Below are 229864 nucleotides of genomic sequence, written 5' to 3'. Positions count from 1 at the left end.
CGGCTCCACACCAGGCCAAGTGAGCGCAGACCGCGGCCGTAGAGCTCCTCCAGCGCATAGAGGTTGGTATCGATGGCTTCGGCACCTTCAATGTGAAGGCTTATGGCAATCTGGCCGGATTCGATCGCTGTACGGTTCTCGTCCGGGGTTCTGCAAATGACGACATTGCCTTCCGACTGGGCTTCGATCTGCTCGGCCCGTTCCAGCATACGTTTTGTGAAATCAAACGCGCTCTTCTGCGGTACGGGCTGATAGTTGGCAGGGTCCTTCGGGTTGAAGGGGCGGGTGAAGTCCTGTTCCGGGTTGGACGGTACGAACATGGCGAAAAGCCCGCCGGCAAATCCGGCTTCCTGCGCCCGCACCATGTCGATGTGGCCTGTGGTCGAGCGGTCAAAGAAACTGCGCTCGGTGCCTTTCATGGCCTCGATTTCGAGTTTCAGGAGTGTGTCGTTGTGACCATCGAAGACGGGAAAAGGCGACTTTGAAACGTTTGTCTGCACGGAAGGACCTTGAGTGTGGGGTGGGCCGGAGAAGGTCGGCTGGGAATAATCTAAGGATTCATCTGAAGAATGTAAGGCAGTTCGGCGAATGTGACTTGCAACTGTTGAAAACCTGTCTCAAGAAGGAGCCAGAATTTGTGGAGGTCTTATGAAGCGTTCCAATTCGCCGCTCGATGTTGACAGTTCGCCAGCAGGTGGCGCGATGAACAGGCGTGGTTTCCTGGCCGCCGGCCTGGTGCTTACGGCAGCCGGCCTTGCAGGATGTCAGTCCGCCGGGCTGGTTGGTCTGCCGGATCAGGCCGATCTGCCGGACGAGCAGTTCGATTATGCGGCTGCCTATGCGGCATGGCCTGATGGCGATTACACCTGGCCGGCCATCAACTACAAGAATTTCGACCAGAAGTACTGGCGGCAGATCGTGGAGTACAAAACCCGCGAGCGGCCCGGAACCATCATCGTCGATCCTTATAACAACTTCCTGTACTGGACGCTCGGCAACGGCAAGGCGCTGCGCTACGGCATCGGTGTGGGCAAGGCCGGGTTCGCCTGGTCGGGCGAGGCGAAGATCCGCGTCAAGCGGCCTCATCCGATCTGGCGCCCTCCACGCGAAATGATTGCCCGCAAGCCGTCTCTGGAGCGTTATTGGGAAAAGGGCTACCCGCCCGGGCTGAAGAACCCGCTCGGCGCGCGCGCAATGGATCTGTGGCAGGGCGCCACTGACACGCTTTACCGCATCCACGGCACCAACCAGCCGAACTCCATCGGCAAGAGCGTGTCTTCGGGCTGTATCCGCATGTGGCAGCAGGACGTGATCGACCTGTACAGCCGCGTGCCGCTGCAGACAAAGGTGATCGTGCTTGGCAAGGATCCCAACGCGGACGCCTAAGCGGTCACGCTGATGGAAATGGAAAAGGGCGGTACCAGTCGGTGCCGCCTTTTTTGTCGAGCGGTTTCAGGCGGCTTTGATCAGGGCCACGTCGTGGAAGACGGCGGAGAAATGACAGACCGCGGCGGCCAGTACGAAGGCGTGCCAGATCGCATTCTGGAATGGCAGGCGTTTCCAGGCATAGAAAGCTGTTCCAACCGTATAAAGCAGTCCGCCCGCCAGGATCATGTAGAACCCGAATGCGGATGCTTTTTCGATCAGCGGATTGACGGCAAAAACGACCACCCAGCCAAGCGCGAGGTAGATGGGGACGGTGAGGCGATCAAGCCCGGTCAGATGTGCCAGCTTGACGATGGCCCCGGCCAGCGCACCGGTCCACACGACAGCCAGCAGCACGCCGCCCGTCCATCCGCCAATGATCATTGCCGCCAGGGGGGTGTAAGTGCCCGCGATCATCAGGAAGATGGCCGCGTGGTCGAGCCGCCTCAAGATACCTGTCTTGTGGTCTTTCGCCAGCATGTTGTAGAGCGCTGAACAGATCAGCATCGCCATCAGGCAGGCGGCATAGATCATGACAGTGACCTGCCGGGCGGGGTCACCCGCGTTCCAGAGCGTGGCTGCCAGGACAATGGTTGCCGTCAGCCCCAGGCAGATGCCGATCACATGAACGGCACCGTCGGCGACGAATTCTGCAAAGGTCTGCGGTCTGATTGTCGGCATCAAGTATTCCTCGGTCGTTTGGAGCGCGATTGCGTGGTCCAACTCCTCTCAGCTGAACGTGCGGATAATTTGACGAAGCAAATTCGCAACGCCGAGGAGGGCCAATCGGTCTCAAACCATTTCAGCATAACTTATGGGCTCACACCCTAAAGCATGGCGTGAAAGTTTTATGAAAGCTTGATGGTGGCAGGTCGCATTTCCCCGGACTTGCCCAAAATTCGCAGACTTGCTTTAAAATTGGGCACCACTGGTATCAAATACATCCTTCCTGATTGCCCGCCATTTCGGAACGCTGCGATGATGAACCATCTCTTTGACGCCCTGACTGCCCTCATACCGGATCGGTCCAAGGTCTTTCTCGAAACACTTGACGGCGGGAAGATTACCTATGCGGACATGTTTGCGCGGTCTGCGCAATATGCCGGTGCCCTCCAGAAGCTGGGTGTAAAGGCGGGAGACCGCGTTGCTGTCCAGGTGGAAAAGACGCCTGATGCCCTGATGCTCTATCTCGGCACGATCCGTGCCGGTGGCGTGTTTCTGCCTCTGAACACTGCCTATACCCCTGCCGAAATCGGTTATTTCGTCGGTGATGCGGAACCGGCTGTCTTTGTCTGCGACCCGGCCTGGGCCGACGTGCTGGCCGGAACGGCGCAAAAGGCCGGCGCGCGATTGCACACGCTCGATCAGAACGGGGAGGGCAGCCTCAGTCTACTCGCAGACCAGATGCCGACGGACTACGACAACCGTCCGCGTGAAGACGACGATCTGGCGGCCATCCTCTATACGTCCGGTACTACGGGACGTTCCAAGGGAGCGATGCTCACGCATGGAAATCTGGCGTCGAATTCGCAGACCATGGTGAAATACTGGCAGTTCACCGAAGACGATGTGCTGTTGCACGCCCTGCCGATTTTCCACACCCACGGGCTGTTCGTTGCCACCAACTGTCTGATGATGGCAGGCGGTTCCATGCTGTTCCTGCCGAAGTTCGACCTGGATCAGGTTCTTGCCGCTCTGCCGAAGGCGACAGCCATGATGGGCGTTCCAACATTCTATGCGCGCCTGCTGGCATCGGACCGGTTCACGCGGGATGTGGCGGCCCATATGCGCCTGTTCATTTCAGGGTCAGCCCCGCTCTCGGCAGAGGTGCACAAGGAGTTTCGAGAGCGCACCGGACACGCAATCCTGGAGCGTTACGGCATGACCGAAACCAACATGAACACTTCCAATCCCTATGACGGTGCACGTCGGCCGGGAACGGTTGGATTTCCTCTGCCCGGTGTGGGGTTCCGTGTCGTTGATGCCAGAACCGGGCGAGAGCTGCCCGACGGAGAGGTCGGCATCATCGAGATCAAGGGGCCCAACGTTTTTCTGGGATACTGGCGAATGCCGGAAAAGACGGCGCAGGAATTTCGGGCGGACGGCTATTTCATCACCGGCGACATGGGGCGTATCGATGAAGACGGTTATGTTTCCATCGTCGGCAGGTCCAAGGATCTGATCATCAGCGGCGGTTTCAACGTTTATCCGGCCGAGGTCGAAGCGCTGCTGGACGAACTGCCGGGCGTCGCCGAAAGCGCGGTTATCGGCGTGCCGCATCCCGATTTTGGAGAAGCGGTGGTCGCCGTGCTGGCGCCGAAACCGGGAGCCGAACTGGGCCAGGACGCCGTTCAGGCCTCCTTGAACGATCGTCTGGCGAAGTTCAAGCAGCCCAAGAAGGTCCACGTCCTGGAAGTCTTGCCGCGCAACACCATGGGCAAGATCCAGAAAAACGTGCTGCGCGAACGGTTCAGCGGCGATTTCAGCTGATTACGCCATCTTGCACTCACTCGCCAGTCCGCTTTTTTCGAGAAGGTCGAGACCTTTCAGCGTCGCTTCGCATGCAAGCCACAAGGATTTCTCTGAATGGACGACCTTGCTCAGCGTGTTGATGCCGATCATCAGCGTCTGAACCGCAAGTGCATTGCTGCGAATGTCATAGTCCTTCGGTAGTTCGCCGGTTTCAACACCCAGTTTGAGCAGTCTTTCCAACCGTTCCAGGCTTCCGAAGATGACTTCTGCCAACTCCGGCCCCAGTTCGGGATGGCTGCTGCAGAGTTCGCTAATTGCGTTGACAGCCATGCAGCCGCGCCATTCCGGGTCGCGGGCCCGCAGGCGGCATATGTCCTGAAAGAATTCAGTGATTACGCCACGCACCAGCTTGTTGGAATTGTCGTGAGCCAGAACCCTGTCCGGCGAGATCCGGGTGTAGCGGGCAAGCACTTCCTTGAACAGCTGCTCCTGGGAGCCGAAGGCGTTGTAGAAGCTCGATCGGGTTATCCCGAGAACCTCCGCGAGCGATTTGACGGAATTGTTGCGATAGCCTGTCTGCCAGATCTGGTTCATCACCACATCGAGCGCGTCTTCCCTGTCGAATTTGGACGGTCGTGCCATCGCTCTCGTCTCACGAACATGTTACGCGGATGGTTTTGTTCATGTGTGGACAAAACACTTGTTCCAGTTTTATACACAAGTGATCAAAACGTAGCAAGTTCAAGCGTTGTCACGAACTGACGGGACGCATGGTCCGGTTCCCTTCAGTCGCGTTGGCGCCCCTGAAGACCCCCTTTTCTTTTCCTCAGCCCAAGCTTTGAAGGAGCATAAGGCATGTTTGAGTACCACACCCCTGAAACTGCACCGCACGGATCTCTGGACCTGCTCGAAAGGTCGAAGAAGGATTACGGCTTCTATCCGAAACTGCACCAGGTGATGGCCGAAGCCCCTTCCGTCTATGAAGCCTATCTGGAAACGTTCCGGCTTTTCACTCAAGCCACGGATCTGTCGCCAACCGAGCAGCAGGTCGTGATGATGACAGTGAACTACCTCAACGAATGTCACTACTGCATGGCAGGCCATACCATGCTGATGAAGATGGTGAAGGTGCCGGATGACGCGATTGCCGCCTTGCGCGTTGGAGGACGCCTGAATGACCCGAAACTGGAAGCGCTTCGCGTCTATACGCGAACCCTCGTAGAGCAGCGTGGGCATATCGGTGACGATGCGTTGAAGGCATTTCTTGCTGCGGGTTATTCCAAACGGCAGGCACTTGAAGTTCTTGTCGGCATCGCCGCCAAGACCTTGTCGAACTTCACCAACGCGTTGGCTCACACTGAGCTGGATGAGCCGGTCAAGCAATTTGCCTGGAAGAAGGAACCGGAAATGGCGTGACCTTCCAGGTCACTTGTTCCTGCACTCGGGAGCACTCAGCTCCCGGGTGCTGAACGGTAAGCTGGTGCATCATTGGCGAATGACCTGAAGCCATAGGCGCAGCACAGGGCGATCAGAACACCCATCACCCAGAAGATGGAACCGAACCCTGCTTCCATGGCCAGCAGCACGCTGCCCATTGTGACACCGAGTGTTCCTCCAACCAGACGCGCCGTGATGACCAGGCCACTGACCTCTCCCTGCTTTTCCGAAGGGACCGCGTTGGCGGTGATCCGCCCGGTTGGGATCATCGCAAATGGAAGGGCAATTCCCCAGACCAGAAGAACCGGGGCTAGCACCAAATAGTTTTCCGCAAGGGTGAGGGTGCCGATAGCAATGTTGGCCAGAGCCAGAACCGCGAGGGCTACCAGAACCGGCTTGCGCGAACCGTGCCTGTCTCCCAACTTGCCGGCGGGTGCTGACAGGAAGGGAAACGGAAAAACGGCGACGACAGTTGCGAGACCTGCCGCCAGCGCCGTGAATTTCATGTCGAGCTGCAGGAAATGGGGCACGAAGATCGCAACGACGATCTTGTTCATCTGTGTCAGAAGGATCACGAGAACACTGGCGTGAAACGCCTTCAGTCGAAACAGGTGCACATCGATCAGCGGCATCCGTTGCCTGGCTTCAAAGGCTACGAAAAACACGATCCCGGTAATTCCGGCCAGCAAGCTGCCCAGGATCAGTGGCGTCATCCAGCCAAAGTCGGGACCTTCCATCAGGCCGAAAATGATCCCCGTCATGCCAACAAGCAACAGGAACAGACCTATCCGGTCTATGAGCGGGCGGGCAGGCGTTTGCTGCGGCGGTTGCCAGAAAAGGCAGGCAAGCACAGTGCCAACGGCGACAATGGGAATGTTGACCCAAAAGACCCAGCGCCAGGAAAGAAAATCAGTCAGGACACCTCCCAGCAGCGGTCCCGCGGCAAGGAATATCGTTGCCATCCCCGCCAGAATGCCGATTGCACGGCCCCGTTCTGCCTTGTCGAAGGTGAGGGTCGCGGCTGCGAGCGTCATCGGAAACATCACTGCTGCGCAAAGGCCCTGGACGATGCGCATGCCGATCAGCAGTTCAGGTCCGTTTGAAAATCCGGCCAGAAGACTGGCGAGCGCAAACACACTGGCGCTGACAATTAGGGCAGGGCGCAACCCGAAAAGGTCGATCGCCTTGCCGCCGATAGCGGCGAAGCAGGTGAACGTCAGCATGTAGGCGTTGATGATCCAGTGGGTAAGCGTTGGCGAAAGCCCCATCTCGGACCGGATTGCCGGGAGTGAAACGCCAAGGATTGTCTCGTCCAGCATCACCAGGCCGCCAAGCGTACCCATGGCCAGAACAAGCCCGCGTTTGCGTTCCTTTTCGGAGAGTGAAGCCACTGCCTGTCTCCCCCGTTCGCCGGAAATTACCGGCTTTTCCCTTTTCCCATTGAAAAGCTTACGAAGGTTACTGCTTCGCGCCTAGGTTTTTTTCAAGTCCGGAGCGGCAGACTGGCCAGTCCCGCCGAAGGCAAGCGTCGACAAAGCCCTGTCGGACTGGTGGCTCCAGGCGGTCAAGGCAGATGAGAGGCGTGCCGCCGGACTGTCCTGCGGGTCCGAGGCGCGGCGAACACACCACCAGTCGAGCGAAACACCACCTTCGGCAATCGGGCGGGAAACCAGCGTCCCATCAGCCAGCTCTGGCTCGATGGCCCACTTGCTGAAGATGGCAACGCCGAACTTGGCGCGCACCAGATCGATCACGGCTTCCGGTGTCGGCATTGGGGTCAACCGCCGGAACGGCTGGGTGGGGGCGCCAAGCAGGGTTGTCCAGTCAAATCCGGGTTCTGCGGTCAGCGGATAAACGAAGAAACGCTCATCGCCCATGTTTTCGCTGTTGACGACGGGCTCTGCGGCAAGCGGGTGATTATGCGCCAGCACCGCGACAATCGGGTCCGTGCCCAGCTTCACCGCGCGCAGCGAGGCAAGTGCCGGTTCGCGGCCGAAAACCAGCGAAACGTCCACGGAACCGTCGAGGAGCGAGGCCAGGGGATGCGCCGTCGCACGCGATGACAGATCGACCGACAGTTTCGGGTCGGCCGTGTCCAGATACTCAAGAAACGCGGGAAACCAGTGATAGCGGCTATATGTGGCCTGGCCGAGGCGAACGAGGATCCTGGCGTCCCTTGCAGAGGCTTCAAGATCCTGCTCCAGACGAAACAACTCGCCCAGAAAGGTCTCGCCCAGATGCCGCAGACGCTCGCCTTCCGGCGTCAGTTCAATCCGGTTCTCGGCGCGGCGTGCCAAGACCACTCCCAGGCGGCGCTCTGCTTCCCGCAGCCTGTGTGAAGCTGCAGACTGGGTCACGCCGAGACGCGTGGCGGACGCGGTCATGCTGCCGGTCTCGCCAAGCGCGGAAAGAAGGGTCAGGTGATGGAGGGCCAGTCGAGGGATCATATTAGTATGAAAGCATTTCATGAACTGAATGAAAACTAGGAATTTTGTTTGCTCATCGTTGCGCGGTATCGACAAGGCATGAGCAACATCACCTTTCCTCACATCAGCCTTGGGACATCTGGGGCTACACTCGTCATTGCAGCCTCCGCAGCCTGTTTCGGCCTCGTCCCGATCTTCGTGCGGGAGCTTCAGGGCCTGGGCGCCGGCCCGGCCACAATCGCGCTATATCGTTACGGCTTTTCCGTCCTGTTCCTGCTTCCCTTTCTGCCGTTCGAGAAGCGCAAACGAGGCGGCGCCCTGTTGATGGCGGGGGCAGGTCTGGTACTGGGGCTCAGCCTGATCGGTCATCTGGAGGCGATCCGCGTGGCACCCGTTGCCGCTGCCGGTGTCGTCTATATGTCCTATCCGGTTTTCGCGGCCCTCTTTGCCTGGGTTCTGCTCAGGCAAGCGTTGACTTGGAGATCATTTGCCTCGGCAGGTCTGGTTATCCTGGCAGCCGGGCTGCTGCTCGATCCGTCGTCGTTATCTCCCGAAGCACTGCAGGCGCTTTTATGGGCCATTCCTGCTCCCATCGCGTTCGGCTTTCTGATTGTTGTCCTCAGCGGGCTGGCAGGCGAGTTGAATTCGCTGGAACGGACGGCTTGCGGACTTTCCGGGTCCGTCATTGGTTTGTTGCCCCTCGCGATCAATGAAGGGCAGGGCTCAGTTCTGCCGGCAAGCACCGGCCAGTGGGGCCTCATCGTCGCCATGGGACTTGGAACGGCTCTTGTTCCGCAGATCCTCTATACGATCGCCTGTCAGAAGGTTGGGCCTGTTCGCACCGCGGCTGCGGGAAGTTTCGAGCTGCCGACCATGTTTCTGGTCGGCTGGCTGGTCTTCGGCGAAGCGATTGGCTTGAGGGAGTTGCTGTCCGCAGCACTGGTGTTGTCGGCAATCCTGATCGCGCCATCCATCGGGGCAGGACCCCGATTGGATCGGGAAGTCGCACCGACAACATAAAATCTTGGAGTAAAGTATCTTGATATCGAGATAAAAATCACCTATCTCCTGTTCAGCCCGGTGGATATATGCCCGGAATAGACTGGAGACACTGCTCATGACTGCCCGTACACCCGATCATCCGATTGAAAACCTGTTCGTCGACCGCTGGTCACCACGTGCCTTTGACCGGTCGACGATCGAGGAAGCGGATCTGAAAACCATTCTGGAGGCTGCCCGCTGGTCGCCGTCTGCCTTCAACATCCAGCCTTGGCGTTTCGTCTATGCCCGCAGGGGCGATGCCGACTGGCAGGTCCTGGTCGATCTTCTCAACCCCTTCAACCGCGACTGGGCGCAACACGCCTCCGCACTTGTCTATCTGTTTTCCGACAGCGAAGTGGACGGCAAGGACGGTAAACCGAACAGAGCCAACGGCTTGCACACTTTCGATGCCGGTTCAGCCTGGGCGCATGCAGCCCTGCAGGCAACCGCCCTCGGTTTCCATGCGCATGGCATGGCCGGGATCCTGAAAGACGAGATCCACGAAAAACTCGATGTGCCAGAACGCTATCTGCCGCAGATTGCCATTGCCATTGGCCGGCGGGGTGACACTGCGGACCTGCCTGAAACCTTGCAGGAACGCGAAACCCCAAGCAGCCGCAAACCGCTTGCTGAAATCGCTTTCGCAGGCGCCTGGGCCTGACGCCGAGGTCGGCACACAATCACTTTCCCAAAAAGGCAGTGGGCTGTTTCCGCTGCCTTTTTGCTGCGGCAATCTGCAAGGGGTTTTTCCGGTGGCGGCAGGTATAGGATTGGCTAGTCGAATTTGCTGGAGGGAGCCAGGGCATGGCCATGACCGACAAACTGCCGGAAGAAAGTCTCCTCAATACCTATAAGGCGGCCGACGATTATCTCGACACCTTTTCGATCCCGATCCGCGGACGGGAAGACCTTTTGACCGCAGACATGCGCGTACTTGCCGAACGCATTCTGATGGCAGAAATCGGCTGGGTGACTGCGCTTCTCTCGTTCCGCGACAAGCTTGCAGGGCTCGTCGGCATGAAGACAACGAAGGCTCTGGCACAGGAACAAGGTGCCGATAAGATCATCTGCAAGGGCGAGGGAGACCGGATCGGTTTCTTCAAGATCTATTCGGTTTCAGAAGATGAGATCATTCTGGGCGAGAACGATTGGCACCAGGATTTCCGTGTCTCCGTGTTCCGCAAAAGGGGAGGAGCCACGCGGATCTATGTCTCGACCTGCTGCAAACGGCATAACCTGGCCGGTCATGCCTATCTGGCGTTGATCCTGCCGTTGCACAAGATGATCGTCAAAACCCAGCTTTCCAGGGGGACAGCCCTCCAGCACTGGGCAACTCAGAACGCCAAGTGACCCGTCTTTCTCCAGACGCGGGCGCCTTGGGTTGTCGTGATTTCCTGCCGGGTTCCCGCCGGCAGGCGTATCCAGGTACCTTGATCGTGACGTCCGCTCTGGTCTTCGAAACTGCCTTCAACGACAAAATACTCCGCCCCGCCCGGGAAGGTCTGCGGAGCCAGTCTGGCGCCTCTTTCCCAGTCGAGCATCACCACTTCCTCTTCCGGCCGGATGAACAGCGGCAGGATGCTCTCTCCGGGTCTGCCGGCCTGCCAGCCGCTGGGGTCCAGCGTGTTGACCCGGACAAAGGCATCATCGTCAGGCTGCATCTGGCGTAATTTCACAAGGATGACGGCGCCAGGTTCGCTCGAAGGCACATGGCTGGAGCCCGGAGGATTGCGCACATACATGCCTTTGGGAAAATCCCCGCTTTCATCCGAGAAAACGCCGTCCAGAACCAGAAATTCTTCACCCATGTCATGCTTGTGGGCGGAAAAGGCAGAGCCGGGAGCGTATCTGACCAGACTGGTGGCTCGCGCGACCTCTTCACCATCGCGCTCCAGCATCCTTCGCTCCACACCTGCCATTGGTGAGGGCACCCAGTCGAGCGTGGCGCTGTCGACGATTGCAGGCTGCGTCAGGTCTGCATGAATTTTCATCCGGTCCATCCCAATATGATTCTTATTATGTTCACATGGGGCAGGATATCCCCATTTGGAAGGGGACAGATTTGAACTCGTTGTGAAGCCTTTCAGGCATTGCAAGCAATCAAGCGAGCCAAATCAGAGCCTGCTTATTTCTCGCGGCTGCCCGGGCCTCAGGACGGGCTGGCCTGGGACTGACCCTCCCCATCGCGTTCCGGCCACAAAAGGCGGTCATATTCTCCGGTGTCACGAAGCTTCCTCAAACCTTGGTTGAACCGGGTGCACAGTTCCTCACCGCTTTCAATGTTCCTGGAAACGATTACACGGTAGTCCCAAAGGACGTTGACGTTTTCCAACGACTTGAAACGCGCGGTCTCCTCGGGAGAAAAAGCGTCAGCCAATGCATCGGCAGCCACCTCTCCGTTGCCCATGACCACATCGACACGCCCTACATCAAGCATCTTGAAGAGGTCTGCCAGGGAACTTTGGCGATAGACGGTGATCTGATCGGCGGTAACCAGTTTATCCAGGTCCTCCCCAAGGGCTGCACCGTCAAGTGCGCCAAGGCTCAATCCGCTGAGGTCCTGCACATTTTGCGCATTCACAGGTCGGTCTGACGAATAGAAGAATTGCTCGCGCTCAACCAGAACTGCGTCGCAGAAATGAAAGAAAGGTTCTCGCTCAGCGGTTTTGCCCCAACCTGCGGAAGCCTGCCAGCGGCCGGACTGGGCTTCCAGCAAGGCACGTTTCCAGGGAAAGAAGCCGTACTCCACCGTAAGGCCTTCAAGTTCGAAGGCCTTTGCGACGACCTTGGCGTAGGTTCCGTATCCTTCGTCACTTTCGGAAAAATAAGGGGGCCACTCACCGACGGCGATACGGACGATATCGGCTTTGGCGGGATGCACCGCAAGCGCAAGGATCGACAACACAGCGCCGGCAAGCAGCGTTTTGAGTTGTATTAAAACGAGCCGGCACGAAGAGCCTGCCAATCCATTGACTGTCACAGCGATTTCCCTGAAAAAGCTCCCGTTCTACCAACCTTAGCACAGAAGTCCTGCGTGGCACCTGGCAAAGCCGACATTGCTTAACGCAGGCCCGAACCGGATTTTTGGCCTCTTCTGGAGGCAGCCTGTCACTTAAAGGTTGCTATTCGGTGGAATTCTGGGAAAACCCGGCTTTCCCGGCAGGCTGGCTTTGCAAGTGGCACGGAATCGTGCTGACTACCGCACTGCACGAAATCCAGAAAACGGAGAAGCCGCAGCGCTGCCGAGGCTGCAAGAAAAGTGGTCGCATGACGGTACAAATCGATATCGGGGAAATGACAGGCGGCGCACGCGCCGGTCTTGATCTGGAAGAACTGCTGGCAACGCGCCTTCTGGTGCAGGGCAATTCCGGCTCGGGAAAGTCGCATCTCCTGCGCCGGCTTCTTGAACAGTCCGCGAGCTGGGTCCAGCAGGCCATTATCGATCCCGAAGGCGACTTCGTGTCTCTGGCAGATAAGTTCGGCCATGTCGTTGTCGATGCGGTCGGCACCGAAAAGGATCTTCAGATGATCGCCGCACGGGTGCGTCAGCACCGGGTGTCGGTGGTACTCAACCTGGAAGGTCTTGATGCGGACCGGCAAATGAAGGCGGCTGCAACCTTTCTCGACGGCCTGTTCGATGCGGACCGCGATCTCTGGTATCCGATGCTGGTCATCGTTGATGAAGCACAGCTCTTTGCACCAGCCGCCGCCGGCGAGGTGACCGAGGAGGCCCGGCGCCGTTCCCTCGGAGCCATGACCAACCTGATGTGCCGCGGCCGCAAACGCGGACTGGCCGGCGTCATTGCCACCCAGCGTCTCGCCAAGCTTGCCAAGAACGTCGCCGCCGAAGCGTCCAACTTCCTGATGGGCCGTACGTTCCTGGATATCGACATGGCGCGTGCTGCCGACCTTCTCGGCATGGAGCGGCGTCAGGCCGAAAGTTTCAGAAATCTCGACAGGGGTCACTTCATCGCTCTCGGACCGGCCATGTCGCGCCGTCCCGTTCCGGTCAAGATCGGCCCGGTGGAGACCATGGGGCGGGGCGGAACTCACAAACTGCTGCCACTGCCGGAGCAGCCCAAGGAAGACGCCAAGGATCTGATCTTCACACCGGGAGCGGACGAAGTTCAGCCGGTCCGCCAGCGTTTCGTCGAGCCGGTGGTTTCGACCGGCGACGTGCTCGACCAGCTCAGCAGTGCAGAACGAGCTAGCGCTGAAGACGTGCCACAGGCTGAGAGCCTGCTCGATTTCGGCGAACGCGAGCAGAAAATATCCGAAATCATTGCAGGTATTCTGGAAGACGAGGAAGCTGCGTTCCAGCCGATTGCCACGCTCTATCAGGACTTTCAGGTCCGCTGCCGCATTTCCAAACTGGCGGGCGGCGCACCGGACCTGCAGACTTTCCGAGAAAAGCTCTCCGTTGCCCGTGCAGGCGTTGAAAAGGGCGAAATGGACGACGGAGCCTGGGCCCAGGCGGAACTGATCGCCTCCGAACTGCCGGAAGACATGCGCGGTGTGTATCTGTTGCTGGCAAAGGCCGCGATCGCGAAGGCGCCATGTCCCGGCAACATTGAAATTGCCACTGCCTACGGCACACGGTCGCCCGGCAGGGCGCGCTGGCTGTTGAGCCATATGGAAGAACGCGGGTTTCTTGTCTGCGCCACCGACTTGCGCGGCAATCGTATCGTGACGCTGACCGACCTTGGCTGGCAGACGGCACCGGGTGACGAAGCCGCCGCCTGACGCAGCCTTTCCAGCACACTGACTGGCGAGTTGGCAAACTTTCGCGCATGCTTCCGCAGAAGACTGCGAGGGAGGCAAACATGACGCTGGAAGAGACCATCGACATCTATTGTGCAGCCTGGTCTGAACGTGACCCATCCTATCGGCAGGATCTGCTCGGCAGGTCCGTAGCCGAAGACGTCAGATACACGGACCCGGAAACCGATGTGACCGGTATCGCTGCGCTGGTTGACCACATCTCCGGCGTTTTGGCCAAAAGGGTCGGTGCGAAGATCCTTCGGACCAGCAGTGTCGACAGCCACCACGGTTCAGCGCGGTTTGCCTGGCAGATGGTCAATGCGGACGGAACGGTGCTGCCGGAAGGACTTGATGTCGTCTGGATTGACGAAGAAACCGGAAAACTCAGGACGGTCCTCGGGTTCTTCGGCGCCTTGCGACGGGAATAGGCAAGCCGATCCGGCGTTCCGGGTTTCAGGAAGGCAAGGCTTTGAATTTCGGGACAGTTTCCAGGCCGTCGTCCCAATCGGCGCGGCTGGCGGTGAAGATATGACCTGCCGGTTTCAGGGTGACGGGCGTGTCCAGACTTCCTGCCGGCACAACCAGTAGCTTGCCGTCCATCTGAAGATTGGGAAGGGCTGATCCACACTCGGTGCAGAAGGCCTTCGTGTGGCGCGTACCAGCCAGCGTGAAGGACCTGACCTTGTCCTCACCGGATGTCCAGGCAAGGCTTGCCGTTGAGGAAAAGAGATTGGCCGCATGTGCGGATCCGGTGTCTTTCCGGCAATGTCCGCAGTGGCATAGAAAGAAGGTCTCGAAGTCGCCTTCGATGGTGAAAGTGGCGTTGCCGCACAGGCAACGTCCTTTGTGAACCGACATTTGACAGCATCCTGCAAGGTGGGGATCTGCTGCTGCATAGCAACTTGCACCTTCAAAGGCCACCCGGTCAGATTGCAGGGCGCATCCGTCTTGTGGAAGAGTTGCGCGACGGGTCAACGGGCTGAGATGCCAGCAAATAGTCGAGCTGCGAAAGCTCCAGCGAAATGCCATCGATCGTGCGGGTAAGCACGCTTTCCAGATAACTGCCACCGGGAGACCTGTCCCGGATCGCGATAGCCCGCTCCCGCGCCTTGCGCAGGTAAAGCATCATGGTGCGGACCTCGCCGCGCGTGACGGAGGTCAGTTGTTCCGTGCCTGGCGTCGACGCAGCAGCGGAGGAAACAGCGCAGGAATGCGCAACAGCAGTGTCGGCGAGCCGCATCGACTTTCTCCATTGTTCCTGTTTTGTTCTTTTTACGTCAGCTCGTATTTTCATTCAAGTGTGGAATCTCAAAACAGCTATTTCCGAGAACGGGAAATATGCCGGACAAAACAAAAAAAACGGGCTCGCACAAGGGTTTGCGCGAACCCGGTTCTTGAGGTTATGTGTCTGACTTAAGCTGCGCGCACGCGGCTCAGGAAGTCTGCAATGGTGGCCTGCAAGCCCTGGGCATGTTCGGAAACCGACTGGGAGACCGACAGGACGTCGGCTGCCGAGCTGCTGGTTTCCTCGGCTGCCTGCATCACGTCGCCAACGCTGTTGCTCATGTCGCTGGTGCAGCTGGCTGCCTGCTGGACATTGTGGCTGATCTCGTTGGTGGCATCACCCTGCTGCGAGATCGCCGCGGCAATGGCTGCCGTGAACTGGTTGACCTCTTCCATGGTGCTGGCGATTTCCTGGATCGAGCCGACGGCATTGCGTGTCGAGGACTGGATACCGGTGACCTGCGTGGAGATTTCTTCCGTCGCCTTGGCGGTTTGCGTGGCCAGTTCCTTCACTTCCGCGGCAACCACCGCAAAGCCCTTGCCGGCTTCTCCGGCGCGAGCGGCTTCGATGGTGGCGTTCAGCGCCAGCAAGTTGGTCTGTTCTGCGATCGCCTGGATGAGGCTGACCACTTCACCGATCTTCTGCGCGGCGCTGTCGAGGCTGCCGACCTTGTCGTTGGAGTCGTTGGCAGCACGGGTTGCACTCGTGACGACTTCCTTGGTTTGGCCGATCTGGCGACCGATTTCGGAAATTGAGGCGGACAGCTCTTCAGCGGCGGAAGCCACTGTCTGGACGCTGCTTTGCGCAACTTCGGAAGATCCGGCAACCGAGGAAACCTTGGCGGAAGTGTCGCGCGCGATCGCATCGAGAGACGCTGCGGTCTGCTCCATGCGCTTGCTGTTGCCGCTGACCTGGTCGAGAACGGCGTGGACGTCGCGCTCGAAGGTTTCGATCAGGGCTTCGACAGTCTTCTGGCGCTCCAGCTGGCTGTGTTGGGCCTGCTCGGTGTCGTTCTGCAGCGACCGCCGTTCGGTTTCGTTTTCAACGAAGATTTCCAGCGCACCGGCCATCTGGCCGATTTCGTCCTTGCGGTCGAGATAGGCCACCGGCGTATCGACATCGCCTTCGGCAAGCTTGCGCATGCGAGCGGTCAGCATCTGCACCGGTCCGGCAATTGTGGAACCAAGCATCCACATCAGGAACGTGCCGGCTACCAGCAGGCCGAGGGCGAGCAGCAGGCTCATCTGCATGGTGGAATTGGCGCTTGCCAGAAGTTCGCTCTCGTCAACGGCGACAACAATGAACCAGTGTTGGCCGGTGCCGTCCAGTTCGAAGCCCTTGATGGCTTCCACCGTACCGTTTTGGGTCGTGAAGGCAGCTTCATTCTTGATCGACTGGATCTTGCCGACCATTGCCGCATCGGCCTTCTGGCCGAGGAGGGCTGCGTCCGGATGGGACACCCAGACACCGGCTTCGCTGAGAAGGCCGACATAGCCGCTTTCATAGGTCTGGCCGGCGCTCACCGCCTTCTGCAGGCCTTCCAGCGACACGTCGATGGTGGCGCCACCGATGCCGCGTCCGGAAGCATCCATGATCGGCGAGGAGGCCGTCGCCATCAGCACGTCGACATTATTGACCGGGTAGAGATAGGGCTCGGTCACCGTGTCGTGGCCCAGGTTCTTCGGCTTGTCGTACCACTCTTCAGAGCCGCTATCGCCACCGAACAGGAGCGGTTCCCATGCGACTTTTGCACCGTCGTTATAGAAATACGGAATGAAGCGTCCCTTGTCGTCGGAGAAGTTGGCGCCTGCATTGTCCACGTCATTGCCGGCCATGTCCGGTTCCAGGATCGCACCGCCGCCGACAAAATGTTTGTTCTGGCTGATCTGGTGCTGCATCACGGCTGCGTAGGCGTTGCGATCGCTAACGCCGGCTTGCTGCATTCCCTCCAGGGCATCGGCCGCAGCGCGGGCCGCAAGCTGTGCCTGTGCCAGTGTCTTGCCGGCATCCAGAGCAAGTGCCTCGGCAGTCTTGCGGATGAGATCTTCACCCGATTTCTGCGACGTGGCCTGGGTCATGAAGGTGACGGCAAGAATAAGCGTCAGGAATCCAACCAGGAACACGCCGCTCGAGGCGAAAAAGATTCGATTTCTAAGAGACATGAAAAGCTCCAACGGTGAGACTGCGGGAACCCTAGGAGACGCACGTAAAGCAAAGCTTACGTTCTGCGGTTTTTTTTGCATTGCGGCAGGAGAAAATCCGGCCCGGTCGCAAAAGCATCGACATGCCGCTTGATCCCGGGGATCAAAATGGTTACATATGCAACTAAATTCATCTCCGAACCGGGAGGACGTCATGGATCAGAGAACCGACAGCAATCAAAATCTAGCTGGAAACGGCCGTAACACGGCGGATCTGGAATATATGCCGGGCTTCGGCAACGATTTTGAAACCGAGGCTCTGCCGGGCGCCCTGCCGCAGGGCATGAACAGCCCGCAGAAATGTGCCTATGGCCTTTATGGCGAGCAGTTGTCCGGCACCGCCTTCACCGCTCCAAGCCATCAGAACGAAAGGACCTGGTGCTATCGCATCCGCCCGTCGGTCAAGCACACCAGCCGGTTCAGGAAGATCGACCTGCCTTACTGGAAATCGGCTCCGAATGTCTGCGACGACGTGGTTTCGCTCGGCCAGTACCGCTGGGATCCGGTGCCACATACGGATGAAGGCCTCAACTGGCTGACCGGTATGCGCACCATGACGACGGCCGGCGACGTCAATACACAGGTTGGCATGGCCAGCCACATCTACCTGATCACCAAGTCGATGGAGGACGAATATTTCTACTCCGCCGACAGCGAATTGCTGGTGGTTCCGCAGGAAGGTGTCCTCAGGTTTTGCACCGAGCTGGGCGTGATCGAGCTGGAGCCGAAGGAAATCGCAATCCTTCCGCGTGGCCTCGTTTACCGGGTCGAGCTGGTGGAAGGTCCGGCGCGCGGGTTCGTCTGCGAGAACTACGGCCAGAAATTCGAACTGCCGGGCAGGGGGCCGATCGGGGCCAATTGCATGGCAAACCGCCGAGACTTCAAGACGCCTGTCGCGCACTACGAGGATCGCGATGCCCCGTCGACGGTGACGGTGAAATGGTGCGGCCAATTCCACGAAACAAAAATCGGTCACTCGCCTCTCGACGTTGTTGCCTGGCACGGCAACTATGCGCCCTGCAAATACGACCTCAGGAACTATTGCCCGATCGGGTCGATCCTGTTCGATCATCCCGATCCGTCGATCTTCACGGTGCTTACCGCTCCGTCCGGCGTTCCGGGCACCGCCAACATCGACTTCGTGCTGTTCCGCGAGCGCTGGATGGTGATGGAAGATACCTTCCGGCCACCCTGGTATCACAAGAACATCATGTCGGAGCTGATGGGCAACATCTACGGCCAGTACGATGCCAAGCCGCAGGGTTTCATTCCCGGTGGCATGAGCCTGCACAACATGATGCTGCCGCATGGGCCGGACAACAATGCCTTCGAAGGTGCTTCGAATGCCGACCTGAAGCCGGAAAAGCTCGACAACACAATGTCCTTCATGTTCGAGACCCGTTTCCCGCAGCACCTCACGGAATTCGCTGCCAAGGATGCTCCGCTGCAGGACGATTACATTGACTGCTGGGACTCGCTGGGCAAAAAATTCGATGGCACGCCCGAAGGGACCTGGAACAAATAGCCAAATCATCCAGGATTTGACCAACCGCAAACGGCAGATTGATCCGCACAGGTAGGTTACCCTGAACCTCCGGCGTCCCGCCGGGGGCGGACAAGAACAAAGGCAGGAAGCCGCTGGCGGCTTCCCGGGAGAAACATCGCCGGGCACCACGGTCTGGCGAACATTAGGAGCTGAAAACCCGATGAAACTGGCAACGCTCAAGGATGGCAGCCGCGACGGCAAGCTGGTGGTGGTCAACGACCGCCTGACCTTCTGCACCGACGCAAGTCACATCGCGCCGACTTTGCAGGCAGCGCTCGATGACTGGGAACATGTGGCGCCGAAGCTGGAACTGCTGGCCGAGAGCCTGTCTCACGAAGCCGTACCGACGCTGCGTTTCCATGAACACGATGCTCATTCGCCGCTGCCGCGTGCTTACCAGTGGGCGGATGGTTCGGCCTACGTCAACCATGTCGAACTGGTGCGCAAGGCGCGCGGTGCGAAGATGCCGGAAAGCTTCTGGACAGACCCGCTGATGTATCAGGGCGGCTCCGACACATTCCTCGCCCCGCGTGATCCAATCTCTATGCGCGATGAGGCCTGGGGCATAGATATGGAAGGCGAAATTGCTGTCGTCACCGGCGATGTACCGATGGGTGTCAGCGCGGAAGCCGCGCGCGATCACATCCTTCTTGTGCTTCTGGTCAACGACGTTTCCCTGCGTGGCTTGATCCCGGCAGAACTCGGCAAGGGCTTCGGCTTCTTCCAGTCCAAGCCGTCTTCCGCCTTTTCGCCGGTTGCCGTCACGCCGGATGCGCTCGGCGATGCCTGGAAGGGCGGCAAGCTTCACCTGCCGCTGCATGTCGACCTCAACGGTCAGCCGTTCGGCCGCGCAAACGCGGGCATCGACATGACCTTCGATTTCGGCCAGCTCATTGCCCATGCGGCAAAGACCCGGCCGCTCAGTGCCGGCACGATCATCGGTTCGGGCACGGTCTCCAACAAGCTGGACGGTGGTCCGGGCAAGCCGGTGGCAGAAGGTGGCGTCGGTTATTCCTGCGTTGCCGAGATCCGCATGATCGAAACGATCAACACGGGCGAAGCCAAGACGCCTTTCCTGAAGTTCGGAGACACTGTCCGCATCGAGATGCTCGACACCGAAGGCCATTCGATCTTCGGCGCCATCGAGCAGACCGTGGAGAAATACGAAGGGTAGTGATCGGACCTTCCGGGATCTCGACACCATTTCGGCAAGTAGCCCCTCCGCCTAGTGGGGAGGGGCCCGGGGGTGTGATTTTCCATCCAGGAGAAAGACAAGAGCGCAGCGTTGGGTTGAGCCCTTCCGCCGCAGAATATTTCAGGGAGAGGGCAATGCCTCACGTCGACCCGCTTGACCGGGCGGATCTGCCTCAGTTCGAGGAAAAATTCGCGCGTTACGATGAAATCCGCGGCTTTCTGCCGAACTCGATCCTCACCATGGCGCGCCGGCCGAATATCGCCAAGGCGTTCATGGAACTGAACCAGGCCATCCTTTATGAAGGCACGGTGCCGGAAGACCTGAAGATGATGGTCGCACTCATGACGTCCATGGCGACCGGCTGCCGCTATTGCCAGGGCCACATGGCCAATCTGAGCCACGTCTACGATGTGCCGGACGAAAAGATTGCCGCCGTATGGGAATGCGAGACTTCGCCGCTCTTTACGGAGGCCGAAAAAGCGGCACTGGTGCTGGCCCGCGAGGCTGCCGGTGTTCCGAACGACGTGACCGAAGCTCATTTTGCGGCGCTCAAGCCGCATTTCAACGACGCCGAGATTGTCGAGATCGTCGCTTCGATCGCGCTCTTTGGCTACCTCAACCGGTGGAATGACACCATGGCAACCACAATGGAAGCCCATCCGGCTGCCGTCGCCAAAAAGGCGATGCCCGCATGGGACGAAGGCAAACACGGAGCCTCTGAATGAGCAAGCAATTCGCATCCGCCGGAGACATGACCGAGAAGAAGATCTCCTTCACCGAGATCGGCAAGGATCTCTGGGCCTTTACCGCTGAAGGTGACCCGAACACCGGCGTCATCATCGGCGACGACAGCGTGATGATCGTCGAGGCGCAGGCGACCCCCGAACTCGCCAACAAGGTCATTGAGAAGGTGCGGTCCGTCACCGACAAGCCGATCAGCCACCTTGTGTTGACGCATTACCATGCCGTTCGCGTGCTGGGGGCTGCCGCCTATCGGGCACCGACCGTGATCATGAGCCAGAAGGCCCGTTCGATGGTCGTGGAACGGGGCGCGGAAGACAGGGAATCGGAATTCATGCGCTTCCCGCGTCTGTTCATGGGCTATGAAAACGTCAACGACATTCCGCCTCTGACCTGGCCGACCACCACCTTCAACGACCGCATGACTGTCTATCTCGGCAAGCGCCGGGTCGACCTCAGCTTCCTTGGTCGCGCCCACACGGCCGGAGATATCGTTATCCACGTGCCGGACGCGAACGTCATGTTCACCGGCGACATCGTCGAATACCACTCGGCCTGCTATTGCGGCGACGGCCATTTCAACGACTGGCCGACAACGTTGGAAGCGATCCGTTCCTTCGATGTGGAGGCTATCGCGCCTGGCCGCGGCGATGCGCTGGTCGGCAAGGAGATGGTGGGCAAGGCGCTGACCAACACCGCCGATTTCGTTTCTTCGACCTATCGGCCGGTGGCCCGCGTCGCCCAGGGTGGCGGATCGCTGAAAGAAGCCTGGGACGCCTGCCGTGCCGAATGCGATCCGAAGTTCAAGGATTACGCCATCTACGAACACTGCCTGCCGTTCAACGTTGCCCGGGCCTATGACGAGGCTCTCGGCATCGACACGCCGCGCATCTGGACGGCGGAACGCGACGCCAAGATGTGGGCGGATCTGCAGGGCTGACCCATGAACACTGTCCTGGACCACCTCCGCCTGATGGCCCGCAATAACGCCTACGCGAACGAACGTCTTTACGACGCCTGTTGCCGGTTGTCGCAGGCGGAGTTCGAGGCGGAAAGAACCGGGTTCTTTCCCTCGATCCGGGAAACGCTCAACCACAATTGGGAAGTGGACCGTTACTATCTGGATGCCTTGAAGGAAGAGGGGCAGGGGCTGTCGGTATTCGACACGCCGCATCTTGCCTCTGCAGCAGAACTGAAACCGGCCCAGGAGAGTGTTGACGAGGCTCTGATCGCATTCTGCGACCGCACGGTGGAAGGAGACCTGGACCGGAATGTCGCTCAGGACCGGGGCAAGAGCGGTGTCTTTCACGAGACGATCGCAAACACGTTGCTGCATCTCTTTCAGCACCAGATCCATCACCGGGGGCAGGTGCATGCCATGCTGGCAGGAACCAGTGTTGCACCGCCTCAACTTGACGAGTTCTTTTTGGAGTTCGATCGCCACCCGTCGGCGCAACGTTTCTGGGAAACTGGCTAGCGCTTCGGTGCAAGGATCAGCAGGGCGAGCCAGGTGAGGCCACCTGCAAGAACTATGATCTCGCTCACCACGATGGCGATGCCGACCATGCTCCAATTGTCGGCAAGGACGGTGGCGGGAGCGGCGATGAGAAGCGCAAGGGCGACCGCGGACATCAGTCCGGCAATCAACCGGAATGTCCAGCGTCGGCCGGATGTCAACATGTTCTGACGTGTCAGGACTGGCATGTCACACCTCCTTCTTGGGGGATTGTCTAACGAAAACGCGCAAGCCCCCCTGCGGGTTCCGCGAAACAGGCAAAGGCGAACCGGTTCACGATGCCGGTACGCCTCGGCAATTGGGAGAAACGCCTGTGACCAAGTTGTTTGAAGCGCCGCTTTATCCGTACAAGCGGTCCCAGGATCAGGATGCAGCGACACCCGTTCGCCATCCGGTGGTGATCATTGGAGCCGGACCGGTGGGCCTCGCCACGGCTATCGATCTGGCTCAGGCGGATGTGCCGGTCGTCGTTCTCGATGACAACGACAAGGTTAGCGTGGGCTCACGGGCAATCTGCTTTTCCAAGCGCTCGCTGGAAATCTTCGACCGGCTGGGCTGTGGCGACGAGATGGTCGACAAGGGCGTCGTCTGGAACGTCGGCAAGGTGTTTTTCGGTGACCGGCAGGTCTACGATTTCAACCTGCTTCCGGAGCAGGGGCACAAGCGCCCGGCCTTCATCAATCTGCAGCAATATTATTGTGAACTTCATCTGGTCGAGCGCATTCGCGCTCTGCAGGTGGAAGGCAAGCCGGTGGAAATCCGCGGTGGCAGCCGGGTCGCGAACCTCAACCAGCGGGACGACCACACGCTGGTGACCGTTGAAACAGTCGATGGTGCCTACAATCTGGAAGCGGAGTGGCTGATTGCCTGCGACGGGGCAGGTTCGCCGTCCCGCCGGATGCTCGATCTCGATTTCGTCGGCCGGGTGTTTGAAGACAACTTCCTGATTGCCGACGTCATCATGAAGGCGGATTTCCCGACCGAACGCTGGTTCTGGTTCGATCCGCCCTTCAACAAGGACCAGTCGGCTCTTTTGCACAAGCAGCCGGACGGGGTCTGGCGCATCGATCTTCAGCTGGGCTGGGACATCGACAAGGAAGAAGAAAAGAAACCGGAAAACGTCATTCCCCGGCTCAAGCAGATGCTGGGCGCGGATGTCGAATTCGATCTGGAGTGGGTGTCGATCTACACATTCCAGTGCCGCCGCATGGAAAAGTTCCGCCATGGCCGGGTGATCTTTGCCGGCGACAGTGCTCACCAGGTGTCGCCTTTCGGTGCGCGTGGTGCCAACTCCGGGTTCCAGGATGCCGACAATCTCGGCTGGAAGCTGAAGCTGGTCATTGACGGCAAGGCTCCGGAAAGCCTTCTGGACAGCTATGCTTTCGAGCGCGAAATGGCCGCAGACGAGAATATCCTGCAAAGCTCGCGTTCAACCGACTTCATTACTCCCAAATCGGAAATCAGCCGTATTTTCCGTGATGCGGTGCTGGACCTTTCCGAACATCACGCCTTTGCCCGGCCTCTGGTCAATTCCGGGAGGCTGTCCGTTCCTTGCGTCTATGACGGTTCGAAGCTCAATGGACCGGATGTGGAAGACCTGCCCGCGCGCACAAGACCGGGAAGCCCGGCTGTGGATGCGCCTCTGGCAGACGGCTGGCTGCTGGACTGGCTTGGCAGCGGCTTCCATCTGCTTGGCATCGGCGCCGAAGTACCCGAGAAGCTTCTGATCGACGGTATCGAAATTACCGGTGTCAGCATTGCGACTTCCGCAGCCGGTCAGGAGCTAAAGGCCCGCTATCTGGGTGACGAGCCTTCGGCTGTCTATCTTATCCGGCCAGACCAGCATGTGGCGTCGCGCTGGACAGGCTATGACCCCACTGCGGTCGAAAACGCACTTGCAATTGCACTCGGGAAAGGCGGAGAGGCCTAATGGCGGAGATTGTCACCAAAGCGAACCTTGAAACGCCCGACGGGTTTTATGCTGACCTGCTGACCGCCCATGAAGGCCTCACAAAGGCCGAAAGCGATGCGTTCAATGCCCGGCTGATCCTGTTGATGGCAAACCAGATCGGTGAGCGGCAGGTGCTCGAAAAGCTGCTTGAGGCCGCCAAACAATAGGTCGAACATGGCGTCGCGCAGGTGCTGTTGCCGTAGGCATTGAGGCTTTTGACGAGGGTGTGGGAGATTCGCCCAATCACACCCTCGGTAGAATTTCAGTTTCACCTGATAGCAATGCAGGTAATCGGAATTATTTTGGGCAAAAATAATTTTCAGAAAAATGTCCAGTATCGCCTTGTCGATAAAGACTAAAAAACGCCCGATTTAATTCGTGACGGCTAACAAAAGTCGAACCCGAAATTTTTCACCAATTGTTTATCTGCCCACACCTTCAATCGCAGAAAGTGCGGGGGAAACAATGTCCAGGTTACTTACACCTTTAAAGAATGTGCGCCTTTCTGCGAAAGTAGGCGGTGGCTTTGCAGCCATGATTCTGGTCGCCGCCGCGGTCGGTGCCGTGGGCGCGGTCGCTATTCTCGGCCTCAGAACACAGTCGGATGTCAGTGCGAAGGCAACAACCGCAATGGCAAACCTTCAGCAGGTCGCACAAGCGCAGGAAGCCTATCTCTCGGATCGCACACCGGAGCTGGCTGACGCGGCCCGGTTTCAGATTGAACAATTGGAAACTGCGCTGGTCACGCTCGATGGCGTCTCGGGGCCTGGAGAGGGCGAAACGGCCACCGCAGCGGCCATCTCGCTGGTAGGTCAGCTTGGTGGTGAGTTTGATGGTGTCGTGCAGGCTGTCGAGAACAGGCAGACTCAGGTCGACAAGTTGCTGCGGTCCGCTGTCAATCTGGCAACCATCGCTGCCCAGATCAACGACAAGATGAGCAAGATCCAGCGCGATGCGGGCGGCGCCGCCAAGACCGCATCAGGCACACGCAACCGGGCTGACAAGGTCGGGCGCATGTTGTCGGATATGGAAGACCTCGTCGCCGGTCTGGAAACCAGGATCGCCGAGGTGAGTGAAGGTGCTGATCTTCCGCCTGAAACGGTGGCGGCCATTGTGGAAGGCACGCAGACCCTGGCCAAGACGGCAGCGAAGGCTGGAAAGCTGAAGGTGGACGGCGTAGACCCGGCAAAGGTCAAGGAATTGGCAGACATGGCGGCAGCGCTCGGTGTAAAACTGCCGAAGGCGGAAGGGGAAGGCGCTCGGCCGGCACCAGTGTCGGCTGCCGTTGCTGCGGATCTCGTAGCGGGACTGGAAAAACTCCACACTCAGGCCTCTGCCTTGCGCAAGACGGTTTATGCGGCAACCGATGACGCCAAGTCGATTGCCGGCAAGGCAACGTCGAAACTCGGTATCGTCGATCTCGTCAATGTGAACGTGAACAAGTACCAGAACGCGTCCCTGGATATTCGCTCTGCGACAATGGAGTATTTTGCCGGCTTCGATACAATTGGTGCGGAAGAGGTTCTCAACCGTATCGAAACGCTGCGCTACCTTGCCAATCTGCTGAAGGCGGACAGTGCCGCTTTCCCGGAAATCGCGGATGCCATTGCGTCGATCGAGGCGGAGGTTGGCACTTATGAGGCCGAATTCGCCGCCATGGTCACCGCGAAGGATGCGTTTGATGTCAGACGGACAGAGCTTGTTGCACTGTCCGGCAAGGTTCGCAGCGTCATCACGGCCCTCACGGAGGCTCAGTCCGCGGGAGCTTATGCGCGGGCCGATACCGCGCTTGGGCTGATCGCGGTCGCACTCGTCGTCGCCGTTGCAGTCGGTGGACTGCTGGCCTTTGTTCTTTCTCTCGTGATAACGCGCCCGACACGGGCGTTGACCGAAGCCATGGGCCGCCTCGCGGAGGGGGATATTGACGCTACCATTCCCTCGACTGATCAGCAGGACGAAATCGGAGACATGAGCCGCACCGTTCAGGTGTTTCAGGAAAACGCCCGCGAACGGATTCGCCTGGAAATCGAAGCGAATGCCCATCGCGAGGCCCAGAATGCGCGTCAGCAGGATATCGAGGATCTGATCCAGAACTTCCGTGGTGAAATCCAGGAACTTCTTGGTGCGCTGGACGAAACGGCCGCCGGCATGTCCAACACAGCTTCGGCACTTGGCGGCATCGCGGAAAGCAGTGCGGAACAGGCAGGCGATACTTCCAGGGTCAGTGAAGACGCCAGCATGAGCGTTGAAAACGTTGCCGGTGCGGCCGAGGAACTGTCGGCATCCATCGCCGAAATCGGGGAACAGGTACGCCGGTCTTCCGACATCGTCACGTCGGCGACGAGCGCGGTACACGAGACCAACGGCAAGGTTCAAGGACTGGCGGAAGCTGCCTCGAAGATTGGCGAAGTGGTCAGCCTGATCCAGGCGATTGCCGAACAGACCAATCTTCTGGCGTTGAACGCCACCATCGAAGCCGCTCGTGCAGGCGAAGCAGGCAAGGGCTTTGCCGTTGTGGCCGCCGAGGTCAAGGAACTGGCGACACAGACTTCGAAGGCGACCGAAGAAATCTCGTCCCAGATCCAGACCATTCAGAACTCCACCAGCGAAGCCGTCGCGGCCATCGGGGCAATTTCCGACACGATGGAAGAGGTCAACGGTTACACTCAGGGAATCTCGGCAGCCGTTACCCAGCAGGGCGCGGCCACCAACGAGATTTCCGGCAATGTGCAGCGGGCAGCCCAGAGTACGCAGGCTGTTCAGACCAATATGTCCAGCCTCGCCCGGGCGGTTGGCGATACCAAGGAAGCATCGGGGGATGTTCTGGCTGCTTCAGGAGACCTGAGCAACCGCAGCAACGCTCTGAAGCAGGGAATTGAAACCTTCCTGGCCCGCGTTGCAGCAGCTTGACGGCAAACGGGAAAGGCAACACTTCGGCACCCCACCGGACTCCGATCCGGTGGGGTGCTTTTTATTCGATTGATACATCGGCATGACACGCTTCAACCTTAATGCAGGAACAAGGTTGGGCTTGCCCGGTGACGCCGCGTTCTTCCTGAGGTGGTTCGCCCGGCGAAGGCACATGAAGACAAGAATGATATTGCAACTCATTCGCAACAAGCTTGACAGTTGCGAATGAGTTGCAATATCACTTGCAGAAATGATGTTCGAACCGGGATATGGTGATGTTGAAAAAACTGCTTCTGACGGTCTCTCTTGCGGCACTTGCAGCCGGACCGGTAAACGGCGCTTCCGCACAGGACAAAATGAAAGTGGTGACCACATTCACCGTTCTTGCCGACATTGCGCAGAATGTTGCCGGGGAGACCGCCGAAGTGGTCTCGATCACCAAGCCGGGTGCGGAAATCCACGGTTATGAGCCGACACCGCAGGACATCGTGCGGGCATCCGACGCGGACCTGATCCTGTGGAACGGCATGAACCTTGAGCGTTGGTTCGAGCAGTTTCTGTCCAACCTAGGCGACATCCCCTCCGTAACCCTGACAGACGGGATCGAACCGATCTCGATCGCGTCGGGTTCCTATGAAGGAAAGCCGAACCCGCATGCGTGGATGGGCCTGGACAACGCGCTGATCTATATCGACAACATCTCCAAGGCATTTGCCCAATACGACCCGGAGAATGCGGAGGTCTATGCCGGCAACGCGGATGCCTACAAGGCAAAGCTGCGCGAAACCATAGAGCCGCTGCGCCAGGCCGTTGCCGATATCCCGGAAGAAAAGCGCTGGCTGGTGACCTGTGAAGGCGCGTTCAGCTATCTCGCTCGTGATTTCGGCATGAAGGAACTGTACCTCTGGCCGATCAACGCCGATCAGGTCGGCACGCCGCAGCAGGTCCGTTCGGTGATTGACGGCGTGCGTGAGCACGACATCCCGGTCGTCTTCTGCGAGAGCACGGTCAACACTTCGCCTGCCAAGCAGGTGGCCCGGGAAACCGGCGCGAGATATGGCGGCGACCTTTATGTCGATTCCCTGAGCGAGGCGGACGGCAAGGTGCCCACTTACCTGGATTTGCTGAAGGTCACCTCGAGCACGGTGGTCGAGGGGCTGAAATCCAATTCACAGTGATGGCCCGTAATAAAGACTGCCCGGCAGCATGACCCGATGCTGCCCTTGATTGTGTCACAGTAACTTCGGATTGTACTGGAAAGCCTACATGCTGAATGTCATCAAGGACCCGGTTATGGATATGCCCAACGTCAGGGACGATGGCGGAATTGCCGCCGAAGACGTTACGGTTACCTACCGGAACGGACATACGGCACTCTGGAACGCCAGCTTCTCGATCCCGCGCGGCACCGTTACGGCTCTGGTCGGCGTCAATGGCGCGGGCAAGTCGACGCTGTTCAAGGCCATCATGGGGTTCGTGCCCACAGCCAAGGGGCGCATCCGGATCCTGGATATGACCGTCCGGGAAGCCCTAAAGAAGAACCTCGTCGCCTACGTTCCCCAATCGGAGGAAGTCGACTGGTCATTCCCCGTTCTGGTGGAAGACGTGGTGATGATGGGCCGTTATGGCCACATGGGGTTTTTGCGCCGGCCAAAACCAGCGGACCATGCCGCGGTCGACCAGGCACTGACCCGCGTGAACATGCAGGATTTCCGGCATCGGCAGATTGGCGAGCTTTCCGGCGGTCAGCGCAAGCGCGTCTTTCTCGCCCGCGCTCTTGCCCAGGACGGCCAGGTGATCCTGCTGGACGAACCGTTCACCGGTGTCGACGTGAAAACCGAGGAACAGATCGTGGCATTGCTGCGGGAGTTACAGGCCGAAGGCAGGGTGATGCTTGTCTCCACCCATAACCTCGGTTCCGTTCCCGAATTCTGCGACAGGACGGTGCTGGTCAAGGGAACGGTGCTCGACTACGGGCCAACCGCGACAACCTTCACCCGTCAGAACCTGGAGAAGGCCTTTGGCGGTGTGCTGCGCCATTTCACCATTTCCGACCAGACCCTGCACACCGATGGCGATCAGCGTACGGTGACGATCCTGACCGACGACGAGCGCCCGTTCGTTCAATACGGCGACGAAGTGCAGACAAGAGAGGCGCGCGACTGATGGAGCCTTTCAGTTTCGCCTATCTTCTCGAACCCTTTCAATACGGCTACATGACCAACGCCATGTGGGTTTCCGCACTTGTCGGCGGGGTTTGCGCCTTCCTGTCGTCCTACCTGATGTTGAAAGGCTGGTCGCTGATCGGCGATGCCCTGTCTCATTCGGTCGTGCCGGGGGTGGCCGGTGCCTATATCCTGGGCCTGCCGTTTTCCCTTGGGGCCTTTCTGGCGGGCGGACTTGCAGCCGGGGCCATGCTGTTCCTGTCCGAACGTTCGGGCCTCAAGGTCGACGTCATCATCGGCCTCATCTTCACGTCCTTCTTCGGCCTTGGTCTCTTCATCGTTTCCATCAGCCCCATGTCGGTCTCGGTCCAGACGATCACCATGGGCAACATTCTGGCCATCACGCCGGAAGATACCCTGCAACTGGCCATCATCGGCTTTGTGTCGCTGGCGATCCTGACGCTCAAGTGGAAGGATCTGATGGTCACTTTCTTTGACGAAAGCCATGCCCGCACAATCGGTCTGAGGCCCGGTCTCCTCAAGGCAATCTTCTTCGTGCTTCTGTCCGCTTCCGTGGTTGCGGCCATGCAGACGGTCGGGGCCTTTCTCGTTATTGCGATGGTGGTCACGCCCGGTGCGACAGCCTACCTCTTGTGCGACCGCTTCCCGCGCCTGATCCTGACCTCCATCGCGATCGGCACGCTGACCAGCTTTGCCGGGGCCTATATCAGCTACTTTCTGGACGGAGCCACAGGCGGTATCATTGTCACCTTGCAGACCCTGATCTTCCTGTTCACATTCGTTCTGGCGCCAAAGCACGGCCTTCTGGCCGCCAGGCGCAAGTCGGCGGAAGCCCTGCGCCGGGGATACGCTGCGGACGTTGCGAAATCAGAAGCGGGAGATCAGGCCTGATGGACCTCGAAACATTGCTTCTGCCGTTCAAGTTCCCCTTCATGCAGAACGCGTTTCTGATCTGCGTGATCGTGTCCATCCCGACAGCTCTCTTGTCGAGCTTCCTGGTGATCAAGGGTTGGGCCCTGATGGGGGACGCTGTCAGCCACGCAGTTTTACCCGGCATCGTACTGGCTTACATCTTTGGCATACCATTGATCGTCGGCGCTTTTGCCGCCGGCATGGTTTGTGCCGTGCTGACGGGTTACCTGTCAGGCAATAGCCGGGTGAAGCAGGATACCGTGATGGGGGTCGTGTTTTCCGGCATGTTCGGTGTCGGCATCGTGCTTTACGTCTCGATCCGGACAAACGCTCATCTGGACCATATACTGTTCGGCAACATGCTGGGTGTGGAGCAGCACGAGCTTGTCACCGCAGGCGTTATTGCCCTTGTTGTCGGCGGTGGGCTGGTGCTGAAGTGGAAAGACCTTCTGTTGCACAGTTTCGATCCGGCCCAGGCTCAGGCCTCCGGTTTGCCGGTAAAGCTGTTGCACTACGGCCTTCTGGCGGCACTGTCGCTGACGATCGTGGCAACGCTTTCTGCTGCGGGCCTTATCCTGGCGGTTGCCTTGCTCATTGCACCCGGGGCAATCGCATTCCTTTTGGTCCGCACCTTCAAGTCGATGCTTTACGTGTCGGTGCTGGTCTGCATGGTGTCAATGGTCGCAGGCACCTACGCCAGCTTCTTTCTGGACAGCGCGCCGGCCCCCACCATCGTCCTCATTTTGACAGCCGTTTTCATCGCCGCGTTTGCCCGCCGCCAGATCCTGACCCGGCAGGCTTCCCTGCGCCGCGTTGACGACGCCGCATAGGGACGGATCCTGCCATACCGAAAGAGAACCGGTGCCGGACGCTCGGCACTGGTTTCGGGCAATCACTACGCTATCTGGATAGAAATCCCGGCCAGAAGACGTTCTCACGGCGGTTCCGGCAGTCAGTTTCTATATCATAGGTAGAATTTGCAAAGATGGAACAACTCATTGGCGTGAAAGTGTGTCGTTTCGCTTACAAATTGGTACACCTTATCGATTGTTGGCATACGGGAATTGCCGTAGATAACTGGTTTCAGGAAACAACCGTTTTCGGCAGTGCCGGCAAGTTCTGATCGGAGTTCCAATTGTCAATTTGGAAACAGCTCGTTCTCACCCTCCTGGTTGTCATCGTGGCGGCGGGGCTCTGGGTTCGTTATTATCCGGGAGCCGGCACGCACCTGTCCGCCTGGGGGATCGACTGGCTGGATTTTGCCGTCGCCGATGCAGCGCCTAGCGGAGGCGATCAACCACGGCGTGGCCGGGGTGGGCCGCAAGGCGCCGTCGTTGCAACGCCGGTCGTCGAAATCACGATCAATGACCGTCTGTCGGCGATCGGTACCAGCACGGCACTGCAGTCTGTTGCCGTGACGCCTTATACAAGCGGCCGCATGACTGAGGTTCTGGTCAAGTCCGGCGCCACCGTGAAGGCAGGAGATGCCATTGCCAAACTGGATCTGGACGCCGAGCAGATCGCCGTCGAGAGAGCCGCAAATGCTCTGAAGGATGCCGAGGCCCGGCTTCAGCGTATGCAGGTGCTGCGAAAAACCAATACGGCTACGGCTGTTCAGGTGACAGACGCGGAACTCTCGGTAGACAATGCGCGGCTGCAACTTCGCGAAGCCGAACTGGCGCTCTCCCGCCGCTCCATCGAAACTCCGATCGCCGGCGTGGTCGGCATTCTTCCCATTACCGCAGGCAATTACGTTTCCTCGCAGACCGTCATCGCAACCATTGACGACCGCAGCGAAATTCTTGTCGACTTCTGGGTTCCGGAGCGGTTCGCCTCTGCTATCACAGTGGGATCTCCGATCACCGCCACGTCGGTCGCCCGCCCGGGTGAAACCTTCGAGGGTGTCATCAGTGCCGTCGACAACCGCATCGATATCGACAGCCGCACACTTCAGGTTCGTGCCCGTTTTCCGAACAAGGCCGACAAGTTGAGAGCCGGCATGTCGTTCCAGGTTTCGATGAAGTTTCCCGGCGACAAGTATCCGGCGGTTGATCCGCTGGCCGTGCAATGGGGTTCCGACGGTGCCTTCGTCTGGGCCGTGCGTGAAGGCAAGGGCGTTCGTGTCCCGGTCAGCATTATCCAGCGCAACACCGACAGCGTGCTGGTCGACGCGGAGCTGACGGTCAACGACGAGGTCGTGACCGAAGGCATTCATCTGGTTCGCAACGGAGCCGACGTGACGGTTGCTGACCGCAAACAGGCTCCGGCATCGGACACTCCGGCGACAACTGCTTCCAGCCAAAGCGGTTCCTGAGAATTGACCTGAAGGTCTTGGAGAGATTGCCATGCAGATGGACCGTTTGAAGGAACTTGGCATCACCGGCCTGTTCGTGCGGCGTCCGGTTCTTGCCTTCGTGATCAACATGCTGATCGTGGTTGCGGGGATCGCGGCAATTTTCGGCATCGAAGTGCGCGAACTGCCCGACGTCGACCGCCCGGTCATCACCGTCAGCACCGATTATCCGGCCGCAGCTGCCGAGACCATCGACCGTGAAGTGACCGGTGTCATCGAAGGTGCAGTGGCACGTGTCTCCGGCGTGAAGTCTATCTCTTCATCGTCCTCCTTCGGCCGAAGCCGTGTGACCGTGGAATTTTCCGATGATGTCGATCTGGACGTTGCCGCTTCCGACATGCGCGATGCGCTCGGGCGCATCACCAACGATCTGCCCGAGGACGCCGAGCCTTCCCGTATCATCAAGGCTGATGCCAACGCCCAGCCGGTACTGCGCCTGGGTCTGACTTCCGACCGCATGTCGGTCGAGGACATGACGGTGCTGGTGGAAGACGAGATTTCCGACGTCCTTGCCGCTGTTCCGGGTGTTGCGGACGTCCAGGTCTACGGTGACCGCGACAAGATCTTCCGGATCGACATCGACCAGGCCAAGATGGCCAGCCTCAATCTGACCATCGCGGATGTGGCCAATGCCCTGTCCTCCATGGCCTTCGATACGCCGGCAGGCTCGCTGACCAGTCAGAACCAGGATCTGATCGTCCGCGCCACGGCTTCCATTGATACGCCTGAGGAATTCGAAAGCGTCATCATCAATCGCCGCGCAAGGCTCCGCGACTTCGTGACGGTGACACTTGGCCCGGATCTGGGCCAGACACAGCTGCGCGCCAACGGCAAGTCGGGCATCGGCCTTGGTGTCATTCGTTCGGCCCAGTCGAACACGCTCGAGATTTCGGAAGGCGTTCGCTCCGCGGTCGACCGTATCCAGGAGAACCTGCCCGAAGGCATGACCATTGAGGTCACCAGCGATGACGCCACCTTCATCAATGGCGCCATTCATGAAGTCGAGATTGCCCTTGCCATCTCGGTCAGCATCGTTCTGCTGATCATCTTCATTTTCCTGTGGGACTGGCGGGCAACCATCATTCCGGGCGTGTCCCTGCCGGTGGCGCTGATCGGCACACTTGCGGCGATCTATCTTGCCGGGTTCTCCATCAACATCCTGACGCTGCTGGCGCTGGTTCTGGCAACAGGCCTTGTGGTCGACGATGCCATCGTGGTGCTGGAAAACATTGTGCGCAGGCGGAACGAAGGCATCGGGCCACGCGCTGCGGCGGTTCTGGGTGCCGAAGAGGTCTTCTTCGCGGTGCTGGCGACAACGGCGACGCTGATTGCCGTGTTTGTTCCGCTCTCCTTCCTGCCGGGGCAGACCGGCGGGCTCTTCCGCGAATTCGGCTTCGTACTCGCCATCGCGGTGTTCCTGTCTTCCATCGTGGCGCTGTCGCTGTGTCCCATGCTGGCCTCGCGCATTCTCAAGAGCAAACCGGCCGGCAAGGCCGATGATCACGGGGGCGGTGCAGGCGGTCTGGGCCGGATGTTGAGCGCTCTCTACAGGCGCTGCCTGCATGCATGCCTTGATGCGCCGATGGTGGTCGTGGCTATTTCGCTGCTGTTTGCAGCCACCGCGGGTGTCCTGTTTCCCACCATCAAGTCGGAACTGACGCCGACTGAAGACCGATCGATTGCCTTCATGCGCATTTCCGCGCCTCAGGGCGTGAGCCTCGATTACCTGTCTCAGCAGATGCGCCAGATCGAAAACCTGCTGGAGCCTTACCGGGAAAGCGGCGAGATCAACAGCACCTTCTCGATTGCGGGAACAGGCGGTTCCAAGAACAGCGGCTTCATCGTCATGCGTCTGGCGCCGTGGGACCAGCGCGAGCGGTCGCAGCAGCAGATCCTGTCCGAAGTCAGTGCGCTTGTGCGCGATGTACCGGGTGTGCGGGCCTTCGCCTTCCAGCCTAACAGCCTGGGCATTCGCGGTGCCGGGTCCGGCCTTCAGTTTGCCGTCGCGGGCAGCAACGACTATGCGACGCTCGGCGCAACGGCAGACAAGATCATCTCGGCGATGGAGCAGGATCCAAGGTTCCGACAGGTGCGCCTGTCCACCGAGGCCACCCAGCCGCAGCTTTCGGTTTCCATCGATCGCGAACGCGCCTCCGACCTTGGCATCGACATTAACGGACTGGGCACGGCCATGCAGGCCATGCTGGACGGTCGCAAGATCGGGCAGGTTTTCATCAACGATCAGGCCTATGACGTGAAATTCGTCTCCACGTCCAATCCGATCAACGATCCGACGGACATGGAGAACATCTTCATCAAGACAGGTGATGGCCGCTTCGTACCCGTGTCGACCATTGCCAGCCTGGTGGAAAAGGCCGTGCCGCCTTCTCTTGCCAGGGAACAGCAGCTGCGCTCCGTCGCTGTTACGGCAGGTCTTGCGGACGACTTCGCCCTCGGCAATGCCTATGAGGAAGCGCTGAAGATCGCCGAACCGTTGCTGCCGCCCGGTGCCCGTATCGTGCCGCTGGCGGAAACGGCAACGCTGGGTGAACAGTCATCCTCCATGGCGCGCACCTTCGGCTTTGCGATCATCATCATCCTGCTGGTGCTGGCGGCCCAGTTCGAGAGCTTCATCAGTGCGCTCATCATCATGGCGACGGTTCCGCTTGGCCTGGCCTGCGCTGTCTTCGCCATGCTGCTGACCGGGACGACACTCAACGTCTATTCCCAGATCGGCCTCGTGCTGCTTGTGGGCATCATGGCGAAGAACGGCATCCTGATCGTGGAATTTGCGAACCAGCTGCGGGATCGCGGGCAGGGACTGCGCGAAGCGATCGAGAATGCCTCGAACATCCGCTTGAGACCGGTGATGATGACCATGATTTGTACCATTGTCGGTGGCGTGCCGCTGATCATGGCAAGCGGGGCAGGGGCAGAAGCGCGAATTGCCCTGGGGTTTGTCATTGTCGGCGGTCTGGGCCTTGCGACTGTCTCCACCCTGTTCCTGACGCCGGTTGCCTATCTCCTGCTCGGACGGTTCATTACACCGGCCGTTCAGGAAGAAGAGCGCCTCCACAAGGAAATGGACGCGGCAAGGGCGATAGGTCAGCAACCGGGCGAGTGACAACACTGGAAAGCCGGCTTTGGGCTGGCTTTCACCCAACCGCAGACATCTTGGACGCAGCGAAGCTGAGATCCGGGATTGGAGAGCCGGTTCGCGCCAGTTGAGGCAGGTGAACTAGGTATCTTCAAAATCGAACGACAGTGCCTCTCCGATCCCGGCTCACGCTGCGCTTGGCCGGGATGACGATGGGGAGGCTGGTTTTGACAGTGAGCAAAGGCTGCCACCCACCTTTTGGTTTCTCGGCGCAGTCTCCCCTTTCAGTTGGTCATCCCGGACGCAGCGCAGCAAAGATCCGGGATCGGGGTGCCGGTGCAGATGAAACGGGTACCTTGATATCCGAAAGACCAGTTCCGCTCCGATCCTGATTTGTGTCACGCATAGTCGGATTGGTAAGCTGAGGCATCGCGAAAAAAAAACAAACCGCCCGTATGTCCACGGGCGGTTTTCGTTTTTGCTTTACCGCCCGGTGATGGCCGGGAAGAACAGCAGGATACCTACGGCGAGTATCTGCAGGGCGATGAACGGCAGCAGCGAGCGGAAGATCGTTGCCAGCGTTATGCCCGGTGGTGCCACGCTCTTGAGATAGAAGGCGGCAGGCCCGAACGGCGGTGACAGGAACGACACCTGCATGTTCATGCAGAACAGAACGCCAAACCAGACCGGATCGTAGCCGAGATCCTTGATGATCGGCACGAAGATCGGCATCGTCAGCAGCGCGATCCCGACCCAGTCCAGGAACATGCCGAGCACGAACAGGATCAGCATCATGAACAGCAGGATGATGGTCGGATTGTCGGAGATGCCGGAAATAAGGGCCGAGACGAACTTGATGCCGCCCATCAGGTTGAACACTCCGACCAGAGCACTTGCACCGATGCCGATCCACACGATCATGCCGACGGTCTGAAGCGTCTGCAGGGCAGCGCCTTTCAGAAGCTCGAGTGTAAATTCCCCCCGAACCACCGTCGACAACAGCACCCCGGCAACGCCGACCGCCGATGCCTCGGTGACACTCGCGATGCCGCCGTAAATGGAGCCAAGCACGCCGGCAACGACGGTAAGCGGCAGGATCAGCCCCTTCAGGAGGCGGAGTTTTTCCGCCATCGGCACAGGTTCATCGTCCTGTACCGGCGCGATGGCCGGGTTGAGGTAGGCTCGGATCAGGACGTAGGCGACATAAAAACCGGCCAGCATCAGACCCGGCAGAAAGGCGGCGGTGAAGAGATCGCCGACCGAGACATTGGCGGTAAGGCCGTAGATGATGAGTACGATGGACGGCGGTACCATGGTGCCGAGCGCACCGCCTGCGCACACGACGCCGATGGCCAGGTGCTTGTCGTAGCCGAGGCGCAGCATCTGGGGCAGCGCAACAAGGCCGAGCAGCACGACTTCGCCGCCGATGATGCCGCTCATGGCCGCCAAGATCACTGCCACGACGATGGTCTGGATAGCGACCCCGCCGCGCAGGCGTCCGCCCAGCAACTTCATGGCGTCGAACAGATCTCTGGCGATGCCTGATCGATCAAGGATTGCCGCCATCAGAACGAACATCGGCACGGAGACGAAGACGAAGGAACCGACGAAGGAGTAGACCCGGCTGGTGATCAGCGGCACGACCATGGGTCCGAACCAGCCGAGCGCGAAGATCAGCGCAACCAGCAGGGTGACGAAGGCAAGCGGGATGCCTGAGACCAGCAGCACCAGCAGCATCGCGAACATGAGCAGCGTGCCGGTCTCGATGCCGAGCCCTTGAAGGGAGCCGAAGAACTCTGTCACTTGCGCCCCCTGGCATAGTTATAGGCAAGAATGAGGAACTGGACGGCCATCACCGTCATGACAACCAGAAGGAAAACCTTGATCAGGCCCGGAAAGACAGGGTCCCAGGCACTGCCGGAGCGTTCCAGACGGAAGCTGCCATCGGGCCGAAAGGCCGCCTTTTGAACCATCAGCCAGCTGGCGTAGGCAAAAAAGGTGCTGGCCACCATGCAGATGAGCGAGATGACGACGTCAAGGACACGACGCAGAGGTGGCGGCAACGTGTCGTAGATCAGCACGACCCTGATGTGGCGGTCGCGCGCGGTGCAGTAGAGCCCGCCATAGAGAAAGGCGGCACCGCACAGAAAGATGGTGGTCTCGTGCGCCCAGATTGTGGGGGCGTTGAAGACGTAGCGCAAAAGCACTTCGTTGATGAGGATCAGCATCGAAGCAACGATGCCGATGGCAAACAGCAAGCCGCCCCTGTCGATCCAGCGCCCGAGCATGCCGGCCTCGGCAATAGCGCCGGGATCCTTTTCCCGCTCCGGGGTTTCGTTCGGTTCCACCAAGGTTTCCTCCAGCTTCTTTTACAAAACGGGCGCCCGAAGGCGCCCGCCAGGTAACCACATTGAGGCAGCTTACTGCATCAGGCCGTTTTCTTTCAGGTAGCTGGTCAGAACGTCATAGACCTTCTGGGCATTGTCCGAACGTTCGGCGACCTTGGCCCATTCGCCAGTGGCGATGGAGCGGAACTTCGCGCGTTCTTCCGGCGACCAGTCCGTGACGGTCACCTTGCCGCTGGCCTTGGCTTCCTCGACGGCTTTCTGGTCGCTCTCGGCGAGAGCTGCCACCTGCGCGTTGGCGAAATCCCTGACGCTTTCTTCAAGGGCGGTCTTGAGATCGTCCGGCAGGGCATCCCACTTGGCCTTGTTCATGGAGATTTCCACCAGCGGCATGGAGTGGAAGCCCGGATAGACCGGGTTCGGGGCAACGTCGTGCATGCCCTGGGCCTGATTGGTGGAGAAGACCGAGTAGTCGGCTGCGTCGATCACGCCCTTGTCGAGCGCGGTGAAGACTTCAGACCCCGGCAGGTTGACCGGAGCAGCGCCAGCCGCTGCAAACACCTGCTGAACCAGGCCTTCAGGCGCACGCATCTTCAGGCCCTTCAGGTCGTCAACACCGTTCAGCGGAACCTTGGAGACGAAGGCCTCCAGGCCCGGTGTCGTCGCGCCGATGAAGTGCAGGCCGTAAGGCTCTACCAGCTCGTTCATCAGGTCCTTGCCGCCGCCATCATACATGAAGGCAAACATCTGGTCCGGCGACGCCCAGGCGCCAACCGGGTTGGCGATCAGGCCGAAAGCCGGATCCTTGCCGGCAAAGTAGGACGTATCGGTGATATGGCCGTCAAGAATGCCGGATGCGATGGCATCCTGGGTCTCGCTGTGGGCCACAATGGACTCCACAGGCAGCAATTCGACCTCGATCTTGCCGCCGGTCTTTTCCTTTACGCTCGCGGCCCAGCCCTGCTGGAGCACGAAATTCGGGTTGCCTGCCGGGTCGGAAGACTGGAAGCGGAACGAATAGTCCGCAGCCATGGCGGTTGTGGCAAGCGCACCGGCCGCAACGGCGGCAAGAGCGGTTCTGGTCAAGAGTTTGAGCATGATTTCCTCCCTAGTCGAAACGTCATCGCTCAAGAGGCGATGGTGGTACGAGGCGGCCTTGCTGGCCGCAGTTCTTTCATGGCTTTGTCGACAAGTTCATCGACAGGCCTTGAAATATCCAGGCTGAAGCCAGCTTCCCCGACTTGCAGCGGTTCCAGCGTCGCCAGCTGGCTGTCCAGCAGCGTTTCACCGACGAAGTGTCCCTGGCGTCCACCCAGGCGCTCGGCGATCAGGCCGCGTTCTCCTGCCAGGTGAACAAAGATGCACGTGGGCAGGGCAGCCCGTAAACGGTCCCGATAGGCGCGCTTCAGGCTGGAGCAGGCGATCACTGCACCGCCGGCACAGTAGATCTGCAGCTTGGCGGCAAGTGACACAGCGTCCAGCCAGGGCATGCGGTCGGCATCGGTCAGCGCTTTTCCTGCCGCCATCTTGCGCTTGTTTTCCGGGCTGTGAAAGTCGTCAGCTTCAACCATGCCGACGCCGAGACTGTCCGCGAGACGGTTCGCCAGCAGGCTTTTACCGGCGCCGCAAACGCCCATCACGACGATGGCCGTTTCGCCAGAGGCTGATGGCAATTCACCCTGCATTTCCGTCCCCGAATGATCTCGTTGTTGGGTGTATTGAAAATGATAGCGCTAACATTTGTCAAACACTTTTTTATGGGATATTATCGAAGAGTTGATTTGCAATAGTATAAACAATTGTAATGGTTGAATAATTTGAAAAGCACGATCGCCGATGTTGCCCGGGAAGCTGGTGTTAGCGCTATGACTGTGTCGCGCGCGCTACGTGATCCAGACAAGGTCTCCGCCAAGACACTGACCAAAATCCGGGAGGTGGTCGACAGGCTCGGATACGTGCCGGATCCTGCGGCCAGCGCGCTTGCTGCGGGCAAGACCAACGTCATCGGCGTCATCGTGCCGTCAGTAACCAACAACGTGTTTTCCGATGTCATGCGAGGCATCTATGAAGCGGCTGAAGGATCGAAATGGCAGATCCAGCTCGGCAATTCCCGCTATTCCCCACTTGAAGAAGAAAGCCTTGTGCGAACCTTCCTGAGCCAGCGTCCCGCTGGCCTGGTCCTGTCAGGTCTCGATCAGTCGGAAGACACGGCCCGGCTGCTGGAACGGGCAGACTGCCGCATCGTCCAGATCATGGAGTGCGGGCCGGCGCCATATGACATGATGGTCGGCTTTTCCCACGTGGAGGCTTCTGCCGCGGCAACTCGCCATCTACTTGCTGCCGGATACAGGCGTCCGGGCTATATCGCTGCCCGGCTCGACCCGCGCAGCCAGCGCCGCCTTGCCGGGTTTCGCGGGGAGGCGGAAAAGGCAGGTGTCTTCGATGCGGGCCGGATCGTGACGACACCGCGTCCTTCAACCGTCACCCTTGGCTGCGAACTGGTCGCCGACCTTCTGTCGAAGGCGCCGGAAACCGATGCGATCCTGTGCAACAACGATGACCTTGCGCTCGGCGCCCTGTTCGAGTGCCAGCGGCGCGGCATCCGTGTTCCGGATCAGATGGGTATCTGCGGTTTCAACGATCTGGAAATGATGGCCGCCGCCAATCCGCCGATCACTAGCGTTCGCACGTTCCGCCTGGCCATGGGACGCGATGCCTTTCGCATGCTGACGGGTGCCCTTGCCGGAATTGAGCCGGAACAGCCGGTGGTCGATCTCGGCTACGAGGTCGTCGCACGTGGCAGCACAGCCCGAAACGGGCAAGGCTAGAAGATGTCTTTTAAGGGAAGAAAGACTGGCTGGGGTGGAAGGATTCGAACCTTCGCATGGCGGTACCAAAAACCGCTGCCTTACCGCTTGGCTACACCCCAAGGCCGTGGGGACGCTGTATAGCGAGCCTCGATCCTTTGCGCAAGTCTCCACAAGAGCAAACTTTGACGGGGAAGGACCGGTTTTCCCCAGGTGCGTTGCAAAGCCATCGCCGGGACGATTGGCGGCCGTTTCAATCCGCTTCAAGTTGGCGGAACGGCAAGCCGGACTTGGCGTGTCCGCTGGAAAGCGGCGTAATTCGCCCTTGCCTTGCCGAGGTTGTTCACAGTTTCAAAAAAGTGACATTCGGCAATGCAAATCGCTTGCGGGATCAGACCAGCTTTGCTAAATGACCCTCCACGCAGCGAGGGCTTGCCCAGCTGTTCCCGATGAGCCTAGCTTTCTAAGCTCATATTCTGTGTCGGAGTGTAGCGCAGCCTGGTAGCGCACCTCGTTCGGGACGAGGGGGTCGGAGGTTCGAATCCTCTCACTCCGACCATTTTCTTCCCTTCCAATTTGAACACCTCGCGACCAGCAACGCCTGCGGACCTGATTTCGCCCGCAGCGATTGGTACGCCTGCGTCGGCGTTTTCTTCCCTAGACCACAGTCTCGGCTAATCGAGTTGGCACTTGCGATGCCCGTTGCCTTCCTTGCTGGAGCTGTGCGTTTCAGACCTGTTTTTGCAACCTGATGCCGTTGTGGGCCGTCTCTCGAGACCGGTCTTTACATTCGTCCCCGATAAAAAGCGTGGTTTGATCAAGCTGCGCGCCTCTTGCCAGCCGGCCTGGAAGATACTGGCAAGTGCTCGTTTTGATTGAGAGTTTTGTGAAATAAAACTGAAATTAAATCGATTGCTAAACAAAAAATCTCAACCATATGAGGCAATTTTCCCGCAAAAATTGCTTGCAACCTGTGGCTTAAACCCTTAGGGCAGCATTAACAAAAAAGACAATGCGGGAAAAGACAATGCGCAACAGTTTCGCTGTTTTTTGAACAACTTGCCGGTTCTGAATTTGAAGGTCCGGCGACGATAGCTGCCTTTTTACGATCCTGATCATTGGCCTGCCGGCACTCCCGGCAGAACGTCTCTGCACGCCCTGCGTGCTGTCCGTCAAAAAACAGATACTCCAGGCACAGACAATGTTTTTCCAATTTTTCGTACCGCCGAATTTCGTCTCCGGTCGTCGCAATGCGAGGTCCTTGAGACCTGAACCGCGCCGCAAGTTCTGGAAACTGGTACTGGTTGTGGCAAATCTGCTGGCTGTGTGCACGCAAGCCTCCGCCCAATCGGAACAGCCGGACCAGAAGACCCTCACTGAACGGTTCAAGGCTTGGACGGTGACGTGCGTGGAGGCCGAAACACGCACCTGTCGGATGACGCAGGAGCTGGTGCAGCAAAAGACCGGGCAGCGCCTGTCCGCCTTGTTGGTCGAGGAACGGGCCGGGGAGGGGCCGGTGCTGACGGTTCTGGCGCCCTTTGGCCTGGCCTTCTCGCAAGGCCTCACACTTGCGGTGGATGACGTTGAGTTGCCGAAGGCGCAGTTCCTGACCTGCCTTCCCTCAGGCTGCGTGGTGCCGGTGCCGCTGGATGAAGCAGCCCTTGAAAAACTCCGGACGGGCAATCGGCTCACCGCAGTCGGTGTCACTGCGACCAACGACAAGCAGGTCCGCATCGAGTTTTCGCTGCAGGGGTCCGCTGCCGCATTGGCCCGGTTGAAGGACCTTTCCGCGGGCAAGACGACCGACTGACACCATGCGAGCACTTGCACGTTTCCTGGCTCCGCTTGCAGGGGCACTGCTGTTTGCACTGCCCGGGGCGGCTCAAACGCCTGCGGGGATCGAGGACGTGCTACGCCAGCAGCAGCAGATCATCGAGCGCGAGGAACAGCAGCGCCGGTTGGAGCGTGACCGTTTTCTGGGCGGAACGACGGAACCATCCCAGCGTTCACCGGATCTGCTGCCGCAGGCAACTGGCGGCGAGGGACCATGTGTTGACGTCGAAAGGATCCGGTTCGAAGGCGCAAAGCGCGTTCCGGCAAACCAACTGGAGTTGCTGGTCCGCAACCGTCAGGGCGCCTGCCTGACGCTGACCGACATCCAGAACGTGCTCAGAACGGCGACCAATTATTACGTCGAGAAGGGCTTCGTCACCTCACGCGCCTATCTGGTGCCGCAGGATCTCGGTTCCGGCGAGTTGCGTGTCCTCATCGTCGAGGGCTCGGTGTCCGAAGTTCACCTTCAGGAAAACGGCAAGGCACGGCGAGGGGCAAGGCAGCTTTTCGGCGAGCGTACTGGCCGGATCATGAATATTCGCGATTTCGAGCAGGGGCTGGAGCAGATCAACCGGCTGGGGTCGAAGGAAGCCGTCATCCGCATCGAGCCAGGCGCGGGCGTTGGCCAGAGCATCGTCACCATCGAGGTGAAAGATGCCTACGCGGTGCAACTGTCCGCATCGCTGGACAATGGCGGGGCCACCAGCACCGGCCGTCATCAGTGGAACGGCATCGCCGGCTTTGAGGACGTGCTCGGGTTGAACGAGCTGTTGACGATCTCTGCCCGCAGCTCGCTCGACAGGCTGGACGAGCGTATCTATTCGCGCTCGATCAACGCCTATCTGTCCGTGCCCTGGCGGTATTGGACCGTCAACATCAGCGGGTCCTATCTGGACTATCTGTCCCGCCTGGAAAGCCCCTCGGGCGACTATTCCTATGATGGCACCAGCTGGGAAGGCCGCGTGGAGTTGGACCGGGTGCTGCACCGGAACGGACGCTTTGTCTGGCGTGCCGGCGGCGCGTTCTCGCTGAAGGAAGCCAACAACTTCATCGAAGAGATCTTCATCGACGCCTCCAGCCAGCGGTTGGCCGTTCTGGAAGCGACCACGAAGATCAGCGGCCGGATTGCCGGCGGGTTCGGACAGGCCAGTATCGCCTTCAAGCAGGGGCTGGAGGGCTTTGCCGCCCAGAAGGACAGTCGCCAGCTGGATGGCACGCCGGCGGCCCAGTTCAGCCAGGTGACGCTGTCGGGGTTCTACCAGCGGGTCTGGCAGAACCCGGTTGGCCAGCTTTCCTTCCAGGCCAGCACCTATGGCGCTTTTTCGCCCGACACGCTGTTTGCCTCCGAAAGGGTAACCATCGGCGGGCCGTTGTCCGTTCGCGGGTTCCGCGATGTCAGCCTGTCGGGGGATGCCGGTGGCTACAGCCAGCTCGAGCTTGGCTTCACCCCCGCATTCGCCAGCAAAGCTCCGGACAACCTGAAACGGCTATTCGGTCTGCCGCAGGTGTTTGCCGGTCTGGATGCCGGCGGCGTCCTGGAAGATGCCGACGATCCGCTGGAAGGCGGAGAGCTGATGGGCGGTGCGGTCGGCCTGCGGCTGAGCGGCGGCATCGTGACCGGCGAAGTGGCTTATGAGCGGGCTCTGGCCCATCCGACATTTCTGGATCCGGCGGAAAACGGCTTCTTGCGTTTCCGGCTGGGCATTTCTCAAACGTTTTAGGCGGATCGGCTTATGATCAAGTCCGTTTTAAATGGTTTCTTCTGTACCGTCTTCCTGGTCCAGACCTCCCTGCCGGCCTTTGCTGGCGGGCTAACACCGGATGGCGCTGCTGCGCCCGGCAACCGGCCGGAGATCATCGCGGCGCCAAACGGCGTGCCGGTCCAGAACATCGTCACCCCAAATGCGCAGGGCCTGTCCCACAACAAGTTCACCGATTTCAATGTCGGCAAGAACGGCCTGATCCTCAACAATTCCAAGGGTGTCGGCCAAAGCAACCTGGGCGGCTACATTGTCGGCAACCCCAATCTTCAAGGCTCCGGCCCGGCATCGGTGATCCTGAACGAAGTCACCTCGTCCAACCGGTCTTTGTTGCAGGGCGCGACGGAGCTGCACGGCGGGCAGGCGGACTACATCCTCGCCAACCCCAATGGCATCACCTGTAACGGCTGCGGCTTCATCAACATTCCGCGGGCAGCGCTGACGACCGGCGTGCCGCAAGTCGATGCCGGAACGCTGAAGGGCTTCTCTGTCGACCGGGGCACCGTCACCATTGGTGCGGATGGCGTCGCGGCGGAAAGCGTCGACTATTTCGACATCGTCTCGCGCGCGGTCGAAATCAACGGCAAGATCCACGCTGGCGAGAACCTCGGCGTCTTTGCCGGTCGCAACGACTACGATTATGCCAACCGCTCGGTTGCAGCCAAGGCCGGGTCGGCGTCGGACAAGCCGGAATTTGCCATCGATTCCTCCGCGCTTGGCGGCATGTATGCCGGGCGCATCAAGCTGATCGGCACGGAAAGCGGCGTCGGTGTGCGGGCTCCGGAAAGCGCGACGGCCGCCACCGGCGATTTTCAGATAACCGCCGATGGCAAGCTGGTGCTTGGCGGCACGGTGTCCGCCCGCAAGACCCTGCGCGCCCGGTCCGTCAACGGGTCGGTGGACGTTCAGCAAAATGCGTCTCTCTATGGCCAGGAAACGCTGATCCTAAAGGCCGGCGGCGATATCAAGGTTGCCAAGGAGGCAACCCTTGGTGCCGGCAGTCAGGTGGAGCTGGAAGCGGCAGGCGTCGATTTTGACGAGGCGCAACTCCTGGCGGGCATGGCGTCCGGTGGCACGCTGGCAGCAGGGGTCGGTTCCATCAAGGTGGCAACGACCGGCCTGGCCGATTTTTCCGCCGCCAGCCACCTTCAGGCGGGCGAGGCCATCACCTTCAACGTCGGCGCGCTTCAGCAATCGGGAACCGTTGCCGCCGACACCTACACGGTGCAGGCATCAAACGACGTGGTCCTTGGCAGCGCGTCGGTCGCCAGTGCAATCGATGTCGCCTCCAGCCTTGGCGACGTCACGGTGGCCTCCGGATCGGTGCTTTATTCCGGCGGAGACCTTGCCCTTTCGGCAGCCGGCCGTTTGACCGTGGCAACGGCGGGCGAGGTCAACGCGCGCGACCATGTCGTGCTGACAGCGCCGGTGATCGACATTTCCGGCGGAAAGGTTTTTGCCGGTGTCACCGGCGAAGGCGCCGCGATAACGGACGCCGGCACGTTGACGCTCACCGCATCCGGTTCGCTCAACGTGGCCGCCGGGTCCCGCCTCCAGTCCGGCGACCTGACACGGATCACCGCCGGCACCTGGAACCAGCTCGGCGCGCTGGAGGTCGGCTCGTTGGCGCTTGATCTTGGCGGGCTCTCCCTCAGCGGTTCCGGGGCGACGGTCGCGGCGCGGGATATCTCCGGCAGCATTACCGGCACTGCAACGCTTGCCGCTGCCGCCCCGGGGCTGACCGCCACCAACACGCTGGACCTCAGCGTCAACGATCTGACCGTTGCCGGATTGCTGCGCGTGAACGGAACCGGCCAGCTGACCATTGGCGGCACGCTGTCGGTGACCGGCAAACTGGAAGCGACCGGTGGGCTGACGGTCAACGGCGGAACCACCAATGTCGCCGCTGACGCTTACATCATTGCCAATGATGCTGCCCTGTTCGATGGCCTGGACAGCTTCACCATCCGGGGCGGCGTTCACGCCGGCAACGGCCTGACCATCCGCTCAGTCAGCCTGGACAACCATGGCGGCGTTCTTGTTGCCGAAAACGGTCTGACGCTGGAAGGCCGCACGGCCGGCACCAAGGCGGCCAGCATCATCAACCGCAAGGGCGGGATCATCGAGGCACGGTCCGGAACGCTGACGATCCGGGCTGAAAGCCTGAAGAACATCACCGGTGCCACTTTCGACACCAAAACGACCGCATATGCCAATGAAGTCGTCGCCGGGGCCTATCCTCCCGACTGGCTGAAGGGCGGCTTCTCCAAATACTGGGCGGCCGGCGGCATCGGCGACTGGGACCAGTTCTGGGACACTGGCGGCGGGCCCGGCGGCTATGTTTTCGTGCCGCACCCGGAAAAGATCAAAGAGATCCTCACGGCCAAAAATGCCACGGCAGCGGACTGGGACCAGAACTGGTGGAAGGATTACGCACCGACATCCATTTCCGAGTTCGACCCGGACAACGGCACTTATGACGACTGGCTGATGCTCGCCCCCGACGAGGACGGCGCAGCGGGGGCAGGCGATGTGGTGACCATCTTCGTCACCGAAGACACCTTTGAGCTGGTCGACCCGGTCGCGCGCATCGCGGCGCTGAACGGCAACATGGTGCTGGATGTCGGTACGCTGGAAAACGAATACAGCGACATTGTCGCCTCCGGCGACATGCGCATCGACGGCACCAGTATCGTCAACGGCGGCAAGACCCTGACACGGGTCATCACCATTCACCAGAGCTGGTCGAGCTACGAAACCCGCACGCTGGGCTTTGCCCCCTCGCACAAGTTTCTCGACAATGGGGTGCAAAGCAAGACGCTGAGCGCCGAAACCATCGATGCCGTTCCCGCGACCATCCACGCCGGCGGATCGCTGATCGGCAACCTGACAGGCACGCTCAGCAACGAAGCCGGCGAGCCTTCCACCCCGGAGGACCTGCAAAAGTCCACACAGGACACGTCCATCGTTCAGCTCAACGCCAGCTCCCAGGCCCCGGCCTTCGACCCCGCGTCCTACAAGTTCAACGGCCAGCTTTTCAGCCGTGCTCCGGAAAGCAGCCCGTTCCTTTACGAAACCCGCTTCGCGTTCGTCGACATTGGCGCATTCTTCGGGTCGCAGTATTTCCTGGATACAGTCGGCATTCCCGACATCGACAAGCACATCCGCTCGCTTGGTGATGCCTATTTCGAAAGCCAGTATGTGGCAGAGCAGGTGCGCAGGGCGACGGGCCGCCGCTGGCTGTCCGCCGACCAGACCTCCGATGCCCTGCAGATGAAGACGCTGATCGACAACGCGGGTGCACAGGCAGAGGCGCTGGACCTGGCGTTCGGCGTGTCCTTGAGCGAGGAGCAGATCGCACTCCTGACCAGCGACATTGTCTGGTACGAACGCGCGGTGGTGGATGGCGTCGAGGTGATCGCGCCACGTCTCTACCTTGCCTCGACAACGGACCTCAACAAGACCGGCGCGGTGATCGCCGGGCGCAACACGACGCTGGAGGCAGCGGAAATCAGGAACGTTCGCGGCACGATCAAGGCCGACGAAACCCTGGTCGCCAGCGCCGCCGGCACCCTGCTCAACAGGTCCGGCACGATCAGCGGCAGGGATGTAACCCTGTCCGGCGAGACTGTCTCGATCGAAACCGCAACCCGGGCGACCGGCAACGGCACCACGGCCATCGGCACCTGGGCCTATGAGCGCGGCACGGTGACGGCGGAAGACACGCTGACCATCCGCAGCGATAGCGACACCCGCATCACCGGGGCAGATCTTGCCAGCGGCGGCAGCCTGGAAATCGACGCCGGCCGTGACCTGGTGGTGACCGCCATCGAGCTCGACAGCCATTTTGAAGCCAGTGGCCAGGCGGGCAGCAACCGTTACGATGTGCGCGAAAGCCAGACCCGTGTGTCCGGCTCCACCATCCAGGCGGCAGACGCGACCGACCTCAAGGCAGGGCGCAACATTGCCGTGGAAGGCTCGCTGATTGCCAGCGACGGCACGGCCAGCCTGACAGCCGGTGAAAACGTCACCATCGGCACGGCGGAGGAAAGCCGGGAAGACCGGTCCGCGCGCAACAAAAGCGGCTTCCTGACCTCAAGTTCCAGGAAACGCGACAGCAGCAGCACCACGCAGGTGGGCTCCATGGTGACCGCGCTCGGCGATCTGGAGATCTCGGCCGGTGCAGGGGATGTGGTGGTCAAGGGCTCCGCCGTATCCTCCCAAAGCGACGTTGCCCTTTCGGCCGGGCGCGATGTGCGCCTGGAAGCTGCCCAGAACACCTCCGAAGACAGCCGGGTCGACAAGAAAAGCGGCTTCTTTGCCGAAACCGGCAACATGGGCGTGGTCGCCGGCTACAAGTCCGAGCGGCATACCTCCGACACCAGCTCGTTGACCCAGGTCACCTCGGCGGTGTCCGGCCGGAACGTTTCCATCGATGCCGGGCGCGATGTGGTCTCCGAAGCTGCCTCCGTCGCCGCCGACGAAGACCTTGGCATAACCGCCGGGCGCGACATCGTCCTGGACAGCGTCCACGATCTTTATGCCCATTCGGAAAGCCACAAGATCGACACCTTCGCGCTGTCGGTCGGCGCCTTCGAAAACATCTCCGGACCGGTGAAGTCGCTGGCGGATGCCCCGCGCATGGCAGCCTCGGGCAAGGGCAATCTCGGCTATCAGGCGCTTTCCGCGGTCTCCGCCGGGCTGAAGGCGGTCGACGCGCTCAACCAGCTCAACGCCATCCGCCAGGGCGGCACGATTGCCGGTGTGCGCATCGGCATCGGCATCTCCCGCGAGGAAAGCAGCTCGTCGGAGGTTAGCGCCATCGCCCGCACCGCCACGCTGTCGGCGGGCAACGACATGTCCCTGGAGGCGGGACGCGACATCACCGCCAAGGGCGCCCGGATCGACGCCGGCAACGATATTGCCATGACGGCGGGACGGGATGTCATCCTGGAATCGGCGCAAAACCATCTCGCCTATGAGGGCGAAAGCTCCAGCATGTCCGCGGGCATCGGGCTGACGCTTGGTGTCGGCGCCAGTGGCAAGAATGGAGCCCCCGGCGCCAGCCTCAGCCTGGGGCTGGATGTCTCCGGCCAGCAGAGTTCCTTCAGCCAATCGCAGACCTATCACACCAACACGGATGTGACGGCGGGCGGCAACGTGTCGGTCGAAACCGGCCGGGACCTTGCCCTGAAGGGCGCGCGGATTGAAGCCGACAGTGCCGATCTCGACATCGGCCGCAACCTCACCATCGAAAGCCGGCTGGACACGGCCGAAGGCTCCAACCAGAGCAGCGGCTACAGCGCCGGGGTTTCCGTTGGCATCGGGCTGGGGGCAGACGGCGCCGGGCCCACCTTCGGCGCCTCTGCCAGCGTCAACGGGGCCAAGGGGTCCAACAGCTCGGCTTGGGTGAACGCCCCCTCCGGCATCGTCACCGACAACGCGCTCAATGCCGATGTCGGCGAAACGACCTCCATCACCGGCGGGGTGATCGCCTCGCGCTCCGGCGACCTGACCCTTGAAACCGAGCGTCTGGAAACGGCGGATATCGACCTTCACCGCAAGGGCCGGCAGGTTTCCGGTTCGGTCGGCGTCAGCATCGGTTCCAATCCGGAAGGCAAGTCCAAACCGGGCATCACGGTGGAAGGGGCCTATTCCAACTCCGAAACCGAGGGCGTTGCCCGCGCCACCATTGGCGAGGGCGAGATCATCGTGCGCGACGGCGACGGCGACGGCATCAAGGCCGCCGACCTGGAAGCCGAGGCCGACGCGGCAGAAGCCGAAGGCGACACGGCCCGCGCCGAAGCCCTGCGCGCGCAAGCGGACCGGGAAGCGGCGGAAGACACCACCGCCACCGAAACCCAACTTTCCAACCTCAACCGCGATCCGGACGCGGTGGTGGAAGTGACCTCGCAGAAGCAGGAAGGGTTTGAGCTTTATGTGAGTGATACGGCGGTGCGGGCTGTTCAGAAGTCGCTGAAAGAAGCGACGGCTCCCGGCGGCTTCATCGATAAATATCTGCTCGGTCGTGAGTTAAGCGAGGAGGAGCGTGGCAACATCAAGGAGGGGCTTAAAGCACTTGCCAATGGCGGCCATCTTGGGGGCTGTACACAGAAGCAGGGTGCCAACGAGTTCAACCTGTTCGACTGGATCGTGCCATCTGCCCATGCCTACGAAATCGATTGCGGCATCGTTCAGGCCGATGGCAGCTATATTCCACTTGGGTCTAAGAGCTACGAAGCGTGCAAGGACGCTATCTTTGCCTATTTGAACAGCCTTTCCAACGAAGAACGCATGGAAGTGCTTTATTCGGCTGGTTTCGCGGAAGGTTCCTGGAAGGCGAACAACGATGGAAATCAGCAAGCGCTTAGAAGTTGGTTAAGCGACGCGATCGCTAACTTGGAAGACAGTGCGGCGGAAGCTTATGCCAACGGAGACTTCGCAGGCGCGCAGGTTCGACTGGAAGCGCAAAAGCGGTTGCCAACGATCTGGGACAGTTACATCGGAGGAACTACTGACCTTTCGGAGGTGGCCGGAGAACTTCATGCCGCAGGCGTAGATGTCGTCGCTGAGCTTTATATCGCGACTCTGATGGGTATTGGAAGTAATCCAGCAAATGTCGCAAACGGAACAAGGCTGAATAATCGACTTATTGCAGCCGAAGTTGCAAACGGGCATGCGTTTGCTAAACATGTGATTGAAAGGGGTGAATTTGTAGGACTAGGAATTCGTACAAGGCAACAGTTTCAGAATTTCGTTGAAAGTATTGTCTCTAATCCTGCGACTGTGAAGAGATACGCAGCTGATGGTACAATTTACTACCTAGATAACTCGACACGAACGGTCGTTATTCGTGGTCAACGTGGTGAGGCAACTGCGTTTAGACCGGATTTTGAACGTGGTTGGGACGACTACATCAACACTAAGGTTCCCAAAAATGTAAACCCCCCTGGTTATGATCCGGTTCCAAAAAGGACAAGAAAATAATGAACGACAGCGAAAGAACTTTTCAGATAAACCTTAGTGAAAGTGAGATAAGGTATATATTTAAATGCGGAGAAGCGCTGGCCCTGAATATTCCAAAAAAAGTACTGCCAACATACACAACGTTCACAATTGATCAAATTACAGCATTTGAGCAAAAAATTTTAATTTTTATGAGCGAAAATGAAATAGAACTTTAAGTAATCTTGAGTTGGTACCAGAATTGCGGACAGCTTGCGAAGATGTGTCTCGATATTTTAAGGGATACGTGATTGGCGAAACGCCGGAATTTTGGGGTACGTTTAAAGCATAAGTTACGGTTAATGCTTTGTGATGTGAATGCAACGGTGGAATCCGGTTTGGAGGAATTCGCTCGGGCCAAGGAAAAGGTGAACCAATGCCTTGAGGCCTACAGTCGCGAGTGCCAACGACTAATCGAAGAGATTGGTGCCGGCTCTCGCTCTGATGCTGAAGAAAGGTTTGATGACTCTTTGATATCACTGGCAGGTTATCGAAGGCGTGGTTTGTCCTTGATATCGATGTAGGGGCTGATCTGAAAACAGTCGTGCGCGAGTTTGAACATCTCCATGAGCCGAATACTCGCGATTACTGGTACAAATGGTTTCAAGCTGGTGAACGCTGGCCTGCATGACTTACCACCACCGTTTGATCTCGCCTTAACAGCAAGAGCGCTACCAACTTCCGTCAGAAATCTTACCTTTTGCAGGTGCGGCATTCGCGCAAGCTGGAAGCTATTCGAACTGTTCCCAAACTATTGATGTGCTCCCGTTAAACACCCTCGATTTGGGTTGGAGTTTTCCGCGACGATTTTCCTAGCTGGGAAGGAATGGAATTGATGAATGCATCGAAGTTTTCGGACGCGCAGAAGGCGTTCTTCGTAGAGCTCGGGGAAAAAGGAGGCCCTGTGGCTGAGATTTGTTGGGAAGCCGGGATCAGCCAGGCGACCTATTTCAACTGAAGCAAGAAGTATGCGGTTCTGATGCCATCGGAGATAAAATTTTTCGCGATCAGCTCGGAGCCGACGACTGATTGGTCCTTGGGCAAGCAGGTTCTGGCGGCTTTCGAAGAGACTGGGACACAACTTATCCCAGAAGTCCTCTTTCATTGGGACGACAAAATAGGCCCATTCATTTCTGTCGAACAAGTTGAACCCTACTGGGCACAGGTTGCTCAAATGCGGGTAAACGGGGTTTTGTCGGAATTTTCGATTGGCCTTCGCTGGAAACGTAATAAGGTCGCGAAATATGAAGCTGAAATTAGTCATACTCGCAAAGATGCAAGAGGAAACACTCTTGATGGGCGTTTAAGCGTTTATGCACCACTGCACAAAAAAACGGATTGGCGTCATTTGGGAGCGCGTATATGCGAAGTAATGAATGCCGATTTAGCAATGCTCCATTGCTTTACATCGTTCGATAACGAACCAGCCCAATCCAACACGCCAGAAAGTTACTTCCGCTCCTTTACAATTGTGGATGCGAAGATCCCCAACATCGGGTGGGGAATGTTCTATGGTCGTAGGTTCGTTCATGAAGTTGACGAGGCTGCGATCTCTGCTGCTGGGTTTCCCGTGCAGAGGATCGGAGGAGGGTACCTGGTACAGGTTACGGAAGATATCAACGATGTGGTCAATGACTTTGACAGGTTCTCGAAACGTCGCGCTGAACTGAAATCCCTTTTCCGGGATGATCTCTTCCTTATCAAGGATGAACCGAAAGTATCGTGATCACTTCGTCGCCTGTGACCAGCTACCCCGAAAACTCCGCATCTTGAAACAACCTTATTCCAAGCTCTCCTGCTACCCAACTTCACCGCGCCGAGGTGACCTGTTCCGGTCATATCCCCGTTGCTGGATGTAGTCGCGCAGCAGGGCCACCCGGTTGGGGCGGAAGCTTTCGGTGCCGGGCGCCAGTGAGGCGATCCGGCTGACGTGGAAGTGGCGGTAGTCTTGCCGCAGGCGGCAATGGGCGAGCAGCAGCAGCGAGGTTTCGCTGTAGGAAAGACCCATCGGCCAGATTTCCCTTGTGGTCGTCCGCTCCTGCAGGTCACGATAGGTGATGATCACGCTGAACTCCTCCCAGCAGGCCTCACGCAACAGGTCGAGATCCACCGTCACCGGCGGGCGCTTGTCCGGTTGCCGCCAGCTGCGCATCACCGTGTGCATGGCCTGGCGGGCCTGCCGGTCGGGCAGGGTGGCGATGATGCGGGCCATGGCGTTGCGCCCGGCCTTTTTCAGTGTCTCGTCGCCGATCTGGTCCAGCCCGCTTTGCGCCAGCATCAGCGCCTCGATTTCCAGCCGGGAGAAACTCTGCGGCGGCAGCACGGGATCTTCCGTCAGGGTGTAGCCGACGCCCGCGGCCCCGTCGATCAGGGCGCCGCCCGCACGCAAGGTGGCGATGTCGCGGTAGAGCTGGCGCAGGGAAACGCCGGTCTCTTCGGAAAGGCGCGCGGCGGTGACCGGTTGGGGAAGGCGCCTGAGGGTATCCATCAGGCGCATCAGCCTGTCCATGCGGGCCATTTTTGCTCCTGCCGTAAATTGTCAGCAGGGGGAAGCTATACCTTTGGCATCACAAAGAAAAGGAGCTTTCCCATGATGACGCTTTACCATTCTCCCAACAGCCGGTCTTCGGCGATCGTGACCCTGATCGAAGAGCTGGGAGCCGACGTCGAAGTGAAGGAAGTGACGGTTCGCCGGCAGGATGGCTCGGGCGGGCCGGATGCATCCAACCCGCACCCGGAAAAGAAGGTGCCCTACCTGGTGGATGGTACCGAGGGGATCCGCGAGCGCGGCGCGATCATGCTTTATCTTACCGACAAGTTTCCCGAAGCCGGGCTTGGGCCGATCGAAGGCCAGCCGGGGCGCGGAGAGTATCTGTCCTGGCTGTTCTACTATCAGGGCGTGATGGAGCCGGTCATCATCCTGAAATTCGCCCAGTTTACGCATCCGGCCGTGGAGGCGAGCCTGCGCGATTTCGACACGATGGTCGCGCGGCTGGCGGAGACGCTGGAAAAGCAGCCTTACCTGCTGGGCGAAACCTATTCCGCCGTCGACCTGTTGTGCAGCGGTCCGTTCCTGTGGCTGCCGGACATGTTGCCGGACAACGAGGCGATCCGTGACTGGGTGAAGCGGTGCAGCGAACGCCCGGCCACCGTGCGGACGCTGGAGCGTGAACGCCAGGCGGCCTGAGAGGTTTTGAACCTCCGCTGACGATATGGCCTGCCGGGTTTTGCCCGGTGGGCCATATCTGTTTGCGCAGGTGTCATGAAAACGGCTTTGAAACTGGATGAATTGCCTGCGCGGCTTTCCAGTTGGCCCGCCTGTTCGTTTCAGCCGGTGAGGGGGAGGGCAAGGGTGAGGGGGAGGGGAAAGGCCGTCAGTCCGGCCTCGTCCGCAACTGGCCCTCATAGTCGCGCTTGCCGATCGGCACGCCGCGCGTGCGCAGGATGTCGTAGGCGGTGACAGCGTGGAAATGAAAGTTCGGCAGCAGGAAGGACAGGAGAAAGGTCTCCGATGTCAGGGGCATCGGCCGGGGGCTGATGTGAACCAGATCAAGGTCGAGAGGCCGGCCCGACCAGTCGTTTACCTCGGCAGGCGTATAGGCCTGTAAACGTGTCACTGTCTGCGCGACCCGGTCCTGCAGATCCGCATATGGGGCTGGTCCGACAAGCGGCGGAGGGGTGAAGGCACCCGTTCTCATTGCTTCCAGGCCCCAGACGGAAAAATTGTCGACGCACTCGATCTGAAACCAGAACTGAGCCATGTCCGGATAAAGCCGCGCGGTCGCGAAGTCGTCCGGATCGGTGCCTGTCTGCTGGCTATGGGTTGCCGCCTTTTGAAGAAACCCGCTGACGGCGCGTGCCGTTTGCAGGAAGGTTGGCACGCTCATGTCGTAGAGGGTGGTCGCCACGGGCTGTTTCCTGGTCATGATCCGGGTTCGAAACACGCCTTGGCGTGATCTTCAAAGGGTACGACGGGGAGACGGATCATTTCCAGGAATTTTGAGCGCTGGCGTGAAAGCCGGCATTCTGCCTTGGGCGGCAGGGTGCACTTGCTGGCTGTCTGTCGAGCACCGCGAAGAGAAAGGGCATCTGAAGTATTTCGCCGCGCGCAGCGTATCAGCGCCTCTTGCCGAAGGTCGGCTTGCCGGCGCCGGCACTTGCGTCCTGCCGGTTGCGACGCACGGAGGTGCGCTCGTCGGCATGCGGTTCGTCCTGGTGGCGGCGCTGGAAAAAGTTGTCCGGGCTGTCGCGGCGCTCGTCGAGTTCGCTTCTCAGCGCTTCTTCGGAGCTTTTCAGCACCTGCGCGCGCTGTGCGGCAACATGCCGTTTCTCGCCGATGAACTGGACGCCGCAGCGAAGGCCTTCCTCCCAGCGGCGTTCGCAGGTGACTTCATAGTCTTCCAGGTCGATATGAAGGTCGAATTCCTTGGGCAGCATGTAGGCCTGCTCGAATTCCAGCAAAGCGCCGCCTTCGGAGATGTTGCGCACCATGCAGGGAATGGATCTCAGCCCGTTTTGAAAGACCATCTTGCCTTTCTTGAACACGCGTGCCCGCCGCTCCCGCGGCATCTGTTCGCTGGCGCTCTCATCCGCGGGTGCGTGCGGAAATGGTTTGGCGTCCGACATGGGTTTCTCGCATTCTCATGGTGTCCAAGGGCACTTTAACCCCCATTTGGGGTAAGTTTAGGCGCAAAGCCCTTGCCAATCGGTGAATCCACGTATGGATCAGTCAGGTAAAGCCCGGCATAGGACCATGTTGGGAGCAACAAAAGCTCCCTTGCGACGGTCAGAGAAACCTGAGCTTTTTGTATTCAGGCGAAAACGTGGAACACCATTCCTTGAATTGATACACTGTACCTTTCTATTTACGGGACAGCCACGCGGGCGGACAGCGCGGGGGGCAATATTTCCCGGCGCGAATTGAGGCATCGATGACTGAAGACCAGATATCTTTCTTGAACCTGCTGGCCCTGAGGGCCGGAGAGGAAATCCTCAAAATCTACGCGGAACCTTTCGAGGTCGAGAACAAGGTCGACGGGTCTCCGGTAACCAAGGCCGACGCGGCAGCCGAGGAAATCATTCTCGCGGGCCTTGCGGAAAAGTTCCCCGACATTCCGGTGGTGGCCGAAGAAGCGGTCGAAGCCGGCAAGCTGCCTGCGGCAGGTGCGCGGTACTTCCTGGTCGACCCGCTCGACGGTACCAAGGAATTCCTGAAGAAGAACGGCGAGTTCACCGTCAACATCGCCCTGATCGAGGATGGCCGCCCGGTGTTCGGCGTGGTTTCCGCACCAGCCCTCGAAGAAATCTATTGGGGTGGGGAAATCCGGGAAAACGGCAAAACCGAAACCAGGGCCTTCAAGGGAACCATCGCGAACGGCGGCATCAGCGATGTTGCGCCTATCTCCGTTCGCACGCCACCGCTGGACGGCATCAGCGTGCTCGCCAGCCGCTCTCATCTTTCGGAAGAAACCTCTGCCCTGATTTCACGGCTGAGTGTCGCCGAGCAGCTTAACGTCGGCTCGTCGCTGAAGCTGTGCTGGGTGGCCGCCGGCCGAGCCGATTTCTATCCCCGTCTTGCGCCCACGATGCAATGGGACATTGCCGCCGGCGATGCAGTTGTACGCGCCGCCGGCGGGGCGGTCGTTCTGGCTTCAACCGGCGAGGACTTTGTCTACCGGGTGCCGGAAAACGCCCGCAAGGACGACTTGCGGAACCCGTTTTTTCTGGCAGCCGGGTGCAGGAACCTGCTGCGGGATGTCGCGCCCGCTACCTGACGATTTGCAAAATTGCGCGGGCGGTTGGCCCGTGACGAACGATTGATACGGCCGGTTCGCCGGCCAAACGGAAAAGCGAACATGAACATGCAATCTCACGGGATCTCGCCCGAGCGCCTCAGCAATCTGAAGCGGCTGGAAGCAGAAAGCATCCACATCATCCGCGAAGTCGCGGCCGAATTCTCCAATCCGGTGATGCTCTATTCCATCGGCAAGGACTCCGGCGTCATGCTGCACCTGGCGATGAAGGCATTCTATCCGTCCAAGCCGCCGTTTCCGCTGCTGCATGTGGATACGACCTGGAAATTCCGGGACATGATCACCTTCCGTGACGAGACCGCCGCGCGTCTCGGCATGGACCTGATCGTCCATACCAATCCGGAAGGGCTTGAAAAGAATATCGGCCCGTTTTCCCACGGCTCCTCGGTTCATACGCACATCATGAAGACCGAGGCGTTGAAACAGGCACTGAACAAATACGGCTTCGATGCCGCCTTCGGCGGCGCGCGCCGGGACGAGGAAAAGTCGCGCGCCAAGGAGCGCGTCTTCTCCTTCCGCAACTCCAATCACGGCTGGGACCCCAAGAACCAGCGGCCGGAACTGTGGAACCTCTACAATGCCCGTGTGGCAAAGGGCGAGAGCATCCGTGCGTTTCCGCTGTCCAACTGGACCGAGCTGGATATCTGGCAGTACATCCTGACGGAAGACATCCCGATGGTGCCGCTCTATTTCGCTGCAAAGCGCCCGGTCGTGAACCGCGACGGCATGCTGATCATGGTCGACGACGACCGCATGAAACTGCAGCCCGGTGAAGAGATCGAGGAAAAGATGGTCCGCTTCCGCACGCTCGGCTGCTACCCGCTGACCGGCGCCATTGAATCGGATGCCGATACGCTGCCCGCCATTGTCCGCGAAATGCTGATTGCCCGTACATCCGAACGCCAGGGCCGCCTCATCGACAAGGATGAAAGTGCGTCGATGGAGAAGAAGAAGCGGGAAGGATATTTCTAAGATGACGATCGAGAACATACAGGAAGCTGCAGAGACAGCCGTCACCGAATATATCCTGGCACAGGAAAGCAAGGACCAGCTCCGCTTCCTGACCTGCGGTTCCGTTGACGATGGCAAGTCGACCCTGATCGGCCGCCTGCTTTACGACACCAAGCTGATCTTCGAAGACCAGTTGGCCGCGCTGGAACGCGATTCCAGAAAGCATGGCACAGTGGGAGAGGACATCGATCTGGCACTGCTTGTCGACGGTCTTGAGGCCGAGCGCGAGCAGGGCATCACCATCGACGTTGCCTACCGGTTCTTTGCGACCGAAAAGCGCAAGTTCATCGTTGCCGATACCCCGGGCCACGAACAATACACCCGCAACATGGCCACCGGCGCTTCCACCGCCGACCTTGCCGTGCTGCTGGTTGATGCCCGCAACGGCCTGATGGTCCAGACTCGTCGCCACGCGTTCATCGCGTCGCTGCTGGGCATCCGCCACGTTGTGCTGGCCATCAACAAGATCGACCTTGTCGGCTATTCTCAGGAACGATTTGAGGAAATCCGCAAGGAATTCGAGGTCTTTGCCAACGGCTTCGATTTCGAAACCCTGCAGGCAATTCCGATGTCGGCGCGCTATGGCGACAATGTCACCGGGCGCAGCGACAAGATGGACTGGTATTCCGGACCGACCCTTCTGGAGCACCTGGAGACGGTTCAGGTGGGCGAACATGTGCTGGAAGCCCCGTTCCGCTTCCCGGTGCAGTGGGTCAACCGGCCCAACCTCGATTTCCGAGGCTATTCCGGTACGGTCGCCAGCGGCCAGGTGTCGGTTGGCGACGAACTGGTGGTTGCCGGTCCTGCAAAGCAGTCCAAAGTGAAGTCGATCATCGGCGCAAGCGGTGGAGTCAGCTCCGCTCGGGCCGGCGAGGCAGTCACCATTTCGCTGGAAGATGAAATCGACATCTCCCGCGGCGATCTTCTGACATCGACCGCACATCGCCCGGATGTTGCTGACCAGTTTGCCGCCCATGTCATCTGGATGTCGGACGAGCCGTTGCTGCCGGGCAGGCCCTATCTCCTGAAGATCGGCACACGCACGGTGACGGCGACGGTCTCCGAGATCAAGCACAAGATCAACGTCAATACGTTCGAGCATGTGGCTGGCAAGACGCTGGCGTTGAATGAAATTGCGTTCTGCAATTTCTCACTGTCCTCCGCGGTGCCGTTCGATCCCTATGAGGCCAACCACACGACCGGTTCCTTCATCCTGATCGACCGGATGAGCAACTCGACGGTTGGTGCGGGCATGGTCTGGTTCGCACTGCGCCGGGCAAGCAACATTCACTGGCAGGCCCTCGACGTCGACAAGAACGCCCGGTCTGAAAAACTCGGTCAGAAGCCGGCAGTCCTTTGGTTCACCGGCCTCTCCGGGTCCGGCAAGTCGACCATCGCGTCGATCGTCGAAAAGAAACTGCATGTCGACGGACGACACACCTATACGCTCGACGGCGACAACGTCCGCCACGGCCTCAACAAGGACCTGGGCTTTACCGATGCCGACCGGGTGGAAAACATCCGCCGTGTCGGCGAGGTGGCCAAGCTCTTTGCGGATGCGGGCATGATCACGCTGGTATCCTTCATCTCGCCGTTCCGCTCGGAGCGGCAGATGGCGCGCGATCTCCTGGAAGACGGTGAGTTCATCGAGGTCTTTGTCGATACGCCCATCGAGGAATGCCGCAAACGCGACCCGAAGGGCCTTTATGCCAAGGCCGACCGGGGCGAGATCAAGAACTTCACCGGTATCGACAGCCCCTATGAAGCGCCGGAAAATCCGGAACTTCATATTCGCAACGTCGGTCGGGAACCGGAAGAAGTTGCCGAGGAGATCGTTGAATATCTGCGCAAGCGCGGGTTCCTGAACAGCTTCTCCGCCGACGGCGGCGGCATCTGACAAGAGGCCGAAAGTGACCTTGCCAGGCTGATGACCTGCCCAGGCATTCGAAAATCAGCCATCCGCGTTGCAAGGACGCGGGTGGCTTTTTCGTTTGTGGGACCGATGCGATATCCCGGCCAGACGAGCTGGAATTTCGTTCGTTAACAGGTCGTTTTTCAGAAGCTCTGTGGGCGTGTCACGCCGCGGTAATCCATTTTGTACTAGGTGTTGTGGCGTCTGTAAGTGTCGCGGTTCCAGGTGGCCAAGAGGGTTCGGGCAGACTTCGCCATTGCCCGAACCTTCGAAGCCTTTTAATAACTTGGCTGACCTACTTACGCGTTTTGTAAAATGAATTTTTGATCGAAAGGCTTTGGGCAAATCATGAAAACCGTTCTGGTGACCGGCTCTGCGGGGTTTATCGGCTTTTACCTGTGTACCCGACTGCTGAAGGACGGCTTTCGGGTGATCGGCCTCGATGCCATGACGGATTACTATGATGTCCGCCTGAAGGAACGCCGGCAGCAGATGCTGATGCAGAACGAGCATTTCAAGCCGGTGAACGACCGCGTTGAGGCGCCGGACCTGCTGATGTCCCTGTTCCGTACCGAGCGGCCGGATTTTGTCATTCATCTGGCAGCACAGGCCGGTGTCCGCTACTCCATCGAAGCGCCTCGCTCCTACCTGGAAAGCAATATCTGCGGAACGTTCGAGCTGCTCGAGGCAGCCAGAGCCTTCCCGCCGGAACATATGCTGCTGGCGTCCACGTCGTCCGCCTATGGCGCCAACACCGAAATGCCCTATGCGGAGACCGACAAGGCCGACCACCAGATGTCGTTCTACGCGGCGACCAAGAAGGCAACAGAGGCGATGGCGCATTCCTATGCCCATCTCTACGACCTTCCGGTGACGATGTTCCGCTTCTTCACCGTCTACGGTCCCTGGGGACGGCCCGACATGGCTCTCTTCAAGTTCACCAAGGCGATCCTCGAAGGCAAGCCGATCGACGTCTATAACTACGGCGACATGAAACGGGACTTCACCTATGTGGAAGATCTCGTCGAAGGCATCCGGCTGCTGATGGACGCAGTGCCTGTTCGCCCGGCCGAGGGAGAAGGGGTGAAGGAAGGCGACAGCCTTTCGCCGGTTGCTCCCTGGCGAGTGGTCAACATCGGCAATTCGACCTGTGTTCAACTGACCGAGTTCATCGAAGCCATTGAGGCGGCTACGGGCCGGACCGCCGAACGCAATCTCATGCCGATCCAGGCCGGCGATGTTCCGGCGACATGGGCCAATGCGGATCTGCTGCAAAGCCTCACTGGGTACCGACCGAAGACCACAGTGCAGGAAGGCGTTGCCAGGTTCGTCGAATGGTACCGGGACTATTACCGGGCGTAACGCCTGGCAGGTGTCGGGCGAACGTCTGGCTACGTCGGGCTCTTATGCCTGCGGCGACGCATCCTGCGGAGGCTGGCAGACATCCACCCATTCCGCACCGGTGATTTCCGCCATGCGCTCCGGCGGTATCCTGACTGCGGCATTGGTCGCGCCGGCGGCGGGAATGACCACGTCATATTCCTTCAGCGAGACATCACAGTAGACAGGCAACGGCTGGGCAAGGCCGAAAGGGCATACGCCGCCGACGGGGTGTCCCGTCAGCGTTTCCACTTCATCAAGGCCCAACATCTTCACCTTGCCACCAAAGGTTGCTTTCGCCTTCTTGTTGTCCATGCGGGCATCGCCGCGGGCAACCACCAGAAAGATCTTGTCCTTGAGCTGAAACGACAGCGTCTTGGCAATCTGACCGGGCTCGACCCCATGTGCCTTGGCGGCAAGGTCGACCGTGGCACTGCTGTCCTCCGTCACGATGACTTCAAGTTCGGGGGCGGCACTGGCAAGGTGGTTGCGTACGCTGTCGAGGCTCATGCTGCAGGGCTTCCTTCAGGTCGGATCAAACAAGACCGGCAGGGAGGGACGCGCAAGAGCTGCGCGGGCCGGGCCATAATTTGTGCATATCAACAATTTCATTGTGCTGTAAATTAAGAAAAGATTCATGTTAATCTTAAACGGGTTTTAACCATTTACGACGTAAACGGTACTGTGTGTGGCCGATGGAAATGGGTTCCAGATGGCCATTGGTTAAGTCGTTCAAGGATTGCCGAAATGGCGAGAGCAGCTACAGCCGGAACCGAAGTTGAATCCTCTGGGGTGGAGAGGAGGAAGCAGGCTGACTATGCAGCTCATCAGGGTGGGTCTATGAATTTGCCATTTTTGGTGGCGAAAAATCTCCTGTTCTGGGGGACGATTTCGCTCAGCCTTTACGGTCTTTACGCGGTGGTTGCTGCCATCTAGGCAGCAGGTGCGTGAACCGATTGTGATTGAACGAACCGCGTCAAGTTCGCGGTCCTGTCTCATCACCTGCAATCGCATATACAACCTTTCATTGCATGCGCGCCGTCGGCTTCTGCGGTCGGCGAATGCGTGAACGTGAGCTCATTTAGCGATCTGCGTCCAGTCTGCCGCTGCCGAAGTGGTGTGCCGGGCGGAATGTCTCTGGCAGAGGAACAACAGGTTCTCTGCCAATCATCTCCGCCACCAGGTCATCCGCTATCAGATGTGCAATGCCGAAGGATATCTTGAAGCCGCCTGTTGCCGCGAAGGCGGTGTCAAAGCCAGGCAGTTTTCCTGCCAGCGGGTCCCGCCTGTGATTGCGGGGCCGGATACCGGCCCAGTCGGAAAGAACCTCGCGGCCCTTCAATTTCGGACAAAAGGCGGTGGCGCGTTCCAGCAGTTCGGCTGAACGGGCTGGAGAGGGGGCAGCATCTTCGAATTCACGGTCGGATGTGCTGCCAATGGCGACGGTGCCGTCGTCGTGCGGCACGACGTAAAGCCCGTCGCAATAGATCGCTGGCCTGTCTTCCAGTCCCTTGCCCTCCAGCACAAGGGCCTGGCCTTTCTCTCCACGTCCGATGCGTTCGCCGGTCAGAGTTTCGATCAGGTCGAAAGCCGCAAATCCTCCTGAAACGGCGAATTGCCGTGTCTTGACGGAGGCGTGTCCGTCGGCGAGCAGGACGGTTTGCGTTGCATCGTCATAACCGACCGCTTCAACGCCTTCCCGCAGGCTGCCGTTCTGGCGGACGAAGCTGGCAAGGCTTGCCAGATAAGCCCTCGGGGAGATCCGCGCGGCAAGGGTTTCATAGACGATGCCGAAGGGAGCGGCATTCGCGTCCAGCCAGTCAGACCGGCTTCCGGCAGCTTCAACAACATAGGAAAAGCCGGTTTCCTGAGGCTGCCAGCGCAGCTTGCTTTCTTCCGCCCGCTCCAGATGGTGCTCCAGCTTGTCGGTTGTCGTCAGCGGCAGGATGCGTCCACAGCGGTGATAGCCGCAGGAAAGACCTGTTTGGCTTTCCAGTTGGCGGATGCGGTCTTCCAGACACAGCAGGGCCTGGAACTGGAATTCCTTCTTGGGGTTCCAGCGTGCCGGCATGTGCGGCATCAACGCCCCCAGCACACCTCCACTGGACCCGGCGCCGACGTGGCTTTTCTCAAGAACTACCACCTTCAGCCCGGCCTCGATCGCTGCCCGGGCAACAGCGAGGCCGAAAATTCCGGCTCCGGCAATGGCAACATCGAAAGTTTCGGCGTCGGTTGCTGCCATGGGGCGGGGTCCTTTGAGATTGATTGATCCTGCCGGCTCTCTTATGAGAACGCGTTGCAAATGGCAAAGGCTGATGGGTGCGACCCGAAGGAAACCTCAAGATCATGTCGATCAAGGCACCGGATCTGGAATGGCTGCAGGGCGATGTGCCCCGGGCTGAAGGCTTCAACGACACGTATTTTTCCAAGGCCGGGGGGCTTGCGGAAACGCGTCATGTGTTTCTGCAAGGAAATGGCTTGCCTGGCCGCTTCGATGGCTGCGAGCGTTTCACCATTGCAGAGTTCGGCTTCGGGACAGGCCTCAATTTCCTCACCACCCTTGCGGCATGGCAGGACAGGACCAATCGGCCGGACCTGACGTTCGTGACCTTCGAACTGTTCCCGATGACGGGAGAACAGCTGGCACGGGCTCTTGCGGCCTTTCCCGAACTGGCCCCGCTGGCAGAAGAGCTGCTGCAGGCCTGGTCGCCTGAGCCGGGTTGGAACAGCCTGAAAATTGCCGGAGCCAACCTCCAGATCGGCATTGGCGATGCGCGTGAGCTGATCGGTGAGCTGAGCGCCGGAATGGCAGGTGAGGGCGAGGGAGGAGAACCGGCAATTGCTCCCATTGATGCCTGGTATCTCGACGGTTTCAGTCCGGCCCGCAATCCGGAGCTTTGGGACGCGGACCTTCTGAAGGTAGCGGCTGACCTGACGGCCCATGGCGGAACATTGGCAACTTACACGGCTGCCGGCTGGGTTCGCCGCAATCTTCAGGCTGCCGGGTTCGAGATTGAAAAGGCTGAAGGCTTTGCCGGCAAACGCGAAATGGTGAAGGGGCGAAAGCCTTGAGGTGAGCGATTGCCTCCTTTTACGTGGAAACCGTCTCCAGCATCCACAAGCGGAACTTCTGCATGGCGCTGGTCTCCTCCCGCGACTTCAGCCAGGTCAGCCAGTAGCTTCCCGTCAGGACGTTGGTCTGGAAAGGCTGCACGATCGCGCCGGACGTGAGGGGGCGGCTGAACATCGCTGTCGGCACCAGTGCGACGCCTGCACCCTGCGTGACGGCTTCAACCATCGCAAGAGAACTGTCGAACATCCAGCCACGCGCCCGTGGTGGCGGCAGTTTCGCTGCCTGGAACCACATGGCCCATTCATCCAACCTGTAGGATCTCAGCAGGGGCTCGTGCACAAGGTCTTCCGGCTTGGATAGCCGGGCAGCGGTTCCAGGTGAACAGATAGGCGAAAGCGGGGCGTCCATCAGCTTGACCGCGTTGGTGGCATGCCAGGCCCCGTCGCCGAAGCGCAGGAAACAGTCGAGGCCATCTGCAAGAATGTCCGCGCGGTTGTTGTTGGTTTTCAGCCGCAGATCGATCTGCGGATGGGCCCTGGCAAAGCCGGAAAGGCGCGGCAACAGCCAGCCGGTCGCGAAAGTGGCGACGGCGCCGACTGTCAGCACCTCCCGGTAGTTGCCATCCTCGAACCGGCTGAGCGCATCGCTCATCCGCCGGAAGGCATCGCTCAGTACAGGTAGCAGCGCCAGTCCTTCATCCGTCAGGGCAACGCCGCGCGGAAGGCGCTCGAACAGCGACACCTGCAACACGTCCTCCAGCGCCTTCACCTGGTGGCTGACGGCAGTCTGCGATACCCGCAGTTCCAGGCCGGCGCGTGTAAAGCTGCAGAGCCTTGCAGAGGCTTCAAAGGCTCTCAAGGCATTGAGCGGAAGTTTCGAGACGTCCATCCGGATCCAACTTTGGCCAAGTTTTACTCATGTCTAACCTCAGTATTCATCATTTGCGTTATATCTGAGGCAGCGGCACTGTCGCGGTGTCTCGAAGACGAATGGTGCGGGGGGCGACACACCACACCGGTTCGGGCTGTTTGTATTCATCATTGGAGTTGAAGATGAAACTCTGGACACGCCGTAACGCGTTGACGCTTTCCCTTGCCTTTTTTGCCGGGTTTCCGGCAATTTCTGGATTGGCACACGCCGCCGGGTTCGATCCCGCACCACTTGAGAAAACCGTCACCGGTGCCGAGAGCCGACTGTCTGCCCGGATCGGGGTTGCGGTGCTGGATACGGAAACCGGCAAGACCTGGACCCACCGCGCCGACGAGCGTTTTCCACTCAACAGCACCTTCAAGGCCTTTCTGTGTGCCGCCCTTCTGGAAAAGGGCGAGCAGGGCGAGGTTCAGCCGGAACGCCGCGTGAAGATCCGCTCGCAAGACCTCGTCTCCTATTCGCCGGTTACCGAGAAAAAGGTCGGCTCCGGAGGAATGACCTATCTGGAACTGTGTGAAGCGGCCGTTGCGATCAGCGACAATGCTGCCGCCAATCTCGTGCTGGAGGCTGTCGGTGGACCGGCAGGACTCACGGATTACCTTCGGGGTATTGGCGACACCATCACCCGGCTGGACCGGACGGAGCCGGGTCTCAATGAAGGCCGTCCGGGCGATGCCCGCGACACCACCACTCCGGCGGCGGCAGTCGCCACGTTGCAGAAACTGGTTCTGGGTGATGCCCTGTCCACTACCGCCAGAGCCCAGCTGACAGGTTGGCTGCTGGACAACAAGGTGGGCAACGCGACCTTGCGCGCTGGGCTGCCGGAAGAATGGCCGGTCGCCGACAAGACCGGGGCTGGGGCCAATGGCTCGCGCAACAACATCGGCGTGATCTGGCCCGACGACAGGGAGCCGGTCGTGATCGCGGTCTACATCACGCAGACCGACGCCTCCTTTGACGACCGCAACAAGGCGATTGCCGATATCGCAGCCGCACTTGCCGAAAGTCTCCACGACTGAGTGTTCTTGTCCGGGCGGATCTCTTCATTCGCCCGGGCGTCCCTGCTTCTGGAAATGTCCTGCCGCTTCCGACGGAGACAACCTTGTCCGTTCCAAGAACCATGTTTGCCTTGCCGTGGGCGCTTGTTGCGGTAGCAGTCGTTTTCTCCCAGGCATCTGCCGAGGAAACACGCGAACAAAAGCGCGCCAGAAGATGCGCCTACTATCAGGAAATCGTCCGCGTGGCGTTCGAAAATGTCAGTCGTTCGCAAATGCGGCCCGGTTTCGTTGCCGAACATGATGCCTTTATCGAAGGGGGGTGTTTCGCGGCGAAAGCCGTTTGCCCTAAAAAACCCGCCGAATTCGCCTTTGCCGACATTCTGACGATGATGACCGTCAGCGCAAACATGGGCAGCACCTTTACACCGTTCAGGTGCCCGGCCAGAGCAGAGGAATGAGAAGGTTCAGTTTTGCGCCTTGCCTCAGCAACAGGTGTTTCGGTGCGGACCGGCCCGGAAGGGGCCGGCCCAGGGTGCTGGCGGAGGTTACGTCGCCAGCCACCCTCTGCGACCTGGGATGTCGTCTTCTGCCGTTGCGAGGCACCCCGAGCAAACGGGCCACTTCCGCAGGCAAACTGGATCCGCTGACGGATCCGGGCGAACAGCCGGTGTTGAGTAGGCTTCTGAACGCATTCGTCTTTTGGTTCACCAGCCGCCCCAGTCGGCATCCCGGCGTGGTTTATGTGGTCTGATGGATCCACGCCTATCGGGTAAGCGCATCACAAGCAGAAAGGATGCGCTTGATCCATAAACCTAAGGCACAAGTCGGGCGTGTCAAATACTGAGCCGGGAAAAGAAACGGGTCGGGCTGCCGAGCAGCCCTGGCACGCCCTCGATCTCAGCACATTTCCGGCACTGGCGTTATGGCCTTGCCGGTTTCGAACCAGCTTTTCAGGTTGTCGACCACGAGCTGACCCATGGCATTGCGGGTCGCCTGCGAGGCGGAACCGACATGCGGCAGTACGGTGACCCTTGGCAGTTTCAGAAGGGCTTCGGGCACATGCGGCTCGTTCTCGAAGACGTCGAGACCGGCACCGTAGATCGTGCCGTTTTCAAGGGCCGCAATCAATGCGGCCTCGTCGATGACGGTGCCCCGGCCGATATTGATGACGATGCCATCCGGCCCCAGTGCTTCCAGCACCTCCGCATTGACCGCATGTTTCGTTTCCGCGCCACCAGGCGCCACCACCATCAGCGTGTCGCAAGCGGCAGCCAGCGCCTTCGGCGTCGCGTGATAGGGGTAGGAGACGTCGTCCTGTTTGCTGCGTCCATGGTAATGGATCTTCATGCCGAAGGCTTCGGCCCGCTTGGCAATCGCCTTGCCGATGCGCCCCAGACCAAAGATGCCGAGCGTGCGCCCCTGCATGGTCGCCCCGGTCAGCCTGTAGGGCCCTTTGCTTTCCCAATTGCCCTGGCGAAGCCACTGTTCGGCCTGGCCGAATTCGCGGATGGTCATGATCATCAGCCCGACCGCCGTATCGGCAACTTCTTCCGTCAACACGTCTGGCGTATGGGTCACCATCACCTTCGCCGCCAGGCAATCGCCCGTGTTGACGTGGTCATAGCCGACACCAAAGCTGGAGACGATTTCCGCGTTCGGGATTTTCGCAAGCAACTCGGCGTTGACCGGCCCGAATGCCATCGCAACCCCGCGGATTTTCTCGCCGATTTCCGCCAGCAGCGCTTCCGGATTGTCGGCCTCGTAGAGCCGGTGCACGGTAAAGGCGGCATCAAGCTGCTCCTGAACGATCGGCAGCATCGGGCGGGGCATCAGAATATCGATGGAGGTCATGGCAGGTCCGGTGGGGTGATGGAGAAAGGTGAGGTGACCTTAAGGTCTTCGGTTGGGGGAGAAAAGAGCCGAATGGGCAGAGTTGGTACGCAAATTTCGTCACCCTCGAAGCCCTTTCGGTTCAATTCATCAGTGAAACGGCGTATTCCGCCGTCATTCCGGACAAGTGAGACAGGTGTCGAGCGCCGATCCGGAATCCAGAGATATGTCGCGCCATGCGCGGCAAATTGAGTGTTCGCTTTGCACACGCTGACACGCTGGGTTCCGGATCGGCATGCAGCGTAGCTGCACTTGTCCGGAATGACAGGGTGGGCAGGTTCTTGGGCGTAACTGCAATTCCGAGTATAGCGGTCGGCGTTTAACGCGAGTGGGGCGGCGTGCTTTCTGGAAACTTTGGTAATCGGAGTCGGTCCGTAAACTGTCCAATGAAAAGGACACTTATCCCAAAGCGAGGGTGGCTGGAAGTTGGCCAAGGAAGAGGTCTAATTGCGATTGCACAGGTAATGTCTGATTGCGAGGCGAACTCTCCAGGCGTTCTCAGGCAAATCCCCCCATTGCCCCCGGGCGCCATTTCCCCTAAAAGACGCCGCAGAATTCCTGAGAATCCCATCAGATTTTGAAAGCGGAGAAGCGGAGCCCCATGGCGCGCCAGTTCATCTATCACATGCATGGCCTGTCCAAGGCCTATAACGACAAGAAGGTTCTCGACAACATCCATCTCTCGTTCTACCCGGACGCCAAGATCGGTATCCTGGGCCCGAACGGTGCGGGTAAGTCGACCCTTCTGAAGATCATGGCCGGTATCGACAAGGAATATACCGGTGAGGCCTGGGCGGCCGAGGGTGCGAAGGTCGGCTATCTGCCGCAGGAACCGCAGCTCGACAACACCAAGACCGTGATGGAGAACGTCATGGAAGGTGTCGCCCACAAGCAGGCGAAGATCGACCGCTACAACGAGTTGATGATGGACTACTCGGACGAAACCGCCGAGGAAGCCGCACAGCTTCAGGACGAGATTGACGCGCAGGATCTGTGGAACCTGGAAAGCCAGGTGGAAATGGCGATGGAAGCCCTGCGCTGCCCGCCATCAGATGCAGCCGTCGACAATCTCTCCGGTGGTGAGCGCCGCCGCGTCGCGCTTTGCAAGCTGCTGCTGTCCGAGCCGGACCTGCTGCTGCTGGATGAGCCGACCAACCACCTGGACGCTGAAACCGTTCACTGGCTGGAGCGTCACCTGCGTGAGTTCAAGGGCTCCGTCCTGATCATCACCCACGACCGCTACTTCCTCGACAATGTCACAGGCTGGATTCTCGAGCTCGACCGCGGTCAGGGCATCCCTTACGAAGGCAACTACTCGGTCTATCTGGAAAAGAAGACCAAGCGCATGGAGCAGGAAGGCCGCGAGAACATGGCCCGCTCCAAGGCGATTGCCCGTGAGCGTGAGTGGATGGGCATGAGCCCAAAAGGCCGTCAGACCAAGTCGAAAGCCCGTATCCGGGCCTTTGAAGACCTCTTGACCGCCCAGGAAGAGCGTCAGCCGTCCATCGAACAGATCCTCATCCCGGTTGGCGAGCGTCTCGGCGCGAACGTCATCGAGGTCGATGGCGTTTCCAAGGGCTTTGAAGACCGTCTCTTGATCGACGACCTGTCGTTCAAGCTGCCGCGCGGTGGCATCGTCGGCGTGATCGGCCCGAACGGCGCCGGCAAGACGACCCTGTTCAAGATGCTCACCGGTCAGGAAACACCTGACAAGGGCAAGGTCGTCGTGGGCGACAGTGTGCACCTTGGCTACGTTGACCAGTCGCGCGATGCGCTCAACCCGAACAACACGGTCTGGGAAGAAATTTCCGGCGGCGCCGAGGTCATCTACCTCGACGACAAGGAAATCAACTCTCGCGCCTATTGCTCGTCGTTCAACTTCAAGGGGGCTGCCCAGCAGGCCAAGGTCGGTGACCTTTCCGGCGGTCAGCGCAACCGCGTGCATCTGGCCAAGGTGCTGAAGAAGGGCGCCAACGTTCTGCTGCTCGATGAGCCGACCAACGACCTCGACACCGAGACGCTGGCAGCTCTGGAAGACGCGCTGGAAAACTACGCCGGCTGCGCCGTTATCATCAGCCACGATCGTATGTTCCTCGACCGTCTGGCCACGCACATGCTCGCCTTTGAAGGTGACAGCCATGTGGAATGGTTCGAAGGCAACTTCGAAGACTACGAAAAGGACAAGGTTCGCCGCCTTGGCGCACATGCCGCCGACCCGCGCCGGATCAAGTACAAGCCGCTTACGCGCTAAGCGAACGGCCTGGAAGCTGAATGGGGGGCGTGTCCCCTGTTTCCAGAATGTGCCGGCCCCGGAAGCGGGCCGGCATCTTTTTTGGGCGGCGGTATAAACCGGCCACCGGCAACTTTTGTCCTTGCGAGCGGCACAAGGCATGTTCCACAGAACTCTCGTCTGTCTGTTTGCGGCCTTCGCCATCGCCGTTCTCGCCTCGTTTCTGGCGGCAGTCGGCTGGCCCGTCGATCTGCTGGCTCATTTTCAGACCCAATACGTTCTTGCTGGCCTGCTGTTTGCTGCAGGGTTCGTCTTCTTACGGAACTGGAACATGGTGGCACTGGCCGTCTGCCTGTCGGTGGTCGCTCTCATGCGCATGGGCATCTTCGACGACGGACGCTTTGCTCCGACCGCCAATGCGGCGGAACCGCCGATTAGCGTCGTCACCGCAAATCTCTTCGGCAGCGCCGCAGCGCTCGACAATCTGGTCGAGGAAAACAGCGCCCGCGTCTTCGATCTCATGATCCTCACGGAGCTGCCGGTACCTGCCGACCAAGGGCTGCTCGACCGGTTTGAGGGCATGCTGCATGTGGCAGGAACGCCTGACCAGGCGCTTGGTGGACGTCCCGCCGCGGTTATCCTATCGCGCACTGCGCCGCACAGCGTCGAACTGATCCCTGTAGGCGGGAACCCGTACGCGATTACGAAAGCGATTTACTGCGGTGTGCAGGCGGAGCCCTGTGTGAGTGTCTTTGCAGTTCACACATTGCCGCCTTTCAGGCGAGACTTCTATCTGCACCAGGCGGACATCCTTCAGAAGCTTGCATCCGAAGTGTCGATGACGCCGGGACCTGTTCTTGTTGCCGGCGACATGAACGCCGCCTCCTGGGCACCGCTGCTGAAACGGTTTCAGGAAACGGCAGGGGTGCGCAAGGCAGTCTGCGGCAGCCGTTGGACCCCGACATGGCTTGCTCCGGTTCCGGGCATCGGTCTCGAACTCGACCATTTTTTCGTCAGGAGCGGGCTTGCGGTCAAAAACTGCGAACTCGGACACTTCAATGGTTCCGATCACTGGCCGGTCTTTGCCGAATTCACTGTTACAGACGGGAAGACGTCCGACTGATCTTCGGCGGCAAGCCTGCGTCCATCCGGTCAAAGCGCCATGGACACGAGACAATGCAGTCCGCATAAAAGATTTCCATTCAGAACGTCGGGGATTTTGCCCTGAAGAGCCGGGTTCAAGTCAGACAGATGCTGCAAGCCGCTTCGGACATAAAGACAAGTCTCCTGCGCACGGACCCCGGCGGCTTGCGGCTGATGCGCGGCGTTCATCTGATGCTGACCGTGCTCGGAGCGGTCTTCCTGGCAAATGTCGTGGCAAGCTTCGTGCCCGGTCAGTCGGCCTTCAAACTGGCCGTTCTGGCAGTCGCTAGCGGCGGCCACTGCCTGATGTTCACGCCGGTTTCCACCAGAAAGGCCGAGGTCCTCGGTATCCTGAAGCTTGGAGTTCTGCTGACGTCTCTGTTTGCTCTTGGGGCTGTTGTCGCCGAGCTGTCGGGGAAAAGCGCCTCAACCGTTCTGCAAGGGCTCTGGATCGCCGCGATCATGCTCGGCTTTGCCATGCATGGGCTTGGTCCCTTCTGGCAACGCGCTGGGCGCAGCATGGCGATTTGCTGGCTTTTCGTGGTCCTCGGCAACGTCGGAGGATCGCCCGGCCTCTGGCTTCCGGTCATGGCGGTGCTTGGAATGGTGACAGCCCTCGTGGTTCGCACAGGGCCCTGGCGGCCTTCGACATACCGAACTTACCTGCGGGTCGAAGCTGCAAATCGTCAGGCGATGGCAACCTATCTGAGGCAGCTGTCAGGCCGGGCGACCGGTTCGTCCGGCGATGCGGCCGTTCGGATCAGGGATCTGGCGAAGCTGCGCATGGAACTTCAGGTCTGCGCCGATCTGCTCAGACCGGAAGGTGAGTTGCAGGGCATGTCGCCGGAAGCGGCTATCATGGTGGAACTTGCTCTGGAAGTGGTGGGCGATGCGCGCGACCAGCTGTCCCGGGACGCACGCACCCGACTGGCGCAAGATGACGGCTTTCGCCGTGCGGTCGACCGGCTTGTCCATCGCCTTGAAACCGGTGAGGGCGTTCCGGAAGAGAGCGATGTCGGGGAAGGCAAAACCGGCGCAAGCGCACCTGCCGCGAGCTGGCTGCAGGCGGATGCGGCAGTAACGGCACATGACCGGTTTCAGGAATTGCGCATTGCCCAGGCTTTCAAGCGTCTGTGGCTGCTGGCGGCAAAAGACCAGCCGGTTCGCCTGAGCCTCGGTACGGATGATGACAGCCGCGAGGGCAGCTGGTTGCGGAAGCTTTCCTGGCGCTTGTCACTTCAGGCAGGTGTCGCAGCCGGGATCGGCTTTTCCCTTGGGCTCGCGTTCGATCTCAATCACGCCTATTGGGTCACGCTCACCATCATCATCGTGCTGTCGAACAGCCTCGGGGCGACACTGCTCCGAACCGCACAGCGGATAGGCGGGACGGCGGGCGGCGTTGTTCTGGCCATGCTGGTCGACCCGGCCCTGGCGGAGTTTCCGTCCGTCAGGCTGGTACTGGTTGTCATTGCCATACCCGGGGTCATCGTTTTCCTCGACCGCAATTACGCCATCGCCTCCGGTATCATCAGTTTCCTGGTGGTCATGGGGCTTCAGACGCTTGAAGGTCTGCCCATCGATGAACTCTGGTCGCGTCTCTACGACACGATGATTGGCGCAGGTGTAGGGCTTGCTGCGGCATGGCTGCTGTTTCCCAACCGCACCGGCGCAAGCTTCAAGGGGCTGGCGTCCGATTACCTCAACGCCTGCCGAAGTTGCCTGCGGGCGCAAGGCGGCAAGGCGGATACGGACCTTCAGGATCTCGCCCGGCTTCGAACGGCAGCGAGCACGCTGATCGCCACCGCCAGGTCCTATCGGATCGAGCAAGCTCCCTGGTCGTCGTTCACACGCTCCGCCAGCGACCTCAACATGCTGGTGATCGTGCTGGCCCAATACGTGGTGCTTTACCGCGAAGCCCGTTCGGACGTCACGCGGGAAACGGTGGAAGCTCAGGCCAGGTCTGGGATAGAAACGCTTGTCGCTCGCATGGACAAGCGTCTGGAAGATGAGTTCTCGGCTGTCCTGGATGGCCGCCCGAGGCAGACCGTCCCGGGCCTGGAGGATGACTGGATGACAGCCATGCCCGAGGGCGCAACAGGCAATCTTGCGCTGGAAACCGGTTGGGTCGCGATGCTCTACCACGCGCGGAAAATCGTCCGATGCCTGGACGGCTTGCGCAAGGAGAAATTCCTCTCCGGCCCTGCCTGAAGATAGCTTTCACCACCGCAAATACTGGGGCAGCGGATCGATCTTCCGCGCTTATGAAAACATCAATGAGTTTTGTTGGTCAGGAAGGCGCCGGCGCCCTAGCATCGCCTCTCGACTGCGACAGGGGACCCCGCATGACAGACCAGCTCCAGCTTCTTGCCAATGACCTTCGGATTACGCCTGCATTCAGGACAAGCGGCAAGGTGGAGGGCGTTTTCAGGACAGTCTCTGCGGAAGACTTCAGGACCACTGCAACGGATGCTTTGGAGATGACGTTCGAAGGCATTTTGGGAGACCGGCATGGCGGATACACCCGGAGGTCCGGTGGCCGCGAACCCTGGTATCCGCGTGGCACGGAAATGTGCAATGAGCGCCAGATATCCATCCTGTCCGCCGAGGAACTTTCGTTGATTGCCACTCGCATGGAGATTGCCGAACTGAAAGCCGAATGGATCGGCGGCAACATTACCTTGTCCGGCATTCCCAACCTTACGATGGTGCCACCGCGCACCCGGCTGGTGTTCGAGGGCGGTGTGGTTATTCGTGTGGACGGTGACAACAAACCCTGCCGTTTCGCAGGCGAGGCGATCGCTGAAGCCAATCCCGGCCGGGAAGGACTGGACCTGTTGTTCCCGCAAAAGGCAAAGCGCCTGCGAGGCCTTGTTGGCTATGTCGAAATCCCGGGGAAGGTTGCGGCGGGCGAGGCGGTCACCGCTCATGTTCCCGAACAGTGGATCTACGAGCGCATCTGATTTTAAGGCTCGCAGCGATGGAAACCTGTTTCCCGAGGGGCCCGATATTCTCTAGTCTGGATGCTCTGTCATAACCTTCCAACAGGAGCCTCCATGCTGCCGATCCACCACATGATCGACCAGGCGCCACAGCCGGTCGCGCCATTCTCCCATGCCGTCGAAATTGACGGCTGGGTGTTTGTAACCGGCCAGATGCCGACACTGCCGGACGATCCGGACGCCCCGCTGCCGGAGGGCATAGAGGCGCAGACTGTGCGGGTGATGGAAAACCTGAAGCTCGTTCTGGGCGGCCTCGGGCTCGGCCTTGAAAACACGACTTTCATTCGTGTTTATCTGACTGAATTCAAGCGCGATTATCAGGCTATGAACGACACCTATCGGTCATTTTTCGAACCCGGTAAATTGCCGGGTCGTACCTGTATTGGCGTATCGGGCCTTGCCGTCGATGCGCTGGTCGAGATCGATCTGATCGCCCGGCGTCCGTAACGGCAGACCGCCCGCAAATCACATCCCGGGTCGTGTGTGACGGGCACGGATCCGCTTTAAGCGCCGGTGTCAGTCCTCGGTTGGGGAGGTATCGTCAGCTTCCAGGCGTTTCGCACATCCCCAGGAGCTCAGAACGTCATTCATTTCGTCCAGTACGAAGAACCGGGCAGCGTCACGGTCATAACCTTCGTCCAGTAACGTATCGTAGTCGGTCAGGGCGTGCCGGACATGACTGGTGGTGGCCTGCCAAAGGGCAATGCCGGGCGGCAGATGGCGCAGGTGTCCGGCGAGGGCAACTTCGAGAATGGCTTCAGCATCTGAAAAGGGAACGCGCGGCAGCAGGACGCGCAAGGCCTTGCGCATGTCTTTTTGCCGCTTGGTGCCGCCGGTCATGAACAGGTCCCGGTTTTTGGAGGTTGAGACCGGAGAGGTAAACAAATCTCGGACGGATTAGAAGAGGTCTGGTGGAATTGGTCCGGATTGCCGGTCAGGCGCGAAAGAACTGAAAGCTGCTGGCTCCGGCAGTACCGGACAGGGGAAGCCCTGCAACCCTTCCATTTTCCCTGGCATCGGCAAGAAGGTCCTCGAAAGGCAGGGGAGCGCTGAAATGGTATCCCTGGACCAAACGGCAATGCATCGCTTCCAGAAGTTCCAACTGGTTGCTTTCTTCAACGCCTTCCACCACGCACTGCATCTTCATGGACCGGCACAGGTTGACGATGGAGGTCACGACGCCGCTCGCGATCGGGTCCTTGATGCCGGCAACGAAACTGCGGTCGATCTTGACGCAGTCGATAGGCAGCCGGTGCAGGTAGCCAAGGCTGGAATAACCGGTGCCGAAGTCATCCAGCGCGAGTTTGACACCGGCATTGCGAAGAACCTGCAGACAGGTTTCAGCCGCTTCATAACTGCCGATCACGGAAGTCTCGGTAATTTCGAAGGTGATCTGCCGCGGGTCAATCGCCGCGCGGCGGATGATCTCGAGCAGCGCAGCCACTGTCTCGGCGGAGGTGACGTCATGTGCGGACAGATTGAAGGATAGCGAGAGCGTCCCGGGCAGGGCCTTGATCTGCTCGACCGCCTTTTCGAACAGCGACAAGGTCAGCCTGTGGATCAGGCCGGCGCGCTCGGCAATGGGAATGAACTTGTCGGGGGCAATCCTGCCAAGCTGCGGGTTGTCCCACCGCGCCAACGCCTCGAAGCCGACAACGAACCGTTCCGGCAACTGGACGACAGGCTGGAAATAGACCTGGAATTCGCCGGCAAGATCTGCGCTTTGAAGCGCGGCCTCGATGGCCCGTTCCGAGCGGATGCGGGCTTCATGTTCAGCCGAATAGACCGTCGTGCGGCCGCGCAGGCTGGTCTTGGAATTGTAAAGGGCGTAGTCGGACCGGTCGAACAGAACATGGGCAGAGGTGCCGGCGTCAGGATAGAACGCAATGCCGCAGGACGCGCCAACGGAAACCTGCAGTTCACCGATCCGATAGGGGCGGCTGATCAGTTCGCAAATAGACTGCCCCGTCGAGGCTGCCTCGTAGATGTCTCCGAGATAAAGGAAACCGAACTCGTCGCCGCCGAGACGGCAAATCTCGACATTCGGCAGTCCAAGGCTTTTCAGGCGCGAGCCGACTTCCATCAGCAATTGGTCGCCCAACTGGTGGCCATAGGTGTCGTTGATGGGCTTGAACCGGTCCAGGTCGACGACGCCGACCGCAAACTGCCGGTCCGTGCCTTCCACTTCGCTGATCAGGGCTTCAAGCCGATTGAAGAAATAGCGTCGGTTCGGCAGGTCGGTAAGCGCGTCGGTCTGGGCAAGCTTGGAGTTTTCTGCGTTGAGACGCTCCGTTTCTTTCTGTTTGGCGGCTAGGTCCGATTGCGACTCAATCAGTTTGCAGAACCCTCGATAGCCGTTCAGAAGAACCTGCAGGACGACCAGGCACACCAGGAAGATATTGAGCCCTATGGCAATGTAGACGTCCTGATTCTGGCCGAGATAGTGCACCAGATAAGGGATCGTCACGATCACCATGACCATCAGGGCAGCCTGCGGCAGATGCATCAGACAGAAGATGCAGCCGATGACGGTTATGGCGATGAAAAGCGCCACATGACCGCGCTCGGCAGGTCCGCCATAGCCGTCCAGGCTCAGCGACCAGGCAATGTAGATGACGGACACAAGACTGCCGAGAATGACGGTCTGCCGCATCTTGCTGATCGCTTCCTGCGGTGTCGGGTCAACTTTGCGGGCGCGTATCCAGGCCACCATGCGAAAGGTCGTGATCAACAGGATCGGCGCAAGAATTCCGACGGTCAGATAAGTCGGCGCGATATCGAAATGGGTATAGGCAACGGCAACCGCATTGACCATGAGGAGGGCATAGAGTGACGGAATCTGGGTCTTGAGCTCATTGTACTGAGCCTGTGCAATTTCCGGATGGCGAGGATCGATCATCATCCATCTCAGGAAAGCCCTGATTTTTTCCATCATTTTCTCCATTGATATTTCTTCTAATCAAAATGAGATAAAGAATTGTTATGAAGGCGACTTTGCTGACTTTGCGTCGCATTGGGGTTCTTGAAGAGTTAAAGCGCCTATAGGAAATGCTGACGCGACGGTTACCAAATATTTCAAGGCGAAAACCGTGTGATCGAGCGATCAGGCACTAAGTTGGGCCGGCGCCGGACAACGGTTCATCGCAGGATATTATAGTGACATTTCTTGCATGCTCCCGCCACGCTTGGCAAATAAACGTGGCTGCCAAGGCAGGCTTGTTGGCGAGAAATGCTCTGGTCGCTTCACAATAAGATAAGCAGACTATTTTTTTATCTTTGAAATACGCTATATAGACGGCTATGGCAGATCGTACTCGAACCCGGCTTTTGAACGCGCTGAAATCCTCCGGCCCACAGACTGCGGCAGATCTTGCCAGCGGGTTGAAGGTGACGTCAGTGGCTGTTCGCCAGCATCTGGACGGCCTGTTGCAGGACGGACTGGTGGACTTCGATGATCAGAAGGGGTCGGTTGGCCGGCCCAAGCGGGTCTGGGACCTGACACCGGACGGGCACAAGCAGTTTCCCGACAATCATTCCAACCTGGTGCTCGGGTTGATTTCCGGCCTGAACGAAATTTTCGGCGAAGAAGGTGTCGACAAGCTGATTGCCCACCGTGAAGCGCAAAGCCGGAAATCCTATACCGAAGCGGTTGGCAAGGCGCCGGATCTGCGCGGCAAGCTGGAAGTGCTTGCCGATCTGCGCAACCGGGAAGGCTACATGGCCGATCTTGTTCCGGAAGGGGCAGGCTACCTGCTGATCGAAAATCACTGTTCGATCTGTGCCGCGGCAACGGCCTGTCAGGGGTTCTGCCGGTCGGAACTCAATCTTTTCAAGGATGTACTTGGGCCAGGTGTCTCGGTCGAACGTACCGAACATCAGCTCTCGGGCGGTCGTCGCTGTGTTTACAGGATTGAGCCAGCGGCCTGATCAGGCGCTGGTCCAGTCGAGGAGTGTTTTGCGTGTCAATCGCCAGGCCGCTGCTTGCGCGGCTCATCGACCGGTATTTCCATCCGTTCGAAACCCACATCAAACCGCTGGAACTGCCTGTCACGCCTCTTCCGGATGAAGGGCCGCTGAAGCTGGTCTGGCATTTCGCGATGATGTTCCGCTGGCAACTGGTAATCGTTTCCTGCCTGGCGATGATCTCCTCCGGGCTGGGTCTTGCGGGCATCTGGGCAATAGCTTTCGTGGTCGACGGTGTGACCGAGGCAGGGGCGCAGGCGTTTCTGAAAGACAACCTCACCATCCTGGCCGGTTTCTTCCTCCTCTTCGTGATTATTGATCCGCTCGCCTTTCTCCTGCGCCAGACCTTTGCCTTCCAGACCGTGCGCATTCTTCTGCCGGCGGCAATGCGCTGGCAGGCACACAAGGCCGTGGAAGCACAGGACCTGGCTTTCTTCGAGGACACTTTCGCAGGTCAGGTTGCCTCCCGCATTGCCCAGGTCACCATGTCGGTTCACCGTCAGATGATGCTGTCCATCGAGACGGTTCCGTATCTGGTCATTCAGTTTGGCGGATCGTTCCTGCTGCTTCTGGCCATGGCCTGGCCGCTGGCCATTCCGGTATTGTTCTGGATCTGCGCGAATATCCTCGTCGCCTGGTTGGCGATCCCGGCCTATCTGCAGCGTTCTGCCAAGGTGGCAGCGGCAAATTCCAAAGCCACCGGCGCGATGACAGACGTCTATTCCAACATCGCGATGGTCAAACTGTTTGCGGCGGAAGATTCGGAAGCCGGTGCCATTCGCAAGGTCATCGGCGAAACAATCGACACCAGGCACAGCGAGAACCGGTCCTATATCCTGACCGACAGCGGCGTCTATTTTCTGAACGTGCTGCTGATCCTGGCTGTGGTGGTCATTGGCTTCTGGGGCATGATGAAGGGGTGGGTCTCAATCGGCGACTTTGTCGCCGGGCTGACCGTCACACGCTCGCTGTCCCACGCTTCATCCAGCTTCATAGGGATCGGACAGTCGATCACCAGCACGCTCGGTACGATCCGCGATGCCATGCCGATCATGACGAGCCGGCCGGCAATCATCGACCCGCCGGATGCCGGCGAGCTGAATGTCAGCGCCGGGGAAATCCGCTTCGACAACGTGTCCTTTGCCTATCAGAGCGACCGCAAGCCGGTCCTGGACAAGTTCAACCTGACAATCAAGCCGGGCGAGCGTGTCGGTCTGGTTGGCCTGTCCGGCGCCGGCAAATCGACCGCTGTGTCTTTGCTGATGCGCTTGCGGGACGTGACCGAAGGCCGGATTTCGATCGACGGGCAGGACGTGCGCGATGTCACCCAGGCATCTCTGCGCAGCCGGATCGGCGTTGTCACCCAGGACATCTCCCTTTTGAACCGGTCGATCCGCGACAACATTCGCTATGGCAGGCCGGAAGCCACCGACGACGAGATCCGTGCGGTTGCCCGTGCTGCCGAAGCGCTCGATTTCATTGAGGAGCAGAAGGACAGCAAGGGCCGGACGGGGCTGGATGCCCATGTGGGCGATCGCGGTGTCAAACTATCCGGCGGTCAGCGCCAACGTATCACGATCGCCAGGGTGCTTTTGAAAGATGCGCCGATCCTGATCCTCGACGAGGCAACCTCTGCCCTCGATAGTGAAGCCGAGCTTGCCATTCAGCAGAACCTAACCCGCATGATGGAAGGGCGCACCACACTGGCCGTTGCCCACCGTCTGTCGACCATTGCCGCAATGGACCGGCTCGTGGTGATGGATCAAGGCCGGATTGCGGAAGAAGGTACGCACCGCGAGCTGCTTGCCTCCGGTGGTCTTTATGCTGCGCTTTGGGAACGTCAATCAGGTGGTTTCCTGGCGCTCAGCGCTGCTGAATAGGGTCTGGTGAAAAGCACCTTGCTTGCGTGAGCTTCCCACAGGCTGGTGCTTCGGGAAAATGTCAGCTTGTGTTGATTTTCCGAAATCCGGCTGACAATACTCCTCTCATGGACAAGAGAGACCGCGCCGTACTTTTTCGCGAACGCCTGTCGGATGCCTTGCGCAGCCGGGATATGAACCGATCGGATCTGGCACGCGGTGCCGGGCTCGACCGGTCAACCGTTTCCCAGCTGTTGTCGGAAGATGCACCCCGTCTGCCAAACGGGCAGGCATTGGCTGCCATTGCGACCGCGCTCAGCGTTTCTTCCGACTGGTTGCTTGGTCTTTCCACCCACCGCGGGGCCGCGGCCGAGATCCTGGATCAGGCAGTTCAGGTGGCCGAGACCGAGCGGCACCCGGTCGATGAACATCTGCTCGCCTGGTATCGCGATGCGGTCGGGGCGAAGATCAGGCATGTACCCGCCAACCTGCCGGATGTCCTCAAGACCGAAGCTGTTCTGGCTTTCGAATACTCCGGCGAAACGTTGCGCACCGCCGACCAGGCCATAACCGGCACCAGGGATCAGAGGGCACTCCTCAGCCGGGCGGAATCCGACATGGAAATCGCCCTGTCGAAAGAGGCGCTGGAAGGCTTTGCGCGCGGGGAGGGGCTATGGCAGGGGCTTCCGGTTGACCTGCGTCGCGAACAGCTGGAGGTCATGGGGCTTACCTTGAGCGAGCTTTACCCCTCGCTGCGTCTGCATCTCTTCGGCGCGACCGACCGGTTCTCCGCACCTTTCACGGTCTTCGGGCAGAAATGGGCGGCACTCTACCTCGGGCAGCGCTACCTGGCGTTTTCCAACACGCGCCACGTCCAGCTCTTCTCCAGCCACTTTGACGATCTCGTTCGCCACGCGGTCATCCGCTCGCATGAGGCAGGTGATTTTGCCGTTCAACTGGCGCGCCAACTCGACTGACGTCTGTTCGTTTTTAGCTGCAAGACTTGGTCACCTTGCAGCCATGGATATCATGTGAGCCGCAGGCGTGGCCCGGTTGGGTCGATCAGCAGCAGGGGTGCGTATCGAGAAAGCCTGTTTCCCGGAAACCTTCACCTTGAAGGACGACGCAAGGCCCCCGCTGACGTTTTATGCCTAGGCGTGGGCGGACTTTGCAGCTTCCACCGACTTGGCCGGGTGAAAGCTTTCAGCTTCCGCCATTTCCCAATAGGTCGAGTAGCCCGGAATGTTGTGCGACTTTTCAAGGAGGGCCCCCTTCTTCAACCAGGACAGCGCGACGCTGGCCGGCATGATTTCGCGAAGACCTTCGTGCAGGTAGAAATGTTCCGGCTTGAACTCGCGCGGATGGCTGAGCCCGGCAGCGGCGGAAAAATCCCGAAGGGACTTCAGCGTGTTGCGATGAAAATTCGCGACGCGCTGCGCCTTGTCGGGAACAACCAGGGCCTGCTGGCGCTTGGGATCCTGCGTGGCGACGCCGGTGGGGCAACGATTGGTGTGGCAGCTCTGGGACTGGATGCAGCCGACTGCGAACATGAAGCCGCGCGCAGAGTTGACCCAGTCGGCGCCCAAAGCCAGCGCCCCTGCAATGTCGAATGCGCTGATCAGTTTGCCGGCGGCACCGATCCGGATATCTTCGCGAAGACCCGTGCCAACCAGGCAGTTGTGTACGAAGGTCAGACCCTGGCGCAGAGGTGTTCCCAGCCTGTTGGCAAATTCCACCGGTGCGGCGCCTGTCCCGCCTTCTGCGCCGTCGACCACGATGAAATCCGGCTTGATGCCGGTCTTCAGCATGGCCTTGACGATGGCCATGAATTCCCAGCGATGACCGATGCACAGCTTGAAGCCGACGGGCTTGCCACCTGAGAGCTCCCGCAACTGAACGATGAAATGCAGCAGTTCAACCGGGGTTGAGAAAGCGGAATGAGAGGCAGGTGATATGCAGTCGGTGCCGATCGGAACGCCGCGAGCTTCGGCGATTTCTTCCGTCACTTTCGGTCCGGGCAGCACACCGCCATGACCAGGCTTGGCCCCCTGGCTCATCTTGATTTCGATCATCTTGATCTGCGGTTCGACAGCCTGCTTGGCGAACTTTTCGGCATCGAAAGTGCCATCGTCCGCGCGGCAGCCGAAATAGCCGCTGCCAAGTTCCCAGACCAGGTCGCCACCACCTTGCCGGTGATAGCGCGAAACGCTGCCTTCCCCGGTGTCGTGATAGAAACCGCCTGCCTTGGCACCCTTGTTCAAAGCCAGAATGGCATTGCCGGAGAGTGAGCCAAAGCTCATGGCCGAAATGTTGTAGAGGGAAGCCGAATAAGGCTGTTTGCAGTCCGGTCCGCCAATCGTCACGCGCATGTCTTCATGGTTGTGCGGTTTGGGACAGATCGAATGGTTCACCCAGCCATAGGAAGTGTCGTAGACGTCAAGTTCTGTACCGAACGGCAGAACATCCTCGATATCCTTCGCCCGGTCATAAACCATGGAGCGCCGCTCCCGCGAAAACGGTCTGCCGTCCTGATTGCTTTCAAAGAAATACTGGCGCAGTTCCGGCCGGATCGCTTCGAACAGGAAACGGAAATGACCGGAAACAGGATAGTTGCGCAGGATCGCATGTCGGGTCTGGCGGACATCGAGATAACCGATCGCCGAGAGCACTGCAAAAACCAGAAATGGCCAGACGAAGTAGCCGCTGAGGGCAAACGTCAGGACAAGTGCAACCAGGGCAAGTACGATACAAAGAATGAAAACGGTATAGCGGGCGGGAAACACGGACGGGTGACTCCTATTCGGCGGGCTGTCTAGTTGTGTCAGGCTGCGGCCAAAAAGGAAAGAGCGATCAACACTGTTGATCGCTCTTGCATGGAAGCGATTTGAACTCAGACCATGTGGTGCACGTTCAGCTTGTTGCCGTCCAGGTCCCGAAAATAGGCGGCATAAAAGCCGTTGTCGGCGCGCTGGCCGGGCTTGCCTTCGTCCGCTGCGCCAAGCTCTATGGCTTTACGGTAGACCGCATCGACCTGTGCCCGGTTCTGGGCGGACAATGCGACCATGACGCCATTGCCGACGGTCGCCTGTTTGCCGTCATAAGGAATATGCACGGAAAAGGCTGACGTGGTCGGCTGGTTCGCCCAGACGATGAAGTCATCGAACTCCATCAGCCGCTGTGCGCCGAGTTCCGCCAGCAATGCGTCGTAAAACGCTGCTGACCGCTTCAGGTCGTTGGTTCCCAAAGACGTATATCCGATCATGATTTTCTCCTGAAAATTGGTGTGTGCGGTGCCGGCGTGATGGATTTAGGTGTTTGCAAAAATGTTTGGAATAGGCAGATTTAAGGTGGAAGTTTTCAAATTTGAAAGAACATGATGGATTGGAACTACCTTCGAACGTTTCACGCGGTCGCCGAGACCAGCAGTCTCGGCAAGGCTGCTGAAAAGCTCGCAATCAGCCATGCCACGGCGTTCAGGCACATCCGTTCTCTGGAAGAGCAGCTTGGCTCCAGATTGTTCGAAAAGGTGAAGGGCCGTTACAGGCCGACCGAGGCTGGTGCCGAAATTCTGGGTCTGGCGCAGTCTGTTGTCGTTGCCATGGAGGACATCGACCGGCGGATATCCGGGGCGGATCTGGCTTTGAAGGGGCGAATTCGATTGACGGCCCCCGCAAGTTTCGCAGCCCATTTCCTTCCTGGCTACCTAGGCGACTTCAGAGCCCGGTTTCCCGACATCACCGTTGAGCTGCTGACTTCCAACGAGGAGATCAACATGTCCAGCAGGGCTGCGGAGATTGCCCTGCGGGTCACGTCATCTCCGCCCGAACACCTGATCGGACGCAAGGTCGCAGATATTCCCTGGGCCTATTTCGCAAGCCAGACCTATCTGGAGCGCAAGGACGCGCCGTCGAATTCGGCCGATCTCACAACACATGACCTGATTGGCGCAAGCGGACTGCTATCCCAGCGGCCTGGCTTCCAACAGATGGACAGGACGCATCGCGACAGGATCGCGGTTCGAAGCGATGATCTGATGACCATGGCTGCATTGGCGCGCAAGGGGTTGGGGATATGTCTCGTTCCGGTGGATGTCGCACAAGGCGGCTTGCAGAAACTGGCCCTCACCAATGACGTACCAGCAAATGAGCTCTGGGTACTGACCCATCCCGACCTTCGCTCTGTCGAACGGGTCGCCTGCATGACGCGGTTTCTGGCAACAGCCTTCGGGGCCGAAGCCGCCTTTTCAGATACGTAGCTTGGTTTTAGACGACATAGTCTAATCAGATCCTGTCAGCGCCGATCATCGACAGGAGCCGTTCTGCCGTACCTCGCGCACCCGGTTCGCTTGCCATGATGTCTGCCACCCGTTTGGCTCCGACACGATACACAGGGTCTTCGAGCTGCATCAGCGCCCGGGCGAGTTTCGAAGGAGTGAGCGACTTTTGCCGGATCGGTGCAGGCCCGGCTCCGATCTTGTGAACCTGCGCACCCCAGAAGGGCTGATCGCCGAAGACGGGACAGACCAGCGAAGGTTTGCCCCAGCGCAGGGCTTCGTGGGTGGTGCCGGCACCACCGTGGTGAACGATTGCCGCGCAACGCGGGAAAAGCCAGCTATGAGGTGCTTTATCCAGCAGGAAGACGCGGCCTGAAAGTGTCCGCGGCAGGCTTTGCCCGGACAATCCTCCCCAGCCCGTCGCCAGGATCGCACGTTGGCCGGTTTGTTCCAGGGCTGCAAGCACGGTTTCTGTCAGCTTTGCCGGGTTCCTGCTCGGCATGGAGCCAAAGCCCAGATAGATCGGCTCCGGGCCGTTTTCCAGAAACGAAGCCAGATCTTCCGGCGGAACGTAGTTCGGATCAGGTTCGGTCAGCCAATAGCCGCAGGCCCAGTTGTTCTCCGGCCAGTCTGGTGGTGTTGGCACGAGACCCCGGGAAAAAGCCTGAAGGGACAGCGGCGATCCTCCGCCGGGCATATGGCCGTCCATCAGATCGCGCGAATGGGCAGGCGCATCCTTCGTCCCCGCTTCCGCGCGGACGGCCTTTGCGAGCGGCGCGATACCCAGCCGCATCAGAGAGCGACCGATGGCATAACTTTGCCGATTCAGGAAGGGTCCGAGGTCGGGCAACCCGAAAAGCGGTAGCGGAAAGGAACCCGTTGCCGCGCTCACCGGCTGAAGCGCTGTCGGCAGGGCGGGTACGTCGAGATGACGCGCCACAAGTGTCAGGACAGTTGCCTTGAGATTGAACAGGATAAGGTCCGGTTTTTCCTGCATGCCGATCTGCCAGAGGCGCCGGGCGGCTTCCTTCTGCAGATCGATATTCTTGCGGGCTGCACGGATTTTGCCCTTCAACGTGAACAGCGCAGCCTGAATGTCCTCATTTTGCAAAAGAGCTTGATAATCGAGTGGAACCGGCCGTGACCGGGCACCGGCGGCGGTGATCATGTCATCGAAACCTTCTCCCGTCGTCACCACGACGTCGGCGCCCATCTTTGCCAGGTCGCGTGCCAGGGCAACATAGGGCTGAACGTCTCCGCGCGTGCCCAGAGAGGCAATGAGGATCTTCTTTCGGGGAGTTGGCATCAGGGCCTCGGTTCGGAAAATCTGGCGGGGCTTCGGTAGGCTTCCCTCAGATGGCGGCCCGCAGCTGCAATTGCAACCGTAGCGTGGATCGCCTAAGCCAGTGCGAAGTGGCAAATGGTCCTCGGAGGAATCGATGCAAACCAGATTCGCAATTGGCACCCGCGGGCAGGGCCTTTACGAATTCACCTCGTCGGTGGCTGAATGGCTTGCAGAATCGGGTGCGGAAGACGGCTTGCTCACACTGTTCGTTCGCCACACTTCGTGTTCTTTGCTGATCCAGGAGAATGCGGATCCGGATGTGCAGCGCGATCTGAAGGCGTTTTTCGAACGCCTGGTTCCGCCCGCAGATCACCCTTCCATGAATTATCTGGTGCATACCCTGGAGGGGCCGGACGATATGCCTGCCCATATCAAGGCGGCGATGATGCCGGTTTCGCTTTCCATTCCCGTCTCGGCAGGGCGCATGGCGCTTGGAACCTGGCAGGGAATTTATCTGTTCGAACATCGGACCCGAGCCCATCAGCGTCAGATCGCCGCTCATTTTCTGCCTGACAGCTAATCGGATGTTTTGTCAGCGCGATTGATGACCGTGATTGAGAAAAAAGACGCTTTCGGAAAATTTGTGACGACTATCACATCCTGAAAAATTGAAGCCTGTAGAGTGGTTGCATGATCCGGAAATCCGTCTCAGAAAACCGGAAGTCGGTTGAGTTTCAGGGAGATAGTCAGATGCGCACCACCCTTTTCCTTGCCGCATTGTTCCTGGTTGGTCCCGCCTTTGCCGATAACGACCCGAACCGCCCGACCGACAGGGTCGCGGCAGACCTCGGTATCGAGGAGGCGGTCTTCATCGAGTGTTTCAAACCCGTCAATCCGGAGCCGGGCAAATATCCCAGCGGTGCCCAGCAACGGGCGAACAAGGCGCTGCTGCTGCCGTGCCTGCAAAGGGCCAACGCTGCCATCACCAATGATCGCCTGGACGCGGTCATGGACAAATACCGGCCTGAGGGCGCATTCCGGAAAGAAGATTGTTCCCGCAAGTCCGCAAACCGGCCTGTTATGCAGCGTTGTGTCTTCCTGAAAGTCGAGTGACGCTCACTTACTTGCGAAGTGCCGGAAGGCCAACCCCGGTGCTTTCAAAACCACCATCGGAAGCAATCACCTGCCCGGTGACGTAACTCGCCTGCTCGGAGCATAGAAAGGCGATTACTTCGCCAATTTCCGTTTCCGAGCCATAGCGGTTGAGCGGGATCGCGTCGTGATAGGCATCGATGATGTCCTGGCTGTGCACCGCCATCGCCAGCTTGGTGCGCACGGGGCCCGGGCAGACACAGTTGGCGCGAATGCCGTATTCGCCAAGTTCCGCTGCCTGTTGCTTGGTGAGCTGGATGACGGCGGCCTTGGAGGTTCCATAGGCAACCCGCAACGTTGACGCGCGCAGGCCGGAAATGGAGGCGATGTTGACGATGGCGCCACGGGTTTTCTTCAAAGCGGGAACGACAGCTTGAGAAACCAGAAACACGCCGTCCAGATTGGTCTCCATGACCCGCCGCCACATGGCAAAATCCGTCTCCTCTATCGGGCCGAATTCGGCGACGCCGGCATTGTTCACGACGGCATCCAGCTGGCCGAATTTCTGCAAGATGGCAGGGATGGTTGCCTCGACTTGCTCTGCGATGGAAACGTCACAAATAAACGGAACGGCACCTGCCAGACCTTCGGACGCAATCGCGAGTTCGTCGACATCCCGGTCAAGCATGGCAACCTGCCAGCCGCGGCTCAGCATGAGCTTTGCCGTCGCAAGGCCGATGCCCCGGGCAGCACCGGTGATGAGGATGGTTTTCTGGGTCATGGGGGGAGATCCGTTCAGGGCAAGGGAAGGGGAAGCGGGCCTGTTGAGAAGGTCAGCGCATTGAAATACAGACGCGAATGGAACCGGCATTGTCCGGCAGCGCGACATCCTTGTCATTGATGCGGAAGGCATAGACTCCGGCCGGATCGCGCGAGTTGACGGCGAGCGCGGCAAACTCCGCGAACGGAACAATGCGGCCCGCCTGATCTCGCACAAGCATCTCGCCGAAAGCGTAGGATTGGTCAAACTTGTAGCCATAGAGCGGGCCTAGCCGGCGGGCGTCTTCGCCCGTATAGCCACGCGGGCCGACGGCCTTGTACATGCCGGCAATCACGCTCCAGCCGCCGGAATACTGCACGCCGGTGATCTTGCCGCCGGGCAGGGACAGTTGCTGCCAGCCGCGTTTCGCCTGAACATCTACGCAATGTTCGGCGGCAAATGCTGTGGACGAGAACAAGAGGGGTAGAAGCAGGCAGAGGCGAACAAGGGTCATGGTCTGATCCGAAATGAACTCGCCCCAGAAGATAACAGCCCCGCGTGCGGGTCAAGCTGTGTCGGGGAGCGCTGGTTCCGGATCACGCAAGCCTCACACAGGCTTGCCTTGCAACTATTTGCGGGAAGACCCACATCGTAGGGTGAACGATGAGGGTCGTTCCTCCCCAGACTGGCGCCGGGCTTTTACGAAAAGCTGCGGCGCCTTCTTTTTTCAACTCTTTGTCGGTATGCTGACCGTGTGGGCGACAAGGTCGCCAAAACCGGAAATGTGCTCCACTGCGCTCCTGGTGGGCCAGGACCTTGTCCTGGAGAGTTGCATGTGGTGGCCCGCGCCGTCGGACGGGGACGGCGCGGGCTTTAACACCGGCCTGAAAAGGAGGGGCTCAGGACACGGTGTTAGCCGTTGCCGCCAGGATGGCAGCAATCTGGTCTTTCAGATTTAGTCTCTTCTTTTTCAGGTCTTCCAGGACATCGTCGGATGCCGGCTCCACATCTGTCTCGATGCGGTGCACTTCGCGATTGACGGTGTGATATTCATCCGCCAGCCGGGCGAAATGGGCATCACTTGTTTTCAACGCATGCAAAGTGTCTGCGGCTTCCGGAAATTCTTCATGTAACTCGTGTGGCACGTGGCTCATTCTTGCCTCCTTGTAAGAACCACAAGGTGCCGCCAACCTGTTCAATTCACCTTGAGACAGATCAATCGTGCTCGAAATTGCATCGGAGTTTTTGTGGCGGCGTCGTTTTGCGCGCACACGCGAGGCTGGAAGCCTGAAAAAGCAGGCGAACGGCGCTGGAACGAGCGTCAGCCGCTGACGGGTTTGAGCTTTGCCAAGCGTCCGCTCGTCGGCATCTTTTCCTTCAAGGTCTGTTCCAGAAGGTAGAGGGAGAAGTCCCGGATGGGCATCGGTTTGGCAAAGAAATAGCCCTGGGCGTAATCCACATCTCGGTTCCTGAGGGACGCGAGCTGGTCCATCGTCTCGACACCCTCCGCACAGACTTTCATCCCATGTGCAGAAGCAATGCCGAGGATCGCCTGAACAAAGGCACCGCGGGCCGTGTCGGTGGTGCTGCCGAGATCATCGACGAACATCTTGTCGATCTTCACCAGATCGGGCTTGAGCGCCTTGATCTGGGCAAGGTTGGAATAGCCGGTGCCGAAGTCGTCAATTGCGATCAGGCAGCCGATGCTGCGCAGGTATTCCAGCGATTTTGCAATGCTGGTACCGGACCGGATCCCGGTTTCCAGGATCTCGCAGCACAGGGAAAGACCGGCTTCTGTCGCCATTGCAAAAACCGGCGACTGAATAACGGACTGGATCTGTTCGTCTTCCAGGTCCGCCTGGAAGAAATTGACGGACACCTTGAAACCCGGCCGTCCCGCAAGCAGCGGTTTCAGGTCGCGCAGCGCCTTGGCGATGATGATCTCGGTAAACTCCCAGGTCAGGTTCTCCTGCTGGATTATGTTCACGAATTCATCCGGGAAAAGCTTGCCCTGGGCATCTTCGAACCGGGCCAGAACCTCACAACCTTCGCATTTCATCGTGTCGAGCGACAAGATGGGCTGGTAGTGCGGCTCAAAGCCTTTGCCGCCGTTGGCGATCGCGTGACGGATCCGCCCGGCCGGGCTATGTCGGTCACGCACGATCCGTTTCACCCTCAGGAAAACGAGCCCGCCGGTGACGATGCCGAAGACTGCAAAAATCGCGAGCAGGCCGATATTTTGCTGAATGATCCGGCTGGCAGGGATCATGGTCAGGTAACACAGCCTGACATCGCCTTCGCCGCAGGCCTGTGCATAGACGTTGCCGAACATCGGACCGTAGTTGTCGCGGTATTGCTTCAGAAGGCCCGCGTTTCCATTGGCGTGGAACAGAACCGTGTAAGGGTCTTCAACACTCGACACATAGAACATGTCGTCGGCGGCCGTTGCCAGGTTGCCGGTCTGGTAGAATGAAACGCCGTAGCGGCCCTTCTTGATCACTGTAACGCTGTCGACACCCTCGGCCTTGTCGAAGGGCACCCTGTACCAGGTCTCCCTGCCATCGCGGAACAGTTGCGCCTTTTCAGGCGGGCCGAAATTGTGGGCAGGTTCGAAACGCCCGAAGCTCGAAGAGCAGGCGGCGTTCGTGTCGCCGTTCGGAAAAAACCAGATATTGGTAATGTGATTGTCGTTGTAGACGAGCGTGTTCAGCGTTTTCAGATGCGAGTCGCTGCAATCGTCTTCGGGAAGTCTTTCCAGCGCTCCGTAGAGCTTGTTTCCACGGTCTATGTTGGACTGCCAGATTCCAAGAAGGTCTGCCGTCTGTTTCTGCAGTTCGCTTTGCCCGTCATAGGCGACACCGGCCCAGGCTATAATCAACATGACGGCAACCGTCGCGAGGCCTGCAAGAGAGCCTTTTAATAGTGGGCGGGTATTGGGCGAGGTACCGTGACGAGCCATTTCATTGCCAATTATTATTCCGCCCAAGTTGCACGGTCGGGATTAAGAACAAGTCAATTGTTAGAATTAACGGCGCTTAACCCGACGGATTAATCGGCTTTTTGTGTCTTTTTAGGGTGTTTTTTGCCTGAAATGGCCATGAGGCGTCCTCAAGTCAGGCCGAAATCAGCAATCCGGGCAGGCGCTCGATGACCCACCAGGCCGACAGGATCGCAATCCCCGACAGCGCGCCGAGCCGCAAGGGGTGCAGGGCGGGTTCAGCTGTCTTTCGCACAAGCAGGACGATGGAGAGCGTTACGGCGAGAATGATCAGCTGGCCAAATTCGATGCCGAGATTGAATGCCAGCAGCGCGGGTATGAGATCCGGTGCGCCCCGGCCGAGAATGTCCGCAAGAACGAAGGAAAAGCCAAGGCCGTGCAACAGGCCGATCGCGGCGAAGACGATCACCGAGCCCGACTTCCGGACCATTGCTGCGATGGCCGCATAAAGAACGGAAGCGGCAATGGCCGTCTCCACCAGCGGGATGAACCATGGCCAGGAAGGTGTTGCCCCGAGGAAGGTTGCAATCAGCGTGACTGAGTGCCCGATCGTGAAGGCGGTGACGAGGTAAATCAGTCTCCGCGTTGCCCCGACGGCCAGAGCCAGCGCAATCACCAGAAAGACGTGATCGAGGCCCTCCAGAATATGCAGGGTGCCCTGGTGGATGAAATGCAGAAACGTGCTCAGCCGGGATCCGTCGAACCGCGCAGGTTCTTCCAGTTGCCCGGGAGCCGTGGTCGAAACCGGAGGGGTGAGGCGGGCATCGACCAGGTGGTTGTCGATGGCTATGCCGGGCCCCGGGATCAGGGGAGCGTACCCGGACTGCACTTGAAGGACACCGGTCGGATCGCTGCTTTCCAGTCTGAGCGCGTAATCGATGACTGCCGTACCAAAGAGCGGGTGTTCATTCGGGAAAGCTTCGCTCAACGCGGATTGGGCGGCAACAGCTGTGTCGATGTCCTGATCAGGTCGACTGGCGTGAACCGTAAACCCGATGATCTCCACCGGCAGGGCAAGGCCCGCCTGCGAAAAGACGAGGGCGTTGCGCAGCCGGTTTTCAAAGGCAGATCGATTGCTGTCGATTGCACCGAGATCAACCCGGTAGCGCTCACCGTCCGGGTTTTGCTCCAGGCGAAGAAATGGCGAGACCAGTGGTACCTGTTCGACCTGCGAGCGACCGACGAGATCCGAGAAGACAAGCGGAGCGGGCACCCGCACATAAACTGTAAGCGTGTCACCTTCACGGGAGACCAGAAGCGTGCGCACCTTGGTACCTTCCGAAAAATGCGCGAAGGCAGGCGTGAAGTTTGTCAGCAGAAGCAAGAGGCTGAAAAGGATCATCTGCCAACGTTTCATGATCTCTCCTTCCGGTTGTTGCACCGCCTTGGTCTGCGTCCCGGCCCATGCAGTTTAGCTATGACAACGCGGTACCGGCAAATTGTCATCAGCCTCTTTTCCGAATTCATCTGTGAGACGAAATTTGCAGGTGTTTACTTGCCCTTGCGTCATATATGTTTGTCACTCTCTCCTGACAGAATGCTGTCAGGAGAGGTTTGATAAGGTGATCCTCATCACAGCGCCTGAGGAGACTTTCCATGACTTTTGCACCCGATCACTTCAACGTCTGGATGGAGATTCCCGTCTCCGATCTGGACAAGGCGGTCAGCTTTTATAACGACGTTTTCAAAACGGAGCTTAGACGTGTCATCGACATGGGACCAAATGAGATCGCAATCTTTCCGACCAAGGAGCAGGGTGGGATTGCAGGTCACCTTTACCCGGGAAAACCCGCACAGAACGGAACCGGACCAACCATTCATCTCGCCTGCCCGGACACCCTGGAAGAAACGATGGAACGGTTCGCTGCCAAGGGGGGAGAGATCATTTCCGATCCGGCTGCCATTCCGGCGGGGCGCTTTGCCTATGGCATCGACCCGGACGGAAATTCCATCGGCATGTTCGCACGCTGATTTGAGACTGACAGGATGTCGGCTTCGCAAGGAGCCGGCATCATGAGACGCGCCGACCGCCTTTTCCAGATCGTGCAATACCTGCGCGGCGGCCGGCTCGTGCGGGCACGTCAGCTGTCCGAATGGCTGGAAGTATCCGAACGCACCATCTATCGCGATGTTGCCGACTTGCAGGCATCCGGCGTGCCGATCGAAGGTGCGGCTGGTGTCGGCTACATCATGCGGGATGGCTATGAACTGCCACCACTCATGTTCACTCGGGATGAAATTGTCGCTCTACTCGCCGGTGCGCGTCTGATCCGTGCCTGGGGCGGGGCTGCCATGGCCCGGGCCGCCGAAGAGGCGATGATCAAGATCGACGCCGTCCTGCCGGAAAAGATGCGGGTGCGTCAGAACGAAGTCGAGATCCACGCGTTCGCGCCAGAGATGACACCGCAAATCCGGACCCATATCGATTTTCTGGAAGCGGCTGCCGATGGCCGCAGGCGCTTGTTCGTGGCGTATTGCGACAGCAAGGGTGAGCCGACCGATCGTACCATCCGCCCTCTCGGCCTGTGGTTCTGGGGCAAGGTTTGGACGCTGGTGGCCTGGTGCGAATTGCGCCAGGACTTCCGTATGTTCCGTCTGGACCGGATTTCCGAGATGCGGGAGACGGGAGACCGGTTTGATCTGGAACCCGGCAAGACGCTGAAGGATTTCTACCGGGGCATGGAGGCGGAAAACTACGGCAACACCGGGGGGTGACGGTCTGGCCGCAGGAGCAGGGTACCGTTCCCGCGTTTTTATGGTACCTGCACGATCATATCGAGCCATGTCGCAATCGCCTGCAATGCGGTTGGATCGATGGTCGTTGCTATCCGGATATACTCGTTGATACGTCCGGTTTGCGTTGGTTGGAACAGGTGATTGAGGCCAGGCAGCGTTCTGACATCCGAGAGCGGGTGGGTGAGGGCCCTTCGCATGACAGGTGAATTCTCCCTGGCGGAGACCTGCAAGTCGTGCTCACCGAAAAGTGCCAGCACCGGAATGGTCAGGCCTGCCAGCTGCGCAACCGGATCGTGCCGCGCGTAGGCGGAAGCCCAGGGCGTCGCCCAGACAGCCAGGTTTTGCCTGATCTGGGAACCGCTCGCCCCCGAGTTCTTCAAGGCCTTCGTGATGTCCTCGCGTAATTCTGCCGGTGTTCCGGATTTCAAAAGAGCGGAGCTGATCTCATTCACCGCGCGGCTCTGTCCGGCAATGACTTCATCGGACAGGCCTTCCGCACGCCCGATATCCTGAACCTGAGTGCGCATGACATCGGGAACAAGCGGCAGGGCAGGGCCTGCAAGATAAACATGAAAGGCGGCCGGTTCGATCTGCTGCGCGATCGGCGCGAGATAGCCGCCTTCCGAGTGGCCGATGTATCCGGTTTTTTCGGAAAGAACACGCGGATGAGACTTCACATAGGCAAGCGCGGCGGCTGCGTCGCTCGCGAGATCCTGCGGGGTTGCTGTCGCAAAGTCTCCCGTGCTCCGGCCCACGCCGCGGTCGTCGTAACGCAGCACGGCATAGCCGGATTTCGTCAGGTGATCTGAAAGCACGAGAAAAGGTTTGTGGCCCGCAATTTCTTCATTCTTGTCCTGTGGGCCGGAACCGGTGATGAGTACCACCGCAGGGGCGCGCCCCCTCCCTTTTGGCAAGGTCAGCTCGGCATCCAGAACGGCGGTGCCGGACGCAGTTCTGATGCGGACAGTTTCAATGGGGTAGTCGCGGACCTTCGGGTCCTGTGGCCGGTCGCTCAGTCCGAAGACCGCCAGATAGCCGGCAAACGTCGCCAGAAGCAGATCAATGTTCATCTTGGTGTTCCCCTTGGCTGGAACCTGCAGGCGACTGCAGTTGAGTGTTGGACTGGTCCGCGGGAAGAGCCGTATCGCGCGTCGGTGTCCAGCCGGGAGGTTTCATGAGCATCTTCAGAGCCTGGGCGAAGGAAGGGGCATTGAGCGCATCTGAGCCAAGACGAATAAAGTCTCGAAAGTTGATGGTGATCGGATTGGATGTGTTGAGCGGATCGGTGATCCCGTAGACAACCTTGGCATGCTCGGGTGTGTAGGTTCCAAAGAGCCGGTCCCAGACGATCAGGATGCCGCCATAGTTCTTGTCGAGATACTCCGGATTGCTGCCGTGGTGCACGCGATGATGCGACGGTGTGTTCAGAATGCTCTCAAGCCACCCGAGCCGTCTGACCTTTTCGGTATGGATCCACGATTGATAGGCCACCACGACGGCAAGTCCTGCGATCACCTGCACAGGGTCGAAGCCGACAATCACCATGGGAATGAAAAACATCCATTCGAACAGCGCTTCGGTCCAGGCCAGACGCAGAGCCGTCGTGAAGTTGAACTCAGGCGAGGAATGATGAACGCTATGATAGGTCCAGAATAGCCGTACCCTGTGCTCGCAGCGATGCATCCAGTAGTACGTCAGATCAGCGACCACGATCGCAAGCACCCATGTCAAGCCGTTCATGGGCAGGTCCCAAAGCGCGAACGGTTCTGCAAGGAAAACGGCAATCACGACGATCAGCCCGTATGCGGTTCGTTCCAACAGACCGTAGACAAGACCTATAACCAGATTTGCGCCGGTTTCAGATAGCGATTGACGGTAGCCGGCAAACCGGTCCCAGACGGTTTCGGAAGCCAAAACAAGAAGAAAGACCAGCGCCAGAATTTCAATACCGTTGAAGACACCAGCCGCCTCCTGAAGGCGAAGTTCCAGATCAGAGTACATGCGACCTCACAAAGAACGAACGTTCGTTCTTTAATTGGGTGCGCGGCCCAGGATTGCAAGACGGCAACGAACCTGAAATGAACAGCGCAGAAGAAGAAGTCGGGCTACGGTCTTTCTTCGTAGCGTCCCACAGGAGATTCCCGATGGCCGAAACCAGGCCGCAATCCACCAGCCGTCTGGAAAAATCCGCCAAGCGTCGGCAGATGATCGTCGAAACGGCTGCGGGTCTTTTCATCGAAAAGGGGTTTCACCAGACCGGCATGCGAGACATCGCCGGAAAGGCGGGGATCAGCCTCAGCAATCTCTATAATCACTTCAAGGGCAAGAACGAGATCATCGCAGCCATCTCGGAACTGGAAACTGTCGAACTTGATCCCTTGCTGAGGCGGCTTGAAGACACGTCACAAAATCGGATGAAAAGACTGCTGCAGTTTGCAGCGGCGTATTTCGATCTCTGTTCGTCGCCGGCACATGCCGCTTTGAGCGCGGAAATCGTTGCCGAGGCCTTCAGAAATCCCGAGATCGGCGGCCTGTTCGAGCAAACCCGGGTCCGTCTCGTCCAAGCGGTTGCCGACTGCCTGCCGATGTCTGAAGAAAACCCTGCGACGTCGGCCGAACTGGTTCTTGGTTTGATCGAACGCAGTGGCCAGAATGCCGTTTCCAGAGATGTTTCGACCAGAAAACAGCTCAGGCAATCCATGTTGGCTTTTGTCGAACGCGCAGTTGGCACGGAGCTGAAACAAGGTTGATCAACTGCTGGCAGTCTGCTGTTGGCGCGTTTTCTGCTGAACGGCAGGCTTTGGCTGTGGAGATCAGCACTGCCAGGTCAGGCTGGTTCATTGAACCTGGAAGGGATGTTCAAGGGGGTGACCACCTGGATATCGCTCGTTTCGCCAGAGGGAGACGTGCCAATGCCGTGGTATGCCAGGAGATGACGAAACGCCGTGTGCATGTCTGACTGCAGGTCGTGGTGACGCACCAGCGTCAGCTGCTCCTGCCAGAGAAGCTCGAGATTGTCCTTGTCCAGATCGTGCGCGACATAGACCCCTGGCATCTGGCCCGCCTCGGACAAGGCCTGCAAAATGGCCCTGTTGCCGCCTCCCATGGAGTAGACGCCGGAAATCGGTGGAGAGGAGGCCAACTTCTCGGCGACTTCCCGCCGTGTCTCGGGATTGAGACCGCCGCCGCCACTGGCATCCACCAATCTGCATTCCGGGCGCAGACGATCCAGTTCCTGCCTGAAACCCTCGTAGCGTTCCTCCTCGCCCTGAAAGGTGTGCTGGCTGAGCGTCGTCAGCACCGTTCCGTTTGCCGGCAGGAGCTTGTGCATGAGATAGGCTGCGGTTTTGCCGGCGCTGCGATTATCCAGGCCAACATAGGCAAGCCGCCGGGATGCGGGAAGGTCGGTAAAGACGGTGACGACAGGGATTCTGCGGTCTGCCAGTCCTGCGATCATATGCCGAACTTCCTCTGTATCGCGCACCTTGAGGCAGATGCCCTGGCTGCCTCGCTTTGCGATCCGCTGCAGAATCGCGCTGCATTCGGCTGCCGACATGGTTTCGGTGAAAGTGAACCTGGGGCGGATCGCGATCGGATGCAGATCTGTCAGCACGCTTTCACAGGCAAGACGCACTTCTCTGCTGAACCTGTTCGGCGCTTCCATAACCACATCGAAGAAGAGCCGCCGCCCCCTGGCAGCCAGCTGACCTTCCTGTTGTTCCAGTTCTGCAATCGCATCCTCAACCCTGCGACGGGTTTGCGGGCTGACATGTGCTCGCCCGTTCATCACGCGGTCAACCGTGGCAGTGCTGAGACCTGCCTGAAGGGCGATTTCCTTGATCGGGAAGCGATGTGTCATTTGATGGATTCTTGATGGAAAATGCCGATCCGATCAAGACTGATCCTGCTAGCATTGCAGCTAACAAAACCTGGGAGGGGATCATGGACAAACGGGTTGACCATCTGGCGTATTTCAACGCGACCAGCTGCGATGTCGAGGACTTCAGGCAACTTGTGTCGCAAAAACTGGACGCAGGCATCGTGCCGCACGCCTACAAGGTGGTTGCCGGTATTCCCGTCTACCGGGTTGCCGATCTGGAGACCGTTCTCGCCGGCCGCGAAAGCCGTAGCCGGTTGATGGCAGAGTGGGCGCAGGTTATGCGGCTGCACTCGGGTGTGCTGGTGCTGGAGGAAGCATATAAGGATGTCACCCCGATAGACCGGGCAACGCAAGTCTACAACCGGATCATCGCTGAGGAGAAAGCTGCTTCAGGCGGCGGTGCGGATCATTTTGCAGCTGCCGGCGCAAACGACCGGATCTGGAACTCACTGCAGAAACTCTGTCTGGAAGCCCCCGATGTCTTCGCGGACTATTTTGCCAATCCTGCCATCGATGCCGTTTGTGAAGCCTGGCTCGGGCCGAACTACCAGATGACGGCCCAGGTCAATCTTGTACGTCCGGGCGGCAAGGCGCAGCAGGCACATCGGGATTACCACCTTGGTTTCCAGTCAGCAGAAGACTGCGCACGTTATCCGGCCCATGTGCACGACCTGTCACAGGTCATGACCCTGCAAGGGGCGGTCGCGCATACAGACATGCCGATTGAAAGCGGTCCCACGAAGCTCTTGCCGTTTTCACAGCTTTATCGTCCGGGCTACGCTGCCTACCGGCTGGAGGCATTCAAGGAGTTTTTTGAACAACATTACGTGCAGATGCCATTGCGCAAGGGCGATGCGGTGTTCTTCAACCCGGCACTGTTCCACGCCGCCGGCGACAACTCCAGTGCCGATATTCAGCGCATGGCAAACCTGCTTCAGGTGTCCTCGGCCTTCGGACGCGCCATGGAAAGTGTGGACCGGGATGCCATGTGCCGGGCGCTCTATCCCGTGCTTCTGGCGCAAACCGGACAGGCAACAATGTCAGGTGCCAGACTGGAGGCGGCTGTTTCCGCGTGTGCGGAAGGATATTCCTTCCCGACCAATCTGGACCGGGATCCGCCTGTAGGCGGGCTGGCGCCCGAGACACAGAAGCAGCTTTTCCTAAGGGCCCTGCAGGACAGAATGCCGGCAGCGGATTTCGAAGCGGCTCTTTTGGCCCGGGCGGAGCGCCGGCAAGCCTGAAGCTGATTTCAGCGCAGGGAAGCGTAGCCGCTGCCGAAGATTTCCCGCAGCAGTTTGCGCTTCATTGCCTCGGCGTAGTCGTCATAACTGTCTGCAACCTCGACAAAGGCACCCGGACCCCTGATGACATGGGTCCGGTAGTAGCGCACCGGAGCTTCATCAGCGCCTGAAATCACCAGACCGTTGACCGTAACGTCTTGGAAATCGAAGGCCCTGTAGGCGCTTTCCGGGCCGAAACCGTCGTTGTTGATGCCATCACCGGCAACATCTATGACCTTACGAACACAAGGCGCGGGTGCCTTGCGCATCAGCGTTGCCGCATGGCCGAGTGCATAACCGAGGGCGGTTGGAAATTCGGTGTAGCCTCGTGGTGAGCGTCGCAGGGTTTCGGCCGCATTCGCAGCGCTTTGCGCATCGGAAAGATGGCTCCACCCAAGCTGGAGTAATTGCTGGTACCGGCCGCTCCATTCGAAACTTGTAACCCAGATCCCGCCAACGGCCTCGATTGCCTGAACGACGTCCGGGTCTCTCAGGGCATCCGCCAGTCCGTTGAGCTGCAAGGTGTGTTCGCGCGCATCGACGCTGGCCGAACCGTCCATCGCCAGAACCAGCGACAGGGAACACGCGGCTGCAGGACCTGGCAGGAGCAGCAAGGAAAGAAAAGAGAAGAGACCGATGACCTGACGCAACGTCTTGCGCGCCGCGCTTTGTCCGCGGTGGCAGTCGGTATGTGAGATCCAACAGCAGTCCGTCATGAACCCATTCTAGAGGATAGGGGCGACAAGGGAATGCTTTTACGACGCGCTTTTGGCTCAGAAACGATCATATTCTAGGCATAGAGCCGAGCGCAGCGGGCCAACTGAAAGGGCGGGATCCGGCTGTTTCTGTTCCATACCGCAAATCGCTCCGGAAATGCCGCCAGTCATCAGGCAGGATGCGCAAAGGGGTGATATTGTTCGTCCGAGCCATGTTGCACTGCAAATTTTTTGGCTTAGGCTCTTGATCCTGCTGAAACATCTGGGCAGGGTTAGGGCATGTATGCATCCCATGGATTTCTGCGGTCGGACATTGGCGACGTCGATGTCGTTTATCACGATGGCATCTATCATCTGTTCCATCTGGTGCTGCCCAATCACGATTTCATCGCGCACGCCGTCAGCACGGACGGCATGACATGGCGCCGGGTCAAGAATGCACTTTTCGTCGGTGAACCGGGCGAATGGGATGATGACATGCTCTGGACGATGCATGTGACGCCCGATCCGGATCGGCAGGGCGAGTGGCGCATGTTCTACACCGGACTTGCGCGGGCGGAATATGGCAGGGTGCAGCGGGTCGGGCTGGCACGGTCCAAGGATCTCTACACCTGGGAACGCTGCAATCACGGCAATTATCCCCTGCAGGTGCCGGGCCCGCTTTACGAGAGCACTGTAGACGAAGGCCGGAAGTGGGTCAGTTTCCGCGATCCGTTCTTCTATGTCGATGAAGACACAGGCGAACGCCTGCTGCTGGCCTCTGCCCGTGTCAAGGAAGGGCCGGTCATACGTCGCGGCTGCGTCGGGCTCGCACGCGAGACCAAACCGGACAAATTCGCATTCGAGCCACCTCTTTATCGGCCTGGCCTTTATGACGACGTCGAAGTGCCGAACCTGTTTAGTCTCGACGGCCGCTATTATCTGATGGGATCGATCCGCGAAGACACCAAGATCCACTACTGGTATGCGGAGACGATTGAGGGGCCATACCAGAACTTCTTCGACAACGTGATCCTGCCGACGGGCAATTATGCAGGCCGTATTTGCCGGACCAGCGACCGTTTGCTTCTGTTCAATTTCTTTTCCAAGACGGAATACGTCTACGGGCGCGAGGTCGTGAAGAAGCTGTTGCCGCCTCCGAAGGAACTGGTGACCGACAGTGCCGGCAGGCTCAAGCTGAAATCGAATTCGGACTTCAACGATCTGGTGACGCATCGCCAGGTCGTGACTGCGTCCTACCAGTGCAAGGCACTGTATTCCAACACACACGCGTCGGCGATCGATCGGCCGGACGGGCTGCATCTGAGCTGCAAGAGCGGGTACGAAGCTTTCATGCTGCCGGGCAAGCATGAGGATTTCCGCCTCAAGGCACAGCTCATGCTGGAGGGACTGGGCAAAACCGGTCTTGTGCTGAGGATGAACGACGAGGGTGACGGTTATTACCTGTCTCTGGATCTCGTCAACGGCATTGCCCAGATGCGAGCTTGGGGGGCAAACCCGACACCTGAATTCGAACATGCCTTCCGCTACGAGCCGCTTCAGGAAGCGCATTTCAGGGGCAGCGATCATGGCCCCTGGCAGATCGAGGTTGTGGCGCACGGCCTATACTTCGAGTTTTCCATCGACGGCTATGTGGTGCTGTCGCTGGTTGACGACAGTTTCATCGAAGGCGGTATCGGCTTCTACACCGAAAGCGCGGCCGTCTGCCTGAAGGATCTTGTGGTTGAAACATTGAGCCGTCCGGTAACGGAGCACACGGTCGAACCGGCATATTCCGTCACGCACAGGGCGCCCGATCAGGAAGGGGAGGGCCGGTGACCGGCGAGACGGGCAAGAGTGATACCTGGCTTCTGGTCAGCGACATCGATGACACCCTGACCGGTAACCGGGCCGATCTGGAGCGACTCTGGCATCAGTTGAAGAACGCCAAGTCGCACCTGAAACTGGCTCTAAACTCCAGCCGACCGGCCGCCAGTGTCGACCAGACCCTTGCCGACTACTTCCCCGAAGGCTTCGAACCGGACGCGATCATCACCGGTTTGGGAACCGAAATCCGTCTGGACCGTTTCTTTCTGGAAAGCTGGCAAAGCCAGTTTATCGACTGGCCTGACGAGGAAGTTCGCAAAATCGTCCGGAAACTGGGGTATGATGCGCACGACGACAAGTTCCAGACGGACGGAAAGGCGAGCTTCGCCGTTCCGGGAAAAGACGGCGTGGACGCGATTCTTGCCGCACTCCGGGACGAGGGCATCCCGTTCAGGCACATCTATTCAGGGACCAGTGATCTGGACATTCTCGCCCCCGGCGCAGGCAAGGACGCTGCCATGCGCCATCTGGCAAGCCATCTTGGCATTCCGATGGAGCGAACGATCGCTGCCGGCGATTCCGGTAATGACCTTGCGCTGTTCGAAGCAGCGGGCAAGGCAATTGCGGTCGGCAATGCCCGCCAGGAACTTCTATCAACCCTGCCGCGGCACAAGACCTATCTGGCATCCGCCCACCATGCGGCCGGCGTGCTGGAAGGGCTGACGGTAATGGGCCTGCTGCCGCAATCGGCAGTCTGATCCGGCCTTTCGAGAGGCTGCTGCCTGCTGCAACGTCGGCGGGCCGATGAGCAAAAAGAGCAAAAGAACGCCTGGGTAGATGGAGATCAAGACACACGAACAAGGTAACGACACATGAACAAGCAAAATATCGGTTCCCTTCTGATGATCTCGCTGCACGGTTACGTGGCCGGATCGCCGGAACTGGGTAAACCGGATACGGGCGGCCAGGTGGTCTTCGTACTGGAGCTGGCAAAACGGTTCGCGCGGCTCGGCTACAGGGTCGATGTCATGACGCGCCAGTTCGAAGACCAGCCGGCCGAGGATATCATCAATGAAAACCTGCGCGTCGTGCGCGTTCCTTTCGGAGGATCCGATTTCATCCGGAAGGAGGACATGCACGACTGGTACGGTGACTTCGTCACCAATGCGCTGGCGATGATCCGTCATCGCAAGTTGCATTATGACGTGATCAACTCTCATTACTGGGATGCAGGCGTCGCCGGCCAGAAAATCGCCGAGGAGCTGCAGGTTCCGCACATCCACACGCCGCACTCCCTTGGCTGGTGGAAAGAACACGACATGGTGGGAGCGGGTGAAGAAGAGATGGCCGGGTACCGCTTCAAGGAGCGGATCCAGAAGGAATTCGTTCTTTACCGCAACTGCGACCACATCATCGCGACGACCGAGCAGCAAACGGACCTGATCGTCGAGCAATACCAGCTGCCGCGTGAGCATATCACCATGATCCCGCCGGGCATCGATGAAGGCCGGTTTACGCCCGCAACACCGGATGTTGTCGCGGAAGCACGCCGGAAGCACGATTTCAAGGAAACGGATATCTACGTCGTTGGCAGGGCAGCGGAAAACAAGGGCTATGACCTGATCATCGAAGCCTTGCCGAGCCTCCTGAAACTGCAGCCCGGCGCACGCCTTGTGCTTGCCGCCGGTGCCAATTCGGACAGCGACAAGGCGCTGCTCGCGCAATGGAAGGAAGTCGCTTCTTCCCTGGGCGTGTCCGATGCCATCAGCTGGCGTGGGTATGTCGCGGATGAAGATCTGGCCGATTTCTATCGTGGTCCAGGTATCTTCGCACTTCCCTCCCGCTATGAGCCTTTCGGCATGACCGCCGTGGAAGCGATGGCCTGCGGAACGCCGACTGTGGTGACGATTCACGGTGGCCTGTTCGACCAGATCGAATTTGGCCGACATGCGCTGGTGGCCGATCCCAAGCGACCAGAAGAGTTTGCGGCCATGCTGAACATGCCGATGCAATACTCCTGGATGCGCGAAACCCTCTCGGTGGAGGGCGCTCGCTTCGCACGCCGCGTGTTCGGCTGGACAGGGATCGCCCGGCGGACGCTGCAGGTGTTCGAGCAGTTCAAGGGCCGTTACGACGACCTGCAGACGGACGAAGTGGCGCTGGGCTGACAAGGCGGCGGAAGGACGCCGCCGCAAGAAGGGCAGCTGAAGAAATCCAAACAACCGGTTCAGCTTGCGTTCAGGTGAAATTGATTACACCTTGCGCATGACCTCGTGAGCAGACCGGAATCGGACACGTGAAACAGATATTTGCCCTTTTGATCCTGACATTCGCCGTCATTGCGCCGGCGCAAGCCGCTTGTTTGTCCCAGTCGCAGGCCCGTGAAGCCGTGGCCAGCGGCAAGGCCGCCCCGCTTGGGGCGGTTGCAGGGCAGGCAGGCGGTGAAATCGTCAAGGCCCAGCTTTGCCAGCAGGGTGGAGGATACGTCTATCTGTTGTCGGTCCTAAAGGGTGGCAAGGTGACAACTGTCACAGTCAACGCCAACAGGTAATTGCTAGAAGCGACATCTTCCTGCCGGCTTTCGGTTGGTTGATCTGGTTCCGACTCCATCAGTCATAAAGTTGAATTTCATGCGCATTCTTGTTGTCGAAGACGATACCGATCTGAACCGCCAGCTGGTGGCCGCCCTGGAAGAGGCCGGCTATGTGGTCGACAGTGCGACGGACGGCGAGGACGGGCATTTTCTTGGCGACACCGAGCCATATGACGCCGTGGTGCTTGACCTCGGCCTGCCGTCGCTCGACGGACTGTCCGTTCTGGAAAACTGGCGCCGCGACGGGCGCACCATGCCGGTCCTCATCCTGACTGCGCGCGACCGCTGGTCGGACAAGGTTGCGGGGATCGACGCCGGTGCCGATGATTATGTCGCAAAGCCTTTCCACATGGAGGAAGTGCTTGCCCGTGTGCGTGCGCTTGTGCGCCGGGCCGCCGGGCATGCCTCCAACGAACTCACTTGCGGTGCGGTGCGGCTGGATCTGAGATCCGGCCGGGTAACCGTGGACGGCAGCGCGGTCAAGCTGACTTCGCATGAATACCGGCTGCTGTCCTATCTGCTGCATCACCAGGGCAAGGTGATCTCACGGACTGAATTGACCGAACATCTCTACGATCAGGATTTCGATCGTGATTCCAACACGGTGGAAGTCTTCGTCGGCCGTCTGCGCAAGAAAATCGGCTCGGACATGATCGAAACCATCCGAGGGCTCGGATACCGCCTGGGAGCGGCGAGTGACACCTGAGACCTCTGCCAACGGGGACGGCCGGCCCGTGAACCGGCCTCAGCGGTCGCTTGCCGCACGTCTGGTCTTCGTGGCGGCTGTATGGTCCACCATCGCGCTCGCCATCGCCGGGGTGTTCCTGGTGAGCCTTTATGAAAGAGCGAGCGAACGGGCGTTTGACGCCCAGCTCGAGGTTCATATCAAGGCACTGATTGCCGAAATGCTGGCAACCAATGCAGATGCCAGTACTGACCAGGCGACTGCAACCCTGACTGCGCCGACCTACCGCGGCGATCCTCGGTTCTCCCTGCCGCTGTCCGGCTGGTACTGGACGGTTCGACGCGCCGACAGCCCGTCGATCCTCTATGCATCGGAGTCGCTGGTGGGGGATCCGCTGAACACGCCGCCGATCGGGCAGGACGACGCTAATGCCGGGTTTATCGTCGGGCCGACCGGTGATGAAATCCGCGTACTCCAGCAGAGAATTACCGTTGAAGACGCGGCCTATGTAATTGCCGTCGGCGCTGCAACAGCAGGGTTCTGGGCGGATATCTTCGAGTTCGCGCGGCTTGTGGCCATCACGCTTTGCATTGTCGGGCTCGGGCTCATTCTGGCGATCTTCCTGCAGGTGAAATTCGGCTTGCGGCCGCTTGCGCGCCTGCGTGCGTCGCTTTCGGCCGTTCGACAGGGTGAGGCCGAACGCATTGACGAGGCCCTGCCGCGCGAGATCGCGCCGCTGGCGGTGGAACTTAATGCGCTCATCGTGTCGAACAAGGAAATCGTCGAGCGGGCACGCACCCACGTCGGCAACCTTGCACACGGTCTGAAAACCCCACTGTCTGTCATTTCAAACGAGGCAAGAGCGTCCGGCGGCCCCTTGGCGGACAAGGTGTCCGAACAGGCATCGATCATGTCTACCCAGATCCAGCATCATCTGGAGCGTGCCCGCATGGCGGCGCAGCGGCGGGTCATCGGTGTTTCATGCGAGACCGAGCCGGTTCTTGCCCGTCTGATCCGGGCCATGGGCAAGATCTATCAGGACAAAGGCGTTGATGTCGGTTTCGCGCAGTCTGGTCAGATCCGCTTTCGAGGCGAAAGCCAGGACCTGGAAGAAATGAGCGGCAACCTGATCGACAATGCCTGCAAATGGGCAGGTTCGAAGGTGCGGGTGCAGGTGGCCCCTTTGAACGATCCGGCCACGAACCGGGACATGTTCACGATCACGGTCGAGGATGATGGTCCCGGACTGACGCCTGAACAGCGCGCCGAAGCCATCAAGCGCGGTCGGCGTCTGGATGAAACCGTGCCGGGAACAGGTCTTGGCCTGTCGATCGTAGCCGATCTCGCCGCCCTTTACGGCGGCACCTTCGATCTTGAAAGTTCCTCGCTCGGAGGCCTGAAGGCACGTCTGGTGCTTCCGGCGCTCAGCAAGGAATAGGGGATTTACCAAACGTTCGCTTGGGCCGCCCTTGCGGGACTGTGATAGGATGTGATGCAAATAGCGGAAACAAAGACACGGTTGTGGCCAAGTTCGGCCACAAATTGAAAATAACACTGATTCATCGACCGGTTTGCGCCGGTTTCACGCCTTCTAGTGCAGTCATTTTGCGCTAGCCTTTGGAAAATGGTCAGCAATCGGATTTCAGCTGCTTCTGGTTGAAATTCGAAGAACTTGGAGCTTTCAAGAATGCGTCTTCGCGGTGCCTCGTGTCTTGCTCTTGCCTTTGCTTTGGCAGGTTGCTCCATGACGTCCGGGTCGAGAGACAGCAACACTTGGGGGTCCTTTTTCGGTGACCCGAATGCGAATGTTTCCGGCTCGGAAGCGAATACGGCCATTTCGGTGCTGGTGAACAACGAGTTCGGTGACGCGCTTGAGCCGTCTGACCGCAAGGCAGCCGAAGATGCCCAGACCAGGGCATTGCGCGCGCGTGGCCTTGGGGTTTCGGTTGCCTGGCAGAACGAGCGTACCGGCCGCAGCGGTCAAGTTCGTCCCGGACCGGTCTATTTCGTCAATGAGACCAGCTGCCGCGAGTTTACGCACGAGATGGTTCTCCAGGGCCGCACCTTGCAGGCGCGCGGCACGGCGTGTGAAACCGACCAGGGTGCCTGGCAGGTGATCGGCTGAACCAGCCGGCGCGGAAAAGGTTCAAAGGGAGACAGTGTCCTGGTGATGCTGTCCGAAGCCCTTTAAGTTCCCGGTATTTATTCTCAACACTTGCTTAAGTCTTCTAACGTTAAACTCGCGGTAACTAGGATCGCGATGTTGACGCTGTGAATGACATATTCGGACCAGCTTGAAACCAAAATCAAAACCTACTTGCGTAGTCTGAGCCCCAAGGCGGTTGAGGCTCTGGTCCGCAATTTGGAACGCGCCAAGGTTCAAAAACACGCCGATCCGCATATCCAGCTCGTTCTTGCCGCAGCCGTGGCACTTATTCGCAAACCGCAACCGGTTGCACCGAGCATGCCGGGCGGCGCTCAGCGACGCAATCAGATCCAGCGGATGTTCTTCACACCGCTGGATGATTTTCTGATCAACGAAATGCTGCCACAGCGGCAGGAGGGCCGAATCCAGCGAGGCATTCTCGACCGTGTCTGGAACTGGCTCGGTCGTGATGTCATGGCTGCCGACATTCGCCTCGTGCTGGAACAGGCCGGAAATTCTGCCGTTAGTGGTGAGCGTGTGGATGCCCTGGTGCAGGCGCTGCGCTCGCGTGCCGTGGACGCCATCGGCGATATGCTGCGCCGCGCGGAAACGTCCGACAAAGACAAGCGCCGAATGGCAATCGAACTTGGCGGCGAACGCGGTATCTCCGAAGTCAGGGACATTCAGAAGATCTTTGCGGCAGAACGTTGGCTGGTGCCGTTCCTGCAGAACATACCGGATCGCATCAACGAGCATCGGTTGAAGCAGGATACTGAGGTGCTGCGTCTCGTCGACAAATGCACCGCACGGTTTCCCGACCATGTTCCGGTGATCGCCGCCGCGCTGGTAGACCGCTCGGACATGCCTTCGGCCTTGTGTGCCTTCGCCGGACGTCTGGCAGGCGACCCTGACCCCAAGGCGATTGCTCGTTCGCAGTTCGCACCATTTGTTGATGTGGTCATGAGCGAGGCCGAACGCCTGCAGATCCTGGCGTTCGAACATCGCAACAACAATCCGGACCCGGTGGCCTTTTCTCAGGCGCTGTCGGAGTACCACTTGCTGGTCCGCGGCGTTGAACGTGACATGGATCTCTCGGTCACTGGAAGGTGGCACAAACGTCTGGCGGAAACCAAACGCAGCATCTCCAGTGTCGTCACCCGGGAATTGAACAGCGCCCACAGCAGTGTGCGGCGCGCTCTGCAGGTGCCGAAATTCGACAAGGACGGCAAACTGCAGATCGACCAGATCGCGATTGATGACGCCGTGCGTACGTTGCGCGTAGTCGCAATGGTTCGGAACGCCTCCGAGACCTTCGCCGTCAACGAGATCGGCAAAAGTACACGCCAGGCAGTCGAACAGACGCTTGAAATCCTGACCCGTTCTCTGATCACCGATCTTGGCAAATCCAAGGGATCTGCGCTGGAGGCGCAGATTGCCGCAGCCGACGTCGCCATCATGCTGTCGGAGATCTATTTCGGCACGGATTACGCCGCGCAGCTGCGCCGCAGTCGGCAATCCGCCTATGCAAAAGCGAGCAAGAACGCGGCCGATGCCAGTTCCGGCCCCAGTCCGGAACGCAAACTGGTCGCCAATGCGCTTGGCCGGCGCTGACGGTTCCCGCTAGGCCTTCGAAGTCGGCGTATTGCAAAGCCGGTTGCCGCAATGGTCTTGAAGGTCTGGCCTCATTCACCGATTTGTTTGCGCCGCGACCGCCGGTCACATCCCAGCCACCTTGCTTTTGTCCGCATTGAATTGTCTATAGTGCGGCCATGGTGTTCTGGATCCTGATTGCCCTGTTGACCGGGGTTGCGACATTGTCGGTACTTATTCCTCTATCGCGCACACGGCGCCATCAGGAGGATGCACCGGCGCGTGCGGACGAAGCGGTTTATCGCGAGCAGCTTGCGGCGATCGAGACGGAACTCGAACGGGGCCTGATAGACGCCGAAGCAGCCGAGGCAGCGCGAACGGAAATCGCGCGCCGTCTGCTTGCAGCCCACGACAGGGGCGACAGCAAAAAACTGGACGGCTCCAAGGGGGGAAGCTTCAAGCTTGCGCAGGGGCTGGCCCTGCTGACGGTGCCAGCCTCAGCTTTCGGACTTTATCTTGTCCTTGGCTCTCCCGATCTTCCCGACCAGCCGTTGCTCAGCCGTCTGAGCGCACCGGCGGAAGAACAATCCGTCGATCTGCTGGTTGCCCGTGTTGAACGTCATCTGGCGGAAAATCCGGAAGATGGACAAGGCTGGGCAGTCATTGCTCCGGTCTACCTGTCGCTCGGTCAGCCTCAGGCTTCTGCGAAAGCCTATTCCAACGCAATCCGCATTCTCGGGCCGAACCAGGCCTGGCTCACCGATATGGGTGAAGCCCTGACGATTGCAAACCAGGGGCTGGTAACAGCCGATGCCCGCGCCGCTTTCGAGCAGGCCGTGTCGCTGGAACCCGCAGCCGTAAAACCACGATTCTTTCTCGCACTGGCGCTTGGCCAGGAAGGCCGCAAGGAAGACGCGATTGCCGCTTGGCAGGCTCTCCTTCAGGGCGCTGATGAGACCCAAGCCTGGGTTGGGGCCGCGCGTCAGGAAATGGCCCGGCTGACAGGCGGCGCACCGGTCGGCAACAGTTTGCCGGGACCGTCCCAGGAGGAGGTTGCTGCCGCCAGCGAAATGGCCGCGGATGACCGTCAAGCCATGATCGCCGGCATGGTTGCCGGCCTTGCCGAGCGTCTGTCCACGGAAGGCGGATCGGTGGAGGAGTGGAACCGGCTGATCCGTGCCTATATGGTTCTGGGCAAGAAACAGGATGCGGAAAAGGCTCTTGAGGAGGCGCTGTCGGCATATGCGGACAAGCCGGAGGACTTGTCCATGATCAAGGACGCTGCCAGCCAGCTTGGTCTAACTGACGGTTGAGCGGCAGACCTGCCGCAGGCGGCGCAGTTGCGCCGGGGAATTGAAAATCGGACGCTTCGCTGATGACACGCAAACAAAGACGATTGACCCTTATCGGTTCGGCTGGCGCGGTTCTGGCCATTGCCCTGACGCTGATTCTGATCGCGCTGAGAAGCGAGATCGTGTTTTTCCAGAGCCCGACCGAAATCACCCAGAACGGCGTTGCGCCCGGTCAGCGGATCCGGCTCGGTGGCCTGGTCGAGGAAGGCTCGGTCGTGCGCTCCGACAATGCCGAAGTCAGCTTCCGTGTAACCGACACGGCCAATACGGTTGCCGTCACCTACAAGGGCATCCTGCCGGATCTGTTCCGGGAAGGGCAGGGCGTGGTGACCGAGGGTGTCGTCGGTTCGGACGGAGTTTTCGTTGCGGACAGTGTGCTGGCCAAGCACGATGAGAACTACATTCCCAAGGAAGTGGCCGAAGCGCTGAAGGCGCAGGGACACTGGCAAGGTGAAGAGGGCAACGCGAACTGATTGTTCGCAGTGCCGGTGAGGAAGAGGAACGGACATGATTGTCGAATTCGGACACTACGCACTTGTGCTGGCCTTCGCGCTGACACTTGTCCAATCCGTTCTGCCGATCTGGGGGGCGCTCCAGAAGGATGAACGCCTGATGGCGGTGGCGCCGCCGGTTTCGGTGATGCTCTTTCTCCTGGTCCTTCTTTCCTTTGTGGTGCTGACGGGTGCTTATCTCAATTCCGATTTCTCGGTGCTGAACGTTGTCGAGAACAGCCATTCGGCAAAACCCCTGCTCTACAAGTTCACCGGCGTTTGGGGAAACCACGAAGGCTCGATGCTTCTGTGGGTGCTGATCCTGGTTTTCTTCGGTGCTCTTGTTGGCGTCTTCGGGGGCAACCTGCCGGCCGACCTGAGAGCGGTGACATTGTCCGTCCAGGGCTGGGTTACTGCAGGTTTTGTCCTGTTCCTGCTGGCAACGTCCAACCCTTTTACCCGGATTGCAAATCCTCCGCTGGAAGGGTCTGACCTGAACCCGATCCTGCAGGACATCGGCCTCGCCATTCACCCGCCTCTGCTTTACGTCGGCTATGTCGGCTTCTCCATCACATTCTCCTTTGCGGTGGCTGCACTTATCCTCGGCCGTATCGATGCGGCCTGGGCACGATGGGTGCGGCCCTGGACACTGCTTGCCTGGTGCTTTCTCACGCTCGGCATCGCGATGGGCTCCTACTGGGCCTACTACGAACTTGGCTGGGGTGGCTGGTGGTTCTGGGATCCGGTCGAAAATGCCAGCTTCATGCCCTGGCTTGCGGGCACGGCTCTGCTGCACTCGGCAATCGTCATGGAAAAGCGCGAGGCGCTGAAGGTCTGGACAGTACTGCTGGCGATCTTCACCTTTTCCCTGTCGCTTCTCGGCACCTTCCTGGTGCGTTCAGGCGTCCTGACTTCGGTTCATGCCTTTGCCACCGACCCGGCCCGCGGCGTCTTCATTCTCGGCCTTCTGTGCATCTTCATCGGCGGATCGCTCAGCCTTTACGCCTGGCGTGCACCGATGTTGAAGCAGGGGGGCTTGTTCGCACCCATCAGCCGGGAAGGCGGTCTGGTGCTGAACAACCTGTTCCTGACCGCTGCCTGTGCAGCCGTCTTTGTCGGCACGCTCTATCCGCTGGTGCTTGATGCCGTCACTGGCGAGAAGATTTCAGTCGGTGCACCCTTCTTCAACCTGACGTTCGGTCCCCTGATGGTGCCGCTGCTCCTCGCAGTGCCTTTCGGTCCGATCCTGTCCTGGAAACGGGCTGATCTTGGGGCGGCCTGCCAGCGTCTTTACGCGGCTTTCGGTCTTGCCCTGTTGCTGACACTGGTCACTTACTGGGCCTGGGGCATGGACAAGGTGCTGGCGCCGCTTGGTGTCGGGCTGGCGGTCTGGGTCATGGCGGGTGCAATTTCCGAAATCGTGACCCGTGTCAAATTCTTCGAAATAGGCTTCACGCGCGGGTTTGCCCGTCTTGTTGGCCTGCCGGGATCTGCGTGGGGAACGGCCACTGCCCATTTCGGCATCGGCCTTACTGTTCTCGGCATTGTCACGGCGTCCGCGTTTCAGGAAGAACGTGTCCTCACAATGCGTCCGGGCGATGTTGTCGAACTTGCCGGATACCAGATGACCTTCGAAGGCGCCGCACCGCGCCGGGGTCCGAACTACACTGAAGAAGTCGGTCACTTCTCCATCCGTCAGGGCGGAACCCTGGTGGCCGAGCTTGACCCCTCCAAGCGCATTTACACGGCGCGCCAGATGCCGACAACGGAAGCCGGTATCTATACGACAGGGTTTTCGCAGGTCTATCTCTCGCTCGGTGAAGGGCGCGGCGATGGCGCTGTCGACGTGCGCGTCTATTTCAAGCCGCTGATCACCCTGATCTGGATTGGCTGTGTGATCATGTCCCTCGGTGCGGTGTTCTCCATTGCCGACAGGCGGCTGCGCGTGGGGGCTCCGAAACCGGCCCGCAAACGTCAGCAAAGTGTGGCAGCAGCGGAGTGACCGGATGATACAGCGTGTATTTCTTGCCCTGCTGCTCTGTGTGAGCCTGCTTGCCGCACCCGCTCTTGCCGTTGCGCCCGACGAAGTTCTGGACGATCCGGTACTGGAAGGCCGTGCCCGGGCACTGTCAGCTGGACTGCGTTGCATGGTCTGTCAGAACCAGTCCATCGATGACAGCGACGCGCCGCTGGCCAAGGATCTGCGCGTCCTGGTACGCGAGCGACTGGTCGCCGGCGACAGTGACGAGCAGGTGATCGATTACCTTGTGTCCCGCTATGGCGAATTCGTATTGCTGAAGCCCCGCTTCGCCTGGCACACAATCGTTCTGTGGGCCGCGGGCCCCGTTGCCCTCATTGCGGGGCTGATTGCTATTGTTGCAGCCCTGCGCAAGCGTGCTCGCAATCGCGCTGCTGCCAACGATGTCTCCGCTCCCAAGCTGACCGCGGAAGAGGAGCGTAGGCTGCAGGCGCTGCTGGACAAGGCCGACTGACACTTCCGGCCGTTCGTTTTCGGTCTCACCAGCTGCATACCGTTCAAGATCTGCGGTCACTGTGTTCACACCAATGCGTGACTTGCATGACGGGCAGGTGTGCTTACCTGTGGCCGAGTGAACGCATGGAGGCAGAAGAATGGGACAGCATCCGCTGAAACTGGAATTTGACGGCGCGCACGACGCAAGTCTGGCGGCCCGGCTGGATCTGCCGTCTGGCAAGATCAGGGCTTTCGCCCTGTTCGCGCACTGCTTTACCTGCTCCAAGGATATCGCTGCCGCCCGCCACGTTGCCAGTGCGCTCTCACAAGAGGGGATTGCCGTGCTCCGGTTCGATTTCACCGGCCTCGGCGGCAGCGGCGGCGATTTCGCCTCAACCGGATTTTCCTCCAACATCGAAGACCTGAAGCGGGCAGCAGATTATCTGCGCCGCAACTATCAGGCTCCACAGCTCCTGATCGGCCATTCGCTCGGCGGCGCCGCGGTTCTGTCCGTTGCCGCCGACATTCCCGAAGTGCGGGCCGTCGTGACGATCGGCGCTCCCTCCGACGCGGATCATGTGATCCGAAGCTTCAAGGGGGTGGAAGAGACGATCCGCGAGCAGGGCGAAGGAGAGGTTTCTCTCGAAGGGCGCAACTTTACCATTCGCAAGGAGTTCCTGGACGATCTGGAAGCCCAGTCGGTTCGTGACAAGGTCGCGGGTCTCGGCAAGGCGCTTCTCGTGATGCATGCCCCGCTCGACGAGGTTGTCGGTATCGACAATGCCACCAACATTTTCGTTGCCGCAATGCATCCCAAGAGCTTCGTGTCGCTCGATACGGCCGACCATCTTCTTTCAAAGAGCCAGGACGCGGCCTATGCGGCACGTGTGATTGCCGGTTGGGTCGGGCGTTATCTCGATCCGGTAGCGGAACAGGCCGGCGACGAAGCAAAGGATGGTGTTGAAGTGGTGGAGACCGGCCAGGGCAAGTTTCAGATCATGGTCACGAGCGGCGTACACCGGATGATTGCCGACGAACCCAAGGATGTCGGTGGGTTCGACAGCGGCCCGTCGCCCTATGGATATCTGTCCGCCGCACTCGGGGCCTGCACGGTTATGACGTTGCGCATGTATGCTGAACGCAAGGGGCTGGATATCGAACGGATCGGCACTCGTGTTCTGCACGGGAAGGTGCACGCGGCCGATTGTGAAGAGTGTTCGGAAAGCGTGAAGTCGCGGAACGGCAAGATCGACCGGTTCGAGCGCTTGATCACGCTGGAAGGCAACCTTGACGAAGCAACGCGAACCCGGCTTCTGGAGATCGCCGACAAATGTCCTGTTCATCGCACCCTGGAAGCGGGCGCTGCGGTGGTGACTCGGGAAGTGTCGCCCGACAAAGCAGAGGCGTGATCTGACTGGAAGCGGGGAGGCGGCCTCAGGCCGCTTGGCCTTCCAGGGTCTGCAGACGGATCTTCATGAAGGACAGCAGACGGCGCGCGTCGCGGTCTGACAGCGACTGGTAGTCGTTCGCCCAGTTTTCCGCGGTCGACTGCGGCTGCTTGTTGTGCATCGCCCGGGCCTTGCACAGCGCATTGTAGTCCGCATTTTCCACGCCCATGGCACGGCAAAGAACCGCCACACCGGTGGAATCGTAACGCACCATGACATTGGTGACGTATTTCTGCTCCAGCCCGGCCATTTCCGCCAGCAGGAAGCAGATGTCGAACAGGTTGTTGGACAGCGACAGCTGCGTGATCGCCTTGCTGAGCGAACGTTGCCCGGCCCGAATTTCCTTCAAGGTGACCTTCGCATTGATACGGGTCGCCTTGCGTTCCAGCTTCGAGCTGGCAACAACCTTGCTGGCCTTGTGGAAGAGATCCTGGATCAGGGTTTCGTTTTCCTTGCGCAGCTGGCGGATCTTCGCTTGCTGAGCCTCAGGCATCTGGTTGATCAGTTTGTCGTAGTCCGACTCGGTAATGTCCGCGCGCTCCATCATGGCGTCGCGGATTTTCTCGTCCTTTTCCGCCAGCTTGATCAGCAGGCGAGAGCCCCATTCGGAAAACTCCGCGCCGGAGTTGGCCGCAACAGATTGCTTGACCGGGTTCTCGCCGCGTTCCAGCAGGACATCGGTGACATTGGCCTCAAGATGCTGGCGTTTCGAGATCGCCAGCAGGTGCCCCTGACCCATGGTCTTGGCCAGCCGCAGGATATCCTCGGTCTTGAGCGCATTGGAGGACGTCAGCATCGGCCTGGCGATGTCGATCTCTTCTCGGGCAAGCTCATAGGCGACCTTGTTGGACGTGTCGTCTATCGGCGCCAGCTGTTCGGATATCGCTTTCTTCTGTTCAGGCTCCATGGTGGGAAGCATGCTTTCCAGCACCGTGTTGAACAGGGCGATTTCTTCTGTCTGGTAGCTGTTCGCGCCACGCACAAAAAGCTCGGTAACGTGTTCCACCAGTTGGTGGCGTTTTTCCGGGGTGCTTTCCTGAGCGAGATTGAGAAGGTCGTTGAGCATCTTTTAGCTGTCCGTTTTTCTTGCAACAGGACTACCGCAGAGACAGTTTACAACTGTCTAAAGCGCAGGATAAAAAAAGGATAAATCTATCGCGCCATCCGTATTAATTACAGGATAAGGCTGACATTTTGCGCGCTTATGCGTGCCTCAAGCGTGTTTACTTTATTTGATAAAGTCTCTGGGAGACCTTGCACGAATTTGCATTAGGTAACTACTGGTTGAAGCAAGTGTCATTTTCCCGGTTCAACTTCCAAAGGTCCGGTGTCCAGAACGACCTTGTCCATTGGCACATCCCAGGGCATTGGAAAGATGGAGTTGAGACTGCAGAACGCGAACCCGATCCCGATGGTCAACGGTTTGGCCGGCAGCGATGCCAGCGTGCGGTCGTAGTAGCCGCCACCATTGCCGAGGCGGTAAAAGTGGGCGTCGACACCAACCAGGGGGGCGATCACGACCTCGGGCACCTGCGATGAGCCTTCTTCGGGAACGGGAATGTTCCAGAGGCCTCGCACCATCTTGCAGCCTGGCTGCCACGGGCGAAAGACCAGCGGTGTCTGCTTTTCGAGAACGACGGGTAGAAGAACTGTCCTGCCCGAGTTGAAAAGCTCCGTCATCAGGGGGCGAAGGTCCGGTTCTCCGCGGATTGGCCAGTAGAGCGAGATCCTCTGATAGTCGACTGCTTCAAGGACGGGGCGAAGCTGATCGATCAGCGCAGCGGTCTTTGCCGCCCGCTCCGTGCTGGTTAGTCCCTTCCGCTTTTCATAGAGGCGGCTGCGCTCAGATTTACGGAACCGGCTGACATCGCGAAAGGTCTCCTGATCAACGACAAATCCGCCTACCAGCATGTCAGCGTAGCAGACAGGGTCTCCGGGCAGGTCGTCATCTTGGCTCATTCAGGAAAATTCCCTTCACGTCCCTGTGCTTTTACCGCGTCAGGCGGCCTTTCTGTCCGTTGCGGGCCAGACCAGGGCCTCAAGCAGGAGTGAGCGGGTCAGAAAACCTTCGAACACTCCCTCCTGGCATACCGGAACATGATCCAGATTATCGCGAACCATCACATGCAGGGCATCACCAAGCGGCAGGGTGCCGTCGAAAGACGTCACCGGAGCATGCAGGAGGTCGCGAGCGAGGGGAGGGGCGAAGTTCGATCCGCCACCGAAGCCTTTGCTCAGGACGCGTAGCAGGTCGCGCTGGTTGATAAGACCGGCAAGATGGCCGTCAGCATTCACGACTGCGACTTTGGACGTTTCGGACTGCTGCAGTTTGCTGAGGATTTCCTGAAGAGACGCGTCTGGAGCTACATGAAGGTGTTCCAGGGCGATCGCATCTGCACAGGCTACCCCTTCGAACGGAGGCTGTATCAACTCTGCCTCGACAGCGGCCACAAGCCGGGCAAGATCGACAGCACCGAGGTTGGTCGACTGGTGAAATTTCGACAGCAGATCCGACAGATTTTCCTCGGTCAGGCCAAGACGCCGCATCGGTGGTGGCCCGCTTTGCGAAAGGCTTGTCCGGAACGGATATTTCCGACCGGAGAAACGATGAAACACCAGGCCGGATGCCACCAGTACACTGGTCATCACGGCTGTATTGAAGACGATCATCAGCGCGCCTGTTTCTGTCAGAAGCTCAGGCGACAAGCCAATCAGCAAGGCGACAGCTCCGCCAGGCGGATGCAGCGCCCGGCCGAGCATCATTGCGGCAAACGCAAGCGCGACAGCCAGAACCGGCGCGGTTTCCAACGGCAGCAAGGCAAGCGCCACCACGCCGCACACCGCCGACAAGGTGTTTCCCAGAATAGCGGACCAAGGCTGTGCAAGCGGGCTGTTTGGTACGGCAAACACCAGTACGGCAGAGGCGCCAAGAGGCGCCATCAGAAACAGCGGCAGGCCGCCATATGCATGCATCAACCACACCATCAGGGCGCATGCGCCGATACCGACAACACCGCCCGCCATGGCCAGAAACGCTTCGGTTGGATGCGGCCAAGGCAACGCCGGGGCGAACGCGGTTCTGAAGGTCGGTTTGGGATCGATGTGCATGAAGTCGCCTGAAAAATATGCAATTGCACAAGTTCTAGGCGAAAAATCCGAAATTGACTTGGATTTTGAAACTCAATTTTCGGCCTGTCGCGAAACGGATTTTCGCTCTTGGGCCGGTAGCGATCAGGCAGCCTTCTCGTGTTTGGCTGCTTTCAGCCTGATTTTCATGAGCGCAAGAAGCCGGCGGGCATCGGTGTCATCGAGCATGTGGTAGTTCGTCAGCCACTTGCTGCCGGTGCTTTCGGGAAACTTCAGATGCTTGCATCGTTCCTTGCACACGGCCTGGAATTCCATTGCACCGATGCCGGTGGCCCGGCAGACGGTGGCGATGCCGGTGGAATCGAACCGGACCATGAGATTGTGGACATATTTCATGTCGAGGCCGGAGAAGAACGAGAGCAAGGCGACCGCATCGAGAAGATTATGTTCCTGGGCCAGCTGGTAGACCGCCTTATTCAGGGTCGTCTTGCCGAGACGGATGCCCATCAGCCACGCCTTCGGGCTGATCTTGGATTGCTTTTTCACCAGTTCCGCACCGGCAGCGACTTCACCGTCGTCACGAAACAGATCTTCCAGCAGCTCCTCGTTCGACTTGCGCAAGTGCCGGATGCGATCACCAAGCTGCTTGGGCATGTCCTTCACCAGGCTTTCAAACACCGGCATGGTGATCTCGGCGCCGAGGTTGGCGGCCAGCGTGTGTTTGACATCCCTGCTGCCGCGCTTGATCAGAATATTGCTGATATCGTTGCTGACGTGGTCGCGCTTGGCGAGGGCCAGAAGATAACCCTGGTCCTTGGTTTCCGCGATCTTGCGCAGATCTTCCTCGCGAAGCGACTTGGAGCGTTCCAGCACTGCCTGGGCCACAGGCAGGTCGTCGCTGGCCATTGCCGCGGCAAGCTTGGAGGACATTGACGGCACATCGGCAAGACGTTCGGACATCTTGCGCTTGGCGTCGTGAGCAAGGGAATCGTAGACGCCCTCGAGCATGTTGTTCAAAAGATGCGTCTCTTCGGAGCCAGGGTCGTCTGCGCGGGCAACAAGCAGGCCTGTCACGTGCTCGGCAAGCTCGTGTTTTTTCTCTGAAGAACTGTCCCTGGCAAGCTTAAGAAGCGAGTCGCTCATGTCCGTACCCTATCGGCATAAGTTTCGCCAAATTTCCTTTATAACCTGTGAAAACCACCAAGTGCTTTGTTGCAATAAGGTGATTTCGGCACTGTTGACCTGCAGGCACCGATGGGTCATTCCACGCGCATGAACGCAACCTTGATGCCGATCCTCTTTTCTTTCCGCCGCTGCCCCTATGCCATCAGGGCAAGGCTCTCGATTGCCGCAAGTGGCGAGCAGGTCGAATTGCGGGAAATCGTCCTGAGGGACAAGGCACCCGAATTTCTGGAAACTTCTCCCTCGGCAACGGTACCCTGCCTGAAAACCGGTGATACGGTGATCGATGAAAGCCTCGACATCATGCTCTGGGCGCTTGACCGGTCCGACCCGGAAAACTGGCTGAAGCCGGAAAAAGGCGATCTCGATGCCATGCTGGAATTGATCGGCGTTTGCGACGGCCCGTTCAAAAGCCATCTGGATCGCTACAAGTACGATACGAGATATCCGGACACTGACAGGGAAACAGAGCAAGCCGGTGCTGCGGAGTTCCTTTGGCATCTGGACAGCCGTCTCGCCGCTACGCCCTGGCTTTTCGGCGGCAAGGCCTCGCTGGCTGACTTTGCGATCCTGCCGTTCGTTCGTCAGTTCGCCAACTCGGACCGCAGCTGGTTCGACAGCCAGGAGTGGACGTCGCTGAAAGCCTGGCTGGAAGCCTTCGAAGTGTCACTCCGGTTCCAATCCGTGATGCCGAAATGGAACCGATGGCAGGCGGGCGATACGCCGGTCATCTTCCCCTGACAGGCGAATCAAATCCGTCGTAACGCGAAGCAGAGAACACTCTGCCTGGGTCGCTGGCCGGCTGTTTCCTGCTTCCTGCACTCGGTTTTCACTTCTGTGCATGTTGGGGAGGGAAAAAGCCGAAGCCACTTGTGCTCCGATCGTGGCGGTTTTCCTCACGTTTTCTGCCATTTCTTCCAACCTTACAAAACCGTAATGCCGCCGACAGGCGCCTGTAAGACTGGTTCACCTACTTTCACTTTCGAACCTGGAGCGCTTTCCCCGCAAGCAGTCCAGGAAATGGTTTTCAAACCTTATCTCGAAAGAGGAAGACAACATGCAAAACAGTCGCTCAGTTTCTCCCCTGCGCTCCCGTCGCGCCAAACTGCTGGCAGGCGTCGTCGCGCTCGGCGCAGCCGGACTTCTGACGGCACAGACCATTGTTCCGAGCCAGTTGGCTCTGGCTGATGCTGTCCGTGTCGATACCGCGGCTCCGCTGGACTTCTCCCACGTCGTCACTGCCGTCAGCCCGGCGGTTGTCAGCGTTCAGGTCAAGCAGGCCGCAGAACCGCGCATGATGAACTTCGGTGGCGGCAACGACAATTTCGAAGACTTCTTCAAGGGCCTGCCTGATGGCCATCCGTTCCAGCGCTTCTTCCGCGAGTTCGGTGGCAAGGGTGGCGGTGACCAGCAACAAAATCAGCGCCGTGCCCCGCGCCAGTACGGCATTTCCCAGGGCTCCGGCTTCTTCATCTCTGATGACGGTTACCTCGTCACCAACCATCACGTGATCGAAAACGGGACCGAGTTCACCGTGATCGACCGTGACGGCAAGGAATATGATGCCAAGCTCATCGGCGCCGACAAACGGACGGATCTGGCCCTTCTGAAAGTCGAAAGCGACGAAACGTTCACCTATGTCGATTTCGCCAAGGAAGCACCGCAGGTCGGCGAATGGACTGTCGCTATCGGTAATCCGTTCGGTCTCGGCGGCTCCGTCACGGCTGGTATCGTCTCGGCACGTGGCCGCGACATCGGCGCCGGCCCTTATGACGACTTCATCCAGATCGATGCTCCGGTCAACCGCGGCAACTCCGGTGGTCCGGCCTTCAACATGCATGGCGAAGTCATCGGTGTGAATGCGGCCATCTTCTCGCCGTCCGGTGGCAACGTCGGTATCGCCTTCGCAATTCCGGCTTCGACCGCGCAGGATGTCATCATGGAGCTGAAGGACGACGGCACCGTCGTTCGCGGCTGGTTGGGCGTTCAGATTCAGAACGTCACGGATGACATCGCGGAGAGCCTTGGCCTCGAAGAGGCCCGCGGCGCCATCGTCGCGGAAGCGCAGGAAAACAGCCCGGCACAGAAGGCTGGCCTGCGCTCGGGCGACACCATCCTTGCCGTTGACGGCACTGAAGTGAAGGGCCCGCGCGAGCTGTCCAAGATCATTGCGGCTTACGAGCCTGACAGCCAGGTGGACATCACGGTCTGGCGTGACGGCCAGAAAGAGGACGTCACCGTAACACTGGGCCGCCTGCAGGATCAGGAACAGGTTGCAGCCGTTCAGCCGGAGGCCGGTGAAAGCAAGACCAGCCTGGATGATCTCGGCCTGGTCCTGACGACGAAAGCCGAAGCTGGCCTGGAAGGTGACGGCGTGGTTATTGCCGAAATCGACCCGGAAAGCCCGGCAGCCGAAAAGCGCCTCAACACCGGTGACGTGATCCTGGAAGTGGCCGGCATGAAGGTCAACAGCCCGTCCGACGTGCTGAAGGCGCTGGACAAGGCGGAAAAGGATGGCCGCAAGGCGGTTCTCTTCCGGGTTGAAAGCAACAACACGACACGGTTCGTGGCCCTGCCCATGAACCTCGCCTGATCAGGGGCCGGTTCTGCCCCGAACCGGACCTGTGAGGCAAGACCGGCCTGCCCTCTGCCCCCAAACCCCGACGGGCCGGTCATTGCCAAGGGTTTATCTGCTAAACCCTGACTGACTGGCGGCGGCGACTCTCACATCCATCGCCGCCGTCAGCCATTTTCTTTAGGGCCAACTCAAGCTAAAAGGATGAGATGTTGAGGATTCTTGTCATTGAAGACGACCCGGAAGCTGCAAGCTACCTCGTCAAGGGTTTGAGTGAACTGGGCCACACCGCCGACCAGGCTGCCGATGGGCGGACCGGGCTGGATATGGCCCTCGACAGGGACTACGACATCCTCATTGTTGACCGCATGCTGCCGAAGATGGATGGCCTTTCGGTCATTCAGGACCTGCGCCGGGAAGGCAATCACACACCGGTGCTGATCCTCTCGGCACTCGGTCAGGTCGATGACCGCGTCAAGGGCCTGAAGGCCGGTGGCGATGACTACCTGCCCAAGCCTTACGCCTTTACCGAACTTCAAGCCCGCATAGAGGCACTGGCACGACGCCCCAAGTCAGCCAGCCAGATTGAGACCACCTATACCGTCGGCGACCTGACGCTGGACCGGATGGCGCATTCGTGCCGCCGCGGCGAAACGGAAATCCCGCTGCAGCCGCGTGAATTCCGCCTTCTGGAATATCTCATGCAGAACGCCGGCCAGGTGGTGACCCGTACGATGCTGCTCGAAAACGTCTGGGAATATCACTTCGATCCGCAGACCAACGTGATCGACGTTCATATCTCCCGTCTGCGCGGCAAGATCGACAAGGGTTTCGAAACACCACTTCTGCACACCATCCGGGGTGCCGGATATACGATCCGTGACGCGGCTCACTAGGTTTACCAGAACCACAGCCTTCAAGCTGTCGCTGCTCTACATTGCCGTCTTCACGGTGATGTCCGGTGTGCTGCTGTTCTATATTGCGGACAACACGGACAACCTGATGTCCGAGCAGGTGGTTCAATCCGTCGATTCAGAACTGAAAACCCTTGCCGACGTCTATGTGCGCGGCGGTGTTCGCGATCTTGTCGAAACCATCGACAGGCGGTCCCGCCATCCAGATGCCAGCCTTTATCTCCTCGTCGATTTCGCCGGCAATGCGCTTGTCGGGAATATTGCCCGCCTGCCGACCACCGTTCTCGAAGAGGCCGATGGTGGATTGCGCCGGGTCCGTTACACGCGCCTTGGCCAGGATGCTGAGGACGTAGAGCGGCAGGCCATGGTGCGCACGTTTGAGCTGCGCGGCGGCTTCCGTCTGCTGGTTGGGCGTGACCTGGGCGACCAGCTCCGGTTCTCCAACCTTCTGGCCAACGCCTTGCGCCTGTGGCTGGTCGTCGTGGTGGTCATGGCCGCGATCACCTGGCTGTTTGTCAGCCGCAGGGTGATGAAGCGCATCGACGAGATTTCCGCCACTAGCCGCACGATCATGCAGGGCGAGCTCTCCGGCCGTCTGCCCGTTGCGGGCAATGACGACGAATTCGATCGCCTGGCGATCAATCTCAACACGATGCTCGACCGGATCGAACTGCTGATGCAGTCGATGAAGGATGTGACAGACAACATCGCCCATGACCTGAAGACACCTCTGACGCGCCTGCAGACCCGGATCGAAAATGCCTTGCGGGAAGCCAAGGGAGAGGAAGGCTACCGCGGCGCCCTGGAAGCGACACTGGAGGAATCCGACCAGCTTCTGAGGATATTCAACGCGCTGCTGCGTATTGCGCGTGTTGAATCCATGGCACCGGCCTCCGTCATGGAGTCGACTGATCTCAACAAGCTGGTTGCCGAAGTTGCCGAACTTTACGAGCCACTGGTTGAAGATGAGGGCGGCAAGCTTGAGACCGATTTGCCGGAAGGGCTGAAGGCAGACTGTAATCGCGACCTCATCAGCCAGGTATTGGTGAATCTCATTGAAAATGCGCTGAAATACGGTCGTCCTGAAACAGGCGACCTGCTTATTCGCCTTGGCGGGCGGGAGGAGGACGGCCGCATCGTCCTCAGCGTCACCGACAATGGCCCCGGTATTCCGGAAAAGGACCAAGACCGGGTGAAGGAACGTTTCGTTCGGCTGGAGGAAAGCCGTTCCGAACCTGGAACAGGCCTTGGATTGAGTCTTGTCAAGGCGGTTGCCCGCTTGCATGGCGGAGACTTGCGCTTCATGAATGAGGACCCGGGGCTGAGCGCCCGGATCGATCTCAAGCCGGTGAAACCGGACAGCAGCAGGAGCGGGCATGAACAAGGCGGCACAGCCGGGCAAACGGGAGAAGGGAACTGACCAGGACGGTGGCGCGGGCGTTCTGGCCGACCGGATCGCGGTGGTCCCAACGGCACCGGATCCCGATCATGCAGCCCTGTTCCTGAAAGATCTTCTGGCTCATGCCGAAGCCGGCGAGGCCCTCAACGCTCTTCTGCACGAAAAACCGGACCTGGAAGGTTTCCTGATCGGGGTCATCGGAAACTCGCCCTATCTGCGCGATCTGATGCTTGCCGATCCACCGCGTCTCCTTCGCTTGCTGCAGGAAGCACCGGAAAGCCGTCTTGAAAGCCTGCTGTCTGCCGCCCGTGAAGCGCGGGCGGAGGACGAGGCCGGTATCATGCGGACCTTGCGCCACTTCAAACACGATCTCGCCTTGACGCTCGGTCTCGCCGACATCTCCGGTGCGATCGGTCTGAACCGCGTTACCGGTGCCCTGGCCGGGTTTGCCGACGCCGCGCTGACAGCGGCAATCAGGTTCTGCCTCGGCGATCTGGTCCGTCTGAACAAGTTCGCACCTCATGACCTGGAGAAGCCGGAAGTCGATAGCGGTCTCATCGTTCTTGCCATGGGCAAGCACGGTGCAAATGAACTGAACTATTCGTCCGATATCGATCTGATCGTTCTTTACGACCCGGCCAAGGCGCCCATGGCGGGTACAGCGGAAGCTCCGGTGGAATTCGTTCGGCTGACGCGGCGCCTGGTCAAGATCATGCAGGACCGGACCGCGGACGGTTACGTCTTCCGTACGGATCTTCGCCTGCGCCCCGATCCCGGTGCGACCCCGCTTGCCATGTCGGTACCCGCTGCGCTGGTTTATTACGAATCCCTGGGGCAGAACTGGGAGCGGGCGGCGCTGATCAAGGCGCGGCCCTGCGCGGGTGACATTCAAGCCGGCGAATCCTTCCTGCATGAAATCGTGCCGTTCATCTGGCGCAAGTACCTGGACTTTGCGGCAATTGCTGACGTTCAGTCGATCAAGCGCCAGATCCATATGCACAAGGGCCACGGGGCCATTGCGGTTGCCGGACATAACGTCAAGCTCGGCCGTGGCGGCATCCGCGAAGTGGAGTTCTTCGTCCAGACCCAGCAGCTGATCGCGGGTGGCCGCAACCCGGCCCTTCGCGGACGTCGCACACTCGACATGCTGGACGCTCTGGTGGATGCAGACTGGATCAAGGGCAAGACACGCGACGAAATGGCCGCCGCCTACCGGTTCCTGCGCAATGTCGAGCATCGCATCCAGATGCTGAACGACGAGCAGACCCAGCTTCTGCCGAAGGATGAAGACGGCATGAAGCGGGTTTCCGCGCTGATGGGCTACGACACACTTGCAGCCTTTGAAACGGCACTGCTCGACCACTTGCGAACGGTTCAGCACCACTATGCCGAACTGTTCGAAGATGAACCGGCACTGTCGTCCGAGCTGGGCAATCTGGTCTTTACCGGCGATGACCACGATCCCGGTACCCTGGAGACGCTTGCCGGTCTTGGTTTCAAGCAGCCTGCGGAAGCTGCCGCGATCGTCAAGGCCTGGCATTTCGGCCGCTATCCGTGCACCCGTTCGACCAAGGCGCGCGAGCGGCTGACCGAAATGCATCCTGCGCTTCTCAGTGCGCTGGCGGCCACGGACAATGCGGACGCTGCCCTGCGGGCGTTCGACAACTTTCTGGCCAAGCTGCCGGCGGGCGTGCAGCTGTTCTCGCTGCTGAGGTCCAATCCACAGCTCCTGACGTTGCTGGCAACCACCATGGGCGCTGCGCCACGCATGGCCGAAACGGTCTCCAAGCGGGTTCATGTGTTGGATGCAGTCCTCGATCCGGCGTTTTTTGGCGCCATGCCGAGCGTCGAGGAGTTCCGCGCCGGGCTCGACAGAACCCTGTCTCAGGCCCGCTTTTATGAGGAAGCACTGGACAGGGCGCGGATATTTACCCAGGAACAGCAGTTCCTGATCGGTCTGCGGATGATTTCAGATACCTTGTCCGCCGACCGGGTAGGGTTTGCACTGGCACGGCTGGCCGAAGTTGTCGTCGACCGGATCCTGAAGCAGGTGATCGTGCATGTCGGCGAAAGCAACGGCACGGTGCCGGGGGGCAATATCGCGGTCCTGGCCATGGGCAAGCTTGGGGGGCGCGAAATGACGGCAGCCTCCGATCTGGACCTGATCCTGCTTTATGAAGCTCCGGAAGACGTCAAGCAGTCTGATGGCAAGCGGCCTCTTGCGATCACCCAATATTACACCCGTCTGACCCAGCGGCTGGTCACGGCCCTCAGCGCACCGACGGCCGAGGGCTCGCTTTATGAGGTTGATTTCCGGCTTCGTCCGTCCGGCAATGCAGGTCCGCTCGCGACCAATCTGGACGGCTTCATAGCCTACCAGCAGAAAGAGGCCTGGACCTGGGAGCATATGGCTCTGACGCGTGGACGGGTGATTGCGTCCACGACGCCTGAGTTCAAGCAGAAGATTGTCGACAGCATCTGCGGCACGTTGGTGCAGACGCGTGATCTGACGAAGCTGGCCGACGATGTCCGCACCATGCGTGCCCGGATCGAGAAGGAAAAAGGCACCAAAGATGTCTGGGATCTGAAACAGGTGGCTGGCGGTCTGGTCGATATCGAGTTTCTTGCCCAGTTTCTGCAGCTTGCACACGCTCAGGAAAACCCGGAAATCCTGGCGCAAAGCACGGAGCAAGCTTTGGAACTGGCCCGCGACGCCGGCTTCCTGACCCTGGGCGATGCCGGGCTGTTGTTGGAAGCTCTCAGGCTTTACCACCGACTGACCCAGGTGTTGCGGCTGGCTCTTTCCGGCAAGTTCGTGCCGGCAGAAGCACCCCGCGGGGTGCTGGATCTCCTGGTTCAGGCCTCCGGCAGTCCGACCTTCACCCGGTTGGAAGCAGAGCTCGCAGACCTTCAGGTGAAGGTGCGCGAGACGTTTGTGCGGCTGATTGGCGAGGTTGAAACGGTCAACACTTGACCCCGATTGCCAAGCTGTTTCCATTGGGATAGGGAAGGACCGCACCGGCGGCCGATTTCAAATCATTCGCGCTCTCTTGAGCGAACCCTTTTCCATACTCTGAGAAACCTCATGACTTATTCATTCGACGAAACGGTCCGTCGTCCGGACCGGAGCGACCGTATTGCGCTGGCTGGCAACCGTGTGTTTGCCTGGTCTGAATGGGGCCCGGTGACAGGCACTCCGGTTCTGTTTCTGACAGGCGCCGGCATGGCCGGCACACTCGGCTTTGGCCTGGAACATCTCGAAAAGCTAAACCTTCGACTGATTGCACCGGACAGGTCGGGCCTCGGCGCTTCATCGCCCGATCCTGACAAGTCACTGGCAAGTGTCGCGCGTGACCTTGGCGAACTTGTTGCGAACCTTGGACTTGTCAGCATCCCAGTGGTTGCCTTTTCGCAAGGAGCGCCCTTCGCTTTCGCCGCTGCAGCGTCGGGGACTACAAGCTCCCTGGCGATCGTCTCCGGTCAGGATGAACTCTACCGTCCGGAATTCGCTGATGGTTTGCCGGATCAGGTGAGGGATATGACCCGGCATGCACAGGAAGATCCCGCAGGGTTTTCTGCCATGCTTGAAGGCTTCGCCGAGCCGGATGGCTTCTACGACCTGGTACTGTCGATGAGCTCACCGGAAGACAGGTCGGTATATGGCGTCGAACCTTTCGCCGCAGCCTACAGGCACGCCCTTCGGGAAGGCTTCAGGCAGGGACCGAAAGGATACGTCCTCGATACGCTCGCAGCGCTCAGGCCCTGGAGTATCGACCTTGGCATGGTCAACTGCCCGGTCTCGCTCTGGTACGGCGGCAAGGATGGCAGCCCGGTTCATTCACCGGACTTCGGTCTTTCGCTCGCAGGCAGATTGCCCAATACAAGCCGCCGGTTTTTTCCGGAGGAAGGCGGCGCATTGCTGTGGACCCGTTCGCTCGACATCCTGAGCGAACTGGCAACAACAAGCGGCAACGACTGATCTGCTGTGCTTTAGGGCTACGGACAACCAGACTCGCCTGGAGGGTAAAACTCTTCAGGCGGCTTCCTTGTCGGCAAGCGGCAAGGTGAAGCTGACAGTGGTGCCCTTCTTGACTTCCGACTTGATTACCAGCGCTCCGCCATGAAGTTCAACCAGCGAGCGGGCGATGGCTAGTCCGAGGCCCGAGCCCTGGTGGGTCTTGGTGAACTGGTTTTCCACCTGCACGAAGGGTTGGGCGAGGCGTTCTATATCGCGCTCTGAAATTCCGATGCCTGTGTCGATCACTTCGAAATGCAGCTTGTCTCCGCGTGGCCGCGCCCTGAGCGTGACGGTGCCATTGTCCGGCGTGAACTTCACCGCATTGGCCAGCAGGTTTAGCAGGATCTGTTTGAGCGCCCGCTTGTCTGCGTGCACCGAGACGTTTTCAACGACATCGGTGGTGACGGTGATGTTCTTCTCGGTCGCAGCTCCCGTGACGATCCGGCTGGCATCTTCGGCCGATTCCGATGCATTGACCGTTTCGGTCTCGATACTCATGCGACCGGCTTCGATCTTGGACATGTCGAGGATGTCGTTGATCACGTTCAGCAGGTAAGTGCCGGAAGAATAGATATCCTTGCAGTAGTCGGAATACCTGTCGGTGCCGACGGGGCCGAACATTTCCTGCGTCATGATGTCGGAGAAGCCGATGATGGCGTTGAGCGGCGTTCTCAGTTCATGAGAAATATTGGCCAGGAATTCGGACTTGGCCTTGTTGGCGGCTTCCGCCCGGGTTTTTTCTTCCTGGTACTTCTCTGCCATTTCCACAAGCTGCCGGGCCTGAACCTCAAGGGTCTGGCGGGACTTCTGGAGATCGGAAACGGTTGCCCTCAACCGCTTTTCGGAGTCGATCAGTTTTTCTTCGTGTTTCTTGAGCGGAGTAATGTCGGTCCCGACAGACACGAAGCCGCCGTCCTTGGTGCGCCGCTCGGAAATCTGCAGCCAGCGACCGTCTTCCAGTTGCGCTTCGTAGGAGCCATCAGGAGCGCCGCCACGCTGGCGAAGAGTGACCGGTTGCGGTGCTACTTCGGCATTGGAGGCAGCTGCCATCACGTCCTTGTAGGGCGTGCCAGGCTTGATCACGGCATTCGGTAGGCTGTGCAGCGACTGATAGTTGGAATTGCAGATCACAAGCTCGTTTCGGGCATTCCACAGAACGAAAGCTTCCGAGATTGTCTCGATCGCATCACGCAGGCGAAGATCTGCCATACGGCTCTGTTCGGCAAGCTCGTGCTGCTCGGTAATGTCGATGCAGATACCGATGAGGTGCGGCTCGGCACGGCCGGGTTCCGACTGGATTTCACCACGGGCGCGAAGCCAGATCCAGCTTCCGTCGGCGTGGCGCATGCGGAAGGTCTCATCGACCAGGGTTTCACCGCTTTCCAGCAGGTGCTCGGCAAGGCCCAGAAGGTCGATGTCATCGGGATGGGTGATGTCTGCGACATCGGCAAAGCTGAGAATATCGTCCTTGGGTTCGCGTCCGAGCAGCTCGTAGAGCGAAGAGGACCAGAACATTCTGCCGCGTGACAGGTCCCAGTCGAACAGTCCGCAGCGGCCGTGGGTGAGGGCGGTGTCGATGCGGGCACGGGTTGCCGCATACATGTCGTCGGCCGCTTCCGCGCGGGTCGCCTGACTGAAGAAGCCGTAGATGACCGCAAGCAGCACCAGCGAAGTTCCGACGAAGAGCGTCACATTTGCCGAAAGGTCATCCCGCCACTGGCTGAAGATCTCGTTTTCCGGCTGCAGCACCGCCACCATTCCGAGGCGGCCGTCGAGGTGATGAACCGTTGCAAGAACCTGTTCTTGGCCCCGGCCTGTGCCAAGGTTGGTGGCAACCGGCATCACGCCGGCACGGGCGCCAAACACCATGAGCGGCTGTGACGGGCCAAGGAGATCGCTGATCGGCCGGCTTTCAAGCGATGGCTGGAGCGGTGCCGAGGCAACGATGGTGCCGGATTGGTCCGCAACGAGATAAATGCGGCCCTTGCTGGTCGCCCCTGTGGGCAGACTGTCGGCAAGGATGCGTTTCAACGTCGTCCGGTAGCCCGTTTCAGGCAGATCGTTTTCCGACGACATCAGGCCGCTGGCGACGACAGTTGCCATCAGGCTGAGCGTAACCTGGGCGTTTTCCTGGGTCCGGGTGTAATCGCTGACAAGGTCACCGGTGCGGAACAGGGCGAGTATGACGATGAAGATGATGGCGAGGCCGGGAATGAGGCGTCGCATCAGGCTATCGGAGCGGGCCAGGCTTTCGGCCAGAGCGCCGAGGAGGGGGCGCAGAGGCAGGCGTTTTGTGCCTGCGTCTGTCTCCCACTCAGACTCCTTCTCGCCGCGCCGCGCAGATGCGTCGCCAGCTAATGCTCTCGCCATAGGAAGTGTGCCTCAAAAACCGCCGCGTCGGGGGTGCCCCGAATCACTTCCATTTGAATCAAATCGTCTGTTTTTGTCCAGACCCGTCAAAGAATAAAATGGTTAACGCAAGTCAGGATTTTCCGTTCTTTCGTTAACCTTTCTCAGTATTGCAGACTACTGCAAGGTTCTGTCGACGATGTCACGGCTGTCTCTCGACAGATTTTCGCATGCTGAAATCCTCAAGAGGGCAGATTCAGCAAGGGCACTTCTTTGTGGGTCAAGTGCGCGCCACGAGCGGAAGCTCGTCAGAAGTCTCGATGCCACTTGTGGATTTCGCTTGTCGATCTCCAGAACTGATTCGGCGATCAGTTCAAATCCGGCACCATCCATCCGGGCAAATTGTGTCGGATTGCCGGTGGCAAAGGATTGCAGCAGCGAGCGGACACGGTTCGGGTTGCCGGCATCGTAGGAAGGGTCCGACATCAATGCCTTGACCCGGTCCAGCGTTTCGTTGCCGGGTGCGGTGGCCTGGGTCATGAACCACTTGTCCATGGCCAGAGAGCTGTCCGTGTGCCGCTCGCGGTAAGCTGCAAGCGCTTCCTCTTCACGTGGCATATGGTCGTGTACCAGAAGGGTGAGGGCCGCGAGGCGGTCAGTCATGTTGTCGGCAGAGGCAAACCGCGACCAGACCAGGTCAGTCGCATCGGCTGCGCCGGAGACTGCGTAATAATGCAGGCAACGGTTTGCGAGCGCTCTTTTTCCGGCTGCCTGCGCATCCGGCGAAAAGGTCCCACCTGCGGACTGGTCGGTAATGAATGGGACGAGGGAAGATGCGATGCGGGCGGCAACTGCGCGCCGCAGCATCTGACGGGCCGTATGAATGGCGTCCGGGTTGACGTCCTTGCCGATTTCCTGTGCGACATCCGCTTCGCTGGGCAATGTGAGTGCCTGCGCACGCAGGGCTTCATCCAGCTGGGTTTCACCCAGAACAGACGCGAGCACACCGATGACGTCTTCGGACGGCGTGCCTTCCGAGCCGTCGCGGACCAGACCGGCAAGCCTCACAAGGTCCTGCATCGCCAACGTCTGCACCGCCTGCCATCGATTGAACGGGTCCCGATCCTGCGCTGCCTGAAACAGGAGCTCCTCGGAATGCAGGGGCTGGTTCAGACGAACGGGTGCGGAGAAACCGCGCAGGAGAGACAGAACGGGAGCGGCAGCGATATTGTGGAAGACGACGTCCTGATGAGCCTTGTCGAGCACAAGCACATCGCCGGCGACGTTGGCACCCTCCACGGAGCCTGTCTCCATGTCCTCGCCATTGGGGCCGATCAACCCGAAACGAAGCGGGATGACTGCCGGTTTGCTGGACTTCTGGCCGGCAATGGGCGGGATTTCCTGGGACAATGAAACGGTGAAGGACTTGCGGTCGGGATCATATTCCGTTTCCACCGACACAACTGGCGTTCCTGCCTGCTCGTACCAGAGCGAAAACTGTTCAAGATCGATGGACGATGCTTCCTCGAAGCAGGACAGGAATGCCTCGATTGTGGTTGCTTCGCCGTCATGGCGGTCGAAATAGAGGTCCAGTCCGGCCAGGAACTTCTGCTCGCCCAGAAGCGTCTGCAGCATGCGAACAACCTCGGCGCCTTTTTCATAGACAGTCGCCGTATAGAAGTTATTGATTTCATGATAGGTTCGCGGACGTACGGGGTGTGCGAGCGGGCCTGCATCCTCCGGAAACTGATGCGACTTCAGCAAGCGTACATCGGCAATGCGCTTGACCGCGCGCGAGCGCATGTCGGACGAAAACTCCTGGTCGCGGAACACCGTCAAGCCTTCCTTCAGGCACAGCTGGAACCAGTCCCGGCAGGTGATGCGGTTTCCGGTCCAGTTGTGGAAGTATTCGTGTGCGATCACGGCTTCAATATTGGCATAATCCTGGTCGGTTGCCGTTTCCGGGTCGGCCAGAACGTACTTGTCGTTGAAGATATTGAGGCCCTTGTTTTCCATCGCGCCCATGTTGAAGTCCGACACGGCGACGATGTTGAACACATCCAGATCGTATTCTCGGCCAAACACTTCCTCGTCCCAGCGCATGGACCTCTTCAGGGAATCCATGGCCCAGTCACACAGGCTCTCCTTGCCATGCTCGACGTAGATGTTGAGTGCGACCTCCTTGCCGGACATGGTGGTGAACGTGTCCGGAACTTCGGCGAGATCGCCCGCAACCAGTGCGAACAGATAGGCTGGTTTGGGGTGCGGGTCGTGCCACACGGCATAATGCCTGCCGGTGCCGTCGATATCTCCTGTCTCCGTCAGATTGCCGTTGGCCAGGAGAACGGGGCAGTCTTTCTTCGAGGCCTCCAGACGCGTCGTGTAGACAGCAAGGACATCCGGTCGGTCCAGAAAATAGGTGATCCTGCGAAAGCCCTCGGCCTCGCATTGGGTGCAATAGGTTGCCGAGGAACGGTATAGCCCCATCAGCTTCGTGTTCGCGTCCGGATCGAGTTCGGTCACGAGTGTCAGCTCGAATGGATCGGCAGGCGGTGAGGCAAGTTCGAGACGGTCGGCTGTCGCTGCATATGCAGTCTCGGCAAGCGCTTCGCCGTTCAGCTTGATGCCCGCAAGTGACAATTCGTCACCATCCAGCACAAGCGGGGCGCCTACCTGTGTTCCCGGTTGCCTGCTGACCTCAAGCGTCGCGGTCACGCGGGTTGCGCCCGGGGCGAGTTCAACATTCAGGGCGACCTTGTCGATGCGATAAAGTGGCGGTTGATAGTCTTCCAGCCGTATGGCCGGCGCCGTTTCTGAACGCATCGAATTCTCCTGCTGATGTTAGGCGCAATTGCCTGCCTGTGCCTGGCCGAAAAGCCCGTTTTGGAGGCCGTAACCGCACCCTCATGAAAATGTGAGGATGAGCTAAGGCGTTAGCATGATCGCAGATTACGGCAAAGTCCTGTTTGACCTTCCGCAAGGGCTGGTATTCCGTCAGCCTTTGATAACACCTAAATACGGACGGGAGGTTTTGACGGCAGCCGGGGCATTGTCTATGTCAGGTGCGTCGTAAGTTGCAGGGAATTTTTTTAATGAGCCGTTTGGACAGTTTTATTCGTCGAATGACATCCCAGAAAACATTGCTCGAATTTCTGGTTGACAAGGTCAACGAAGTCGACGGACCTATCCTGGAACTCGGGTTGGGCAATGGCAGAACCTATGACCACTTGCGCGAGATTTATCCGAACAAGGAAATTTTCGTATTCGATTTTGCCATGGACTGCCACCCGAGCTGCGCTCCGGACGCGCATCACATGATCCTCGGCAACATTCGCGACACGCTTGTTTTCTGCGGGCCGCGGATCGGGGCGAAGGCGTCGTTCGCCCATATCGACATCGGTTCGGCTGATCCCACAAATGATCTGGCGACAGCGTCCTGGCTGGCTCCGTCAATCGATGCCCACATGGCCGTTGGCGGAATTATCCTGTGCGCGCTCGAACTCAACCTGCCGAATTACGAGCCCCTGAAAAAGCCTGATGGCATTCACCGGGGCCGCTATCATATCTATCGCAAGACATCAGAAGCCTGACCGTCGGCACTATTCAGGAAGAGACACATGACCGCGCCGCTCAAAGGCATCAAGGTTGTCGAACTGGCCCGCATTCTGGCCGGGCCCTGGACGGGCCAGACCCTCGCGGACCTGGGGGCAGACGTCATCAAGGTGGAAAGCCCGCAAGGCGATGATACGCGGGGCTGGGGACCGCCATTTGTCAAGGACGAGGCGGGCGCGGACCGGGATGCCGCCTATTTTCATGCCTGTAATCGCGGCAAGCGTTCCATTGCGGTGGATTTTCGCACACAGGAAGGTCAGGACCTCGTCCGCCGCCTGGTGGCGGATGCCGACATTCTGGTCGAGAACTTCAAGGTCGGTGGGCTCGCCAAATACGGCCTCGACTATGACAGCCTTTCCAAGGTCAATCCGAAGCTGATCTATTGTTCGATCACCGGGTTCGGTCAGGACGGTCCCTACGCTCATCGGGCCGGCTACGATTTCATGATCCAGGGCATGGGCGGCATCATGGATCTGACCGGGGACCCGGAAGGCGACCCGCAGAAAATTGGGGTGGCGTTCGCGGATATCTTTACCGGGCTTTACGGTGTCGTCGGCGTTCTTGCCGCCTTGCGCCGCCGCGATGAAACCGGCGAAGGCGAATGGGTCGACATGGCATTGCTCGATGCGCAGGTCGGAGTGCTGGCCAACCAGGCGCTCAATTACTTTGTTTCGGGCAAGGCGCCGAAACGTCTGGGTAATGCGCATCCCAACATCGTTCCCTACCAGGTCTTTCCGGCCAGCGACGGGCATCTGATCATCGCGGTTGGCAATGATGGCCAGTTCAGGCGCCTTTGTGCTGTTCTTGGCCTGCCGGAACTTGCCGACAATCCCCGCTACGCCACCAACGCAGCGCGGGTTGCTGCCCGCTCGGACCTTGTGCCGATCCTGACGGCTGAAACGTCGACGAGAGCCCGCTACGATCTCCTGGCCGCGCTTGAAGGCGAGGGAGTTCCGGCTGGACCGATCAATTCCGTGGAAGATGTCTTCAACGACAAGCAGGTGTTGCACCGGGATATGAAGGTCGACCTGCCGGCAACCGGGGTCGAAGGCGGCTCCGTTGCCTCAGTCCGCACGCCCATCAGGTTTCGGAACGGGACACTCGTGCTGGACCGCGCCGCGCCGGCACTTGGCGAGCACACGGAAGAAATCCTGAAGGAACTGGGCATCACGTCTGACCCGAACTCCTGAACGAAGAAAGCACTGCCATGAGCACCCCGGATTACCTCAAGGTCTCCGATAGCGAAGTTCTGTCCAATTCCTGGGGAACGCTGACCCGCCACCGGATCGAGTACAGGCGCCGGGACGGCGACTGGCAGGCGCAGGTGCGTGAAGTCTACGAAAAGGGACATGGAGCAACCTGCCTGCTCTACGATCCGGAACGCAATTGCGTGCTGCTGACGCGCCAGTTCCGGCTGCCTATCTGGGCTGCCGGCCGAGACCCGATGCTGATCGAAGCACCCGCCGGTCTTCTGGAAGGTGCGCATCCGGAGGATCGCATGCGCGCTGAACTTATCGAGGAAACAGGATTTGAGGTTTCGGATCTGGAACATCTCTTCGATGCCTTCACCAGTCCGGGATCCGTAACCGAATATGTGGCATTCTTCCGCGGGACATACCATCTGAAGGACAAGGTCGCTGAAGGTGGGGGTAAGAAAGCCGAGGGCGAAGATATCGAGGTGATGCACGTTCCGCTCGACGAGGCGCTCGAGATGATCCGCTCCGGTGAAATCATGGACGCAAAAACCATTATCTTGCTGCAGGAACTGGCCCTGCGTCGATTGACCGGCTAAAGGCAAAAGACATCGCGGTGGCAGTCCTTTGCGGTGGAAAGTCGAAAGTTTGCCTTAATTTGACGGAAACCGTCATGCAGGTAAGCTGCCTGTTCGCAACAAGGGTCACCGCCCAATGAAAATATCGAAACGCACCGGCCGGCGCATAATGCTGCCCCTGACGACTATCGTCGGGCTGGGGTTCGGTGCGTTTGTTGCGATTGCGATCGGTCTTGTGCTGGGCCTGTCTGTCTCTGCAAACTTTCGCAACACGTTTTCCCTGCTGAATGACAAGACGATCCTGAGCACCCAGGCGCTCGAGACGCAGCTGCGGACGCATTTCGTGTCTGTCGAAAACGCGATCATCGGCCTGAAGCCCTATTTCGACGACGGCACGCTCGGCTTCGATGATACGGAAAGGACGCTGCAGGATCTCTCGATCGCGCTGAAATCCAATCACGATATCACCACACTGGTGGTGACTTCGACCGACAGAAGCAAGCTGGGGATCTATCGGGCACCGACCGGCAAACTGTGGCGGATTGAAACCGACGCACCACCACCCGGCATGAACATGCAGGAAATGCCGCAATTGAGCGCCGACAGTCCGCCGACCTGGGGCCCGCTCGTCAAACACGAGGTCGGTCTTTTCGCGAATGTTTCGGTGCCGTTGGTGCGGGACGGCAAGGTTGCCGGCATGCTGACGGCTGCGACGTCCATGGAAGAACTTGCCCACATCGTTTCTGCTCAGGACGAGGGCGGCGACAACACCGTCTTCATCATCGCGGATGGCGATCAGGTGATCCTGCATTCGGACGCTCCCTGGCTCCAGACCGGCGGCAGCATTCAGGACAAGTTGCCGGGCTCCTGGCAGACGATCGGCGACCCCGTTCTGGCTGCCATGGTAAATGAAGAAAAGCTGGACGAATTCAAGAAAGCCGCGGAACTCGGCATCGACGTCTCCACCGTTGATGCAAACAACGAAGAATATATCGTCATGAAGGCCCAGCTGGATGGTTTCAGCGACCGGCCCTGGACTGTCGGGCAGTATTACCTCAGCGCGACGGTCTCCCGGGAGTTGCGGCGTCTTGCAGGCTCCATGTTCGTCGGCTTCGGTGCGCTCGTGGTATCGGTGCTGATCGCATTCTGGATGGGGCGGCGCGTCGCCCGCCCGTTGCGCTACCTTGCGGTTCAGTCCAAGCGTATCGGCAGCCTTTCGCTCAACGAGGTTGAGCCCCTGCCGCGCAGCCGCGTCGCGGAGATCGATCAGGTGGCGCTCGCCTTCAATTCCATGGTTGAAGGCCTCAAGGCGATGAACACCTATGTGCCGCGCTCGCTGTTCATCAAGCTGATGCGATTGGGAGGCGGGAATGCTGCACAGGCGCGTGGTGCCGAACTCACGATCCTCTTTACCGATATTGTCGGGTTCACGGCCTTGTCCGAGCACCTGAGTGCGGAAGAGACCGCCAGCCTGCTGAATGACCATTTCGCCATCCTGGTCGAGGCTGTCGAAGGCGAGGGCGGCACGGTCGACAAATTCCTGGGGGATGGCATGCTGGCCTTCTGGGGCGCGCCTGATGCCCGCCCGGACCATGCGGAGGCTGCTGTCAGAACCGCACGCCGGATTGCAGCCGCGCTGCATCAGTCGAATCTGAACGCGGTTACCCAGGGGCGTCCGCAGATGGCGCTTCGGATCGGTATTCACACCGGCCCGGCGGTTGTCGGCAATGTCGGCGCGCTTGATCGCTGGAACTATACCGTTGTCGGCGACACCGTGAATGCGGCCGAACGCCTGCAGACGCTTGGCAAGGAAGTTCCAGAAAACCCGGAAGTCGTCATCCTGGCGAGTGCGGACACCGTTGCGCATCTGCCTGGTGAGCGGCACCAGCGGCCGGTCGGCGCGCATCACCTGCGTGGCCGAAGCGGGCAGATGGAAGTCTATTGGCTCGATCCCTTTCCGCAGTCAAAGCCGATACACAGGCCCGTGGAGCGGCCGGTGTCTGCCGCGGAGTGATTCACTCCGGACCGTTGGATCGCCGGCCAGGCTTCCAGCTAGTCTGTTTCGTGTTCAGATGAACGCAGAAAAAATGATTTCAGGTTCGTTCGACAATTGCAGTTTAACGTTCGGTTGCACCCGTTAATCGAGTGGCGGAACGGGTCTGCTCTTGCAAACTGTGACGAACATCACAGTTTGTTTTCATGAATCCTGCATTGCTATCCACTGGCGAATTTGGTTGTCTTTCAAATGCAATGAGGGCTTAGTAAGCCTCTGTCAGACAATCCTTGCCTGGGAGGAAATGCGCGGTGAATGTTCTCTCGATTGAGGGACTGACGGTTGATTTTAATACGGCGGAAGGTCAGGTCCGGGCGGTCGACAATGTGTCATTTGTCGTACCCGAGAACCGGACTGTCGCGCTGGTGGGCGAATCCGGGTCGGGCAAGACGGTCATATCGCAGACGATCATGGGTCTTCTGCCCCAGGCTGCATCCATTACATCCGGGAAAGTGATCCTGGCGGATCCGACCGGCGCAGAGCCGCCTGTCGATATCGCAGCGCTTGAGCGCAAGGGACCGCAGATGCGGCACCTGCGCGGCAACCGGGTTGCGATCATTTTCCAGGAGCCGATGACATCGCTGTCGCCGCTGCATACCATCGGCGACCAGATCGGCGAAGCCGCACTTCTTCACCGCAATGTTTCCAGCGCCGAGGCACGCGAACTGACCAAGACCATGCTGAGCTTGGTCCAGTTCCCCGATCCCGAGCGCGCGCTCGACACCTATCCGTTCGAACTGTCAGGCGGCCTGCGCCAGCGCGCGATGATCGCGATGGCCATGATCTGCCGCCCCGCGCTGCTGATCGCGGACGAGCCTACCACCGCGCTCGACGTCACAATTCAGGCGGAAATCCTGAAACTCATTCGCGAAGTTCAGGCCGAACTGCGCATGTCCGTCCTGATGATCACCCACGACTTTGGCGTGGTTGCCAACATGGCCGACGAAATCGCGGTGATCTATCATGGCCGCATCATGGAAAAGGGCACTGCCCAGCAGCTCTTCTCCAATCCGAAGCACGACTATCTGAAGGCTCTGCTCAACGCGGTCCCGAGCTTCCACATGGACCGGGACGAGCGGCTGGTGCCGATCCGGCCCATCAAGGTCCGCTCGGAGGAACTGACGGCCAATCGCCCGCATTGCGACGTCAAGCCGGGCGAGCCCCTGGTCGAAATGCGCGATGTCACCAAACGGTTCACCCTGCGCAAGGGGTCTTTCCTAGGTGGCAAGGTCAAGACCATGACCGCGCTCGACAGCATCAACCTGACGATCCGCCGTGGCGAGTGTCTCGGTCTCGTAGGGGAATCGGGTTCCGGCAAGACCACCGCAGCAAAGGCCATCCTGAGGGCAATCGGTATCGAGGGCGGCAACGTCCTCTACAATCGCGGCAAGGGGCTGGAAGACATCTCCAAGCTCAAGGGCGCGGAACTGATGGACTATCGCCGCCGCGTACAGCTTATTTTCCAGGATCCGTTCTCCTCGCTCAACCCGCGCATGACCATCAACGACACGCTGATGGAACCCCTTGAGGTGCACGGCATCGGCACCCCTCAGGAGCGGGCCGAGCGCGCGCGCAATCTGATGAACCTGGTGGGGCTCGACCCGCGTTTCCTGCGCCGCTATCCGCATTCGTTCTCCGGCGGTCAACGCCAGCGCATCGGGATCGCACGAGCTCTCGCGCTGAACCCGGAATTCCTGTTGTGCGACGAACCGACCTCGGCGCTCGACGTCTCGGTACAGGCGCAGATCCTGAACCTTCTGCAGGATCTCAAGCGCGACCTGAACCTGACCTATCTCTTTGTCAGCCATAACCTGGCCGTGGTCGACTATGTTGCCGACCGGATCGCGGTCATGTGCCGTGGACGACTGGTCGAGATGGGCGAAACACGAACTGTCGTCGGCAATCCGCTGCACCCGTACACGAAAGCATTGCTTTCGGCCGTGCCTGAGCCGGACCTGTCGGCACCACTGGATTTTGCCGCCCTAGATGCCAACAGAGCATCGGAGCCGCAATCTTGGCCGGAACCTTTCCGATTGACCGACGGCCAGGCGCCGTCGCTGGTGGAAATGGAACCGGATCACTTTGTCTGCGCACCTGGCCTGAAGAATGCCGGGGCGCTTGAGGGGACTGCAGCATGAAGTTTTTGAATTCCGTAAGGGCCGGTCTTTTCCTGACCGTAGCTCTGATAGCGGGGCCACTGGCCGCGCTGGAGTTGAAGGAAACACCGGGCCTTGATCCGTCTCTGCCACCCGTGGCGGAACGGGTTCCTTCCGACCCTCTGATCGTTGATCTTGAAGCCAAGGGTCGAACCGTCGGCAAGCCGGGAGGCAAGATCGACACCCTGATCGGCCGGGCAAAGGATGTCCGCCTGATCAACGTTTGGGGCTATGCCCGCCTCGTTGGCTACAACGAGCAACTGGAACTGGTTCCCGATATCCTGGCGAACGTCGATGTTGAAGATGGCCGCATTTTCACGCTTCACACGCGTGCCGGCCACAAGTGGTCTGATGGCCATCCCTTCGGTGCCGAGGACTTCCGCTACTTTTTCGAGGACATTGTCAGCAACGAAAGCCTGACCCCGTCAGGTCTGCCGCCGTACCTGCTGGCCGATGGCAAAGGCCCCAAGTTCGAGGTCCTGGACGAAACCACCGTCCGCTTTACCTGGGATTCGCCGAACCCGCTGTTCCTGCCGGAACTGGCAAAGTCCCGTCCGCCGTTCATCTATCGGCCTGCCCATTACCTGAAGCAGTTCCACGAGAAATACGGCGATCCTGATGTGATCGCCAAGGAAGCTGCAAAGGTGAAGGCGCGGGACTGGGCACCGCTCCATAACAAAAAAGACGACATGTACAACGCGCAGAACGTCGACATGCCGTCGTTGCAGCCTTGGGTGCGCAACCGCGATGACAGCGACCTGCGCTTCGTTCTGGAACGCAATCCATACTATCACCGGGTCGACAGCACCGGTCAGCAGCTTCCTTATGTCGACGAAATCATCATGACGGTTGCCGACGGCAAGCTGATCCCGGCCAAGGCCCAGGCTGGCGAAAGCAACCTGCAGGCACGCAACCTCAACTTCGCCGACATTACCGTTCTGAAGAAGGGCGAAAAGGACAATGGCTATGTCACCGCGCTCTGGTCCAACACCAAGGGTGCGGAGATCTCGATCCTGCCGAACCTGACGGTCAAGGATCCGGTCTGGCGTGAACTGATGCGCAACACGAAGTTCCGTCATGCCCTGTCGCTCGGGATTGACCGCAACCTGCTCAACCGGGTCCTGTTCTTCGGGCTGGGAACTCCGGGCAACGACACGGTTCTGGCGTCCAGCCCGCTTTACAAGGCCGAGTTCACCACCAAGTGGGCGGAATACGATCCGGAACAGGCGAACGCGCTTCTGGACGAAATCGGCCTCACCAAGCGCAACGGAAACGGCATTCGTCTGATGTCCGATGGCCGTCCGCTGGAAATCATCGTGGAGACAGCTGGCGAGGAACAGGTCCAGGATGATGCCCTGGAGCTGGTCAAGGAAATGTGGAAAGAGATCGGCGTCGCTCTGTTTGCCAAGCCGAGCCAGCGTGACAACATGCGCGAGCGCGCCATCACCGGTGACCTGCTGATGTCTGTATGGTCCGGCTTCGAGAACGGCATTCCGACGTCCGAAATGCCGCCGGAAGACTTTGCCCCTGTGCGTGGCGACGCGCTTTCGTGGCACAAGTGGGGTGACTATTTCGAAACCCAGGGTGAGGGCGGTGAAAAACCCGACTGGGCCCCGGCCGAGCGTCTGATGGAACTCTATACCGCATGGTTGAGCTCCAGAACGCCGGAAGAGCGCACCGAGATCTGGGAAGAAATGCTCCAGATCCATGCTGACGAAACCATTCATATCGGTCTGGTTTCCGGCGTTCGTCAGCCGGTTGTGATCAAGAACGTTGAAAACGTACCGCTTGAAGGTATCTACGGCTGGGATCCTGGCGCCCATTTCGGAATTCACCGCATGGATGAATTCTACATGGCCAAGTAAGCAGCAGTTCCGCTTGTTTTCCGGTCCGGCTGGTTCTGACACCAACCGGACGGGGAAACTGTCAGGGATATCGTTCGGTTCGGAAGATTATCCGAACCGAACGCTTTAAAGGCGACGGGCTGACTTGATCCGGCCCGTTCCGCCAGTCGTTTTTCCGGGGACTGACTCTTGGTTGAAAAACGTCATACTATCGAAACCGAATTTGACTTTAAGTGCAGAAATCAGAGCCTGATTTGCGCAAAGTGCCGGGGCTGAGGGGAGTTTAGGTGCTCTATTACATTGTCCGACGTATTTTGATGATGGGTCCCACCTTGCTGGTGATCAGTCTGCTGACTTTCTTCATCATCGAGTTGCCGTCCGGTGATTACATTTCCAACCAGATTGCTGCCCTGAAGTCCTCCGGTGAAAGTTCCTCGGTTGCCAAGCTCGAGTTCCTGAGAAAGGAATTCTCTCTCGATCGTCCCTTCATGGAGCGCTACCTCATCTGGGTTGGCCTCTGGCCGGGACCTCACGGTTTCGACGGGTTGATCCAGGGCAACTGGGGCTGGTCGTTCGAATTCGACAAGCCGGTGGAGCAGGTCATAGGACCGACACTTCCCTTGACCGTGGTCCTGAACTTCGCGACGATCCTGTTCGTCTACGTGGTGTCGTTCCCCATCGGTATTTTCTCTGCAACGCGCCAGTATTCCTGGGGGGACTACGGGTTCACTTTCCTGGGCTATATCGGTCTTGCCACCCCCAACTTTCTGCTTGCGCTCATTCTCCTCTATTTCTTCAATCGCTGGTTCGGCCTGTCCGTCGGTGGCCTGATGGATCCTCAGTACATCGATCAGCCCTGGAGCTTCGACAAGGCGATGTCGGTGCTGGCGCATCTGATCGTCCCGACCATCGTGATCGGGACCTCCGGCACGGCGGCAATGATCCGGCGCTTGCGCGCCAACCTGCTTGACGAGCTTCACAAGCAATATGTCACCACGGGCCGGGCGAAGGGGCTGAAGGAAAACCACCTGCTGGTCAAATATCCCCTGCGCATGGCCATCAACCCGTTCATCGCCGACATCGGCAACCTGATCCCGTCGCTAGTTTCTGGCTCGGTGATCGTTTCGGTGGTGATGAGCCTTCCGACAGTCGGTCCGGTACTTGTGTCCGCGTTACAATCGCAGGATCAGTTCCTGTCAGGGTTCATTCTGCTGTTCGTTGCCATGTTGACGCTGATTGGCATGCTGATCTCCGATCTGCTGCTGGCAGTTCTCGATCCGCGCATTCGTCTTGGCGGGAGGGCCTCGTCATGACCATGGACGTGAAGAACACGCCCACGCGCGAAGTCGAGCATTACGTCGATCCGACGCCGTTCAACCCGGCTGTCACCGAGGAGATGACCGCCGAGCAGGAGCGCTTCTACCAGGCTTCCCAATGGAAGATCATGTGGTGGAAATTCAAGCGCCACAAAATAGCGGTCTGGTCAGGCGTGGTCCTGATCCTGTTCTACCTGTGCGTTCCCTTTGCCGAAGTAATTGCGCCCTATGGCGCCAACAGCCGCGACAGCATGCATCTTTATGCTCCGCCGCAACCGATCCACTTGTTTCACGAAGGCAAGCTTGTCGGCCCGTTCGTCTACGGCATGACCTCGGAAATCGACATGGAAACACTGCAATGGGTGTTCAAGGACGATCCGAACAATGTCCAGCCGCTCCGCTTCTTCTGCAGCGGCGCAAAATACAAGTTTTGGGGGCTGTGGGACGCGTCCTTCCATCTTGTGTGCCCGGCGGAAGGCGGCACGATGTTCCTGTTCGGGACGGACCGGCTTGGCCGCGATCAGTTCTCGGGCCTGGTCTACGGCGCCCGGTTATCACTCACTGTCGGTCTGATCGGCGTCGTGATCTCAATCGTTCTAGGGCTCTTCTTCGGTGGGATCGCCGGCTATTTCGGCGGTTGGATCGACAGTCTGATCCAGCGCGCGATCGAGATCCTGCGCTCACTTCCCGAACTGCCTCTGTGGATGGCACTCTCTGCCGCACTGCCTGTTACATGGAGCCCCGTCTGGATCTATTTCGGCCTGACGATCATCCTTGGTCTGCTGGATTGGCCCGGGCTTGCCCGTGCCGTCAGGTCGAAGCTGCTGTCCCTGCGTGAAGAGGAATACGCCAAGGCAGCTGTCCTGATGGGTGCCAAGCCGAAGCGCGTCATCACGCGGCATCTGCTGCCGGGGTTCACAAGCCACATCATCGCGTCGGCGACGCTGTCGATCCCATCCATGATCCTGGGTGAGACTGCGCTGTCCTATCTTAACCTCGGCCTGCGTCGGCCGGCGGTTTCCTGGGGTGTTCTCTTGAACGAAGCGCAGAACATTTCGGTGGTGACCGTCTATCCATGGCTGATGGCTCCGGTGTTGCCGATCATCATTGTCGTCCTGGCGTTCAATTTCCTTGGCGATGGTTTGCGCGACGCGGCAGATCCCTATAAGTGATGCATCTGAAATATGAAGAACCGGCGGGCCGTTCTGGCCCGTCTTGCTGTTAGGAAGTCACAATGTCGAAGAATGCCACCACCGCCGCTGGCTGGGACGAGGAATATGAAGCCGGTCGCTGGGCCTTCCTGCGCTCGCTGCCTGAAAGCGGCCGATACGGCATTATCGGCATGTGGCTGAGCCTGACCGGCTCCATGGATGACGTTCTCGATATCGGCTGCGGCGAAGGCCTGCTCTACGAGCGTTTGCAGCCCATGGGCGTCAAGCGCTATGTCGGCATGGATCTTTCCCCGGCTTCCCTGCAGATCGCCAATGTCGACCCGGCCATCGCCAGCCTGCGGGCAGGCGACATGCACACTTTCGAAGCGCAGGAAGGTGAAACGTTCTCCGCCATTGTCTTCAACGAGGTTCTTCACTTCGCGGATGACCCGGCTGCCGTCGTTGCCCGCTACGCCCCGTTCCTGAAGGAAAACGGTGTTATCGCCCTGTCGATGTATTCACCGAAAAAGCCGGAGTCAGGTGCAAACAAGCTGATCAACAAGCTCTGGGAAGCAACCGACGATACCAGCAAGTGGGAAGTGCTCGATGACTATCGTCTCGTCTCCGACAAGAAAGGCGTCACCTGGCGCATGCGCCTGGTGAAGCCGGTTCGGTAAGCGCCGGAGAGCCCGAAAAACAGCATTGAATATGGCGAACACACCCCTGCCTCCTCAGCCTGAGGAGGCAGGGGTGTGTTGTTTCCAGAGGGGGAGGCGTGCTCAGGCAGCGGCTCCCCTGTTCTTGGAGTGCACTTGGTGATCCTCCTCGAGAGGACGATTTGCCCAGTGACAGGTGATCAACCCGGAAGCACGACAATCGTCGACTTGCCGCCCTTGTTCCGAAGGGCGTGTACATCGGCAAGGTCCGGGTCGCGATGCCAGGCCTTGGCGGCGTCGGGCGTGGGGAAGGACAGCAGGGCAACCATGTTCGGCGCATCGATAGCCGCTTCCAGGACCAGAGGTGCGGGATCCGCTGCAATGACGCTGCCGCCATGGCGTGCGAGAGCGTCTGCAGCTTTTTCACGATAGGCGCCGAGCGCTTCGCGATCCGTCACCGTGATCATGGCAATCGCTTGAATGGACATCTCTTGGTCTCCTTTGTTTGAGATGCCAGAAACGTATCGCAGAGCCCGAATGCGAAAAATTCTTCAAATTCGTAATCGAACTGTGCAAAAATGCACGCGCCATGTATAGCTGGGATGATCTGAAATTCGTGCTCGCCATTGCCAATGCCGGCAGCCTGACAAAGGCCGCTCGTAGCCTTGGTGTGACGCATTCTACAGTGTCACGGCGGCTGTCGGCGCTGGAAGAGGAAATCGGCGCACGCCTGTTCGACCGTCTGCCGGAAGGGTTCACGCCGACCACCGCCGGCGAAGAGGCGGTTGAAGCCGCCCGCCGGATGGAATTGGAAGTGCTTGCGCTGGACATGCGCATTGCAGCCAAGGACGATGAACTCGAAGGCCCGCTGCGCGTCACGGCAGCACAGCTTGTTTTCCAGGTGCAGCTGGCCGAGATTGTCGCGCGCTTCAAGGAGCGGCACCCGGGCATCGACGTTACCATGAACGCGGCCAACGAAATTTTGAGCCTGCACCGGCGCGAGGCCGATATCGCGGTGCGTGTCACCGACAAGCCCGATGAAAGCCTGTTTGGCCGTCTTGCCACAGGCCAGAACCGCTGTTTCTACGTGTCGAGAGACTTTGCTCGCCGATACCGGGAAGCGGCGCTCGAAACGGTCACATCGCAGGCGGTGCCTTTCATCGCCTTCAAATGGTGGGGCAACAAGGTTCCGAAGGAAATGCGCGATCGGTACCCCAATGGCGAGGTGGCAACGGTCACCGACGACATGATCACGATGCATGCGGCCGTACGGGCCGGCATGGGCATCGGCCGTTTGCCCTGCTTTCTGGGGGATCCTGATCCCGACTTGATCCGCCTGCCGGGCGTCGAACCGAGCCGTTACTTCGATATCTGGATCCTGACCCATCCGGACCTGAAGAACGTCGCCAGGGTACGAACCTTTCTTCGCTTTGCGGCCGACGCCTTCAAGGAAAAGAGCAGTCTCTACCTCGGGAATTGAGTGACGTTGCCAGCGGTCAGAGCCCGCGGCGAACGCGCGCGCAATAGTCGAGATACTCCTGACCGAACAGGCGCTTCAGATGCTCTTCTTCAGGCCTGATCTGGAATTCGGTCAGGTACCAGACAAAAGCCGGAACGACGGCGAAAACCGTCACCGTACCGAGGTAGGTGCCGAATGCCAGCAGCAGCAGAACGTCGGCGACATACATCGGGTTGCGCGACACCCTGTAAAAACCCTGGGTCACCAGAGTCCTGGCTTTATCCGGCGTTATGGGGTTGAAGGTCGTTCCCGCCATGACAAAGCGGAAAAGCGCGTGTCCGCCAATTGCCAGTCCGGCAATGAGGAACACCGCGGCGATCGAAGTCTGACCTGAAAGGGTGAGGTTCAGCGCCGGAAACAGCCTGGCGCCGGCATACAGCAGAAGCAGTCCGATGCCGACGACGACCGGAGGTGGCAGCAACAGGCGCATGGTCTCCCTCAGGACCTCTGAAGAACGATTGGTGCGCCGTGCGGGGTGGCCCTGGCCGCGTCGTCCCAGGCCTTGCGCAGGTCTGCAAGTTGTCCGGCTGCGGCAATGTTCTTGGCTGTGAGCAGACCTTCGAAGGCCGCCAGCCAACGGTCGTAATAGCCTTCGGTCTCGCCGCTTCCGTCGCCATCCTTGGCAAGCTCGGCGCCCAGAGCCTCAGCCCATTCGCCCCAGGTAAACACTCCGGCTTCATGGGCTTTCACCGTCATGGCGAAAACCCTGGCTTCCCAGGGAGCACCGAACACCGGCCCGCCGTCTTCATCCAGCGGCAGGCGCGGCGTTTCGAGAAACTTATCGGGCAAGGTCAAGATAAGGCTCCCAGAGATCGATACGCAGGGAAAGCTTGGGATCGCTGTCAGGACCCCAGATGTCGGTACCCTTGAAGAGGACACCATAAAGCCAGGTCGGCTGTTCGCCCTCGCCGTGCGCGTTGGTATCCGGAAACACATGAACGCCGTGAATGGCCTCGATCGTGCCAACAGCATCGCGGGCATAGCGGGGAAGGCGCGTGTGGTGTTCGGGGTTCATGCGCCGCGTATGGACCTTGTCACCGACGCGGAAACGGGCGGGCTGATGTTCTTCTCGGTCGACCGGTGCGCCTTTGGACAGAACTCCGGCAACAGCGTCTGCCGAGAGCACGCGCTTGACCGGCTTCGCGGCTTCAAGTTTCCGGCCTTGTTTCAGTTCCTCTTCCGTAACGAGGCCATTGGCCAGCACAAGTTTTTCAAGCCCTCTGGTCCAGATCTCGTAATAGCTGGAGGTCAGGTAGGTAACTTGCGGCAAGGATTCGCGGGCAAAGCGTGAGGCATCAAGCGTCCAGGAGCCGGTTGCGCCCATGGCCAGCGTTACCGCAAACGCGCGTTCTTCCCATTTGGCATGGAAGTTGGGTTCGTTTTCTTCCAGTTCGATGGGGCCAAAGCCCATCTGTCCGCCAAGATCCTGGGCGCCGTTCATGGCGCATCCTCCAGTTCGGAAGGATCGAGCGCCAGCCCGGTACCGATCATGCTGTTGCGGGTGACGAGATCCGCCAGACGTTCCTCGCTCCATCCGTCTGTTCCCGCAGGGCGTTTGGGGATCACCAGATAGCGGATTTCAGCCGTCGAATCCCAGACGCGGACTTCGGTATCATCCGGCAGCTTTACGCCAAATTCATCCAGAACACCTCGCGGGTCGCGCACGGCGCGGGACCGATAGGGAGCAGACTTGTACCAGACAGGCGGCAAGCCCAGCACTGTCCAGGGATAACAGGAGCACAGTGTACAAACGACCATGTTGTGGGTCTGGTCGGTATTCTCGACCGCCACCATGTGTTCACCCTGACGGCCAGTGAAGCCGAACTCGGCAATCGCTGAGGTCGCGTCTTTCAGGAGCCGGTCCCGGTAGTCTGCATCCGCCCACGCCCGCGCAACAACGCGGGCGCCGTTCTTGGGGCCGATCTTGGTTTCGTAAGTCTCGATCAATTCGTCCAGGGCAGGGGGATCGATATATCCCTTTTCCGTCAGCAGCGTTTCCAAAGCGCGTACACGCAGCTCTATCTCGCTCAATTCGGAATGGTCGTGATCATGGGAATGATCGTGTTCGTGAGCGGACATGGAAAGCTCCTCGCTGGCAGGTACCTCATATGAGAACGCAGGTCATGGCCTGTCAATTCCAACACGAGGTTGGTCGCCTGATTTTGAGGAGGGTTTGTCATCCCGGATCGGTGCTCGACCTGGTCGCATTTGTCCGAGATGGCGGTGTTGCGTGGATTGGCCTTCAAATTAGTTACGAATGGAACCAATTTGACTTAGATCAAGGCGGGTAGGCTGTGGAGCAATATGGTTACATATGTAACTAATTTGGAGGAGCGGTCCCATGAAAATCGAGCAGATGCATCACGTCGCCTATCGTTGCAAGGACGCCAAGGAAACCGTGGAATGGTACGGCAAGATGCTGAACATGGATTTTGTTCTGGCGATCGCCGAAGATCATGTGCCCTCTACCCACGATCCCGATCCCTACATGCACGTCTTCCTGGATGCCGGAAACGGCAACGTCCTGGCGTTCTTCGAACTGCCGACCAAACCCGAAATGGGGTTTGACCCGAATACGCCGCGCTGGGTGCAGCATATCGCCTTCAAGGTGAAGGATCGGGACGAGCTGATTGCGTTCAAGGACCACCTGGAAAAGAACGGTGTCGAGGTTCTGGGCGTGACCGACCACTCAATCTTCTACTCCATCTATTTCTTCGACCCCAACGGTCACCGTGTCGAACTGGCTTGCCCGGATCCCGAAGAAGACCAGCTTCTGGCTCGTCTGGACGAGGTCAAGTGGCAGATGCTGGAAGAATGGTCGAAGACCAAAAGGGCCCCGAAACACGCTGAATGGCTGCACGCCAAAGAGCTGGCCGATGTGTGAGCAAGACACATGCCGCCAGTGCGGCAAATGCCGTTCGATTGATGCCGCCTTGGCGGATCTGGGAGGAGAGCCCGATGTTTCAGACCTATCATTATCCGCAATACAGTTATCGTCAGTCGGAGGAGCAGCAGACAGGTACGGTCAAGCGCCACAAGGTGGTGGTGATCGGAGCTGGGCCGATCGGACTGACGGCTGCGCTTGATTTCGCCCAGCGGGGCATCCCCACCGTCGTTCTGGACGACAACAACACCGTTTCCATCGGCTCGCGCGCGGTCTGTTACGCCAAGCGACCACTGGAGATCTGGGACAGGCTCGGCTGCGCCACACGCATGATCGACAAGGGTATCGAATGGAAGATCGGCAAGGTCTTCTTCCGCGACGACCTTGCCTACACATTCGACCTTCTGCCGGAAGATGGCCACAAGATCCCGGCCTTCATCAACCTCCAGCAATATTATCTGGAGGAATACATGGTCGACGAGGCTCAGAAATCGAACCTCATAGACCTGCGTTGGAAGCACAAGCTCCTGAACCTGCAGCAGGGGGACGATCATGTCGTGCTGACCGTCGAAACGCCTGACGGTGTCTTCAAGATGGAAGCAGACTGGGTAGTTGCCTGCGATGGCGCCAACTCCGACACACGCAAGATGGTCGGAGCAGGCTTTTCTGGTCAGTTCTTCCAGGATCGTTTCCTGATCGCCGACATCATCATGAAAGCCGATTTTCCAACCGAGCGCTGGTTCTGGTTCGACCCGCCGTTCCACCGGGGGCAGTCTGCTCTTCTGCACAAGCAGTGCGACGATGTCTGGCGGCTGGATTTTCAGCTTGGCTGGGAGGCCGATCCGGAAGAAGAGAAAAAGCCAGAAAACATCATTCCGCGCGTCAAGGCGATGTTGGGAGAGGATAAGGAGTTCGAGCTGGAATGGGCCTCCGTCTATCAGTTCGCCTGCCGGCGGATCGATAACTTCCGTTATGGTCGGGTACTGTTCGCGGGCGATGCTGCCCATCAGGTTTCACCCTTCGGCGCACGCGGCGCCAACACCGGCGTGCAGGACATCGACAATCTGGGCTGGAAGCTGAAACTGGTGCTGGACGGAGACGCCCCGGAAAGCCTCATCGACAGCTACCACACGGAGCGAGCCTTCGCGGCGGACGACAACCTGCTGAACTCGACCAGGTCCACCGATTTCATCACACCGAAAAACGAGGCCTCGCGCAGGTTCCGGGACGCGGTTCTGGATCTTTCGGAGGTGACCGACTTTGCCAAGCCACTGGTCAACTCCGGACGTCTGTCGGCGCCCACACCTTATGTCGAAAGCACGCTCAACACGGCCGACGAATCCAGTTTCGCAGGCAAGATGTCCCCGGGCACCTGTTGCGCCGACGCGCCTGTGAACGTGAACGGCGAGGCGGCCTGGTTCCTCAACCAGATCGGCGACGGGTTCACCTTGCTTGTCTTTGGTGATGAAGCCGCAACAGATGTGTCAGCCGGCAAAGTCAAGGCCCGGGTCCTGCGTGTGGGCAAGGACCTGCAGGACAAGGACGGAACACTTGCAGCCCGTTACGACGCGGCTCCCGGCACGGTCTACCTGATCCGCCCGGACCAGCATGTTGCCGCTCGCTGGCGCTATTTCAACGACAACAAGGTGGAAGCCGCCTTGAAAACCGCGATGGGAGGCGCATGAACCATGGCCCTAAATCTGAAGCTGAACCTGACACGAAACCTTCCCGATCCGGACGGCTTTTATGAGTATCTGGTCTCCAGTCAGCGCCATATGAGTGACGAGGAAGCAAACTGCATGAATGCCAGGCTGATCCTCATCCTCGCCAACCAGATCGGCGATCCGGATGTCCTCAAAGCCGCCATCGACTTTGCGGCCAATCCGAAGGCGGCAGATAAAAGGGAAGCGGCCTGAGCAGAAGGGGCTGGAGCACGTGTGGTTCGCATTGCCGTGGCTGTTGTCCGGATGGCTTCAAAACCTTTGATTTTCTGCAATGTCGAGCATGAGGAACCTGTCATCCCAGCGAAGACCGGGATCCAGTAATCTGCTGGCCCCGCCGTGGTTTTCAGCCGGGACTCGCGGATACTGGGTCCCGGTCTTGCCGCTTGTGCGGCAAACCGGGACGACAAGGAAAGAGATCGGAAGCAGGCGCCTTTTTCTCACGCCCTGAGCCGCGCCATCGCATAGGCGTCGACAAACGACCCGGAGCGGAAGGCAAAGTCCTTGTGGGTGCCTTCTATTTCGAAGCCAAGTGTCTGATAGAGCCTGACGGCGGCATCATTGTCGGTGAAGACGGTCAGTTCCAGGCGGCGGATGTTCATCCAGTTGTCCGCTATTTCGATCAGCTCTGTCAGCATCGCCCGGCCGATCCCGCGTCCGGTGTAATCGTCGTGTACGCCCATGCCCAGACTGGCCGCATGTCCGCGCCGTCCGGCGGAACGGGCAAAACCGGCGGCGGCGACCAGAGTCCCGCCCAAAATGCCGACCAGGGAAACCTTGTCCGGAGAGGACTGGTTCACACGAGCCTCGACGTCCTTGCGCCTGGGATAGGGCAGGCGCAAGGTACCTGCCCGGAACTTCGGCAGACCTTGCAAGACGGTCAAACCGTTCACGTCGTCCGGTGTTTCGGCGCGTATAATCAGGCCTTCAGGCCAGCTACCTGCCCTGGAGACCGGTGCAAATTCCGCGGGGATGTCTGAAATGCTCATTTTGCTCTCATTCGTTGGATCGAGAGAGCAGGCATCTGACAAACCCTGCTCTTCGAAGCAGGGTTGCGATGCGATCCGGCTAGATGTCTTCAGCCAACAGTGATCCCCTCGCGTCCCCTGCGGGAACGACGATATGCACCACGGTTAGATGAAGGGTCGCGCGATTGATCATGCCTCACAATCTTATGTTGTGCGCTGTCTGTCAATTGACGGCATAAGATCTCGTCTGGGGGAATCTCCGCCAAGCCGTTTTGCAAATGAAATGCCTGACGTCACACTGGGAGCATCGATCATGACATTGGAGGCCGGGGTGAAAATCGGGCTGGGCGGCGGGTGCCATTGGTGCACGGAGGCCGTCTTTCAGGCAATTGCTGGCATTTCGAAGGTGGAACAGGGCTTCATCCGCTCCGATCCGCCAGAAAATGCCTGGTCAGAAGCGGTGGTGGTGACCTTCGATCCAGTCGTGTTGCCGTTGGAGGTCCTGCTCGAGATCCATCTGCGCACCCACTCCAGCACCTCCCACCACAAGATGCGTGGTAAGTATCGCAGTGCCGTATACGTTTATGACGCCGGTACAGGTGTGAAGGTCGGAAGGCTGATGCGCGCCTTACAGCAGCGCTTTGACGAACCGCTAGTGACGCGCGTAATGACGCTTGCCGAGTTCAAGGCCTCCGACGAACAGTTCCGGAACTACTATGCCAAGGGGCCGGAACGCCCGTTCTGCAAGACCTATATCGACCCGAAGCTCGCCCTCCTGCGCAAACAATTTGCTGCTGCTCTGAAGCCGGAACGACTGGAAGCCGCGGAATAGACGAAGACTGTAAACAGGTCAGATTTTTGTCTGTCAGGGATGAGGATGCGGAAAGCCGTGGCGCTCGGTGAGCGTGGCGAGGATCGCGTCCTTGTCATTGATGAATCCGCCTTCGGAGAGCACCAGCACAGGCAGGGACTGATTGTCTTCCCCCAGAAGTTCGGCCACTTCCCTGCGCGGTTTCGGCCAGGCAATGCGGCGAACGTCAAGCCGGTCCGCAAGCTCCGGAAACGAGGCGAGCACGCCTTCCATGAGCGCGCAATGCCAGCAATAGAAGGTCTTGCCAGGATAGGCGGGGTCTTCAAATCCAGGGGCGAGCATGTAGAGCGTGTCTTTCATGCCTTGGGCCTTTGCGTCGACTCACCGGATTTGGATCTGGCGCAGCTATGCGGCAGACCAGCCCAAGCTGCAAGCTCCTGATCCATTCTGGTAAGGAAGACCATCTGGCAGGAGTAGATCACCCCTAAAAGGCCACCCAGGGCGACCGCAGAGAGTAGACCCCGGATCTGCGCGGTGCTTGGCCGGGGAGACGCACAACTTTTGCTCGTCTGGCGCCTCTCGCCTCAGACAGAGGCTCTCACCCGAACGGCCAGGAACCGTTCTCGCCAAAGAGGCTTTTCACGTCCGGCCATTCAGCGCCCTCATGATGAGCGGCGATCTCCAGAAAGATCTCTAGAAACTCGAAGCAGCCGTCGTCATGCACCAGATGGTGCGTCAGGAGGCCGACCGGCTCGGCGCCGGTGTTGCGCCGGCGGGTAAGCTGCAGGTCGAAGCGCAGCCGTGCACTTTCCCAGCCGATGAAGCGCACCTGCTTTTTCCATTTCAGGATGTCGATGTGCGACTGGAGCTGATGCGCACGCGGAAAGTTGTGCCAGGTGAAGGTAGAAAGACCCGACAGGCCGATACCGGGCAGGCGGCGGGAGATTTCAGGATCGATCCGGTTCCAGGGCGGCACCATGGCCTTCACGAACTTGTCGCCAAAGAGTTCCAGAAGGCGGTCATGACCTGCCTTGAGCTCGGCCATCAGTTGGTCCGGATCCCGCCGGGAACCAAGCTCGGCTGCTTTTTCGCCGAGGTCCTTCCGCTGGAAATTCTTATGCTGCCAGCCGTGTTGCAGAACCAGCGCATGTGGTTGATCGGCGAACCGCTCTGCAAGGGCTTTTGTCGCCATCTTGGGGATGACCGCGAAAGCCAGATCGACCTTGTGGGTGTTGGCAAGCGACAACATACGTTCAAGAGCTGGTGTCGGTTCGATAGCGTCGTCATCGCGCCACCAGAAGCGGACCTTGCGGCCGCGTTCGGCAAACCAGTCGAGATGATCGGTAAGCTCTTGCCGGAAGCGCTGCGGGTCAGTGGTCATGACATCCGGTCTTTCAGGTCTTGAAGCAGGACACGGGCGCTTTCCTCCGCACCACCCAGGCGGACGCTGTGCTTGCTGCGCGGAAGAGCCAGAGCATCGTCTATGGCAGCGGCAAGCCGCTCTGGTGTGAGGTCTGCTTCCGGCGTAACGATCGCCCGTCCATGGCCGGCAAGCGCTTCCGCGCGTTGTGTCTGTTCGGTCTCGTTGATCTGGGCAAAGGGCACGAAGACAGCCGGAACACCAGCCTGAAGAATGTCGAGCACGGTGTTGTAGCCTGCCTGGCTGACGGAAAGGCGCGCCCGTTTCAAAAGGTCCGGAAAGTCGCGCCGGGCGCGCTCGACAATGACGCCATCCACCGCGCTTTGCCGGTAAATGGCAAAGGCGTCGTCGGAAATGTCGTGACCGATCAGCACTCGCCACGGCGTGTCTTCCGCGCGGCGCGACAGTGGTCTGGCTTCCAGTGCCGCCGACAGCAGGCTTTCGGCAACGGCGCCGCCACCGCAGGAAATGATCACCTCGTCCTCGCCGTCCGGTCCTTCCACAGCAGGCCGTGGATCGCCGCCGACATAACCGGTGTAGCGAACCAGGTGGTCGACTTCCTCGGCAAAGGGGAAACTGTCTGCAAGGCGGATGAAGTCCGGATCGGAATGGATCAGGATCCGGTCGTAGAATTTCAGCGCCTGGTCCGCCATCCAGCGTTCTTTCCAGAGCTGCTTCTTGCGCACCAGAATGTCGCGAATGGAAGTGGCAATCAGCGGGACCTTGCTGCTCGCCTTGGCCGTTTCCAGAAGAGGGGCCAGCTCGAAGTCAAGCTGGCGACGACCGAAGGGGTAGGTCTCGGTCAGGAGCAGGTCGAAGTCGTCGGCCTGAAGAACTTGAATCGATGCTTTAACGCGAGCGATTTTCCAAGCATCGTCAATATCTTCATTGTCCAAAGTCACAAGACGCTTGAAGGTCGCGTCCGGACTTCTGCAGGCTGGCAGTTCGACGATCTTCAGTGATCCGGTGTCGAGTGTCGGCGGTATTGTGTTGCCGCTGGCAAGTGTCACCTCAACGCCTTCGGCGGCCAGTGCCTTACCGATGGCAGCGGCCCGCACGACATGGCCTGTCCCGAGCAGATGCTGAACATGTATGAGGGCCTTGAAGCTCATGCGTCTTTCGTCTCCCGGCGGCTCAAGTGGTTCCGCATGGCCTTTTCGGCAAGTGCTTCCAGCCGGGCAGCGCCTGCCGAAAGCGTATGGAAATGAAGGATGTGGTGGCGGGCTGCCAGGCCAAGCCTGTCCACAAGCGCCGGTTCCCGCATGGCTTGGCTGAGGTTGGCGGCAAGTGCGGATACATCGCCCTCGGGGGACAGCAAACCCGTTTCGCCATCACGGACAATGTCGGGAACACCGAATGTGTCACCGGCAATCACGCCGACACCTGCTGCCTGCGCTTCCAGAAACACGAGACCAAATGCTTCCCGGATTGCAGGCCAGACGAAAAGGTCGTGCCGGGCGTATTGAGCTGGCAGGTCTTCACCGGCAAGGGCGCCGAGCCAGGTAATTCGTTCGGGTGGAAACAGGGCAAGGACCTGCTCGCGCATCGGGCCGTCGCCGATGAGCGTCAGATGCCAGGGCAGGTCCCGAAGTTCGCCCAGTGCCGCGGCAAGCACTTCGTAAGAGCGCTGCTTGTCACCTTCGCGCATCATGCCCACGGAGAGCAGTTTCAAAGGACTTGCCGCAAGCGGTTTGGCATTGGTCGATGCGGCGAGAAAGGGATCGGCATCCAGAAACGGCAGCAGGACCGACAGGCAACGATGCGGCACGACCGCCGCAAGGCATTCGGCATCAGCGTTGTGGATGGCGGCAACGGCATCGGCGCGCTTCAAGGCTTCATCCGCGGCGGCAAACCCGAAGGCCCAGTCGCCCTGCTGCCGTTTCGGCGCACGGCTGGCTTCAACGATCGCATAGGGAAGGTCGAACCGGTCGGCAAGCGCCGGGCCGATCCAGTCCGGCGCCTTGTGATAGAGATGATAGGTCAGGAACAGATCCGGCCGATAGCCAGATTGTTGCCAGTCGGCGCTTATCCGGTCTTCCTCTGCCAGCGCCTCATTCCGTACCTCTGACTGAATGTCGTCGCTGCCATCCTTGCGCCAGGACCTGAAACGGCTGGCAATCGTCACTTCGTGCCCCAGACTTTCCAGAGCCTTCACGATCAACCGTCCCATGGTCCGGTCACCGGACGGGACCGGATGATCCAGGGGCTTCATCGGGGCAGTGAAGGCAATCTTCATGGTTTTCCTGGGGTTCTGCCTAAAGGACTTTGCGGAACTTGTCTGCAAGGCGGTCGAGGCCGGGGTCTGTCGAGAACGTTGTTCTGACCCTCGTGGCCGCGGCAAGGCCGAGACCGTGACGGGTCTCGGGGGCGGTAATAAGGCGCTGCATGGCCTCGGCCAGTTCCTTTGGTGCGCCAGGGGTAACAAGCACACCGGTTTCACCGTCGAGGATCAGTTCGGGTATCGCCGAAACCTTGGTGGACAGGCAGCAGATGCCCATGGACTGGGCCTCCATCAGGACATTGGGCAGGCCGTCGCGGTCACCGGATTTCGCGAGCTTCGATGGCAGGACGAAGAGATCCGCTTCGCGGCAGGTGGCGATCACCTCTTCGCGCGGCTGCGCCCCCCGCCAGGTGATTCTGTCCGACAGTCCAAGCGCATCCGCCCGTGCCTTCAGGTGCTCGGAAAGGTCTCCGCCGCCGATATGGGTGAAGTGCCAGTTGAGAGACGCAGGCAGTTTTGCAAGAGCATCCAGAAGGTCGTCATAGCCTTTCTTTTCCACGGCCCGGCCAACGGAAACCAGGCGCACGGGCTCACCGCTGCCGTCACGCGTCGTGGCTTTGGTCTTGGGCTCCGGAAAGCCGGAAAAGTCGAGGCCGTGATAAAGCAGCTCGATCTTGTCCGGATCCTCGGCAAGGCCTTTCAGGTGTTCGGCATTGACTGCCGTACAGGTCACACCCCAGGCCGCATCGTTGATCTTGGTTTTCAGGTCCCAGTCGGGGCTGGTCCAGATGTCCTTGGCGTGTGCGGAGAAAGACCATTTGCGGCCGGATAGATGCGCAGCATAACGCGAGGCGGAGCAGGGGGTGTGCAGATAGTGAGTGTAGATCCAGGTCACGTCTTCCGGCAGTTCATGGGCGAAGACGCAACCCTGAGCCCACCTCCGTCGCCGGTCGGCGTTGGGTTGATGCGCGAAATCGGCATCGAACAGAGCCTTGGCAGCCTCGAAGGTCGGCTGTTTCTCCGCCCAGCGTTTGGCGCGGGCAACCCGGGCCGGGTCGTCTTTCACGTATTCCGGCAGATACATGATTTCGGCTGAAATCTGCCGGTGCAGATCGTGAATGTACGGGTCGTACGGCTTGCGCAGGGCGACGATCAGGATCTCGACACCTCGCCGCTCCAGACCAAGCATTTCCTGGGCGATAAAGGTTTCGGACAGGCGAGGATAGCCTTTGACCACAACGGCGATACGGGACATCGGTCAGCCCTTGAAAGAATGCGATTTGCGGGTGGCGATGGTCAGAAGTTGACCAGCTTCCGGCTGGCTGCCTGCTGTTCGTCGAAGATTTCTCCAACGCGGTTGGAGATGATATCCAGACCGCCAAGCAGATTGTCGACGCCGGCTGCCGAAGGCGAAGCCATGCCCGGAAGTTCGGACAAGGCCGCAGCCATCAGGTCGGGATCCGGATACTGGTCGATCGGCAACACCTTCAAGAGGCCGCTTTGTTCGGCCCGCTCAGCCCGGATAGCCTGTTCCCGGCGCGGAATGACACGCGGTACCATCAGGGTTGGCTTGTCGAAGGACAGGATCTCGCAGAACGTATTGTAACCTCCCATGCCGACAATGGCTGTGGCATTGGCAAGATAGGGTTCGATCTGCGGTGTGAAGCGGATGATCTCGACGTCGCGCAGGTGTTCGGCGCGCTCGCTGAATTGGGTTGCGGCGGCCGCCGGCATGAAGGGGCCAAGCACGATCAGGGCCGGGAAAAGCGGACGCTGCCGGGCTTCGTAGGCGCGCATCACCCAGTCGACCATTTCAACGCCATCACCGCCGCCGCCTGGCGTCACCAGGATATAGGGTTCTTCGTCAAACGGCGCGGGTGCGGGATTTTCGAGCGCCGATTTCGGCAGCTCACGGCGCAGGTAACCGGTATAGCGCAGCTTGTCGCGCACCGATTGCGGCAGGTCGATGCCTTCCAGCGGATCACAGATATCTTCCGGTCCGTAGATCCAGATCTCGTCGTAAAGGTCGCGCAGGGCCGGATAGACGTTCTTGCGGTCCCACTCTTCCTTCAGCACCTTTGGGTCGTCCATGACATCGCGCAGGCCGAGTACGAGCTGGGTGTCGGTATCCTTCAGGGCTTCCAGCGTCCGCAGCACTTCCCCACGCAGGCCAAGCGGTTCCTTGTCGACGATGAAGATGTCCGGATCGAACACCTTGGCAGTGTGTTCGATGATCGATGACCTGATCGCCAGCGTCTGGTCGATGTTGATATGCAGCGACAACGGAGTGTACTCGCCGTTGCGCAGCTTGATCACGCCGGGAATGCGAACGAAATCGACACGGGAGCGAAACTCGAAACTGCCGATGATCGGGGAGCCGGACAGGATCAGAACAGACAGCGTATCGAAGTCCCCGACCAGGGATTGCGCAATGGCCCGGCAGCGTCTGAGATGGCCCAACCCGAAGGAATCGTGGCTGTAAATGAGGATCTTCGGCGTCTTGGAACTCATACTGCCCCTAAATTTGTAAAACTGCCCCGAAAGGCTTATGTCTCAATTGATTGGCCCTTGTCACGTGCGGATATTTCTTGACAGGGGACTTTCGACAAGGAACGGTCTGCGGACCCTTTTAAAGCGGTTGTGGCAAATGTTAATCCCGGCTGGCGCAACTAACTCGGATCGCTAATATACCAAATATGATCTGCTTGCACATATTTGATCCTTGTCTGTTTGGATGAGCTTATGGAAAAGAGCCTTTTCGGTTTTATTTGGAAATACAGCGCCAGACAGCAAATCTTCATTCTCATGGTCACCGTACTCACATACCCGGTGGTCTATGTCCTTCTCGAACTGCCAAAACTGATTGTCAATGATGCCGTCCAGGGAGACAATTTTCCTCGGACGATCCTTGGCGTCGATTTCGATCAAGTTCCATATCTTCTTCTTCTGTGTTTTGCCTTCCTGTTTCTGGTCGTCGTCTCGAACGGGCTGAAATTCTACCTCAACGTCTACAAGGGACGTCTCGGCGAACGCATGCTCCGGCGCCTGCGGTTCGAGCTGTTCCAGCGGGTGCTTCGCTTCCGCTTGCCGCATTTCAGAAAGGTCAGTTCGGGCGAAATCATTCCGATGATCACGTCGGAAGTGGAGGATGTCGGCGGTTACATTGGTGAAGCCTTTGCGCTGCCTGCCTACCAGGGCGGCATGCTGATCGTTCAGATCGGCTTCATCTTCATGCAGGACCCGCTACTGGGGCTTGCTGCCATCAGTTCCTATCCCATCCAGGGCTATGTGATCCCGCTTTTGCAGCGCAAGGTGGTGCTGTTGTCCCGGCAGCGGGTGCGCAACATCCGCGTCATTGCCGACAAGGTTGGCGAAAGCATCACGGGTGTTGCCGAAATCCATGCCAACGACGCGGCGGCCTGGCATTCGGCGGATATCTCCGACCGCCTCTACGAGAACTTCAAGATCCGGTATGACATCTTCAACCGGAAATTCCTGATCAAGTTCCTGAACAACTTCATGAACCAGCTGACGCCGTTCTTCTTCTACCTGATCGGCGGGTATCTGGTCATTCAGGGCAATCTGAGCATCGGTGCCCTGCTGGCGGTCATCGCGGCCTACAAGGATCTGGCTGGCCCCTGGAAAGAGCTGCTTTCCTTCTACCAGATGACTGCGGACGTCAGCGTCAAGTATCAGACTGTTGTCGAAAACTTCGACCCGTCGGATATTTATGACAAGGAGCGCCTGACCTCGGACGATACGGTCGACCTTTCCGGCGACGTCAAGCTCGAGAATGTCAATTTCTCCGGCGGTGCGGCCGGGCAGGAGGTTGTCGACGTTTCGCTGACCGTTCCCTCCGGCAGTGCTTGCGCGATTGTCGGTCCGGACGGATCCGGAAGGTCGGAGGTCCTGCAGCTTGCCGCCGGGCTCGTTGCGGCCGTCTCCGGCAAGGTCTGCATCGGCAGCCACGATCTCGACAAGTTGACGGACGCCACTCTCGGCCGGCAAATCGCTTATGTCGGCGGGGCAGTGCATGTCTGGACGGGAACGATCCGGGACAACCTCTATTACGGTCTGCGCCACCGTCCGCTCGTTCCGCCCCAGCGGGAGGGGGAAAGCCTGAAGAACTACAAGCGGCGGCTTGCCGAAGCCAAGGAAACACGCAACCCCACGTATGACCTTGCTGCCGATTGGGACGATTTCGCTGCCGCGGGTGTCAGCAACGAGAGAGAACTCGACACTAGGGCGCTTGAACTGCTCGAGACCGTCAAGATCGACAAGGACATCTATCGGCTCGGTCTGCAGTCGCGGTTCGATCCGACGATGGACGATGGCTTTGCCGACAAGATCCTGAACGTGCGCAAGGCACTCGCCGAGCGCATTGCCCACGAACCCGAACTTGGCGGCCTGGTCGAGCTGTGGCATCGCGATCGCTTCAATGCGAGTGCCAGCCTGGCGGACAACCTGTTCTTTGCCGTGCCGGCCGATCCGGAAATCACCATGGACCAGGTGCCGGACCTCGATGAGGTCAAGGCCTTCCTGGCGGAAACGGGCTTCGATCAGAAGCTTCAGCAAATCGGCCTCAAGATTGCCGAAACCATGCTGGAACTGTTCTCCAATGTTTCCGGCGACAGCGGTCTGCTCGGGGCCTACTCCTTCATCACGCTGGATGAGATTCCGGATTTCGAGCGCATTGTCCGCATCGCCAAGTCCGATCAGCCACGCCCGGGCCTGACAGACGCCGATCGGTCACGTCTGACCGGGCTGGCCTTCAAGCTGGTCCCCGCCCGGCATCGTCTGGGTGTCATGACCGACGAATTGAAGCGCGATATCATCAGCGCCCGCCAGACGTTCCTGGAAGAGGTCGTCAAGAACAGCGACAACTTCGTTGCCTTTGATCCGGATGTCTATCTGCCGCCGCTGACCATCGAGGACAACCTCCTGTTCGGGCGTGCACGCGTCGACCGACGGGATGCCCGGCGGCGTATCGACGATGTTATCCGTACCATTGTCGAGGAAACCGGTTTGCGGCGCCCGATCATCTATGCGGGCTTCGGATACCACGTCGGTGTGTCCGGTTCGCGCTTGTCTGCCGGCCAGCGCCGCAAGATCGCTCTGGTCCGCGGTCTTCTGAAAAACGCAAAAATCACCATATTGGACGATATCGCCACCGGTATGACGGACGAGGACAAGACGCTTCGCGAAGGCTTGAGGCAAATCCTGTCTGGCAAAACATTCCTGTTCGGCACATCCAATGCCGAAATAGCAGCTGAATTCGATCAGCGCTTCATTCTGGATCAAGGACGGCTTTCAGAAAAAGGGTAAGACGGTGGGTGTGACAATAGGTGGGCAACCGGTCTGCGGAGACCGGCCGGGCGATTCGGTTCGGTCGGAACGAAAAAACAACGGGCGCGGGAGAAGAAGATGACACTTGAAACCGAAGTCGAGGCACTCCGCAAGGTGCCATTGTTCCGCGGGATCGACGAGACCAAGCTGAGGCTTCTGGCCTTCATCAGTGATCGGACCGAGTACCCCTCCGGCGAACGTCTTTGCTCCCAGGGAGAAGAAGGTGATTGCGCCTTCATCATCCTGTCCGGCGATGCGGATGTTCTGGTCGACACGCCTGAGGGAGAAAAAAAGGTAGCGCAGGTTTCGGAAAATTCAATTGTTGGCGAAATCGCTATTCTGTGCGACGTACCAAGAACCGCGACACTGGTCGCAGCGAATGACATGGATGTTCTCACTGTTTCGAAAGACGATTTCTTGAAACTATTGAAAGAATTTCCGGATATCTCGCTGGAGGTGATGCGGACACTGGCGCTGCGGCTTGAACGGACGACCCGGGATCTTGCCGACGCACGTCGAGGGGCTGCCAGCGGTTAGGGAGTAACACGTGGCTGAGGAATTTTCGCTTCGTTGCTGGGGCGTCAGAGGGTCCACCCCGACGCCGGGGGCGAGCACACTCCGCTATGGCGGCGAAACGTCGTGTTTCGAGATCCGGGCCGGCGACGCACTGGTTCTGGTCGATTGCGGTTCCGGCGCTCGAAACCTGGGCGTGGAAATCTGCGGGTGCAAGACACGAACATTCGATTTGCTCTTCACCCACACCCATCTCGACCACATCTGCGGTCTTCCCTTTTTTAAACCCGCCTATGATCCGAGCTTCTCCGTCACTGCCTGGGCCGGACACTTTCAGGACGAAACCAGCCTCGTTGACATCGTCAGCCGGATCATGTCGCCGCCGATCTTTCCAGTGGCGGCCAAGACGTTGAAGGCGGTCGAGTTCAAGTCCTTCAATGCCGGAGACCTCATCCCGCGCACCGATGATCTCGTCATCCGCACCACGCGGCTTAACCACCCCGGTGGAGCGTGTGGTTACCGCTTCGAATTTAAGGGCAAATCGATTTGCATCATCACGGATCACGAACATGGCGATCCGGAAATTGATGCAGCTCTACCTGATTTCGTGCGCAATTCCGACGTCATGATCTATGACGCCATGTTCACTGACGACGAATACGACACCTACAAGGGTTGGGGACACTCCACCTGGCAGAAGGCCGTCGAGCTGGCAAAGGCCGGCAACGTAAAGACCCCCGTTCTGTTCCATCATGATCCGCGCAGGTCCGACGACGAGCTCGATGAAATCGGTCTCGCCGCTCAAAACGCTTATCCCGGAACACTGGTCGCCAGTGAAGGCATGACCCTCAAGCCGTAAGCACCGCCCTGCCAGACAAGCCTCGTTTCAATAATAAAAAAAGGGCGGCTCAAATAGCCGCCCAAAAAATCAATAAGGCTTAAAAATAGATCGATCGCCGGTTGCTGGAATGCGGGAATCCCGAGATTGCCACCGGAAAACAAACACTTGTGACTTGAAACGCCGTCACACGTGCCTGCCGGATACGATCAATAGTTGTTTACAGGGTGTAGGAATTACTTGCATGGTCCATTTGGACTATAAATATGTATTTTCCGCAGCTGGGGAAGGGCGGATAGTTGGCCAGTAATTGGAAGTGTGCCGGCCTCTGCAAGACTGGCGCAATGACGAAATGGTCGGAACTTGATCAATGTTAACGCGCTGCCTCCGTTTTTTGCATATGTATTGAGGTGGAGCGTCGCAGGGCGGAGCGGGCTTAGCGGAAGCTGAAGCGTCAATCTGGTCTGCCCGATTTCGTTTACTGGCGTGATGCCGCAAGAACTCCCGGGGGGAAGGGTTGGCTGTCGCAGCAGAAGAATTGATTAGGCTGTCGAACCTTGCTGTATCGGCGGCACTGGATCCTGGGCGGTGGCAGGTTTTTCTCGACACGCTGAGCTGCAGCCTTGGTACGCGCGTATGCACGCAGCTGATCGGCTACGACGACCTGACCAAAGCCACGCCGCTCACCTTTTCGTCAGGATACGACCCGTACATTCTGGAACTTTACGACGAGCACTACGCGGACAAGAACCCGTTTGCTGCCAACTTTGCCACCTGCAAGGTGGGAGACGTCGTATCAACCCATCAGCTGTGCCGACCTGAAACGCTGAAAAAGACCCAGTTCTACGCCGACCTTTTGTTGCCTCTTGAAGATATTACCGGTGGCGGTGGGTCGATGCTGGCACTGGATGGCGATCGCATGTTCCTGCTCGGTGGCAACATGCGCTCGAAGGACCGCGACAAATACGAAGACGACTGGCTTCGCCTGTGCGCGCAACTCGCCCCGGTCATCCGCCAGTCACTGGAAATAAATCGGACCATCTCCGGACTGACCTTCGAGAAATGGGCTGCTGAACAACATCTCATGGGATCTGGGACGGCGATTTTTGTGATCGATACCGCGATGCGGATCCACTATGCCTGCGCGGAGGCGCAAAATCTCCTGGCCTCAGGCTCTCTTGTCGGTTGTGGTTTCGACAGGCGTCTGCATTTCCGGTCCGAAGAGGATCAAGGCAGGTTCGCTGGTTTCGTGCAGCTACAATCCATGGGTGGTTTCGATGTGTTTCGGAACTGGCAGGCAACGGATGGCAGAGGCAGGAACTGGACCTGTCGCTCAATAGGTTTGCAACTGGGGGATCTGGACAAGACGCCCTTCGGTGTTTTCATGAACAAGGCGGTCTCTGCAGTACTTCTGGCGGTCAGGCCCGAAGCAGGCAGCGACACGTTCCTGGCTCAAATGCAGAAGAAGCTTGGCCTCAGCCCGGCAGAAGCGGCAACGGTCCTGAAGCTCGCAGATGGCCGGACACCGGCGGAAATAGCCCAGGACCGTGAGATCAGCATTTATACCGTGCGCAACCAGATCAAGGCTGCGCTCTCCAAGACCGGGTCGCGACGTCAAGCCGAACTTGTGCGCAGTGTTGAGCAATTGCGTTTGCAAGGCAGCCGGTAAGGGCCTGCTCACGTCCACTCACTTTACCGCGGGGTCGCTTGCGCAATCCGCAGTGCCGGTGGAAAATCCGCGCACGAGCAACGTCTTATCGGCGGCGAGATGACCACCATATCCCAGACACTGCGTTACATCCTGCAAGGCGGACCTCCGGATACCGGCATTCCGGAACGGGTCAGGGCCGAAATCCGTGCCCGAGAAGCGTCCTCCGAGCGCCTGATCGGCTGGGTCCAGCTTGGGCTCGTGCTGTTTTTCTCACTGCTTTACGCCATTGCACCAAGGGCTGAGGGATCGGCCGGTTTCAACTTTGTGCCTATTGCCCTTGCAGCCTACTTTCTGTTCACCGTCCTTCGGCTTGTGCTGTCGTACAGGTTTGAATTGCCGCGCTGGTATCTATTTGTGTCGATCGGTGTCGACATGGCTCTCCTGGTCGGGTTGATCTTTTCGTTTCACATTCAATACGGCCAGCATCCGACGTTCTATCTGAAGACCCCAACCTTGATGTATGTCTTCCTCTTCATCGGGCTAAGGGCTTTGCGGTTCGATCCGCGTTTCGTATTGACCACAGGTCTTGTGGCGGTCACGGGCTGGCTCGGACTGGTGTTTTATGCGGTGTTCGCAGACATGGACCACATGCGCGTGACCCGTAATTATGTCGACTACCTGACGGGCAACACCATCCTGATTGGTGCCGAACTGGACAAGACCATGGTTATCCTGGCCGTGACGGTCATTCTGTCCGTTGCCCTCTACAGGGGACGGTCGATGCTGTTCGAGGCTTCGAAAGACCACGCGGCTGCAATGGACCTGAGCCGCTTCTTCTCGCCGGAAGTTGCGGCCTCTATCACCGGAGCGGACACGGAGTTGCAGGCCGGCGAAGGAAGCTTGCGCGATGCCGCCATTCTTTATGCCGACATCCGTTCCTTTACGTCCACCTCCGCCACTCTGCCTCCGGAAACTGTGCTGGCGGTCCTGGCCGAGTACCAGAACCTGGCTGTTGATGTGATCGTTGAGGAAGGAGGACGGGTAGACAAGTTTCTGGGTGACGGCATCCTGGCAACCTTCGGTGCTGTCTATCCCTCCACGACCTACGCCGCCGATGCGCTTCGGGCTGCAAGACGTCTGGTGGAAACCGTGGAGCGGGAACAGCAGCGTTTTCGGGACGCCGGCTGGCCGGGACAATTGCGCATTGGAACAGCGGCTGCCGCCGGGCCGGTCACGGTCGGTGTGATCGGTTCCAGGGAGCGCCTGGAATTCACGGTGATTGGTGATGCCGTCAACTGCGCTGCCAAGCTGGAAGACGCCAACAAGAGCCAGGGAACCAAGGCGCTAACAGACAAGGCGACATTTGATCTGGCCGTTGCACAGGGGCACGACCTGCCCTTGATCGAAGCAAGGTCGGATGCGGCAGTCCAGGGTATCAAGCGTCCTGTCGACCTGGTGGTTCTGGCCAGATAGGCCGTTGAAGGCCCGCCGAACTGCCTTTTTGGTCAATACCGAAACACTTGACCGAACCGTCAATCTGGGCCAATTTGCCTTCAAAATTGACCTAATCGTCAATTGAGTAGATTAAATTCATTGATTTCAATGAATTGCATCCGTTTGGAGGTTTCTGTGAAACTGGACTCAACACTTTCAGCCATCGTGACAGGCGGTGCATCCGGGCTCGGAGCCGCCACCGCGCGCATGCTCGCGGCCGAAGGCCTCAAGGTAACGCTGTTCGATCGCAATGCCGGTCAGGGGGAAGAGGTCGCCGCAGAAATTGGCGGCGTCTTTGCCGATGTCGATGTGACTGACCAGGCGAGCGTCGAAGCCGGTTTCGAAAAGGCGCGCGCAGCCCACGGTCAGGAGCGGATTCTGGTCAATTGCGCGGGTATTGCACCTGTGGCGAAGACGACGTCTCGCGGCGAACCTCACCCGATGGACATGTTCGAGAAGGTGATTTCCGTCAACCTGATCGGGTCTTTCCGGTGCCTGTCGATTGCAGCAACGGGCATGGCCGCACTGGAGCCTGTCACGGCCGACGGTGGACGTGGTGTGATTGTTTCCACGGCTTCGGTTGCTGCCTTCGATGGCCAGATCGGTCAGGTGGCCTATGCAGCCTCCAAGGCAGGGGTTGCAGGAATGACGTTGCCTGTCGCCCGTGACCTTTCCAAGTCCGGCATTCGTGTCATGACGATCGCACCGGGCATTTTCGAGACGCCCATGCTGTTGGGTCTGTCACAGGAGGTCCAGGATTCGCTTGGCCAACAAGTTCCGTTCCCTTCGCGCCTCGGCAAGGCGACCGAATATGCGAAGCTGGTCAAATCCATCTGCGAAAACGACATGCTGAACGGCGAAACCATTCGTCTCGACGGCGCGATCCGCATGGCACCCCGCTAACACCGCTATTTGCGGGGGGCTGCCAGAGCGGCAAGAAGAACAGATCTATCCGGTTGGTGGCTGAAGGGTTGCGGCCGGATAGGTTGTGTCAAAGTCCTCCAAAGTCACACTTTTTCATACGCATGACCGGAAATCCCTTTTAAGGTTACGCTACTGCTTCCGCCATATCGGGCGGAGCGAGGGCGTAAGGGGGAATTCCGATGGCGGAAAATATGCACGAGCTTGCTCCGCATCATCTGCCGCCTTTCATACCGGCTGCGGACGGTGGTGATTGGCTTTTTACCGTGATGCTGGTCGTGCTGATTTTCGGCGGGATCCTTGTCGGGGTGTTCTATCTGCACCTGCATTCGATCCCTGAACGGCTAGCCCACAAACACGGGCGCATGCAGTTCGAGCTTGTTGCAGTCCTCGGTCTTCTAGCTCTTTTCACACACAACAACATCTTCTGGGTCGCAGCGCTTCTGCTCGCCTTCATTCAGCTTCCCGATTTCTGGACACCGCTGGAATCGATGGCCCATTCCCTGAGTCGTCTGGCCGGAACGGGTGGTGTTTCGTCCGAAACCTTGGTCGAGCATGATCTTGAGCAGGAAGAGCAGGAGCTGGAGGCCGGCACGAGTGCGTCGGAGGGAGCGCCTCACGAACCACCGTCAACGCCAACCGGTCTTTCCACTGCATCGACAGCCGAACAGGAGAACAAACATGTTTGAGCTCCTGTTCTGTTCCCTTCTCACCATATTGCCCGACTATCTGATCCGCAGATATGTGCAGGGAAAGCGCATCGGCCGGGAAATAACGCTCTATTCGGTCTGGTTCGAGCTGCGCTACGGCATCGTGCTGTGCCTGATGCTGACCGTGTCCCTGATCACGCTGATTTTCTATTTTCATCCAACGGCAACTACGGCGGTTTCGACATTCCGGACAATTCCGATACTGCCGGAAAGTTCCGGCAGGGTCGTCGAAACCTTCGTGCCGCGTGAGCTTGAGGTGGACATCAAGGCAGGTGACCCGATTTTCAAGCTCGACAGCACGCGCCAGGAAGCGGATGTCGTGACCGCGCAACAGCAATTGGTCGAAATCCAGGGAGAGCTTGCGCTGGCCCAGAGCGAACTGGCTGTTGCCAATGCCCAGACCGAGCAGGCGCAGGCAGCACTGAAGCAGGCGCAGGACGAGCTAGACACGAGGCAGGAGCTTTTCACCCGCAATGCCAATGTCGTGAGTGAACGGGACATCGAAAAGCTGCAGAACACGGTGGATGCGCGAACCGGCGCACTGCGCGCGGCGCAGTCGAATCAGGAACTCATCCAGACCAAGATCACGGTATATCTGCCCGCGCGCCTGAAAAGCGCGGAGGCCAGATTGCACGAGGCGCAAGTGGAACTGGAGAAGATGACCGTCTACGCCGGTGTGGACGGCACCATGAGCCAGTTCATCCTGCGCCCAGGTGACATCGTCAACCCGATGATGCGGCCTGCAGGCGTGCTAATTCCCACGGATGCACAGCGAGAGCGAATCGTTGCGGGTTTCGGCCAGATCGAGGCCCAGGTTCTCAAGGAAGGAATGGTGGCGGAAGCGTTCTGCGGAGCCGTACCTTTCACCATTATTCCGCTGGTCGTGACAGAAGTGCAGTCGCAGATCGCTTCCGGGCAGATAACAACCTCAGGCCAGCTTTTTGATGCCGCTCAAAGTGTGAAACCGGCAACGATCACCACCTTGCTGGAACCGCTTTACGAAGACGGCCTGGCTGACTTGCCACCGGGCGCAATTTGCACGGTCAACGCCTACACCAGCAATCATGACCGTCTGTCGTCGGGCGAACCGATTGGAACCGGCGAGTTCATCTTCCTGCACGTGGTCGACACGGTCGGTCTCGTCCATGCGATGATCATTCGGCTTCAGGCGCTGCTGTTCCCGATCCAGACGCTGGTGCTGACGGGCCACTAGAACGAAAACATCCCGTCAGGACGGTGGGAAACCGTCCTGACGGGGTGGGTATCATTCACTTCGTGTAGCTGACCACTTCAAACTCGATGCCATCGTCATCGTCGAAATAGAACCTGCGGCCCGGCTCGTAGTCGCCGTGATTGTGCGTGTGATAGCCATCGGCCTTGATCACTGCTTCGGTTGCGTCGATGTCGTCGACGACGACCGCGATGTGGTTGAGCCCACCGTGGTGGCTGTAGCTGTCTCCGGCAACCTTGCTGGTTGTACCAGGCGGTGAATAGGCCGCCACGTAGCTGGTTTCGTTGCCGATGTGATACGTCGTGCCGCCGCCAAGGCTTGCACCTTTCCAGCGAACCTTCCAGCCGAACCAGCTTTCCAGACGTTTGGCGGTCGCTTCCGGGTCACTGACCGTGACGTTCACATGTTCCAGGAATGCACTGCTCATCTCGGTGTCCTTTCAGGGTTTGACCTTTCGTGGACACCAGACATAATTCCTCAACCTTAGTTGAGGTCAAGAGAGGCGAGGCGACATTTTGACGAAGGTTATGAAAGGCACCGATCTTCTATCCATCGGGGATCTGTCCGAGCGGACGGGACTGTCCGTTTCGGCGATCCGGTTTTACGAAGAAAAGGGACTGGTGCACCCAAGCCGGAACGCTGGAGGCCAGCGGCGATTTTTAAGGGCCGACATCAGGCGCCTGTCCTTTGTGCTGGTCGCACAGGAATTCGGGTTCTCGATTGCGGAGATCGCAGCGCAGCTCCAAAGATTGCCGGAGGGGCGGGCACCGACCAAGGCTGACTGGACCAGGATCAGCAGAGATTTCCGATCTCACCTCGATCGGAAAATCGAACGGATGACTGCCTTGCGGAACAAGCTCGATGGCTGCATCGGCTGCGGATGCCTGTCGATGAAGACTTGCCAGCTCTACAACGCAGGAGACGCCGCGGCCAGCAAGGGACGTGGCCCCCGCTTTCTTCTTGGCGATCGTCCGGATTTCGCCAGGGACTGACCCCCGGGCGGCGTTGGGAAAGTTGCCGGGACGCCAACAGGCTGTCCCGGCTCCTGATCTCATCTGTTGTCCAGTTGAGCCCTTACACGTTTCAGACCCAGCGGCGTGATCCGATAAGGGCCGCTGTTCCTGGAGGCGATCAGCCGTTTGTATTTCAGCTTATGGAAAAGCTGTGGTGAGCAGCCACCCCAGAACCAGCCTTCACGGGTGACGGTTTCATGTTTGATGACACGACCATCCTCATCCTTTTCCAGAAGGATATAGCCGCCTTGAGCCAGCAGGTGGAGGACCCGCTGCTCGGCTTTGGAAATGTCCATTGATTTGAATTTGCCTGAAAGTATGCACAGAGCTTCAGCCACCGCAGCTAATCGCCTGCAGTGCTGATGTGACTGGCCCCGACTGACGTCAGCCGGGGTCTACCGGGACTGTTGCAATCCGCGCATAAAACCTCTCAGTTGGTGGGAAGGCCCTTAGCACACGCTGCCAAACGCGACAACGCGCCGAGGCTCAATGCAGCGGTGAGGCTGGGTGATTTGCAGAGGCTGTTGCAAATCTGCTGCGATCTGGAAACGCAGGATTTCGATTTCCTGGTTCGACCGGGTGAAAACGCTTCAGCTGTGTTCAGCCGGCCAGTAGCCGTTGTCCGGGTTGCGGGAAACCGCAATGGCCTCGACATCCCGCGAGCCGCAGGAAGCGCAAGTAAGTGTTTCGCTCAAGGACGAGACTTTCTGGTCTCCGGTGAACCGTGAAAAGTTCATGTAACGGAACCGGCCACAGTGATTGCACAATATGGCAAGGCGTCGGTCGGTCTTGAAGAGCGTGTCGACTGTTGGGTCGTCTGTTTCAATAGATGAGAGTAAAGTCATGGCCTTTAAAACTTAATTTAAGGAATGGGAGCTGCCAGAGGCAATGCATGTCAAATACTTGTATTAACAAAAGTAGCACAGAGTTTTGCTGTACAAAACCGTTTAAATTTAGGTGAGCTGAGGGTCATGTCCCCGCGTTATGCCAGGGAAATGGGACTGTTTCATTCAATTACATGGCTTTACGGCCAACTGCTGAGACGAGACTGCAGCAATTTGCCGCCGGACTAATGTCCTTAAACTTGGAAACCGGCTCGCATTTTGTCCCGCACAAGGCTATGAGGAAGCCATGATGACGCTTTCAGAAACCTGGTACGACCTCTTCGGCCTTGCTGGCCTGCTCAACCCGTTTGCGCTGCTGATCGGCGGGTATCTGGGGTGGAAGGCCGACCGGCTGCAAAAGCTCTGGATCGCGGGATTCGCGGCGGCAGCGCTGACGCTCATTCTGGATGTGGCGATTGGCGCGCTGCCCGTGCCGCAGCCTTTTGCGCATGATGCCGGTGCGCTGGCTGTCTTTCCGTTCCGCTTTGTCGGCGGTTTGATTGCGTCTGCCGTGACCTATTGGCTCAGCCGCCGCGTGAAGCGCGCCTGAAGCCGGTGCTGCCGCGTTTTCAGCTGTCGATCCAGCTGTTGAACAGGGGAGCGTTGGGACAGTTCGGCAGGGCTTCATCCGCGCCATCGGGATGGCGTTCAAGCCAGGCACGACAGGCTTCGGTTTCGCTGCAGTTGATGCATCGATAGGCGGCAGACCTTAACGCCGCACCCGTGTGCACACCGGTCGGGACGTGGTTCATCGCGCCGATTGTGTCCAGCATCCTGCCCATCAGTTCCGCGCGTTCGTTGAGGCGATCCATCCAGTTCAAGCCGTTTCTCCTTCCGACGGGACATGTGCAGACATTGTCTGCCAAGGCCTTCTGTCTCTTGATGCCGCTCTGGTTTCCGGCACCGGTTATGAAGGACACAATGCAGCAGAAACACCTGCGTTACCTTGATCAGGGTCAACTCTGGGCAAGCATTGCGAAACCAGCCATACTGCAGGTTCATGATTCTGAACCCCTGCCAGGCCGCCTCCTGCAATTCGGAGCGCCGCAACACCTGGAGACGGTGGGATGGTTGAAACGGTAAGCGCCTCGCCGCTGCCCCAGGCAACCGGCAATGGCACAGTAGCTCAGGGACTTGAGCCGGGAACGGAACTCAAGGCCAAGGTTGAGGCAAACCTGCCGGGTGGTGTGGTGCGCCTTGCGACACCCGACGCAAAGCTGGAGCTGCGCGTTCCCGCACCACTTCCTGAAGGCGGCGAGGTTACGGTTACCGTCAGCGGCTCCAAACAGCAGCCTGCGATCCTGATCACTGTGGGCAAGGAGCAGCCGCAGCAGCAACCTTCCGCGCCGACGACAGCTTCTCAAGGTCAGGCGTCGCAAGCCCAAACATCCCAAGCCCAAGCATCCCAAGCTCAGGCACCCCAAGTACAGGCGTCAAAAGGCCAGACTGGCCAGGCTCCTGCGCAATCCGAATCCGGAGCGCCCCTGCAACCGCAACCTTCAACGGCGACCGCCTATCCGCGGCCGTCGCCGGTTCTGGCGCATCTGGTTCAGGTCCTTTCGGTCAACACGGCTCCGGGCCAGACTGCCGGCAATGCCCAGACCTTGCCGCAAACACCTCTGCCGGGGGCGTCTTCGCCAACCAGCGCTCCGCCGGCGGCCGGCGGCGCGCAGCCTCCGACTTCAGGAAACGTCGCAACCGTTCAGCCTCTTCCGCCGACAGGAGCATCTGGACAAACAATCGCTGAAGCGACACCTCCGGCAGCGGTTTCTCCGCAGAACTCGGCGCTGACGCAGCCTGCTGCTGCCCCGTCCCAGGGGGGCGCACCTGCGCCAAATGGCCTTTCGGGCGGGCCCGCGCAGCCGCAAGTCGCTACCGCGCCACCGGCGGGCACACCATCTTCCGGGATCTCTCAACCAGGACAGCCTGCACCTCCGGCAGGGTCTGCGGCCGTGCAAGCGCCGTCGGGGGGAGGCGTACCTGTTCCGACTGCTACCGGACAAGGTGCGGCGAGCCTGTCGAACCTGACCGGTGGACAACCGGTTTCGCAGCCGGCAGCAGTTGCCTCAACGGTTACAGGCGTGCCCACGCAACCCGGAACATCGGTGAACCAGCCCGTAGCGAACGCTGCCGCAGTTTCACCTTCCGGTGCTTCTGTTCAGGCGCCGCCGTCCACGCTTTCAGCAGGCACGCTGGCTACGCCAGCACCGCCGCCTTTACAAGGTAACCCGGCAGCTCCAGTGGAGGCTGCTTCAGGAAACATGCCTGCACCTGCCACAAGCGCCGCTGGTGTGCAAAGTGCAGTCCCCGGAACAGCGCCCGGTCAGGTTCCGGCAGGTACAGGGGCCGGAGCGCCGGTATCAAGCACGGTGCAGGCAAATCCCCAGTCGGGGGGACCGCCTGGATCAACGCCTGTCCAGGGCTCGCAATTGGCATCAACCGCCGCGGGGGCTGGTGCCAACTCCGCTTCTCCTCCAGCTGCAAACCTGCCTGGCACAGGCGTGCCCAATCAAGCCACAGGGCAGTCAAACGGCGCATTTCAGACAGTTGGAGGACAGCCCGTAGTCCTGACGCGAACGGCGATCCCTCAGACTTATCCCGCATCCGTTGGTGCATCCGTGCCGACTGCGGGAGCCCCGAACCCAACCGCGCAGGCTCCAGCGGTGGGTCAGCAGCCGGTCAATAAGATTGCCGAATTGCTGAAGCAACCGCTCAGTGAGCAGCAGGCCGGCCTTGGGAGCCTTTTCGCCCAGATAGGAAGCCTGATGTCCGCGCAGAACAGCGGGAACGTTTCTTTGCCGGATCCCGTGGTCAAGGCAATGCAGCAGATCCTTGGTCTACGCTTGTCGTCGGCCCAGGCACCGACCGCGCAGGATCTGCAACAGGCTGTAAGATTGTCCGGACAGTTTCGCGAAGCACAATTGTCCCTGCCTTCCGGAGCGCAGCCGCAGGGTCAAGTCGCGCTGCCGGATTTGAAATCCGCCCTTTTGTCGTTCAAGGCACTGCTTCAGCAGTTGGGTGCCCGCTCTGAAATCACCCACCCCGCAGGACAGCCGCCGGCGCCATCCCGGCATGGTGCACCACAAGGCCAGGCGCAACAGACCAGCAGCGGGTTCTGGGCAGGAGCTGCTTCGCAAAATCTGCAGGCACTTCTGAAGGAAACGGATTCGGCCCTGGCGCGCCTGCGGCTGACGCAGCTCAGCAATACGAAACTGTCCAGGGACGATGGACCGCGCGCAGCGTCCCGTCCGATGGATCTTGTGGTTGAGCTGCCGCTCGCGTTTGGCAATGAAACGGCCGTGATGCAAATGCAGGTCGGCCGCGATGGGGCCGGAAACCAGGAAGATGATGAGGGAGAACCCGCCTGGCGGCTGCGGTTTGCACTCGATCTGACCGCGACAGGGCCGCTGGAAGCTGCCATCAGTCTGCGCGGCGGCGGTACCTATGCCAGCTTGTGGGTGGATCGCAAGGAAACCTTCGACAGTCTGAACGCCGTTCGCGAAACCATGGAAGCCGCTTTTGCCGATGCGGGGCTGGACCTTCAGGAACTGCGGCTGATCCGGGGGCTCCCACCCAGAACAGCGGCCAAATACGGCGCATTGATCGACAGGCAATCGTGAGACGGAACCGGCAATGAGTGAAAAGGACAAATCCGGGAAGAAGCTTGCGGTCGCACTGCAATATGAGAACGAGGGCGCTCCCGTTGTCACCGCCAAAGGCGCGGGCTCCATGGCTGAACAGATCGAACGTCTTGCGCGGGAAGCTGGCGTGCCGATTGAACAGAACCCGATGATGGCGGAGGCCCTGTCGCAGATTGAGGTCGACCAGGAAATTCCGATCGAGCTTTATCAGGCGGTCGCCGTGCTTATCGGCTTCATCATGCGGACTGGCCAGGCCAAGCACCCGCCGCAGGAATGATGGTGCAAGGCCGAGTGTTGTCGCGCTGACAAAGCAATTGCCACTGTGACCTTCCGTTGCACGCGTGTTGGTCGTGCTTCCTGGCTCTGGAAATGATCAGGCCGGGGGTGGCATTACGCTCGTCCGTGACGGCACGGATGCTTGTTGCAACGCTTCGCAATGCGCGATTGCCAGGCAGGCAGACAGGAAAGGCGCGTCCTGCTGTGCGAAAGCTGACGCTTCAGGCAAGGAAAACCTTGCAGCCAGGACAATTCCCGACTAGGTCATCAAACGGCTACAAATTCGCGCCGCAGCATGTCTTTCCAGCTGGTTGACCAGACGCGAAATCAAAACGAACAGGATTTTTGACGACTATGACGATTGTCGACGTACGCACACCCGATCCGAAGAAATTCATCAAGGGCGCGACGGGCGATTGGGAAATCGTGATCGGTATGGAAGTCCATGCCCAGGTCACGTCCGAAGCCAAGCTCTTTTCCGGCGCCTCCACGGAATTCGGCAAGGACCCAAACGATAACGTCAGCCTTGTCGACGCGGCGATGCCGGGCATGTTGCCGGTGATCAACGAGGCATGCGTGCGTCAGGCGATCCGCACCGGCCTCGGGCTCAAGGCCGAGATCAATCTGAAATCCGTGTTCGACCGCAAGAACTACTTCTATCCGGATTTGCCGCAGGGCTACCAGATCTCCCAGTTCAAGCAGCCGATTGTCGGCGAGGGCAAGATCCTGCTCGACATGCCGGACGAACAGGTCGAGATCGGTGTCGAGCGTCTGCACCTGGAACAGGACGCCGGCAAGTCGCTGCATGACCAGCATCCAACCATGTCGTTCGTCGACCTGAACCGCTCCGGCGTGGCTCTGATGGAAATCGTCTCCAAGCCGGATCTGCGCTCTTCCGACGAAGCCAAGGCCTATCTGACCAAGCTGCGCACCATCCTACGTTATCTCGGCACCTGCGACGGCAACATGGACCAGGGCTCCATGCGGGCCGACGTCAACGTATCTGTTCGCCGCCCGGGCGGTGAATTCGGAACCCGTTGCGAGATCAAGAACGTCAACTCGATCCGCTTCGTCGGTCAGGCCATCGAATATGAAGCCCGCCGTCAGGTCGCCATTCTGGAAGACGGCGGCTCCATCGATCAGGAAACCCGCCTGTTCGACGCGGTGAAGGGGGAAACGCGGTCCATGCGCTCCAAGGAAGAAGCGCATGACTACCGCTATTTCCCGGATCCCGACCTGCTGCCGCTGGAGTTCACGCAGGCGTTCGTCGACGAACTGGCACAGCACCTGCCGGAACTGCCGGACGACAAGAAGAACCGCTTCATGGGCGACTATGGCCTCACCGCCTATGACGCCGAGATCCTGATTGCCGAAAAAGCTTCTGCCGATTTCTTCGAGGAAGTCGCCAAGGGCCGCGACGCCAAACTGGCTGCCAACTGGGTGATCAACGAGCTATTCGGCCGCCTGAACAAGGAAGGCAAGGACCTTTCGACCAGCCCGGTTTCCGCGGCGCAGCTCGGCGGTATCGTCGATCTGATCAAGGACGGTGTCATCTCCGGCAAGATCGCCAAGGACCTGTTCGAGATCGTATGGACCGAAGGTGGCGACCCGGCGAAGATCGTCGAAGAACGTGGCATGAAGCAGGTGACCGACCTTGGTGCGATTGAAGCCATCGTCGACGAAATCATTGCCGCAAACCCGGACAAGGTTCAGCAGGCAATCGCCAAGCCGGGTCTTCTCGGCTGGTTCGTCGGCCAGGTGATGAAACAGTCCCAGGGCAAGGCCAACCCGCAGGCCGTCAGCGACATGCTGAAGCAGAAGATCGGTCTGGAGTAAGACCATGAGCGGTGAGGGGACAGCGCCGAAAGTCGAGCTGCCCATCACCGGTTCCTGCCATTGCGGGGCGGTGTCTTACGAAATGAAGACACCGCCTCGACACGCCGTTGAATGCAACTGCTCCATCTGCCGCCGACTGGGCACCATCTGGGGGCACGGCGAAGCTGGCGATATCGAGATCAAGGCTGCTCCCGGAGCAACGCTCAGCTACGTCTGGGGCGACAAGGGACTGGCTTTCCACACCTGCAACACTTGCGGCTGCACCACCCACTGGCAAAGTCTGTCGGCTGAGTTTCCCGGTCGGTTGGCAGTCAACCTCCGGCTTGCACCTCCTGGAACCATCGAAGCCATCGGGCTGCGTCACTTCGATGGCGCGGATACCTGGACCTTTCTGGACTGAAGGCACGTTGCGTGCTCTGATCGGGCCGATGCGCTGCTGCGCACGTAATGCCATCCACATCTGGGAGGGGCAATGAACGAGCATCTTGCGAGCCTTTTTCTGGCTCTCGGCATCTTCTCTCTTGGTTTCGTCAGCATTGGACCAAACATCCTCGCCATCATCGGGACGTCGATGGAACGCGGTCGCAAGTCCGGCACCCAGCTCGCGTTGGGTGTAGGCGCAGGCTCCGGTCTATGGGCAACTTTCACGGTTGGCGGACTGACTGCCCTGATTGCCGCTTATGCCCAGGCCGTTACCGTTCTGAAGATTTTCGGGGCGGCCTACCTGTTGTGGTTGGCATTCAAGGCATTCCGTGCGGCTTCAAGGCCGGCCAACGCAATGCATGTGACCGGTGCAAGGGGACGCAATCTGTTCCTGCAGGGGCTCGCTATTCAGATGACCAACCCGAAGGCAGCACTGCATTGGATCGCGATTGTCGGGATAGGCCTGGGCGCTGACACGCCGCTATGGGTTGGTCTGCTGCTGATTGGCCTGAGTACGGCAATTTCCATCATCGGGCACGTAGCCTATGCAGTGACGTTTTCAACCGCACCCGTCATCCGCTTCTATCGGCGCAGTCAGCGCTGGATAAGCGCAACGCTGGGCGTCTTCTTTTCCTTCGCAGCCTACAAACTGGCTACATTCCGGCCTTGAGCGGAAAGACCTCCTTGCCGGCTGCCCCTTTCAAGCTTTCAGACCAATGTCCACTGAAGCTCAGTGGACATAACTGTTCAGTTGCCAACAGGTTTTCGGTGACGTTCTGTTGGTTGCTTGGTTCAGATCCGGTCTGCGGCCTCCGGGGTAGGTGAGCGAAACCGCTTGGGCAGTGCTGCGAGCAAAATGACCGTTGCGATACACGGTATTGCAAACAGAGCTGCTGTTGCGCTCATTGAGGCTACGCCACCCGTTTCAAGCATCCATCCGCCCACGAAGGTACCAAGTGCAATGCCGACATTGGCGGCTGCAATGTTCATGGATGCCGCGAAACTCTTGTGATCAGGCCCTGCCGTCATCACGCGCACCTGCGACAGCACGAAGCCGGCAGCGTGGGCCATGCCCCAGGCAATCAGGACGACTGTCAAAAGCAGGGCGGGAGCAGTCGCCAGCAGGCCGAAGGCCATGGCTCCGCCCGCAACAAGCAAAGGAACGACAATGGCTCCGGCCAACGCATGGTCGGCAGTCCTTCCTCCGACCCAGTTCCCGGCGAGGCCGGCTGCACCGAAAACCAGCAGCGCGATGGACATCTGATCTCCTTCAAGCCCGGCGTTGGCCAACAGGCTGGTGAGATACGAATAGCCAGCGAACATTGCCGAGAAAACGCAGACAGACAGGAAAAGCTGACAGAGAAACGATGGACGGCGAAGCAGGGAAAGTGCGCTGGCTGTCTTTGCCTGGAAAGGTGGCAAATGAAGCCTCAGATTGGCGACCAGCAGAACCACAGACAACAAACCAAGGCCTGCGACAGGGGTTTGCCAGCCAAACCGTTCTGCAAAGAATGTTCCGCAAGACGGCGCCAGGACGACACCGAGCGTAACGCCGATATAAACTTTCGCGACGCCTTTGCCGGCGCCATACACCTGGGAGAGGTGAGAGCTTGCGAAACTGATGTAGACCGGCAATGCCGCTCCCTGAGCGACCCGGAGAGCGGCGGCAAGCTCGAAATTCGGCAATACGATCAATATCAGGTTGGCGGAGTTGGGCAGCATCATCCAGCCGAGCACCTTCGCCGGAGACGTATCAGACAGATACGCGGAAAGGAACGGTGCGGCGAGGGCGGAGCCAATGGCAAACCATGTCACCAGCCAGCCGGATTGCGAGGGTGTCATGTCCAGCTGCGCCGACATTGCAGGCGCAAGGCCGATGACGACGAACTCCGTCGCCACCAGCACTAGTGCCGACAGCCCGATTGTCAGGGCTGTGGCTTTGGAAGAACCTCTTGTCATCAGGCGTTGGCACCATTGTCGATCAACCAGTCCGCTCCTGTAACAGACTGTGCAGCGTCCGAGGCGAGAAAAGCGACAACATTGGCGATTTCTTCAGGCTGTGCATAGGCTTGCCGTGCCATGAGGGCCCGTTGCACGTCGGCAAACGGACCGTCGGCAGGGTTCATGTCCGTATCTGTGGAACCCGGATGCACGGCGTTTACCGTTATCCGCCGGGAGCCGAGATCACGCGCAAGCGCATGGGTCAATCCGGTGACGCCTGCCTTGGTTGCGCTATAGGCCACCAGTCCGGCCATGGGCGCCTGAGCGGCAAGATTACTGCCGATCGAGATGATCCTGCCTCCGTCCGGCATGTGCGTGACCGCGGCTTTTGATGCAACGAACACTGCACGAAGATTGACCGCCAGGGATGTGTCGAAGTCCTCCAGGGACAGTTGGTCGACCGGGCCAACGAGAAAGACGCCGGCGTTGTTCACCAGAATATCGATCTTTCCGAAGGTGGATGCAGCCTTGTTGATCGCGTCCTGCAACTCATTGGCCTTGCTGTTGTCGGCGCGAATGGCCAGTGCCTTGCGGCCCGTCTTTTCGATCGCCGCAACCGTCCCTGCGGCCGCGTCCTCGTTTGACGCAAAACTGATCGCTACATCAGCTCCATTCTCGGCGAGCTTGCGGGCGATTGCTGCACCGATGCCCCGGCTTCCCCCTGTCACGAAGGCGGTTTTTCCAATCAATGTCATCGTCGATTCCTATTTTGTAGTGATTGATACAAAATTAGATGGACTGCTTGTGTTGAGGGGTCAAGTGATTTATTTATCGATCGATACAGAAAGGGTTTGAATGGCAACGAGAGGTCGTCCGAGAAAATTTGACCGGGAAGAGGCTCTTGAACGGGCGATGCGTGTTTTCTGGTCGAAGACCTACGAGGGAACATCGCTAAGCGATCTGACATCGGCCATGGGAATAAACACGCCTAGCCTTTACGCTGCTTTCGGCAGCAAGCAGGAGCTTTTCCGCGAAGCCCTGGCTCACTACGTCGAGAACTATCACAACGGTATCTGGACCGGTTTGGACGAGGCCCCCTCAATTTTCGATGCGGTCCGGACCTTCCTGACACGCTCTGCAGAAGCCTATTGCATGGCTGGACAACCACCTGGCTGCATGGTCGTACTGGGAGCTCAACACAGTTGCACCGAGGACCAGTCCGTTCCGGCGGGCTTGAGTGAGATGCGGAAGAACAATCTTCTCCAACTGCAGGCACGCATCGAGCAGGCAAAGGAGGAAGGTGAACTTCCCGGTGACTTCGATACCGCAGCTGCGGCAACGATGCTCTTCTCGATGCAAACGGGAATGTCGGTTCTGGCCCGTGATGGCGTGTGCGAGGACGCCTTGCTTGCTGCAGCCGACCAATGTGTCGAGGCTTTCAGGGCAATGGCAAACCGGCCCCGATAACAGCTATTCAGCAAGCCTGTCGCATCCGTCGAGGCAGTGTCCATAGGGCAAGCGGTCCAGACTAATCATCCAGGCATCCCCCGCGGCCTTGAAGTCGTGATAGCTGCACGATGCACAGCCTTAACTCGGTGCCTGATCAGATTTCTAGCTAGCTCGGTATCTGGGTGACCACCGGTCATGCCTGGTTGTCAGGTCGGACTGCCTTGTAATTTTGCCCAATATCGAGGCAAGTGCCTCCGTTGTTCGCGCATCACTTAAGTTCAGCTGCAGGTTCACGGCGAACGCCTGCAATTCTTTCCTTTGGCACAAGCCTTGCTCTTCCAACTCTGGTTTGAACCATTGGAAGTTTTTGATGAAGCACGGCCTTGTTTCTCTGGTTGGTATCAATGTCCAACCTTAGATTTTTCGAGATCTACCGGAATCCGGAATATTTGTGGCTGCTCGCCAAGGGTGCGTTGATCAGCGCTGCGCTGACAATCGGCGGCGGCATCCTGGGGTTTCTCCTCGCCGTGCTGCTGGCGGCAGTCCGCCACTACAGGGTGCCGGTTCTTGCCCAACTGGCGGCAGCCTATGTCGAATTCATCCGCAACACGCCATTGATCGTGCAGATGTTTTTCGTCGCCTTCGGTTTACCGCTGCTTCTTGGGTATCAATGGCCCTTCTGGGCCCATGCGCTGCTGGCACTCTCCATCAATTTTTCCGCCTATTTTGCGGAGATCCTGCGCGCGGGCCTGGCGTCCCTCGGCGCGGGGCAAACGGAAGCCGCCGATGCGCTCGGTCTGCCGCGCTGGCTCAGCTTCGTGAAAGTGTGCCTGCCGCAGGCCGTTGCCGCCATGTATCCTTCGCTCAACAGCCAGTTCATCTTCCTGTTCCTGACAACCGGCATCATTTCGGAAATCGGCGTGACGGACCTGACATGGGCAGGTCTCTTCATCGACAGCCGGAATTTTCGCTCGTTCGAGATCTTCTTCACCCTGACGGTGATCTACCTGTTGATGTCGCTGGGTTTCAAAACTCTCCTGGCGCTGCTGCATGACCGGTTGTTCAAATGGAAGGTGGTTCGATGAAAGACGCCTTCGTCGCCATCCTTGGCAAACCATTCGGCATCGTCCTGTTCCAGCTTCTGGAAGCCACCCAATACACGATATATCTGTCTCTGATCGCTTTCATCGGTGGGGGCTTGATCGGCGCATGCGTAACCGCTTCGCGGGTCTCGCCGGTCAAGATATTGCGGAAGATCTTCACCGCCTACACCTGGCTGTTCCAGTCAGTGCCCTTGCTGATGCTGCTGTTTCTGCTCGGGCTGGGTATTCCGCATCTTTTCGAAATCCAGATTGACCCGTGGCGAGCGGCTGGCATTGCCCTGACGCTTTATACAAGCGCCTACCTGGCCGAAGTCTGGCGCGGGGCACTGACGGCCATACCGTCAGGCCAGCATGAAGGCGGTAAGGCGCTGGGCATGACCTTCGCCCAGATCATGTTCCTGATCATTCTGCCACAGGCGTTTCGCCTGGCCATTGCGCCCACGGTCGGCTTCATGGTGCAGATCATCAAGGGCACGTCGCTTGCCTATATCATCGGCTTTCACGACCTGATGACGGTCGGCAAGCGCTGGGCGAATGCGCCCGTGCCGGGCACCCAACCCTTCGTCATCTATCCGCTGATGGCGATGATCTATTTTTCTCTTTGTTTTCCGTTGTCTGTGTGGTCGCGGCGCCTTGAAAAGCGCCTCGGGTCCACATCGTCCAAGGGCGGGGCTGCCGCCGCCGCCTGACAAATCGCGCTTCAAGAACAACCGAAGGAGGGTCGCGTAATGTTGAAAAAAATTTTGGTGCTGACAGGCTTGGCAGTGTCTGCCGCATTGATGATTGCTAGTCCTGCATCTGCAGAGCTGAAGGACATTCTGGAAGCCGGCAAGATCAAGATCGCTACACCGGAGAATTTTCCGCCTTTTGGTTCGCTGGGCAGCGAAGGCGAATATGAAGGCTACGATATCGACGTCGCAAAGATGATCGCGGAAGACCTTGGCGTGGAGCTGGAGCTGGTGCCCGTCACTTCCAAGCAGCGCATTCCGTTTCTGGAAACCGACAAGGCCGATCTCGTGATTGCAACGCTCGGCGCCAATCCGGAACGCGCAAAGTCGATCTGGTTCTCTCACGCCTATGCTCCGTTCTTTTCCGGAGCCTTTGCCAAGCCTGACGTGGCGGTGTCCACCATCGCGGATTTTTCCGGCAAGAAAATAGCCGTGACCAGCGGCACGCTTGAAGATCTGGCAATCACGGCGGATGCACCGGAAGATGCGGAGATCATCAGGTTTGGCGACAACGCCGCCACCATTGCGGCTTATGTTTCCGGCCAGGCCGACGTTATCGTGACCGGCAACATGGTGGCTTTGGGCATTTCCAATGACAACCCGGACTTCAATCTGGAAAACAAGTTCATCATCGCCAATTCGCCGTCTTTCATCGGTGTGAAGACGGGCAACATCGACCTTCTGCAATGGGTCAACGTTTTCGTTCTGCACAAGAAGCTGAACGGCAAGCTGGGCGAGCTGTCAGAGAAGTGGCTGAAGACGCCGCTGCCGCCTTTGCCTGCACTTTAAGGCCTGCCGGCTGAACGCTTGAAGCGCGCGGCGTCGAGCCGCGCGTTTTTGTTTTCGCAAGGGAAAATGCGAGGTTACAGGCTTCTGAAAATCTAGTATCCCCCTGCCATGATGTTTCGCAGTTCGACCGCCGGTACAGGGCCGGCTCCGTTTTATGCCATGCCCCTCGGGGTCTGGGGCGTCGTCGCCCTTTGGGGGCTCGCGCATATCCTGCTGAGGGCGTTGAACACGCCCGTCCTTGGTACGGACGATATGTTCGAGAACGTTCTGGTGCAGACACTGGAACCCGGTTACATGCTGCGTCAGCCGCCGCTTTACGAGTGGCTGCTCTGGTCTGCGCAGCAATTGTTCGGCCCCACGATCTGGGCAGCGCTTTTCGTCAAATACACCCTGATCTCGATTGCCGCGCTGTTTCTGTTTCTGATTGCACGCAAGGCCATTCACGACACGCGCCTTGCAGCCCTGTGTGTCTTTTCCTATTCGCTCTTCTACCAGTTCGGCTGGAACCTTCATGAAGGCGTCACCCACACGGTGGTGTTGACTGCAGCCTGCGCCATGAGCGCCTTCTTCTTCCTGAAGGCGCTGGAGGCACAGCGGCTCGGCTACTACGTGCTGTTTGGCATGGCGGCCGGGGCCGGACTGCTGGGCAAGCATTCCTACCCGATTTTTGTACTTGCCCTGATCCTGGCGGCGGCCAGCGACCCGGCATGGCGCACCCGGCTGCGCCTTTCGGGCCTGTTGCTGGTGCCTTTCGCGGCGGCACTGATCTACAGCCCCTATGCCTATTGGATCTTCAGCGAAGGGCTGAAGCTGCTGGCGTCGGTCTCCGACACCATGGGCGTCAGTGCTGAAACATCGCATCTGATGCGCGCAGGCGAGGGGCTCGGGAAACTTGCCTTCGGACTTGTCGGTTTCTCGGTTCCGTTGGTTCCGCTGCTGCTCCTGCTGTTCTGGCCGCGCTATCTTGGCCGCAAAAAGCCCGAAACACCTGCCGTGAGTGACGCAGCGCGCCTGTGCGGGCGCACGGTTCTCCTGATGGTCCTGCTGACGGCGCTGATGATTGCGATCACCGGTGCGACCTACGTCAAGGAACGGCACATGCACCCGCTGCTTCTGCTGCTGCCGGTGTGGCTGTTTGCGGACCTGGAACGCTTCGGATTTGAAAAGCAATGGCGCTGGCTGACGGCCGTTGTTCTGGCAGTTGTCGCGGTTGCCTTTCTCGCCCGGGTGCCGGGCTTGGTCGCGCCGGACAAGACATGGTGCGGCGGCAAGTGCCGGCACATGAAGCCTTACGCGGACCTGAAGGCACCGCTGGCTGACCTGGGTGCAGCAGACGCCACACTGATTGCCGATGATGGCTATACCGGCGGCAATCTGAGGGTCTTGTTTCCCGGTGCCCGGCTGGTGACCAAGGCCATTCCGGCCAGAACGCCACCGCGACAAAGCTGCTTCTTCATCTGGGAAGAGGGGGACAAGGAGCCGGACACGTCTGCAATGGAGCGCTTCAGTCAGGTCGCCTTCTGGGATGCCGGCGAGGCGCTTGAGGCAACCTACCTCACCGGCGCTTGGCCGCATTTGTGGAAGCCGCCCGGCTGGCGGACAAGCTGGTGGGGCGTAGCCAAGCTCCCGCCCGAGAGCCCAATCTGCCGCTGACCGTAATCTTTCTTGACCAAAGGCGCGAACCGAAGATGCCGGACACAATTGCCTCGACCGTTTCCATCGAAAAAGCCCGCCTGGAGCACCTTCGCGAGATCGTTGCCATCATCAATGCTGGGGCGACCAGTGTTCGCAAGGACAGGGAATTTGCCGACTGGCAGGACTACCGCCCGGCATTTGACGCGCTTGTCGCCGCACCCGAGTGCGATATCTACGTTGCGCTTGCCGAAAGCGGAGAAGTGGTCGGCACCTTCCAGATCCATTTCATGAAAGGGCTCGCCTTCCAGGGGCGCCCGAGGGTTGAACTGGAAAGCGTTCACGTGCGGGCAGACCAGCGCGGCACCGGTGTAGGGCGGCTGATGATGGCACGGGCTGAAGACCTGGCAAGGCAGGGCAACGCCTGCATGGTGCAGCTGACGTCGAACAAGGAACGCGAAGGCTCACATCACTTCTACAAGCGACTTGGCTACGACCAGAGCCATCACGGCTACAAGAAGATGTTCGTCTGAGCCATCATTTATCAGTCGGTGCCTGGCGCGCTGTGCCTTGATGGAACCGTAACTGCCAGGCTCCGTCTCGTCTGCTCCAGATTGAACTGCGGTTTGCTGTTTCAACGTTACCAAGCTCACGCCTGACCTCACTGACATAGGTCACGAGAACCGAATTCGTGTCGATCACGGTGAACTTGAGGCCGGGCAGGGGAAGGCGTACGTCGATAGGTCGTGCGGCACGCGCGGGCAGGATCAGGTCTTCACGCGGATAGATACGGCCGGATCGGCCGAACTCAAAAAAGTCATCCGCAAAGATCCGGTCCATCAGGACCGGATCGTACCGCGTTTCCGCTCGCCACAGGCTTTCCTCCAGTCTGGTGAGCGTTTCGATATCGTCGGGCGTGAGGCACGTGTCAGACATGGATCCGGGCCGAGCTGGTGAACCGGCGGTGTCAGTCGACCCGTCGCCAGGTTTCCTTTTCGCAGACATTGAAAACGACGCGGACGCAGCCCTGTACTTCCAGGGCGGAGGCGTTCTTCGGGCGCAAGGTGGCATCCGCGCTGAAGCCGCGACGCGGATCATAGACCCGGCCTTTCCAGCCATCTTTCTGCGGTGCCATGCGCCAGAGTACGGTCAGGCCGAGCACCTTCCGTTTGCGCTTGCTTTCGTCCTTGTTGTTGAGATCCGGCGTGTTTTCCATGGAATAGCCTTTGGGGGCCGGAAACCGGACAATCTTGCCGCAGGGCACCTTGCCGCATTTTTGAATCTGGATGACGGCCCCTGCCGGCGTCAGCCATTTGCCGTTGATGTCCGGGGCTGCAATGGCTTGGCTCCCTGTGCCTGCAAGCAGGAGAGCGAACAGACCGGCTTTCGATAACAGTCTAGAAGTCGGAAACGCAGAAACAATGAAAGAAACAGGAACCACGATTATCCCCCGTCGCAATGCTGGTGACGACTGCGCCACAATCTCTGACCGGCAATTGCGACGGAGGAAAGGCCAAATCGACAGGATCTGGCGAATTCGAACTTTGTTCAGCCGTTTATTGTTCCCGTTTCCAGGTTTCGCCCTTGCAGATGAGGCCACCCATCACGCAGCCCTCCAGTTTCAACGCGTTGGCGGACGTCAGCTCGATGAAGCCGGTATAGGTCTTGCCGTCCTCGGCGTTATAGACCTTGCCCTTCCACTGGTTTTCCTTGTCGGTGGGTTTCATGGCCTGAACGATCTGTACTCCCAGCAGCGGGCGGTCCCGCTTGGCCGCGTCCGGGTTCCTGGTGTCGTTTCGCGGCTCCCGCAGCCATATCAGCTTGCCGCACAAGGAGCTGCCGCAGGAGCTTATCCGGATCTTGGATGCCCCGTTCGGACGGACCCAGTCTCCCTTGGCATCGCCTGCGAAAGACATTGTTGCGGATGTGGTGATGATGGCGCCCGCAAGAAGTGCGGACGACAGAATGGTTTTCAGCATAAGTTCCTCCCAAAGCGGAATGCCTTCCGTTTACGGAAAGGGAATGTATAGCCCGGGAAACGTGCTGAAAAGCCGTCACCCAACGTCAGGTCGTCCTAAAATCCTCCTGAACGCCGAAGGGAGGCAAAGTCTGGTTTTCTGAAGGGAAGAGAACGAAATAAAGTCGGACAAAGAATTGTGGAAACGAATCCATGGTGAACAGAAGGTTGATGGGCCTTGTCAAATTTTCGGAGAATGTGCCTGATTAAAAAGGGAAAATCGCAACCATATACTTACCGCAATATGAATTTCAGACTTATTTAAAATTTTGTTCGCATTACGTTAAACCTGTCTTTTAACGCCCCTTTTAACTGCTGCTGATGAAGTAGACCTCAAGAAACAACGGGGAAAGCTTCACGAAAGCTTGTGTTTCTTAGATCGGTCCTTGCCAAGCCATTGTGTTCAGCAAAGTGACCGGTTGGCAGTAGGGAACCGGAACGGTGGATCCAGAAGGATCGGAGCTGTTCCGCAGAAGTCAGACAGACGAAAGGGGAGCGTTATGGCTCGTTTTGAAATGCACTCGGCCGATATGGCCATCATGGGCGAAAAGCCGGTTACCGCGGACATCCTGTTCCAGATGGGTCTGGATAGCGCTTGCGGCCGTCACGGCATGACCGATCTCATCACAGCGCACAAGTGGTTCAACATTGCCGCTCTCAAAGGCAACAAGGACGCAGCTCGCTACCGCAAGGAAATTTCCGGTGAAATGTCCACTTCCGAAATCGCCGAAGCTCAGCGGTCGGCTCGTGAATGGCTGTCGATGCATTGAACCGGATCAAGGCTGCCGGCCGAACGGCACCTGAACCGGTATCCACAACCTGACGCGGCAGCAAAGTTTTCTGCCGCGTCCAGTTTCCGGCCCCTTGCCGGGACCGCTCCAGTCAATGGATCGGTGCTAGACCGTACTCATCCCAGATCGAGCGGTCGATTGGTGCACCAAGGGCATATTCGAACCCGCTGACGATCTTGCCGCTGGCGTCCAGCCGGCATCGATAGGCGATCTCGTACCAGACCCGGTTGCTTCTGAGGGCTCCGGCGGGCACGACAATCATACCTTCCTTCTGAAATGAATTGCGGAAAGCATGTGGCGCAAGCCGTGTCGGCTTGAACCCCGGCCGCGCATGGCGAACCTGCTCCATTGCCTCCAGCGCGCAAATCTGTTCGCGGCCGTCTTCACTGGTCAAGGTTGGCAGAAACTCGCGTGCCTGTGCGGAGCGTGGGTCGTTCAGGACATCATTGGCAAAATAGGCATTTGCAGTAACCCATTCCTGCTCGGGCCTGGTCCTCGAAGAACTTGGGTCCGTGGGCGCGGGCGAGGAGGCATCCGAAGAAGGCGCCAGTTCCGAAGACGCGTTCGAACCTGACAACGGATCAGCAGTGGATTGCGGGGAGACTGCCGCAGTTTGCGGCTGGCTCTCGTCGGTTTCTTCCACCGCGGTTTCCGGCAGACTTGGCGGCAGGAATTCGGGAATGATCTCGACGGAGACAGGCTCGGGCGGTTCTGGCAGGATCGTCCGCCAAAGGGCGGCATCGCTCAACAACGCATAGAGCGCAAGGTGCAGCCAGAGCGCACAGATCCACGGAAACCTTTCCGCGACAAACCGTGTCAGATGCGTCGGAGGGGCGAGCTCGGCTATGGCACTTCTCCGATACCCGGCCAAGTTGAAGAATGTCCATCGCACCAGAGGACTGCGGCTGAATTATGAAGGAGAAGACGGGAACTGGATCTGTTACCGCGGACGGCGGCAGGCCAGTCAATCATCATGCGAGAAGGGTTTTAGACTTTCTGGTCGCGCGATGAATCACCTCTGGAAAAACGTTCCCTAACCCAACAGCCTGGCAGAAGCCCGAGGCAGAAGCCTGGTCAGTTTCTTGCGGGTGCGAATTTTCCGTTTCGACATCTTTCCGCGCATTATGTCCAGTGGCGAAACAGCCTTGGCTCGTCTGAGCGCCGCAGTCCACTCGTCTGTCCATGCATTGAACTGTTCCGGGTGGCGATCGTCACGCATCGGGACTATTTCGAATGTCGTTCTTGCAGACCGGTTGCACGAGCAGGTGCGCCGCAAATTTTCCCTGAGGGCGTGATTGTCAAAACAGGTCGCGGGTATTGCAAGGAGACTGACCAGAGAAAACGTTTTGTCTGGATGAAGACGCGCCATCATCTCCTCAAAAAGAGTTGTTTCGCTTTTCAGAAGCGAAACTTCTGCATGAAAGTCGTTTATCGAATTTTCTTCCGCCACTGCCGCGTTGCGATAGTAGATGAAGGTCGTTTTTTCGCCGGTGTCTTTGATGAGTTTCCTGAACCTGTCAATCCGAACCCTGTAGTCCGCCAATACGTCACTGTTGTCGTGTGGATTGGAGTGCAGATGCGCGATTTTCGGGTAGTCCTTGAAAATGAGGAACTTCTCAACCGGATTTATTTGATGCGAGGCGTAAGTATAGTCGTGCTTGCTGGTAAGGCCCTTGAAGTCTGTCGCGATGATTTTCGAGACGTAGTCCAGGCCCGCATCAAGGTTCCAGAGCCAGTCGAAGGGGTATTGCTCATGCCTCAGGCCCAGCTTCTTGAGGTTTGTCGCAACGTCACACCCGCCACCCAGCGAAACAAAAACGTTTTTCAAGTATCACCCAAAGCCAAATTCATTGATGAAAGAGGGTCGTTTTGCCGGTGGCGCGCCAAAAGTCAACTCCAAGATGTGACGGTGGCCGTGTTGGGAGGAAAAAAGCGAAACCTGGCGAGCGAATTGCCAACTCGACTTGCGACGGGTGGAAAGAGGCGGTTCATTTTCAAACGAAGGAAGCGTCTGGTTCCGCGATTTGTGAAGACGATGCCGGATTTCAGCGTTCGATGCCTGTCTTCACCTTCCAGAAGTTGCGAGGCCAAGCGCGGTGGAAAAAGTGACAAGGCGTAAAAAACGCCTTGAACTGTGAGGCTTTTATTCGTACACGGGCGTTACCGGAGAGGTGGCCGAGTGGTCGAAGGCGCTCCCCTGCTAAGGGAGTAGACGGGCAACCGTCTCGAGGGTTCGAATCCCTTCCTCTCCGCCACTCCCCTACATCTCAATGCCGCTCACTGCCTCAGATTGTTGAGGAGTTCTGCGAAGTCTTGCCTTGTTGCCCCGCTGTGCTACGCTCATTGCCGCTAGGAAACGCACGAAAAAAGTAGGCATGGAAGTAGGCATGAGATGGCACGCGCTCTTCACAAGCTCAACGACGCCAAAGTAAGGGCGGCGAATAAGACTGGCCGCTTGAGTGATGGTGGCGGACTTTATCTTCGGATATCGCAATCCGGGTCAAAATCGTGGTCCTACATGTGGAACCAGAGCGGCAACCGCTCCGAATACGGGCTCGGTCCCTATCCGGCTGTTTCACTCTCGCTTGCACGCTCCAAAGCCTCTGGCTGCCGGGAAGCCGTCGCCAAGGGTGAAAACCCGAAAGCTCTTTTCGAAAAGACTGAAGAACGAACCTTCGCGGAGTGCGTTCAAGATTTCCTCGAAAAGAATGAAAAAGGCTGGTCGAATTCAAAGCATCGCGATCAATGGAAAATGACCCTTGGTCCAGCCTACTGTGCCAAGCTTCAGAAAAAGCGCCCTTCTGAAATTACAAAAGCTGACGTGCTGGCGGTGCTTAATCCGATCTGGGCGACAAAAACCGAAACAGCGACCCGGCTCCGAGGTCGGATAGAGCGCGTGTTGAACGCCAACAAACCGGAAGAGGGATGGCAGGGTGGAGACAATCCGGCTGCATGGCGGGGCAACCTTGAAACTGTTCTCCCAAAACCATCCAAACTCAAAGACGTGAAGCATCATGCGGCAATGCCCTATCGGGAGGTCCCAGCATTCATGATGCAGCTTGCAGAGCGTCCCAGCCTGTCGGCTCGCGCCCTGGAGCTTCTGATTTATACTCTCTGTCGCACTGGCGAAGTGCTCCAGGCACAATGGCCTGAGTTCGATCTAGATCAACGCCTTTGGACGATCCCCAAAGAGCGGATGAAAATGAAAAAGCCGCATGTCGTCCCGCTCACAGATCCAGCAATTTCCATTCTCAAAGACCTTTACGACAAGCGCCGGGACGAATGGGTGTTTCCCGGCAACAAGAGGAACAAGCCGCTTTCAAACATGGTGCTAGAAATGCTCTTGCGCCGGATGGGGCAGGAAGTGTTCACGCCTCACGGTTTCAGATCCTCTTTCCGCGATTGGGCAGGCGACGAAACCGAGGTTGCCCGAGAGGTCGCGGAAGGCTGCCTTGCTCACACTATCGGCAATGAAGCGGAGAAAGCCTACCGGCGCGGAACTGCGGTCAAGAAACGTCGGAACCTGCTGAACGCTTGGGCCAATCACTGCACAGGCGCTTCTGGATCGGTAATCGAACTTAGTAAATTTACTGCAAGCTAAAGATTTTCAGAAGCTGTCGGCTTTAGAGCCAGTCCGTTCTTTTGCCTTCTTTTGCGCTGCGAGATTACGGTGACTGTCATTGCAGAATTTGGCTCTAGTTGATTTGCCCCAGACCGAGCCGACGCCAAACAGCCGACCACAATACTCGCATTTTCTAAATTCCCCGCCTGAATGAAGGCCGTTAAAGAGCTCAAATGCAGAAAAGTGGATTGGAGATTTTACGGAGAATACTGGTGTGAATGCACCATCATGGGGCCTGAAAAATGTCTCTAGCCGTAGTTCAAGTGAAATCGCCTTTATATGCTGATCATCGCCACTTGCAGAGCTTATTAGGTCATCAAGTTCTTTGTCCTTAAGATTTGCTAAGATGTCGATGACTTTTAGAATGCTAGATCTGTCTCGTTCAAAATCTTTGTAAGTGTACTTTATTTCAGTAGCTCCGGAAGTTCTCCTATATCGGTCCATGTCACCGATCATGTGTAACATGGGAGCACCTGGCCTGCTCAATCCGAATTCAGTCAATGGTCCATAAAGTTGCACAAATCTCTGCGCTTTTTTCAAAGTATCAGCGGCTGTAATCTGCTGATAAAGAGGAGAGAGAAGCCGTGGATCGTCAACAGAGAGGGTATATGATTCCGTACCTTCTCGGCTGGTAACAAAAACGGCTGTCTCTGGATCGCCATTGTAGCGCGTCAGCGATGTTGCAGCGACTGAGCTCAACGTGCCGGGATGATGTTTTGGTTGCTCTTGAGCCAAATCCTTAGACCTCAGCTCAATCTCGTTTACGGGCCGCTCCCAGGTCATTCTTACTTTGATACCGGACACTCTCACGCTCCCTTACTTTTTGCTCTAGTGAATGCTTAACGCGTTTAAGAGAGTTTTTTCGCGTTGAAAGTTAATTTTTACGGTAAAGTTAACGTTGATCGTAAAGCTAGTGCTCGTATACTTCAGGAACGCTCACAATAGCAAGCTGTAAAATGCGGCAGCAAGCGACAGGGCAGCAGGCGCAGGTGTCGGTCTAAGTATCGATTGTTTCGAGTCTCCTGCATCAGGTTAAGAGAACCGGAAGAGGATGGACGAAATGCAGAGTGGCTTCACTGATTTCAACGGCGCGATGGCTCGCCTCGGGAATTGCAGCCGTGACACAATCGACAGGAAAGTAAAATCTGGCCAACTCGCCAAGTATTACCTTGGCAACAAAGTGCTGTTCAGGATTGAAGAACTCGACGCACTTCCCACCCGTCAAGCGCCGGGCGCGGCGGGCAACGACAACGCCGAACCGGCAGCGGCTTGAGGGGAGGCGTGACAGATGGATTTCGTACCCGGAAATGAAAACCCCAGCGCTGTTGGTCGCAGTGCTGGGGTTGAAAACAAAAGCGATGGCACGCCTTTGAAATTTGCTGCTAGGCAAGTTTCAGTATGCACATGCAACGCTGAAAATGCAACCGGCAGGCCGCGTGAGTTCGATGAAAAGCGCAAGCAGAAGAACGCCGAAAAGGTCCGCCTGAGGCTTTCGAGCTTCGAGCCCGCCGAGGCACCCTATTGTAAACCCTTGCCGACGCAGACACGGCTTATTGAACTGTTCAACTATGACCCTGAAACAGGCGTTTTGACGTGGAAGGTGTCAAGGGGCGGTCAACGTGCAGGAGACATGGCCGGGACGCCTATCGATGGGTATGTTCAGATCTTTGTCGATGGCATCGCATACAGGGCACATCGGCTTATTTTCAAGTTGGTCTATGGTCGCGAACCTATCGGGCATATTGACCACGAGAACGGCAACCGCTCGGATAACCGTCTTGTCAAAAATGACTCCGAAAAGTCGAACCTGCGAGAAGTCCTTCCCTGGCAGAACTCTCTTAACCGCATTGCTCCAACCGACTCCAACACCGGGCACCGTGGAGTTAGCTGGATTGCTTCAGCGCAACGCTATCTCGCATCAATCGGCATTGCTGACCGGAACGTGAAACTTGGCACTTACACTTGCTTGCGCTGCGCCATAGATGCCCGTGCGCATGCCTTCGGTCTCCTGATCGGCGCTCCTGCCAACGACAACGACGGAGGTGCTTCGAAATGAGCCGATCCGTGCTTGAGCCAATCCCGGTTTCGTCCCTGGCGGAAGAAATCGAGAAGTTTGGGGATCTCCCGCCTTACCTCTTCACTAGTCAGGCGGCCACGATCATGCTGGTAACGAATGCTGGCGCGATGGCGATGCACGACAATTGCGAACACCTGAGCCGAGGACGTAATGAACTCGGTCACAGACTGTTCAGCCGCGATGAGTGTGTCGCAAGGCGCTGGGCACGGTTGCGGTTCTCCAATGTGAACGACAACGAACCAACGTTCACGGATGCGACTGCGCCGGCTGAAGTCTTCGAGCAGGAAAAAGTCTGAATTTCAGAGGCCAGAACACAGGCCGGGGGCGAACCGTCCCCGCGCCAATCCATAACAGCAATAACCAACATGCGGCAGGCAAATGACAGACAAGAACACACCAACAAAAGAGAAGCCGATCTATTCACCCGTTCCGGCTCGTGCGATTGGCGATGACCGGCTTTCGGCGCTAGATTTGCGCGTCCTGATGGTGATCGCGTCACATGACAGATTGGGGGCCAATAAGACCGGCTGCTATGCAAGTCACAAGCGGCTTTCCGGTCTAGTGCAATGCCATCTCAAGAGCCTGTCGCGCTCTCTTCGTACGCTCGGCGAGTCTGGTTACATAGAAGGCAGACCACACCCGTTGAACAAAAAATTGCGCGTTTACAGCGTTCTTTACACCCCCGCTGATCGAGAGATTTTGGGGTCCAAAAAGGCTGAAATAGGTAACGAGGCTGTTACCCAATATGACGAGATAGGTAACGAAATCGCTACCAATGACAATCCGATAGGTAACCGGGATTTTTGCGAACCTGAACAATATCAAGAGGTTGCTGAGGTAAATATATTATGCGAAGCATATAATATATCCTGTGAAACAGTGGGAATACATTCAGCAGAAACTGCGCCCATCCAGGAAAGAGACTATCCTATACCCTCTAAAGCAGTCACTGGGGAAAATCCCGGCGGTACCCTCGCCATCCTCGAAAGGGCGCTAGTGAGGGGTGAACCTATCGATCAGCCAAAATGGTATGAGTATCTCGAAACTCTCATGTCTGAGATCGATGACATCAACGATCCCGTCTATGGCCGGGCGTACAGACTCTGCGAAGAAATCTTACCGTTTGGTTTGGCGGCAGAAGCTTAGGTAGCAGGAAGGACCACGCATGGATGCGAATGAAGCGTTGAGGCAGTTGCTTTACTCGGATGATGCCACCTTCGAAGAAGGACTGGAGCTCATTCGCCGCCACAACAGATCGTGGTTCAAAAGAGAACCGGAAGACAACATCATTTGGCTGGACCGCTTCAGGTCTCGGAAAAACAGGAGCAAGGGAACGCTCCCGGACCCGTCTTCCGCCGCCTAGCGCGCTGCACCTCTTGGGACCAAGATTTTTCCAAGGTCATTGCACGAAGCAATTTTCGGATGGCGTAAGAGACGAGGCTCAGCCAAGGTTTTTCAGGGTCAGAACGCGAGGCGAATTCTTAGAAGCGTCTATGCGAGGAAGTTTGCTGCGTCACAGGCCGTCGATTGGTGTGGGCGGGAAGCAGTCGGACGGATACGACGATCAGCGCAGAAACGCGCCAGTGGAAGATTTTCCTGAGGTCACTACGCGAATGACATTTCTTGGCTCGGTCGGCACCACTATTGCGGGTCGCGCCGAATAACCGAGTGAATTTCTTTACACCGGGAAACGTGATGCCAATACATCCTCTATTCAGGGTAATTCTGGATCCGCACGTTTGGCCTGAAGCCGTAACTTCGACTTGGGAATTTTCGCAAAGCCCCGAAGAACGAAGTTAAGATCGACAGGGCAGGGCGGTTGAGTTTCTTGAAGCCGGAAAAAGTGCGGCGGATCTGAACGCGACGCAGGCAGCAATCCGGGCAGGATACAGTGAAAAGACGGCAAAAGACATTGGCTGCCAGAACTTAGCAAAACTAGATATTGCGGAAGCCATCTCCGAAGCCCAGAGCCAGCGCTCACAACGCACGCAGATCACCCAGGATCGTGTTCTTCAGGAAACTGGAAAAGACCAGGCCCCTAATTTTCGGAGGCCGCAAAAGAGGCGGCAGCCGCCCCTGAACATAGCTCTCGCCTGTTATCAAATGTTATGGTCGTTGACGTGGCCTATGTGGCATGTACCGCTTTTTTCAGTCGATCCCCCTAAAGATTTTTTCGGGGTCACAACGCGAGAACATAAGCTGATCACATTCAGCGCATGTTGAAGAATGTTGAGATTGAGGGTGTCACGGTTTCACAGTTCAGGGCAGGCAGACGAATTTTTGGACGCCGTAAAGGGGAGGGGGCTGCCGCTTTTTGCAGACAGTCTCGGGAAGGTTTTTCTCACATCACAACACGAGGAAGGTTTTTTACCAGTCACATAGGGTCAAAAACCGGGCCGCCAAATCGACACTTGAGAAGAATCAATTTTAAGAGTCGTGGAGCGTGATTTGAAAATTTCAGGTAGTGACTAGGAAAAACTCTAATTTGAACGCTGGCGGTATCTTATTTTGAAGATTTGACGCTATTGAAGCCCATTAATAGGCCTGGAGCTTGACAAAACTTGACCTAGGCGGCTCGTCAGACCTGAGAAAACCTGAAATGGCTCAGATTGCCAGTACCTCACAAAACTTCACATCACCAGGCCTTTGGGGCCTGACAAAACCTGTCGTTGTCGATGTCTTCAGACCTTAAGAAAACTTAACAGCCCAATCGATAAGAGCTTAGAAAACTCAACATTGGCAGTTTTAAAAAACTTCAGTTCCGAATTTTCGGACCAGTACGCGCGCCCGCGAGGCAAATTCGATTGCTCTGACACTTGCACGACATGCAAAGCCTGAAAATTCTATCTGAACTGATACCAGCACGGTTGGTGGCGCTGGGGTGGTGCGAACTTCTAGCGGGTCACGAGTATCGAGCTTGCCTGAATACCTTTTCAAGAACGCCAGGTGCAACAAGTCAATTTAAAGAAAATGGCCAGTTTCAGCCAAATTCTGAGATGGGAATGTCAAAAAAGTTCAGCCATTCGCCATCTTTGCGGCGCTGTCAAAAATAGACATTGAAAAAACGATCCGTTTGGAATTGCCCCAGAGATCTGTCGGGATTCACTCCCGGCCGTGAAACCCGACATACACGCGGTCATCGCCCATGCGGGACTAAAAGCATCCTAGTGGACCGCAGGTTTTTGTGAATGACTGGCCATTGCTGTTCGTGCCATTGTACATTTGGTAGCCGTTGCCGAGTTGCTGCTGCTGCATATTCCAACTCCGGCCGTTGGAGGTTCCATTATGGAACGTTGTATTCCCCAGCGTCGTAGATTGCTGTGACCAATTCGACCCGGTTTGAGAGTTGAACCCCTGCATTGTCGTGGTGTTACCGAAGCGATTAACTGTGTAGGAATTTCCGGAACTATCGGTGCAGGATTGAAAATTACCGCTTCCGAAGCAGCCGGCAAAAGCGAGGGAGCTGCTTGCTGCCATCGCCAATGCGAAAATCATTGCGCGCATTTTTAAATCCCCCTCATCTTTCACGGGGAAAGAGGGTACTCCAAATTTGACCGCTAGCAAATGAAGAGCTTCGCGAGATCGCAGAGAACCTGCACCGCAATGAACTTACCGCAGTTGAGAAATCTGAACAGATTGAGCGATGGCGCGAACTTATGCAGGCCAAGGTGGCCCAAGTTGGGCCACCCTCAGGAGGAGTGCAGCCCAAAGAGGCGGGAATCCGCAAGGTAGCTGAAGAGCTTGGGATTTCTAGGCAGGATGTCCAGCGTTCAATAATGATTGCCAGCATTTCAGAAGCGGCCAAGGAAGCCGCCAGACGCAACCGGGGCGCTTGAGCCTCTCAAGGTATCATTGATATACAAATGTCAAGAATACACCCAAACATTGATTCTCTGCATTCCTTATGACTAATAAAAATAAACCTGTGCCCCCAAATCGAGGCCCTCACTATCGGGCACCGTGGAGAACAATTGACCCTTCAATAGTCATTGCTCACACAAATTATCCAAATGTTCTTGGCCAGTACAAAACATCTGAAAAAGAAGCAAAAATTAAGAGAGAAAGGTACAATAGGGCAAAAGAAAATTTCGACCTTGATGCAGCTTTTGAAATAATTGACGAGTGCGCCAATGAACAAGCAATTGATCGGGTGATCGACGACCTAGAAAAGACAAAATTGGATCCCATTATAATAGTACCCCATCCCGAATGGGACGCAGGAAATGGTGGATTTGACCCATCCGCAAGGCCTACAAATGCAATACCTCATGCATTTGCGCGATATCTAGCTCAAGTTCTAGAGTGCGAGGTTGCTTCTGAAATAATCCAAGTCGCTAGACCTGGGCGAAAAAAATTAACAAATTTTCAGAGATTTATCTGGCAGTCTAAATTTGAAGGCGAAGTAAACGAAAAGTCGGCCTATATAATTGCCGACGATATGTTCCATTTTGGTGGAACACTAGCCACGTTGCGAAGTTATATTGTAGAGCATGGCGGAACGGTTATATCGGCTACGTCTTTGGCAACCAAAGATGGAAGCCATCAGCCGTTTCCTATTGATGAGCACATGGTTGGCGTGCTTAAATCACAGTACAGCGTTCAAATTGACGATTTTTGGCGCGAGGAGATAGGACATGAAACAGTTTGCCTTACAAACATGGAAGGCACTTTTCTCTCAGAATGGGGGAAAAAAATCCCCGACCTCGCAGACGGGGACGCCTTACTTCAACGACTTCGAGAAGAAATTAATCAAACAAAAGCTAAATGAAGTCCAGGAAGAAGCAAAGATCGTGGCGCAGAAACGTGGATACAAAGTTCATCCACGCATTGCGGAACGAAAGAAAGTAAGCGCTTAGCCGGTGTACGTGCACCGGCTATTTTTCTGCGCAACTGTACTCTTTTCCCATTCCCTTTAGCACACTCCGCATCCTAGCGTCCGCACGTAACTTCGGTCGTACACTTGAATAGAAGTGTTGAGCCAGATGTCGTTGCATCCAACATCACTTATGGCAATGGTACGGCTTCTTCCCCGCGTGACAGCACTGCCCTTTAGGACTGTCCTTTCGACACCCACCACTATGCGCGTAAACCGGTAGAACGCTGCTGGCGATCACGGCAACCGCGATCAGTACTGACGCCATCTTTTTCATTTTAGCCTCCCCAAGCTCATCAGAGGTTGCGTGCAAATTGCAAGACGCGCAACTTGAATCTGCTCAGGGGCGCTGAACGTAGTCGCCAGAATCTCAGATATCACTATTCTGCAAACGCATGCGACCGCCGTTAATGAAGTCAATTGATACGAAAATGGTAACTTTTCGTCGCCATAATCATAAACAGTTCCTTACGGAGGTGTATCGATTATGGACAAGGAAAAGGACAGCTTGTTTTTTCAATTGCCTGGTGGGTTTGTGTTCCACGCCAAGGGAACATGGGCCATTGCAATCGGCGCAGGTTTGGCTCTGGTATTCGTGTTGATTTCTGCTTTAATGCGATAGCGGCAATGCAGGGGACTATAAACCGGAGAGGTCCCATGGTTAAGCTTGTCGTTGAAAATGATCCTAAAGAAATTGCACGTCGTCAGATACTCGACCACTTGGAACGAGAACTTAGGTTGCTGTTCGCAAACCTGCTCAGGGTCAGCAGGGGAGCGGGAAAAGCCTACGAGGTCGGTGCCAATTGTGCCGCCGTCGTCAGTGTGTACCAACAATATCGCGAGGTTGAGGGCTGTTACCCGGCATCTCACGAAGTGTCCAGAGCATTGGATTTCAGGAAGGATATGGATCAACCGTTCGATGAGATGCGGTTTGGGATTGAGCGTATCGTTGCTGGGTCATTCCAATTGGTCGCGTCAGAATTTCTTCGTCAACGCACCCAAGCATCTGCAGGCGAGACACAGTTATTTGAGGGAATTCGCGCTGTTGAGGCAATTCAAGAACGAAATAGGTTCAAGTTCCAAGAAGATATAAAGGCGCGGAAACATCCGAGAAAAACGATCAAAAGGAAGCAGCGCAAACCTAAACCCGAACCGGAGTTATGAATGTCAGATGGCTGGCGAAAATAGCAAGCGGCTATTTCGAAGCGGGCTCCAAAAGGCTCGGGTCGTTGCCGGTCCTCGATGAATTGACCGCCCTGCCAACTCGGTAGAACTCGAACTCGGCACCCTTGTTCTGGCTAAGCAACGCCCTTGCGTCCTCAATCGCCGTGGATGGATCTAGCCATTGATCATAGGCCGCAGATTCCAGCACGATAGGCATGCGATTGTGCACCTTGTCGATGGGTGAGACCGCCGCCGCCGTCAGGATCGTGCAGGACGTGACATCAAGGGCGGTGTTGTGAGCCCAGAGCCCGGCGAACGAAAACGCCTCAATGTCCGGCAGATGTATGACCACGGGTCCTTGCCGCCGTCTTCACCCTTGGTCCACTCATACCAGCCATCTGCCGGGATCAGGCAGCGGTGGGCTTTGTAGGCATCCCGAAAGGCCGGTTTCTTCTCAGCGTCTTCAGAGCGGGCATTGAACATCGGGTACTTGGACTGCAGTTCCTTGGCCCAGTGAGGCACTAGCCACCAGCGCCCATCTGAGACACTCTGATTGCCGTCTTTATCGAGGTGGATGAACGGTACATCCTGCGTCGGGGCGATGTTGTAGCGCGCTTCGGTGTTTCTGGTCGCGTCCTTATCGGTGAGGCGGTACAGCCGGACAATCTCCCGCCAAGGTCTTATCTGCGTGAAACGACCGCACATGCAATTTCGCCTCCTCTGACTTCAAGCCTTGAAGACGATTTAACGGAATAGATTGAAACGCGGTGCGGGATTGAAACTCGACCGCGCTTATTTGGAACTGAACTGGCTAAGCAGCCGCCTGAAAGGACAAAGCCAACCACGTCTAGCACCCCTTTGGAAGAGTGAAGCCTCGATTTATTGTAAAATCAAAATATTCTTGTGCAATGTTCTTGTAGTAATCGTTCCTTAGGCTTGCTGGGCAAAGTTTTACGGACTCAATGAAGTCTTTCAGTGGCTCAAGACCTTTCGGCGCGTTGTCATCCCATGCCCAAATGTTCCAAGAATGATCGGGACTCAATCCAGTGGCGCAATAATCCTCTGGCTTTTGATCGTCTCCCAAAATCACATACGGATGAATCCAGCAAAAGTCCGCTCCAGAAACATTCCAGTCGGACGCATTTGCTTCTTTAAAGGTTACCTGTGAAAATTTAGCGTTGGTAAAGTCTGCCCCCCTTATCTGCATATCGGTAAACTCAACGCTCTGAAACATAGTTCTAATAGCTACTATGCCATCAATATCTCTATTAAAACTAGCTTCTTCCAAATTAGATTCCGTTATATCAAGATCATATACATTGGTTTCTACAAAATTCATGCCTTTTATTTCTGATTTTCTAATACTCAATCCGAATACAATGTTGTCTTCGATCGAGAATCCATTGAAGTCCGAACCATCGAAAGTTGAGTATGACAAAGCTTGCGAAGCAGAGTGGAACGTCAGATCAGAAAAGTAGGGCGCCCCTTTGCATCTTTCCAATTCGGGAAACGTGTCGTGAACATGAAACTGTCCGCCCATCGTTTCACAGTCTAAACGTAGGTTTACCAATGGCACGCCTTTGCCTGCCAACGTCATAAGCGCTTCTGACTTGCCTGAGTTTCCTGGCGCGGCAGTCGTGAGCTGCTGCCAAGCAGTTGCGACCAGTTGTTGATCATTTGACTCGACCTGCAATTGAAGCGCAGCGTAGCCTAAATAAATTGCGTAAACGCCAAGAGGTATTGCCACCAATTCTATTATAATTAATACTTTTCCAAGTAATTCAAAATTTGTCACCGCTCTGAATAGATTTCCAAAATTCTCCCTATTTACTTTCATTGATCGCTCCTTGAGCTCGGGAATATTATTCAAAAGAACTTAAAAGCGTGGCCGCTTCAAATGGCAAAAACCACTATTCCACCACCTGTTTTCTCAATTCAACACCAATTTGGTGTGTATTCTGATGACCATTTTTTTGCCAACCCTTCCTCAATAAGTACAGCACCCGCGCTCTCCCCGTCCGGCAACATTACCCACACCAACGGCCGCTTGTACCGGTCCACCTTCCTGGACTTGCGAACCTGGACGCCTGGCGTTTGAAGCAGCTCCTGCATCCGCGCCTTGGCAGCACGCCCCAGCTCCAACTCCTGCTGGCACTTTGGCCGGAATATCTCTGGTGTGTCATACCCAGACACGAACGGCTTTCCGTCCCCCATGTCACGCATGTTCACGCCATCGCATTTGATGGTGTCCCCATCGACCGCTGTTAGCGAATTGCATCTGATAACGTTGGAGTCGCTGGTGAGGGCTTCAGGATGCCACTGCATCAACTCGTGCAGCATGCCGTCAATCTGAAGATCTTCTCTAGTGCCGACAAATACAGAAATGGCTACAATACAAAGAAACCAAAGAAGGTATGGTCGCTGCCGTCGTCGCGGCCTGAATTTTACAACGTTGCCCCGTCTGCGCTTTAGCAATTCGCCCTCTTACTATCGTTGCCCCCTACTGCCTTGTTCACCCCCTGCAGCTGTCGCAGCTTTCGTCGATTGCGAAGACGCAGGCGCAGATGAGAAGCGATGCACCTTTCATGTTCTTGCTCCCGAAGTGATAAGAAATAGGAGGAACCAAGCCAAAATCGTCGAGATCCAACTACCGATAATCGGCTCATTACCTAGTTCGAAAAACGACCGCATCGGTTCGCTGCTTAAAATAAAATCGCCTGGATACGTCCAGACCCAACTTATTCCCCCCCATACATCATTGAAAGTGAAGGCCGTAGGGTTGCAATCGAATCCTTCGCCAGTTGGCCAATCGAACCTAGAGCGAATGCCTAGTTTTTCGCTCTGTGCAACGCACGCTTTCCAATCCATTGCTTTGGTCCCTCTCAGTCTACAACCAAATAACAGCCATTCGCCTATACCCAGAGGATAGACTTAAAATAGAATGACTGAGAGTTATAAACTAGGGTTGTGGGGAGCCTGCTCAACAAAAGCTGACGCAGATTGAATGCTAGGCCCAAGCCCGAAATTTTGCGTACTAAGGACGTTGATATGACTTGGGTTGTTGGAATAGGCATCTTTGTATTTCTAATGTTCGCCTACCCAAAAAAGACTTTGATTTTGGCTGGTGTTTTGCTGGCTTTCGCGGTGGCAGGTGGCGGCATCATTTTCTTAAGCGACTATCTAGACCAGCGAAAAAGAGAAGCGGTGCAGATAGAAATTTTCTTCGACCTGGATAAGTGCTCTGAGGAATATCCGCTGTTTATAGGCTTCTTGAACGAGTCTGGCTCAACTATCGAGAAGGTATCCTTCATCGTTGAAGGCAAGCGGGAAGGCTACAGTGACACCACTTATCGCAGCGAGTACGGAAATTATCAGACGGACAAGATCATCAAAGATGGAGGCTCGCACGGAACTTGCTGGCGTGTTCCTCCATTGGTTTTTGGCGCTCCCGAAAGCGACAAAGGGCGATTTCCAGCAAAAGACATGGTGTGGAGTGTAACTTCAGTATATCCGCGTTTCGCAGACTGACCCCAGATCAGTTTTTCTTCAGCCTGACGCCAGCGCCTCCTCCGTTCTCGGGAATAAACTCTAGGCCAGCTTGTTCAAAAGTAAGTCTAAGGAGCGCCCACGTAGCATTCGTCGCATCTCCTTTGTCAGCCTTATTCAGTGTGTTTCTGTGCAGCCCCGTCATTTCGGCAACTTGCGGGTTTGACAGGTTAAGTGCGGCTTTTGCCATTCGAAACTGATCACCGGTCATTGGGGCATCGGGCATGAATTTGTGCTCCTAGCACATATTAAGTGTTGACAGCATATGCTATAAGACCCATATTAGTGCTAACAGCACATGGGACGCAAGCCAATGTTCGACAAAGCCCGTATCATGAAAGAAGCCCACAAACGGACCCGCCAGGACATGGCGAACTTTCCGAAGCTCTACGCCGGGTATTCCTACGCAGCTGTATTCGCTCTGTGCCTTCGCGGCGCATGGCGTGACGCAAAGGCTGGCAAATTCGAGGCAACGGCCAATCCGCGCCGGGAAGGGCTTCGGGGCGAAGTGCTCCGCCTTCAGATGAAAACCCGTCTGTTCGCTCCGGACTATGCCCGGTGGAACGCTCTTTCCGTAGAACTGGCGGCAATGGGGGCCTGACATGGAAGCCGAAACCCGCACCTTCGCCTACACGCTGGTCACCGATGGTAGGGAACAGGCGCAGGAGCGCGCCGCCCTCATTCGACGAAATGTTGACTACCTGTTTCAGGACTGGATGGCTAAACCCAAAAAGCGCCGCCCCCAATTCGAGCGCATGAAACTACACCTTCAGCCCGGTGACACGCTCATTGTCTGGAAGCTGGATCGGCTTGGGTCGGATGACGCGGAGATGCTGTCTTTTCTAGAATGGCTGCGGTCACGGCAGGTCACGCTTGAATGCCTGTCACAGGCCGGGACGCTCACGGACTTCATTGTCAAACTCAGGCAATCGCTTTGCCTGTCAGATCCTTTGGCCGGGAATGACGGCCATGTGCTGCGCCACCTGTGCGAATTGGAAACGCAGGCTGAGAAGCTCGCGAATGACATTCAAAGCCTCGACACCGATGCGGCAGCGACTGCGGACAGCGTAAAGGCGCTTGCCGGTGACGTTCGCAAACATCTCAGTTTCATCGCTTGGCAGATCCGCTTCGGAGAGTATTCGTCCGCACTGGGCCGCATCGATGAAATTGTCAGCGACTTTTGAGAGAACCGGCAATGACCAAGAAACGCCTTTCCAAACAGGCGACCGATCGCATTTGCGAGAGGGCCGAGCTTATCAACCAGGCGAATGAAAGACAGGTGGTTTTGTCCAGTGTCATCCTGTCATTGATCTACGGTTTCACACCGAACACGCCGGATGGCTGGGAGTTTTACAGGGAGCTCCGCGTGCTTGTGGAGCTGCTGAACGAAATCACCAACGAAGCGAAAGGAGAAATCGAAGTCTTGGACAAGGTACTTGAAGGCGACTTGTTCTGAATGCCGGGCAGGTTAGGCGGTGACGCGCCCAACCTACCCTAACCACGAAATCCAATCACGGGGAATTTGACATGGCTATTAATACGATACCGAGTGACCGCACAACGTTCAATCGTCGTGCATTTCTGACGGGCTCGATTTCCGCTGCCGCTGCGGTGCCGGCGCTTACTCTTTCGTCATGCGCGGCTCCTGCAATCGCAGCAATCGGGCCGATCTATTCGGAATGGCTCGCCATAGATTTGGCGCAGCTTCCTTTGCTCCAGGAGTTCGACTTCGTCGAGATGTTCGAACTGATGCCGCACCGAGCAGAATACGACGCCCTAATGGAGCAGATCGACGAAACTCCAGCGAATACCTTTGAAGAAATAGCGGTCAAGGTTTTGCTCGGCACAATCGATGGCGGCGGTGCCTGGAGGGATGAAACACTCATTTCTGCACGCGAGGACGCGAAGCGACTTTTGGCAGCGCAAGGTCTTGTGCCGAAACCTCGGGAAATCACGGATGCTGAACTGGAGCCGCTCCGCGAAGGTCAGCGACGTGAAGATGAACGCATTGGAAGGCTGTCTGAGTTTCGCGCGCGCGTTGAAGAACATGGCCCTGAACGGATGTTGGAGCTCATGAAAGAGTTCGAGGCACTGCAACCGGCTTAAAATTCAGCCAATCTGATATCGAGCCAATATGCGCGCGACGGGTTAATACCTGCCGCGCGCTTTTCATTTGCCCCTCAACCAGAGTTTAGCCCTCAAGTATTGTTGATGTTTTCTCATATTTATTGACGTGATATATTCACTTAATCAGATATTTATGGAAGTTCTTAAAGTGAGAAAATCTAAATATACGGAAAAGCTTCCCGTTACGCTCACGACGGCGCAGCGTGATGCCCTCAAGAAAGCTGCCAAGGATAGGGATATCTCTTGTGCGAGGCTTGTCCGTGCTGCGATTTACAAATTCCTTAGCGAAGACGTCAAACACGTGCCTCAGTAGTTCACTCAGGATGGGTGTCGGGCCAGCCTTCAGGTCCGCAATGAGCAATCTCGTGCCAGATGACGAAAGCTGGATTAGTCCCGTAGGCTGGTCGGTCGATAGAGACGACAGTGCACCGCATAGGATTTGGCCACCAGCGGGCGCACCCGCGAGGCTCATCCGTGTCCGGAGCCTGTCCGATCTTCACACACGCAGCATGGATTTCGTCAGGTGGTAGCGTCTTGACTGTTAGGATGCCCAGGAACTTGCCGACGTATCTCTCTGGCGGGTCCCATCGTGACGAGTTTATGCGCGGGTCAACGACAACCGAAGCGCCTTCTTCAGCGAAAGAAAACGCAGGAAGTAGAACGCAAATCATCGTTGCGGCCACAATTGTATTGCGGGCGCTGCATAGGAGCAGATCCTTTGGCATGAAGCTAATATAAGCTGCTTACAGAGATTGTTTAGGCTGAAGGTGGCGAAAAGCGTAAGTAATTCAATGGGTTATTTGAATCAATGAGGGCGGAATTGATTCAGGTTTTTGATGATTGAGCTGGAGCTGCGCAGCTATGGGCGCTGAATGATCTTTTGAGAATGCTGAAACTACAGCGGCGGCTTCAACCGTAACCGTATGTTGACGCTCCACTCTGGCAGATACCTAATTTTCAACAGGACTTACGCACGCATTATTAGAAGTGTCTACGCACGCGACCAGGGCACAGTGGAAACCAATTCATTCGTATTCGTATGAGCAAATTTGATCCGGAGGCCGCTCGGGGTAGACAGCTCACGAAAGCGTGAAATCGAGAGGCGGAAAGTTCAAAAGTAGGCATAGAAGTAGGCAAAATCGAAAATTTCCACTTAATATCATTTAATATCAGTTATTTATTGTCATAGTTCGATAGACTTCCTCTCCGCCACTTTCCTTCTTCCCACCTTCATAGTCCTAATTCGCTGCGCCGCAGGTAATCCAGTCTGTATGCTGGTGTGACGCAAACATTGTTTTGCGAGAGTGCGTTGTTGCGAGCGGAAACACAGTTGCAGCAACTTTGTGACCTTCCGGGCGAATGTTGCCGGCAACGCAATTGATTCACGCCATTACCCGAAATATGAAGGCACCGGTTAGCGACGCGAAAGTGCGTTGCTCTGTCTGTTCCTGCGGTTAGCCGCGAGTTTACCAATGCGAAAATGCGGCTAATTTGTGAACAGTTTTCTTTTGATGTTGTCCTGAGGTTTCCGTAGTGTGAATTTGAGTTGGGGGATCGGTGTAAGCGATGGCCTGAGAACATGTTTTGTGTGGATCTGGAATGTCGCGTTTATCGGAATTTTTTCGACCGTTTTTGAAGCCTCTTTTCGGAATACTCATCCTTTCCGGCGCCGGCAGTGTTGATCGCGCAGCCGCTTTTTCAGACGAATTTCGGCAGTATCACCAGCAGCTTATCCAATCTGGCGATGTACGGGCGCTGGTCGATTTCGTATCCCAACTCGAAAACGGCAGGAGCGCCGGCGATCGCCTGATCCTGGCGCAAGCCGAACAGAATGATGACTTGCTGACGCCCGCCGAAGACGCGGTTTCGGATGAGGCGATTCTGACGGACAGCAGCGACGACCTGCTGCCTTCCGATGACGGAAGCGATGATCTGCTGACCGCAGAGGAACCCGGTGCCGCCTCTGTTTCCGATGGTGACGATCTGCTGGCAGGTGATGAACCCAAGGCTGATGGCGATGATCTTCTGGCTGGCGATGACTTGCTTGCCGGGGATGATTTGCTTGAAGGTGATGACCTGCTTGCGGGCGACGGGGCCGATGTTTCCGGCGACGACCTTCTGGCCGGAGACGACGATCTTCTCTCCGATGATGACCTTCTGACAGTTGGCGATGATGACGACCTGCTGAGTGGCGGCGGAACCGGGCTGACCGAAACCGTTGAAGGCAAGAAAAAAGAAGAAACGATCCGGCGAACAGCCAATGCGGAGCATGAAAAGCTCTTCCTGGAAAGCAAATATCCTTCTGCAAACACCTGTGCGACCTGCCACCCTGGCCAGTATGAGCAATGGTCAGTGTCTCAGCATGCCTATGCGCAGCTGAGCCCGATCTACATGGCGATGCAGACCACCATCAACATGAAGACCAGTGCGACCAATGGCGACTTCTGCATTCGCTGTCACAACCCGGTCGGCATGAACATTGGCGAGTCGCTCTATGTCTCAAACCTGAAGCGCAATCCGACCTCACGGGAGGGCATCACCTGCGTTGCCTGCCACCGCGTCAGCCGGAACTACGGCAAGATCAGTGGCCGGTTCGCGCTGGAAGAGGGGGATGTCTTCTCGCCGGTCTATGGCCCGAAGGGCGGCGAGGAGCTGAAGCGCGTTCTGAACACGCCCGAGGAATACCGGGTTTCCCAAAGCAAGGATGATCCGGGACGCAGCATCCATACCGAGGCCAAGCCTTTCTTCGCGCTCACCAAGCCAGGCTTTTGCGGCACCTGCCATGATGTGACGCTGTTCAACGGCTTCAAGCTGGAAGAGGCTTTTGCCGAATACAAGCGCTCGCCGGCCGCCAAGCGGGGCGAGACCTGTCAGGACTGCCATATGGGCAAGGTTCAGGGCGTTGCCTCCGGCTATGACTACGGCCCCGCTGCAATTGTGGGCGATGTCCCGACCCGTAACCGCAAACTGACCAACCACATGTTTGCAGGCCCTGATTACTCGATCATTCATCCGGGCATTTTCCCGCACAACGTCGAGGCGGCGGAGTTCAAGACACTGGCTGAATGGCTGCAGTTCAATGTCGGCGCCGGTTGGGGAACGGACAAGTTCGAGGACAACGTCAAGGATGGCTACAAGTTTCCCGAAGCCTGGTCGTCCATCGATGATCGTTATGATGGCCGCGAGATCCTGGATACCCAGTTCGAGCGGCTGGAAAAGGCGCGTCAGGCACGGCTTCAGGTGCTGCGCAACGGCTTCAAGCTGAGTGACATCACCATTGTCGACAACACCAGCCGGGCTCTGAAGTTCTCCGTCGATGTCAGCAGCGGCACGGACGGACACGGTGTGCCGACCGGGTTTGACGCCGAACGGCTGATATTCCTTCAGGTGACGGTCAAGGACAGCAAGGGCAACACGGTTTATGTGTCCGGTGACCGGGACCCCAATGGCGACGTTCGCGATGCCCACTCGCTTTACGTTCACAATGGCGAGCTGAAGCTCGACAAGGACCTGTTCAGCCTGCAATCCAAGTTCGTGGTCCGGTTGCTGCGTGGCGGTGAACGCGAACAGGTGCTGGCGGTGAACACTTCGACGGACGTTCTGCCGCTCGTTCGGCCGGAACGCCGGGCAACCACCATCTACGGCCGGCCGCGCGGGGCCAGAAAGCACAAGCAGAACCTGGAACCGGGGGCAAGCCGCACCGCGACCTATGCCGTTCCCGCCGAGAACCTGAAGCCGGGTGAACGCTATTCCATCTCGGTGAAGCTGATTTCACAGATGGTGCCGGTCAACCTGATCGCGGCCATTCAGGGAGCGGGCTTCGACTACGGCATGAGCCCGGCCGGTATCGCGCGCAAGGTGGTGCAGGGCAGCTCCGTGCTGTGGACGCGCAAGGCGAGTGTCGTGCTCAAATGAGGTATCAGGCAAGCAGAACTCGGGGACGGCGGTTCAGTGCGTGGGCAATCACGACGGTGGCTTCGGCTGCGCTTCTTCTGCAGGCCGGCGGGCAGGTATGGGCAGCGGGCAGTGCCTTGAGCGACGACCCCATTCCCATGGTCACGGAAGCGGAAGTCCGCAAGCATCAGGAAGAAAACAGCGGGCCTGCCCCCCTGATTGCCGGTGACCACCATTCAAGCGAATTGAGCACCGATGCAGTTCCGATCATAGCGGAAGATGAGGAGCCCGAACCGACGCCACCGATCTTCCAGCGCGGCGAGAAATTCCTGGCCAGCGGAAATCTTGCGCCCGGTATCGAATTGCCGACCGGGGCAATCTGGCAACCGGCGCTTTGGGTGTTCGGCGACGCGCGCACCGCAATTGGCCACTATGCCAACGGCGTTGAAGATCCGCGCCAGTTCTGGGCGAGCCGTATCGACATCTTTGCCAATCTGAAACTGACACCTACCGAGCGGATCCTCATCGGGTTTTCGCCCTTGACGGAAAAACGCCGGAACACGGGCATTCTCTATACGGATGAAGGCGGCGTTGAATATGTCAACGGGCTCAATCCCTATGTGACGACACTTTTCTTCGAAGGTGAGTTCGGTGAGATTTTCCCGAACCTCGATCCGGACGACAACCGCAATTTCGACTTCGGATTTTCCATCGGCCGTCAGCCCCTGTTCTTTCAGGAAGGCATGATGATCAACGACAGTGTCGACGCGCTCGGCATCACGCGCGACACGATCGTCATTCCCGGCCTGACGCCGGATCTGAGGGCAACCGGCGTTTTCGGCTGGAACAATATCCGCCGCGGCGACAATGAACTCGACGACAGTGCCTTCCTTCTCGGCCTGTTCACCGAGGCCGATTTCCGTAAGAGCACGGCCAATCTGGATCTTGCCTATGTCATCAGCGATGAGGACGAGGGAGGAGACGGCTTCTATTTCGGGGCGTCCGCCGTACAGCGGTTCGGGCTTTACAATACGGCGTTCCGGATCAACACCTCGACCGCGATCGAAAAGCGAGGCCCGGCTGTCGACAACGGCGTGCTGATGTTTTCGGAAGTTTCGCGTACCGTGACGGCGTCCGAAAACGTCGTCTATGCCAATGCCTTCTGGGCTATCGGCAACTACACCTCCGCTGCCCGCGACAGCCTCACGGGTGGTCCTCTGGGTCAGGTTGGCATCCTGTTTGCCGCTCCGGCTGTTGGTCTGGGCGGGTCTGCACTTTCCAACCGGGCAGACAGCGTCTTCGGTGGATCTATCGGCCACCAGATGTTCTTCAACGAGGACAAGACACAGCTTGTTATGGAACTCGGTGGTCGCAAGGATACCGACGGCAGCGACGCCGGTGTGGTCGCATTCGGCGGCCAACTCTTGCATGCCCTCAACAACAGGAGCAGCATTCAGGTCGACGGGTTTGTTTCCGCCGGACAGGACCGGAAGGCGGGAACGGGACTGCGAATGGAACTGAGAACGAGGTTCTGATGAGAAACATCGGCTCATTTCTGGTCGGAAAGGCGGCCTGCCCATGATCCTGGCACTGCAAATCGGCGGTGGTACGATTGTTGCGCTCGCCCTGTTTCAGCTCTGCCTCGGGGTTTATTCATCTGTGGCGGCCGTCTTTCGCGAAAGACGCCTGGATGCCAGGCACCTGCAGCATTTCAACGATCTGGCACAGGCTGCCCTGCGCAATGCGGAAGTCGACAGGCTCAAGTCCGGAACGACCTGGTCCGGCAAACGCAAGTTCAGGATTGTCGAAAAGCGTGTCGAAAACAAATGCGGCGATATCTGCTCGTTCTATCTTCAGCCGCATGACGGAGGCGAGCTTCCACCGTTTCTACCGGGCCAGTTCCTGACGTTCGAACTGCCGATTTCAGATCAGCCCGCACCTGTTATCCGGTGCTATTCCCTGTCCGACAGTCCCTCCCGTCTGGACCGGTACCGGGTCACGATCAAGAGACTGTCACCGCCGCCGGATACCGGTGAAACCATACCCGGCGGGCTATCCTCGACCTATTTTCATGCCAGCCTCAAGGAAGGCGATGTCGTCGATGTGCAAGCGCCCAGGGGCGGTTTCGTATTGGACCTGCAATCGGAACGGCCGGTTGTCCTGATTGGTGGTGGTGTCGGCCTGACGCCGGTGCTGTCCATGCTGAAAGCGCTTGACGATGCCGGCAGCCACCGCGAAGTGCATTTCTTCCACGCCGCGCGTAGCGGCGATGACATTGTGCTGTGCGACGAAATCCGGGAGATCGCCGAGCGGCGGAACAACGTCCATTACCGCGTGCTCTACAGCGCACCGACCGATGCTTGCGTTGAGGGACGGGATTACGATTGCCCGGGCTTCCTGACAGTTGATGTGCTGAAGCGGTATCTGACGTCTTCCAACTACGAGTTCTATGTTTGCGGCCCTCCGCAGATGATGTCTTCGTTGACGGAGCAGCTGCGGGATTGGGGCGTACCGGACAGCGATATCCACTTCGAGGCATTCGGGCCTGCGTCCGTCAAAACCGTCAAGTCGCCGACAAGTTCACGGGAGGCGGCTGAAAGCGTGCAGGTGGAATTTTCGCGCTCCGGCAAGAAGGTTTCCTGGCACGAGCAGGACGGAACGCTGCTGGATCTGGCCGAACGCAACGGCATCCGGGTCGCTTCCGGCTGCCGGGCGGGCAACTGCGGAACCTGCGCGACAGCGCTCAAGGAAGGCGACGTGACCTATGTCACGCGGCCCGCCAGCAGCCCGGCGCAAGGGTCGGTGCTCATGTGTATCGCTTGCCCGGGAGGCAATGTCATTCTGGACGCCTGACGACGCGAGAGGGTGTCCATCATTTTTGGATCAAAGGATTGAGGGATTGGATATGGCTGGATTACTGAAGGGCTTGCGCCAGGCGGCGTCCTGCCTTGCCGTGTGCGCTGTCGGATATCTCGTGCTGGCCGGAATTGCCCCGGCTCAGGCCGACCCGAGCATGATTGTCGGACCGAACGAATGTGCGGAATGCCACAAGAAGGAAACCTCGATCTGGCAGAACACGCATCACTTCAGCACCTTCAGGGATCTGCCCAAGAGCGAGGATGCCGAAAAGATCGCCGCCAACATGGGCGTGAAACGACTTAAGGCGGAAAGCCTCTGCACCAACTGTCACTTCACCATGCAGACGGTGGACGGCAAGGAAAAGGCGATTGCCGGCAATTCCTGCGAGTCCTGCCATGGTCCTGCCAAGGAATGGTACAAGGTGCATTCGGATTTCAGCGGCAAGAAGGAAGGTCAGGAAACCGAGGCGGAAATTGCCGCACGCTGGGAAAAGGCAGAGGCAGCCGGCATGATCCGCCCCAAGATGACCTACGCACTGGCGAAAAACTGTTTCAGCTGTCACCTGGTGCCGAACGAGGAACTGGTGAATGTCGGCGGTCACACGCCCGGCAGTGCATTTGAACTGGTTAGCTGGAGCCAGGGCGAGGTGCGTCACAACACCTGGTACAACAAGGGAAAGTCCAACCCGGAGGCGTCCATCGAACGCAAGCGGATGCTGTTCCTCGTCGGGCGTATCGTCGAACTGGAAACGGCACTGATCGGCGTCAGCAAGGCGACCGAGAAGAAGGACTACGCCGTGAAGATGGCCAAACGGGCAAGCAATGCCACGAAGGTCATGGCAAGTCTTGCCAAGCTGTTGCCCGAGGCGCCCGAATTGGGTGAGATCCAGGAAATCGCAAGTGGTGCCAAGCTCAAGCTGAACAACCAGGATGAGCTGACCGATGCCGCGGCAAAGATCTCCGTGCTCGGCCTCAAGTTTGCCGACACCTACGACGGGACGACGTTCGCCGCGGTCGACAAGTACATTCCGGGAGCCGACAAGTTCAAGGGACCCGTGACGCAGTAGGGAGCCGGACTGTTGGATCAGGAGCTTCGCGACGAGCGAAACCGGCGCTGGGACGAGCCATTCGGCAAGGAACCGTTGGACCGGGAGACGGTGGACCGTGTCCTGGCCTTGCCGGCGTTTGCCGACGTCAATCCGGCCGACTTTCCCTCGTGGCTGCCGGTTGCAAGCGTCATTGCGAATGATGGCCGGATCAGGACTTTTCAGAAGGGCGAAACTGTCCTGCGCAAGGGTGACTATGGAAGTTCGCTGTTCATCATTCTGTCCGGATCCGTGTTCGGCCTGACTGCGTCTGCGCCGACTGCCGGCTCGGGCCGCAAGCAACAGAAATCCTGGCGCAGGTCGCTTGCGCAACTGTTCGCGCGCAAGCGTCCGCCAGAGTACCGCCCTGCGCGGCGGCGGTCTCGCAGACCTTCGTCCGCGGCCGCTTCAATCAGTGAAGGCACACGAGCAAATACGGTGGAAGCTGCCCTGCGTGTCGACGCGGACGAGCTGATTGCGAAGTATGAGACTTTCCTGCTGGAAGCCCCGCAGATGTTCGGCGAGCTGGCCGCCCTGACCCGAAGCCCGAGGCGCGCGACCATCTATGCCCTTGAGGACGACACAGTCCTGTTCGAGCTGCGCTGGCAGGGGCTGCGTGAAATTCGAGACTGGTCGGATGGCTTCCGCAAGCAGATCGACCAGCTTTACCATGAACGCGGTTTGCTGACCCGTTTGCAGGAATGCCCGGTCTTTGCCCATGTCGACAGCACAGCGCTGGCGGAAATCGCAGAAGAGGCCCTGTTCGAAACCTATGGCAATTTCAACTGGACTCACCGGTTCAAGACTGAAATTTCCAAGGAAGATGGTGCGCAGCACATCATCCAGCAGGAGCCGGTGATTTGTGAACAGGGCAGTCACGTCGACGGTTTGTTGCTGATCAACAGTGGCTTTGCCCGGGTCAGCGAACGGATCGATCACGGCGACAGGACCATTGGCCATCTGTCGAAAAACGACGTTTTCGGACTGGATGCGATTGCGGCGTTTGCGCGGGACAAGGTTTCTCCGGTTCTGGATACGAGCCTGCGCGCCATCGGCTATGTCGACGTCATCCGCATTCCGACGCATCTGGTCCAGAAACATGTATTGCCGGGGCTCGATCCTTCCTTCCTGCGGCAAGGCAGGCCGGATGATCGTGACGGCACGCGCGGGGAACTACGCCAGGGCATGATGGACTTCCTCGTCGATCACCGTTTCATCAACGGTGAGGAAGCCATGCTGATCAATCTGGAGCGCTGTGTCGGCTGTGACGATTGCGTGCGCGCCTGCGCGACCGCCCACGACAACAACCCCCGCTTCGTTCGGCAGGGGAGCCGGTTCGAGAACGCGATGATCGCGAGCGCCTGCATGCATTGCACCGATCCGGTTTGCCTGATCGGCTGCCCAACCGGCGCCATTCACAGGGCCGAGGACAGCGGGACTGTCGTCATTGACGACAACACCTGCATCGGCTGTGCGACCTGCGCCAATTCCTGTCCGTACAGCAATATCCGGATGGTCGAGATCCGTGACGAGAACGGACAGTTCGTGACGGATCGCGAAGGGCAGCCCATCAGCCGGGCAACCAAATGCGATCTGTGCGCCGATCAGCTGACGGGCCCAGCCTGTGTCCAGTCCTGTCCGCATGACGCGCTTGCGCGCGTCAATATGCGCGACACCGAAAGACTGCTGGAGTGGCTGAAATGAGCTGGCTCCTCAATCGCAACATCTTGTTGAAGCTTGGTGCGGCCGCTGTTTTGCTCGCGGTTTTCATGACCGTAAACCAGGCTTACCGGATCTCGTTGCGCGACAGCCAGTTCCTCAACGGTTGGGTTCTGGTGGCGGTCATGGCCGGCATGCTGCTGCTGACGTTTCGCAAGCAGTTGAGCACGTTGCCGCTCGGGCGCGTGCGCCACTGGTTGCAGGTGCATTATTACCTCGGGTTCCTGACCATCGGCGTCTTTCTGGTGCATACGCATCTGCGGTTTCCGAATGCGCCGCTGGAATGGCTCTTGTGGATCCTGTTCGTGTTGGTTTCGGCAAGTGGCTGTGTCGGCGGTTTTCTGGCCCGGATCGTTCCAGTGCGCCTGGAGGGCAGAGGTGACCGGGTCCTGTTCGAGCGCATTCCCGTGTTGCGCGCGCAAATCGCGGACGAGGCGGAAACTCTGGCGCTGGCCTCGTTGGAAGACGGCAGTTCCGTCAGCCTTGCCAATGTCTACCAGCGGGAGCTCGGCCGGTTCTTTGCGCGGCCGCGGTATGTGTTCGCGCATCTGCGCCAGTCGAGCCTGCCGATTTCGCGGATCATGGGCGAGTTGCAATCGATCGAGCGGTATCTGGACGGCAAGGGCAAGGAGCGTCTGGAACGGATGCGCCAGCTGGTGCGCGCTAAGAACGACCTTGATTTCCAGTATGCCAACGGCGGATTGCTGAAACTCTGGCTGTTTGTGCATGTACCGCCAACTTATGCCCTGATCCTGGCAATCCTGGCGCATGTCGTTGTTGCCTATGCCTTTTCGAGCGGAATTGCCTGACCATGAGCCTGTTACGCAGAATTGGTGTTCAGGAACGCCGTTATGAACGGCCGCAGGACGACTGGGTCTGCGGACATCTTGCCGAAGGGTGTCCGTGTCGTCTGGGACCGGACCGGAAAGGAAACTGCAGGGCGGGGCCTGCCTGCCAGCCTGTACAGGACGGTGACCGCTGGATTTGCCGGCGCTCGAGCCAGGAAGGCGGACCTTGCGAAGATGGTCCGCTGCCGGACGGAAGCTGCTGTCTGAACCAGGAACCCTGCGTGCCGAAGCCGAGCCTGCGCAAGCGCAGGCGGCGGGCAGCAGTCTGGCTCACGGCGCTGACTGCCGGGCTCGTGGCGATCATTCTCTCCGGCGGGGTGGCAAAGAACTATCTGATGCCGGGCCGGCTTGCAGCCCAGCACGCCAACCTGACAGATTGCCAGTCGTGCCACGCCGACGCACGTCCGCAAGGCCTTGGCTGGCTTCATGGCCTTGCCGCGACAGCTGCAGGACCGAAACAGACAGCAGCGCTCTGCACCACCTGTCACGACGTTGGTTCGCAGCCGTTCACGGCACATACAACGCCGGTTGAACAGCTCCGGCAGATGACACTTGCCCGCACGGCGGAAGTCGGCACCGGGCGTGATCAGAGCTGGACAAACCGGATCAAGTTCTCATTGCCGATGGCAGGGCAGACGCAAGGTAGCGCAGATACCGGGTCGCAGAACATCTATTGTGCCACCTGTCACCAGGAGCACCAGGGAAGCCTGGGCAAACTGACCGAAGTTTCCAATGACAGGTGCCAGACCTGCCATGTCGAGAAGTTCGGGCGTTTCGAGGACAGTCATCCGCAATTCGCAGGCTATCCCTTTTACCAGCGCACCAGCATCATCTTTGACCACAAGTCGCATTTCGGAAAGCACTTCCCGGATACCGCCGAGAAGCCCGATGGTGCCGGCAAGGTTCCGGCCATGTGCGAGACCTGCCATGAGGCGGGGAACGACGGCCGCTACATGGCAGTTCGAGATTTCGAAGGCATGTGCGCGACCTGTCACAGTGGCGACATTCTCGGTCAGACCATCGTGAGCGGACCGAAGGGCACGAATTTCCTCTCCGTTCCGGGCCTGGACGTCGAAACGCTTGCGGAACGGGGGATCGACGTCGGGTCCTGGCCGGAAAGGTCCGATGCAAGAATTACGCCCTTCATGCGGGCGCTTCTGGCGCTGGTGCTGGACGGCCGGGATATCGCGGGAGAAGTGTCGGACCTGGATCTTCTGGATCTGCGGGAGGCTGATGAGGACGCTTTGGCAAGGGTCCAAACGCTGGCCTGGGCGGTGAAGCAGTTGCTCGCGAATATCGAGCGTGATGGCCTTCCTGCCGCCATGGGCGCCGGGGCGGCGGACAGCGAAACCATGACGGACCACAGGCAAATGGCGCTGATGGTCGGTGTGATGCCACACGACGTGATCGCCGCCGCCAACCGGGAATGGTTGCCGGATCTCGCCCAGGACCTTGCCCGCCACGCCGACGGAACGCCAACCCGCGCGTTCGAGGAAGCCCGGCAGGAGGTTGAAGAGAACGAAGCAGTACAAGCCGAAGAGGCCGCGCCGGACACCCTTTCCGGGGTGGACGACAGCGATATTCTTGCCGGGACAGACGAAGCCGCCAGCGAAGGCCATGGTACCGATAGCCTCATCCTTGGCGGCGGAACGGATGATGGCGCAGAGCTGGCTTCCGAGGACCTGTTGCTGGCGCCTGCAGGAGCCGATGACGCATTGGCAGGCAAGACAGATACCGACGATGACATTCTTGCAGACGAAGGCTCGTTGGTTGAAGACGGTCTTGCCATAGCGGATGACGCAGGCGCCGACGAGTCGGACGGCTTGGACATCCTGGCGGAGGACGACGCTTCGAGCAGTTCCGATGGGGACGCTCTTCTCGGCCAGCCTGCGGGCGGAGAGGAAATACTTGCCGGTGACGATATTCTTGCCGGTGAGGACATCCTTGCGGCAGACGAAGGCGGAACGGGCCTGTTGAGCGACGCGGCCGAACCTGTCGACACATCGACTGCAACTGACGCCCCCTCTGCGCAAATCCGGGAGCAGCCGTTTGATCCGGAAAACTGGGCTCTTTACGGCGGCTGGTACCGGCAGGACCATACGATCCGGTATCGTCCGACGGGACATGAAGACCCCTTCCTGAAAACATGGCTCGATTATTCGAGCCATGCGGTAACGGATCAGGAAAAGGCCCTGCGGGATCCCGTATTTGCCTCGCTCAGTGACCCGGGCGCGGTGGGACGCTGTACCAAGTGCCACAGCGTCGACACGGCTGGCGTTGAAAAGGCCGTGCGCTGGCACCCCTTCGATCCCGCACAGGTGACGACACGTCTCACGCGCTTTTCTCACGACCCGCACATCAGCGCAGTCGGAACGGAAGGATGCGTGACGTGCCACGCGCTCACCACGGGGGCGGACACCTATCTGAAGAGCTACGAGCAAGGTGACCCTGCCATCCACGCACCGAACTTCACCCCTATCGACAAGGCCACTTGCGCGACCTGCCACACGGAACGTGCGGCTGGAGAAGAATGCACGCTTTGCCACCAGTATCACACGGGTGGGTTCAGCCTGCCGCTGGTCAGAACCGAGGTGCCTAAGGAATAGCAGTTCGCAAGAGTGCTCCGCAGGCAATCGTCAAGTCGCAGGTGTCAGTCGAAAGCGATGGCGTATTTGCCGCGCCCCAGGCCGGCGTCGAGTGAGACGGACTTCAGGTAGTCTTCTTTGGCCTGGTCACGTTGGCCCAGTCGCAGCCTCAGGTTCGCACGGCTGTAATAGGCCTTGGCAAATCCGTCGCTGTGGGCGATCGCAGAGTTGAAGTCGTCTTCCGCCTTGTTCAGATGACCGGCGGCAAGATGAGCTTTGCCGCGATTGTAAAGGGCAAGGGGGTGGTTGGCGACAAGCTTCAGGACCACGTCGTAATCGGCAATCGCCGCGGTATAATTTTCAAGTTGAGCCTGGGCGAAACCACGGTTGAAACGCGCAGCGGCGTAATTGGTATTGATCGCCAGGGCTTTGTCGTAGTCGGCTATCGCTTCCCGGTATTGGTCAAGCTTGCGCTTGGCGTATCCACGGTTGTTGTAGGCTGCGGCATATCCGGGCCGCATCTTCAGAGCGACATCATAATTGGCTATGGCTGCGCCATAATCACCCATCATGCGGTAGACCAGCCCTCTGTTGTTGTAGGCTTCCGGAAACTCGGGGCGAAGCCGGATGGCAACAGTGTAGCGAAGCAGCGCGGCTGAATAATCTTTCGACTTCGCCAGTGCCAGTCCCCGGTTGTAGTAGGTATTGGCAAGTCGGCGTTGCAATGGCGCCTCGATCAGGCGGAAGTCCTGACAAGCCGTCTGAAAATCCTGCGTCTGGTCCAGGGTAAAGTCGACGTCCGGCCCTTTGCCCTGTTTCCAGTCCGATGCCTTGTACCCGGTGATTGAATAAACGTAATTGCGGGTTTCATCGGGAAGGCGCCCGCGCCCACGGCGCCAGTTATCGACACGGTCTTCCCCGGCATTATAGGCTGCGGCCGCCAGCCCAAGGTTGCCGTAACCTTTAAAAAGATATCCCAGCAAGCGGGAAGAAGCTTCAATGGCTTCCACTGGCTCGAATGAGTTTTCAAGGCCCCAGTTGGCGGCGGTGTAAGGCATGAACTGGGCAATGCCTTCCGCACCGGCCGGGCTGATCGCATTGGGGTCGAAACGGCTTTCCTTCCAGATCAACTTGGCGAAGAAACCCGGTGGCAGGCCCTGTTTATTCGCCGCCGCCTCGATGGTGCTGCACATCTGCTGCAGGAAGGCAGCCTCGTCCCGGACCGTGTAAAACGGTCCATGTTCCTTGCGCACTGTCTCGGCTGCCGCCCAGGCGGCAAGAACAGGTGCCATAATGACCGTTTCCGCAGGCTCCGCCGCGTAGGAAGACCCGAAACCGGAAAGGCATGCCGTGCCGGCAATCGCAAGGAGGAGAAACTGTCGAAGTGCCTTGGTCAACGCAGGTCCGTCAATCGGGTGAAAGGCGCACGTCATGTGCGGCGGCAATCATAGCTTCCCCGGCAGGCCAGCTCAATGTCTGCACTGAAGGCTGCAAACCTGCCGAAAACGTGGTTCAGGCAGGGGCTGACAACAGGTTCTGCGCAAGTGCCGGAAGGTCCTTGAAGCTCGAAAAGGACACAGCATGTGGAATCTCGGAAATGGGACGTTTGCGGTAGCCTTCGGTGAACAGTGCAAAGGGCATGCCCGCATTGACAGCCGTTTCCGCATCGACCTCGCTGTCGCCGACATAAACGACCGGACCGCCGCCGAGGGACGATTGCAGGTAATGCAGCCCGGCCGGGTCCGGTTTGCGCTCCGTCAGGCTGTCCCCGCCGACGAGGCCCTGGAAATAACGCGACAAACCCAGGTCCTCGATAATCTTCTCGGCGGGCCGCTGCGGTTTGTTTGTGCAGATCGCCAACGTGTGTCCGGACTGCAGCAAGTGGTTGAGCGTGGCTTCGACGTCAGGGTAGGGGGCCGTCAGATCGGTCGCATGCGCCTGGTAATCCTCCAGGAAGCTCGAAATGAGACGTGTGCGATCTCGCGTCTGCAGGCCGGTGGCATCGATGATACGGTCAACCAGCGTCGGAATACCGTTGCCGATGAAGGAGCGGATGGTTTCAAGCGGTAGCGCCGACAGGCCTTCGCCTTCCAGAAGGCGGCATGCCGCTGCATGAAGATCCTGGGCGCTGTCGATCAGCGTGCCATCTAGGTCGAAAATCAGAATCGGATTCATGCAGCCTTCCATTTGATGGAGCATCCCATGGACGGGATCTGATCTTCCGGTCCCTTGCCCGTTTCTGCAACCTGTCGCATCGCTTCGAACAGATCACGCCGAAGGTCTGCAGGACCCGTCTCCCTGCGGGAGGCATCAAGTCGCCCACGGTACTGAAGTTCCAGCGCTGAATTGAAGCCGAAGAAATCCGGTGTGCAGGCTGCATCATAGGCGCGGGCGACAGACTGGTCCGCGTCATAGAGATAGGGGAAGGGGAAGTTCTCCCTGGTCGCCAGCTCGGTCATTTTCTCGAAACTGTCTTCAGGATAGCTCTCGGCATCATTGGCGCTGATCGCGGCAACGCCGATGCCAATCGCCTGCAGGTCACGGGCATCGCGCAGGATCCTGTCACGGACGGCAACCACATAAGGACAATGGTTGCAGATGAACATGATCAGCGTGCCCTTGGGGCCGGCAATGTCTGACAGCTTGTAGGTCTTGCCGTCGGTCGCGGGCAATTCGAAATCGGGTGCTTTCCAGCCAAAATCGCAAACAGGCGGAATGGCGGCCATCGTGTCGTCTCCCCTTGGAATGATGCGCTTTGTCAAAAGGATAGAGTAGGTCACCCCATGGAAGAAATGAAGTGACCGGACGGAGGAAAATCGCCAACAGCGCATGGCCGGAGCGCCAGCATCCGGCAAGATGGCAAGCGCTGAATGAAATAATCAACGACTGGTAAAGTGCACGGGCTCGACCCCAGGCAAACGAAGACGCATTCCACGGGCCGACCGGACTTGTGGCATCGGCCCGGCAATCCGGACCGGTGCCGGGCTGTTGTTTCAGAGCCAGGCCTGTTTCGGATCAGGCAGCGGAATTGCGTCGAGCAGAGTGCGTGTGTAGTCCGCTTTCGGATTGGCGAAGAGTTCGGCCGTTTCGGAGTTTTCGACAATCTCGCCCTTGTAGAGCACCAGGATGCGGGTACACAGCCGCCGGATCACCGAGAGATCATGACTGATGAAGGCCAGGGTGAGACCGAGGTCCTTGACAAGGCTCTCAAGCAGGTTGAGCACCTGGGCCTGGGAGGACACATCGAGCCCGGATACGATCTCGTCGGCCAGGATGAAGTCGGGTTTCAGGGCGATTGCCCTTGCAATCCCGACGCGCTGGCGTTGACCGCCGGACAACTCGTGTGGATAGCGAGTCGCGAAATGCCGGGGCAGGCCAACCATGTCGAGTGCTTCGTCGACCCGGCCCTTGATGTTGTCGAGGCCCTGAAGGCGCAGTGGCCCGGCAATGATACCGCCGACACGCCGGCGAGGATTGAGTGAAGACATCGGGTCCTGAAAGATCATCTGGAAGCGCCGGCGCAAGGGCCGCAGGCTGTCCTCATGAAGATGGGTGATGTCGGTGCCTTCAAACCGGATCGCGCCACTGTCCGGTTCGATCAGGCGGATCAGTGCCCTGCCGAGCGTGGATTTGCCTGATCCGGACCCTCCGACGATACCGAGGACTTCGCCCTTGGGAATATCGAAGGATAGCCCTTTCAGAACGTCGATCCGCGGTGCCGCGCCAAGAAGCGGTTTGCGGGACATGTCCGGAAAGGAGACGTGCAGGTCTTTCAGCTCGTAGATGATATCGCTCATGGCCGGGCTCCTGCCTTCAATTGTGCGTCGAAGGCAGCCACTTCAGCTTCCACCGCTTTCGTCACGCCTTCCGGTACAGGTGTCAGTGAGCCTTGCGGGTCTGTATATTTCGGCGTTGCCGCAAGAAGGGCTTTCGAATAGGCGTGCGAAGGCGCGGCAAAGAAATTCTCGACGGAGGTTTCTTCAATCACCTTGCCCGCATAGAGCACTGTCAGTGACTGGGCTATCTTCGAGACGACACCAAGATCGTGGGTGACGAACAGCAGAGCGGTGCCGTGGCGCTGCTGCATTTCGCGGATCAGCTTGAGGATCTGCTTTTGAACGGTCACGTCGAGCGCTGTCGTCGGCTCGTCGGCGATGATCAGCTTCGGTTCGGCGGCAAAGGCGGACGCAATCAGGATACGCTGGCGCATGCCGCCGGACAGTTCGTGCGGATAGGCCTTCATCACCCGTTCCGGTGACTGGATGTGGACCTCTTCCAACAGCTCCAACGCCCGTTTCTCGGCATCCGGGCGTTTCCAGCCGAGAATATCCACCAGCCTGTCCGTTATCTGCGGCCCGACACGGCGGGATGGATTGAGCGCTGTGAGCGGGTCCTGTGGTATCAGGGCCGCGCGGGCGCCAATCCGCTGGCGTCTCGCCTTTTGGGAGAGCGTCTGCAGGTCTTCCCCGTCGAGCAGGATCTTGCCCCCGGTCAACCTTGCGGCCTTCGGCAGAATGCCGAGAACAGCCTTGCCGATCATGCTCTTGCCCGCGCCACTTTCCCCGACAAGTGCACGCACCTCACCAGGTTCCACATCAAGCGAGACATGCCGGAGCAGCGGCATGCCGTTCTTCAGCTGGACCGTCAGGTCCTGAATGGACAAAAAGCTCATCGCAGCACCGGATCGAAATGGTCCTTCAGGCCTTCGCCGAGCTGGGAAAAGCTCAGCACCGTCAGGAAAAGCGCGAACAAGGGAAACACGAGAACCCACCAGGCCTGATAGATGGAGGTACGGCCTTCGGCAATCATGCCGCCCCATGTCGGCTGGTCCGTGGAAATGGACAGGTTCACGAAGGAAAGGATCGCCTCGACGATCACCGCGATACCCATTTCCAGCGTCAAGAGGGCGACGATGGTCGGTAGGACGTTCGGCAGGATCTCGGTCAGGGCGGTGCCGAAACGGGTGCGGCCGGCAACCTGTGCCGACGCCACATAGTCCATCGCTCCCTGGCTCATCGCTTCAGCCCGGACGACGCGCGCAAAGCGGGTCCAGTCGATGACGACAATGGCAATGATGACGGACATCAGTCCGGTTCCCAGAACCGCAATCAGCAGGATTGCAAAGAGAACCGGAGGGAAGGCCATCCAGATGTCGATGAAGCGCGAGATCACCAGATCCGCCCAGCCCCGGTAGTACCCTGCGATCAGGCCAAGCGTTGCCCCGATAAGGCAGGTAAGCGTTCCGGCGACCAGCGCAACGATCAGCGCAAGTCTTGCGCCATAGAGCATGCGGCTGAGCACGTCGCGGCCGAGGCTGTCGGTTCCCAGCAAATAGGCCGGGTCGGCGCCTTGTTCGAAGAAGGGCGGCAGACGTCCGGCGAAAAGATCCTGTGCCAGCGGGTCATGTGGGCTGATCAGGGGAGCGAAGACGGCTGCCAGCACCAGGAAGGTGAGCCAGCCGCCACTGAGCCAGAGCCTGATGCCAGGCAGGCGACGGATATGTCCTCGAGCGTCACGCATGGCGCAGCCTCGGGTTCAGGGCGGCATAGGCCATGTCCACCACCAGATTGACCATCGTGAAGAGCAGGGCGAAAATCAGGACAATGCCCTGGATCAATGGCAGGTCGCGGTTGATCACCGCGTCAATCGCCATGTTGCCGAGACCTTCGTAGGAAAACAGGCGTTCGATGATGACCGTGCCGCCTATGAGAAATGTGAACTGGACGCCGATAAGCGTCAGCGTGGGAAGGATCGCGTTCGGCAGGGCATCGCGCAGGATGATCGAGCTTTCCGAATAGCCCTTTGTTCGGGCCAGGGTGATGTAGTCGTCGTGCATGCATTCCTTCAGGGATTGCTTGAGGAGCTGCAGGATAATGGCTGCCAACGGGATCGCCAGCGCAAGCGCCGGCATGAGCATGTGCCCCATGAGATCCAGAACCACATCGAACCGGAACCGGGCGAGCGCTTCGAAGAGATAGAAATTGGAGCTGAACTCGAACCCGAGCGAGGGTGAAATCCGGCCGGAAATGTGAAACAGCGGCCACAGCACGCCGAACAGCAGGATCAGCGCCAGGCCCCAAAGGAAATCCGGCAGGGACAGCGCGATGCCGCCGGCAACGTCGATCCCGCCTTCCACCTTGGAACCGCGGTAGAGCGTTGCAGTGAGAGCGGCAGCACCTCCGATGATGACGGCGATCAGCAAGGCCATGACCGAGAGTTCCAGCGTGGCCGGCAAACGGCCTATCACCAGGTCGTAGACCGGTTGGCGCAGGGTGATGGACGTGCCGAAATCACCCTGGATCACGTTGGAGATCCAGATCACGAACTGTTCGAAGATGCTCTTGTCGAGCCCGTAAAGCGCTTTCAGCCGGTCGATGTCGGCATCTGTCGCCCCGGGTGGCAGCATCATGGCGATGGGGTTGCCAGGGACGACCCGGATGACCACGAACACGATGATCGCGGCCCCAAGCAGGGTGATAAGCGTTGTGATGAGGCGCGTCAGCAGCGCGCGCACGATTTGCATGACGGTATTTGGCCCAAAAATCGGAAAAAGTCGCCGCAACACCCCGGGAGCAAGCTTTAGAGGGTGTTGCGGCGAAGGCGGGTTCGAAAATTCCGGATTTTTAGGAACGCGTCATCAACGCAGGCAGCAGCGCGCCGGAAGCGTGCGGCGTGACCTTGACCTTGTCGCTGTGCAGGATCGGCTGGACATACTGCAGGAGCGGAATGACCAGGGCATTTTCTGCAATGTGGCGATCGACTTCCTTCCAGCCTTCGATGCGCTTGTCCTCGTCAGCCTCGCCCCAAAGCGGCAGGATCTTCTGCATCAGCTCTTCGCCATCCCAGACGGAGTGAGGCGAGGGGCCGAACATGGCAAACCCGGTCGAGGTGGTCGGGTCGCCAATGGCATTGCCCCAGTTGTAGAAGGCTGCCGGGGCCAGCGTATCGGCCGCGCGCAATTCGTAATGCTTGGCGATTTCGTAGACTTCGATTTCCGCCTCGATGCCGATCTTGCGCCACAAGCCGACAATGGCCTGAATGATCTCGTAGTCCTTCGGCTTGAAGCCGCGGGTGGTCTGGATCTTGAACTTGACCGGATTGTCCGGACCGAAGCCGGATGCCGCCAGCAGTTCCTTTGCCTTATCCGGGTCGTAGGGAACGGTGATCGAGGCATCATAAGCGGAATAGTCGGGTGTCTGCAGCGTGTCGATGGGCACGCCGTATCCCGACAGGAGACGCTCGATAATGGTTTTCTTGTCGATGGAATAGGCCATCGCCTTGCGCACGTTTTCGTCCAGCATCGGATCGACATCGTTGATGAAAATCATGCCGATGTCGGAGATCGGGGCTGCGGTGCCGACGATGCCGTCGTTTTCCTTCAGCCGGTCGAATTCCTCGTAAGGCATTTCCAGCGTGACATGCGCATTGCCCGACATCACTTCGAAGGTTCGGCTGGACGCATCGGTGACGAACTTGATCGTGACCGTCTTGAATTCCGGTGCGCCGCCCCAGTAGTTCTCGTTGGCTTTCAGCCGGACGAAGGCGTTGCGCTCGAACTTGTCGACCATGTAAGGCCCGGTGCCGATCGGCTTGGCCTCGAAGCCATCGGCGCCGACTTCCTCATAGTATTTCTTCGGCATCACATAGCCGGTCAGGAAGCTCATCCACTTGAAGATGGTGGGCTCGTATTCCTTGACGTCGGCGGTGATCTTGTTGCCGTCGATCTGGAAGTTGCCAACCTTGCCCCAGATGAACTGGATCGGATTGCCCGTATCGGGATTGCCGGCGCGTTCCAGAGACCAGACGATGTCTTCCGGTGTCAGCGGATCACCGTTGTGCCACGTGACGCCTTCGCGCACATCCATCCAGATCTTCGACTTGTCGTCGTTCCAGCCCCAGGCGGTGATGATGCCCGGTGCAAAGCTGAGGTCCGTGTTCTGATGAATGAACATGTCGAACACGGACTGGTAGATGCCCTGGATGGTCGGGTTGACCGCGGACGGGCCGACAGTCGGATCCCAGCTCGGCAGGTTGACGTTATAGGCAATCACCAGTTCTTCGATGTCGCTGGCGAATGCTACCGGTGTTCCGACGGCTGTCAGCAATCCGCTGGCGGCCGCACTTTTAAGCAGTGTGCGTCTTGAAACTCTCATGGTTACTGTTCCCCATTTTACCTCTGGTGCCGGTGCGTTTGTTTTTGTCGCTATCCGGCAAGTTTTTGTGCAAGCAGATATCCGGGCCCTGCGCCGGTTCCCGCACCGGGCCAGACGGCCGCGCCGGTGTGGTAAAGGTTTCCAACCGGCGTCGTTCCGTCGGCAAAGCCGCGTACGGGCCTGAACATGAAATGCTGGGTCAGATGATGGCTTCCGCAGACCTGGTCTCCTCCGACCAGGTTGGGATTGTCCGCCTCCAGCAGGGCGGGCGATACGATATGGCGGCCGAGGATCTTGGCCCTCGTGCCGGGGGCATAACGTTCCAGAATATCGAGTGCGCGTTCGGCAAACGGCTCCGCCGCTTCGGTCCAGTCGGTGGCCGTGATCTTGCCGGCGGCATCACCCTTGATGGTGCCGGGTGCCATGCGGACCTGAAGCCAGAGAACATGCTTGCCCTCCGGTGCCCGGCTCGGGTCGACGACGGTTGGCTGACCGCAGACAATCACCGGTTCTTCCGGCAGAAGGCCGGCCTGGGCCTGTGCATAGGTTCGTGCCATCTGATCGAGGTCCGGAGCCATATGCACATAGGCGAATTTTTTAAGCTCTTCGCCTGCGGTCCAGTGGGGCAGGGCGTCCATGGCAAGATGAATCATCATCGTGCCCGGCGCATGTGCTGATTTCTTCAGGCCCAGGTCATACCGCGCGTTGCCGGTTTCGCCCGCAAGTTTCAGCAAGGCGGATGGAGCGACGTTGGCAATCACCGCCTTGCGGGCCATGATCTGCCGACCGTCCTTGAGCTCGATGCCTCGTGCCTGTCCATTCTCGACAATCACGCGCGTGACTTCTGCATTGCAGGTCACCGATCCGCCCGAAGCTTCGATCTGCGAGACCATGGCCTTGACGATCGTATCCGCGCCGCCCTGACCCAGGACCATGCCGAAAGCCTGATTGACCATGCCTTCCAGGTAGGGGAACAGCGCGCCGCCTGAAATGTCGGGTGCAAAATCCAGATGCATCCCCCAGGCAGCAAGAAGGGCACGCACCTTCGGCGATGTGAAGGTTGTGTTCAGCCAGTCGCGCGGCGAGGATAGCAGAAAGCGGGCAAGGTCCAGCACGCCGTCCGAACCGCTTTTTCGCCACTCCTTGAACAATATATATGCAAATGCACGTTTTTTTGCCGGACTGCCCAGAAGCGCGAACAAGGTCTCTGCGCGTCCCGAGAATTCCGACGTCAGCGCCCGCCAGACACGTGCGTCTTCCGGGCAGATCTTTTCGATTCGCGAAGCCGTCGTTTCCAGGTCATTGCTGACGCCAAGCCAGGTGCCGTCCGGAAAAACGGAAGAGAAACAATTGGATGCTGGCGCGAAAGCCAGCCCGTGGCTGCCCAGTTCCTCGGAGTATTGCTTGAAGAAGGCGGAACCTGCAAACAGGGAAAGGTTCATGGCCGCCCAGTCGTGGCGGTAGCCGGGTAGCGTGTACTCGCCCGATTTGACCGCCCCGCCAGGTTCCCCCGCGCGCTCGAAAACACCGACTTTCCAGCCTTGAGCTGCAAGATGAACAGCGCAGGCAAGGCTGTTATGCCCGCTGCCGATAATGACGCCGTCCAACACCTCGGTCACGATCAATCCCCTCCGTCGTTCGCAGAAGATAATTGCAAATACAAATAAATCTGTCTAGCATTGAATTGTGATAACGAGCCGACAGGCCACAGAGGTACAGAGGGAACGATTATGTCTGCAGAGAGCGCGCTCAGCGGGCTTGGAGCTAAACTCCTGTCCGGAGAAGTGGAAGTGGTGGATTGCACGGGCGTTCTGGGTCCGAATACGCCGATCCTGCAACTTCCGCCTGATTTTGCAAAGAATACGCCGAAGGTCGAGATCCACAAGATCAGTGAATATGACGCCGACGGTCCTTTCTTCGCCTGGAACTGGATGGTTCTGGGGGAGCACTCCGGAACGCATTTCGATGCGCCACATCACTGGATTACCGGGAAGGACTACAGCGACGGATTTACGGACACGCTGGATGTGCAGCGTCTGATTGCGCCGGTCAATGTGGTCGACTGTTCCAAGGAAAGCGCTGCTGATCCTGATTTTCTGCTGACAGCGGATTTGATCAAGGCCTGGGAAGCCGAGCACGGCGAGATCGGTGCAGGTGAGTGGGTCGTGATGCGCACCGACTGGGACAAACGCGCCGGCGATGAAGCCGCGTTCCTCAATGCCGACGAGGCGGGTCCGCACAGCCCCGGACCGACACCGGATGCCATTGAATATCTGCTGTCGAAGAAGATCGTAGGCTGGGGCAGCCAGTGCATCGGCACTGATGCCGGTCAGGCCGGTGGCATGGAGCCGCCGTTCCCGGCGCATAACCTGTTGCACAGGGACAATTGCTTCGGTCTCGCATCGCTTGCCAATCTCGACAAGCTGCCGGCGAAAGGGGCGATCCTGATTGCCGCTCCGCTGAAAATCGAACGCGGCACTGGTAGCCCCATCCGGGCACTGGCTCTGGTTCCGAAAGCCTGAGGCGTCTCGAAATGGCCGCTCCGCACGTAATCGTCGGCTCCGGTATAAATGCCCTCGTCGCGGCAGCAATGCTGTCGCGCAGAGGGGAGCCGGTTCTGCTTCTGGAACGCTCAGACGTCCTTGGCGGCTGTATGCGGACAGAGGACATCACGCTGCCCGGATTCCGGCACGATGTGATGGCGGCCACCTTCGTTCTTTTCATAACCTCACCTGCCTATGCGGAGTTGGCGGAAGATCTTGGCCGACATGGTCTTGAATTCTGCCACACGCCGCATCCGACCGCCGTTTTACGGCCGGGAGGGGAGGCGCTGAAGCTGACGATGGACCGCGCGGCCAACATTGCCGCATTCGAAGCCCTCGCGGCAGGCGACGGCAAGCAGCATGCGGCCGACGTCGGCGGTATCGAAGCCGATGCGGAGTTTCTGTTTGCCTTGCTGGGCAGCCCGCTCTGGTCCGGCAAGATGGCGCGCCTGATGCTCGCCCAAGCCTGGAAACGTGGCCTTGGCGGATTGAAGGCGTGGCTCGGTGCCTGCCTGCAGCCGGCTCGTGGCTGGCTGGAAGGGAGCTATCGGAGCGAAACCCTGCAGGCACTTTGGGCGCCCTGGGTCCTGCACACAGGCTTGACGCCGGAAAGTACCTATTCGGGTCAGATGGGTCGGGTGATTGCTTTTGCGCTGGAAGCTGCTGGCGCACCGGTGGCCAAGGGCGGCTCCGGCTCCGTGCCGGAGGCGTTCCGAAAATTGATTGAGGCCAAGGGTGGCAAGATCCGCACCGGTGTCGATGTCGAACGTGTCCTGGTGAAGGACGGCAAGGCGGTCGGCGTCGAAACGGCAAGCGGTGAAACCATCAAGGCGCGGTCGGTGATTGCCTCCGTCACGCCAACGCAGCTCTATCAGCGGCTTTTGAAACAGGAAGCACTCCCGGAAGCTACGCAGAAATACCGCTACGGCCGCGGCAATTTCCAGCTTCACTATGCGCTGGACGGTGACCCGGACTGGATCGTCGAAGGGCTTGAGGATGTTGCGCTGATCCATCTTGCGGACGGCATCGACAGTGTTTCCAAGTCCGCCAACGAGGCCGAGCGGGGCCTTCTGCCTGAAGTTCCCACGATATGTGTTGGCCAGCCGCATCGTCTGGATCCGTCACGGGCGCCGGAAGGGAAGGGGGTCCTGTGGCTTCAGATCCCTGACGCTCCGCGCAGGATCAAGGGCGACGCCGCGCGCAAGATAGAGACCGCTCCGGAATGGACCGAAGCAACCCGGGAGGCCTTTGCCGACCGGCTTGAAGAAATCCTTAAGCGGCATATCCGCAACTTCGATCAGATCAAGCTTGCACGGCGGGCTTATTCGCCAGCGGATCTGAACGACATCAATATCAATCTGGTCGGTGGAGATCCCTATGGCGGGGCCTGCAGCATCGATCAGTTTTTCATCTGGCGCCCCTTTGCTCATTCCGTTAATAGCGCCACCCAAATCCGGAACCTGCACATGATCGGCGCTTCGACCCATCCGGGGCCGGGGCTCGGTGGCGGGTCCGGCTACAATCTGGCGAAATGGATGGGTGCATGAGCAACGAGGATCGGACGGACGTCATCACGGAAGAAGCACGTGTGCAGCGGCTTGGCGAAATTGGGCTGGAGAATTTCCCGCCCTATCTGATGAACCGTATCATGGGCCGCTACAACGCGGCGCTGCGTGACGAAATGGCCAATCTGGGCCTGACGACGCCGAAGATGCGTACGCTTGCCGTCTTGTCCGTGATCGACGGCCTGCTGATCCGCGAACTTGCCATTTATGCGGTCGTCGAAGTGTCGACGCTCAGCCGGGCGTTGGACGCACTGGAACGGGACGGGCTTGTCCGGCGCGTTGCCGACAAGGACGACAGCCGTGCCGTCCGCATTCATCTGACGCCCAAGGGGCGCGACACG

General features: G+C 58.6%; 207 protein-coding genes, 3 tRNA genes and 2 pseudogenes (2 of these 212 only partly in view). 133 read left to right on the top strand and 79 right to left on the bottom strand.

Annotation, left to right across the window (positions count from 1 at the left end):
- A protein-coding gene (locus ACP90_RS19890; protein ID WP_062489580.1) for a dipeptidase crosses the window boundary here: on the bottom strand, positions 1-500 show its 5' end (the start). Its footprint begins 568 nt before the window's first position; only the first 500 of its 1068 coding nucleotides appear in the window; the start codon lies at positions 498-500; its stop codon lies beyond the left edge, outside the window.
- A 148-nt stretch (positions 501-648) separates the two neighbouring features.
- On the opposite strand from ACP90_RS19890, the gene ACP90_RS19885 reads away from it, so the two are divergent.
- Positions 649-1386: a L,D-transpeptidase gene (locus tag ACP90_RS19885; protein ID WP_088665262.1), complete on the top strand. Its 738-nt coding sequence runs from the start codon at positions 649-651 to the stop codon at positions 1384-1386.
- Positions 1387-1452: 66 nt separating this feature from the next.
- Here ACP90_RS19885 and ACP90_RS19880 read toward each other — a convergent pair whose 3' ends face one another.
- Positions 1453-2106, bottom strand: coding sequence for a hemolysin III family protein (locus tag ACP90_RS19880; RefSeq protein ID WP_208993375.1), 654 nt, complete (start codon positions 2104-2106; stop codon positions 1453-1455).
- A 297-nt stretch (positions 2107-2403) separates the two neighbouring features.
- On the opposite strand from ACP90_RS19880, the gene ACP90_RS19875 reads away from it, so the two are divergent.
- Positions 2404-3915: a malonyl-CoA synthase gene (locus tag ACP90_RS19875; protein WP_062489578.1), complete on the top strand. Its 1512-nt coding sequence runs from the start codon at positions 2404-2406 to the stop codon at positions 3913-3915.
- Here ACP90_RS19875 and ACP90_RS19870 read toward each other — a convergent pair whose 3' ends face one another.
- The gene (locus ACP90_RS19870) at positions 3916-4539 is read right to left on the bottom strand and encodes a TetR/AcrR family transcriptional regulator (protein WP_062489576.1); all 624 of its coding nucleotides are present in this window, start codon (positions 4537-4539) and stop codon (positions 3916-3918) included. It lies immediately after the preceding gene.
- 213 nt (positions 4540-4752) lie between these two features.
- Between ACP90_RS19870 and ACP90_RS19865 the strand changes: the two genes are divergently transcribed.
- Positions 4753-5313: a carboxymuconolactone decarboxylase family protein gene (locus tag ACP90_RS19865; RefSeq protein WP_062489574.1), complete on the top strand. Its 561-nt coding sequence runs from the start codon at positions 4753-4755 to the stop codon at positions 5311-5313.
- 35 nt (positions 5314-5348) lie between these two features.
- Here the strand turns inward: ACP90_RS19865 and ACP90_RS19860 are convergent, their stop codons facing one another.
- Positions 5349-6725 carry an MFS transporter gene (locus ACP90_RS19860; protein WP_062489572.1) on the bottom strand — a complete coding sequence of 459 codons (1377 nt, stop codon included), beginning with the start codon at positions 6723-6725 and terminating at the stop codon, positions 5349-5351.
- An 81-nt stretch (positions 6726-6806) separates the two neighbouring features.
- On the bottom strand, positions 6807-7781 hold the full coding sequence (locus tag ACP90_RS19855) for a LysR family transcriptional regulator (protein WP_062489570.1): 975 nt from the start codon (positions 7779-7781) through the stop codon (positions 6807-6809).
- 78 nt (positions 7782-7859) lie between these two features.
- Between ACP90_RS19855 and ACP90_RS19850 the strand changes: the two genes are divergently transcribed.
- From ACP90_RS19850 to ACP90_RS19840, 3 genes are all read left to right on the top strand, one after another.
- Positions 7860-8780 carry a DMT family transporter gene (locus ACP90_RS19850; RefSeq protein ID WP_062489568.1) on the top strand — a complete coding sequence of 307 codons (921 nt, stop codon included), beginning with the start codon at positions 7860-7862 and terminating at the stop codon, positions 8778-8780.
- Positions 8781-8877: 97 nt separating this feature from the next.
- Positions 8878-9462 carry a nitroreductase family protein gene (locus tag ACP90_RS19845; RefSeq protein ID WP_062489566.1) on the top strand — a complete coding sequence of 195 codons (585 nt, stop codon included), beginning with the start codon at positions 8878-8880 and terminating at the stop codon, positions 9460-9462.
- A 149-nt stretch (positions 9463-9611) separates the two neighbouring features.
- Positions 9612-10151: a DUF2867 domain-containing protein gene (locus ACP90_RS19840; RefSeq protein ID WP_208993374.1), complete on the top strand. Its 540-nt coding sequence runs from the start codon at positions 9612-9614 to the stop codon at positions 10149-10151.
- Here ACP90_RS19840 and ACP90_RS19835 read toward each other — a convergent pair.
- The gene (locus ACP90_RS19835) at positions 10136-10792 is read right to left on the bottom strand and encodes a cupin domain-containing protein (RefSeq protein ID WP_055659505.1); all 657 of its coding nucleotides are present in this window, start codon (positions 10790-10792) and stop codon (positions 10136-10138) included. The two genes, ACP90_RS19840 and ACP90_RS19835, sit on opposite strands and share 16 nt — an antisense overlap.
- Before the next feature lie 158 nt (positions 10793-10950).
- Positions 10951-11703, bottom strand: coding sequence for a transporter substrate-binding domain-containing protein (locus ACP90_RS19830; protein WP_023000068.1), 753 nt, complete (start codon positions 11701-11703; stop codon positions 10951-10953).
- 365 nt (positions 11704-12068) lie between these two features.
- Between ACP90_RS19830 and ACP90_RS19825 the strand changes: the two genes are divergently transcribed.
- Together ACP90_RS19825 and ACP90_RS19820 are read left to right on the top strand one after the other, a co-directional pair.
- A complete protein-coding gene (locus tag ACP90_RS19825; protein WP_031268989.1) occupies positions 12069-13544 on the top strand; it encodes an ATP-binding protein in 1476 nt (491 codons plus the stop codon).
- Between the two features lie 80 nt (positions 13545-13624).
- Positions 13625-13990 (top strand): nuclear transport factor 2 family protein, encoded by a 366-nt coding sequence (locus ACP90_RS19820; protein ID WP_145915810.1) that lies wholly within the window; start codon positions 13625-13627, stop codon positions 13988-13990.
- A 25-nt stretch (positions 13991-14015) separates the two neighbouring features.
- Here the strand turns inward: ACP90_RS19820 and ACP90_RS19815 are convergent, their stop codons facing one another.
- From ACP90_RS19815 to ACP90_RS19805, 3 genes are all read right to left on the bottom strand, one after another.
- Positions 14016-14420, bottom strand: coding sequence for a GFA family protein (locus tag ACP90_RS19815; protein ID WP_062489559.1), 405 nt, complete (start codon positions 14418-14420; stop codon positions 14016-14018).
- A gap of 67 nt (positions 14421-14487) precedes the next feature.
- The gene (locus ACP90_RS19810; protein WP_062489557.1) at positions 14488-14802 is read right to left on the bottom strand and encodes a hypothetical protein; all 315 of its coding nucleotides are present in this window, start codon (positions 14800-14802) and stop codon (positions 14488-14490) included.
- A gap of 173 nt (positions 14803-14975) precedes the next feature.
- Entirely contained in the window at positions 14976-17009 is a 2034-nt protein-coding gene (locus ACP90_RS19805) for a methyl-accepting chemotaxis protein (protein ID WP_158514198.1), read from the bottom strand.
- Positions 17010-17202: 193 nt separating this feature from the next.
- Between ACP90_RS19805 and hmgA the strand changes: the two genes are divergently transcribed.
- The 5 genes from hmgA to ACP90_RS19780 all read left to right on the top strand — a co-directional run bounded on the left by hmgA (position 17203) and on the right by ACP90_RS19780 (position 22007).
- The gene (hmgA, locus tag ACP90_RS19800) at positions 17203-18573 is read left to right on the top strand and encodes a homogentisate 1,2-dioxygenase (RefSeq protein ID WP_023000073.1); all 1371 of its coding nucleotides are present in this window, start codon (positions 17203-17205) and stop codon (positions 18571-18573) included.
- A 181-nt stretch (positions 18574-18754) separates the two neighbouring features.
- Positions 18755-19768, top strand: coding sequence for a fumarylacetoacetate hydrolase family protein (locus tag ACP90_RS19795; RefSeq protein WP_062489554.1), 1014 nt, complete (start codon positions 18755-18757; stop codon positions 19766-19768).
- Positions 19769-19923: 155 nt separating this feature from the next.
- On the top strand, positions 19924-20514 hold the full coding sequence (locus tag ACP90_RS19790) for a carboxymuconolactone decarboxylase family protein (protein ID WP_023000075.1): 591 nt from the start codon (positions 19924-19926) through the stop codon (positions 20512-20514).
- Positions 20511-21470: an MBL fold metallo-hydrolase gene (locus tag ACP90_RS19785; protein WP_023000076.1), complete on the top strand. Its 960-nt coding sequence runs from the start codon at positions 20511-20513 to the stop codon at positions 21468-21470. Before ACP90_RS19790 ends, ACP90_RS19785 begins: the two co-directional genes overlap by 4 nt.
- Before the next feature lie 3 nt (positions 21471-21473).
- Entirely contained in the window at positions 21474-22007 is a 534-nt protein-coding gene (locus tag ACP90_RS19780) for a DinB family protein (RefSeq protein WP_062489552.1), read from the top strand.
- Here the strand turns inward: ACP90_RS19780 and ACP90_RS19775 are convergent.
- Positions 22004-22234, bottom strand: coding sequence for a hypothetical protein (locus ACP90_RS19775; RefSeq protein ID WP_023000078.1), 231 nt, complete (start codon positions 22232-22234; stop codon positions 22004-22006). The two genes, ACP90_RS19780 and ACP90_RS19775, sit on opposite strands and share 4 nt — an antisense overlap.
- Before the next feature lie 125 nt (positions 22235-22359).
- On the opposite strand from ACP90_RS19775, the gene ACP90_RS19770 reads away from it, so the two are divergent.
- From ACP90_RS19770 to ACP90_RS19730, 9 genes are all read left to right on the top strand, one after another.
- Positions 22360-23976, top strand: a complete 1617-nt coding sequence (locus ACP90_RS19770; protein ID WP_062489550.1) for an FAD-dependent oxidoreductase — start codon at positions 22360-22362, stop codon at positions 23974-23976.
- Positions 23976-24164 carry a DUF2783 domain-containing protein gene (locus ACP90_RS19765; protein WP_023000080.1) on the top strand — a complete coding sequence of 63 codons (189 nt, stop codon included), beginning with the start codon at positions 23976-23978 and terminating at the stop codon, positions 24162-24164. The genes ACP90_RS19770 and ACP90_RS19765 overlap by 1 nt, the downstream gene beginning before the upstream one ends.
- A gap of 298 nt (positions 24165-24462) precedes the next feature.
- Positions 24463-26907 carry a methyl-accepting chemotaxis protein gene (locus tag ACP90_RS19760; protein WP_082809791.1) on the top strand — a complete coding sequence of 815 codons (2445 nt, stop codon included), beginning with the start codon at positions 24463-24465 and terminating at the stop codon, positions 26905-26907.
- A gap of 269 nt (positions 26908-27176) precedes the next feature.
- On the top strand, positions 27177-28085 hold the full coding sequence (locus ACP90_RS19755; protein ID WP_286145692.1) for a metal ABC transporter substrate-binding protein: 909 nt from the start codon (positions 27177-27179) through the stop codon (positions 28083-28085).
- 88 nt (positions 28086-28173) lie between these two features.
- The gene (locus tag ACP90_RS19750) at positions 28174-29073 is read left to right on the top strand and encodes a manganese/iron ABC transporter ATP-binding protein (protein ID WP_062489545.1); all 900 of its coding nucleotides are present in this window, start codon (positions 28174-28176) and stop codon (positions 29071-29073) included.
- Positions 29073-29984, top strand: coding sequence for a metal ABC transporter permease (locus ACP90_RS19745; protein WP_023001559.1), 912 nt, complete (start codon positions 29073-29075; stop codon positions 29982-29984). The genes ACP90_RS19750 and ACP90_RS19745 overlap by 1 nt, the downstream gene beginning before the upstream one ends.
- Positions 29984-30835, top strand: a complete 852-nt coding sequence (locus ACP90_RS19740) for a metal ABC transporter permease (RefSeq protein WP_023001560.1) — start codon at positions 29984-29986, stop codon at positions 30833-30835. The genes ACP90_RS19745 and ACP90_RS19740 overlap by 1 nt, the downstream gene beginning before the upstream one ends.
- A gap of 305 nt (positions 30836-31140) precedes the next feature.
- The gene (locus ACP90_RS19735) at positions 31141-32319 is read left to right on the top strand and encodes an efflux RND transporter periplasmic adaptor subunit (protein ID WP_062489543.1); all 1179 of its coding nucleotides are present in this window, start codon (positions 31141-31143) and stop codon (positions 32317-32319) included.
- Positions 32320-32350: 31 nt separating this feature from the next.
- On the top strand, positions 32351-35482 hold the full coding sequence (locus tag ACP90_RS19730; RefSeq protein WP_062489541.1) for an efflux RND transporter permease subunit: 3132 nt from the start codon (positions 32351-32353) through the stop codon (positions 35480-35482).
- Between the two features lie 456 nt (positions 35483-35938).
- On the opposite strand, the gene ACP90_RS19725 is transcribed toward ACP90_RS19730, so the two are convergent.
- From ACP90_RS19725 to ACP90_RS19710, 4 genes are all read right to left on the bottom strand, one after another.
- Positions 35939-37201, bottom strand: a complete 1263-nt coding sequence (locus ACP90_RS19725) for a TRAP transporter large permease subunit (RefSeq protein ID WP_051990172.1) — start codon at positions 37199-37201, stop codon at positions 35939-35941.
- A gap of 53 nt (positions 37202-37254) precedes the next feature.
- Positions 37255-37803: a TRAP transporter small permease gene (locus ACP90_RS19720; protein WP_031269566.1), complete on the bottom strand. Its 549-nt coding sequence runs from the start codon at positions 37801-37803 to the stop codon at positions 37255-37257.
- A gap of 72 nt (positions 37804-37875) precedes the next feature.
- The gene (locus ACP90_RS19715; protein WP_055658597.1) at positions 37876-38898 is read right to left on the bottom strand and encodes a TRAP transporter substrate-binding protein; all 1023 of its coding nucleotides are present in this window, start codon (positions 38896-38898) and stop codon (positions 37876-37878) included.
- A gap of 29 nt (positions 38899-38927) precedes the next feature.
- Positions 38928-39485, bottom strand: a complete 558-nt coding sequence (locus tag ACP90_RS19710; RefSeq protein WP_062489539.1) for a gluconokinase — start codon at positions 39483-39485, stop codon at positions 38928-38930.
- Positions 39486-39617: 132 nt separating this feature from the next.
- Here ACP90_RS19710 and ACP90_RS19705 point away from each other — a divergent pair, with 132 nt between their 5' ends.
- Positions 39618-40628 (top strand): LacI family DNA-binding transcriptional regulator, encoded by a 1011-nt coding sequence (locus tag ACP90_RS19705; protein ID WP_267480453.1) that lies wholly within the window; start codon positions 39618-39620, stop codon positions 40626-40628.
- Between the two features lie 26 nt (positions 40629-40654).
- On the opposite strand, the gene ACP90_RS19700 is transcribed toward ACP90_RS19705, so the two are convergent.
- Positions 40655-40729 (bottom strand) — tRNA-Gln (locus ACP90_RS19700).
- Between the two features lie 360 nt (positions 40730-41089).
- Here ACP90_RS19700 and ACP90_RS19695 point away from each other — a divergent pair.
- From ACP90_RS19695 to ACP90_RS19665, 7 genes and pseudogenes are all read left to right on the top strand, one after another.
- Positions 41090-41166 (top strand) — tRNA-Pro (locus tag ACP90_RS19695).
- A gap of 642 nt (positions 41167-41808) precedes the next feature.
- Positions 41809-42417 carry an invasion associated locus B family protein gene (locus ACP90_RS19690; protein WP_145915809.1) on the top strand — a complete coding sequence of 203 codons (609 nt, stop codon included), beginning with the start codon at positions 41809-41811 and terminating at the stop codon, positions 42415-42417.
- A gap of 4 nt (positions 42418-42421) precedes the next feature.
- Positions 42422-44161 (top strand): ShlB/FhaC/HecB family hemolysin secretion/activation protein, encoded by a 1740-nt coding sequence (locus ACP90_RS19685; protein ID WP_062489534.1) that lies wholly within the window; start codon positions 42422-42424, stop codon positions 44159-44161.
- 12 nt (positions 44162-44173) lie between these two features.
- Positions 44174-51187 (top strand): hemagglutinin repeat-containing protein, encoded by a 7014-nt coding sequence (locus tag ACP90_RS19680; RefSeq protein WP_062489532.1) that lies wholly within the window; start codon positions 44174-44176, stop codon positions 51185-51187.
- Positions 51187-51384, top strand: a complete 198-nt coding sequence (locus ACP90_RS19675) for a hypothetical protein (RefSeq protein ID WP_062489530.1) — start codon at positions 51187-51189, stop codon at positions 51382-51384. Before ACP90_RS19680 ends, ACP90_RS19675 begins: the two co-directional genes overlap by 1 nt.
- 656 nt (positions 51385-52040) lie before the next feature.
- Positions 52041-52160: pseudogene (locus ACP90_RS28305) on the top strand (transposase); the annotation flags it as partial.
- 81 nt (positions 52161-52241) lie between these two features.
- Entirely contained in the window at positions 52242-52931 is a 690-nt protein-coding gene (locus ACP90_RS19665) for a hypothetical protein (protein ID WP_145915808.1), read from the top strand.
- Positions 52932-53003: 72 nt separating this feature from the next.
- Here the strand turns inward: ACP90_RS19665 and ACP90_RS19660 are convergent, their stop codons facing one another.
- Positions 53004-53714, bottom strand: a complete 711-nt coding sequence (locus tag ACP90_RS19660) for a YafY family protein (protein WP_286145769.1) — start codon at positions 53712-53714, stop codon at positions 53004-53006.
- An 81-nt stretch (positions 53715-53795) separates the two neighbouring features.
- On the opposite strand from ACP90_RS19660, the gene ACP90_RS19655 reads away from it, so the two are divergent.
- Complete coding sequence (locus ACP90_RS19655) at positions 53796-54392, top strand: glutathione S-transferase family protein (RefSeq protein WP_062489521.1); 597 nt, start codon at positions 53796-53798, stop codon at positions 54390-54392.
- A gap of 187 nt (positions 54393-54579) precedes the next feature.
- On the opposite strand, the gene ACP90_RS19650 is transcribed toward ACP90_RS19655, so the two are convergent.
- Complete coding sequence (locus ACP90_RS19650; RefSeq protein WP_062491798.1) at positions 54580-55113, bottom strand: DUF1993 domain-containing protein; 534 nt, start codon at positions 55111-55113, stop codon at positions 54580-54582.
- 208 nt (positions 55114-55321) lie between these two features.
- A complete protein-coding gene (locus ACP90_RS19645; protein ID WP_022997882.1) occupies positions 55322-55831 on the bottom strand; it encodes a PilZ domain-containing protein in 510 nt (169 codons plus the stop codon).
- A 305-nt stretch (positions 55832-56136) separates the two neighbouring features.
- Here ACP90_RS19645 and cysQ point away from each other — a divergent pair, with 305 nt between their 5' ends.
- From cysQ to ACP90_RS19625, 4 genes are all read left to right on the top strand, one after another.
- Positions 56137-56979 carry a 3'(2'),5'-bisphosphate nucleotidase CysQ gene (gene cysQ / locus ACP90_RS19640; RefSeq protein ID WP_062489519.1) on the top strand — a complete coding sequence of 281 codons (843 nt, stop codon included), beginning with the start codon at positions 56137-56139 and terminating at the stop codon, positions 56977-56979.
- 81 nt (positions 56980-57060) lie between these two features.
- Positions 57061-57990 (top strand): sulfate adenylyltransferase subunit CysD, encoded by a 930-nt coding sequence (gene cysD / locus ACP90_RS19635; protein ID WP_022997880.1) that lies wholly within the window; start codon positions 57061-57063, stop codon positions 57988-57990.
- A 1-nt stretch (position 57991) separates the two neighbouring features.
- Positions 57992-59926: a sulfate adenylyltransferase subunit CysN gene (gene cysN, locus ACP90_RS19630; protein ID WP_062489516.1), complete on the top strand. Its 1935-nt coding sequence runs from the start codon at positions 57992-57994 to the stop codon at positions 59924-59926.
- 363 nt (positions 59927-60289) lie between these two features.
- Positions 60290-61303: an NAD-dependent epimerase/dehydratase family protein gene (locus ACP90_RS19625; protein ID WP_062489514.1), complete on the top strand. Its 1014-nt coding sequence runs from the start codon at positions 60290-60292 to the stop codon at positions 61301-61303.
- A gap of 42 nt (positions 61304-61345) precedes the next feature.
- Here ACP90_RS19625 and ACP90_RS19620 read toward each other — a convergent pair whose 3' ends face one another.
- Together ACP90_RS19620 and ACP90_RS19610 are read right to left on the bottom strand one after the other, a co-directional pair.
- Complete coding sequence (locus tag ACP90_RS19620; protein ID WP_062489512.1) at positions 61346-61831, bottom strand: YbaK/EbsC family protein; 486 nt, start codon at positions 61829-61831, stop codon at positions 61346-61348.
- Between the two features lie 571 nt (positions 61832-62402).
- Complete coding sequence (locus ACP90_RS19610) at positions 62403-63563, bottom strand: FAD-dependent oxidoreductase (protein WP_062489510.1); 1161 nt, start codon at positions 63561-63563, stop codon at positions 62403-62405.
- Positions 63564-63667: 104 nt separating this feature from the next.
- Between ACP90_RS19610 and mnmD the strand changes: the two genes are divergently transcribed.
- Complete coding sequence (gene mnmD / locus ACP90_RS19605; protein ID WP_062491797.1) at positions 63668-64393, top strand: tRNA (5-methylaminomethyl-2-thiouridine)(34)-methyltransferase MnmD; 726 nt, start codon at positions 63668-63670, stop codon at positions 64391-64393.
- A 19-nt stretch (positions 64394-64412) separates the two neighbouring features.
- On the opposite strand, the gene ACP90_RS19600 is transcribed toward mnmD, so the two are convergent.
- Positions 64413-65282 carry a LysR family transcriptional regulator gene (locus ACP90_RS19600; protein ID WP_062489508.1) on the bottom strand — a complete coding sequence of 290 codons (870 nt, stop codon included), beginning with the start codon at positions 65280-65282 and terminating at the stop codon, positions 64413-64415.
- A 164-nt stretch (positions 65283-65446) separates the two neighbouring features.
- Here ACP90_RS19600 and bla point away from each other — a divergent pair, with 164 nt between their 5' ends.
- Together bla and ACP90_RS19590 are read left to right on the top strand one after the other, a co-directional pair.
- Entirely contained in the window at positions 65447-66343 is an 897-nt protein-coding gene (gene bla, locus ACP90_RS19595; RefSeq protein ID WP_062489506.1) for a class A beta-lactamase, read from the top strand.
- 83 nt (positions 66344-66426) lie between these two features.
- On the top strand, positions 66427-66780 hold the full coding sequence (locus ACP90_RS19590) for a hypothetical protein (RefSeq protein WP_145915807.1): 354 nt from the start codon (positions 66427-66429) through the stop codon (positions 66778-66780).
- A 439-nt stretch (positions 66781-67219) separates the two neighbouring features.
- Here ACP90_RS19590 and ACP90_RS19585 read toward each other — a convergent pair whose 3' ends face one another.
- The gene (locus ACP90_RS19585) at positions 67220-68173 is read right to left on the bottom strand and encodes a 2-hydroxyacid dehydrogenase (protein WP_062489501.1); all 954 of its coding nucleotides are present in this window, start codon (positions 68171-68173) and stop codon (positions 67220-67222) included.
- A gap of 640 nt (positions 68174-68813) precedes the next feature.
- On the opposite strand from ACP90_RS19585, the gene ettA reads away from it, so the two are divergent.
- The 5 genes from ettA to ACP90_RS19560 all read left to right on the top strand — a co-directional run bounded on the left by ettA (position 68814) and on the right by ACP90_RS19560 (position 75031).
- Positions 68814-70463, top strand: coding sequence for an energy-dependent translational throttle protein EttA (gene ettA / locus ACP90_RS19580; protein WP_062489499.1), 1650 nt, complete (start codon positions 68814-68816; stop codon positions 70461-70463).
- 139 nt (positions 70464-70602) lie between these two features.
- On the top strand, positions 70603-71565 hold the full coding sequence (locus ACP90_RS19575) for an endonuclease/exonuclease/phosphatase family protein (RefSeq protein ID WP_062489497.1): 963 nt from the start codon (positions 70603-70605) through the stop codon (positions 71563-71565).
- A 128-nt stretch (positions 71566-71693) separates the two neighbouring features.
- Positions 71694-73793 (top strand): FUSC family protein, encoded by a 2100-nt coding sequence (locus ACP90_RS19570; RefSeq protein ID WP_062489495.1) that lies wholly within the window; start codon positions 71694-71696, stop codon positions 73791-73793.
- Positions 73794-73927: 134 nt separating this feature from the next.
- The gene (locus ACP90_RS19565; protein ID WP_062491795.1) at positions 73928-74545 is read left to right on the top strand and encodes an MOSC domain-containing protein; all 618 of its coding nucleotides are present in this window, start codon (positions 73928-73930) and stop codon (positions 74543-74545) included.
- A gap of 93 nt (positions 74546-74638) precedes the next feature.
- On the top strand, positions 74639-75031 hold the full coding sequence (locus ACP90_RS19560; protein WP_022997865.1) for a RidA family protein: 393 nt from the start codon (positions 74639-74641) through the stop codon (positions 75029-75031).
- Positions 75032-75100: 69 nt separating this feature from the next.
- Here ACP90_RS19560 and ACP90_RS19555 read toward each other — a convergent pair whose 3' ends face one another.
- Positions 75101-75424, bottom strand: coding sequence for a DUF2293 domain-containing protein (locus tag ACP90_RS19555; RefSeq protein WP_055659520.1), 324 nt, complete (start codon positions 75422-75424; stop codon positions 75101-75103).
- A gap of 94 nt (positions 75425-75518) precedes the next feature.
- Positions 75519-77519 (bottom strand): EAL domain-containing protein, encoded by a 2001-nt coding sequence (locus ACP90_RS19550; RefSeq protein WP_208993372.1) that lies wholly within the window; start codon positions 77517-77519, stop codon positions 75519-75521.
- 365 nt (positions 77520-77884) lie between these two features.
- Between ACP90_RS19550 and ACP90_RS19545 the strand changes: the two genes are divergently transcribed.
- The 3 genes from ACP90_RS19545 (at position 77885) to ACP90_RS19535 (ending at position 81383) form a co-directional block, all read left to right on the top strand.
- Positions 77885-78511 (top strand): metalloregulator ArsR/SmtB family transcription factor, encoded by a 627-nt coding sequence (locus tag ACP90_RS19545; RefSeq protein WP_062489490.1) that lies wholly within the window; start codon positions 77885-77887, stop codon positions 78509-78511.
- A 32-nt stretch (positions 78512-78543) separates the two neighbouring features.
- Positions 78544-80427, top strand: a complete 1884-nt coding sequence (locus ACP90_RS19540; protein ID WP_062489488.1) for an ABC transporter ATP-binding protein — start codon at positions 78544-78546, stop codon at positions 80425-80427.
- 107 nt (positions 80428-80534) lie between these two features.
- Positions 80535-81383 carry a helix-turn-helix transcriptional regulator gene (locus ACP90_RS19535; RefSeq protein WP_022997860.1) on the top strand — a complete coding sequence of 283 codons (849 nt, stop codon included), beginning with the start codon at positions 80535-80537 and terminating at the stop codon, positions 81381-81383.
- 174 nt (positions 81384-81557) lie between these two features.
- On the opposite strand, the gene ACP90_RS19530 is transcribed toward ACP90_RS19535, so the two are convergent.
- Together ACP90_RS19530 and ACP90_RS19525 are read right to left on the bottom strand one after the other, a co-directional pair.
- A complete protein-coding gene (locus ACP90_RS19530) occupies positions 81558-83189 on the bottom strand; it encodes an FMN-binding glutamate synthase family protein (protein ID WP_022997859.1) in 1632 nt (543 codons plus the stop codon).
- A 107-nt stretch (positions 83190-83296) separates the two neighbouring features.
- On the bottom strand, positions 83297-83668 hold the full coding sequence (locus ACP90_RS19525) for a VOC family protein (protein WP_022997858.1): 372 nt from the start codon (positions 83666-83668) through the stop codon (positions 83297-83299).
- Positions 83669-83779: 111 nt separating this feature from the next.
- Between ACP90_RS19525 and ACP90_RS19520 the strand changes: the two genes are divergently transcribed.
- Positions 83780-84661: a LysR family transcriptional regulator gene (locus ACP90_RS19520; RefSeq protein WP_062489486.1), complete on the top strand. Its 882-nt coding sequence runs from the start codon at positions 83780-83782 to the stop codon at positions 84659-84661.
- A gap of 25 nt (positions 84662-84686) precedes the next feature.
- Here the strand turns inward: ACP90_RS19520 and ACP90_RS19515 are convergent, their stop codons facing one another.
- Entirely contained in the window at positions 84687-85985 is a 1299-nt protein-coding gene (locus tag ACP90_RS19515) for a glycosyltransferase (protein ID WP_062489484.1), read from the bottom strand.
- A 133-nt stretch (positions 85986-86118) separates the two neighbouring features.
- On the opposite strand from ACP90_RS19515, the gene ACP90_RS19510 reads away from it, so the two are divergent.
- Positions 86119-86544, top strand: coding sequence for a secondary thiamine-phosphate synthase enzyme YjbQ (locus ACP90_RS19510; protein ID WP_062489483.1), 426 nt, complete (start codon positions 86119-86121; stop codon positions 86542-86544).
- Positions 86545-86714: 170 nt separating this feature from the next.
- On the top strand, positions 86715-87077 hold the full coding sequence (locus tag ACP90_RS19505) for a hypothetical protein (protein WP_062489481.1): 363 nt from the start codon (positions 86715-86717) through the stop codon (positions 87075-87077).
- A gap of 7 nt (positions 87078-87084) precedes the next feature.
- On the opposite strand, the gene ACP90_RS19500 is transcribed toward ACP90_RS19505, so the two are convergent.
- The 5 genes from ACP90_RS19500 to ACP90_RS19480 form a co-directional block, all read right to left on the bottom strand.
- The gene (locus ACP90_RS19500) at positions 87085-87837 is read right to left on the bottom strand and encodes an SDR family oxidoreductase (RefSeq protein WP_062489479.1); all 753 of its coding nucleotides are present in this window, start codon (positions 87835-87837) and stop codon (positions 87085-87087) included.
- A gap of 52 nt (positions 87838-87889) precedes the next feature.
- Positions 87890-88330 (bottom strand): hypothetical protein, encoded by a 441-nt coding sequence (locus ACP90_RS19495; RefSeq protein WP_062489477.1) that lies wholly within the window; start codon positions 88328-88330, stop codon positions 87890-87892.
- Between the two features lie 385 nt (positions 88331-88715).
- The gene (locus ACP90_RS19490) at positions 88716-88970 is read right to left on the bottom strand and encodes a YdcH family protein (protein WP_031268132.1); all 255 of its coding nucleotides are present in this window, start codon (positions 88968-88970) and stop codon (positions 88716-88718) included.
- Between the two features lie 167 nt (positions 88971-89137).
- A complete protein-coding gene (locus tag ACP90_RS19485) occupies positions 89138-90697 on the bottom strand; it encodes an EAL domain-containing protein (protein WP_062489475.1) in 1560 nt (519 codons plus the stop codon).
- Between the two features lie 232 nt (positions 90698-90929).
- Positions 90930-92171 (bottom strand): HupE/UreJ family protein, encoded by a 1242-nt coding sequence (locus ACP90_RS19480; RefSeq protein ID WP_145915806.1) that lies wholly within the window; start codon positions 92169-92171, stop codon positions 90930-90932.
- 239 nt (positions 92172-92410) lie between these two features.
- Here ACP90_RS19480 and ACP90_RS19475 point away from each other — a divergent pair, with 239 nt between their 5' ends.
- The gene (locus ACP90_RS19475; protein WP_022997847.1) at positions 92411-92785 is read left to right on the top strand and encodes a VOC family protein; all 375 of its coding nucleotides are present in this window, start codon (positions 92411-92413) and stop codon (positions 92783-92785) included.
- A 42-nt stretch (positions 92786-92827) separates the two neighbouring features.
- Positions 92828-93529, top strand: coding sequence for a YafY family protein (locus ACP90_RS19470; RefSeq protein ID WP_062491793.1), 702 nt, complete (start codon positions 92828-92830; stop codon positions 93527-93529).
- Between the two features lie 38 nt (positions 93530-93567).
- Here ACP90_RS19470 and ACP90_RS19465 read toward each other — a convergent pair whose 3' ends face one another.
- Positions 93568-94620 (bottom strand): alpha/beta fold hydrolase, encoded by a 1053-nt coding sequence (locus ACP90_RS19465; RefSeq protein WP_062489472.1) that lies wholly within the window; start codon positions 94618-94620, stop codon positions 93568-93570.
- Entirely contained in the window at positions 94610-95551 is a 942-nt protein-coding gene (locus tag ACP90_RS19460) for a sterol desaturase family protein (RefSeq protein WP_082809788.1), read from the bottom strand. Before ACP90_RS19460 ends, ACP90_RS19465 begins: the two co-directional genes overlap by 11 nt.
- Positions 95552-95694: 143 nt before the next feature.
- On the opposite strand from ACP90_RS19460, the gene ACP90_RS19455 reads away from it, so the two are divergent.
- A complete protein-coding gene (locus ACP90_RS19455; protein ID WP_062489469.1) occupies positions 95695-96300 on the top strand; it encodes a TetR/AcrR family transcriptional regulator in 606 nt (201 codons plus the stop codon).
- A gap of 77 nt (positions 96301-96377) precedes the next feature.
- Here ACP90_RS19455 and ACP90_RS19450 read toward each other — a convergent pair whose 3' ends face one another.
- Positions 96378-97409 carry a LacI family DNA-binding transcriptional regulator gene (locus ACP90_RS19450; RefSeq protein ID WP_062489467.1) on the bottom strand — a complete coding sequence of 344 codons (1032 nt, stop codon included), beginning with the start codon at positions 97407-97409 and terminating at the stop codon, positions 96378-96380.
- Positions 97410-97492: 83 nt separating this feature from the next.
- Between ACP90_RS19450 and ACP90_RS19445 the strand changes: the two genes are divergently transcribed.
- Positions 97493-98671, top strand: a complete 1179-nt coding sequence (locus tag ACP90_RS19445; protein WP_062491790.1) for a phytanoyl-CoA dioxygenase family protein — start codon at positions 97493-97495, stop codon at positions 98669-98671.
- Between the two features lie 8 nt (positions 98672-98679).
- Here ACP90_RS19445 and ACP90_RS19440 read toward each other — a convergent pair whose 3' ends face one another.
- A complete protein-coding gene (locus tag ACP90_RS19440) occupies positions 98680-99426 on the bottom strand; it encodes a DUF1194 domain-containing protein (protein ID WP_208993371.1) in 747 nt (248 codons plus the stop codon).
- A gap of 279 nt (positions 99427-99705) precedes the next feature.
- Here ACP90_RS19440 and ACP90_RS19435 point away from each other — a divergent pair, with 279 nt between their 5' ends.
- The 13 genes from ACP90_RS19435 (at position 99706) to ACP90_RS19375 (ending at position 113971) form a co-directional block, all read left to right on the top strand.
- Positions 99706-101244, top strand: coding sequence for a glycosyl hydrolase (locus ACP90_RS19435; protein ID WP_062489465.1), 1539 nt, complete (start codon positions 99706-99708; stop codon positions 101242-101244).
- Positions 101241-101990 carry an HAD-IIB family hydrolase gene (locus ACP90_RS19430; RefSeq protein WP_062489463.1) on the top strand — a complete coding sequence of 250 codons (750 nt, stop codon included), beginning with the start codon at positions 101241-101243 and terminating at the stop codon, positions 101988-101990. Before ACP90_RS19435 ends, ACP90_RS19430 begins: the two co-directional genes overlap by 4 nt.
- Before the next feature lie 114 nt (positions 101991-102104).
- On the top strand, positions 102105-103400 hold the full coding sequence (locus tag ACP90_RS19425; protein ID WP_062489461.1) for a glycosyltransferase: 1296 nt from the start codon (positions 102105-102107) through the stop codon (positions 103398-103400).
- A 128-nt stretch (positions 103401-103528) separates the two neighbouring features.
- Positions 103529-103783, top strand: a complete 255-nt coding sequence (locus ACP90_RS19420) for a PepSY domain-containing protein (RefSeq protein ID WP_022997836.1) — start codon at positions 103529-103531, stop codon at positions 103781-103783.
- A 79-nt stretch (positions 103784-103862) separates the two neighbouring features.
- Positions 103863-104531 carry a response regulator transcription factor gene (locus tag ACP90_RS19415; RefSeq protein ID WP_022997835.1) on the top strand — a complete coding sequence of 223 codons (669 nt, stop codon included), beginning with the start codon at positions 103863-103865 and terminating at the stop codon, positions 104529-104531.
- On the top strand, positions 104521-105948 hold the full coding sequence (locus ACP90_RS19410) for an ATP-binding protein (RefSeq protein ID WP_286145691.1): 1428 nt from the start codon (positions 104521-104523) through the stop codon (positions 105946-105948). The genes ACP90_RS19415 and ACP90_RS19410 overlap by 11 nt, the downstream gene beginning before the upstream one ends.
- Positions 105949-106197: 249 nt before the next feature.
- Complete coding sequence (locus tag ACP90_RS19405; protein ID WP_022997833.1) at positions 106198-106635, top strand: RT0821/Lpp0805 family surface protein; 438 nt, start codon at positions 106198-106200, stop codon at positions 106633-106635.
- 150 nt (positions 106636-106785) lie between these two features.
- The gene (locus ACP90_RS19400) at positions 106786-108267 is read left to right on the top strand and encodes a hypothetical protein (protein WP_062489457.1); all 1482 of its coding nucleotides are present in this window, start codon (positions 106786-106788) and stop codon (positions 108265-108267) included.
- 158 nt (positions 108268-108425) lie between these two features.
- On the top strand, positions 108426-109559 hold the full coding sequence (gene ccmI, locus ACP90_RS19395) for a c-type cytochrome biogenesis protein CcmI (RefSeq protein ID WP_062489455.1): 1134 nt from the start codon (positions 108426-108428) through the stop codon (positions 109557-109559).
- Between the two features lie 62 nt (positions 109560-109621).
- Entirely contained in the window at positions 109622-110071 is a 450-nt protein-coding gene (gene ccmE / locus ACP90_RS19390; RefSeq protein WP_055658701.1) for a cytochrome c maturation protein CcmE, read from the top strand.
- A 34-nt stretch (positions 110072-110105) separates the two neighbouring features.
- The gene (locus tag ACP90_RS19385; protein ID WP_062489453.1) at positions 110106-112091 is read left to right on the top strand and encodes a heme lyase CcmF/NrfE family subunit; all 1986 of its coding nucleotides are present in this window, start codon (positions 110106-110108) and stop codon (positions 112089-112091) included.
- A 4-nt stretch (positions 112092-112095) separates the two neighbouring features.
- Positions 112096-112581 carry a cytochrome c-type biogenesis protein gene (locus tag ACP90_RS19380; RefSeq protein ID WP_062489450.1) on the top strand — a complete coding sequence of 162 codons (486 nt, stop codon included), beginning with the start codon at positions 112096-112098 and terminating at the stop codon, positions 112579-112581.
- 139 nt (positions 112582-112720) lie between these two features.
- Positions 112721-113971 (top strand): bifunctional alpha/beta hydrolase/OsmC family protein, encoded by a 1251-nt coding sequence (locus ACP90_RS19375; RefSeq protein WP_062489448.1) that lies wholly within the window; start codon positions 112721-112723, stop codon positions 113969-113971.
- Positions 113972-113996: 25 nt separating this feature from the next.
- Here ACP90_RS19375 and ACP90_RS19370 read toward each other — a convergent pair whose 3' ends face one another.
- The 4 genes from ACP90_RS19370 to ACP90_RS19355 form a co-directional block, all read right to left on the bottom strand.
- A complete protein-coding gene (locus ACP90_RS19370) occupies positions 113997-115076 on the bottom strand; it encodes a DUF2336 domain-containing protein (RefSeq protein ID WP_022997826.1) in 1080 nt (359 codons plus the stop codon).
- Between the two features lie 230 nt (positions 115077-115306).
- Positions 115307-115969 carry a 5-formyltetrahydrofolate cyclo-ligase gene (locus ACP90_RS19365; protein ID WP_062489445.1) on the bottom strand — a complete coding sequence of 221 codons (663 nt, stop codon included), beginning with the start codon at positions 115967-115969 and terminating at the stop codon, positions 115307-115309.
- A gap of 39 nt (positions 115970-116008) precedes the next feature.
- Positions 116009-117118 (bottom strand): HPP family protein, encoded by a 1110-nt coding sequence (locus tag ACP90_RS19360; protein WP_062489443.1) that lies wholly within the window; start codon positions 117116-117118, stop codon positions 116009-116011.
- Positions 117119-117241: 123 nt separating this feature from the next.
- Positions 117242-118240 carry a DUF2336 domain-containing protein gene (locus tag ACP90_RS19355; protein WP_022997823.1) on the bottom strand — a complete coding sequence of 333 codons (999 nt, stop codon included), beginning with the start codon at positions 118238-118240 and terminating at the stop codon, positions 117242-117244.
- 111 nt (positions 118241-118351) lie between these two features.
- Between ACP90_RS19355 and ACP90_RS19350 the strand changes: the two genes are divergently transcribed.
- From ACP90_RS19350 to ACP90_RS19325, 6 genes are all read left to right on the top strand, one after another.
- On the top strand, positions 118352-119020 hold the full coding sequence (locus ACP90_RS19350; RefSeq protein ID WP_208993370.1) for a glutathione S-transferase: 669 nt from the start codon (positions 118352-118354) through the stop codon (positions 119018-119020).
- 316 nt (positions 119021-119336) lie between these two features.
- The gene (locus tag ACP90_RS19345) at positions 119337-120872 is read left to right on the top strand and encodes a Do family serine endopeptidase (RefSeq protein WP_022997820.1); all 1536 of its coding nucleotides are present in this window, start codon (positions 119337-119339) and stop codon (positions 120870-120872) included.
- Between the two features lie 191 nt (positions 120873-121063).
- On the top strand, positions 121064-121750 hold the full coding sequence (locus tag ACP90_RS19340) for a response regulator transcription factor (RefSeq protein WP_022997819.1): 687 nt from the start codon (positions 121064-121066) through the stop codon (positions 121748-121750).
- Positions 121734-123188 carry a HAMP domain-containing sensor histidine kinase gene (locus ACP90_RS19335; protein WP_062489441.1) on the top strand — a complete coding sequence of 485 codons (1455 nt, stop codon included), beginning with the start codon at positions 121734-121736 and terminating at the stop codon, positions 123186-123188. The genes ACP90_RS19340 and ACP90_RS19335 overlap by 17 nt, the downstream gene beginning before the upstream one ends.
- Entirely contained in the window at positions 123145-126141 is a 2997-nt protein-coding gene (locus ACP90_RS19330; protein ID WP_062489439.1) for a bifunctional [glutamine synthetase] adenylyltransferase/[glutamine synthetase]-adenylyl-L-tyrosine phosphorylase, read from the top strand. The genes ACP90_RS19335 and ACP90_RS19330 overlap by 44 nt, the downstream gene beginning before the upstream one ends.
- A gap of 111 nt (positions 126142-126252) precedes the next feature.
- Entirely contained in the window at positions 126253-127146 is an 894-nt protein-coding gene (locus ACP90_RS19325) for an alpha/beta hydrolase (protein ID WP_062489437.1), read from the top strand.
- Positions 127147-127200: 54 nt separating this feature from the next.
- On the opposite strand, the gene ACP90_RS19320 is transcribed toward ACP90_RS19325, so the two are convergent.
- Positions 127201-129555 (bottom strand): PAS domain-containing sensor histidine kinase, encoded by a 2355-nt coding sequence (locus ACP90_RS19320; protein ID WP_062489435.1) that lies wholly within the window; start codon positions 129553-129555, stop codon positions 127201-127203.
- Between the two features lie 156 nt (positions 129556-129711).
- Positions 129712-132357, bottom strand: a complete 2646-nt coding sequence (gene pepN, locus ACP90_RS19315) for an aminopeptidase N (RefSeq protein WP_062489433.1) — start codon at positions 132355-132357, stop codon at positions 129712-129714.
- 269 nt (positions 132358-132626) lie between these two features.
- On the opposite strand from pepN, the gene ACP90_RS19310 reads away from it, so the two are divergent.
- The 9 genes from ACP90_RS19310 (at position 132627) to ACP90_RS19270 (ending at position 144114) form a co-directional block, all read left to right on the top strand.
- Positions 132627-133124 carry a class I SAM-dependent methyltransferase gene (locus tag ACP90_RS19310; RefSeq protein WP_082444653.1) on the top strand — a complete coding sequence of 166 codons (498 nt, stop codon included), beginning with the start codon at positions 132627-132629 and terminating at the stop codon, positions 133122-133124.
- A 27-nt stretch (positions 133125-133151) separates the two neighbouring features.
- Positions 133152-134336, top strand: a complete 1185-nt coding sequence (locus tag ACP90_RS19305; protein ID WP_062489431.1) for a CaiB/BaiF CoA-transferase family protein — start codon at positions 133152-133154, stop codon at positions 134334-134336.
- 17 nt (positions 134337-134353) lie between these two features.
- Entirely contained in the window at positions 134354-134938 is a 585-nt protein-coding gene (locus tag ACP90_RS19300; RefSeq protein WP_062489429.1) for an NUDIX domain-containing protein, read from the top strand.
- Between the two features lie 115 nt (positions 134939-135053).
- On the top strand, positions 135054-136931 hold the full coding sequence (locus tag ACP90_RS19295; protein ID WP_208993369.1) for an adenylate/guanylate cyclase domain-containing protein: 1878 nt from the start codon (positions 135054-135056) through the stop codon (positions 136929-136931).
- A gap of 290 nt (positions 136932-137221) precedes the next feature.
- Positions 137222-139108 carry an ABC transporter ATP-binding protein gene (locus ACP90_RS19290; protein ID WP_055658730.1) on the top strand — a complete coding sequence of 629 codons (1887 nt, stop codon included), beginning with the start codon at positions 137222-137224 and terminating at the stop codon, positions 139106-139108.
- The gene (locus tag ACP90_RS19285; protein ID WP_062489428.1) at positions 139105-140991 is read left to right on the top strand and encodes an ABC transporter substrate-binding protein; all 1887 of its coding nucleotides are present in this window, start codon (positions 139105-139107) and stop codon (positions 140989-140991) included. Before ACP90_RS19290 ends, ACP90_RS19285 begins: the two co-directional genes overlap by 4 nt.
- Before the next feature lie 266 nt (positions 140992-141257).
- Complete coding sequence (locus tag ACP90_RS19280) at positions 141258-142283, top strand: ABC transporter permease (RefSeq protein WP_031268102.1); 1026 nt, start codon at positions 141258-141260, stop codon at positions 142281-142283.
- Positions 142280-143458 (top strand): ABC transporter permease, encoded by a 1179-nt coding sequence (locus tag ACP90_RS19275; RefSeq protein WP_022997806.1) that lies wholly within the window; start codon positions 142280-142282, stop codon positions 143456-143458. Before ACP90_RS19280 ends, ACP90_RS19275 begins: the two co-directional genes overlap by 4 nt.
- A gap of 62 nt (positions 143459-143520) precedes the next feature.
- Positions 143521-144114 (top strand): class I SAM-dependent methyltransferase, encoded by a 594-nt coding sequence (locus tag ACP90_RS19270; RefSeq protein WP_062489426.1) that lies wholly within the window; start codon positions 143521-143523, stop codon positions 144112-144114.
- Between the two features lie 179 nt (positions 144115-144293).
- Here ACP90_RS19270 and ACP90_RS19265 read toward each other — a convergent pair whose 3' ends face one another.
- Positions 144294-144581, bottom strand: coding sequence for a DUF1330 domain-containing protein (locus ACP90_RS19265; RefSeq protein WP_062489424.1), 288 nt, complete (start codon positions 144579-144581; stop codon positions 144294-144296).
- A gap of 101 nt (positions 144582-144682) precedes the next feature.
- Here ACP90_RS19265 and ACP90_RS19260 point away from each other — a divergent pair, with 101 nt between their 5' ends.
- Complete coding sequence (locus ACP90_RS19260) at positions 144683-145573, top strand: LysR family transcriptional regulator (protein WP_062491781.1); 891 nt, start codon at positions 144683-144685, stop codon at positions 145571-145573.
- 16 nt (positions 145574-145589) lie between these two features.
- Here ACP90_RS19260 and ACP90_RS19255 read toward each other — a convergent pair whose 3' ends face one another.
- From ACP90_RS19255 to nthA, 4 genes are read right to left on the bottom strand one after another with little or no spacing between them, the layout of a single operon-like run.
- Entirely contained in the window at positions 145590-146042 is a 453-nt protein-coding gene (locus ACP90_RS19255) for an isoprenylcysteine carboxylmethyltransferase family protein (protein WP_062489423.1), read from the bottom strand.
- Positions 146043-146050: 8 nt separating this feature from the next.
- Positions 146051-146401, bottom strand: coding sequence for a nitrile hydratase accessory protein (locus ACP90_RS19250; protein ID WP_031268099.1), 351 nt, complete (start codon positions 146399-146401; stop codon positions 146051-146053).
- Positions 146391-147053 (bottom strand): nitrile hydratase subunit beta, encoded by a 663-nt coding sequence (gene nthB / locus ACP90_RS19245; protein WP_062489421.1) that lies wholly within the window; start codon positions 147051-147053, stop codon positions 146391-146393. Before nthB ends, ACP90_RS19250 begins: the two co-directional genes overlap by 11 nt.
- Positions 147050-147691 carry a nitrile hydratase subunit alpha gene (nthA, locus tag ACP90_RS19240; RefSeq protein WP_062489418.1) on the bottom strand — a complete coding sequence of 214 codons (642 nt, stop codon included), beginning with the start codon at positions 147689-147691 and terminating at the stop codon, positions 147050-147052. The genes nthB and nthA overlap by 4 nt, the downstream gene beginning before the upstream one ends.
- Positions 147692-147953: 262 nt before the next feature.
- On the opposite strand from nthA, the gene ACP90_RS19235 reads away from it, so the two are divergent.
- The 3 genes from ACP90_RS19235 (at position 147954) to ACP90_RS19225 (ending at position 150412) form a co-directional block, all read left to right on the top strand.
- Positions 147954-148496 carry a VOC family protein gene (locus tag ACP90_RS19235; protein WP_062489416.1) on the top strand — a complete coding sequence of 181 codons (543 nt, stop codon included), beginning with the start codon at positions 147954-147956 and terminating at the stop codon, positions 148494-148496.
- Positions 148497-148570: 74 nt separating this feature from the next.
- Positions 148571-150181, top strand: a complete 1611-nt coding sequence (locus tag ACP90_RS19230) for an FAD-dependent oxidoreductase (protein ID WP_062491779.1) — start codon at positions 148571-148573, stop codon at positions 150179-150181.
- Between the two features lie 3 nt (positions 150182-150184).
- Positions 150185-150412, top strand: a complete 228-nt coding sequence (locus ACP90_RS19225) for a DUF2783 domain-containing protein (protein WP_062489414.1) — start codon at positions 150185-150187, stop codon at positions 150410-150412.
- Positions 150413-150657: 245 nt separating this feature from the next.
- On the opposite strand, the gene ACP90_RS19220 is transcribed toward ACP90_RS19225, so the two are convergent.
- Positions 150658-151206 (bottom strand): GNAT family N-acetyltransferase, encoded by a 549-nt coding sequence (locus tag ACP90_RS19220; RefSeq protein ID WP_062489412.1) that lies wholly within the window; start codon positions 151204-151206, stop codon positions 150658-150660.
- A 292-nt stretch (positions 151207-151498) separates the two neighbouring features.
- Between ACP90_RS19220 and ACP90_RS19215 the strand changes: the two genes are divergently transcribed.
- Positions 151499-152017 carry a peptide-methionine (S)-S-oxide reductase gene (locus ACP90_RS19215; protein WP_031268097.1) on the top strand — a complete coding sequence of 173 codons (519 nt, stop codon included), beginning with the start codon at positions 151499-151501 and terminating at the stop codon, positions 152015-152017.
- A gap of 33 nt (positions 152018-152050) precedes the next feature.
- Here ACP90_RS19215 and ACP90_RS19210 read toward each other — a convergent pair whose 3' ends face one another.
- The 6 genes from ACP90_RS19210 to ACP90_RS19185 form a co-directional block, all read right to left on the bottom strand.
- The gene (locus tag ACP90_RS19210; protein WP_062489410.1) at positions 152051-152356 is read right to left on the bottom strand and encodes a DUF3088 domain-containing protein; all 306 of its coding nucleotides are present in this window, start codon (positions 152354-152356) and stop codon (positions 152051-152053) included.
- Between the two features lie 238 nt (positions 152357-152594).
- Complete coding sequence (locus ACP90_RS19205) at positions 152595-153377, bottom strand: polysaccharide deacetylase family protein (RefSeq protein ID WP_062489409.1); 783 nt, start codon at positions 153375-153377, stop codon at positions 152595-152597.
- The gene (locus ACP90_RS19200) at positions 153374-154528 is read right to left on the bottom strand and encodes a glycosyltransferase (protein ID WP_062489407.1); all 1155 of its coding nucleotides are present in this window, start codon (positions 154526-154528) and stop codon (positions 153374-153376) included. Before ACP90_RS19200 ends, ACP90_RS19205 begins: the two co-directional genes overlap by 4 nt.
- The gene (locus tag ACP90_RS19195) at positions 154525-155652 is read right to left on the bottom strand and encodes a glycosyltransferase family 4 protein (protein ID WP_062489405.1); all 1128 of its coding nucleotides are present in this window, start codon (positions 155650-155652) and stop codon (positions 154525-154527) included. Before ACP90_RS19195 ends, ACP90_RS19200 begins: the two co-directional genes overlap by 4 nt.
- A gap of 19 nt (positions 155653-155671) precedes the next feature.
- The gene (locus tag ACP90_RS19190) at positions 155672-156892 is read right to left on the bottom strand and encodes a glycosyltransferase family 4 protein (protein ID WP_062489403.1); all 1221 of its coding nucleotides are present in this window, start codon (positions 156890-156892) and stop codon (positions 155672-155674) included.
- 41 nt (positions 156893-156933) lie between these two features.
- Complete coding sequence (locus tag ACP90_RS19185) at positions 156934-158148, bottom strand: glycosyltransferase (protein WP_022997787.1); 1215 nt, start codon at positions 158146-158148, stop codon at positions 156934-156936.
- Between the two features lie 294 nt (positions 158149-158442).
- Between ACP90_RS19185 and ACP90_RS19180 the strand changes: the two genes are divergently transcribed.
- From ACP90_RS19180 to ACP90_RS19145, 8 genes are all read left to right on the top strand, one after another.
- Entirely contained in the window at positions 158443-160962 is a 2520-nt protein-coding gene (locus tag ACP90_RS19180; RefSeq protein WP_208993368.1) for an ABC transporter ATP-binding protein/permease, read from the top strand.
- A gap of 99 nt (positions 160963-161061) precedes the next feature.
- Entirely contained in the window at positions 161062-161520 is a 459-nt protein-coding gene (locus ACP90_RS19175) for a Crp/Fnr family transcriptional regulator (protein WP_006931293.1), read from the top strand.
- A 10-nt stretch (positions 161521-161530) separates the two neighbouring features.
- Positions 161531-162355, top strand: coding sequence for an MBL fold metallo-hydrolase (locus tag ACP90_RS19170; RefSeq protein WP_062489400.1), 825 nt, complete (start codon positions 161531-161533; stop codon positions 162353-162355).
- A 496-nt stretch (positions 162356-162851) separates the two neighbouring features.
- Positions 162852-164003, top strand: coding sequence for a helix-turn-helix transcriptional regulator (locus tag ACP90_RS19165; RefSeq protein ID WP_062489397.1), 1152 nt, complete (start codon positions 162852-162854; stop codon positions 164001-164003).
- A 99-nt stretch (positions 164004-164102) separates the two neighbouring features.
- Positions 164103-165458, top strand: coding sequence for an adenylate/guanylate cyclase domain-containing protein (locus ACP90_RS19160; protein ID WP_062489396.1), 1356 nt, complete (start codon positions 164103-164105; stop codon positions 165456-165458).
- A gap of 156 nt (positions 165459-165614) precedes the next feature.
- Complete coding sequence (locus ACP90_RS19155; RefSeq protein WP_062491777.1) at positions 165615-166382, top strand: SDR family NAD(P)-dependent oxidoreductase; 768 nt, start codon at positions 165615-165617, stop codon at positions 166380-166382.
- Between the two features lie 200 nt (positions 166383-166582).
- On the top strand, positions 166583-167089 hold the full coding sequence (locus tag ACP90_RS19150) for a hypothetical protein (protein ID WP_088665264.1): 507 nt from the start codon (positions 166583-166585) through the stop codon (positions 167087-167089).
- Positions 167082-168323: an HlyD family secretion protein gene (locus ACP90_RS19145; RefSeq protein ID WP_062489394.1), complete on the top strand. Its 1242-nt coding sequence runs from the start codon at positions 167082-167084 to the stop codon at positions 168321-168323. The genes ACP90_RS19150 and ACP90_RS19145 overlap by 8 nt, the downstream gene beginning before the upstream one ends.
- Before the next feature lie 55 nt (positions 168324-168378).
- Here ACP90_RS19145 and ACP90_RS19140 read toward each other — a convergent pair whose 3' ends face one another.
- Entirely contained in the window at positions 168379-168768 is a 390-nt protein-coding gene (locus ACP90_RS19140) for a VOC family protein (RefSeq protein ID WP_062489392.1), read from the bottom strand.
- Positions 168769-168868: 100 nt separating this feature from the next.
- On the opposite strand from ACP90_RS19140, the gene soxR reads away from it, so the two are divergent.
- Positions 168869-169333: a redox-sensitive transcriptional activator SoxR gene (soxR, locus tag ACP90_RS19135; RefSeq protein WP_062489389.1), complete on the top strand. Its 465-nt coding sequence runs from the start codon at positions 168869-168871 to the stop codon at positions 169331-169333.
- Positions 169334-169392: 59 nt separating this feature from the next.
- Here the strand turns inward: soxR and ACP90_RS19130 are convergent, their stop codons facing one another.
- The gene (locus tag ACP90_RS19130; RefSeq protein ID WP_022997776.1) at positions 169393-169650 is read right to left on the bottom strand and encodes a YjhX family toxin; all 258 of its coding nucleotides are present in this window, start codon (positions 169648-169650) and stop codon (positions 169393-169395) included.
- Positions 169651-170485: 835 nt separating this feature from the next.
- On the opposite strand from ACP90_RS19130, the gene ACP90_RS19125 reads away from it, so the two are divergent.
- Entirely contained in the window at positions 170486-170788 is a 303-nt protein-coding gene (locus ACP90_RS19125; protein ID WP_022997774.1) for a hypothetical protein, read from the top strand.
- Positions 170789-170807: 19 nt separating this feature from the next.
- Here ACP90_RS19125 and ACP90_RS19120 read toward each other — a convergent pair whose 3' ends face one another.
- Positions 170808-171050, bottom strand: a complete 243-nt coding sequence (locus ACP90_RS19120) for a DUF6455 family protein (RefSeq protein ID WP_062489387.1) — start codon at positions 171048-171050, stop codon at positions 170808-170810.
- Between the two features lie 255 nt (positions 171051-171305).
- Here ACP90_RS19120 and ACP90_RS28050 point away from each other — a divergent pair, with 255 nt between their 5' ends.
- From ACP90_RS28050 to ACP90_RS19085, 5 genes are all read left to right on the top strand, one after another.
- Entirely contained in the window at positions 171306-173858 is a 2553-nt protein-coding gene (locus ACP90_RS28050) for a flagellar hook-length control protein FliK (protein WP_082809786.1), read from the top strand.
- 13 nt (positions 173859-173871) lie between these two features.
- Entirely contained in the window at positions 173872-174156 is a 285-nt protein-coding gene (locus ACP90_RS19100) for an EscU/YscU/HrcU family type III secretion system export apparatus switch protein (protein ID WP_022997768.1), read from the top strand.
- A 353-nt stretch (positions 174157-174509) separates the two neighbouring features.
- Positions 174510-175991 (top strand): Asp-tRNA(Asn)/Glu-tRNA(Gln) amidotransferase subunit GatB, encoded by a 1482-nt coding sequence (gatB, locus tag ACP90_RS19095; protein ID WP_062489381.1) that lies wholly within the window; start codon positions 174510-174512, stop codon positions 175989-175991.
- A 4-nt stretch (positions 175992-175995) separates the two neighbouring features.
- Complete coding sequence (locus tag ACP90_RS19090; RefSeq protein ID WP_062489379.1) at positions 175996-176391, top strand: hypothetical protein; 396 nt, start codon at positions 175996-175998, stop codon at positions 176389-176391.
- Positions 176392-176463: 72 nt separating this feature from the next.
- On the top strand, positions 176464-177084 hold the full coding sequence (locus ACP90_RS19085) for a LysE family translocator (RefSeq protein WP_062489377.1): 621 nt from the start codon (positions 176464-176466) through the stop codon (positions 177082-177084).
- A gap of 122 nt (positions 177085-177206) precedes the next feature.
- Here the strand turns inward: ACP90_RS19085 and ACP90_RS19080 are convergent, their stop codons facing one another.
- Together ACP90_RS19080 and ACP90_RS19075 are read right to left on the bottom strand one after the other, a co-directional pair.
- Positions 177207-178373: an MFS transporter gene (locus tag ACP90_RS19080; RefSeq protein ID WP_062489375.1), complete on the bottom strand. Its 1167-nt coding sequence runs from the start codon at positions 178371-178373 to the stop codon at positions 177207-177209.
- A complete protein-coding gene (locus tag ACP90_RS19075; RefSeq protein WP_062489373.1) occupies positions 178373-179110 on the bottom strand; it encodes an SDR family oxidoreductase in 738 nt (245 codons plus the stop codon). The genes ACP90_RS19080 and ACP90_RS19075 overlap by 1 nt, the downstream gene beginning before the upstream one ends.
- A gap of 100 nt (positions 179111-179210) precedes the next feature.
- On the opposite strand from ACP90_RS19075, the gene ACP90_RS19070 reads away from it, so the two are divergent.
- From ACP90_RS19070 to ACP90_RS19045, 6 genes are all read left to right on the top strand, one after another.
- A complete protein-coding gene (locus ACP90_RS19070) occupies positions 179211-179822 on the top strand; it encodes a TetR/AcrR family transcriptional regulator (protein WP_082809785.1) in 612 nt (203 codons plus the stop codon).
- A 386-nt stretch (positions 179823-180208) separates the two neighbouring features.
- The gene (locus ACP90_RS19065; protein WP_062489369.1) at positions 180209-180889 is read left to right on the top strand and encodes an amino acid ABC transporter permease; all 681 of its coding nucleotides are present in this window, start codon (positions 180209-180211) and stop codon (positions 180887-180889) included.
- Positions 180886-181596 carry an amino acid ABC transporter permease gene (locus ACP90_RS19060; RefSeq protein ID WP_062491776.1) on the top strand — a complete coding sequence of 237 codons (711 nt, stop codon included), beginning with the start codon at positions 180886-180888 and terminating at the stop codon, positions 181594-181596. The genes ACP90_RS19065 and ACP90_RS19060 overlap by 4 nt, the downstream gene beginning before the upstream one ends.
- Positions 181597-181635: 39 nt before the next feature.
- A complete protein-coding gene (locus ACP90_RS19055; RefSeq protein ID WP_062489367.1) occupies positions 181636-182424 on the top strand; it encodes a transporter substrate-binding domain-containing protein in 789 nt (262 codons plus the stop codon).
- A 108-nt stretch (positions 182425-182532) separates the two neighbouring features.
- The gene (locus ACP90_RS19050) at positions 182533-184077 is read left to right on the top strand and encodes a glycosyltransferase family 39 protein (RefSeq protein WP_062489365.1); all 1545 of its coding nucleotides are present in this window, start codon (positions 182533-182535) and stop codon (positions 184075-184077) included.
- 35 nt (positions 184078-184112) lie between these two features.
- Positions 184113-184589 carry a GNAT family N-acetyltransferase gene (locus ACP90_RS19045; RefSeq protein WP_062489363.1) on the top strand — a complete coding sequence of 159 codons (477 nt, stop codon included), beginning with the start codon at positions 184113-184115 and terminating at the stop codon, positions 184587-184589.
- A 4-nt stretch (positions 184590-184593) separates the two neighbouring features.
- Here ACP90_RS19045 and ACP90_RS19040 read toward each other — a convergent pair whose 3' ends face one another.
- The 3 genes from ACP90_RS19040 to ACP90_RS19030 all read right to left on the bottom strand — a co-directional run bounded on the left by ACP90_RS19040 (position 184594) and on the right by ACP90_RS19030 (position 186035).
- Positions 184594-184992, bottom strand: coding sequence for a DUF4440 domain-containing protein (locus tag ACP90_RS19040; protein WP_062489361.1), 399 nt, complete (start codon positions 184990-184992; stop codon positions 184594-184596).
- Positions 184993-185023: 31 nt separating this feature from the next.
- The gene (locus tag ACP90_RS19035; protein ID WP_062489360.1) at positions 185024-185497 is read right to left on the bottom strand and encodes a DUF2147 domain-containing protein; all 474 of its coding nucleotides are present in this window, start codon (positions 185495-185497) and stop codon (positions 185024-185026) included.
- Between the two features lie 115 nt (positions 185498-185612).
- Positions 185613-186035: a DUF2147 domain-containing protein gene (locus ACP90_RS19030; RefSeq protein ID WP_022997754.1), complete on the bottom strand. Its 423-nt coding sequence runs from the start codon at positions 186033-186035 to the stop codon at positions 185613-185615.
- Positions 186036-186573: 538 nt separating this feature from the next.
- Between ACP90_RS19030 and ACP90_RS19025 the strand changes: the two genes are divergently transcribed.
- Entirely contained in the window at positions 186574-186843 is a 270-nt protein-coding gene (locus tag ACP90_RS19025) for a hypothetical protein (RefSeq protein ID WP_022997753.1), read from the top strand.
- A 112-nt stretch (positions 186844-186955) separates the two neighbouring features.
- Here the strand turns inward: ACP90_RS19025 and ACP90_RS19020 are convergent, their stop codons facing one another.
- Together ACP90_RS19020 and ACP90_RS19015 are read right to left on the bottom strand one after the other, a co-directional pair.
- The gene (locus ACP90_RS19020) at positions 186956-187735 is read right to left on the bottom strand and encodes a DUF930 domain-containing protein (protein WP_062489359.1); all 780 of its coding nucleotides are present in this window, start codon (positions 187733-187735) and stop codon (positions 186956-186958) included.
- A 162-nt stretch (positions 187736-187897) separates the two neighbouring features.
- Complete coding sequence (locus ACP90_RS19015) at positions 187898-188692, bottom strand: DUF1796 family putative cysteine peptidase (RefSeq protein WP_062489358.1); 795 nt, start codon at positions 188690-188692, stop codon at positions 187898-187900.
- A gap of 337 nt (positions 188693-189029) precedes the next feature.
- Between ACP90_RS19015 and ACP90_RS19010 the strand changes: the two genes are divergently transcribed.
- Both ACP90_RS19010 and ACP90_RS19005 read left to right on the top strand, forming a co-directional pair.
- Positions 189030-189119: transfer RNA gene (locus ACP90_RS19010), tRNA-Ser, on the top strand.
- A gap of 137 nt (positions 189120-189256) precedes the next feature.
- The gene (locus tag ACP90_RS19005) at positions 189257-190465 is read left to right on the top strand and encodes a site-specific integrase (RefSeq protein ID WP_082809781.1); all 1209 of its coding nucleotides are present in this window, start codon (positions 189257-189259) and stop codon (positions 190463-190465) included.
- A 6-nt stretch (positions 190466-190471) separates the two neighbouring features.
- Here ACP90_RS19005 and ACP90_RS28300 read toward each other — a convergent pair whose 3' ends face one another.
- Positions 190472-191290, bottom strand: coding sequence for a DUF6076 domain-containing protein (locus ACP90_RS28300; protein ID WP_145915803.1), 819 nt, complete (start codon positions 191288-191290; stop codon positions 190472-190474).
- A gap of 247 nt (positions 191291-191537) precedes the next feature.
- Between ACP90_RS28300 and ACP90_RS18995 the strand changes: the two genes are divergently transcribed.
- From ACP90_RS18995 to ACP90_RS18960, 8 genes are all read left to right on the top strand, one after another.
- The gene (locus ACP90_RS18995) at positions 191538-191759 is read left to right on the top strand and encodes a helix-turn-helix domain-containing protein (RefSeq protein WP_062489355.1); all 222 of its coding nucleotides are present in this window, start codon (positions 191538-191540) and stop codon (positions 191757-191759) included.
- A gap of 15 nt (positions 191760-191774) precedes the next feature.
- Entirely contained in the window at positions 191775-192542 is a 768-nt protein-coding gene (locus ACP90_RS18990) for an HNH endonuclease signature motif containing protein (RefSeq protein ID WP_062489353.1), read from the top strand.
- On the top strand, positions 192539-192859 hold the full coding sequence (locus ACP90_RS18985) for a hypothetical protein (protein ID WP_062489351.1): 321 nt from the start codon (positions 192539-192541) through the stop codon (positions 192857-192859). Before ACP90_RS18990 ends, ACP90_RS18985 begins: the two co-directional genes overlap by 4 nt.
- A gap of 82 nt (positions 192860-192941) precedes the next feature.
- A complete protein-coding gene (locus tag ACP90_RS18980) occupies positions 192942-193709 on the top strand; it encodes a helix-turn-helix domain-containing protein (RefSeq protein WP_145915802.1) in 768 nt (255 codons plus the stop codon).
- A 708-nt stretch (positions 193710-194417) separates the two neighbouring features.
- Positions 194418-194786, top strand: a complete 369-nt coding sequence (locus ACP90_RS28045) for a terminase small subunit (protein ID WP_082809944.1) — start codon at positions 194418-194420, stop codon at positions 194784-194786.
- A gap of 1681 nt (positions 194787-196467) precedes the next feature.
- Positions 196468-197331, top strand: a complete 864-nt coding sequence (locus tag ACP90_RS28295) for a phosphoribosyltransferase (protein ID WP_145915801.1) — start codon at positions 196468-196470, stop codon at positions 197329-197331.
- A 592-nt stretch (positions 197332-197923) separates the two neighbouring features.
- Complete coding sequence (locus ACP90_RS28805; RefSeq protein ID WP_286145690.1) at positions 197924-198058, top strand: hypothetical protein; 135 nt, start codon at positions 197924-197926, stop codon at positions 198056-198058.
- 35 nt (positions 198059-198093) lie between these two features.
- Positions 198094-198600, top strand: a complete 507-nt coding sequence (locus ACP90_RS18960) for a hypothetical protein (protein WP_145915800.1) — start codon at positions 198094-198096, stop codon at positions 198598-198600.
- A 31-nt stretch (positions 198601-198631) separates the two neighbouring features.
- Here ACP90_RS18960 and ACP90_RS18955 read toward each other — a convergent pair.
- The 3 genes and pseudogenes from ACP90_RS18955 to ACP90_RS18945 all read right to left on the bottom strand — a co-directional run bounded on the left by ACP90_RS18955 (position 198632) and on the right by ACP90_RS18945 (position 200940).
- Positions 198632-199305 (bottom strand): annotated as a pseudogene (locus tag ACP90_RS18955) (SOS response-associated peptidase).
- A 142-nt stretch (positions 199306-199447) separates the two neighbouring features.
- Positions 199448-200437, bottom strand: coding sequence for a pentapeptide repeat-containing protein (locus ACP90_RS18950; RefSeq protein ID WP_062489338.1), 990 nt, complete (start codon positions 200435-200437; stop codon positions 199448-199450).
- Positions 200438-200535: 98 nt separating this feature from the next.
- Positions 200536-200940 (bottom strand): thermonuclease family protein, encoded by a 405-nt coding sequence (locus tag ACP90_RS18945; protein ID WP_286145689.1) that lies wholly within the window; start codon positions 200938-200940, stop codon positions 200536-200538.
- 708 nt (positions 200941-201648) lie between these two features.
- Here ACP90_RS18945 and ACP90_RS18940 point away from each other — a divergent pair.
- Entirely contained in the window at positions 201649-202128 is a 480-nt protein-coding gene (locus ACP90_RS18940; protein WP_062489336.1) for a hypothetical protein, read from the top strand.
- A 7-nt stretch (positions 202129-202135) separates the two neighbouring features.
- Here ACP90_RS18940 and ACP90_RS18935 read toward each other — a convergent pair whose 3' ends face one another.
- The gene (locus ACP90_RS18935) at positions 202136-202372 is read right to left on the bottom strand and encodes a helix-turn-helix domain-containing protein (RefSeq protein WP_082809780.1); all 237 of its coding nucleotides are present in this window, start codon (positions 202370-202372) and stop codon (positions 202136-202138) included.
- 87 nt (positions 202373-202459) lie between these two features.
- Between ACP90_RS18935 and ACP90_RS18930 the strand changes: the two genes are divergently transcribed.
- The 11 genes from ACP90_RS18930 (at position 202460) to ACP90_RS18875 (ending at position 217283) form a co-directional block, all read left to right on the top strand.
- Positions 202460-202747: a hypothetical protein gene (locus ACP90_RS18930; protein ID WP_145915799.1), complete on the top strand. Its 288-nt coding sequence runs from the start codon at positions 202460-202462 to the stop codon at positions 202745-202747.
- Between the two features lies 1 nt (position 202748).
- Entirely contained in the window at positions 202749-203330 is a 582-nt protein-coding gene (locus ACP90_RS18925) for a recombinase family protein (protein ID WP_062489332.1), read from the top strand.
- Positions 203331-203341: 11 nt separating this feature from the next.
- The gene (locus ACP90_RS18920) at positions 203342-203602 is read left to right on the top strand and encodes a hypothetical protein (protein WP_022997730.1); all 261 of its coding nucleotides are present in this window, start codon (positions 203342-203344) and stop codon (positions 203600-203602) included.
- 71 nt (positions 203603-203673) lie between these two features.
- Positions 203674-204252 (top strand): hypothetical protein, encoded by a 579-nt coding sequence (locus ACP90_RS18915; protein WP_062489330.1) that lies wholly within the window; start codon positions 203674-203676, stop codon positions 204250-204252.
- Positions 204253-206112: 1860 nt separating this feature from the next.
- Entirely contained in the window at positions 206113-208188 is a 2076-nt protein-coding gene (locus tag ACP90_RS18905) for a multiheme c-type cytochrome (RefSeq protein ID WP_158514197.1), read from the top strand.
- Positions 208189-208304: 116 nt separating this feature from the next.
- Entirely contained in the window at positions 208305-209702 is a 1398-nt protein-coding gene (locus ACP90_RS18900; RefSeq protein WP_145903751.1) for a hypothetical protein, read from the top strand.
- Between the two features lie 43 nt (positions 209703-209745).
- Positions 209746-211020: a 2Fe-2S iron-sulfur cluster-binding protein gene (locus ACP90_RS18895; RefSeq protein WP_062489320.1), complete on the top strand. Its 1275-nt coding sequence runs from the start codon at positions 209746-209748 to the stop codon at positions 211018-211020.
- Between the two features lie 52 nt (positions 211021-211072).
- Positions 211073-212092, top strand: a complete 1020-nt coding sequence (locus ACP90_RS18890) for a cytochrome c family protein (RefSeq protein ID WP_088665202.1) — start codon at positions 211073-211075, stop codon at positions 212090-212092.
- 12 nt (positions 212093-212104) lie between these two features.
- A complete protein-coding gene (locus ACP90_RS18885; protein ID WP_062489317.1) occupies positions 212105-213814 on the top strand; it encodes a 4Fe-4S dicluster domain-containing protein in 1710 nt (569 codons plus the stop codon).
- Positions 213811-214638, top strand: a complete 828-nt coding sequence (locus ACP90_RS18880; protein WP_022997721.1) for a hypothetical protein — start codon at positions 213811-213813, stop codon at positions 214636-214638. Before ACP90_RS18885 ends, ACP90_RS18880 begins: the two co-directional genes overlap by 4 nt.
- Positions 214639-214898: 260 nt before the next feature.
- The gene (locus ACP90_RS18875; protein WP_145915797.1) at positions 214899-217283 is read left to right on the top strand and encodes a hypothetical protein; all 2385 of its coding nucleotides are present in this window, start codon (positions 214899-214901) and stop codon (positions 217281-217283) included.
- A gap of 44 nt (positions 217284-217327) precedes the next feature.
- Here ACP90_RS18875 and ACP90_RS18870 read toward each other — a convergent pair whose 3' ends face one another.
- The 9 genes from ACP90_RS18870 to ACP90_RS18830 form a co-directional block, all read right to left on the bottom strand.
- Positions 217328-218695 carry a tetratricopeptide repeat protein gene (locus tag ACP90_RS18870; RefSeq protein WP_158514196.1) on the bottom strand — a complete coding sequence of 456 codons (1368 nt, stop codon included), beginning with the start codon at positions 218693-218695 and terminating at the stop codon, positions 217328-217330.
- 79 nt (positions 218696-218774) lie between these two features.
- The gene (gene gph, locus ACP90_RS18865; RefSeq protein ID WP_055659551.1) at positions 218775-219437 is read right to left on the bottom strand and encodes a phosphoglycolate phosphatase; all 663 of its coding nucleotides are present in this window, start codon (positions 219435-219437) and stop codon (positions 218775-218777) included.
- A complete protein-coding gene (locus ACP90_RS18860) occupies positions 219434-219988 on the bottom strand; it encodes a thioredoxin family protein (protein WP_062489311.1) in 555 nt (184 codons plus the stop codon). Before ACP90_RS18860 ends, gph begins: the two co-directional genes overlap by 4 nt.
- Positions 219989-220255: 267 nt before the next feature.
- Entirely contained in the window at positions 220256-221059 is an 804-nt protein-coding gene (locus ACP90_RS18855) for an ATP-binding cassette domain-containing protein (RefSeq protein ID WP_055659058.1), read from the bottom strand.
- Positions 221056-221934: an ABC transporter ATP-binding protein gene (locus ACP90_RS18850; protein ID WP_022997714.1), complete on the bottom strand. Its 879-nt coding sequence runs from the start codon at positions 221932-221934 to the stop codon at positions 221056-221058. The genes ACP90_RS18855 and ACP90_RS18850 overlap by 4 nt, the downstream gene beginning before the upstream one ends.
- Positions 221931-222782, bottom strand: coding sequence for an ABC transporter permease (locus tag ACP90_RS18845; RefSeq protein ID WP_062489309.1), 852 nt, complete (start codon positions 222780-222782; stop codon positions 221931-221933). Before ACP90_RS18845 ends, ACP90_RS18850 begins: the two co-directional genes overlap by 4 nt.
- Positions 222775-223785, bottom strand: a complete 1011-nt coding sequence (locus ACP90_RS18840) for an ABC transporter permease (protein ID WP_022997712.1) — start codon at positions 223783-223785, stop codon at positions 222775-222777. The genes ACP90_RS18845 and ACP90_RS18840 overlap by 8 nt, the downstream gene beginning before the upstream one ends.
- 100 nt (positions 223786-223885) lie before the next feature.
- Positions 223886-225415: an ABC transporter substrate-binding protein gene (locus ACP90_RS18835; protein ID WP_055659066.1), complete on the bottom strand. Its 1530-nt coding sequence runs from the start codon at positions 225413-225415 to the stop codon at positions 223886-223888.
- 50 nt (positions 225416-225465) lie between these two features.
- Positions 225466-227025 carry an NAD(P)/FAD-dependent oxidoreductase gene (locus ACP90_RS18830; protein WP_062491767.1) on the bottom strand — a complete coding sequence of 520 codons (1560 nt, stop codon included), beginning with the start codon at positions 227023-227025 and terminating at the stop codon, positions 225466-225468.
- A 120-nt stretch (positions 227026-227145) separates the two neighbouring features.
- On the opposite strand from ACP90_RS18830, the gene ACP90_RS18825 reads away from it, so the two are divergent.
- The 3 genes in view from ACP90_RS18825 to ACP90_RS18815 are tightly spaced (at most 11 nt apart) and all read left to right on the top strand, a layout consistent with a single transcriptional unit that may run on beyond the window.
- Positions 227146-227937: a cyclase family protein gene (locus ACP90_RS18825; RefSeq protein WP_062489308.1), complete on the top strand. Its 792-nt coding sequence runs from the start codon at positions 227146-227148 to the stop codon at positions 227935-227937.
- 11 nt (positions 227938-227948) lie between these two features.
- Positions 227949-229505 (top strand): NAD(P)/FAD-dependent oxidoreductase, encoded by a 1557-nt coding sequence (locus ACP90_RS18820; RefSeq protein ID WP_062489306.1) that lies wholly within the window; start codon positions 227949-227951, stop codon positions 229503-229505.
- Positions 229502-229864 carry the 5' portion of a MarR family transcriptional regulator gene (locus tag ACP90_RS18815; RefSeq protein ID WP_022997707.1) on the top strand. The gene runs 132 nt beyond the window's last position, so the window shows 363 of its 495 coding nt (coding positions 1-363); the start codon lies at positions 229502-229504; its stop codon lies off the right edge, out of view. Before ACP90_RS18820 ends, ACP90_RS18815 begins: the two co-directional genes overlap by 4 nt.

The sequence above is a fragment of the Labrenzia sp. CP4 genome (assembly GCF_001579905.1).
Taxonomy (GTDB): Bacteria; Pseudomonadota; Alphaproteobacteria; order Rhizobiales; family Stappiaceae; genus Roseibium; species Roseibium algicola.
This window is presented reverse-complemented; position numbering and strand designations above follow the sequence as displayed.

Excerpts from the sequence above, each read along its gene's own strand:
- ACP90_RS18825 (WP_062489308.1), top strand. The coding sequence starts at position 227,146 with ATGTCTGCAGAGAGCGCGCTCAGCGGGCTTGGAGCTAAACTCCTGTCC.
- ACP90_RS19440 (WP_208993371.1), bottom strand. The coding sequence starts at position 99,426 with ATGACGGACTGCTGTTGGATCTCACATACCGACTGCCACCGCGGACAA.
- ACP90_RS19690 (WP_145915809.1), top strand. The coding sequence starts at position 41,809 with ATGTTTTTCCAATTTTTCGTACCGCCGAATTTCGTCTCCGGTCGTCGC.
- ACP90_RS19550 (WP_208993372.1), bottom strand. The coding sequence starts at position 77,519 with ATGATGGAAAAAATCAGGGCTTTCCTGAGATGGATGATGATCGATCCT.
- ACP90_RS18920 (WP_022997730.1), top strand. The coding sequence starts at position 203,342 with ATGACCAAGAAACGCCTTTCCAAACAGGCGACCGATCGCATTTGCGAG.
- ACP90_RS19200 (WP_062489407.1), bottom strand. The coding sequence starts at position 154,528 with ATGAGCTTCAAGGCCCTCATACATGTTCAGCATCTGCTCGGGACAGGC.
- ACP90_RS19470 (WP_062491793.1), top strand. The coding sequence starts at position 92,828 with ATGAGACGCGCCGACCGCCTTTTCCAGATCGTGCAATACCTGCGCGGC.
- ACP90_RS19285 (WP_062489428.1), top strand. The coding sequence starts at position 139,105 with ATGAAGTTTTTGAATTCCGTAAGGGCCGGTCTTTTCCTGACCGTAGCT.
- ACP90_RS18880 (WP_022997721.1), top strand. The coding sequence starts at position 213,811 with ATGAGCTGGCTCCTCAATCGCAACATCTTGTTGAAGCTTGGTGCGGCC.
- ACP90_RS19275 (WP_022997806.1), top strand. The coding sequence starts at position 142,280 with ATGACCATGGACGTGAAGAACACGCCCACGCGCGAAGTCGAGCATTAC.
- ACP90_RS19340 (WP_022997819.1), top strand. The coding sequence starts at position 121,064 with ATGTTGAGGATTCTTGTCATTGAAGACGACCCGGAAGCTGCAAGCTAC.
- ACP90_RS19485 (WP_062489475.1), bottom strand. The coding sequence starts at position 90,697 with ATGTTGATTATAGCCTGGGCCGGTGTCGCCTATGACGGGCAAAGCGAA.
- ACP90_RS19745 (WP_023001559.1), top strand. The coding sequence starts at position 29,073 with ATGGAGCCTTTCAGTTTCGCCTATCTTCTCGAACCCTTTCAATACGGC.
- ACP90_RS19050 (WP_062489365.1), top strand. The coding sequence starts at position 182,533 with ATGATGTTTCGCAGTTCGACCGCCGGTACAGGGCCGGCTCCGTTTTAT.
- ACP90_RS19475 (WP_022997847.1), top strand. The coding sequence starts at position 92,411 with ATGACTTTTGCACCCGATCACTTCAACGTCTGGATGGAGATTCCCGTC.
- ACP90_RS19190 (WP_062489403.1), bottom strand. The coding sequence starts at position 156,892 with ATGTCCCGTATCGCCGTTGTGGTCAAAGGCTATCCTCGCCTGTCCGAA.
- ACP90_RS19490 (WP_031268132.1), bottom strand. The coding sequence starts at position 88,970 with ATGAGCCACGTGCCACACGAGTTACATGAAGAATTTCCGGAAGCCGCA.
- hmgA (WP_023000073.1), top strand. The coding sequence starts at position 17,203 with ATGGATCAGAGAACCGACAGCAATCAAAATCTAGCTGGAAACGGCCGT.
- ACP90_RS19850 (WP_062489568.1), top strand. The coding sequence starts at position 7,860 with ATGAGCAACATCACCTTTCCTCACATCAGCCTTGGGACATCTGGGGCT.
- ACP90_RS19685 (WP_062489534.1), top strand. The coding sequence starts at position 42,422 with ATGCGAGCACTTGCACGTTTCCTGGCTCCGCTTGCAGGGGCACTGCTG.
- ACP90_RS19305 (WP_062489431.1), top strand. The coding sequence starts at position 133,152 with ATGACCGCGCCGCTCAAAGGCATCAAGGTTGTCGAACTGGCCCGCATT.
- ACP90_RS28295 (WP_145915801.1), top strand. The coding sequence starts at position 196,468 with ATGACTAATAAAAATAAACCTGTGCCCCCAAATCGAGGCCCTCACTAT.
- ACP90_RS19510 (WP_062489483.1), top strand. The coding sequence starts at position 86,119 with ATGCAAACCAGATTCGCAATTGGCACCCGCGGGCAGGGCCTTTACGAA.
- ACP90_RS18820 (WP_062489306.1), top strand. The coding sequence starts at position 227,949 with ATGGCCGCTCCGCACGTAATCGTCGGCTCCGGTATAAATGCCCTCGTC.
- nthA (WP_062489418.1), bottom strand. The coding sequence starts at position 147,691 with ATGTCCGCTCACGAACACGATCATTCCCATGATCACGACCATTCCGAA.
- ccmE (WP_055658701.1), top strand. The coding sequence starts at position 109,622 with ATGACACGCAAACAAAGACGATTGACCCTTATCGGTTCGGCTGGCGCG.
- ACP90_RS19435 (WP_062489465.1), top strand. The coding sequence starts at position 99,706 with ATGTATGCATCCCATGGATTTCTGCGGTCGGACATTGGCGACGTCGAT.
- ACP90_RS19040 (WP_062489361.1), bottom strand. The coding sequence starts at position 184,992 with ATGTCTGACACGTGCCTCACGCCCGACGATATCGAAACGCTCACCAGA.
- cysD (WP_022997880.1), top strand. The coding sequence starts at position 57,061 with ATGAACATGCAATCTCACGGGATCTCGCCCGAGCGCCTCAGCAATCTG.
- ACP90_RS19325 (WP_062489437.1), top strand. The coding sequence starts at position 126,253 with ATGACTTATTCATTCGACGAAACGGTCCGTCGTCCGGACCGGAGCGAC.
- ACP90_RS19565 (WP_062491795.1), top strand. The coding sequence starts at position 73,928 with ATGACAGACCAGCTCCAGCTTCTTGCCAATGACCTTCGGATTACGCCT.
- ACP90_RS19145 (WP_062489394.1), top strand. The coding sequence starts at position 167,082 with ATGTTTGAGCTCCTGTTCTGTTCCCTTCTCACCATATTGCCCGACTAT.
- ACP90_RS19535 (WP_022997860.1), top strand. The coding sequence starts at position 80,535 with ATGGACAAGAGAGACCGCGCCGTACTTTTTCGCGAACGCCTGTCGGAT.
- ACP90_RS18995 (WP_062489355.1), top strand. The coding sequence starts at position 191,538 with ATGGACGAAATGCAGAGTGGCTTCACTGATTTCAACGGCGCGATGGCT.
- ACP90_RS18850 (WP_022997714.1), bottom strand. The coding sequence starts at position 221,934 with ATGAGCTTTTTGTCCATTCAGGACCTGACGGTCCAGCTGAAGAACGGC.
- ACP90_RS19180 (WP_208993368.1), top strand. The coding sequence starts at position 158,443 with ATGGTCACCGTACTCACATACCCGGTGGTCTATGTCCTTCTCGAACTG.
- ACP90_RS19820 (WP_145915810.1), top strand. The coding sequence starts at position 13,625 with ATGACGCTGGAAGAGACCATCGACATCTATTGTGCAGCCTGGTCTGAA.
- ACP90_RS18940 (WP_062489336.1), top strand. The coding sequence starts at position 201,649 with ATGACTTGGGTTGTTGGAATAGGCATCTTTGTATTTCTAATGTTCGCC.
- ACP90_RS19710 (WP_062489539.1), bottom strand. The coding sequence starts at position 39,485 with ATGCAGGGTGAATTGCCATCAGCCTCTGGCGAAACGGCCATCGTCGTG.
- ACP90_RS19300 (WP_062489429.1), top strand. The coding sequence starts at position 134,354 with ATGAGCACCCCGGATTACCTCAAGGTCTCCGATAGCGAAGTTCTGTCC.
- ACP90_RS19210 (WP_062489410.1), bottom strand. The coding sequence starts at position 152,356 with ATGAAAGACACGCTCTACATGCTCGCCCCTGGATTTGAAGACCCCGCC.
- ACP90_RS19025 (WP_022997753.1), top strand. The coding sequence starts at position 186,574 with ATGGCTCGTTTTGAAATGCACTCGGCCGATATGGCCATCATGGGCGAA.
- ACP90_RS19740 (WP_023001560.1), top strand. The coding sequence starts at position 29,984 with ATGGACCTCGAAACATTGCTTCTGCCGTTCAAGTTCCCCTTCATGCAG.
- ACP90_RS19505 (WP_062489481.1), top strand. The coding sequence starts at position 86,715 with ATGCGCACCACCCTTTTCCTTGCCGCATTGTTCCTGGTTGGTCCCGCC.
- ACP90_RS19680 (WP_062489532.1), top strand. The coding sequence starts at position 44,174 with ATGATCAAGTCCGTTTTAAATGGTTTCTTCTGTACCGTCTTCCTGGTC.
- ACP90_RS19405 (WP_022997833.1), top strand. The coding sequence starts at position 106,198 with ATGCGTCTTCGCGGTGCCTCGTGTCTTGCTCTTGCCTTTGCTTTGGCA.
- ACP90_RS19600 (WP_062489508.1), bottom strand. The coding sequence starts at position 65,282 with ATGGACGTCTCGAAACTTCCGCTCAATGCCTTGAGAGCCTTTGAAGCC.
- ACP90_RS19425 (WP_062489461.1), top strand. The coding sequence starts at position 102,105 with ATGAACAAGCAAAATATCGGTTCCCTTCTGATGATCTCGCTGCACGGT.
- ACP90_RS19310 (WP_082444653.1), top strand. The coding sequence starts at position 132,627 with ATGAGCCGTTTGGACAGTTTTATTCGTCGAATGACATCCCAGAAAACA.
- ACP90_RS19235 (WP_062489416.1), top strand. The coding sequence starts at position 147,954 with ATGAAAATCGAGCAGATGCATCACGTCGCCTATCGTTGCAAGGACGCC.
- ACP90_RS19885 (WP_088665262.1), top strand. The coding sequence starts at position 649 with ATGAAGCGTTCCAATTCGCCGCTCGATGTTGACAGTTCGCCAGCAGGT.
- ACP90_RS19610 (WP_062489510.1), bottom strand. The coding sequence starts at position 63,563 with ATGGCAGCAACCGACGCCGAAACTTTCGATGTTGCCATTGCCGGAGCC.
- ACP90_RS19175 (WP_006931293.1), top strand. The coding sequence starts at position 161,062 with ATGACACTTGAAACCGAAGTCGAGGCACTCCGCAAGGTGCCATTGTTC.
- ACP90_RS18960 (WP_145915800.1), top strand. The coding sequence starts at position 198,094 with ATGGTTAAGCTTGTCGTTGAAAATGATCCTAAAGAAATTGCACGTCGT.
- ACP90_RS19755 (WP_286145692.1), top strand. The coding sequence starts at position 27,177 with ATGGTGATGTTGAAAAAACTGCTTCTGACGGTCTCTCTTGCGGCACTT.
- ACP90_RS19085 (WP_062489377.1), top strand. The coding sequence starts at position 176,464 with ATGAACGAGCATCTTGCGAGCCTTTTTCTGGCTCTCGGCATCTTCTCT.
- ACP90_RS19220 (WP_062489412.1), bottom strand. The coding sequence starts at position 151,206 with ATGAGCATTTCAGACATCCCCGCGGAATTTGCACCGGTCTCCAGGGCA.
- cysQ (WP_062489519.1), top strand. The coding sequence starts at position 56,137 with ATGACTGAAGACCAGATATCTTTCTTGAACCTGCTGGCCCTGAGGGCC.
- ACP90_RS19785 (WP_023000076.1), top strand. The coding sequence starts at position 20,511 with ATGAGCAAGCAATTCGCATCCGCCGGAGACATGACCGAGAAGAAGATC.
- ACP90_RS18840 (WP_022997712.1), bottom strand. The coding sequence starts at position 223,785 with ATGCAAATCGTGCGCGCGCTGCTGACGCGCCTCATCACAACGCTTATC.
- ACP90_RS19625 (WP_062489514.1), top strand. The coding sequence starts at position 60,290 with ATGAAAACCGTTCTGGTGACCGGCTCTGCGGGGTTTATCGGCTTTTAC.
- ACP90_RS19005 (WP_082809781.1), top strand. The coding sequence starts at position 189,257 with ATGGCACGCGCTCTTCACAAGCTCAACGACGCCAAAGTAAGGGCGGCG.
- ACP90_RS19465 (WP_062489472.1), bottom strand. The coding sequence starts at position 94,620 with ATGAACATTGATCTGCTTCTGGCGACGTTTGCCGGCTATCTGGCGGTC.
- ACP90_RS19350 (WP_208993370.1), top strand. The coding sequence starts at position 118,352 with ATGGGTCATTCCACGCGCATGAACGCAACCTTGATGCCGATCCTCTTT.
- ACP90_RS19265 (WP_062489424.1), bottom strand. The coding sequence starts at position 144,581 with ATGTCCATTCAAGCGATTGCCATGATCACGGTGACGGATCGCGAAGCG.
- ACP90_RS19715 (WP_055658597.1), bottom strand. The coding sequence starts at position 38,898 with ATGCTCAAACTCTTGACCAGAACCGCTCTTGCCGCCGTTGCGGCCGGT.
- ACP90_RS19260 (WP_062491781.1), top strand. The coding sequence starts at position 144,683 with ATGTATAGCTGGGATGATCTGAAATTCGTGCTCGCCATTGCCAATGCC.
- ACP90_RS19090 (WP_062489379.1), top strand. The coding sequence starts at position 175,996 with ATGAGCGGTGAGGGGACAGCGCCGAAAGTCGAGCTGCCCATCACCGGT.
- ettA (WP_062489499.1), top strand. The coding sequence starts at position 68,814 with ATGGCGCGCCAGTTCATCTATCACATGCATGGCCTGTCCAAGGCCTAT.
- ACP90_RS19450 (WP_062489467.1), bottom strand. The coding sequence starts at position 97,409 with ATGACACATCGCTTCCCGATCAAGGAAATCGCCCTTCAGGCAGGTCTC.
- ACP90_RS19855 (WP_062489570.1), bottom strand. The coding sequence starts at position 7,781 with ATGATCCCTCGACTGGCCCTCCATCACCTGACCCTTCTTTCCGCGCTT.
- ACP90_RS19725 (WP_051990172.1), bottom strand. The coding sequence starts at position 37,201 with ATGTTCGCGATGCTGCTGGTGCTGCTGGTCTCAGGCATCCCGCTTGCC.
- ACP90_RS19225 (WP_062489414.1), top strand. The coding sequence starts at position 150,185 with ATGGCCCTAAATCTGAAGCTGAACCTGACACGAAACCTTCCCGATCCG.
- ACP90_RS19810 (WP_062489557.1), bottom strand. The coding sequence starts at position 14,802 with ATGCGGCTCGCCGACACTGCTGTTGCGCATTCCTGCGCTGTTTCCTCC.
- gph (WP_055659551.1), bottom strand. The coding sequence starts at position 219,437 with ATGAATCCGATTCTGATTTTCGACCTAGATGGCACGCTGATCGACAGC.
- ACP90_RS19555 (WP_055659520.1), bottom strand. The coding sequence starts at position 75,424 with ATGACCGGCGGCACCAAGCGGCAAAAAGACATGCGCAAGGCCTTGCGC.
- ACP90_RS19415 (WP_022997835.1), top strand. The coding sequence starts at position 103,863 with ATGCGCATTCTTGTTGTCGAAGACGATACCGATCTGAACCGCCAGCTG.
- ACP90_RS19255 (WP_062489423.1), bottom strand. The coding sequence starts at position 146,042 with ATGCGCCTGTTGCTGCCACCTCCGGTCGTCGTCGGCATCGGACTGCTT.
- ACP90_RS19355 (WP_022997823.1), bottom strand. The coding sequence starts at position 118,240 with ATGAGCGACTCGCTTCTTAAGCTTGCCAGGGACAGTTCTTCAGAGAAA.
- ACP90_RS18925 (WP_062489332.1), top strand. The coding sequence starts at position 202,749 with ATGGAAGCCGAAACCCGCACCTTCGCCTACACGCTGGTCACCGATGGT.
- ACP90_RS19380 (WP_062489450.1), top strand. The coding sequence starts at position 112,096 with ATGATACAGCGTGTATTTCTTGCCCTGCTGCTCTGTGTGAGCCTGCTT.
- ACP90_RS19100 (WP_022997768.1), top strand. The coding sequence starts at position 173,872 with ATGAGTGAAAAGGACAAATCCGGGAAGAAGCTTGCGGTCGCACTGCAA.
- ACP90_RS19675 (WP_062489530.1), top strand. The coding sequence starts at position 51,187 with ATGAACGACAGCGAAAGAACTTTTCAGATAAACCTTAGTGAAAGTGAG.
- ACP90_RS18890 (WP_088665202.1), top strand. The coding sequence starts at position 211,073 with ATGGCTGGATTACTGAAGGGCTTGCGCCAGGCGGCGTCCTGCCTTGCC.
- ACP90_RS19520 (WP_062489486.1), top strand. The coding sequence starts at position 83,780 with ATGATGGATTGGAACTACCTTCGAACGTTTCACGCGGTCGCCGAGACC.
- ACP90_RS19345 (WP_022997820.1), top strand. The coding sequence starts at position 119,337 with ATGCAAAACAGTCGCTCAGTTTCTCCCCTGCGCTCCCGTCGCGCCAAA.
- ACP90_RS18985 (WP_062489351.1), top strand. The coding sequence starts at position 192,539 with ATGAGCCGATCCGTGCTTGAGCCAATCCCGGTTTCGTCCCTGGCGGAA.
- ccmI (WP_062489455.1), top strand. The coding sequence starts at position 108,426 with ATGGTGTTCTGGATCCTGATTGCCCTGTTGACCGGGGTTGCGACATTG.
- ACP90_RS19195 (WP_062489405.1), bottom strand. The coding sequence starts at position 155,652 with ATGAAGATTGCCTTCACTGCCCCGATGAAGCCCCTGGATCATCCGGTC.
- ACP90_RS19750 (WP_062489545.1), top strand. The coding sequence starts at position 28,174 with ATGCTGAATGTCATCAAGGACCCGGTTATGGATATGCCCAACGTCAGG.
- ACP90_RS19845 (WP_062489566.1), top strand. The coding sequence starts at position 8,878 with ATGACTGCCCGTACACCCGATCATCCGATTGAAAACCTGTTCGTCGAC.
- ACP90_RS18855 (WP_055659058.1), bottom strand. The coding sequence starts at position 221,059 with ATGAGCGATATCATCTACGAGCTGAAAGACCTGCACGTCTCCTTTCCG.
- ACP90_RS19270 (WP_062489426.1), top strand. The coding sequence starts at position 143,521 with ATGTCGAAGAATGCCACCACCGCCGCTGGCTGGGACGAGGAATATGAA.
- ACP90_RS19865 (WP_062489574.1), top strand. The coding sequence starts at position 4,753 with ATGTTTGAGTACCACACCCCTGAAACTGCACCGCACGGATCTCTGGAC.
- ACP90_RS18845 (WP_062489309.1), bottom strand. The coding sequence starts at position 222,782 with ATGCGTGACGCTCGAGGACATATCCGTCGCCTGCCTGGCATCAGGCTC.
- ACP90_RS19570 (WP_062489495.1), top strand. The coding sequence starts at position 71,694 with ATGCTGCAAGCCGCTTCGGACATAAAGACAAGTCTCCTGCGCACGGAC.
- ACP90_RS19825 (WP_031268989.1), top strand. The coding sequence starts at position 12,069 with ATGACGGTACAAATCGATATCGGGGAAATGACAGGCGGCGCACGCGCC.
- ACP90_RS18930 (WP_145915799.1), top strand. The coding sequence starts at position 202,460 with ATGTTCGACAAAGCCCGTATCATGAAAGAAGCCCACAAACGGACCCGC.
- ACP90_RS19815 (WP_062489559.1), bottom strand. The coding sequence starts at position 14,420 with ATGTCGGTTCACAAAGGACGTTGCCTGTGCGGCAACGCCACTTTCACC.
- ACP90_RS19375 (WP_062489448.1), top strand. The coding sequence starts at position 112,721 with ATGGGACAGCATCCGCTGAAACTGGAATTTGACGGCGCGCACGACGCA.
- ACP90_RS19780 (WP_062489552.1), top strand. The coding sequence starts at position 21,474 with ATGAACACTGTCCTGGACCACCTCCGCCTGATGGCCCGCAATAACGCC.
- ACP90_RS19320 (WP_062489435.1), bottom strand. The coding sequence starts at position 129,555 with ATGGCGAGAGCATTAGCTGGCGACGCATCTGCGCGGCGCGGCGAGAAG.
- ACP90_RS19075 (WP_062489373.1), bottom strand. The coding sequence starts at position 179,110 with ATGACATTGATTGGAAAAACCGCCTTCGTGACAGGGGGAAGCCGGGGC.
- ACP90_RS19360 (WP_062489443.1), bottom strand. The coding sequence starts at position 117,118 with ATGCACATCGATCCCAAACCGACCTTCAGAACCGCGTTCGCCCCGGCG.
- ACP90_RS19765 (WP_023000080.1), top strand. The coding sequence starts at position 23,976 with ATGGCGGAGATTGTCACCAAAGCGAACCTTGAAACGCCCGACGGGTTT.
- ACP90_RS19055 (WP_062489367.1), top strand. The coding sequence starts at position 181,636 with ATGTTGAAAAAAATTTTGGTGCTGACAGGCTTGGCAGTGTCTGCCGCA.
- ACP90_RS19575 (WP_062489497.1), top strand. The coding sequence starts at position 70,603 with ATGTTCCACAGAACTCTCGTCTGTCTGTTTGCGGCCTTCGCCATCGCC.
- ACP90_RS18990 (WP_062489353.1), top strand. The coding sequence starts at position 191,775 with ATGGATTTCGTACCCGGAAATGAAAACCCCAGCGCTGTTGGTCGCAGT.
- ACP90_RS19655 (WP_062489521.1), top strand. The coding sequence starts at position 53,796 with ATGATGACGCTTTACCATTCTCCCAACAGCCGGTCTTCGGCGATCGTG.
- ACP90_RS19295 (WP_208993369.1), top strand. The coding sequence starts at position 135,054 with ATGAAAATATCGAAACGCACCGGCCGGCGCATAATGCTGCCCCTGACG.
- ACP90_RS19620 (WP_062489512.1), bottom strand. The coding sequence starts at position 61,831 with ATGAGCCTCGACAGCGTACGCAACCACCTTGCCAGTGCCGCCCCCGAA.
- ACP90_RS19455 (WP_062489469.1), top strand. The coding sequence starts at position 95,695 with ATGGCCGAAACCAGGCCGCAATCCACCAGCCGTCTGGAAAAATCCGCC.
- ACP90_RS18860 (WP_062489311.1), bottom strand. The coding sequence starts at position 219,988 with ATGGCCGCCATTCCGCCTGTTTGCGATTTTGGCTGGAAAGCACCCGAT.
- ACP90_RS19370 (WP_022997826.1), bottom strand. The coding sequence starts at position 115,076 with ATGCTCAACGACCTTCTCAATCTCGCTCAGGAAAGCACCCCGGAAAAA.
- ACP90_RS18835 (WP_055659066.1), bottom strand. The coding sequence starts at position 225,415 with ATGAGAGTTTCAAGACGCACACTGCTTAAAAGTGCGGCCGCCAGCGGA.
- mnmD (WP_062491797.1), top strand. The coding sequence starts at position 63,668 with ATGTCGATCAAGGCACCGGATCTGGAATGGCTGCAGGGCGATGTGCCC.
- ACP90_RS19445 (WP_062491790.1), top strand. The coding sequence starts at position 97,493 with ATGGACAAACGGGTTGACCATCTGGCGTATTTCAACGCGACCAGCTGC.
- ACP90_RS18945 (WP_286145689.1), bottom strand. The coding sequence starts at position 200,940 with ATGCTGCACGAGTTGATGCAGTGGCATCCTGAAGCCCTCACCAGCGAC.
- ACP90_RS19130 (WP_022997776.1), bottom strand. The coding sequence starts at position 169,650 with ATGGACATTTCCAAAGCCGAGCAGCGGGTCCTCCACCTGCTGGCTCAA.
- ACP90_RS19645 (WP_022997882.1), bottom strand. The coding sequence starts at position 55,831 with ATGTCGGACGCCAAACCATTTCCGCACGCACCCGCGGATGAGAGCGCC.
- ACP90_RS19835 (WP_055659505.1), bottom strand. The coding sequence starts at position 10,792 with ATGAAAATTCATGCAGACCTGACGCAGCCTGCAATCGTCGACAGCGCC.
- ACP90_RS19480 (WP_145915806.1), bottom strand. The coding sequence starts at position 92,171 with ATGAAACGTTGGCAGATGATCCTTTTCAGCCTCTTGCTTCTGCTGACA.
- nthB (WP_062489421.1), bottom strand. The coding sequence starts at position 147,053 with ATGAACGGCGCCCAGGATCTTGGCGGACAGATGGGCTTTGGCCCCATC.
- ACP90_RS19125 (WP_022997774.1), top strand. The coding sequence starts at position 170,486 with ATGATGACGCTTTCAGAAACCTGGTACGACCTCTTCGGCCTTGCTGGC.
- ACP90_RS18870 (WP_158514196.1), bottom strand. The coding sequence starts at position 218,695 with ATGACGTGCGCCTTTCACCCGATTGACGGACCTGCGTTGACCAAGGCA.
- ACP90_RS19495 (WP_062489477.1), bottom strand. The coding sequence starts at position 88,330 with ATGACCCTTGTTCGCCTCTGCCTGCTTCTACCCCTCTTGTTCTCGTCC.
- ACP90_RS19205 (WP_062489409.1), bottom strand. The coding sequence starts at position 153,377 with ATGACCACTGACCCGCAGCGCTTCCGGCAAGAGCTTACCGATCATCTC.
- ACP90_RS19150 (WP_088665264.1), top strand. The coding sequence starts at position 166,583 with ATGGCGGAAAATATGCACGAGCTTGCTCCGCATCATCTGCCGCCTTTC.
- ACP90_RS19080 (WP_062489375.1), bottom strand. The coding sequence starts at position 178,373 with ATGACAAGAGGTTCTTCCAAAGCCACAGCCCTGACAATCGGGCTGTCG.
- gatB (WP_062489381.1), top strand. The coding sequence starts at position 174,510 with ATGACGATTGTCGACGTACGCACACCCGATCCGAAGAAATTCATCAAG.
- ACP90_RS19790 (WP_023000075.1), top strand. The coding sequence starts at position 19,924 with ATGCCTCACGTCGACCCGCTTGACCGGGCGGATCTGCCTCAGTTCGAG.
- ACP90_RS19840 (WP_208993374.1), top strand. The coding sequence starts at position 9,612 with ATGACCGACAAACTGCCGGAAGAAAGTCTCCTCAATACCTATAAGGCG.
- ACP90_RS19400 (WP_062489457.1), top strand. The coding sequence starts at position 106,786 with ATGACATATTCGGACCAGCTTGAAACCAAAATCAAAACCTACTTGCGT.
- ACP90_RS18980 (WP_145915802.1), top strand. The coding sequence starts at position 192,942 with ATGACAGACAAGAACACACCAACAAAAGAGAAGCCGATCTATTCACCC.
- ACP90_RS19120 (WP_062489387.1), bottom strand. The coding sequence starts at position 171,050 with ATGGATCGCCTCAACGAACGCGCGGAACTGATGGGCAGGATGCTGGAC.
- ACP90_RS28805 (WP_286145690.1), top strand. The coding sequence starts at position 197,924 with ATGGACAAGGAAAAGGACAGCTTGTTTTTTCAATTGCCTGGTGGGTTT.
- ACP90_RS19515 (WP_062489484.1), bottom strand. The coding sequence starts at position 85,985 with ATGCCAACTCCCCGAAAGAAGATCCTCATTGCCTCTCTGGGCACGCGC.
- ACP90_RS19730 (WP_062489541.1), top strand. The coding sequence starts at position 32,351 with ATGCAGATGGACCGTTTGAAGGAACTTGGCATCACCGGCCTGTTCGTG.
- ACP90_RS18950 (WP_062489338.1), bottom strand. The coding sequence starts at position 200,437 with ATGAAAGTAAATAGGGAGAATTTTGGAAATCTATTCAGAGCGGTGACA.
- ACP90_RS19795 (WP_062489554.1), top strand. The coding sequence starts at position 18,755 with ATGAAACTGGCAACGCTCAAGGATGGCAGCCGCGACGGCAAGCTGGTG.
- ACP90_RS19460 (WP_082809788.1), bottom strand. The coding sequence starts at position 95,551 with ATGTACTCTGATCTGGAACTTCGCCTTCAGGAGGCGGCTGGTGTCTTC.
- ACP90_RS19500 (WP_062489479.1), bottom strand. The coding sequence starts at position 87,837 with ATGACCCAGAAAACCATCCTCATCACCGGTGCTGCCCGGGGCATCGGC.
- ACP90_RS19875 (WP_062489578.1), top strand. The coding sequence starts at position 2,404 with ATGATGAACCATCTCTTTGACGCCCTGACTGCCCTCATACCGGATCGG.
- ACP90_RS19140 (WP_062489392.1), bottom strand. The coding sequence starts at position 168,768 with ATGAGCAGTGCATTCCTGGAACATGTGAACGTCACGGTCAGTGACCCG.
- ACP90_RS19065 (WP_062489369.1), top strand. The coding sequence starts at position 180,209 with ATGTCCAACCTTAGATTTTTCGAGATCTACCGGAATCCGGAATATTTG.
- ACP90_RS19525 (WP_022997858.1), bottom strand. The coding sequence starts at position 83,668 with ATGATCGGATATACGTCTTTGGGAACCAACGACCTGAAGCGGTCAGCA.
- ACP90_RS19385 (WP_062489453.1), top strand. The coding sequence starts at position 110,106 with ATGATTGTCGAATTCGGACACTACGCACTTGTGCTGGCCTTCGCGCTG.
- ACP90_RS18915 (WP_062489330.1), top strand. The coding sequence starts at position 203,674 with ATGGCTATTAATACGATACCGAGTGACCGCACAACGTTCAATCGTCGT.
- ACP90_RS19160 (WP_062489396.1), top strand. The coding sequence starts at position 164,103 with ATGACCACCATATCCCAGACACTGCGTTACATCCTGCAAGGCGGACCT.
- ACP90_RS18895 (WP_062489320.1), top strand. The coding sequence starts at position 209,746 with ATGATCCTGGCACTGCAAATCGGCGGTGGTACGATTGTTGCGCTCGCC.
- ACP90_RS19365 (WP_062489445.1), bottom strand. The coding sequence starts at position 115,969 with ATGAGCCAAGATGACGACCTGCCCGGAGACCCTGTCTGCTACGCTGAC.
- ACP90_RS19760 (WP_082809791.1), top strand. The coding sequence starts at position 24,463 with ATGTCCAGGTTACTTACACCTTTAAAGAATGTGCGCCTTTCTGCGAAA.
- cysN (WP_062489516.1), top strand. The coding sequence starts at position 57,992 with ATGACGATCGAGAACATACAGGAAGCTGCAGAGACAGCCGTCACCGAA.
- ACP90_RS19775 (WP_023000078.1), bottom strand. The coding sequence starts at position 22,234 with ATGCCAGTCCTGACACGTCAGAACATGTTGACATCCGGCCGACGCTGG.
- ACP90_RS19185 (WP_022997787.1), bottom strand. The coding sequence starts at position 158,148 with ATGAGTTCCAAGACGCCGAAGATCCTCATTTACAGCCACGATTCCTTC.
- bla (WP_062489506.1), top strand. The coding sequence starts at position 65,447 with ATGAAACTCTGGACACGCCGTAACGCGTTGACGCTTTCCCTTGCCTTT.
- ACP90_RS19545 (WP_062489490.1), top strand. The coding sequence starts at position 77,885 with ATGGCAGATCGTACTCGAACCCGGCTTTTGAACGCGCTGAAATCCTCC.
- ACP90_RS19045 (WP_062489363.1), top strand. The coding sequence starts at position 184,113 with ATGCCGGACACAATTGCCTCGACCGTTTCCATCGAAAAAGCCCGCCTG.
- ACP90_RS19560 (WP_022997865.1), top strand. The coding sequence starts at position 74,639 with ATGCTGCCGATCCACCACATGATCGACCAGGCGCCACAGCCGGTCGCG.
- ACP90_RS19660 (WP_286145769.1), bottom strand. The coding sequence starts at position 53,714 with ATGGACAGGCTGATGCGCCTGATGGATACCCTCAGGCGCCTTCCCCAA.
- ACP90_RS19030 (WP_022997754.1), bottom strand. The coding sequence starts at position 186,035 with ATGCTGAAAACCATTCTGTCGTCCGCACTTCTTGCGGGCGCCATCATC.
- ACP90_RS19330 (WP_062489439.1), top strand. The coding sequence starts at position 123,145 with ATGAACAAGGCGGCACAGCCGGGCAAACGGGAGAAGGGAACTGACCAG.
- ACP90_RS19070 (WP_082809785.1), top strand. The coding sequence starts at position 179,211 with ATGGCAACGAGAGGTCGTCCGAGAAAATTTGACCGGGAAGAGGCTCTT.
- pepN (WP_062489433.1), bottom strand. The coding sequence starts at position 132,357 with ATGCGTTCAGAAACGGCGCCGGCCATACGGCTGGAAGACTATCAACCG.
- ACP90_RS19215 (WP_031268097.1), top strand. The coding sequence starts at position 151,499 with ATGACATTGGAGGCCGGGGTGAAAATCGGGCTGGGCGGCGGGTGCCAT.
- ACP90_RS19870 (WP_062489576.1), bottom strand. The coding sequence starts at position 4,539 with ATGGCACGACCGTCCAAATTCGACAGGGAAGACGCGCTCGATGTGGTG.
- ACP90_RS28050 (WP_082809786.1), top strand. The coding sequence starts at position 171,306 with ATGGTTGAAACGGTAAGCGCCTCGCCGCTGCCCCAGGCAACCGGCAAT.
- ACP90_RS19805 (WP_158514198.1), bottom strand. The coding sequence starts at position 17,009 with ATGTCTCTTAGAAATCGAATCTTTTTCGCCTCGAGCGGCGTGTTCCTG.
- ACP90_RS19230 (WP_062491779.1), top strand. The coding sequence starts at position 148,571 with ATGTTTCAGACCTATCATTATCCGCAATACAGTTATCGTCAGTCGGAG.
- ACP90_RS18935 (WP_082809780.1), bottom strand. The coding sequence starts at position 202,372 with ATGCCCGATGCCCCAATGACCGGTGATCAGTTTCGAATGGCAAAAGCC.
- soxR (WP_062489389.1), top strand. The coding sequence starts at position 168,869 with ATGAAAGGCACCGATCTTCTATCCATCGGGGATCTGTCCGAGCGGACG.
- ACP90_RS19880 (WP_208993375.1), bottom strand. The coding sequence starts at position 2,106 with ATGCCGACAATCAGACCGCAGACCTTTGCAGAATTCGTCGCCGACGGT.
- ACP90_RS19585 (WP_062489501.1), bottom strand. The coding sequence starts at position 68,173 with ATGACCTCCATCGATATTCTGATGCCCCGCCCGATGCTGCCGATCGTT.
- ACP90_RS19060 (WP_062491776.1), top strand. The coding sequence starts at position 180,886 with ATGAAAGACGCCTTCGTCGCCATCCTTGGCAAACCATTCGGCATCGTC.